At 74.9% G+C, this 230,686-nt stretch carries 197 protein-coding genes, 3 tRNA genes, 2 pseudogenes and 1 riboswitch (2 of these 203 only partly in view); of the genes and pseudogenes, 104 read left to right on the plus strand and 98 right to left on the minus strand.

The features are described 5' to 3' along the window. On the minus strand, positions 1-837 hold the 5' portion of the coding sequence (bla, locus tag KKR89_RS11525; RefSeq protein ID WP_208195463.1) for a class A beta-lactamase. Its footprint begins 126 nt before the window's first position; 837 of the gene's 963 nt are visible here — the first part of the coding sequence; it begins with the start codon at positions 835-837; its stop codon lies off the left edge, out of view. A 108-nt stretch (positions 838-945) separates the two neighbouring features. On the opposite strand from bla, the gene KKR89_RS11530 reads away from it, so the two are divergent. Next, a complete protein-coding gene (locus tag KKR89_RS11530; RefSeq protein WP_251140865.1) occupies positions 946-1,740 on the plus strand; it encodes an alpha/beta fold hydrolase in 795 nt (264 codons plus the stop codon). A 7-nt stretch (positions 1,741-1,747) separates the two neighbouring features. Continuing rightward, the gene (locus tag KKR89_RS11535) at positions 1,748-2,947 is read left to right on the plus strand and encodes a PP2C family protein-serine/threonine phosphatase (protein WP_208195464.1); all 1,200 of its coding nucleotides are present in this window, start codon (positions 1,748-1,750) and stop codon (positions 2,945-2,947) included. A 31-nt stretch (positions 2,948-2,978) separates the two neighbouring features. On the opposite strand, the gene rsmD is transcribed toward KKR89_RS11535, so the two are convergent. The 5 genes from rsmD to KKR89_RS11560 all read right to left on the minus strand — a co-directional run bounded on the left by rsmD (position 2,979) and on the right by KKR89_RS11560 (position 9,710). After that, positions 2,979-3,551, minus strand: a complete 573-nt coding sequence (rsmD, locus tag KKR89_RS11540; RefSeq protein WP_208195465.1) for a 16S rRNA (guanine(966)-N(2))-methyltransferase RsmD — start codon at positions 3,549-3,551, stop codon at positions 2,979-2,981. Continuing rightward, on the minus strand, positions 3,548-5,209 hold the full coding sequence (locus KKR89_RS11545; RefSeq protein ID WP_251140866.1) for a DUF6297 family protein: 1,662 nt from the start codon (positions 5,207-5,209) through the stop codon (positions 3,548-3,550). Before KKR89_RS11545 ends, rsmD begins: the two co-directional genes overlap by 4 nt. Beyond that, the gene (locus tag KKR89_RS11550; protein ID WP_208195466.1) at positions 5,206-5,892 is read right to left on the minus strand and encodes an ABC transporter ATP-binding protein; all 687 of its coding nucleotides are present in this window, start codon (positions 5,890-5,892) and stop codon (positions 5,206-5,208) included. Before KKR89_RS11550 ends, KKR89_RS11545 begins: the two co-directional genes overlap by 4 nt. 64 nt (positions 5,893-5,956) lie before the next feature. Next, positions 5,957-8,200, minus strand: coding sequence for an ATP-dependent DNA helicase RecG (locus KKR89_RS11555; protein WP_208195467.1), 2,244 nt, complete (start codon positions 8,198-8,200; stop codon positions 5,957-5,959). 1 nt (position 8,201) lies between these two features. Continuing rightward, entirely contained in the window at positions 8,202-9,710 is a 1,509-nt protein-coding gene (locus KKR89_RS11560) for a DAK2 domain-containing protein (RefSeq protein ID WP_208195468.1), read from the minus strand. Positions 9,711-10,007: 297 nt separating this feature from the next. Here KKR89_RS11560 and rpmB point away from each other — a divergent pair, with 297 nt between their 5' ends. Next, positions 10,008-10,199 (plus strand): 50S ribosomal protein L28, encoded by a 192-nt coding sequence (gene rpmB / locus KKR89_RS11565; protein ID WP_013117530.1) that lies wholly within the window; start codon positions 10,008-10,010, stop codon positions 10,197-10,199. A 117-nt stretch (positions 10,200-10,316) separates the two neighbouring features. Further along, positions 10,317-10,841 carry a GNAT family N-acetyltransferase gene (locus KKR89_RS11570; RefSeq protein ID WP_208195469.1) on the plus strand — a complete coding sequence of 175 codons (525 nt, stop codon included), beginning with the start codon at positions 10,317-10,319 and terminating at the stop codon, positions 10,839-10,841. Between the two features lie 41 nt (positions 10,842-10,882). Here the strand turns inward: KKR89_RS11570 and KKR89_RS11575 are convergent, their stop codons facing one another. Beyond that, a complete protein-coding gene (locus tag KKR89_RS11575) occupies positions 10,883-11,863 on the minus strand; it encodes a thiamine-phosphate kinase (protein WP_208195470.1) in 981 nt (326 codons plus the stop codon). A gap of 93 nt (positions 11,864-11,956) precedes the next feature. Between KKR89_RS11575 and KKR89_RS11580 the strand changes: the two genes are divergently transcribed. Beyond that, entirely contained in the window at positions 11,957-12,430 is a 474-nt protein-coding gene (locus KKR89_RS11580; RefSeq protein WP_208195471.1) for a DUF3515 family protein, read from the plus strand. A gap of 24 nt (positions 12,431-12,454) precedes the next feature. Here KKR89_RS11580 and KKR89_RS11585 read toward each other — a convergent pair whose 3' ends face one another. Next, on the minus strand, positions 12,455-13,624 hold the full coding sequence (locus KKR89_RS11585) for a D-alanine--D-alanine ligase family protein (protein WP_208195472.1): 1,170 nt from the start codon (positions 13,622-13,624) through the stop codon (positions 12,455-12,457). 75 nt (positions 13,625-13,699) lie between these two features. Between KKR89_RS11585 and KKR89_RS11590 the strand changes: the two genes are divergently transcribed. Beyond that, on the plus strand, positions 13,700-14,935 hold the full coding sequence (locus KKR89_RS11590) for a trans-sulfuration enzyme family protein (protein ID WP_208195473.1): 1,236 nt from the start codon (positions 13,700-13,702) through the stop codon (positions 14,933-14,935). Between the two features lie 39 nt (positions 14,936-14,974). Here KKR89_RS11590 and KKR89_RS11595 read toward each other — a convergent pair whose 3' ends face one another. The 5 genes from KKR89_RS11595 to leuC form a co-directional block, all read right to left on the minus strand. Further along, complete coding sequence (locus KKR89_RS11595) at positions 14,975-15,994, minus strand: NAD(P)H-dependent glycerol-3-phosphate dehydrogenase (protein ID WP_208195474.1); 1,020 nt, start codon at positions 15,992-15,994, stop codon at positions 14,975-14,977. Then, positions 15,991-16,725, minus strand: coding sequence for a lysophospholipid acyltransferase family protein (locus KKR89_RS11600; RefSeq protein WP_208195475.1), 735 nt, complete (start codon positions 16,723-16,725; stop codon positions 15,991-15,993). The genes KKR89_RS11595 and KKR89_RS11600 overlap by 4 nt, the downstream gene beginning before the upstream one ends. A 48-nt stretch (positions 16,726-16,773) precedes the next feature. Further along, positions 16,774-18,105 carry a UDP-N-acetylglucosamine 1-carboxyvinyltransferase gene (gene murA, locus KKR89_RS11605; protein WP_208195476.1) on the minus strand — a complete coding sequence of 444 codons (1,332 nt, stop codon included), beginning with the start codon at positions 18,103-18,105 and terminating at the stop codon, positions 16,774-16,776. A 155-nt stretch (positions 18,106-18,260) separates the two neighbouring features. Beyond that, entirely contained in the window at positions 18,261-18,929 is a 669-nt protein-coding gene (gene leuD / locus KKR89_RS11610; protein WP_208195477.1) for a 3-isopropylmalate dehydratase small subunit, read from the minus strand. 31 nt (positions 18,930-18,960) lie between these two features. Next, entirely contained in the window at positions 18,961-20,424 is a 1,464-nt protein-coding gene (gene leuC / locus KKR89_RS11615) for a 3-isopropylmalate dehydratase large subunit (RefSeq protein ID WP_208195478.1), read from the minus strand. A gap of 118 nt (positions 20,425-20,542) precedes the next feature. Between leuC and KKR89_RS11620 the strand changes: the two genes are divergently transcribed. After that, positions 20,543-21,262, plus strand: coding sequence for an IclR family transcriptional regulator (locus tag KKR89_RS11620; RefSeq protein WP_013117541.1), 720 nt, complete (start codon positions 20,543-20,545; stop codon positions 21,260-21,262). A 149-nt stretch (positions 21,263-21,411) separates the two neighbouring features. Here KKR89_RS11620 and KKR89_RS11625 read toward each other — a convergent pair. The 5 genes from KKR89_RS11625 to KKR89_RS11645 all read right to left on the minus strand — a co-directional run bounded on the left by KKR89_RS11625 (position 21,412) and on the right by KKR89_RS11645 (position 24,244). Next, a tRNA-Glu gene (locus KKR89_RS11625) sits at positions 21,412-21,484 on the minus strand. A 142-nt stretch (positions 21,485-21,626) separates the two neighbouring features. After that, positions 21,627-21,698: transfer RNA gene (locus KKR89_RS11630), tRNA-Gln, on the minus strand. A gap of 146 nt (positions 21,699-21,844) precedes the next feature. Continuing rightward, positions 21,845-22,303: a DUF6912 family protein gene (locus KKR89_RS11635; protein WP_208195479.1), complete on the minus strand. Its 459-nt coding sequence runs from the start codon at positions 22,301-22,303 to the stop codon at positions 21,845-21,847. A 26-nt stretch (positions 22,304-22,329) separates the two neighbouring features. Next, the gene (locus tag KKR89_RS11640) at positions 22,330-23,574 is read right to left on the minus strand and encodes an AAA family ATPase (RefSeq protein ID WP_251140867.1); all 1,245 of its coding nucleotides are present in this window, start codon (positions 23,572-23,574) and stop codon (positions 22,330-22,332) included. A gap of 1 nt (position 23,575) precedes the next feature. Beyond that, positions 23,576-24,244 (minus strand): hypothetical protein, encoded by a 669-nt coding sequence (locus tag KKR89_RS11645; protein WP_208195480.1) that lies wholly within the window; start codon positions 24,242-24,244, stop codon positions 23,576-23,578. Positions 24,245-24,431: 187 nt separating this feature from the next. Here KKR89_RS11645 and KKR89_RS11650 point away from each other — a divergent pair, with 187 nt between their 5' ends. Continuing rightward, positions 24,432-24,656 (plus strand): helix-turn-helix domain-containing protein, encoded by a 225-nt coding sequence (locus KKR89_RS11650; RefSeq protein WP_208195481.1) that lies wholly within the window; start codon positions 24,432-24,434, stop codon positions 24,654-24,656. A 21-nt stretch (positions 24,657-24,677) separates the two neighbouring features. On the opposite strand, the gene KKR89_RS11655 is transcribed toward KKR89_RS11650, so the two are convergent. Then, positions 24,678-25,241, minus strand: coding sequence for a hypothetical protein (locus KKR89_RS11655; protein ID WP_251140868.1), 564 nt, complete (start codon positions 25,239-25,241; stop codon positions 24,678-24,680). 96 nt (positions 25,242-25,337) lie between these two features. Here KKR89_RS11655 and KKR89_RS11660 point away from each other — a divergent pair, with 96 nt between their 5' ends. Together KKR89_RS11660 and KKR89_RS11665 are read left to right on the plus strand one after the other, a co-directional pair. Further along, a complete protein-coding gene (locus tag KKR89_RS11660; RefSeq protein ID WP_251140869.1) occupies positions 25,338-26,234 on the plus strand; it encodes a LysM peptidoglycan-binding domain-containing protein in 897 nt (298 codons plus the stop codon). After that, complete coding sequence (locus KKR89_RS11665) at positions 26,231-26,890, plus strand: Rv3235 family protein (protein WP_208195483.1); 660 nt, start codon at positions 26,231-26,233, stop codon at positions 26,888-26,890. The genes KKR89_RS11660 and KKR89_RS11665 overlap by 4 nt, the downstream gene beginning before the upstream one ends. Before the next feature lie 69 nt (positions 26,891-26,959). Here KKR89_RS11665 and secA read toward each other — a convergent pair whose 3' ends face one another. The 7 genes from secA to mtrA all read right to left on the minus strand — a co-directional run bounded on the left by secA (position 26,960) and on the right by mtrA (position 37,644). Continuing rightward, entirely contained in the window at positions 26,960-29,779 is a 2,820-nt protein-coding gene (secA, locus tag KKR89_RS11670) for a preprotein translocase subunit SecA (RefSeq protein WP_208195484.1), read from the minus strand. A 119-nt stretch (positions 29,780-29,898) separates the two neighbouring features. Continuing rightward, positions 29,899-31,185, minus strand: a complete 1,287-nt coding sequence (locus tag KKR89_RS11675) for a winged helix-turn-helix domain-containing protein (protein ID WP_208195485.1) — start codon at positions 31,183-31,185, stop codon at positions 29,899-29,901. A gap of 534 nt (positions 31,186-31,719) precedes the next feature. Further along, positions 31,720-32,355: a ribosome hibernation-promoting factor, HPF/YfiA family gene (gene hpf / locus KKR89_RS11680; RefSeq protein ID WP_208195486.1), complete on the minus strand. Its 636-nt coding sequence runs from the start codon at positions 32,353-32,355 to the stop codon at positions 31,720-31,722. A gap of 157 nt (positions 32,356-32,512) precedes the next feature. After that, complete coding sequence (locus tag KKR89_RS11685; RefSeq protein ID WP_208195487.1) at positions 32,513-33,349, minus strand: ComF family protein; 837 nt, start codon at positions 33,347-33,349, stop codon at positions 32,513-32,515. Positions 33,350-33,468: 119 nt separating this feature from the next. Next, positions 33,469-35,157 (minus strand): LpqB family beta-propeller domain-containing protein, encoded by a 1,689-nt coding sequence (locus KKR89_RS11690; protein ID WP_208195488.1) that lies wholly within the window; start codon positions 35,155-35,157, stop codon positions 33,469-33,471. Continuing rightward, complete coding sequence (gene mtrB, locus KKR89_RS11695) at positions 35,154-36,920, minus strand: MtrAB system histidine kinase MtrB (protein ID WP_208195489.1); 1,767 nt, start codon at positions 36,918-36,920, stop codon at positions 35,154-35,156. The genes KKR89_RS11690 and mtrB overlap by 4 nt, the downstream gene beginning before the upstream one ends. Positions 36,921-36,960: 40 nt before the next feature. Next, positions 36,961-37,644, minus strand: coding sequence for an MtrAB system response regulator MtrA (gene mtrA, locus KKR89_RS11700; RefSeq protein WP_208195490.1), 684 nt, complete (start codon positions 37,642-37,644; stop codon positions 36,961-36,963). A gap of 502 nt (positions 37,645-38,146) precedes the next feature. Between mtrA and KKR89_RS11705 the strand changes: the two genes are divergently transcribed. From KKR89_RS11705 to KKR89_RS11730, 6 genes are all read left to right on the plus strand, one after another. Beyond that, complete coding sequence (locus KKR89_RS11705) at positions 38,147-39,079, plus strand: glycerophosphoryl diester phosphodiesterase membrane domain-containing protein (RefSeq protein WP_208195491.1); 933 nt, start codon at positions 38,147-38,149, stop codon at positions 39,077-39,079. 21 nt (positions 39,080-39,100) lie between these two features. Continuing rightward, a complete protein-coding gene (locus KKR89_RS11710; protein ID WP_208195492.1) occupies positions 39,101-39,724 on the plus strand; it encodes a DUF4129 domain-containing protein in 624 nt (207 codons plus the stop codon). After that, positions 39,721-40,914 (plus strand): DUF4350 domain-containing protein, encoded by a 1,194-nt coding sequence (locus tag KKR89_RS11715; protein ID WP_208195493.1) that lies wholly within the window; start codon positions 39,721-39,723, stop codon positions 40,912-40,914. Before KKR89_RS11710 ends, KKR89_RS11715 begins: the two co-directional genes overlap by 4 nt. Next, on the plus strand, positions 40,911-41,939 hold the full coding sequence (locus KKR89_RS11720; RefSeq protein ID WP_251140870.1) for an AAA family ATPase: 1,029 nt from the start codon (positions 40,911-40,913) through the stop codon (positions 41,937-41,939). Before KKR89_RS11715 ends, KKR89_RS11720 begins: the two co-directional genes overlap by 4 nt. Positions 41,940-41,943: 4 nt before the next feature. Next, positions 41,944-43,260 (plus strand): DUF58 domain-containing protein, encoded by a 1,317-nt coding sequence (locus KKR89_RS11725; protein WP_208195494.1) that lies wholly within the window; start codon positions 41,944-41,946, stop codon positions 43,258-43,260. A gap of 67 nt (positions 43,261-43,327) precedes the next feature. Then, positions 43,328-44,497, plus strand: a complete 1,170-nt coding sequence (locus tag KKR89_RS11730; protein ID WP_208195495.1) for a winged helix DNA-binding domain-containing protein — start codon at positions 43,328-43,330, stop codon at positions 44,495-44,497. Positions 44,498-44,510: 13 nt separating this feature from the next. Here the strand turns inward: KKR89_RS11730 and KKR89_RS11735 are convergent, their stop codons facing one another. Next, complete coding sequence (locus KKR89_RS11735) at positions 44,511-45,500, minus strand: stage II sporulation protein M (protein WP_208195496.1); 990 nt, start codon at positions 45,498-45,500, stop codon at positions 44,511-44,513. 75 nt (positions 45,501-45,575) lie between these two features. Between KKR89_RS11735 and KKR89_RS11740 the strand changes: the two genes are divergently transcribed. Then, complete coding sequence (locus KKR89_RS11740; protein WP_208195497.1) at positions 45,576-46,424, plus strand: RDD family protein; 849 nt, start codon at positions 45,576-45,578, stop codon at positions 46,422-46,424. A gap of 22 nt (positions 46,425-46,446) precedes the next feature. Here KKR89_RS11740 and KKR89_RS11745 read toward each other — a convergent pair whose 3' ends face one another. From KKR89_RS11745 to KKR89_RS11755, 3 genes are read right to left on the minus strand one after another with little or no spacing between them, the layout of a single operon-like run. After that, a complete protein-coding gene (locus KKR89_RS11745; protein WP_208195498.1) occupies positions 46,447-46,656 on the minus strand; it encodes a Trm112 family protein in 210 nt (69 codons plus the stop codon). Between the two features lie 53 nt (positions 46,657-46,709). Beyond that, entirely contained in the window at positions 46,710-46,964 is a 255-nt protein-coding gene (locus KKR89_RS11750; RefSeq protein WP_208195499.1) for a hypothetical protein, read from the minus strand. Then, complete coding sequence (locus tag KKR89_RS11755) at positions 46,961-47,350, minus strand: DUF3499 domain-containing protein (RefSeq protein ID WP_208195500.1); 390 nt, start codon at positions 47,348-47,350, stop codon at positions 46,961-46,963. Before KKR89_RS11755 ends, KKR89_RS11750 begins: the two co-directional genes overlap by 4 nt. 260 nt (positions 47,351-47,610) lie before the next feature. Between KKR89_RS11755 and KKR89_RS11760 the strand changes: the two genes are divergently transcribed. Both KKR89_RS11760 and KKR89_RS11765 read left to right on the plus strand, forming a co-directional pair. Next, on the plus strand, positions 47,611-47,970 hold the full coding sequence (locus KKR89_RS11760; protein WP_208195501.1) for a metallopeptidase family protein: 360 nt from the start codon (positions 47,611-47,613) through the stop codon (positions 47,968-47,970). Between the two features lie 26 nt (positions 47,971-47,996). Continuing rightward, entirely contained in the window at positions 47,997-48,914 is a 918-nt protein-coding gene (locus tag KKR89_RS11765; protein ID WP_208195502.1) for a glycosyltransferase family 2 protein, read from the plus strand. Between the two features lie 52 nt (positions 48,915-48,966). Here the strand turns inward: KKR89_RS11765 and KKR89_RS11770 are convergent, their stop codons facing one another. The 3 genes from KKR89_RS11770 to KKR89_RS11780 form a co-directional block, all read right to left on the minus strand. Then, positions 48,967-50,535, minus strand: coding sequence for a DUF5719 family protein (locus KKR89_RS11770; RefSeq protein ID WP_208195503.1), 1,569 nt, complete (start codon positions 50,533-50,535; stop codon positions 48,967-48,969). Then, complete coding sequence (locus KKR89_RS11775; RefSeq protein WP_208195504.1) at positions 50,532-54,260, minus strand: glycosyltransferase; 3,729 nt, start codon at positions 54,258-54,260, stop codon at positions 50,532-50,534. The genes KKR89_RS11770 and KKR89_RS11775 overlap by 4 nt, the downstream gene beginning before the upstream one ends. A gap of 90 nt (positions 54,261-54,350) precedes the next feature. Next, positions 54,351-54,680 (minus strand): WhiB family transcriptional regulator, encoded by a 330-nt coding sequence (locus KKR89_RS11780; protein ID WP_307802207.1) that lies wholly within the window; start codon positions 54,678-54,680, stop codon positions 54,351-54,353. Positions 54,681-54,944: 264 nt separating this feature from the next. On the opposite strand from KKR89_RS11780, the gene KKR89_RS11785 reads away from it, so the two are divergent. Together KKR89_RS11785 and rfbA are read left to right on the plus strand one after the other, a co-directional pair. Further along, positions 54,945-55,733, plus strand: a complete 789-nt coding sequence (locus KKR89_RS11785; RefSeq protein ID WP_243882237.1) for a TIGR03089 family protein — start codon at positions 54,945-54,947, stop codon at positions 55,731-55,733. A 58-nt stretch (positions 55,734-55,791) separates the two neighbouring features. Next, the gene (rfbA, locus tag KKR89_RS11790) at positions 55,792-56,664 is read left to right on the plus strand and encodes a glucose-1-phosphate thymidylyltransferase RfbA (protein WP_208195505.1); all 873 of its coding nucleotides are present in this window, start codon (positions 55,792-55,794) and stop codon (positions 56,662-56,664) included. Positions 56,665-56,706: 42 nt separating this feature from the next. Here rfbA and KKR89_RS11795 read toward each other — a convergent pair whose 3' ends face one another. Both KKR89_RS11795 and KKR89_RS11800 read right to left on the minus strand, forming a co-directional pair. Then, positions 56,707-57,606 (minus strand): glycosyltransferase, encoded by a 900-nt coding sequence (locus tag KKR89_RS11795; RefSeq protein ID WP_208195506.1) that lies wholly within the window; start codon positions 57,604-57,606, stop codon positions 56,707-56,709. 48 nt (positions 57,607-57,654) lie between these two features. Beyond that, positions 57,655-59,769 carry a DUF2142 domain-containing protein gene (locus KKR89_RS11800; protein ID WP_208195507.1) on the minus strand — a complete coding sequence of 705 codons (2,115 nt, stop codon included), beginning with the start codon at positions 59,767-59,769 and terminating at the stop codon, positions 57,655-57,657. Between the two features lie 105 nt (positions 59,770-59,874). Between KKR89_RS11800 and KKR89_RS11805 the strand changes: the two genes are divergently transcribed. Together KKR89_RS11805 and KKR89_RS11810 are read left to right on the plus strand one after the other, a co-directional pair. Continuing rightward, positions 59,875-60,609, plus strand: coding sequence for a glycosyltransferase family 2 protein (locus KKR89_RS11805; RefSeq protein WP_208195508.1), 735 nt, complete (start codon positions 59,875-59,877; stop codon positions 60,607-60,609). Continuing rightward, positions 60,606-61,037: a DUF2304 domain-containing protein gene (locus tag KKR89_RS11810; protein WP_208195509.1), complete on the plus strand. Its 432-nt coding sequence runs from the start codon at positions 60,606-60,608 to the stop codon at positions 61,035-61,037. Before KKR89_RS11805 ends, KKR89_RS11810 begins: the two co-directional genes overlap by 4 nt. 54 nt (positions 61,038-61,091) lie before the next feature. Here KKR89_RS11810 and KKR89_RS11815 read toward each other — a convergent pair whose 3' ends face one another. Both KKR89_RS11815 and rfbD read right to left on the minus strand, forming a co-directional pair. Further along, positions 61,092-61,967 carry a glycosyltransferase gene (locus KKR89_RS11815; RefSeq protein WP_208195510.1) on the minus strand — a complete coding sequence of 292 codons (876 nt, stop codon included), beginning with the start codon at positions 61,965-61,967 and terminating at the stop codon, positions 61,092-61,094. Further along, positions 61,960-62,808 carry a dTDP-4-dehydrorhamnose reductase gene (gene rfbD / locus KKR89_RS11820; protein WP_208195511.1) on the minus strand — a complete coding sequence of 283 codons (849 nt, stop codon included), beginning with the start codon at positions 62,806-62,808 and terminating at the stop codon, positions 61,960-61,962. The genes KKR89_RS11815 and rfbD overlap by 8 nt, the downstream gene beginning before the upstream one ends. 190 nt (positions 62,809-62,998) lie before the next feature. Here rfbD and KKR89_RS11825 point away from each other — a divergent pair, with 190 nt between their 5' ends. The 4 genes from KKR89_RS11825 (at position 62,999) to KKR89_RS11840 (ending at position 67,542) form a co-directional block, all read left to right on the plus strand. Beyond that, positions 62,999-63,592 (plus strand): hypothetical protein, encoded by a 594-nt coding sequence (locus KKR89_RS11825; protein ID WP_208195512.1) that lies wholly within the window; start codon positions 62,999-63,001, stop codon positions 63,590-63,592. Further along, positions 63,589-65,940: a hypothetical protein gene (locus KKR89_RS11830; protein ID WP_208195513.1), complete on the plus strand. Its 2,352-nt coding sequence runs from the start codon at positions 63,589-63,591 to the stop codon at positions 65,938-65,940. Before KKR89_RS11825 ends, KKR89_RS11830 begins: the two co-directional genes overlap by 4 nt. Before the next feature lie 68 nt (positions 65,941-66,008). Next, entirely contained in the window at positions 66,009-66,626 is a 618-nt protein-coding gene (locus KKR89_RS11835) for a dTDP-4-dehydrorhamnose 3,5-epimerase family protein (protein WP_208195514.1), read from the plus strand. Further along, entirely contained in the window at positions 66,619-67,542 is a 924-nt protein-coding gene (locus KKR89_RS11840) for a glycosyltransferase family 2 protein (RefSeq protein ID WP_208195515.1), read from the plus strand. Before KKR89_RS11835 ends, KKR89_RS11840 begins: the two co-directional genes overlap by 8 nt. A 32-nt stretch (positions 67,543-67,574) precedes the next feature. On the opposite strand, the gene KKR89_RS11845 is transcribed toward KKR89_RS11840, so the two are convergent. Continuing rightward, on the minus strand, positions 67,575-70,076 hold the full coding sequence (locus KKR89_RS11845) for a glycosyltransferase (protein WP_251140871.1): 2,502 nt from the start codon (positions 70,074-70,076) through the stop codon (positions 67,575-67,577). Positions 70,077-70,154: 78 nt separating this feature from the next. On the opposite strand from KKR89_RS11845, the gene KKR89_RS11850 reads away from it, so the two are divergent. From KKR89_RS11850 to KKR89_RS11860, 3 genes are all read left to right on the plus strand, one after another. Then, positions 70,155-70,535: a hypothetical protein gene (locus tag KKR89_RS11850; protein WP_208195516.1), complete on the plus strand. Its 381-nt coding sequence runs from the start codon at positions 70,155-70,157 to the stop codon at positions 70,533-70,535. Further along, entirely contained in the window at positions 70,532-72,055 is a 1,524-nt protein-coding gene (locus tag KKR89_RS11855; protein WP_208195517.1) for a glycosyltransferase, read from the plus strand. Before KKR89_RS11850 ends, KKR89_RS11855 begins: the two co-directional genes overlap by 4 nt. A gap of 124 nt (positions 72,056-72,179) precedes the next feature. Then, positions 72,180-73,091, plus strand: coding sequence for a class I SAM-dependent methyltransferase (locus tag KKR89_RS11860; RefSeq protein ID WP_208195518.1), 912 nt, complete (start codon positions 72,180-72,182; stop codon positions 73,089-73,091). A 21-nt stretch (positions 73,092-73,112) separates the two neighbouring features. Here the strand turns inward: KKR89_RS11860 and KKR89_RS11865 are convergent, their stop codons facing one another. The 4 genes from KKR89_RS11865 to KKR89_RS11880 form a co-directional block, all read right to left on the minus strand. Then, positions 73,113-74,486: a glycosyltransferase family 4 protein gene (locus tag KKR89_RS11865; RefSeq protein ID WP_251140872.1), complete on the minus strand. Its 1,374-nt coding sequence runs from the start codon at positions 74,484-74,486 to the stop codon at positions 73,113-73,115. Then, the gene (locus tag KKR89_RS11870) at positions 74,483-75,703 is read right to left on the minus strand and encodes an ABC transporter ATP-binding protein (protein WP_208195519.1); all 1,221 of its coding nucleotides are present in this window, start codon (positions 75,701-75,703) and stop codon (positions 74,483-74,485) included. The genes KKR89_RS11865 and KKR89_RS11870 overlap by 4 nt, the downstream gene beginning before the upstream one ends. Beyond that, positions 75,703-76,536 (minus strand): ABC transporter permease, encoded by an 834-nt coding sequence (locus KKR89_RS11875; RefSeq protein ID WP_208195520.1) that lies wholly within the window; start codon positions 76,534-76,536, stop codon positions 75,703-75,705. Before KKR89_RS11875 ends, KKR89_RS11870 begins: the two co-directional genes overlap by 1 nt. A gap of 115 nt (positions 76,537-76,651) precedes the next feature. Continuing rightward, positions 76,652-79,423, minus strand: coding sequence for a peptidoglycan recognition protein family protein (locus tag KKR89_RS11880; protein WP_208195521.1), 2,772 nt, complete (start codon positions 79,421-79,423; stop codon positions 76,652-76,654). Positions 79,424-79,619: 196 nt separating this feature from the next. Between KKR89_RS11880 and gmd the strand changes: the two genes are divergently transcribed. From gmd to KKR89_RS11920, 8 genes are all read left to right on the plus strand, one after another. After that, positions 79,620-80,666, plus strand: a complete 1,047-nt coding sequence (gmd, locus tag KKR89_RS11885; RefSeq protein WP_208195522.1) for a GDP-mannose 4,6-dehydratase — start codon at positions 79,620-79,622, stop codon at positions 80,664-80,666. Beyond that, entirely contained in the window at positions 80,663-81,607 is a 945-nt protein-coding gene (locus tag KKR89_RS11890) for a GDP-L-fucose synthase family protein (RefSeq protein ID WP_208195523.1), read from the plus strand. Before gmd ends, KKR89_RS11890 begins: the two co-directional genes overlap by 4 nt. After that, complete coding sequence (locus KKR89_RS11895) at positions 81,604-82,800, plus strand: DegT/DnrJ/EryC1/StrS family aminotransferase (protein WP_208195524.1); 1,197 nt, start codon at positions 81,604-81,606, stop codon at positions 82,798-82,800. The genes KKR89_RS11890 and KKR89_RS11895 overlap by 4 nt, the downstream gene beginning before the upstream one ends. Continuing rightward, a complete protein-coding gene (locus KKR89_RS11900) occupies positions 82,797-83,921 on the plus strand; it encodes a glycosyltransferase family 4 protein (RefSeq protein WP_208195525.1) in 1,125 nt (374 codons plus the stop codon). Before KKR89_RS11895 ends, KKR89_RS11900 begins: the two co-directional genes overlap by 4 nt. Further along, positions 83,918-85,159, plus strand: a complete 1,242-nt coding sequence (locus KKR89_RS11905; RefSeq protein ID WP_208195526.1) for an MATE family efflux transporter — start codon at positions 83,918-83,920, stop codon at positions 85,157-85,159. The genes KKR89_RS11900 and KKR89_RS11905 overlap by 4 nt, the downstream gene beginning before the upstream one ends. Positions 85,160-85,291: 132 nt before the next feature. After that, the gene (gene rfbB / locus KKR89_RS11910; RefSeq protein WP_208195769.1) at positions 85,292-86,287 is read left to right on the plus strand and encodes a dTDP-glucose 4,6-dehydratase; all 996 of its coding nucleotides are present in this window, start codon (positions 85,292-85,294) and stop codon (positions 86,285-86,287) included. A gap of 151 nt (positions 86,288-86,438) precedes the next feature. Then, positions 86,439-87,617, plus strand: a complete 1,179-nt coding sequence (locus tag KKR89_RS11915) for an LCP family glycopolymer transferase (protein WP_251140873.1) — start codon at positions 86,439-86,441, stop codon at positions 87,615-87,617. Between the two features lie 455 nt (positions 87,618-88,072). Further along, on the plus strand, positions 88,073-89,110 hold the full coding sequence (locus KKR89_RS11920) for an LCP family protein (protein WP_208195527.1): 1,038 nt from the start codon (positions 88,073-88,075) through the stop codon (positions 89,108-89,110). Between the two features lie 29 nt (positions 89,111-89,139). Here KKR89_RS11920 and purE read toward each other — a convergent pair whose 3' ends face one another. The 5 genes from purE to KKR89_RS11945 all read right to left on the minus strand — a co-directional run bounded on the left by purE (position 89,140) and on the right by KKR89_RS11945 (position 94,293). After that, positions 89,140-89,688 (minus strand): 5-(carboxyamino)imidazole ribonucleotide mutase, encoded by a 549-nt coding sequence (gene purE / locus KKR89_RS11925; RefSeq protein ID WP_208195528.1) that lies wholly within the window; start codon positions 89,686-89,688, stop codon positions 89,140-89,142. A gap of 8 nt (positions 89,689-89,696) precedes the next feature. Then, positions 89,697-90,875, minus strand: coding sequence for a 5-(carboxyamino)imidazole ribonucleotide synthase (locus tag KKR89_RS11930; protein ID WP_208195529.1), 1,179 nt, complete (start codon positions 90,873-90,875; stop codon positions 89,697-89,699). A gap of 49 nt (positions 90,876-90,924) precedes the next feature. Then, positions 90,925-92,118, minus strand: coding sequence for a mannose-6-phosphate isomerase, class I (gene manA, locus KKR89_RS11935; RefSeq protein WP_208195530.1), 1,194 nt, complete (start codon positions 92,116-92,118; stop codon positions 90,925-90,927). A gap of 96 nt (positions 92,119-92,214) precedes the next feature. Beyond that, positions 92,215-93,552, minus strand: coding sequence for an ATP-binding protein (locus tag KKR89_RS11940; RefSeq protein ID WP_208195531.1), 1,338 nt, complete (start codon positions 93,550-93,552; stop codon positions 92,215-92,217). Between the two features lie 3 nt (positions 93,553-93,555). Then, positions 93,556-94,293, minus strand: coding sequence for a response regulator transcription factor (locus tag KKR89_RS11945; protein ID WP_208195532.1), 738 nt, complete (start codon positions 94,291-94,293; stop codon positions 93,556-93,558). A gap of 188 nt (positions 94,294-94,481) precedes the next feature. On the opposite strand from KKR89_RS11945, the gene KKR89_RS11950 reads away from it, so the two are divergent. The 5 genes from KKR89_RS11950 (at position 94,482) to KKR89_RS11970 (ending at position 103,980) form a co-directional block, all read left to right on the plus strand. Then, on the plus strand, positions 94,482-95,828 hold the full coding sequence (locus KKR89_RS11950; RefSeq protein ID WP_208195533.1) for a sensor histidine kinase: 1,347 nt from the start codon (positions 94,482-94,484) through the stop codon (positions 95,826-95,828). Further along, positions 95,825-96,556: a response regulator gene (locus tag KKR89_RS11955; protein ID WP_208195534.1), complete on the plus strand. Its 732-nt coding sequence runs from the start codon at positions 95,825-95,827 to the stop codon at positions 96,554-96,556. The genes KKR89_RS11950 and KKR89_RS11955 overlap by 4 nt, the downstream gene beginning before the upstream one ends. Positions 96,557-96,697: 141 nt before the next feature. Then, positions 96,698-97,537, plus strand: coding sequence for an ABC transporter ATP-binding protein (locus KKR89_RS11960; protein WP_208195535.1), 840 nt, complete (start codon positions 96,698-96,700; stop codon positions 97,535-97,537). Next, a complete protein-coding gene (locus KKR89_RS11965) occupies positions 97,537-100,101 on the plus strand; it encodes an ABC transporter permease (protein ID WP_208195536.1) in 2,565 nt (854 codons plus the stop codon). Before KKR89_RS11960 ends, KKR89_RS11965 begins: the two co-directional genes overlap by 1 nt. A 138-nt stretch (positions 100,102-100,239) precedes the next feature. Then, the gene (locus tag KKR89_RS11970) at positions 100,240-103,980 is read left to right on the plus strand and encodes an FtsK/SpoIIIE domain-containing protein (RefSeq protein ID WP_208195537.1); all 3,741 of its coding nucleotides are present in this window, start codon (positions 100,240-100,242) and stop codon (positions 103,978-103,980) included. Positions 103,981-103,998: 18 nt separating this feature from the next. Here the strand turns inward: KKR89_RS11970 and KKR89_RS11975 are convergent, their stop codons facing one another. Then, positions 103,999-104,454 (minus strand): hypothetical protein, encoded by a 456-nt coding sequence (locus KKR89_RS11975; RefSeq protein ID WP_208195538.1) that lies wholly within the window; start codon positions 104,452-104,454, stop codon positions 103,999-104,001. Positions 104,455-104,993: 539 nt separating this feature from the next. Here KKR89_RS11975 and KKR89_RS11980 point away from each other — a divergent pair. Beyond that, entirely contained in the window at positions 104,994-105,242 is a 249-nt protein-coding gene (locus KKR89_RS11980; RefSeq protein ID WP_013117620.1) for a WhiB family transcriptional regulator, read from the plus strand. A 113-nt stretch (positions 105,243-105,355) separates the two neighbouring features. Here the strand turns inward: KKR89_RS11980 and KKR89_RS11985 are convergent, their stop codons facing one another. Then, positions 105,356-106,837, minus strand: coding sequence for a sensor histidine kinase (locus KKR89_RS11985; protein ID WP_208195539.1), 1,482 nt, complete (start codon positions 106,835-106,837; stop codon positions 105,356-105,358). A 117-nt stretch (positions 106,838-106,954) separates the two neighbouring features. On the opposite strand from KKR89_RS11985, the gene KKR89_RS11990 reads away from it, so the two are divergent. From KKR89_RS11990 to KKR89_RS12020, 7 genes are all read left to right on the plus strand, one after another. After that, a complete protein-coding gene (locus KKR89_RS11990; protein ID WP_208195540.1) occupies positions 106,955-107,488 on the plus strand; it encodes a DUF2505 domain-containing protein in 534 nt (177 codons plus the stop codon). A 441-nt stretch (positions 107,489-107,929) separates the two neighbouring features. After that, positions 107,930-109,231: an ABC transporter substrate-binding protein gene (locus KKR89_RS11995; RefSeq protein WP_251140874.1), complete on the plus strand. Its 1,302-nt coding sequence runs from the start codon at positions 107,930-107,932 to the stop codon at positions 109,229-109,231. 94 nt (positions 109,232-109,325) lie between these two features. Then, on the plus strand, positions 109,326-110,336 hold the full coding sequence (locus KKR89_RS12000; protein WP_208195541.1) for a carbohydrate ABC transporter permease: 1,011 nt from the start codon (positions 109,326-109,328) through the stop codon (positions 110,334-110,336). Continuing rightward, complete coding sequence (locus KKR89_RS12005) at positions 110,333-111,241, plus strand: carbohydrate ABC transporter permease (RefSeq protein WP_208195542.1); 909 nt, start codon at positions 110,333-110,335, stop codon at positions 111,239-111,241. The genes KKR89_RS12000 and KKR89_RS12005 overlap by 4 nt, the downstream gene beginning before the upstream one ends. A 154-nt stretch (positions 111,242-111,395) precedes the next feature. Beyond that, on the plus strand, positions 111,396-112,436 hold the full coding sequence (locus tag KKR89_RS12010; RefSeq protein WP_208195543.1) for a LacI family DNA-binding transcriptional regulator: 1,041 nt from the start codon (positions 111,396-111,398) through the stop codon (positions 112,434-112,436). 155 nt (positions 112,437-112,591) lie between these two features. Continuing rightward, positions 112,592-113,068 carry a hypothetical protein gene (locus tag KKR89_RS12015; protein ID WP_208195544.1) on the plus strand — a complete coding sequence of 159 codons (477 nt, stop codon included), beginning with the start codon at positions 112,592-112,594 and terminating at the stop codon, positions 113,066-113,068. Between the two features lie 35 nt (positions 113,069-113,103). Further along, positions 113,104-114,405, plus strand: coding sequence for a Glu/Leu/Phe/Val family dehydrogenase (locus KKR89_RS12020; protein WP_243882239.1), 1,302 nt, complete (start codon positions 113,104-113,106; stop codon positions 114,403-114,405). Positions 114,406-114,413: 8 nt separating this feature from the next. Here KKR89_RS12020 and KKR89_RS12025 read toward each other — a convergent pair whose 3' ends face one another. The 3 genes from KKR89_RS12025 to KKR89_RS12035 are packed head-to-tail and all read right to left on the minus strand — an operon-like array spanning position 114,414 to position 116,782. Continuing rightward, positions 114,414-114,830: an META domain-containing protein gene (locus tag KKR89_RS12025; RefSeq protein ID WP_208195545.1), complete on the minus strand. Its 417-nt coding sequence runs from the start codon at positions 114,828-114,830 to the stop codon at positions 114,414-114,416. Positions 114,831-114,853: 23 nt separating this feature from the next. Then, entirely contained in the window at positions 114,854-115,570 is a 717-nt protein-coding gene (gene hemQ, locus KKR89_RS12030; protein ID WP_319941525.1) for a hydrogen peroxide-dependent heme synthase, read from the minus strand. A 39-nt stretch (positions 115,571-115,609) separates the two neighbouring features. Further along, positions 115,610-116,782: a ferrochelatase gene (locus KKR89_RS12035; RefSeq protein ID WP_372438560.1), complete on the minus strand. Its 1,173-nt coding sequence runs from the start codon at positions 116,780-116,782 to the stop codon at positions 115,610-115,612. Between the two features lie 214 nt (positions 116,783-116,996). On the opposite strand from KKR89_RS12035, the gene KKR89_RS12040 reads away from it, so the two are divergent. Then, positions 116,997-117,878, plus strand: a complete 882-nt coding sequence (locus tag KKR89_RS12040) for a serine/threonine-protein kinase (protein WP_208195547.1) — start codon at positions 116,997-116,999, stop codon at positions 117,876-117,878. A gap of 58 nt (positions 117,879-117,936) precedes the next feature. Here the strand turns inward: KKR89_RS12040 and KKR89_RS12045 are convergent, their stop codons facing one another. After that, a complete protein-coding gene (locus KKR89_RS12045; RefSeq protein WP_208195548.1) occupies positions 117,937-118,461 on the minus strand; it encodes a flavodoxin domain-containing protein in 525 nt (174 codons plus the stop codon). Between the two features lie 99 nt (positions 118,462-118,560). Beyond that, the gene (locus KKR89_RS12050; protein ID WP_208195549.1) at positions 118,561-119,100 is read right to left on the minus strand and encodes a MarR family winged helix-turn-helix transcriptional regulator; all 540 of its coding nucleotides are present in this window, start codon (positions 119,098-119,100) and stop codon (positions 118,561-118,563) included. 131 nt (positions 119,101-119,231) lie between these two features. Between KKR89_RS12050 and KKR89_RS12055 the strand changes: the two genes are divergently transcribed. After that, entirely contained in the window at positions 119,232-119,795 is a 564-nt protein-coding gene (locus KKR89_RS12055; RefSeq protein ID WP_208195550.1) for an NYN domain-containing protein, read from the plus strand. 55 nt (positions 119,796-119,850) lie between these two features. Here the strand turns inward: KKR89_RS12055 and KKR89_RS12060 are convergent, their stop codons facing one another. Then, on the minus strand, positions 119,851-120,600 hold the full coding sequence (locus KKR89_RS12060) for an alpha/beta hydrolase family protein (protein ID WP_208195551.1): 750 nt from the start codon (positions 120,598-120,600) through the stop codon (positions 119,851-119,853). Between the two features lie 162 nt (positions 120,601-120,762). Between KKR89_RS12060 and KKR89_RS12065 the strand changes: the two genes are divergently transcribed. Further along, positions 120,763-121,209: an HIT family protein gene (locus tag KKR89_RS12065; protein WP_208195552.1), complete on the plus strand. Its 447-nt coding sequence runs from the start codon at positions 120,763-120,765 to the stop codon at positions 121,207-121,209. Between the two features lie 4 nt (positions 121,210-121,213). After that, positions 121,214-122,659: a Na+/H+ antiporter NhaA gene (gene nhaA / locus KKR89_RS12070; protein ID WP_251140875.1), complete on the plus strand. Its 1,446-nt coding sequence runs from the start codon at positions 121,214-121,216 to the stop codon at positions 122,657-122,659. Positions 122,660-122,707: 48 nt separating this feature from the next. On the opposite strand, the gene KKR89_RS12075 is transcribed toward nhaA, so the two are convergent. The 4 genes from KKR89_RS12075 to KKR89_RS12090 are packed head-to-tail and all read right to left on the minus strand — an operon-like array spanning position 122,708 to position 126,447. Next, on the minus strand, positions 122,708-123,556 hold the full coding sequence (locus KKR89_RS12075) for an SDR family NAD(P)-dependent oxidoreductase (protein WP_208195553.1): 849 nt from the start codon (positions 123,554-123,556) through the stop codon (positions 122,708-122,710). Between the two features lie 57 nt (positions 123,557-123,613). Then, a complete protein-coding gene (locus KKR89_RS12080) occupies positions 123,614-124,141 on the minus strand; it encodes a DsbA family protein (protein WP_208195554.1) in 528 nt (175 codons plus the stop codon). Positions 124,142-124,187: 46 nt separating this feature from the next. After that, the gene (locus tag KKR89_RS12085) at positions 124,188-125,222 is read right to left on the minus strand and encodes an NAD-dependent epimerase/dehydratase family protein (RefSeq protein WP_208195555.1); all 1,035 of its coding nucleotides are present in this window, start codon (positions 125,220-125,222) and stop codon (positions 124,188-124,190) included. A gap of 28 nt (positions 125,223-125,250) precedes the next feature. Then, positions 125,251-126,447 (minus strand): zinc-dependent alcohol dehydrogenase, encoded by a 1,197-nt coding sequence (locus tag KKR89_RS12090; protein ID WP_208195556.1) that lies wholly within the window; start codon positions 126,445-126,447, stop codon positions 125,251-125,253. 184 nt (positions 126,448-126,631) lie between these two features. Between KKR89_RS12090 and KKR89_RS12095 the strand changes: the two genes are divergently transcribed. The 5 genes from KKR89_RS12095 to KKR89_RS12115 all read left to right on the plus strand — a co-directional run bounded on the left by KKR89_RS12095 (position 126,632) and on the right by KKR89_RS12115 (position 133,704). Then, positions 126,632-127,180, plus strand: coding sequence for a hypothetical protein (locus KKR89_RS12095; RefSeq protein WP_208195557.1), 549 nt, complete (start codon positions 126,632-126,634; stop codon positions 127,178-127,180). 594 nt (positions 127,181-127,774) lie between these two features. Then, positions 127,775-128,671 carry an alpha/beta hydrolase family protein gene (locus KKR89_RS12100; RefSeq protein WP_208195559.1) on the plus strand — a complete coding sequence of 299 codons (897 nt, stop codon included), beginning with the start codon at positions 127,775-127,777 and terminating at the stop codon, positions 128,669-128,671. A 4-nt stretch (positions 128,672-128,675) separates the two neighbouring features. Further along, positions 128,676-129,749, plus strand: coding sequence for an effector-associated domain EAD1-containing protein (locus KKR89_RS12105; protein WP_208195560.1), 1,074 nt, complete (start codon positions 128,676-128,678; stop codon positions 129,747-129,749). Positions 129,750-129,760: 11 nt separating this feature from the next. Next, a complete protein-coding gene (locus tag KKR89_RS12110) occupies positions 129,761-130,861 on the plus strand; it encodes a hypothetical protein (protein ID WP_208195561.1) in 1,101 nt (366 codons plus the stop codon). Next, positions 130,861-133,704, plus strand: a complete 2,844-nt coding sequence (locus tag KKR89_RS12115; protein ID WP_208195562.1) for an ATP-binding protein — start codon at positions 130,861-130,863, stop codon at positions 133,702-133,704. Before KKR89_RS12110 ends, KKR89_RS12115 begins: the two co-directional genes overlap by 1 nt. Before the next feature lie 69 nt (positions 133,705-133,773). Here the strand turns inward: KKR89_RS12115 and KKR89_RS18330 are convergent. Further along, positions 133,774-133,935 (minus strand): annotated as a pseudogene (locus tag KKR89_RS18330) (glutamate-1-semialdehyde 2,1-aminomutase); the annotation flags it as partial. Between the two features lie 127 nt (positions 133,936-134,062). On the opposite strand from KKR89_RS18330, the gene KKR89_RS12120 reads away from it, so the two are divergent. The 3 genes and pseudogenes from KKR89_RS12120 to KKR89_RS18340 all read left to right on the plus strand — a co-directional run bounded on the left by KKR89_RS12120 (position 134,063) and on the right by KKR89_RS18340 (position 136,066). Further along, a complete protein-coding gene (locus KKR89_RS12120; RefSeq protein WP_256443253.1) occupies positions 134,063-135,142 on the plus strand; it encodes an amidoligase family protein in 1,080 nt (359 codons plus the stop codon). Continuing rightward, positions 135,139-135,663, plus strand: a pseudogene (locus tag KKR89_RS18335) (sigma-70 family RNA polymerase sigma factor); the annotation flags it as partial. The gene KKR89_RS12120 and the pseudogene KKR89_RS18335, both read left to right, overlap by 4 nt. 37 nt (positions 135,664-135,700) lie before the next feature. Beyond that, positions 135,701-136,066, plus strand: coding sequence for a hypothetical protein (locus KKR89_RS18340; protein ID WP_243882240.1), 366 nt, complete (start codon positions 135,701-135,703; stop codon positions 136,064-136,066). 6 nt (positions 136,067-136,072) lie between these two features. Here the strand turns inward: KKR89_RS18340 and KKR89_RS18345 are convergent, their stop codons facing one another. The 5 genes from KKR89_RS18345 to KKR89_RS12145 all read right to left on the minus strand — a co-directional run bounded on the left by KKR89_RS18345 (position 136,073) and on the right by KKR89_RS12145 (position 139,774). After that, positions 136,073-136,606, minus strand: coding sequence for a DUF1697 domain-containing protein (locus KKR89_RS18345; protein WP_243882241.1), 534 nt, complete (start codon positions 136,604-136,606; stop codon positions 136,073-136,075). A gap of 20 nt (positions 136,607-136,626) precedes the next feature. Further along, positions 136,627-137,145 (minus strand): methylated-DNA--[protein]-cysteine S-methyltransferase, encoded by a 519-nt coding sequence (locus tag KKR89_RS12130; RefSeq protein ID WP_208195563.1) that lies wholly within the window; start codon positions 137,143-137,145, stop codon positions 136,627-136,629. Between the two features lie 48 nt (positions 137,146-137,193). Further along, on the minus strand, positions 137,194-137,850 hold the full coding sequence (locus KKR89_RS12135) for a DUF6518 family protein (protein ID WP_208195564.1): 657 nt from the start codon (positions 137,848-137,850) through the stop codon (positions 137,194-137,196). Between the two features lie 104 nt (positions 137,851-137,954). Further along, a complete protein-coding gene (locus KKR89_RS12140; RefSeq protein ID WP_208195565.1) occupies positions 137,955-138,773 on the minus strand; it encodes an ABC transporter permease in 819 nt (272 codons plus the stop codon). Next, positions 138,770-139,774 (minus strand): ATP-binding cassette domain-containing protein, encoded by a 1,005-nt coding sequence (locus KKR89_RS12145; protein WP_208195566.1) that lies wholly within the window; start codon positions 139,772-139,774, stop codon positions 138,770-138,772. The genes KKR89_RS12140 and KKR89_RS12145 overlap by 4 nt, the downstream gene beginning before the upstream one ends. 93 nt (positions 139,775-139,867) lie before the next feature. Here KKR89_RS12145 and KKR89_RS12150 point away from each other — a divergent pair, with 93 nt between their 5' ends. The 5 genes from KKR89_RS12150 to KKR89_RS12170 all read left to right on the plus strand — a co-directional run bounded on the left by KKR89_RS12150 (position 139,868) and on the right by KKR89_RS12170 (position 148,052). Next, a complete protein-coding gene (locus KKR89_RS12150) occupies positions 139,868-140,875 on the plus strand; it encodes a helix-turn-helix transcriptional regulator (RefSeq protein ID WP_208195567.1) in 1,008 nt (335 codons plus the stop codon). A gap of 343 nt (positions 140,876-141,218) precedes the next feature. Further along, positions 141,219-142,100 (plus strand): DNA-3-methyladenine glycosylase family protein, encoded by an 882-nt coding sequence (locus KKR89_RS12155; RefSeq protein WP_208195568.1) that lies wholly within the window; start codon positions 141,219-141,221, stop codon positions 142,098-142,100. A 93-nt stretch (positions 142,101-142,193) separates the two neighbouring features. Continuing rightward, positions 142,194-143,114, plus strand: coding sequence for a DUF4349 domain-containing protein (locus KKR89_RS12160; RefSeq protein WP_208195569.1), 921 nt, complete (start codon positions 142,194-142,196; stop codon positions 143,112-143,114). A gap of 160 nt (positions 143,115-143,274) precedes the next feature. Continuing rightward, a complete protein-coding gene (locus KKR89_RS12165; protein WP_208195570.1) occupies positions 143,275-145,185 on the plus strand; it encodes a DUF4914 family protein in 1,911 nt (636 codons plus the stop codon). 125 nt (positions 145,186-145,310) lie between these two features. Then, the gene (locus tag KKR89_RS12170) at positions 145,311-148,052 is read left to right on the plus strand and encodes a cation-translocating P-type ATPase (protein ID WP_208195571.1); all 2,742 of its coding nucleotides are present in this window, start codon (positions 145,311-145,313) and stop codon (positions 148,050-148,052) included. A 10-nt stretch (positions 148,053-148,062) separates the two neighbouring features. On the opposite strand, the gene KKR89_RS12175 is transcribed toward KKR89_RS12170, so the two are convergent. From KKR89_RS12175 to KKR89_RS12185, 3 genes are all read right to left on the minus strand, one after another. After that, on the minus strand, positions 148,063-148,362 hold the full coding sequence (locus KKR89_RS12175) for a hypothetical protein (protein WP_191784309.1): 300 nt from the start codon (positions 148,360-148,362) through the stop codon (positions 148,063-148,065). Positions 148,363-148,448: 86 nt separating this feature from the next. Beyond that, the gene (locus KKR89_RS12180; RefSeq protein ID WP_208195572.1) at positions 148,449-148,856 is read right to left on the minus strand and encodes a VOC family protein; all 408 of its coding nucleotides are present in this window, start codon (positions 148,854-148,856) and stop codon (positions 148,449-148,451) included. A 10-nt stretch (positions 148,857-148,866) separates the two neighbouring features. Continuing rightward, positions 148,867-149,337, minus strand: a complete 471-nt coding sequence (locus tag KKR89_RS12185) for a helix-turn-helix transcriptional regulator (protein ID WP_208195573.1) — start codon at positions 149,335-149,337, stop codon at positions 148,867-148,869. 111 nt (positions 149,338-149,448) lie between these two features. Here KKR89_RS12185 and KKR89_RS12190 point away from each other — a divergent pair, with 111 nt between their 5' ends. The 5 genes from KKR89_RS12190 (at position 149,449) to recD (ending at position 160,979) form a co-directional block, all read left to right on the plus strand. Continuing rightward, on the plus strand, positions 149,449-151,050 hold the full coding sequence (locus KKR89_RS12190) for a bifunctional phosphatase PAP2/diacylglycerol kinase family protein (protein ID WP_208195574.1): 1,602 nt from the start codon (positions 149,449-149,451) through the stop codon (positions 151,048-151,050). Between the two features lie 187 nt (positions 151,051-151,237). After that, entirely contained in the window at positions 151,238-152,059 is an 822-nt protein-coding gene (locus KKR89_RS12195) for a glycerophosphodiester phosphodiesterase family protein (RefSeq protein ID WP_251140876.1), read from the plus strand. An 81-nt stretch (positions 152,060-152,140) separates the two neighbouring features. Continuing rightward, positions 152,141-155,605 carry an exodeoxyribonuclease V subunit gamma gene (recC, locus tag KKR89_RS12200; protein WP_251140877.1) on the plus strand — a complete coding sequence of 1,155 codons (3,465 nt, stop codon included), beginning with the start codon at positions 152,141-152,143 and terminating at the stop codon, positions 155,603-155,605. Then, entirely contained in the window at positions 155,602-159,063 is a 3,462-nt protein-coding gene (locus tag KKR89_RS12205; RefSeq protein WP_208195576.1) for a UvrD-helicase domain-containing protein, read from the plus strand. The genes recC and KKR89_RS12205 overlap by 4 nt, the downstream gene beginning before the upstream one ends. Beyond that, entirely contained in the window at positions 159,060-160,979 is a 1,920-nt protein-coding gene (recD, locus tag KKR89_RS12210; RefSeq protein WP_251140878.1) for an exodeoxyribonuclease V subunit alpha, read from the plus strand. Before KKR89_RS12205 ends, recD begins: the two co-directional genes overlap by 4 nt. A gap of 6 nt (positions 160,980-160,985) precedes the next feature. Here recD and KKR89_RS18485 read toward each other — a convergent pair whose 3' ends face one another. After that, positions 160,986-161,330, minus strand: a complete 345-nt coding sequence (locus tag KKR89_RS18485) for a YbdD/YjiX family protein (RefSeq protein ID WP_307802208.1) — start codon at positions 161,328-161,330, stop codon at positions 160,986-160,988. Continuing rightward, entirely contained in the window at positions 161,254-163,620 is a 2,367-nt protein-coding gene (locus tag KKR89_RS12220; protein WP_208195578.1) for a carbon starvation CstA family protein, read from the minus strand. The genes KKR89_RS18485 and KKR89_RS12220 overlap by 77 nt, the downstream gene beginning before the upstream one ends. A 236-nt stretch (positions 163,621-163,856) precedes the next feature. Here KKR89_RS12220 and KKR89_RS12225 point away from each other — a divergent pair, with 236 nt between their 5' ends. Both KKR89_RS12225 and KKR89_RS12230 read left to right on the plus strand, forming a co-directional pair. Further along, positions 163,857-164,252, plus strand: coding sequence for a Fur family transcriptional regulator (locus KKR89_RS12225; protein ID WP_243882242.1), 396 nt, complete (start codon positions 163,857-163,859; stop codon positions 164,250-164,252). A 9-nt stretch (positions 164,253-164,261) separates the two neighbouring features. Further along, entirely contained in the window at positions 164,262-167,684 is a 3,423-nt protein-coding gene (locus KKR89_RS12230) for a bifunctional proline dehydrogenase/L-glutamate gamma-semialdehyde dehydrogenase (RefSeq protein ID WP_208195580.1), read from the plus strand. 66 nt (positions 167,685-167,750) lie between these two features. On the opposite strand, the gene KKR89_RS12235 is transcribed toward KKR89_RS12230, so the two are convergent. After that, positions 167,751-168,452: an NUDIX hydrolase gene (locus KKR89_RS12235; protein ID WP_251140880.1), complete on the minus strand. Its 702-nt coding sequence runs from the start codon at positions 168,450-168,452 to the stop codon at positions 167,751-167,753. Between the two features lie 103 nt (positions 168,453-168,555). Between KKR89_RS12235 and KKR89_RS12240 the strand changes: the two genes are divergently transcribed. Further along, complete coding sequence (locus tag KKR89_RS12240) at positions 168,556-169,560, plus strand: SPFH domain-containing protein (RefSeq protein WP_208195582.1); 1,005 nt, start codon at positions 168,556-168,558, stop codon at positions 169,558-169,560. Position 169,561: 1 nt separating this feature from the next. Then, positions 169,562-170,455, plus strand: coding sequence for an NAD(+)/NADH kinase (locus KKR89_RS12245; protein ID WP_208195583.1), 894 nt, complete (start codon positions 169,562-169,564; stop codon positions 170,453-170,455). A gap of 7 nt (positions 170,456-170,462) precedes the next feature. Here the strand turns inward: KKR89_RS12245 and KKR89_RS12250 are convergent, their stop codons facing one another. Next, complete coding sequence (locus KKR89_RS12250) at positions 170,463-170,672, minus strand: hypothetical protein (RefSeq protein WP_208195584.1); 210 nt, start codon at positions 170,670-170,672, stop codon at positions 170,463-170,465. Between the two features lie 121 nt (positions 170,673-170,793). On the opposite strand from KKR89_RS12250, the gene KKR89_RS12255 reads away from it, so the two are divergent. Both KKR89_RS12255 and KKR89_RS12260 read left to right on the plus strand, forming a co-directional pair. Next, positions 170,794-171,426: a sulfite oxidase-like oxidoreductase gene (locus tag KKR89_RS12255; protein WP_251140881.1), complete on the plus strand. Its 633-nt coding sequence runs from the start codon at positions 170,794-170,796 to the stop codon at positions 171,424-171,426. Further along, positions 171,423-172,238 (plus strand): FAD-binding oxidoreductase, encoded by an 816-nt coding sequence (locus KKR89_RS12260; RefSeq protein WP_251140882.1) that lies wholly within the window; start codon positions 171,423-171,425, stop codon positions 172,236-172,238. The genes KKR89_RS12255 and KKR89_RS12260 overlap by 4 nt, the downstream gene beginning before the upstream one ends. Positions 172,239-172,259: 21 nt before the next feature. Here the strand turns inward: KKR89_RS12260 and KKR89_RS12265 are convergent, their stop codons facing one another. The 4 genes from KKR89_RS12265 to KKR89_RS12280 form a co-directional block, all read right to left on the minus strand. Continuing rightward, positions 172,260-173,228 (minus strand): DUF808 domain-containing protein, encoded by a 969-nt coding sequence (locus tag KKR89_RS12265; protein ID WP_208195586.1) that lies wholly within the window; start codon positions 173,226-173,228, stop codon positions 172,260-172,262. Between the two features lie 86 nt (positions 173,229-173,314). Next, entirely contained in the window at positions 173,315-174,979 is a 1,665-nt protein-coding gene (locus tag KKR89_RS12270) for an ABC transporter permease (RefSeq protein WP_208195587.1), read from the minus strand. Next, positions 174,976-175,917: an ABC transporter ATP-binding protein gene (locus KKR89_RS12275; RefSeq protein WP_208195588.1), complete on the minus strand. Its 942-nt coding sequence runs from the start codon at positions 175,915-175,917 to the stop codon at positions 174,976-174,978. The genes KKR89_RS12270 and KKR89_RS12275 overlap by 4 nt, the downstream gene beginning before the upstream one ends. Before the next feature lie 42 nt (positions 175,918-175,959). Next, the gene (locus KKR89_RS12280; protein WP_208195589.1) at positions 175,960-176,646 is read right to left on the minus strand and encodes a TetR/AcrR family transcriptional regulator; all 687 of its coding nucleotides are present in this window, start codon (positions 176,644-176,646) and stop codon (positions 175,960-175,962) included. 101 nt (positions 176,647-176,747) lie between these two features. On the opposite strand from KKR89_RS12280, the gene KKR89_RS12285 reads away from it, so the two are divergent. The 5 genes from KKR89_RS12285 to KKR89_RS12305 all read left to right on the plus strand — a co-directional run bounded on the left by KKR89_RS12285 (position 176,748) and on the right by KKR89_RS12305 (position 181,870). Beyond that, positions 176,748-177,164 (plus strand): MerR family transcriptional regulator, encoded by a 417-nt coding sequence (locus KKR89_RS12285; RefSeq protein WP_208195590.1) that lies wholly within the window; start codon positions 176,748-176,750, stop codon positions 177,162-177,164. Further along, positions 177,161-178,738 (plus strand): peptide chain release factor 3, encoded by a 1,578-nt coding sequence (locus KKR89_RS12290; RefSeq protein ID WP_208195591.1) that lies wholly within the window; start codon positions 177,161-177,163, stop codon positions 178,736-178,738. Before KKR89_RS12285 ends, KKR89_RS12290 begins: the two co-directional genes overlap by 4 nt. A gap of 80 nt (positions 178,739-178,818) precedes the next feature. Next, positions 178,819-180,498, plus strand: coding sequence for a ribonuclease J (locus tag KKR89_RS12295; RefSeq protein ID WP_208195592.1), 1,680 nt, complete (start codon positions 178,819-178,821; stop codon positions 180,496-180,498). A 100-nt stretch (positions 180,499-180,598) separates the two neighbouring features. Further along, a complete protein-coding gene (locus tag KKR89_RS12300; RefSeq protein WP_208195593.1) occupies positions 180,599-181,324 on the plus strand; it encodes a spermidine synthase family protein in 726 nt (241 codons plus the stop codon). Positions 181,325-181,525: 201 nt separating this feature from the next. Further along, positions 181,526-181,870, plus strand: a complete 345-nt coding sequence (locus KKR89_RS12305) for a hypothetical protein (protein WP_208195594.1) — start codon at positions 181,526-181,528, stop codon at positions 181,868-181,870. 880 nt (positions 181,871-182,750) lie between these two features. Here the strand turns inward: KKR89_RS12305 and KKR89_RS12310 are convergent. The 5 genes from KKR89_RS12310 to KKR89_RS12335 form a co-directional block, all read right to left on the minus strand. Next, entirely contained in the window at positions 182,751-183,788 is a 1,038-nt protein-coding gene (locus tag KKR89_RS12310; RefSeq protein WP_243882243.1) for a serine hydrolase domain-containing protein, read from the minus strand. Continuing rightward, a complete protein-coding gene (locus KKR89_RS12320; RefSeq protein ID WP_208195597.1) occupies positions 183,785-184,015 on the minus strand; it encodes a helix-turn-helix domain-containing protein in 231 nt (76 codons plus the stop codon). The genes KKR89_RS12310 and KKR89_RS12320 overlap by 4 nt, the downstream gene beginning before the upstream one ends. A 435-nt stretch (positions 184,016-184,450) precedes the next feature. Further along, positions 184,451-184,524: transfer RNA gene (locus KKR89_RS12325), tRNA-Met, on the minus strand. A gap of 19 nt (positions 184,525-184,543) precedes the next feature. Next, positions 184,544-185,527, minus strand: coding sequence for a DMT family transporter (locus tag KKR89_RS12330; protein WP_208195598.1), 984 nt, complete (start codon positions 185,525-185,527; stop codon positions 184,544-184,546). A gap of 197 nt (positions 185,528-185,724) precedes the next feature. Then, positions 185,725-188,739 carry a UPF0182 family membrane protein gene (locus KKR89_RS12335; RefSeq protein WP_208195780.1) on the minus strand — a complete coding sequence of 1,005 codons (3,015 nt, stop codon included), beginning with the start codon at positions 188,737-188,739 and terminating at the stop codon, positions 185,725-185,727. 101 nt (positions 188,740-188,840) lie between these two features. Here KKR89_RS12335 and KKR89_RS12340 point away from each other — a divergent pair, with 101 nt between their 5' ends. Then, positions 188,841-189,431 carry a PPA1309 family protein gene (locus tag KKR89_RS12340; RefSeq protein WP_208195599.1) on the plus strand — a complete coding sequence of 197 codons (591 nt, stop codon included), beginning with the start codon at positions 188,841-188,843 and terminating at the stop codon, positions 189,429-189,431. A gap of 10 nt (positions 189,432-189,441) precedes the next feature. On the opposite strand, the gene KKR89_RS12345 is transcribed toward KKR89_RS12340, so the two are convergent. After that, entirely contained in the window at positions 189,442-190,605 is a 1,164-nt protein-coding gene (locus KKR89_RS12345; RefSeq protein WP_208195600.1) for a YlbL family protein, read from the minus strand. A gap of 126 nt (positions 190,606-190,731) precedes the next feature. On the opposite strand from KKR89_RS12345, the gene KKR89_RS12350 reads away from it, so the two are divergent. Further along, positions 190,732-192,159: a zinc-dependent metalloprotease gene (locus KKR89_RS12350; RefSeq protein ID WP_208195601.1), complete on the plus strand. Its 1,428-nt coding sequence runs from the start codon at positions 190,732-190,734 to the stop codon at positions 192,157-192,159. On the opposite strand, the gene KKR89_RS12355 is transcribed toward KKR89_RS12350, so the two are convergent. Further along, the gene (locus KKR89_RS12355) at positions 192,156-192,782 is read right to left on the minus strand and encodes a M48 metallopeptidase family protein (RefSeq protein WP_208195781.1); all 627 of its coding nucleotides are present in this window, start codon (positions 192,780-192,782) and stop codon (positions 192,156-192,158) included. The two genes, KKR89_RS12350 and KKR89_RS12355, sit on opposite strands and share 4 nt — an antisense overlap. Positions 192,783-193,032: 250 nt before the next feature. On the opposite strand from KKR89_RS12355, the gene KKR89_RS12360 reads away from it, so the two are divergent. After that, positions 193,033-193,191 (plus strand): DUF5679 domain-containing protein, encoded by a 159-nt coding sequence (locus KKR89_RS12360; RefSeq protein ID WP_013117687.1) that lies wholly within the window; start codon positions 193,033-193,035, stop codon positions 193,189-193,191. A 166-nt stretch (positions 193,192-193,357) separates the two neighbouring features. Further along, positions 193,358-194,425, plus strand: a complete 1,068-nt coding sequence (locus KKR89_RS12365) for a TOMM precursor leader peptide-binding protein (RefSeq protein WP_208195602.1) — start codon at positions 193,358-193,360, stop codon at positions 194,423-194,425. 27 nt (positions 194,426-194,452) lie between these two features. On the opposite strand, the gene KKR89_RS12370 is transcribed toward KKR89_RS12365, so the two are convergent. Next, positions 194,453-194,794 (minus strand): WhiB family transcriptional regulator, encoded by a 342-nt coding sequence (locus KKR89_RS12370; protein WP_307802209.1) that lies wholly within the window; start codon positions 194,792-194,794, stop codon positions 194,453-194,455. A 409-nt stretch (positions 194,795-195,203) separates the two neighbouring features. After that, on the minus strand, positions 195,204-197,216 hold the full coding sequence (locus KKR89_RS12375) for an ATP-dependent helicase (RefSeq protein ID WP_208195604.1): 2,013 nt from the start codon (positions 197,214-197,216) through the stop codon (positions 195,204-195,206). 80 nt (positions 197,217-197,296) lie between these two features. Between KKR89_RS12375 and KKR89_RS12380 the strand changes: the two genes are divergently transcribed. Further along, positions 197,297-197,557, plus strand: coding sequence for a mycoredoxin (locus tag KKR89_RS12380; RefSeq protein ID WP_208195605.1), 261 nt, complete (start codon positions 197,297-197,299; stop codon positions 197,555-197,557). A gap of 53 nt (positions 197,558-197,610) precedes the next feature. Here the strand turns inward: KKR89_RS12380 and nudC are convergent, their stop codons facing one another. Beyond that, a complete protein-coding gene (gene nudC / locus KKR89_RS12385; RefSeq protein ID WP_208195606.1) occupies positions 197,611-198,612 on the minus strand; it encodes an NAD(+) diphosphatase in 1,002 nt (333 codons plus the stop codon). A gap of 148 nt (positions 198,613-198,760) precedes the next feature. Here nudC and KKR89_RS12390 point away from each other — a divergent pair, with 148 nt between their 5' ends. Then, positions 198,761-199,699, plus strand: a complete 939-nt coding sequence (locus tag KKR89_RS12390; protein WP_208195607.1) for a phosphotransferase — start codon at positions 198,761-198,763, stop codon at positions 199,697-199,699. 18 nt (positions 199,700-199,717) lie between these two features. Here the strand turns inward: KKR89_RS12390 and KKR89_RS12395 are convergent, their stop codons facing one another. After that, on the minus strand, positions 199,718-203,269 hold the full coding sequence (locus KKR89_RS12395) for an ATP-dependent helicase (protein ID WP_208195608.1): 3,552 nt from the start codon (positions 203,267-203,269) through the stop codon (positions 199,718-199,720). Beyond that, entirely contained in the window at positions 203,266-206,493 is a 3,228-nt protein-coding gene (locus KKR89_RS12400) for an ATP-dependent helicase (protein WP_251140884.1), read from the minus strand. Before KKR89_RS12400 ends, KKR89_RS12395 begins: the two co-directional genes overlap by 4 nt. Positions 206,494-206,612: 119 nt before the next feature. Here KKR89_RS12400 and KKR89_RS12405 point away from each other — a divergent pair, with 119 nt between their 5' ends. Next, complete coding sequence (locus KKR89_RS12405; RefSeq protein ID WP_208195610.1) at positions 206,613-207,281, plus strand: TetR/AcrR family transcriptional regulator; 669 nt, start codon at positions 206,613-206,615, stop codon at positions 207,279-207,281. Between the two features lie 56 nt (positions 207,282-207,337). Then, positions 207,338-207,565 (plus strand): DUF3107 domain-containing protein, encoded by a 228-nt coding sequence (locus KKR89_RS12410; protein WP_208195611.1) that lies wholly within the window; start codon positions 207,338-207,340, stop codon positions 207,563-207,565. Positions 207,566-207,651: 86 nt separating this feature from the next. Here the strand turns inward: KKR89_RS12410 and KKR89_RS12415 are convergent, their stop codons facing one another. After that, entirely contained in the window at positions 207,652-208,434 is a 783-nt protein-coding gene (locus KKR89_RS12415; protein ID WP_208195612.1) for a ferritin-like fold-containing protein, read from the minus strand. A gap of 354 nt (positions 208,435-208,788) precedes the next feature. Here KKR89_RS12415 and KKR89_RS12420 point away from each other — a divergent pair, with 354 nt between their 5' ends. Further along, a complete protein-coding gene (locus tag KKR89_RS12420) occupies positions 208,789-210,663 on the plus strand; it encodes a DEAD/DEAH box helicase (protein ID WP_208195613.1) in 1,875 nt (624 codons plus the stop codon). 120 nt (positions 210,664-210,783) lie between these two features. On the opposite strand, the gene KKR89_RS12425 is transcribed toward KKR89_RS12420, so the two are convergent. After that, positions 210,784-211,404 (minus strand): MarC family protein, encoded by a 621-nt coding sequence (locus KKR89_RS12425; protein WP_208195614.1) that lies wholly within the window; start codon positions 211,402-211,404, stop codon positions 210,784-210,786. Further along, positions 211,401-212,243 (minus strand): PHP domain-containing protein, encoded by an 843-nt coding sequence (locus KKR89_RS12430; RefSeq protein ID WP_208195615.1) that lies wholly within the window; start codon positions 212,241-212,243, stop codon positions 211,401-211,403. Before KKR89_RS12430 ends, KKR89_RS12425 begins: the two co-directional genes overlap by 4 nt. Before the next feature lie 67 nt (positions 212,244-212,310). Between KKR89_RS12430 and KKR89_RS12435 the strand changes: the two genes are divergently transcribed. Then, on the plus strand, positions 212,311-213,873 hold the full coding sequence (locus KKR89_RS12435; RefSeq protein WP_372438562.1) for an aminopeptidase P family protein: 1,563 nt from the start codon (positions 212,311-212,313) through the stop codon (positions 213,871-213,873). Positions 213,874-213,910: 37 nt separating this feature from the next. On the opposite strand, the gene KKR89_RS12440 is transcribed toward KKR89_RS12435, so the two are convergent. Then, entirely contained in the window at positions 213,911-214,549 is a 639-nt protein-coding gene (locus KKR89_RS12440) for a general stress protein (RefSeq protein ID WP_208195617.1), read from the minus strand. A 108-nt stretch (positions 214,550-214,657) separates the two neighbouring features. Here KKR89_RS12440 and KKR89_RS12445 point away from each other — a divergent pair, with 108 nt between their 5' ends. From KKR89_RS12445 to KKR89_RS12480, 8 genes are all read left to right on the plus strand, one after another. Further along, entirely contained in the window at positions 214,658-215,968 is a 1,311-nt protein-coding gene (locus KKR89_RS12445) for a magnesium transporter MgtE N-terminal domain-containing protein (protein ID WP_208195618.1), read from the plus strand. Continuing rightward, positions 215,961-216,509: a DUF1003 domain-containing protein gene (locus KKR89_RS12450; RefSeq protein WP_208195619.1), complete on the plus strand. Its 549-nt coding sequence runs from the start codon at positions 215,961-215,963 to the stop codon at positions 216,507-216,509. The genes KKR89_RS12445 and KKR89_RS12450 overlap by 8 nt, the downstream gene beginning before the upstream one ends. A gap of 66 nt (positions 216,510-216,575) precedes the next feature. Continuing rightward, positions 216,576-217,742: an Mrp/NBP35 family ATP-binding protein gene (locus tag KKR89_RS12455; RefSeq protein ID WP_208195620.1), complete on the plus strand. Its 1,167-nt coding sequence runs from the start codon at positions 216,576-216,578 to the stop codon at positions 217,740-217,742. Positions 217,743-217,995: 253 nt separating this feature from the next. Then, positions 217,996-219,465, plus strand: coding sequence for an endo-1,4-beta-xylanase (locus tag KKR89_RS12460; protein ID WP_208195621.1), 1,470 nt, complete (start codon positions 217,996-217,998; stop codon positions 219,463-219,465). A gap of 183 nt (positions 219,466-219,648) precedes the next feature. Then, positions 219,649-220,887 carry a galactokinase gene (gene galK / locus KKR89_RS12465; protein ID WP_208195622.1) on the plus strand — a complete coding sequence of 413 codons (1,239 nt, stop codon included), beginning with the start codon at positions 219,649-219,651 and terminating at the stop codon, positions 220,885-220,887. 132 nt (positions 220,888-221,019) lie between these two features. Beyond that, positions 221,020-222,036, plus strand: coding sequence for an efflux RND transporter periplasmic adaptor subunit (locus KKR89_RS12470; protein WP_208195623.1), 1,017 nt, complete (start codon positions 221,020-221,022; stop codon positions 222,034-222,036). Continuing rightward, entirely contained in the window at positions 222,033-222,845 is an 813-nt protein-coding gene (locus KKR89_RS12475; protein ID WP_208195624.1) for an ABC transporter ATP-binding protein, read from the plus strand. The genes KKR89_RS12470 and KKR89_RS12475 overlap by 4 nt, the downstream gene beginning before the upstream one ends. Next, positions 222,842-224,050 carry an ABC transporter permease gene (locus KKR89_RS12480; protein WP_208195625.1) on the plus strand — a complete coding sequence of 403 codons (1,209 nt, stop codon included), beginning with the start codon at positions 222,842-222,844 and terminating at the stop codon, positions 224,048-224,050. The genes KKR89_RS12475 and KKR89_RS12480 overlap by 4 nt, the downstream gene beginning before the upstream one ends. A 115-nt stretch (positions 224,051-224,165) precedes the next feature. On the opposite strand, the gene KKR89_RS12485 is transcribed toward KKR89_RS12480, so the two are convergent. The 5 genes from KKR89_RS12485 to KKR89_RS12505 form a co-directional block, all read right to left on the minus strand. After that, positions 224,166-224,978 carry an exodeoxyribonuclease III gene (locus KKR89_RS12485; protein ID WP_208195626.1) on the minus strand — a complete coding sequence of 271 codons (813 nt, stop codon included), beginning with the start codon at positions 224,976-224,978 and terminating at the stop codon, positions 224,166-224,168. 55 nt (positions 224,979-225,033) lie between these two features. Further along, positions 225,034-225,513, minus strand: a complete 480-nt coding sequence (locus KKR89_RS12490) for a VOC family protein (protein WP_208195627.1) — start codon at positions 225,511-225,513, stop codon at positions 225,034-225,036. A 108-nt stretch (positions 225,514-225,621) separates the two neighbouring features. Continuing rightward, positions 225,622-226,503: a bifunctional methylenetetrahydrofolate dehydrogenase/methenyltetrahydrofolate cyclohydrolase gene (locus KKR89_RS12495; protein ID WP_208195628.1), complete on the minus strand. Its 882-nt coding sequence runs from the start codon at positions 226,501-226,503 to the stop codon at positions 225,622-225,624. 14 nt (positions 226,504-226,517) lie between these two features. Beyond that, positions 226,518-227,798 carry a serine hydroxymethyltransferase gene (gene glyA / locus KKR89_RS12500; protein WP_208195629.1) on the minus strand — a complete coding sequence of 427 codons (1,281 nt, stop codon included), beginning with the start codon at positions 227,796-227,798 and terminating at the stop codon, positions 226,518-226,520. A gap of 73 nt (positions 227,799-227,871) precedes the next feature. Next, positions 227,872-227,962, minus strand: a riboswitch (ZMP/ZTP riboswitch). Positions 227,963-228,004: 42 nt separating this feature from the next. After that, positions 228,005-228,538: a MarR family winged helix-turn-helix transcriptional regulator gene (locus tag KKR89_RS12505; protein ID WP_208195630.1), complete on the minus strand. Its 534-nt coding sequence runs from the start codon at positions 228,536-228,538 to the stop codon at positions 228,005-228,007. A 39-nt stretch (positions 228,539-228,577) separates the two neighbouring features. Between KKR89_RS12505 and KKR89_RS12510 the strand changes: the two genes are divergently transcribed. Continuing rightward, positions 228,578-229,510, plus strand: coding sequence for a DMT family transporter (locus tag KKR89_RS12510; protein ID WP_208195631.1), 933 nt, complete (start codon positions 228,578-228,580; stop codon positions 229,508-229,510). Between the two features lie 117 nt (positions 229,511-229,627). Here KKR89_RS12510 and KKR89_RS12515 read toward each other — a convergent pair whose 3' ends face one another. Beyond that, positions 229,628-230,119: a GNAT family N-acetyltransferase gene (locus KKR89_RS12515; RefSeq protein WP_208195632.1), complete on the minus strand. Its 492-nt coding sequence runs from the start codon at positions 230,117-230,119 to the stop codon at positions 229,628-229,630. A gap of 48 nt (positions 230,120-230,167) precedes the next feature. On the opposite strand from KKR89_RS12515, the gene purU reads away from it, so the two are divergent. Next, positions 230,168-230,686 carry the 5' portion of a formyltetrahydrofolate deformylase gene (gene purU / locus KKR89_RS12520; protein WP_208195633.1) on the plus strand. 348 nt of this gene lie beyond the right edge of the window, so the window shows 519 of its 867 coding nt (coding positions 1-519); it begins with the start codon at positions 230,168-230,170; its stop codon lies beyond the right edge, outside the window.

Below are 230,686 nucleotides of genomic sequence, written 5' to 3' on the forward strand. Positions count from 1 at the left end.
CCAGACGACCGCCACGTCGTTGCGGGTGCCGTACCCGGCGGCACCGGACTTGTCGCCGACGACCCAGTCGGCGGGCAGCCGCGCGCGCACGAGCGTGTCCCCCGTCCGCGTGCCGGTCAGCCACGCCGTGAGCACGGCACGTTCCTCGTCGCCGAGCGTGTCCCCGAGGACGTAGGCACGCAGGTCCTCGGCCAGCGTGCGGGGCGTCGTCGTGTCGCGCTCGTCGCCACGTGCGGCCTCGTTGAGGTCGGGCTCCGTGCGCGAGACGACCGTGACGTCGTCGCCCAGGGCCGCGAGCGCGGCGTCGAGGGCGGCCGGGCCCCCGAGGGCCTCCAGGAGCAGGTTCCCGGCCGTGTTGTCGCTGCGCGTGACGGCCGCCTCGGCGACCTCGGCGAGCGTCATCGTCCCGCCCACCCGCGTCTCGGTGACCGGTGAGAACACCACGAGGTCGTCCGCCTCCACCGGCACCTGCCGGCCGAGGCCGTCGACGCCCACGAGGTCCAGCAGCGCGCCCGCCGCGAGCGCCTTGATCGTCGATGCGTACGCGAAGCGCTCGTCGTCGCGCCACACGACCGCGGCTCCGGTGCCGGTGTCGACCGCGTGGACGCCCACGCGGGCGTCGTAGCGCGCCTCGAGCTCGCCGAGCGGCAGCGGGACCGGGGTCGGCGCGGGTGCGGGCGCGGGTGCCGGCGCGGAGGCCGCCGGCGTGCTGCCGGGGCTGCCCGCCGTGGTGGGGGCGACCTCGGGGGTGACGGCGCAGCCGGTGACGAGGAGGGCGAGGAGCGGGCCCACGGCGAGGGCGCGGCTCTGGCTCGGAGTTCGTGGCACGACGACCATCCTGCGACACCCGACGCGCTCCGACCGGGTACGGCGCTCGTTCGGGGCCGGGCGCGCCGACGACCGGCCGGCTCTGCGGCCCCGACCGGGGCCGGTTAGCCTCGTCGGGTGACCGTGCTCGACCGCCACCACGTCCGGGTCTCGGGGTCTCCCGGTGCGCAGCCGATCGTGTTCGTCCACGGGTTCGGGTGCGACCAGAACATGTGGCGTCACGTCGCCCCGACGTTCCAGGACGCGTTCACGGTCGTGACCTTCGACCACGTCGGCGCCGGCGCGTCCGACCTGTCGGCGTACGACCCCGTGCGGCACGGCTCGCTGCAGGGCTACGCCGACGACGTCCTGGAGATCCTGCGCGAGCTCGACCTGCGTGACGTCGTCCTCGTCGGGCACTCGGTGTCGGCCACGATCGGCGTCCTGGCGGCGGTCGCCGAGCCCGAGCGCTTCGACAAGCTCGTGCTCGTGGGCCCCTCCCCCCGGTACACCGACGACGACGGCTACACCGGCGGCTTCACCGAGGCCGACATCACCGAGCTGCTCGACTCCCTCGACAGCAACTACCTCGGCTGGTCCAGTGCGATGGCGCCGGTGATCATGGGCAACCCCGACCGCCCCGAGCTGGGTGCCGAGCTGACCGCGAGCTTCTGCCGCACGGACCCCGACATCGCGCGCCGGTTCGCCCGCGTCACGTTCCTGTCGGACAACCGCGCCGACCTGCCGCGCGTCACCGTCCCGACGCTCGTGCTGCAGTGCACGGACGACGTCATCGCCCCCGTGGCGGTCGGGCAGTACGTGAGCGACGCCATCCCCGGCGCCCGGCTCGCCCTGCTCGACGCGACCGGCCACTGCCCCCAGCTGAGCGCACCCGCGGCGACGACCGCCGCGATCGCCGAGTTCGTGCGCTGACGGCACCGTGACGAGCCCCCCGCGCGACGCCTCCGACGCCGCGTTCCGCGAGGCTCTCCGCCAGGACGACCCGGCCCTCCTGTACGACCGCGCTCCGTGCGGGTACCTGTCGACGACGCCCGACGGCCGCGTCGTGCGCGTGAACGAGACGTTCCTCACGTGGACCGGGTACCGCCACGAGGAGCTCGTGGGGCGCCGCCGGTTCGTCGACCTGCTGCCCGTCGGCGGGCGGATCTACCACGAGACGCACTACGCGCCGACGCTGCGCATGCAGGGCATGGCGCGCGAGATCGCGCTCGAGATCGTCTGCGCCGACGGGCGGCGGCTGCCCGTGCTCGTGAACGCCGTGCTCGACCGCGACGCCGACGGCACGCCCCTCGTCATCCGGACGGCCGTGTTCGACGCCACCGAGCGGCGGCGCTACGAGCAGGAGCTGCTGGCCGCCAAGCGCCGCGCGGAGGAGTCGGAGGTACGGGCGCTGCAGCTCGCGCAGACCCTCCAGCAGACGCTCATCCCGCCGACCCCGCCGCACGTCCCCGGGCTCGACGTCGCGGCCGCGTACCGGCCCGCGGGTGACGGCCGGCACGTCGGCGGCGACTTCTACGACGTCTTCCAGGTGTCGACGGACGACTGGGTCGTGGTGCTCGGCGACGTGCAGGGCAAGGGCGTACAGGCGGCGGCCGTGACCGCGCTCGTCCGGTACACCGTGCGCGCGGCGTCCGTCGGCCACGACGCGCCCAGGGACGTCCTGCGCACCCTCGACGAGGTGCTGCGCGGCGCCGACACCGAGCGGTTCTGCACCGCGGTGGTCGCGCGGCTGCGCCGCGTCGACGGCGCGTGGCACGCGACCGTCGCCTGCGGCGGCCACCCGCTGCCGCTGCTGCGGCGGCGCGGAGCTCGTCCGACGAGCGTCGGCCGGCACGGGCCCCTGCTGGGCGTCTTCCCGCACCCGGCCTTCACCGACACGGACGTCCCGCTGCGCCCGGGCGACGCGCTCGTGCTGTACACCGACGGTGTCACCGAGGCACGGCGACGACGCGGCGAGCTCTACGGAGACGACCGCCTCGCGGCGGTCGTCGACGAGCACCGGGGCCCGGCGGCGGACGTGACCGACGCGATCCTGGCCGATGTCATGGCGTACCAGTCGGGCGACGCGCGCGACGACATCGCGGTCGTGACCGTCGCCGTGGAACCACCCGGCACGTGATCCGGCACGACGGGACCGCGGCGACCTGCCGTCAGGCGGGGTGCTCCGCGAACCACACCTGCGTCTCGCCGTAGCGGCGGTCGGCCAGCGCGACGAGCGGCGCGGGCCACTGCGGAGCCGTCGCACGCGACGAGCGCTCGACCACGACCACCGCACCCGGCGCCGTGCACCGGGCGACGCCCGCGACGGCGGCCGCGAGCGCGTCGTCGGCGAGGTCGTAGGGCGGGTCGAGCAGCACGAGGTCGAACGTCGCGGCGGCGGGACCGTCCGCCGGGGCGACGCGCGCCAGGTACCTGTCGACGCGGTCGGCGACGACGTCGACGCGGTCGGCCAGGCCGAGCGAACGGGCGTTGCGGCGGCACACGTCGACGGCTCCGCGTGCGGCGTCCACGAGGACGACGTGCGCCGCGCCCCGGCTCACGGCCTCCAGACCGAGCGCACCCGACCCGGCGTACAGGTCCAGCACCCGTGCACCGTCGACCGCGTCGAGGTGCTCGAGCCGGGAGAACAGCGCCTCGCGCACCCGCTCGCTCGTGGGCCGCGTACCCGCCGGGGGCACCGCCAGGGTGCGCCCGCCCGCGCTGCCGGCGACGATCCGCGTCACGCGGCGGCCCCCTTGCGCTGCTCCTGGTCGTCGAGCATGCGCTCCATCCACCCCTTCTCGGCGGTGGACGACGCGATCATCACGGCGATCACGGACAGCCAGACCTGCGCCGTCACCATGAGCGTCGTCACCGTGCCGAGCCCGATGGCGATCCACAGGGGCAGCAGGCAGAACGCCACCAGGTCCGGCCCCCGGGCGATCACCGACAGCACACCGGTCGGCAGCGCACCGGCCGGGGTCGCGACGAGCGGCTTGTCCCAGCGCGGGGCCGGCCGGTAGGCGGCGCGCACGGCCGCGGCAGCCCACACCGGCGCCGCGACGACGCCGAGCATGAGCCAGTCCTGCGTCGCCCCCGCCCAGCGGCCGACCACCGCGAACGCCACCAGCGACCAGAGGAGCGCCACGACGCCCGGCACCACCATCCGCAGCCGACGCACCGTGCGGTGCCCCAGGGGCAGCAGGCGGTCGAGAACCGGCGCCATCTCGGCCCAGCGCGCCCCCTCCGCGCTCGCGCTCGCCGCCATCCACCCGCCCGCGAGCACGGCGACCAGGACGCCGACCGTGCTCGCGAGCTGCGGCACGGCCGTGGCGAGCACCGGCAACCCGGCGGCGACGACGATCTGCACGACGTGCCGCAGCGAGCGGCGCAGGACGACCAGGTCCGCCGTCACCAGGGCCGTCGCCGGGCCGCGCGCGGTCCGCAACCGCGAGACGCGGCGCCGCACCGAGGGCGCGACGCCCCCCGTCAGCGCCCGACCGAGCTCGCGCGAGTCCAGCGAGACCACCGCCCCGACGGCCTGGGTGGCGACCGAGCCGCCCTCGCGCAGGGTCCTGCCGGGCAGCACGCCCAACCGGCGGTCGACCGCGGTCGCGAGCAGGGCCGCGGTCGCCGCGGCACCCACGACGACGAGCCACGAGGGGGACGGCAGCGCCGCAGGGGTCCGCCCGGTGAGCACCACGAGGGCGGCCAGGACGGGCGCGGCCACGAGCACGAGGTCGCCCGCGAGCGCGATGCGGCGGCGCGGCACGCCACGGGTCTGCGCGAGCGCCGCGGCGAGCACGACGACGCCCGCGAGGCACGCGCCCAGGAGCCCGGCGCGCAGCAGGTCGCCACCGCCGCGGGCCAGCAGGCCCGCCTCGAGCACCACCACGACGGACGCGCCCGCGAGTGCTGCGACCAGCGGCACCCGTCGGGCCGACGGCCGCAGCAGGCCGCGGCGGTCGACGGGCAGCGGGAGCCACCAGGCGGCCTGGGCGCCCTCGGCCCCCACCGGGCCGAGCCGCCCCGCGGTGGACAGGAGCGCGCCGGCCGCGGCGAGCAGCACCAGCGCGACGAGCGCGGGCAGGCTGAGCCCGCCCGACGCGTGCGCGGGCGGTGCCGGCGGCAGCGCGCTCCCGAGCTGCTGGACCACGCCGAGCACGATCAGCACGGAGATCACGACGCTGGTGACCGCCGTGTAGACGTCGGTCAGCAACGACCCGACGCTCGCACCGGCCTTCGCGCGCGCGGCCTGTGCCGTGAACCGGCGGATCGAGCGGGCCGACGGCACCTCCCCCAGGTCGAAGTCCCCGACGCGCGGGTCGTCCGGCAGCTCGTCACCGGCCGAGTCGCGCTCCGCTCCTGCCGGGCCCGCCGGACTCACGGCGGGGCCCGTCACAGCGCGACCCGCGCGATCCGGTCCGCGGCCTCCGCGGGCGACAGGACGCGCGACCGGTCGTCGGCGACGTGCACCGCGCGCGTGCAGACCGCGGCGACAAGGTCGGGGTCGTGCGTCGCGAGGAGCACCGCGCCGCCGGCCTCGCGCTCGGCGCGCAGACGGTCGGCGAGGCGCGCACGCATCCGCTGGTCGAGCCGTTGCTCGGGCTCGTCCAGGACGAGCAGCGACCGCGGCCGGGCGAACCCGGCGGCCAGCAGCAGCCGGCGCCGCTGACCCGAGGACAGCGACACGGGCGTGGCCCGGGCGTGGTCGGCGAGACCGAACTCCTCGAGCAGCACCTCGACCTCGTCCTGCGCGCCGAGGACACCGTGACCGCGGGCGGTCAGGTACAGGTGCTCGGACACCGTCAGCGCCGGGAAGTAGGCGTCGTCGTCGAGCACGCTGGAGACCTCACGCCGGAACCAGGTCTCGCGCTCGTCGACCGGGCGACCGAGGACCTCGACGCTGCCGACGAGCGGCTCCAGCAGGCCGAGGACCGTCTTGAGCACCGTCGACTTCCCGGACCCGTTCGCGCCGACGAGGGCGATCGCCTGCCCCTCACCGAGGGTGAAGGACACCGGGGCGCACACGGGTGCCGCGCCGTAGCCGACCTGCAGATCTCGAACGCGCACCACCGGAGCCATGCCGTCAGGGTAGTCAGCGCAGCACGGCTCCCCGCGCAGCACGGGTCGGCGCATCGCACCGGGCTCACGCCCGGTCGAGGAACTCCTCGCGCTCGCCCGCGAGCGACGCCTCGATCGCCGCCCGCAGGGCCGGCCACGCCTCGAGGTCGGCATCCTGCTCGACGAGTGCGCGCGCGTCGGTCCGCGCCCGCCCGATGATGTCAGCGTCCCGCGTGACCCGCAGGAGCCGCAGCGAGCTGCCGCGGCCGTGCTGCGCGGCGCCCAGGACGTCGCCCTCGTGCCGCAGCTCGAGGTCGAGGGCGGCCAGCTCGAAGCCGTCGGTCGTGGCCGCGAGCGTCTCGAGGCGCGTGTGCGCGTCCGTGCCCGGGGCCGCGGAGCTGACCAGCAGGCACAGCCCCGCGCGGGTCCCGCGCCCGACACGACCCCGCAGCTGGTGCAGCTGGGAGATGCCGAAGCGGTCGGCGTCGAGGACGACCATGACGGTCGCGTCGGGCACGTCGACACCGACCTCGACCACCGTGGTCGACACGAGCACGGGCGCCTCGCCCGACGCGAAGGCCGCGAAGGCGCGGTCCTTCTCCTCGGGCGACAGCCGGCCGTGCAGGACGCCGACGCCGACGCCCGCGAGGTCGGGCCGGGCGCGCAGCTCGTCGGCGACGTCGAGCACGGCCCGCAGCGGCCGGCGGGCGGCGACGTCCGGGGCGCCGACCGTCGGCTCCGCGGCCGCGACGAGGTCCGTGCCGTCCTCGTCGTCCGCGTCGCCCGCGGTCGCGTCCCCGTCGATGCGCGGGCACACCACGTAGACGCGGCCGCCGCCGTCGACCTCCTCGCGCACGCGCTGCCAGGTGCGGTCGGTCCAGCGCGGGTTGTCCGCCGGGACGACGTGCGTCGTGATGCCCTGGCGACCGGCCGGGACCTCGCTGAGCACCGACGTCTCGAGGTCGCCGAACACGGTCATCGCGACGGTCCGCGGGATGGGCGTCGCCGTCATGACGAGCGTGTGCGGCGTGCGCCCCGCCTTCGCGCGCAGCGCGTCACGCTGCTCGACGCCGAAACGGTGCTGCTCGTCGACGACGACCAGTCCCAGGTCGGCGAACTGCACGTCCTGCGACAGCAGCGCGTGGGTGCCCACGACGATCCCGGCGGCGCCGCTCGCGGCGTCGAGCATCGCGCTGCGACGCGCCGCGGTCGGGAGCGACCCGGTCAGCAGCGCGACGCGGGTCGCGAGGGCCGCCCCGCCGAGGAACCCCCCCTCGGCGAGGTCGCCCAGCAGGCCGCGCAGCGTGCGCGCGTGCTGCGCGGCGAGCACCTCGGTGGGGGCGAGCAGCGCGGCCTGACCGCCCGCGTCGACCACCTGCAGCATGGCCCGCAGCGCGACCACCGTCTTGCCCGAGCCCACCTCGCCCTGCAGCAGCCGCTGCATGGGACGCGGGGCGGCCAGCTCGGCGGCGACCTCGTCCCCGACCGTCCGCTGCCCGGCTGTGAGCGTGAACGGGAGCCGGGCGTCGAACGCGTCGAGCAGGCCACCCTCCCGGGGCGGCCGCGCCACCGCCTCCTCGCGGGCGACGCGCGCCCGGCGTCGGGCCAGCTCGGCCTGCAGGACCAGCGCCTCCTCGTAGCGCAGCCGGGCACGGCCCCGCTGCCACTGCGCCTCGTCCTGCGGCACGTGGACCAGGCGCAGCGCCTCGACGAGGCTCGGCAGCGCGTCGCGCTCACGCAGGTGCGCGGGTACCGGGTCCGGCACGTCCTCCTCGCGCAGGGGGTCGAGCACGGTGCGCACGGCCTGCGCGACCTTCCACGACTCGAAGCCTGCGACCGCCGGGTAGACGGGGATCGGGCGCCCCGCCTCGACCAGTGCCTCGTCCTCCTCGTGGGCGTCGTCGTCGGCGCCGAACAGGCGGCACTCGGGGTGCATGAGCTGCAGCGTGTCCCGGTAGAGCGAGACCTCACCGGTGAACAGCCCGCGCCGGCCCGGCCGCAGCTGGCCCTGCCGCCACTCGAGCTTCTTGACGTGGGACGCGAAGAAGGTCAGCTCGATGCGGCTGTGCCCGTCCGTGATCGTGGACTGCAGGAGACCGCGACCCTGCGCCGTCGGACGCAGGGACGTCCGCACGACCTCGGCCACGACGGTCACGTGCTCACCGACGCGCAGGCTCGCCATGTCGGTGAGCGTGCCCGGCTCGGCGTACCTGCGCGGGTAGTGGCGCAGCAGGTCGCCGGACGTCTCGAGCCCGAGCTTGCCCAGCGCCTTGGCCGTACGGGCGTTCAGGCGCGTGAGCGGGACGGTGAGGGGGTCGGCGGCGAGCACGTCAGTCGACCCCCACCCACCAGTCGGCGCCGGCCGCCGGGCCGGCGACGACGACCTCGAGCTGCGGGTGCGCCGCAGCGAGCGCGTCGGCAGCGGCACGTGCCGCGGCGGGGTCGACGCCGGGCCCGTGCACGAGCGTCACGCCCTGGGCGCCCGGCACCTGCGGGAGCAGGGCCGTCACGGCGGCCGGGACCGTCTCGGGGCCCGTGGGGGTGGCCGCGCGCAGGCGCCGCAGCGCGTCGCGGCCCGCGTCGGGCGTGACGCCCGGGTCCGCGACGAGCGCGAGGCAGGCCACGACCGCGGGACCGTCGCCCGGCGCGGTCAGCAGGTCGAACGGTGCACCGGCGGGTGCACCACCCGTGGGGCCGACACCGGCGGCCACGACGACGGCACGGCCCGCGCAGGTGTCCACCGCGGCGCGCGCGACCTGCTCGGAGCCCGGGTCGTCACCCACGAGCGTCACCGCTCCGCACGTCGCGAACCATGCCGAGAGGCCGGGTGACGCGGTGAGCACGACGAGCCCGCGCGCGGCGGGCGCGGGCTCCTCGACCCGCCGCACGACGACCTGCTCCCGGGCGGTGCGCGGGACGAGCGCGATCGCCGCCGCGGGGTCGTCGCAGTGCACGTGGGCGTGCCGCGACCCGCCCGCGTCGACGACGGCGACCGCGTCGCCGACCTCCTGCAGCGCGCGGGCGAGGTCGTCGGCACCGGGCCACGTGGGACGCACCAGCATCATCACCTCGTACGCGCCGCCCGCGGCCGGCGCGCACCCGGCGACCACGTCCGGCGTGGCCCGGGGCAGCCAGGCGAGGTCGAGGTCGGCCTCCCCCAGGGCACCACCACCGGTCCGCAGCGTGTGCACGAGCGCGTCGAGCACCACGAGCAGCGCGCACGCCCCCGCGTCGACCACGCGGGCGGCACGCAGGACGTCGTGGCCCGCGCTGAGCCGTGCAAGGTCCGCGCGTGCCGCGTCCGTCGCAGCCGCGAGGACGTCGGCCGGTGAGCCGGTCACGCCCGCGACCCCGCGGCGCGCGTGCGCCGCGACCTCGCGGGCGACCGTGAGGATGGTCCCCTCCTGCGGGTCGGGCACCGCGTCGCGCGCTGCACCCGCCGCCCGCTCGAGACCGGTGACCAGGGCCGCCGCGGCGCCTGCGGCGAGCGGCCCCTCCTGCGCCAGGCCCGCGGCCAGCCCCACGAGCCACTGGCTGAGGATGATCCCCGAGTTGCCGCGCGCGGACCTGGCCGCACCGCGCGCGAAGGCCGCCAGGAGCGCCGCGGGGCCGTCGTCGCCGGGGTCGGCGGCGACGGCCTCGGCACCGCCCGCGACCGTCAGCGTGACGTTGGAGCCCGTGTCCGCGTCCGGGACGGGGAACACGTTGACCGCGTCGATGCGCTCGCGGGCCGCGCGGCACGCGGTCAGCGCGCCGAGCGCCCACGCGCGCACGGCGTCACCGTCGAGCACGACCTGCCGCGCCGCGACCTCCACACGCATCTCCTCGTCTCCGCCCACCGCACCGGTCCGGCGCGGACGACCCGGCCACGGCCGACGCACGCCGACCCGGCCGACCGGGAACCGCCCGCTGGTCGCCGCCCACTGTGCCGCACGACGCCGACATTTGGGGGGTACCCCGACGATGGGCTAGTCTTGCCCGGTTGCCCGGACCTCGCCCGGGACCCCCACAGACCTTCCGACGCACCGTCGTGCGGTCCCGGCCCTCGGGCCGGGTCGACGAGCGGGAGCGCGGGACACGTGCACGACCGCAGGGCCGCCCGTCGGCCCGCGACAGGACAGAACCAGGAGAAGACCGTGGCTGCCAACTGCGACGTCTGCGCCAAGCGCCCGAGCTTCGGGCACAGCATCTCGCACTCCCACGTGCGTACGAAGCGGCGCTGGAACCCGAACATCCAGCGCGTGCGGGTGGTCGTCGCCGGCACCCCGAAGCGCCTCAACGTGTGCACGTCGTGCCTCAAGGCCGGCAAGGTGCAGCGCGCGGCCTGACGTCCCGCACGCCCGTCGGGCACGACGCGACGGGACACACGAACGACACGCCGAAGGTCCACGGGCATCCGCTCGTGGACCTTCGTGCTGCCCGGGACCTGTGGCAGGGTGGGCGCCATGGTGGAGCACATCGACGAGGTCACCATCCGCCCCGCGACCACCGAGGACGCGGCGGACATCGCTGCCGTGCACATCAGGTCGTGGCAGGAGGCGTACGCCGGGATCGTCCCCGACGAGCACCTGCGCTCGCTCGACCCCGAGGCGCGCGCCACGAGCTGGGCGGACCACCTCGCCCACGGACCGGCGGACCACGTGCGCACCTACGTCGCCGAGTCCGACGGGCGCGTCCTCGGCTTCGCGTCGTACGGCCCGAGCCGCGACGAGGACGCGCGGCGCGGGGAGCGCGAGATCTACTCGATCTACCTCGACCCCGGGACGTGGGGCCACGGCGTCGCGCGCGACCTGATCCGCACCGTCCTGGGCGAGGCCGGCGAGCAGACACCGATGTCGCTGTGGGTCCTGGCCGACAACACGCGCGCGCGCCACTTCTACCGCCGCCACGGCTTCTCCCCCGACGGCGTCGAGCGGCTCGAGAACGTCGGCGGGGCCGACCTCCTCGAGGTCCGCTACCGCCGCGGCTGACGGCCCGACGAGGGCCCGCGGGCACACGGTCGGGCGCGGCGCTACGCGCCGAAGTGGTCCCAGCCCGTCGCGACGACGCGTGGCGGCGCGCCGGCGACGAGCACGGGATGGTCCGAGCGCCTCGAGACCGACCCGACCCGGCGGAACGGCTCAGGCAGCGGCGCGTCCGGCGGGAAGGTCGCGAGCAGGCCGTGGTCCTCGCCGCCGGTGAGCAGCCAGCGCTCCAGGTCCGCGCCGCCCAGCGCGTCGGCCGCACCGGCCAGCACCGCGGCGTCCTGCGCGAAGGCCTGCAGCGGCGCGTCGAGGTCGAGCGTCACACCGCTCGCGCGCGCGAGCCGGGCGGCGTCGCGCAGCAGGCCGTCGGAGACGTCGAGCATCGCCGTCGCCCCGCCGAGCGCGGCCGCCGGTCCCGCGGCCAGCGGCGCCTCGGGCGCGCGGTAGGCGGCCGTCAGCTCCGGCGCGACGTCGCCCCTGCCTGCCGTCAGCAGGTCGAGACCCGCCGCCGACCAGCCGCGCCGGCCCGCGTGCGCCACCACGTCGCCCACCCGCGCCCCGCTGCGTCGCACGGGCGCGCGGCCCTCCAGGTCGCCGTGCGCGGTGACGGACACCACGACCACGGGACCGGAGGACAGGTCTCCCCCGACGACCCCGACGTCCAGCGGCCGGCAGGCGTCACCGAGCCCACGCGCGAGGCCCTCGACCCACGCCACGGCGGTGGCGCCCGGGACGACGAGCCCGACGACGAGCGCGACCGGGCGGGCGCCCATCGCGGCGACGTCCGCGAGGTTCTGCACCGCGGCCCGGCGACCGACGTCCTCACCGGTGGACCACCGGCGACGGAAGTGCACGTCCTCGACGAGCACGTCGCAGGTCACCACGTAGCGCCCGTCCGGTGCGAGGACGACGGCCGCGTCGTCACCCGGCGGCACGAGCGTGCGGGACCCCACGGGCAGGTGCGGGAAGATGCGGTCGAGCAGGTCCTGCTCGGCGAGGTCGGCGACGACGAGGCTCTCGGCAGGCACGCGTCCACGCTAGACCGTCGCGTGCGCGTCGTGCGCCCGCGCCGGTCGCGGAGGGCGTCCTGCGCAGCGACCGACGACGGGTAGCGTGGCGGCGTGCTCCACCGCCCCACCGTCGCGACGACCGCCGCAACGGGTGCGCTCCTCGTCCTGTCGGGATGCGCACCGACCGTGCCGGTCACCGTCGCACCGTTCGCGACCGACCCCGTGTGCGCCTCGGTCGTCCTCGCCCTGCCCCGCTCGCTCGGCGAGGGTCTGGAACGGGTCGACACCGACGCGCAGGCCACCGCGGCGTGGGGCGACCCGCGCGCCGCCGTCGTGCTGCGGTGCGGCGTCGAGCCCCTGGGACCGACCACCGAACGGTGCCAGTCGGTCACGACGCCCCAGGGCCCGACGATCGACTGGGTGGTCGTCGAGGACGACGGCGACTGGACGTTCACGACCTACGGGCGCGTGCCCGCGGTCGAGCTGGTCATCCCGCGGGAGGTCGCCGAGACGCGCTCCACGTCGTTCGTGGACCTGCTGGGGCCGGCCGTCGCGCTCACGGAGCAGCAGCGCAGCTGCCTGTGAGGCCTCCGCGGGCCCGCGGAGCTCTCAGCGCAGCCCGGTGGGCCGCTCGAGTGCCAGACCGACGAGCTCGTCCACCAGTGCCGCGTAGTCGACCCCCGACACGTCCCACAGCCGGGGGTACATCGAGTACGGCGTGAACCCGGGCATCGTGTTGATCTCGTTGACGACGACCTCGCCGTCGGCGGTCACGAAGACGTCGACACGGGCGAGCCCCTCGCACCCGACGGCCTCGAACGCCCGCACCGCGACGTCCTGCACGCGGGCGACGACGTCCGGGGCGAGATCGGCCGGGCAGGCCAGCGTCACGCCGGCCTCGTCGAGGTACTTCGCCTCGAAGTCGTAGAACGCGTGCCGCGTGTCGGTCACGACGATCTCCCCCGGCAGCGAGGCACGGGCCGGTGCGCCGGCGCGCCCGCCGAGGACGCCGCACTCGATCTCACGGCCGACGAGTGCCGCCTCGACGATCACCTTGGGGTCGTGCTCGCGCGCCGTCGCGATCGCGGCCGGCAGGTCCGCCGCGTCGTCCACGCGCGAGATGCCGAGGCTGGAACCGGCGCGCGCGGGCTTGACGAACAGGGGCAGGCCGAGGTCGGCGACGACGGCGTCCAGCGTGCCCGCGTCGACGGGACGACCCGCGGGCAGCACCCGGAACCGTCCGACCGTGAGCCCCGAGCCGGCGAGGACGAGCTTCATCATGTGCTTGTCCATGCCGACCGCGGACGCCAGCACGCCGGAGCCCACGTACCGCACGTCCGCCAGCTCGAGGAGCCCCTGGACGGTCCCGTCCTCGCCGAACGGCCCGTGCAGCAGCGGGAAGACCACGTCGACCGCGCCCAGCGGGGCGGCCAGCCGGCCGTCGCGCAGCAGCTGCACGTCGCGGTCCGTCGTGCCCTGCGGCAGCAGCACGTGGGTGGACGTGTCCTCGACCTGCGGCAGCACGCCGTCGCGGATGGCCCAGCGGTCCGGGTCGTCGTCGGCGAGCACCCACTGGCCCGCACGCGTGATCCCGACCGCGACGACGTCGTACCGGTCCCGGTCGATCGCCCGCAGGACGCCGCCCGCCGTCGCACAGCTGATCGCGTGCTCGCCCGAGCGCCCTCCGAAGAGCACCATGACCCGGGGGCGGTGAGCTCCGGGTCCGCCGGCACCGTCGGTGCGGTCAGCGTCGGTCAGGGGGATCCTCGTGGCGTCCATCGCGGACCGACCCTACCCTCCCGCGGTGTCCCCGCGGGCCGCGCACGCGGCGGCCCCGGGCGTAACCTGCCACCCGTGACGACGTCGGCGCCCGCCTCCCCGGACCTCCCGCCCACCGACCGGACGACGCTCTCGCCGCGGACGCTCGCCGTCAGCGCGGGGCGTCCGGCCCGGGCTCCCGGCGGATCGCTCAACCCGCCCGTGGTGCTCTCGTCGACGTTCGTGTCCCAGGGCTCCCCGACGCCCGGCGAGCACCTGTACGGCCGGATCGGCACACCGGCCTGGGAGCCGTTCGAGCAGGCCCTGGCGGCGCTCGAGCGCGTCGACCACGCCGCGCTCGGCCTACCGTCGGACGGTCCCCCGGCGACGGTGTTCGCGTCCGGCATGGCGGCGATCGACGCCGCGCTGGCGCTCGTGCCCCTCGGCGGACGCGTGGTCGCGCCCCGGCACGCCTACCAGGTCACGCTGGTGCTGCTGCGCGAGCTGGAGGAGCGTGGGCTGCTGCGTCTCGACGTGGTCGACGTCGCGGACACCGAGGCGGTCGTGACGGCGCTCCGGGGCTCCGACGGGACGCCTGCGGCGATGCTCTGGCTCGAGTCCCCCACCAACCCGATGCTCGAGGTCGCCGACGTCCCCGCCCTGGTGGCGGCGGCGCACGACCTCGACGCCCTCGTCGTGGTCGACAGCACCTTCGCGACGCCCCTCGTCCAGCGGCCGCTCGCGCACGGCGCCGACGTCGTCGTGCACTCGGTCACCAAGTACCTCGCCGGGCACTCCGACGTCGTGCTCGGCGCCACCGTCACCGACGACCCGGCCCTGCACGGGCGGCTCGTCGCGCACCGCACCACCCACGGGGCGATCGCCGGGCCGTTCGAGGTGTGGCTCGCACTGCGGGGGCTGCGCACGCTCGCGCTGCGCGTCGAGCGCGCGCAGGCCAACGCGGCCGAGCTGGCGCGGCGCCTGGCGGACCACCCGCACGTCGTCGAGGTGCGCTACCCGGGTCTGCCCGGCGACCCGGGCCACGCGCGTGCCGCCGCCCAGATGGACGGGTTCGGTGCGATCGTGGGCCTGCGGCCGGTCGGCGGGCCCGCCGGCGCCGACGCGCTCGTCGACGCGGTCGACCTGTGGGTGCCGGCCACGAGCCTCGGTGGGGTCGAGTCGACGCTCGAGCGTCGTCGCCGCTTCGCGACCGAGTCGCCCACGGTGCCGCAGGACCTCGTCCGGCTGTCGGTCGGGATCGAGGACGTCGAGGACCTGTGGTCCGACCTCGACGCCGCGCTGACGGCGGCGAGCCGGGCCGCGCAGGCCTGAGCGGACGCCCGGGCACCCCGACCCCGGACCGCCCCCGGGTCAGACGCCCTCGGCCTTGTGGGGCCGCGCCAGCAGGAGGCCGGCCAGGTGGTCCACCGGCAGGTCCTCGTGCAGCACCTGCACGACGGCCGAGGTGATGGGCATGTCCACGCCCAGCGACGTCGCCAGCGCCAGCACCGACCGGCAGGACTTGACGCCCTCGGCGGTGCCGCCGGTCGCGACGATCGCCTCGTCCAGGCTCATGCCGCGACCGATGTGCACGCCGAGGGTGTGGTTGCGCGAGTCCGGCGACGCGCACGTCGCCATGAGGTCGCCCATGCCGGCGAGCCCCGGGAACGTGTCCGCGTCGGCACCGAGCGCGAGCCCGAGCCGTGTGATCTCCACCAGACCGCGCGTGATGACGGTCGCCATCGTGTTGAACCCCATCCCCCGCCCCTGGGAGATGCCCACGGCGAGCGCGATGACGTTCTTCACGGCGCCGCACAGCTCGACGCCCACGACGTCCGGGTTGGTGTACGGGCGGAAGTAGGACGACGCGCAGGCGCGTGCCACGAGGCGGGCGGTCGCGTCGCTCGTCGACGCGACGACGGTGGCCGTCGGCTGGCGCTGCGCGATCTCCCGCGCGAGGTTGGGGCCCGACAGCACGGCGACGCGGCTCGCGTCGATACGCAGGCTCTGGGCGACCACCTCGCTCATCCGCTGGTCGGTGTCGAGCTCGACGCCCTTCATGAGCGACACGACGACGGTGTGCGCGGGGACGGCGTCCGCCAGCGGGGCCAGCACGTCGCGCGCGCGCTGCGACGGCACCGCCACGGCGAGCACGTCGGCCCCGGCGACGGCCTCGCGCGCGTCGAGGGTCGCCGTCACACCCGCAGGCAGCTCGATGCCCGGCAGGTAGCGCGTGTTGCGCCCCTCGTGGGCGATCTCGTGGACCGTCGCGGCGTCCCGCCCCCACACGGTCACCTCGCAGCCCGCGTCCGCCAGGACGGCCGCGAACGTCGTGCCCCAGCTGCCCGACCCGAGCACCGCCGCCCGCAGCGGGCCGTCCTCGGTCGTCATGCCGCCGTCCCGTCGCCGGTCGCGCGCCTGCGCCGCATGTCGTAGCGCTCGGCGGGCGCCTGCTCGGCGCGGATCTGCTCGAGCAGGACCGTGATCGCCGCCATCACCCGTTCGGTCGCCTCGCGCAGCGTCGCGGTGTCGTGCGGCCGGTCGTAGAGGTCCGACAGGTCGACCGGCGGACCCGCGACGACCGTGACCTTCTTGCGGGGGAACGGCTTGAGGACCTTGCCGTAGCGGGCGAGCAGGTCCTGCATGCCCCACTGCGCCACGGGCACGACGGGGGCGCGGGTCGTCAGCGCCAGGCGGGCCACCCCGGTGCGCCCCGCCATGGGCCACAGGTCGGGGTCACGCGTGAGGGTCCCCTCGGGGAAGACGGCGACGCACTCGCCCTGCTGCACGGCGACGACCGCCGACCGCAGCGAGTCGCCCGCGGCGGCCGTCTCGCGGTGCACGGGGATCTGGCCGGTGGCCCGCAGGACGGGCCCGACGACGGGCACGGTGAACAGCGAGGACTTGGCCAGCACGCGCGGCACGTGCCCGTTGTCCCACAGGTAGTGCGCGAACGTCAGCGGGTCCACCTCCGTCAGGTGGTTCGCGACGGCGATGAACCCGCCCTCGGCGGGCAGGTGCTCGGCACCGTGCCAGTCGGGACGGGTCGTCGCGAACAGGAACGTGCGCACGATGCGTGCGACGTTGCGGTAGACGAGGTTGGAACGCGACGGCGACGGCACGGGAACCGATGGTAGCCGTGGCGACGGGAATCGCTGCCCGCCGTCCCGTCAGCGCCGCCCGTGGTCCTCGCGGCTGAACTGGGCACCGAGCGCCTCGAGCTTGTCGGTGAACCGCTCGTAGCCCCGGTCGATGAGGCTGATGCCGCGCACCGCCGACGTGCCCTTGGCCGCCAGCGCCGCGATGAGGTGGCTGAAGCCGCCCCGCAGGTCCGGGACCTCGATCTCGGCGGCCGACAGGGGCGTCGGGCCGGAGATCACGGCCGAGTGGTAGAAGTTGCGCTGGCCGAAGCGGCACGGCCGCCCGCCCAGGCACTCCTTGTAGACCTGGATGGTGGCACCCATGCCGACGAGCGCGTCGACGAACCCGAACCGGTTCTCGTACACGGTCTCGTGGACGATCGACAGGCCGCGCGCCTGGGTGAGCGCCACGACGAGCGGCTGCTGCCAGTCCGTCATGAACCCGGGGTGCACGTCGGTCTCGAGCTGGATCGAGCGCAGGTCCCCGCCCGGGTGGAAGAACCGGATGCCGCCGTCGTCGATCGTGAACTCGCCGCCGACCTTGCGGAAGGTGTTGAGGAAGGTCGTCATCTCCGGCTGGGTCGCGCCCCGCACGTACACGTCGCCCCCGGTCGCCAGCGCGGCCGACGCCCAGGACGCCGCCTCGATGCGGTCCGACAGCGCGGTGTGCTGGAAGCCCACCAGCCGGTCGACGCCCTCGATGCGGATCACGCGGTCGGTGTCGACCGAGATGATCGCGCCCATCTTCTGCAGGACGTTGATGAGGTCCATGATCTCGGGCTCGATGGCCGCGTTCGCGAGCTCGGTGATGCCCTCGGCCCGCACGGCCGTCAGCAGCAGCTGCTCGGTGGCGCCGACGCTCGGGTAGGGCAGCTGGATCTTGGTGCCCTGGAGACGGTGCGGCGCCCGGATGTGGATGCCGTTGTGGGTCTTGTCCACGACGGCACCGAACTGGCGCAGGATGTCGAGGTGGAAGTTGATCGGCCGGTCGCCGATCCGGCAGCCGCCCAGGTCGGGGATGAACGCCTCCCCCAGACGGTGCAGCAGCGGCCCGCAGAACAGGATCGGGATGCGGCTGGAGCCGGCGTGCGCGTCGATGTCCGCCACGTGCGCGGACTCGACGTCCGTCGGGTCGAGGCTGATCGTGCCGGCGTCCTCGTCGATCTCGACCTTCACGCCGTGCAGGCGCAGCAGGCCGGACACGACGGTCACGTCCCGGATCTGGGGCACGTTGCGCAGCTCGCTCGGCGTCTCGCCGAGGAGTGCGGCGACCATCGCCTTGGAGACGAAGTTCTTGGCCCCTCGGACGGTGATCTCGCCCCGAAGCGGGTTGCCACCGTCGACGTACAGCAGGTCGCTCATGGACACATCGTCCCTCACCGCGCGGTGTGCGCACATCATCTGCGGCCGCGTCGGTGCAGCCCTCGCAGAACCCTCACAACGGCTCCGGGCGGGCGCGCGCCGGGGCTGCGCACCCGCCCGGGACGACCTTGCAGGTCAGAGGCGTGCCCCTCGCATCACGCGCCGCGTGTCGGGCCGAGGCCCAGCGGCACGACGGGACGTGCCGGGCGCACGTCGACGGGCGGCAGGTGCTTCGCCGGCAGCGTGGCGGGGCGCCAGGACTCGCGGCGCTTCTCGAACTCGGTGATCTCGTCGGCGTGCTGAAGGGTGAGTCCGATGTCGTCCAGACCCTCCATGAGGCGCCAGCGCGTGTAGTCGTCCACCTGGAACGGGACGACGACGTCGTCGCACGTCACGGTGCGCGACGCGAGGTCGACCGTCACCTCGGTGCCGGGTCGCGTCTCGAGGATCTTCCACAGCAGCTCGACGTCCTCCTGGCCGACCTGGGCCGCCAGGAGACCCTGCTTGCCGGAGTTGCCGCGGAAGATGTCGGCGAACCGCGGCGAGATCACGACGCGGAAGCCGTAGTCCTTCAGCGCCCACACGGCGTGCTCGCGCGACGAGCCGGTGCCGAAGTCCGGACCGGCCACGAGGACCGAGCCGGAACGGTAGGCGTCCTGGTTGAGCACGAACGCCGGGTCGCCGCGCCACGCGGCGAACAGGGCGTCCTCGAAGCCCGTGCGCGTGACCCGCTTGAGGTACACGGCGGGGATGATCTGGTCGGTGTCGACGTTGCTGCGACGCAGCGGGACGCCGACCCCGGTGTGCTGGCTGAACTTCTCCATGATGGGTTCCTACCTGGGGTGTCGGGGGGCGTCAGGCGGTCTGCAGCGCGTCGTCGGACGTCAGGGGGCTGCCGTCCGGGACGGGGACGTCGGCGCCGAGGTCCGCGACCGACGACAGCGTGCCGCGGATCGCCGTGGCGGCCGCGACGAGCGGCGAGACCAGGTGCGTGCGTCCGCCCTTGCCCTGCCGTCCCTCGAAGTTGCGGTTCGACGTCGACGCCGAGCGCTCCTGCGGCGCGAGCTGGTCGGGGTTCATGCCCAGGCACATCGAGCAGCCGGCGTTGCGCCACTCGGCACCGAAGTCGAGGAAGATCTGGTCGAGCCCCTCGGCCTCGGCCTGCAGCCGGACGCGCGCGGAGGCGGGCACGACCAGGACGCGCACGTCGTCGGCCTTCTTGCGGTCCTTGACGAGCTTGGCGACGGCCCGCAGGTCCTCGATGCGGCCGTTGGTGCAGGAGCCGATGAAGACGGTGTCGACCTTGATGTCGCGCAGCGGCTGGCCCGGGACCAGGCCCATGTACTCGATCGCGCGCTCGGCCGCGACGCGCTCGTTGGCGTCGGCGATCTGCTCCGGCACGGGGACGTTGCCGGACAGCGGCAGACCCTGGCCGGGGTTGGTGCCCCACGTCACGAACGGCTCCAGGTCGGCGGCCTCGAGCACGACCTCGGCGTCGAAGACCGCGTCGTCGTCGGTGCGCAGCGTGCGCCAGTACTCGACGGCCGCGTCCCAGTCAGCGCCCTCGGGGGCGTGCGGGCGCCCCTGGAGGTAGTCGAAGGTGGTCTGGTCGGGCGCGATCATCCCCGCGCGCGCACCGGCCTCGATCGACATGTTGCAGATCGTCATCCGCCCCTCCATCGAGAGGTTGCGGATGGCCTCGCCGCGGTACTCCAGGACGTAGCCCTGGCCGCCGCCGGTGCCGATCTTGGCGATGATCGCCAGGATGATGTCCTTCGCGCTCGCGCCGATCGGCAGCGCGCCGTTGACGGTGATCGCCATCGTCTTGAAGGGCGCGAGCGGGAGGGTCTGCGTCGCCAGGACGTGCTCGACCTCGCTCGTGCCGATGCCGAACGCGAGCGCGCCGAAGGCGCCGTGCGTCGAGGTGTGCGAGTCGCCGCAGACGACGGTCAGCCCGGGCTGCGTCAGGCCGAGCTGGGGACCGACCTGGTGCACGATCCCCTGGTCGGCGTCGCCCAGCGAGTGGATGCGGACGCCGAACTCGGCGACGTTGTTGCGCAGCGTCTGGATCTGCGTCCGGCTCGTCAGGTCGGCGATCGGCCGGTCGATGTCGAGCGTCGGCGTGTTGTGGTCCTCGGTGGCGAGGGTGAGATCGGGGCGACGGACCGGTCGACCGGCCAGGCGCAGGCCCTCGAACGCCTGCGGGCTGGTGACCTCGTGCACCAGGTGCAGGTCGATGTACAGCAGGTCCGGTGCACCGTCCGTGCCACGACGCACGACGTGCGCCTCCCAGACCTTCTCCGCCAGCGTGCCGGCCATGTGCGTCGTTCCTCTCGTCCGGGCGGGGGCCTCCCGGGTCACCGAGTCGATGACTGTCCGCCGGGGCACGTGTGTCCCCCGGCTTGCATCTCAGCCTTCGAGACGCCAATATCGACCTATGGACAACTCTAGCGGAGTCGGCGTCCTGGACAAGGCCGCATCGGTGCTCAGCGCTCTCGAGGCCGGACCCGCGACCCTCGCGCAGCTCGTCGCCGCCACCCATCTTGCACGCCCCACGGCCCATCGCCTCGCCGTCGCGCTCGAGCACCACCGTCTGGTGGCACGTGACCTGCAGGGCAGGTTCGTCCTCGGGCCGCGCCTCTCCGAGCTCGCGACCGCCGCCGGCGAGGACCGCCTGCTGGCCGCCGCCGGGCCCGTGCTCACGCTGCTGCGCGACCACACCGGCGAGAGCGCGCAGCTCTACCGCCGGCAGGGCGACCAGCGGATCTGCGTCGCGGCCGCCGAGCGGCCCATCGGGTTGCGCGACTCCATCCCGGTGGGCGCCACGCTGACGATGCAGGCCGGCTCCGCCGCGCAGGTGCTGCTGGCGTGGGAGGAGCCCGACCGGCTGCACCGCGGGCTGCAGGGCGCCAAGTTCACCGCCACCATCCTGTCCGGCGTCCGCCGCCGCGGCTGGGCGCAGTCCGTGTCCGAGCGCGAGGTCGGTGTCGCCTCGGTGTCCGCGCCCGTGCGCGGCCCGTCCGGACGCGTCGTGGCCGCGGTGTCGGTCTCCGGACCGCTCGAGCGCCTGTCCCGGCAGCCCGGCCGGCTGCACGCCGCGGCCGTCGTGTCCGCCGCGAACCGCCTCACCGAGGTCCTGCGCCGCACCGCGGACTGACCGCCACGTCCGCAGCCCGGGGCCCGGTGCAGCACACCGGCGCCCCGGGCTCTCGCGTGCTGCACCACCGCAGCACGGCACGGCGAGGGAGTCGACTCTCGCCGGACACGACGAAGGCCCGGTCACCTGTGGTGACCGGGCCTTGACCGTACCCCCGACCGGATTCGAACCGGCGCTACCGCCGTGAGAGGGCGGCGTGCTAGGCCGCTACACAACGGGGGCCTTGCGCACGACCCGTAGGTCGCGTGCCGAGTGGATACTGTACCCGACGTCCACCGTGAGTCGAAATCGCTCTCGACGGCCGCGGGCCCGCCACCAGGGCGGGGATCCGTGCTGCCACCGGACTGACGTCCGACGGACAACGCTGGGGTACCAGGACTCGAACCTAGACTAACTGAACCAGAATCAGTCGTGCTGCCAATTACACCATACCCCAAGGGCTGTGACTGACCGGGAAACGGTCGGTACGCAGCACCATCGGCACGCGTCTCGCAGACCCGTACCGGCGGTGAACATTACCTGAGCGGGAGGGCCGGGTCCAACCGGCTCCCGGTGGCGCCGGTCACGCGGCGACGCGGGGCCTCAGCGCGCGGGGATCTGCGCGATCTCCGTCACGTCGTACCAGAGCAGGTCCCGCTCCTCCAGGCGCTCGATCGCCGCCTCGTCCCCCCCGGCCGCCGCAGCGACGTCCGCGGCGGCCGCAGGCTCGTCGACGTGGACGCTGACCATCTGGCTGAGGTCGACGCCGCACACCACCTCCACCGCGGACGGCACCGGCGGGTCGTCCAGGCCGCGCACGCAGGCCTCGGGCACGTCGGCCGCGACCACGACCCGCAGCGACGGCGCGTCAGGGGTGCCTGCCAGCAGCAGCAGGGACCCGTCGGCGGCGGCCGCCTGGGCGGCGTACTCCCAGCCCTCGTCGTCCTCGTCGGGCCACAGCGCGCGCAGCGCCGGGGTCACGCCGTGCGCCACGCGTGGCGCCAGGAGCACCGGGGAGACGTTCTGGAGCTCGGCGAGGGTCACGGGCAGGTAGACGCGCACGTGCCCAGTGTGCCGCTGCCGCGCGCTCAGCCCACCGGTACCCGGCCCACCGGCGCGTCGGCCCGTACCGTGGCCGCGACCTCCGCGGCCAGCGCGGCCAGGCTGCGTCGTGCGGGCGAGCCGGGCGCCACCTCCCGCAGCGCGCGGCCCTCGAGCATCGCGGCGTCCACCGCCGGCCGGTCCTCGGGCACGAGCAGGACCTCCTCGACGCCGGCGTACCGCGCGAGCGCGGCGGCGACGGCCTCGCCCGGGCGCGACCCCGCGACGGTCGGGCGCACGCGGTTGACCACCACGCGCCGGGTCAGGGCGAGGCCGCGGTCCGCCGCGTCGGCCAGCGCACGTACGAGGCGCTGGACGCCCACCGGATCGGCGGTGCCGACGACCACGACGAGGTCCGCCTGCTCGAGGGTGGCCAGGGTCGCGGCGTTGCGCGCCGGGGCACGCGTGTCGTAGCTGAGCATCTCGTCCTGCTCGAGGCAGAAGCCCGTGTCGACCACCGTGACGTCCGCCAGCGCTCGCGCCTGCGAGAGGACCAGCTCGAGCGAGCTCGCGGGCAGCTCGGGCCAGCGGTCGGCGCGCGAGATCCCCGACAGCAGCCGCAGCTCCGGCAGCACCACGGGGGCGAGCCGTGCGAGCGTCGCGAGTTCCAGCGCCCCCTGCCCGGCGGCCCGCGCGGCCGCGGCCACGCCGGGCGCCTCGTCCAGCACGCCCAGGACCTGCGCGACCACACCGCCGTACGTGTCCGCGTCGACGAGGAGCGTCGGCCGGCCGAGCGCCGCCAGCTCGGCCGCGAGGTTGACCGCGACGAAGGTGCGACCCGGCGCACCCGTCGGGCCCCAGACCGCGACGGTCGTCCCGTGCCGCGTGGGCGCCACCGGTTCCGGTGCCGCGACCGGTGCCATCTGCCCCCCGCCGAGCACCGACAGCGCCTCGCGCACGACGTCCGGGACGCCACCGTCGACGTCGACGTCGACGACGAGGTCCGCGCCGTGCGCGGTGAGCCGCTCCGCGAGCCACGGTCGCGACGGGTCGCCCAGCCCGACGACGCGCACGCCGCACCGGTGCAGGACCGCGACCGCCTCACGGTCGAGCCGGTCGAGGTCCCCCGACACCACGGCCAGACCGCCCAGCCCGGCCTCCGCGGCGGCCAGCAGCTCGGTCAGGTCGGCGCAGCGTCGCGTCACGGACAGCCGCCCGCCCGAGCCCTCGACGGCCTGCACGATCGCGGACTCGGCCGCCCCCTGGACCGCGCACAGCACCCCGACGCCCACGTCAGGCCCCCGGCACCGGGACGACGTCGACGGTGCCGCCGCCGGCGAGCGCGCCGAGGACCTCCGGGAGGTCCTCGACCGGGACCAGCACGTGGACCGTGCGGGCGCCGCCGCTCGCGAACGCCCCGTCGGCGCTGCTGAGCTCGGCGACCGTGAGCGCCGTGGCGAGCTCGCGCGGCGTGACGTCGACGCCCGTCGCGTCCGCCGGCGCGGCCGGGCCGCGTTCCGGCGTGAACCACAGGTCGACGCGGGACCCCGCACCCAGACCGCTCGGCGCCGGTCCCGACAGGGTGACCGGGACGGCACGGACGTCGAGGTCCGCGGCGTCCCCCACCGCCGCCGCCGGGACGAGCTCACCGGCGCCGACGGTCCGCAGCAGCACCGCCGCGTCGGCCAGCGGCTCGTCGGCGCGCAGGTAGCCGTCGACGTGGTCGGCGAGCCGGACGTCGGCGACCACCAGGACGGACGACGTCAGGGCGGTGCCCGGCACCAGCACGTCGCGTGCCACGTACACGGGGACGGTGCGCTGGGCGGTCGTGACGGCCCAGCTCCCGAGGGCGACGGACGCCGCGATGAGGGCCAGCCCCACGAGCAGCCGAGGGTCGCGCCAGCCGGGACGGCGCAGGCGTGCGGCCGTCGGGGCGGGCAGGTCGAGCAGGGAGGTGTCCACGAAGGCTCCTGGTCAGGGGGCAGCAGGTGGCGGCGTGCCACCGCCGAGGCGGTCGAGCCGGCGTGCGTGGTCGAGGCCGGCCGGGGCGGCACGACGAGTGTGGCGTGCGCGAGGGGCCCCGCGGGGGGGTTCCTCCGCAGCCTGTGGACAACGGTCCGGGCAGCACCCGCCGTGCGAGACTGCGAGCATGGCACCGAGGTTCCTGACGCTCGCCGACGTGTCCGAGATCCTCAACATCTCGGCGCCCCAGGCGTACGCGCTCGTCCGCTCCGGCGAGCTGCCCGCGATCCAGATCGGGGGGCGCATGCAGTGGCGCGTCGAGACCGACGAGCTGGAGCGGTACATCGAGCGCATGTACGCGGAGACCCGGGCGCGCACGACGCACGGGACGCCCTCCGAGGGCTCCGTCTGAGCGAGCCGGTGGCGGCGCCCCTCACCGCGACACCACCGCGAGCAGGGCACCGAACGGCACGCTGACGCCGCGGCCCGCCGGTGTCACCTGCGTCAGGTCGAGGTGGTCGGCCCCGACCCGGTCGAGCCGTCCGGTGAGCACCCCCGCGTCGGTCCGCACGGTGACGACCACCCGGTCCCGCGCGAGCGCCCGCAGGACGTGACCGAGGCCGAGCGCCGACTCGAGCCGGCCGGCAGGCGGCGCCACGCTCGCGCCCAGGCCCTCGACGGCCCGGACGGCCGCCGTCGGGACGACCGCCCGACGACCGGCCCCCAGATCCAGCAGCACCCACTGCGCCGCAGCGTCGACCACGACCCCGTCGAGCGGTTCCCCGTGGGCCGTCGCGATGCGCAGGCGCCCGCCGGTCGCCGCACGCAGGCGGTCCGCCAGGGCCACCCGGCCGCGCTCGGCACGCGTCAGCTCGGCGACGTCCCACCGCGCCTCCTCGGCGCGGCCGGCAGCCAGCTGGCCCTCGAGGTCCGCGAACAGCTGCTCCCACCGGTGGGAAGGGGCAGGAGGCCGCGCCCCGGTGCTGTCGCCACTCACGGACCGGACCCTACTGGACATATCGCCCGGACTCGACTACACCTGGCACCACCAGACTTTATCAAACGACATCAAACGACATCAACGAGGAGCAACGTGCCTGACCGACCGAGGAACCTCGCCGGGCGCCCGCCCCATCCGGCTGCCACCGCCGTCGGGCTCGTCCTGGCCGGCACCGCGGCGCTCGCCGTCGCGGCCGCCCTCGGCCTGTGGGTCGCCGATCACGTCGCGTCCACGCAGCTGTGGCGTGTCGAGACGGTCGTCGCACCGCTCGTCGTGGCGGTCGGCGCGCTGGCCGCAGCCTGGGTCGGCGTGTCGGCACTGGTCGCCGGCGCCTGCGCCGCGGTCCGGTCCGCAGGCGGTGCGTGGCGCGGCGGCGAGGCGGCCGTGCACCGGTGGGCGCCGGGCCTGGTCCGCCGCGCGCTGGCCGTCGCCCTGGCGGCGGGTGTCGGCCTGACCGGCGTCGTCGGCGCCCACGCGACCGCCGACGCACCGCCTGATGCCGTGGTCGTCACCGTCGACCTCGGCTGGACGCCCACCGCGACGGACCTCGCACCACCGTCAGGAGGGGACGCCGGGGCGGCCCTGACCGGCGCTGGCCCGTCCGAGACCGTCCCGCCCGACGCGGTCCCGGCGGGCGCCGCCACGTCCGATGCTCCACCGGCCGACGAGACGCCACCCCCCGTCACGCCGGACACGCACACCGAGCCCGGCCGCGCGGCGGACGTCGTGCCGGTGGTGGCGCAGGTGCCCGCCGTCACGGAGCCGGCGCCGGCCGCACCGCCCGCCGGCAGGGTCGAGGTCCACCCCGGCGACACGCTGTGGGGACTCGCGGCGCGTGCTCTGGGACCCGGCGCGTCCGACGCCGCGATCGCCGCCGAGTGGCCGCGGTGGTACGCGGCGAACGCGGCGACCATCGGGCCCGACCCCGACGTCCTGCAGCCCGGCCAGGTGCTGGTCGTCCCCTCGCACCCCGACGGAGGTGCCCGGTGACCACCCTCCCCCACGACGACGTCATGCCGACGGCGGTCGAGGACGCCGTCGCGCGGCTGGACGCGGGCGCACCGCCCCCACCGTCACACGCGCCGGAACGGCGCCTCACCTCGGTCGTCGCACCGGACGCCGGTGCGACGGACGGCGTGGGCGCGCCTCGCCCGGACCCGCGTCCGCGGCTGCGGCTGGTCCCGGCTCTGCCGCCCGCCCGCACCACGCCCGCCTCGGGGCCGGTCGTGCCGCCGCTGCTGCGGGAGCGCGGACGCCGGGCCGGGTCGGACCACGACGTGCGGACGTCCGAGCCGGACGACGAGCGCGGTGCCGCACCGGTCACCGACGCCGGCCGGTTCGCCCACGGCGTCGGGCTCGCGTGCGTCGAGGTCGTGCTGGGACGCCGACCGCCGGGCCAGCTCGCGCGGTGGGTCGCCCCGGAGGTGCTCGAGTCCCTGCAGGAGACGGCCGCGCTGATCCGGCGGGCGGGTGTGCTGACCCACGCCAGGCGCCCGGCGGCCCGCCGCGTCCGGGTGTGCCCGGTGGACCGTCACACCGCCGAGGCCTGCCTGGTGGTGGACGACGGGGTCCGGGTGCGCGCGGTCGCCCTGCGGCTCGAGGCGCACCGTGGTGCGTGGCGCGTCACGACGCTGGAGATCGGCTGAACGTCCCTCGGCGCAGGGTCGCGGGCCCGGTCCGCGGGCCGGGAGCCACGGACCGGGACACCGCGCGGGTCAGCGCTTGCGCTGCTTCGCCTGCTTGCGGCGGTCGGCGCGGTTGGCGCTGCCCGACGCGGCCGCGGCGGGCCGTGCCGCGCGGCCGCCGCCCTCGGCCCGCGTGACGACCTCACCGTCGCCGTCGGCGGACGGCGCCGAGTACTGCAGCGGCGTGCGCTCGGCGGGACCGTCGATGCCCTTCGCGACGAGCGCGCCCGCCGCGCCGTCCCCGTCGACCGGCCGCGGCCGCGCGGCCGCCGCCCCGACCGAGCCCGCTGCCTGCGCGGCCGAGTCGGCGCTGATGAGCGGCGCGTCCGAGGGCTGACCGTCCGTCGGCTGGGCGACCTGCACCTCGAGGTTGTAGAGGTACTGGACCGACTCCTCCTTGATGGCGTCGGTCATGGCGGTGAAGAGCTGGAATCCCTCGCGCTGGTACTCGATCAGCGGGTCGCGCTGAGCCATCGCGCGCAGACCGATGCCCTCCTTGAGGTAGTCCATCTCGTAGAGGTGCTCGCGCCACTTGCGGTCGAGGACCGACAGGACCACGCGCCGCTCCAGCTGGCGCATGTTCTCCTCGCCCAGGCTCTCCTCGCGCTCGGCGTAGGCGTGCTCGGCGTCCGACAGCACCTCGCGCGTGAGGAGCTCGGCCGAGAGCCGCGTCGGACCGCCCGCCTCCTCGACGACCTCCTCCGGCGTGATCGAGATGGGGAACACGCCGCGCAGCGCGGTCCACAGGGCCTCGAGGTCCCAGTCCTCGGGGCGGCCCTCGGCCGTGGCGAGCGCGACGTACTCCGAGATCACGTCCGTGCGGAAGTGGGTGACCTGCTCCTGCATGTCCTCACCGTGCAGCACCCGGCGGCGCTGCTCGTAGATGACCTCGCGCTGACGGGACATCACGTCGTCGTACTTCAGGACGTTCTTGCGGATCTCGAAGTTGCGGGCCTCGACCTGCGACTGCGCGGACTGGATGCCCCGCGTCACGATCTTGGACTCGAGCGGCATGTCCTCCGGGAACCCGGCACGCGTCATCATCGACTCGGCGAGGCCGGAGTTGAACAGGCGCATGAGGTCGTCCTGCATCGACAGGTAGAACCGCGACTCGCCCGGGTCGCCCTGACGGCCGGAGCGACCGCGCAGCTGGTTGTCGATGCGGCGCGACTCGTGGCGCTCGGTGCCCAGCACGTACAGGCCGCCGAGCTCGGTGACCTCGTCGTGCTCGGCCGCCACCGCGAGCTTGGCCCGCTCGAGGACCTCGGGCCAGGCGGCCTCGTACTCCTCCGCGTTCTCCGCCGGGTCGAGGCCGCGCTCGTTCATCTCGGCGACGGCCATGAACTCCGCGTTGCCACCGAGCATGATGTCCGTACCACGGCCGGCCATGTTGGTCGCGACCGTCACCGCGCCCTTGCGCCCGGCCTGCGCCACGATCGACGCCTCCCGCGCGTGCTGCTTGGCGTTGAGGACCTCGTGCGGCACGCCCTGCTTCTTGAGCTTGGACGACAGCAGCTCCGACTTCTCCACGCTCGTCGTGCCCACGAGCACGGGCTGGCCCTTGGCGTGGCGCTCGACGATGTCCGCGACGACGGCGTCGAACTTGCCCTCCTCGGCCTTGTAGACGAGGTCCTTGCCGTCGATGCGCTGCATCGGCCGGTTGGTGGGGATCGGGACGACCCCGAGCTTGTAGGTGCCCTGGAACTCCGCGGCCTCGGTCTCGGCCGTACCGGTCATACCGGCGAGCTTGCCGTACAGGCGGAAGTAGTTCTGCAGCGTGATCGTGGCGAGCGTCTGGTTCTCGGCCTTGATCGCCACGCCCTCCTTCGCCTCGATCGCCTGGTGCATGCCCTCGTTGTAGCGGCGACCCGCGAGGATGCGGCCCGTGTGCTCGTCGACGATGAGCACCTCGCCGTTCATCACGACGTAGTCCTTGTCGCGCTTGAAGAGCTCCTTGGCCTTGATCGCGTTGTTGAGGAAGCCGATGAGCGGGGTGTTGAGCGACTCGTAGAGGTTGTCGATGCCCAGGTAGTCCTCGACCCGCGCGATGCCCGGCTCCAGCACGCCCACGGTGCGCTTCTTCTCGTCGACCTCGTAGTCGCGGTCCGGCTGCAGACGCCGCACGACCTTGGCGAACTCGCCGTACCACCGGTTGGCGTCACCCGAGGCAGGGCCCGAGATGATCAGCGGCGTGCGCGCCTCGTCGATGAGGATGGAGTCGACCTCGTCGACGATCGCGAAGTGGTGACCGCGCTGCACGAGGTCGTCCACGCTCCACGCCATGTTGTCGCGCAGGTAGTCGAAGCCGAACTCGTTGTTCGTGCCGTACGTGATGTCGGCGGCGTACTGCACGCGGCGCTCGGCCGGCGTCAGCTGCGAGAGGATCGTTCCCGTGGACATGCCGAGGAACCGGAACACACGACCCATGAGGTCGGCCTGGTAGCCCGCGAGGTAGTCGTTGACCGTGACGATGTGGACGCCCTTGCCGGTCAGCGCGTTGAGGTAGGCGGGGGCCGTCGCGACCAGCGTCTTGCCCTCACCGGTCTTCATCTCGGCGATGTTGCCCAGGTGCAGCGCGGCGCCACCCATGAGCTGGACGTCGAAGTGCCGCTGGCCGAGGGTCCGGCGGGACGCCTCGCGCACCGCGGCGAACGCCTCGGGCAGCAGGTCGTCGAGCTTCTCGCCCTCGGCGAGGCGCGCCTTGAACCTGTCGGTCTCCTCGCGCAGCTCGGCGTCGGACAGCGAGGTGAAGCTGTCCTCCAGCGCGTTGACCTGGGACGCGATACCGGACAGCTTCTTGAGGATCCGCCCCTCGCCCAGCCGGAGGACCTTCTCGAGGATCGCCGTCACGCAACTCTCCCGACGTCGTTGGCGCCCGTCCGCTCACGGCATCGGGGCGTGCGTGTCGCCCGGCCGCTCGACCGGGCCCGACCATCGTAGGCGAGCCACGGGACCAGCGGGGTCGTCGTTCAGCCCGCGGCAGCGGGGAGCTCGCGCACGAGCGCGGCGGCGAGGCTGCCGGACGCGTCCGGCCCGACGCGGACGTCGGTCAGCCCCAGCCACCCGGCCATCGTCCAGAGCTCGGCCGCGAGCTCGTGCGCGACCTCGCCGTCCCCGGGTGCTCCCGAGAGCACGTCGCCCGCGGGAGCCGGCGCCCGGTGCACGGCAGGCACGCGCAGGACACCCGCGCGCCGGTCCGCCTTGAGGTCCACGAGGGCCACCATCCGCTCGCCGAGCAGGAACGGCAGGACGTAGTACCCCCAGACCCGTGCCGCGGCCGGGACGTAGATCTCGATGCGGTAGCGCAGGTCGAACAGCGCCTCGGTCCGCGTGCGCTCCCACACGAGGGGGTCGAAGGGGCTGAGCAGCGCCCGCCCCCGTGCGCGGCGCGGCACGTGCGCGTCCCGGTGCCGGTACAGCGGGCCGCGCCAGCCCTCGACCTCCACCGGCCGGAGCACCCCGTCGGCGACGAGCTCCGCGACGACCGCGCTCGTCGGAGCGACGGCGGTGCGCCAGTGGTCCGCCAGGCACCGCACGCTCGCCACGCCGTGGGCGCGCGCGGCGATCTCGACCAGCCGTCGGCGCGCGGTCGCCTCGTCGGCCTGCGGCGCAGCGAGCACGTCCGGCGGGAGCACCCGGTCGGGACGGTCGAAGCGACGTTCGAACTGGGGGTTGCGACCGGCGGTCGTGAGCTCGCCCACGTAGAAGAGGTGCTCGAGCGCGCGCTTGGCGTCGGTCCCCGACCACCCCCACGCCGCCGAACGCCGACCGTCGCCGCCGAGGATCTCCTGCACCTCCCGCGCGGTGACCGGGCCCCGCTCGTCGACGATGCCGCGGACTGTCGCGACCTCCGGGGAGCGGCCCACGGGGACGCCGTGCAGCGTGTCCCCCCGCCGCTCCACCGCCGCACGATTGCCGGCGTGCTTGAACGCCAGGTCACGGAACGTCGCGGGCGGCACGAGCGACGCCTCGTGCGCCCACGTCTCGACCAGGCGGCGCGGCGGCCGCGACGTCGCGCGGTCCAGCGCTGCGACGTCCCACGCACCGACGCGCGAGTAGACGGGCATGAGGTGGGCCCGCGCCAGCACGTTGACCGAGTCGACCTGCAGCAGCCCGAGCCTGTCGACGACCCGCTGCAGCTCGCGCGCACCGGCCGGGAGCGACCGGGCCGGCCGGGGACGGTCGAGGCCGGAGGCGTGCAGGACGGCGCGGCGTGCCTGTGACCGGGTCAGCCTCTCCGGGCGGGTGTCGACCATGCCCCCGATCCTGCCCGGTTCCCCTGACATCGACGCCGCACGCCCGACGGCCGGCCGGCCGCACCGGGAACTGAATCCTTTCTCACCTCGCGCGTCCACGCGCGTGACGCCGAGCGCACGTCCGGCCGCAAGTTTCGCTCCATCACGGCGCGGCGGACGCCCGCCTCACCCCGCCTGGCGCACCACGACGCGGCACAGGCGCGCTGCTCAGCACGCCACGGCGAGGAGGCATCCGATCGCCCGGGGCGGCCGACGCACCCGAATCGCTTCAGCGAAGGCAGGGTCGCAGTCGAAAGTTTTCCGAAACATTCTCGCAGTACTTGACGGGCACCGTGCCCCGCGACGAACGTCGTTGCCCGGCCGCCGATCTCTCGGCACGCGTGGCGGTCAGGACCGCACTCCCGGTGCCGGGCGGACCGCGCCGTCCGGCACCGGGGCACCACCGGCGGCCGCACCGGGCCGCCGGCAGCACCCTGGACGGCGAGGGGCGGCGGGCCTGACGGCCCACCGCCCCGCGACCTCGTCCCGCCGGCGTCAGCCCGCGATGCGGCGCGATCCGCCGGTCACGACCGGCGCGTCGAGCTTGATGACGCCGTAGCTCCAGCCCCGGCGGCGGTACGCGACCGCCGGCTGGGCCGTCTCCGCGTCCACGAACAGGAAGAAGTCGTGCCCGACGAGCTCCATCTCGTAGAGCGCGTCGTCCACCGTCATCGGCTCCGCCCGGTGCACCTTCTCGCGGATCAGGACCGGGGAGTCACCCAGAACCTTCTCGGTGACCCCGTCCTCGCCCGGCTCGGGCGCCACAGGAGCCGGCGGCTCCGGCGCGGGAGGACGGACGTCCACGGGCGCCAGCGGAGTGTGGTTGCGGTGGTCCTTGCGCCGGTCGCGCGCACGGCGCAGGCGCTCGAGGAGGCGGCCGAGGGCGACGTCCAGGGCGGCGTACGCGTCATCGGCGCACGCCTCCGCCCGGATGACGGGACCCTTGTCGACCACCGTCAGCTCGACCTTCTCGCTGCTGCCGGACTGGCGCGGACTCGGTTCGTGCGACACGAGGACGTCGACGCGCTGTGCGCGCGGGGCCAGCTGCTCGATCTTCGCGAGCTTGCTCTCGAGGTGGGCGCGATACCGCGGGGACACCTCGGTGTGCCGGCCTGCAACCACGATCTCCATGTGGGCCTCCTGGGAGGTCAGGGGCGGGCAGCGCCCGCCCGGACGAAACGTACGTCTACGGCCCCACGGCGGGGGCGGGCGGCATCACCTCCTCGGCCGCGCATCCCCGCCGGACTGCTGCGGGAGTTGCTCACGGCGTCGTATCCAGGATCTCACGCTATCCCTCCTCGGCGTGCCCGGGACGCGGCGCGCTGCTCCGGACGGAGGACCCCGCGGTGCTCCGGCCCGACGGTGCCGGCGTGGCGGCGAGCGCGACGCCGGCCAGGACGGACGCGCCTGCGGCGGCGAGGGCGGCGTGGCACGCGGCGAGCGTCGCACCCGTGGTGAGCACGTCGTCGACGAGCACGACCCACCGGCCGCGGAGACGCGCGGCCCGGTGCGCGCGCACCCGGCCCGCGAGCGCCGCACCCCGTGCGCGCGCGGTGAGGCCTGCGAGGTCGGGGCCCGCGGACCGGCGCAGCACCCGGGCCCGCACCGCCGGCACGCCACCGTCCCGCAGCCCCGCGGTCACGGCTGCCGCCAGCGCGTCCACGGGCGCGCGCCCGCGTCGGCGGCGGGCGGCGGCCGTCGACGGCACGGCGACCACGAGCACGGGGAGATGCCCCGCGCCGGTCGCGTCGGGCAGGTGAGCAGCCACCGCTGCTCCCGTGCGGCGGGTAGCGGCGGCGAACGGCCGGTCGAGGTCGCTGCGTCCGCCGTCCTTCCACGCGGAGACGGCGTGGCGCACGGGCCCGACGAACACCGCGGGCGCCCACACCGGCAGCAGGGTCCGGCCGTCGAGGAGGTCCAGCCGACCCGCGTCGTGGTCGCGGCGGACGGCGGCGCCGCGCAGGGTCGCGGCGCACGGCGGGCACCACGTCACGTCCGGCCGGCCGCACCCCGCGCACGCCACCGGGACGACCAGGCCCACGAGGTCGTGGCACGCCGCGACGAGGAGCGTGCGCAGCGGTGAGCGCGTCTCGGGGGTGGGGGCGGTCGGCGGCTCGCAGGGCATGCCGCCAGCCTGCCGCGCGGACGGCCCACCTGCGGGCGCGGGGGACGCCCCGTGGACGGCGTGGCCACCACGCGTCCCTGGGGTCGGCTCGGTCCGCCGTGGGGACCGGACCCCGGGTCTCAGCCCGGGAACGCCGCCCCGGCGACGTCGAGCACGCCGGTCACCCCGGGCACGGCGACCCACGTGCCACCCTCGTGGCGCAGGAGGTCACCGTCGGCGGTGACGACGTACAGGGAGCGCGAGCCCCGGTCGGCGGCGAGCTCGACCGCGTCGGCCACCGCCGGCAGCGGCGTGCTGCCGCCGGAGACGGGGACGCGGTACGGCGTCACCCCGGCGTCGCCCTCGGCCAGCATGCCCAGCGTGACGTCGTCGACCCACACGATCGACGCGGCCGCCGCTGGGGTCAGGGAGCCACCGGCACGCACGCCCGGTCCGATGGTCAGCGGGACGCCGCCACCGTCGCGCGTCACCCCCGCCACGTTGAGGGTCACGCCGTCCGGCCCGCGGGACACGATCGCCACGCGCGTGCCGTCCCGCGACACCCGGACCGCCTGCACGGTCCGCCCGGCCAGCCAGTCCGCTGTGACCTCGACGGCCGTGCCGTCGAGCCGCACGGCGTCCAGCCGCCCGGCCCCCGAGCCCCGGGCGGTCCACACCCACGCGTAGCGGTCGACCGACGGCGCCGCGAGGGCCGGACCGGTCAGCAGCGTCCGCTGCTCGGCGCTGCCGACGGGGACCGTCACGAGGGTCGAGGGGTCGGCGAGCGCGACACGGACCAGCCCGTCCGCCGACCGCGCCGGGCTCCCGGGCGCGGCGCCCTGGACCACGCCCGCACCGTCGACGGCGGCGGGTGCGTCGGCGACGACGCGCAGCGTCTGCCCGTCGACGAGGATCTCCAGCTCGCCGGCGTCCGGGGCCGGGAGCACGTCGGGCACGCCCTCGATCACGGCACCCCCCGCGCCGGCCCGCACGACCAGGGTCGTCACGCCCAGGGGGCGCAACGACGCGTCGAGCTGCGCGAGCAGCAGCCCGCGGTCCGCCTCCAGGACCGCCCGGGCCGGCTCGAACGTCATCTCCGCCACGCCGCCGCGCTCGAAGGAGACCGCCTCCGGCTTGAGCTCGGTGCCCGGCGGGATCGCGGACGTCACGGCATCCTGCAGCCACGGCGAGGGGCCCGCGAGCAGCGCGCGCACCACGGCCGTCGGGACGTTGCGGTCACGGAAGAACCGCACCTCCGGGACGAGCACCCTGCTGTCCGGGGTCAGGAAGTACAGGGACGTCTCGCGGAACTGCTGCGCGAAGCGCCGCGAGTCGACCACGAGGACGTCCGGTGCGTACGCGATGCGCCAGGCACCCCGCGCGTCCTGCACCAGCTCGTAGCGCAGCGTCTCCAGCGCGTCCGCGGGCACCTCCACGTACCGCCCGTCGACGTCGACCTTCGCCTTGACGGCCAGGGACACCGTCACCTGGGCATCACCCGTCTGCTCGACCATCGTCGTGCTCGCGACGATCGTCTCCGCACCCGGGTCCCACTCGGAGCGCTCGTCGGCGGCGAGGAACTGCCGCGTGATGTCGAAGTCGCCGGTGACCTCGGCGTCCATGGCGAGCAGGAAGCCCTCGACGATGCGCGTCGGCTCGGCGTCGGTCTGCGGGCCCTGCGCGAGGACGACGACGCCGTCCTGCTCGCGCACCTGCCCCCCGCCGCCTGCCGTCACCGGTCCGCCGGTCGGGATCGCGACGCACCCCGTCATCACCGCGACCAGCAGCGCGGCGCACGCGACGGCGCGCGAGCGCGCCGCGCGCGTCACGACCGCCTCCGGGCGGCGCTGCTCGCGGTCGGGGCGTCGTCGAGACGCACGTCGGTGCGCACCGGGTCGGTGGGGTTGCTGACGATCGCGATCTCCCCCGTCATGGGCGGCAGGTCCGGCAGCGCCGCGGGATCGGTGCTCCGCAGCGGCTGGGCGTCCGCGGCCGGCTGGGCGTCCTGGTCCGGCACGAGCGGCAGCGGGGACCCGTCCAGCACGATGCCCGCACGCCGCGGCAGCGTGAGCCGGAAGCACGCACCCCGACCCGGGCGCCCCCACGCCTCGAGCCGACCGCCGTGCAGGTGCGCGTCCTCGAGCGAGATCGCCAGCCCCAGACCCGTCCCGCCCGTGGTGCGCGCCCGCGCCGGGTCGGCCCGCCAGAAGCGGTCGAACACGTGCAGGGCCTCGTCCTGCGTCATGCCGACGCCGTGGTCCCGCACCGTCACCGCGACGGCGGTGGCGTCGACCCCGACCCGCACCTCGACGGCCGAGCCGTCGGCGTGCTCGACGGCGTTGACCAGCAGGTTGCGCAGGACGCGCTCCACGCGTCGGGGGTCCACGTCGGCGGTGGCACGCACGTCGGGCAGGTCGACGTGCAACCACGACCCGCGCCTGACCGCGAGCGGGGTGGCGTTGTCGACGGCCTGCAGCACGATGTCGCGCACGTCGCGGCCCTCCGCGTCCAGCACCGCGGCACCCGCGTCGAAGCGGCTGATCTCGAGGAGGTCCGCCAACAGGTCCTCGAAGCGGTCCAGCTGCGTGGCGAGCAGCTCGGCGGACCTCTTGATGGCGGGGTCGAAGGCCTCCCGTGCCCCGTGGATGACCTCGCCCGCCATCCGGATCGTGGTCAGCGGCGTGCGCAGCTCGTGGGAGACGTCCGACACGAAGCGGCGCTGCAGCCTCGAGAGGTCCTCCATGCGCCGGATCTGGTCCTGCAGGCCCTCCGCCATCTCGTTGAACGTGCGCGCCAGCGTGGCCATCTCGTCCTGCCCGCGCACGGTCATGCGCTCCGATAGGTGGCCGTCCGCCAGCCGGTCGGCGACGTGCGCCGCCCGCCGCACGGGGTGCACGGTGCGGCGCGTCACCATCCACGTCATCCCCGCCAGCAGCGCGACGACCGCGACGGCCGCGAACGTGAGCGTCCGCAGCAGGAAGTCGAGCTGGCTCTGCTCGGCCTTCAGGCTGTACAGGAAGAACATCTGGTACGTGCCCGCCATCGGGACGTCGACCTCCTGCCCGACCACGATGCCGGGCTCGGCGCCGCCGTCGACGGCGGGGATCGCGACCGACTGCCAGTGCTGCCCGCCGTCCGCCACCGCCTGCTTGAGGTCGCGGCTCACGAGCTCGACCAGCGAGGGGTCGGTGGCGGTCGCGCCCACGCCGATCGACCCGGTCTGCCCGGGTGCCCGCAGCATGAAGACGTCACGCTCCCCCGAGCCGCCGTTGCGCTGCGCCGTGGTCACGTCCTGCAGGTCGCGCGCGACGTCCGTGAAGGTGCTGGCCGTCGACGCCGCGAGGACCTCCTGCGTCTGCTCCGTGCCGCGGGCGCTCTCGAAGAGCACCTGCTTCAGGCGCTGGTCGAACAGGCCCGCCCGGGTGACCTCGCCGACGTACCCGCCGATGACCGCGAGCGCGACGAGGCCGATCGTCAGGGTGGAGACCAGGACGCGCAGCTGCAGCGACGAGCGCCACCGCTGTACCAGGCCGCGCACGCGCCGCCGCGCACGCGCGCGGCCCAGCCGCCCCCAGGCGGTCAGCCGCGGCACGTCGTCGCACCCCCGCTCACGGGCACCCGGTGCACCGTGATCACGTCCCTGCGACACCCGCCTTGTAGCCGACGCCGCGCACGGTCACGACGATCTCCGGACGTTCGGGGTCGGTCTCGATCTTGGAGCGCAGGCGCTGGACGTGGACGTTGACGAGCCGCGTGTCAGCCGCGTGCCGGTAGCCCCAGACCTTCTCGAGCAGCACCTCGCGCGTGAAGACCTGCCAGGGCTTGCGCGCCAGGGCGACGAGCAGGTCGAACTCGAGCGGCGTCAGGGAGATCGACCGGCCGGCCCGCTCGACGCGGTGGCCGGGGACGTCGATCGTCAGGTCGCCGATCGCCAGGTGCTCGGGAGCCGGCTCGTCGCTGCGGCGCAGCCGTGCGCGCACCCGCGCCACGAGCTCCTTGGGCTTGAACGGCTTGGAGATGTAGTCGTCGGCGCCGGACTCGAGCCCGAGGACGACGTCGACGGTGTCGCTCTTCGCGGTCAGCATGACGATCGGCACGCCGGACTCGCCGCGGATCTGGCGGCACACCTCGGTGCCGTCCTTGCCGGGCAGCATGAGGTCGAGCAGCACGAGGTCCGGCTGGGTGGCCCGGAAGACCCCCAGCGCCTCGTCACCGTCCTCGCAGAAGACCGGCTCGAAACCCTCGGAGCGCAGCACGATGCCGATCATCTCGGCCAGGGCGGTGTCGTCGTCGACGACCAGGACGCGTCCCTTCATGCGGTGATCCTCTCACCGCAGAGGGTGTGCACCGGGGCGAGCGCGCCGCGCAGAGGGGTGACGTGTGGATCCGCAGCCGCCGCCCACCTGCACCGTGGCACCATGGGACCCGCCGACGCGCCGACGCTGTCGGGCCGCAGCACGCGACACACGAGGAGCCCGACGCATGACCTCCCCGCAGGACGACGGCACCGGCACCGCGCCCTGGGCGCACCCCGCCGGCCCGCCCGCGGACGCCACGCCCTCGCACGCCCCGGTGCCGCCTCCGCCGGCCGCACCCGGCGGCCCGGGCGTCGGCTGGGGCTCTCCGCCGGCCCCTCCCGGATGGGGCACCGGCCCGGCGCAGGCGCCGGGTCAGGTCCCGCCGCCTGGTCAGGTCCCGCCGCCTGGTCAGGTCCCGCCGCCTGGTCAGGTCCCGCCGCCGGCGGCGTGGGGGCAGCCGTCCGTGCCGCCGGGCTGGGGCGCTCCGCCTCCAGGGTCGCCGCCGGCGTGGCAGGTGCCCGTGCTGCAGCCCGGGATCATCCCGCTGCGGCCGCTCGGGCTGGGCGAGATCCTCGACGGCGCGGTCCGCGCCGTGCGCGCGAACCCCGCCGTGATGTTCGGCCTCTCGGCCGTCGTGGTGACCGTCGCCGTCGCGCTGCAGACGCTCGTGCAGCTCTACGTCACGAGCCTCATCGGGGCAGCGCTGAGCGACACGACGCTCGACGGTGCGATGACGGCCGCCGACTCCGCGGTCTTCTCCGAGCTGCTCTCCACGAGCGGTGGGCAGGCGCTGACCGTTCCGCTGCTCATCCCGGTGACGTCGGTGCTCACCGGGCTGCTCATCGTGTCGGTGAGCCGCTCGGTGCTCGGTCAGCGGGTCGCGCTGCGCGAGGTGTGGCGCACGCGCCGGGTGTGGCTGCTCGTGGGGTTCGCCCTGCTGCAGCTGCTCGCGTCCCTGCTGGCGGTCGCGCTGTGGATCGGCGCCCTCGCGGCGCTGGCCGCGGCCGGCGCCGACGGGGCGGCCGTCGCGGTCGGCGTGCTGGGCGGCCTCGCGCTCGTCGCGCTCCTCGTGTGGGTCACCACGCGCACCCTGCTCGTGCCGCCCGCGCTCATGCTCGAGGGCAAGCGGTTCTGGCCGACGGTCGCGCGGGCCTGGCGGCTGACGCGCGGCAGCTTCTGGCGGCTGCTCGGCATCTACGTGCTGTCGAACCTGCTGGTGTCCGTCCTGATGTACCTCTTCCTCGTCCCGGCCGCCGTGGTGGCCGGTCTCGTCACGGCCGCGTCGGGGTCCGACGACCTGACGGTCCTGGTCTCGGCCCTGGGCCAGATCGTCGGCCTGACGCTGTCCACGACGTTCCTCGCCGCCGTCGTCGCACTGCTGTACGTCGACGTGCGGATCCGTCGTGAGGGCCTCGACCTCGACCTCGCCCGGGCGGCGACGGGTGCCGCGTGACGCTCACGGGCCGGTCGTGACGTGCGCGTGCTGAGCGGGGTGCCGGTGGAGCCCGACGCGGCGCAGGCACGCCGGTGGGTCGGTGAGGAGCTGCTCGACCCCGCGTACCACCGCCAGGAGTCACTGCTGCAGCGGGGGCTGACGTGGGTGGCCGAGCAGCTCGACAACCTGCCGTCGATCGGCATGTCGAACCGGACGGCGCTGCTCGTGGTCGTCGGCGTGGCGGTCCTCGTGGTGCTCGTCGCGCTGCGCGTGGCGGGGCCGGTGCGTGCGGGCGCGCGGCGCCGGCGCACCGCGGTCCTGCACGCCGACGACCGCCGCACCGCAGCCCAGCTGCGCGACGCCGCCGACGCCGCGGCACGCGCCGGCACGTGGTCCGTGGCCGTCGCCGACCGGTACCGGGCGGTGGTCCGCGACCTCGAGGAGCGCGGGCTGCTCGACGAACGTCCCGGCCGCACGGCGCACGAGGCCGCGCGGGTCGCCGCCGCGGTGCTGCCCGCGCACGCGGCCGCGCTGCGGCGCGGTGGCGACCTGTTCGACGACGTCGTGTACGGCGAGCGGTCGGCCACGCCCGACGACGACGCGACGATGCGCGACCTCGACGCCGTCGTCCGTGCGGCGCGACCCGCGGCGGTCGGGGCGTGAGCGCGACGACCGCGCCCGTCGTCGAGGTCGTCGGGGACGGGTCGACCGCACGCTCCCGGGCGGCCGGTCGCTGGCGGCGCAGCCGCCCGTGGCTCGTGGTGCTCGGCGTCGTGCTGGTCGGCGGCCTGGTCCTCGCGCTGCCGGCGCCGCCCTCGAGCACCACGCCGGGCGCACCCGACAACGCGGGCGCCACCGGCGCGCGGGCCGTGGCCCAGGTGCTGGAGCAGCAGGGCGTCACGGTCGAGCACGTCACCACGACGGCCGCCGCGCTCGCGGCCGCCACCGGTGACAGCACGGTCCTCGTCGTGGGCGACCAGTGGCTCACGCAGGAGCAGACCGACGCGCTCCTGGACCTGCCCGACGACCTCGTGCTGGTCGACGCCGGGTGGGCGCTGTCGACGATCGCGCCGGACGTCGTCGCCTCGGGGACGGGGAACAGCCGCGTGCGGCGCGAGGCCGCGTGCGACGACCCCGACGCCCTCGCGGCCGGCACCATCATCGCCACGGGCGGGTACGTCGACCTCGGGGGCGAGGCCACGACGTGCTTCCCGACCGGTCCGGGCGTCGACGGTGGCGCGTACCTCACCCTCGAGCAGGGCGGCCGCCGGGTCACCGCGCTGTCCGACCTGCACCCCCTGACGAACGACGCGGTCGACACCGCCGGCAACGCCGCGCTCGCGCTGCGCATGCTGGGACGCCACGACCACCTCGTCTGGTACGTGCCGAGCCTCGACGACCTCGGTCCGGTGCAGACAGGTGACGACACCCCGGCGCTGGCCGACCTCGTGCCGTGGGTGCGGCCCGTCACGGGCTGGCTTGCGCTGGTGCTGGTGGTCACGATCGTCTGGCGGGCACGCCGGCTCGGGCCCGTCGTCGCCGAACCGCTGCCCGTCGTGGTCCGCTCGGCCGAGGCGGCACGCGGCCGCGGCCGCCTGTACCGACGCGCCCGGGCGCACGGCCACGCCGCCGCGGCCCTGCGCGCGGGCACGGCGGCGCGCCTCGCGCACCGGCTCGGGCTGCCGCGGTCGGCCGACGCCCCCGCGCTCGTCGACGCCCTGGCACGCGCCACCGGACGACGCGCCGGTGACGTCGAGGCACTGATCTACGGGCCGCCGCCCACCGACGACACGGGCCTCCTGCGGCTCGCCGACGACCTGCACCACCTGGAGAGCGAGGTACACCGACCGTGACCGACGACACGCTGCGACCCCCGAGCACCTGGGACGCCCCGCAGGGCCCCCTCGCGCCGAGCGCCACGAGCACCGACGCCGACCTGCGCGCGTCGCTCGCCGCCGTCCGGACCGAGGTGGCCAAGGCCGTCGTCGGTCAGGACGCCGCGGTGACCGGCCTGATCATCGCGCTGCTGTGCCGTGGTCACGTGCTGCTGGAGGGCGTCCCGGGGGTCGCGAAGACCCTGCTGGTCCGCTCGCTTTCCGGCGCCCTGTCGCTGGGCACCAAGCGCGTCCAGTTCACCCCGGACCTCATGCCGGGCGACGTCACGGGCTCCCTCGTCTACGACGCCCGCACGGCCCAGTTCTCGTTCCGTGAGGGGCCGGTCTTCACGAACCTGCTGCTGGCCGACGAGATCAACCGCACGCCCCCCAAGACGCAGGCCTCGCTCCTGGAGGCGATGGAGGAGCGGCAGGTCACCGTCGACGGCGAGGCGCGCATGCTGCCCGACCCGTTCGTCGTCGTGGCGACGCAGAACCCGGTCGAGTACGAGGGCACCTACCCGCTGCCCGAGGCCCAGCTCGACCGCTTCCTGCTCAAGCTGCTGCTGCCCCTGCCCGAGCGCACCGACGAGGTCGAGGTGCTGGCTCGGCACGCGGCCGGGTTCGACCCGCGCGACCTCGCCGCGGCCGGTCTGCGTCCCGTCGCCGGGGCCGACGACCTCGCCCGTGCGCGGGCGCAGGTGGCACGCGTGCAGGTCGCGCCGGAGGTCCTCGGCTACGTGGTCGACGTCTGCCGCGCGACCCGGACGTCACCGTCCCTCAGCCTCGGCGTGTCCCCGCGCGGGGCGACCGCGCTCCTGGCGACGTCGCGCGCGTGGGCCTGGCTGTCGGGCCGCGACTACGTGACGCCCGACGACGTGCAGGCGCTCGCGCACCCCACGCTGCGCCACCGCGTCCAGCTGCGGCCCGAGGCCGAGATCGAGGGCGTGTCGGCCGAGTCGGTGCTGGACACGGTGCTCGCGTCCGTCCCGGTCCCCCGCTGATCCCGTGGCCCTGACGTCGCGCGCGGTCCTGGTCGCGCTCGCCGGGCTGGTCCCGGTGGCACTCCTGCCCGCACCCCTGACCGTCCTCGTGTGGGCGCTCGTCGTCGTCGTCGTGTGCGCGGTCGACGTCGCGCTCGCCGCCTCGCCGCGCGAGCTCGCGGTGTCGCGCCGCCTGCCGCCATCCGTGCGGCTGTCGGGCACGGTGGACGCCGTGCTCACGCTGCGGAACGTGGGCCGGCGCACGTCGCGTGCGCTGGTGCGCGACGCCTGGCCGCCCTCGACCCTGCCCGACGGCGACGCCCCCACGGGCGCTCGGACGCCACGGCACCGCGTCGACGTGCCCGCGGGCGAGCAGCGGCGCGTGACCACGACGCTCGTGCCGACGCGGCGCGGTGACGCCGTGGCCGACCGCGTCACGGTCCGCACGCTCGGACCGCTGGGCGTCGCGGGGCGGCAGGCGACGCTCGACGTGCCGGGGCGCCTGCGCGTGCTCCCCGAGTTCGCGTCCCGCCGACACCTGCCCTCGCGCCTGGCGCGGCTCCGTGAGCTCGACGGGCGTGCCGCGGTGCAGGTGCGGGGCGCGGGCACCGAGTTCGACTCGCTGCGCGAGTACGTCGACGGCGACGACGTCCGCTCGATCGACTGGCGGGCGACCGCGCGTCGGCGCGAGGTCGTGGTGCGGACCTGGCGTCCCGAGCGGGACCGGCACGTGCTGCTCGTGGTCGACACCTCCCGCACGAGCGCGGCGCGCGTGCTCGACGGGACCCGGCTCGAGGCGTCGGTCGAGGCGGCCCTGCTGCTGGGCGTCCTGGCGGCGCACGCGGGCGACCGCGTCGAGCTCCTCGCGTACGACCGCCGGGTCCGTGCCCGCGCGGCCGACTCGCACTCGGCACGCGTGCTGCCCGCGCTCGCGGAGGCGCTCGCCGGGGTGCAGCCCGCTCTCGTGGAGACGGACTGGCCGGGACTCGTCGGGCAGGTGCGCTCGCGCCTGAGCCGGCGGGCGCTCGTGGTGCTGCTGACGTCGCTCGACCCCGCGGCGGTCGAGCAGGGCCTCCTCGACGTCGTGGGCGGGCTGACACGTCGTCACCAGGTGGTCCTCGCGTCGGTGGCGGACCCCGAGCTCGAGGAGCTGCGGACGTCGCGGCGCACGGTCGACGAGGTGTTCGACGCGGCCGCAGCGGAGCGCACGTCGCTCGAGCGCGACGCGGTCGCCGTGCGGCTGCGGCAGCGGGGCGTCGAGGTGGTCGAGGCGTCCCCCGACGACCTCGCACCCCGGCTCGCCGACACCTACCTCGCGCTCAAGGCGGCCGGACGGCTCTAGCTGTCGTGCCCCGTGCTGTCGTGCCCCGCGCCGGTCCCGTGTCGGTCGCGCGCGCTAGGTTCGGTGCGTGCTGGACGACCGTGACCTCAACCGCGCCCTGCTGGCGCGTCAGCACCTGCTCGAGCACACGTCGCTCGACGTCCCCGCGGTCGTGGAGCGCCTCGTCGGGCTGCAGGCCCAGAACCCCTGGTCGCCGTTCCTGGGCCTGTGGAGCCGGGTCGCGGGCTTCACGACCGGCGACCTCGACACGGCCCTGACCGACAGGACCGTCCTGCGGACGGCCGTCATGCGCTCGACCGTGCACCTCGTCTCGGCGCGTGACGCCCCGGTCCTGTCGGCTCTGGCACGCCCGGTCATGGCGGGCGAGCTGCGCGCCAACCCGCGACGGCGCGCCGCCCTGGACGTCGTCGACCTCGACCGGCTCGTCGAGGTCGCGGCCGCGTACGTCCGCGAGGAGCCCCGGGTGACGACCGCCCTCGGTGCGCACCTCGCGCGGGAGTGGCCGGCGGCGCACCCGCAGGACCTGTCGGCGTTCGCCCGCGCGCTGCTGCCCATGGTGCAGGTCACGCCGCGCGGGCTGTGGCGGCGCTCGGCGGCCACCACGTGGACGACGCTGGACACGTGGGTCCCCGACGCCGTCGCGGCCGCCGGGGACCTCACGGCCGCCGATGTGCAACGCCGCGCGCTGGAGGACGTCGTGCTGCGCTACCTGGCGGCGTTCGGCCCTGCGAGCGTCGCGGACGTCCAGGCGTGGTCGGGGCGCACCGGCCTGCGCGACGTCGTCGCCGGGCTGCGCGACCGCCTCGTGACGCTCCCGGGGGCACCGACCCGTCCGGGCGGGCGCCCGCGCGAGCTGCTCGACCTGCCGGACGCGCCGCGGCCCGACCCCGACGTGCCGGCACCCGTGCGGCTGCTCGCCGACTACGACAACCTCTGGCTCGCGCACGCGCAGCGCACCCGCGTGATCGACGACGAGCACCGCCGCCGCCTGCAGACCCCCAACGGCCGGCTGCCCGCGGCCGTCCTGGTCGACGGACGGGTGCGGGCGACGTGGGCCCTGGAGCGCGTGCGCACCGGGAGCGGACGCACGGGCCGCGGGGTGGCCGCGACCCTGACGATCACACCGCTCGAGCCCCTGGGCGCGGCGCGGCGCCGCGAGGTGCTGGCTGCGGCGGAGCCCGCCGTGCGGTTCCTCGCCGACGACGCGGACACGCACGCGGTCCGCTACGCGGACTGAGCGCGCCCGGACGTCAGCCGGCGGTCGCGACCGTGTACCCGGCGCGGTCGGCGTCGAGGTCCCCCGTGTGGCCGGCAGCGACGGCACGGCGGCCCAGCACGAGCACGTACGTCCAGAACGCCGCCAGCACGACCGCACCGACGGTCACCTTGACGGGCCACGGCAGCGTCGAGCCGGTCACGAACCCCTCGACGAGCCCCGACACGGCGAGCACGCCCACGAGCCCGATCGCGACCGTGAACAGCGCGCGCCCCTCCTGCGCGAGCGCCCGACCGCGGGTCCGCGGGCCCGGGTCGACCCACGTCCAGAACAGCCGCAGCCCGGCGGCGCCCGCCACGAAGATGGCGGTGAGCTCGAGGAGCCCGTGCGGCGCGATGAGCTGCAGGAACACGTCGAGACGACCGTGCGACGCCATGAGCCCGCCCGCGGACCCCACACCCACCGCGTTGCTGAACAGGACGTAGACGGGCGCGATCCCGGTGATCCCGGTCCCCACGCACAGCGCCGCGATCCAGGCGTTGTTGGTCCACACCATCGTGGCGAAGCCCGCACCGGGCGCGTAGTACTCCTCGAACGCGTGCTCGACGTACTGCCGCTGCTCGGCCGGCGAGCCCATGAGCGCCAGGGCGTCCGGCGACGTCGCCACGAGCACCCCCGTCGCGATGCCGACGACCAGGAACGCCGCGGCGACGCCGACGGTCCACCAGCGGATGCGGTACAGCGCCGAGGGCAGCCGCAGGACGACGAACGACGCCACGTCCGACCAGGACGGCGCGTGCGTGCCCGAGAGGCGGCTGCGCGCGCGCACCAGCACCTGCGACAGGCGCGAGACCGTCTCCGGGTCGGGCGCGGCCGACCGCACCGCTGACAGGTCGGTCGCGGTCGCCTGGTACAGCGCGACGAGCTCGTCGGCCTCGGCACCGTTCAGGCGGCGGCGGCGCGCGAGCACGTCGAGACGCTGCCAGGTGGGCGTGCGCGCGCGGGTGTAGGCATCGAGGTCCACGCCCCCAGCCTGCCATCGACCGGGGCCGGTGCGTGCGGGCCGCGCACCGTGAGCGGTGCCGGATAGTCTGCGCGGGTGACCGCCACGACGCCCCGACCGCCCCAGCTGTACGACGGCGTCGTGATCGGCGAGGGCGTGCTGCTCGACTCGCGGCCCGCGTCGGTCGCCTCGCGCCTCCTCGCGGCCGTCGTCGACCTCCTGGCGCTCGTGGTGCTCCTGGTCGTCGCGGCGATCGTCCTGTCCAACCTCTCGCTGCAGCTGGACCAGTACACCGGCCGGATCCTCATGATCGCCGTGATCGTGCTGGTCACCGTCGTGCTCCCGACGACGGTCGAGACGCTGACCCGTGGCCGCTCGCTCGGCAAGCTCGTCGCCGGCGTGCGGATCGTGCGGGACGACGGCGGCGCCATCGTGCTCCGGCAGGCCTTCGTCCGGGCGCTCACCGGCGTGGCGGAGCTGTGGCTCACGCTGGGGTCCGTCGCGGTCATCTGCTCGATCGCGCACCCCCGCGGCAAGCGGGTCGGTGACATCCTCGCGGGGACCTACGGGTCGCGCGTGCGGGCCGCGGCCCCGGTGCGCTCGTCGGCCGTCATGCCGCCCCAGCTCGCGGGCTGGGCCACGCACGCGGACGTGGCGCGCCTCCCCGACGGTCTCGCGCTCGCCGTCCGGCAGTTCCTCGGACGCGCCGGCCTGCTGCACCCTGGCTCGCGCGCCGAGCTGGGGACGCGTCTCGCCGCCGACCTGCTCCCGTACGTGAGCCCGCCGCCGCCGGCCGGCACGCACCCCGAGGCCTTCCTGTCCGCCGTGCTCGCCGAGCGCGGCCGCCGCGAGACCCTCGTCGAGCTCGAGCGGGTGCGCCGCGAGCAGGCCGAGGCCGTCCTGCTGCGCCGGCTGCCGCACGGCGTCCCGGACCCCGACCTCTGACGCCTCGCGGCGCCCGGGCGGATCAGGACGCCGGGCGCGCCTCGTCCACCAGCAGGACCGGGATGCCGTCGAGCACCGGGTAGCGGAGCGGTCGCTCGGGGTCCGTCGAGATCAGCACCGGGGAGCCGTCGGCGTCCCGGCCGTCGACGAGCTCGGCGCCCGTCACGGGGCACCGCAGCAGCGCACGCGCCCACGGCTCGAGGTCGGTCGCAGGTCGGTCGGTCGCCGTCATGGCATCTCCAGGGTCGTGGGGTCGTCGGCCCGCCGGGGCGGGCCGGGCAGGCGTCAGGCGCGCGTGGTGCCGTCGGGGCCCAGCGCGCGGCCGTCCCCGTCGACGACGAACCAGGCGGTCGCCTCGCAGCCGGGGCACGACGCGAACACGGCCGGTCGACCGTCGGGCAGCGCGACGCGCAACCGGGTCAGATCGTCCTCGCCGCAGGCGTAGCAGGCGGGTGCCGTGGCCGAGTCGTCGACCACGGGCCGGGTGATGGAGCCGAGCGGCTCATCCGCGGGCGGACGCCGGTCCCGGGCGGCGCTCACTGCTGCTCGCCCTGGGGCGACCCCGGGACGACCCGCAGGTGGCCGCGGCGGCGGGACGTGTCGAGCGCCGGTGCCGCCACGGGCGTCAGCGTCGGCGCGGGCTCGGGGGCACGTCGACGCCCGGCCTCACGCACCGCCTCGGCGAGGGCGACCAGGTCGTCGTGGCTGGGTGCCGCTGCCTGCAGGTCGGGGAGCAGCCGCACGACCTCCCAGCCCCGCGGGGCCGTCAGCCGGTCGGCGTGCTCGACGCACAGGTCGTACGAGTGCGGCTCGGCGAGCTGGGCCAGGGGCCCGAGCACGGCCGTCGAGTCGGCGTACACGTAGGTCAGTGTCGCGACCGCGGCGTGCGGGCATGCGGTGCGCGAGCACTGCCGGACGGATCTCACGAGCAGACGGTACCCCCGACGGCCCGCGCCGCGTCAGGCGGACGGGCGGCGTGTCGGGCGCGCACGTGCGCGTGGGGGCGCGTGGCTACAGTGACGGGGTGAGTCCGCTCGGCCCCCGTCGCCCGTCCGCGCCCGGTGAGGGCGCCCGTCCTCCCGCCGTGCGTCGTCGCACGACGGACGCCGCTGTCCCTGCCGCGGCCGCGGGACCGGTGCGCCGTCGGGACCGTCGGGGCCGGGGGCTGCGGGGCACGGTGCTGCCGATGACCACGCCGGGGTACCGCACGCGCGCCGAGCGCTTCGACGACCTCGTCCTGGACGCCGTGGAGGACCTCGAGCGGCGCTGGGCGCGTCAGCTCGACGGCGCGGAGTTCGCCGTCGAGGACGTCCCGCCGTCGAACCCCGCGCCGTGGGAGCACGGCGGCGTGCCGCTGGGGCGGTACTTCCCCGCGGACGCAGGGCTGCCGCACCGGGTCGTCGTGTACCGGCGCCCGGTCGAGGCGCGCGCGGCCGACCCCGCCGACCTCGCGGACCTCGTCCGCGACGTCGTCGTCGAGCAGGTCGCGCACCTCCTCGGGCGCAGCCCGGAGGAGGTCGATCCGGGGTACGACGACGGACGGTGAGCCCGCGCCCACTAAGGTGGCCGACGATGAGCACGTCCCCCGCCCCCGAGCTCCACGCCCCCACCCCCGGCGGTACGCCGCGCGTCCGCGTCGTGTGCGTCGTCTACCACCCCGGTGACGAGCTGGCTCGCTTCGCAGCGACGCTGGCCACCGCCTCCACGCTGCCCGTCGAGCTCGTGGTGGTCGACAACGGCACCGACCACGCGGTCGCCTCAGCCGTGACCAGCGGCGTCGCCGGCGCCCGGCTCGTCGTGCCGGGCGCCAACCTGGGCTACGGCGCCGCCGCGAACCGCGGTGCCGCCGGTGCGACGACGCCGTGGCTCGTGGTCGCGAACCCCGACATCGAGTGGTCCCCCGGCTCGCTCGACCGGCTCGTCGCCGCGGGCGACGAGCAGCCCACCGCCGGTGCGCTCGGCCCGATGCTGCTCAACACCGACGGCACGACCTATCCCTCGGCGCGCGCGCTGCCCTCGCTGCGCCTGGGCGCCGGGCACGCGGTCTTCGCCCGACTGTGGCCGCACAACCCCTGGACGCGCGCCTACCACGCCCGTCAGGAGTCGACCGGCGGCTACCTGCGCGAGGCCGGCTGGCTGTCCGGAGCGTGCCTGCTCCTGCGACGGTCCGCCTTCGAGCAGGTCGGCGGCTTCGACGAGTCGTACTTCATGTTCTTCGAGGACGTCGACCTGGGCGAGCGCCTCACCCGCGCCGGCTGGGAGAACCTCTACGTGCCCGACGTCCGCGTCACGCACGTCGGCGGGACCTCGTGGCGCGAGCGCCCCGCGCCCATGATCCGGGCGCACCACGCGAGCGCGCTCGCGTACCTGGGCCGCCGGTACCCCCACTGGTACCAGGCACCGCTGCGTGCGGCGCTGCGCCTCGGGCTCGGGCTGCGCGAGCAGATGCAGCTGCGCCAGCAGGTGCAGCTGCACGGCGGGTCCGACTAGGTCGTCGGGCGGCACGTCGGCCCCCGGGCACGGCCCACCGCGGGACCGGTGGTCAGCCTCGTGCGGGACGCGCGTCCTCGCGGACGTCGCGCGCGTCGGCGGAGCCCGTGACCGGCACCGGCCCCAGCACGGCCATGAGGGAACCGTCCTCGCGCTCCACCCTCAGGGACACCGCCCACGCGACGGCGACGTCACCCTCGGGTACGAGCTCGACACCCACGGCGCCCTCGGCCAGGTCGGCGACGCGCCAGGCACCCGTCGTGCCCGCGTCCACGCGCACGTCGTGCTCCGAGAGCGCCCGACCGTCACCCCCGAGCACGCGCAGCGTCGCGGTCGCCTCACGGGTGTCGTCCGCGTCACGTCCCACGGCGCCGACGACGACGGCGGCGTCCGTCCCGCGCGGCAGGGCCACCACGCCGTGGGCGTCCAACGCGCTCGAGGCGGACCACGCGCGTTCGACGCGCTGCTCGTCGTCGAGGCCGCCCTGCTGCCCCACGCTCGTGGTGACCGCGCCTGCGACGACCGGGGCCTGTGCGTCCACGACGACCGTGTACACGCCCTCCGGCAGTCCGCCCAGGGGGACGTCCGTCACCTCGCCGGCCGCCAGCGCCACGTCCTGCGCGCCCGGCAGGGCGACCGGTCCGTCACCACCCAGCAGGGCGATGCGCGCGGTCGTCGCGTCGCGGGGGGCCAGGAGGCGCAGGACGGGCGCGTCCGGCGACCCGACCTGCGACTCCGCCACCACCAGCCCGGTGACCACCTGACGCGTCGCCGGGGCGTCACCGGGGACGACCAGGTCCGTGCCGGCGGGTGTGAAGCCGCGCACGGCGGTGTCCTGCACGTGCGCCGCGACCTGACCGCCGGCGGCCGTGAGGTGCACGACGAGAGCCGCCTGGTCCGCCGCGAGCCCCCCGAGGTCGATCTGCTTGGTGCCGCCCGCCGCGACGACGTGCTGCGTCGTGCTGACGTCGACCGGCCCGGTGGGGCCGAAGACCTCGAGCTCCACCTGCGCGACGGTCAGGCCCGGGTTCGTGAGGACGAGCGTGGCCGTCGACCCCACCGCGGTGGCTGCGCCGACGAGCCAGTCGTCGCTGGAGGGCGTGCGGCACGAGGCGGCCGCGAGCCCGCGCGCGTCACCGTCGGTGACGACGGACGCGACGCTCGCGGCGGCGACCGGTGACGTCTCGCGCGGCTGCGCCCGCACGGCGAGCGGCGCGTCCACGTCGCCGAGGTGCAGGCTGCCGCCCCCGCCGGGCGCGTCGGCGGCCGCGCCGGTCGGTCCCGTGGCCACCACGGCCAGCGGGCCCGCACCCGCGCCGGCGGCGGTCACGGCGTCGAGCGCGACCTGCGCGGGGACAGGCGCGGGGTCGAAGGCCGCGTCACCGCGGACCGTGCGCTCCGGCAGCAGGACCGGCCCGGGGCACTGCAGGGTGACGGGGGTCGGCGCGACCTCGACCTGGACGGCCGCGAGCGGGGCCACCGGCGCGTCGCCGACGCGTGCGGCCGCGGCGACCGCGCCGCCGGCGAGCGCCAGCACCAGGACGCCGGAGGCGGCACGTGCCGCACGGCGGAAGCGGTCCTCGCGCGGGGCCGGCGCGCGCTCGGGGTCGGTGGTGGTCACGTGCGCACCCCTCGGCGACGTCGGAACGGCAGGGCCAGCAGGAGCGTGACGAGCGCGGTCGCGCCCAGCGCTGCGAGCCACGGCGTGCGGTACGGCCCCTCGTGGCGGACCTCGAGCCGTCCACCGTCCTCACCGACGGCGAACGCCTGCCGCCAGCCGACGTCCACCGACGCCAGCTCCCGGCCGTCGAGAGTGGCACGCCAGCCGTCGTCGGCCCGCTCGGCCAGCACGAGGGTGCGCGGACCGTCACCGGCGGCCAGCGTCGTGGCGACCGCACGACCCCGGGCGGCGACCGGCACCGCCTCGGCCCGCGGGTCGGCCGGGTCCGCGCCGGACCCGATGATGCGTGCCCAGCTCGTGACGGCCTGCCCCGCGGTGCCGCGCACGCGCCAGAGCGTCCCGGTGCCGTCGTGCGTCACGCGCTCGAGCCCGGCCGTGGCGTCGAGCACCGCGACGAGCCGGCCGCGTGCCGAGCGGGCCGCAGGGTCCTCCCCCAGGACGCCGGGCACGAGCACGTCACCGACACCGAGCGCGCCGACGTCGGCCGCGACGTCCCCCGCGGCGCCCTGCACGAGACGGGCCGCCAGCACGTCCACCTCGGCGTGCGCGGCGTCGGGGTCGGTGGCCGTGGGTGCGTCGAGCGGCCCCGTGAGGCGCCGCAGGTCGACGGCGGCGGCGTGGTCGACGAGCTGGTCGCCGTCGGCCCGCAGGAGCGACCAGTCGACCGACCCGTCCGCCCGCACCCCGAGCGCGAGCACGCGTGACGACGCGTCGGACGACGCGCCCTGCTGCCCCACGACGGGCACGACCGGTGCGGCCGAGGCCCGCAGCGCCACGGCGTCACCGGCGCGCGCGGTCCAGGCCCAGCCGACGACGCCGCACGCCACCGCGACGACGGCGACGACGGTCCCCAGCGCGACGACGGGCTGGCGCCAGCCGAACGAGCGGCGCGCGAGGCGCTCCGTGAGCCGGTCGCTGGCCAGCACGGCGGCACCGAGCAGGCCGAGCGTGGTCAACGACACGGTCGCACCCGTCCAGGCCGGCCCGACCGCGTCCGGCGCCACGGCCGCCGGGAGGGCCGCGACGGCGGCACCCGCGGCGGCACCGACCGCCGCCACGACCCAGCACAGCCGCACGGCGCGCGCGACGGGCCGTCCGCGCAGCAGCCCCAGCACCGCGAGCACGAGGACGACGCCGCCGGCCAGGTACGGCCACGCGGACGCGAGGACGTCGGGCAGGCCCGCGGGCACGAGCGCCGACGCGTCGGCCGGCACACCCAGCAGGCGCGCGGGCGCTGGGGCCGGCGCGACGACGGCCGCGGGTCCCGCGTCGGCGAGCAGCAGCCGCACACCGTCGAGGCCCCGCGTACCGACCTCGAGGAGCAGCGGCGCCAGGAGGACGAGCGAGGGCACGAGGACGCCGAGCACCCGGGCGCGCGACCGTGCGCGGCCGCGCGGCAGCGCCAGGGCGATGACGAGGACCAGCAGGACCGCGGGAACGAGCAGGACGGGAGCGGCGGCGACCGTGACCGCGAGCGCCAGCGCGGCACCGGCCGCTGCTGCGAGCGACCCGGTCGGGTCGGGCGCGCCGACGAGCCGCGGCGGGCCGTCGGGCGTGCCGTCCGTCGTCCCGGCGGTCGCGGCCCCGGTCTGCGCCGTGCTGTCGGACGCGGCCCGCGGCTCGCTGTCATGCGTCACGTCGGTCACCTCGGCCCGCGAACGCGCGAGCGGCAGCGCTCCGGACACCGGGCCGCGCGGCGCCGGCAGCGCGGTGCCGCGCACCGGGGTGGTGACGTCCACCTCGTCGTGCACCTGCCCGGCGTCGCTGCCGACGCCCGGCGCGGCGTGCCGTCCCGCCGGGGCCTCCGGGAGCCCGAACCGACGGACCGCCGCCTCCTCGGCGCGCGCGGCGGCGTGGGCGTCGGCGTCCGCGTCGGCCTCCGAGCGCACGGCCGTCGCGACGCCCGGGAGCACCTGGTCCACACGCTGCACACCCACGGCACGCACGATGCCCAGCGCGACCCACGGGAGGGCCGCGTGGGCCAGGACCGGGCCCAGACGGCCCGAGCCGACCGCGAGCAGGAGCGCGGGCGCGCACGCCCACACGCACGCCGCCCAGGCGCGCACGCCGACCGAGCGCGTCGCGGCGCCGGCCGCCGCCCAGGCGCCCAGGCCGGACAGCACGACGGCCCCCAGCACGACGACGCCCACCGCCGCACCCAGGTCTCCCCCGAGCAGCGCGGCCACGGGCACCAGCACCACGAGCAGAGGGTCGGCGGGGCCCGGCGCGCCCAGCCCGCCGGGGACCCAGCCCGAGGTGGCGGCCGTCCACACGTCACCCAGGTCCGTCGTCGCGCGGGCGAGCGCGTCGCCCACGAGCGAACCACCGGCTGCCACGGCGCCGACGAGCCGGCCGACCGCGACGGCGCTCAGCAGGGCGAGGCCGCCGACCAGCGCGCCCACCGCCAGGCGACGGCGCGTGGCCAGGACCGCGAGCTCGCGCAGCTCGAGCTCGCTCGGCGCCCGCACGACACGGCGCGACTCGCGGCGCGCGAGCCTGCGGTCGCGCGCCTGCTGCCACACGTCGCGCCACGCAGCCTGCAGCGGGCGCAGCGTGCGCCGCGGGACGACGCCCGTCAGGCGCGAACGGCGCCGCGCGCGCACGACCGCACTCGGCTGCAGCAGCACGAGCAGGGCGACGCGCAGCTCGGCGACGGCCAGCTCGGGCCGCTTGGCGGCGAGCTGGCCGAGCCCACGCAGCACGGCCGCCCCCAGCATGACGAGCACGACGAAGGGGACGAGCGGCAGCGGCGCCCACGCGAGCCGCGAGTGCAGCAGCGCGCGGCGGCGGCCCGCGAACGAGCGCGTCGGGTCCGCGGCGTCCGGCTCGCCGTCGCCGTCGAGGTCGACGTCGGCCACGACCCCGTCGGAGCCCGCGGGGCCGCCACGGGCGGGACGCAGCCCGTGGTAGGCGGCCTGCGCGTGCCGGACGACGGCCGTCGGGACGACGACCACGCGGTGCCCGGCCAGCCGCGCGCGGCGTGACAGGTCGAGCCCGTCGCCGAAGGGGCCGAGCGCGGGGTCGGTGCCGCCGAGGACGTCCCAGACGTCCCGCCGCACGAGCGAGCCCGCGAGACCCACGCCCAGCACGTCGGTGCGCCCGTCGTGCTGGCCCTGGTCCAGCTCGCCGGGCTCGACGTCCGTGACCCGGCGTCCCGAGAGGGTCGTGCGCACGCCCACCTCGAGCAGGCGCTCGGGGTCGGTCCAGGTGCGCTGCTTGCATCCCGCCACCGCGACGGAGGGGGCGTTCGACACCGTGCGCACCAGGCGCGCGAGCGCCTCGGGCGCGGGGGCGCTGTCGTCGTGCAGGAGCCACAGCCACGGCGTCGGCCGCTCGTCGAGCGCCTCGGCGAGGGTCGCGAGACCCGTGCGGACCGCGTCGCCGAAGGTCCTGGCCTGCGGGGCGCGCACCGTCGAGAGCCGGGGTGCGGGTGCGGCGGCTCCCGCGAACGCCGCTTCGAGGACGGGTCCGAGCGGCGGACCGGTCTCGGGACCGACGTCGACCAGGAGCACGCGCAGCGGCCGGCGGACCTGCTCCGCGACGGCGCGCAGCGTCGTCGCGAGGTAGGCCGTGCGGCCACGGGTCACGACGACGGCGGTGACCGGTGTGGTCACCGGGACCGCCGCGGTCGTGATGGGGTCCACAGGGGACAGCGTCTCAGTCATGCTCGCGCCATCATGCCGTGGCGGCGGCGCGTGCTCCCGGAGGCGGCCCGGGCGCGTCGCGCCCCGACCCTCCCCCGCACGCGTGCCGGATCAGACCACGCGCCGCTTCAGCTTGCGACGCTCACGCTCGGACAGCCCGCCCCAGATGCCGAAGCGCTCGTCGTTCTCGAGCGCGTACTCCAGGCACTCGGCCCGCACCTCGCACTGCGTGCAGACCTTCTTGGCCTCGCGCGTCGAGCCGCCCTTCTCGGGGAAGAACGCCTCAGGGTCGGTCTGGGCGCACAGCGCCCGCTCCTGCCACCCCATGGGCCCGTCGTCCTCGGGCGTGCCGAAGATCGACAGCACGTTCGAGACCGGCTGAGCGGGCGCGGGTGCGGCGACGTCGTTGGGGAAGCTCTCGTCGTCGAGCAGGTGCCACATACGTGCCTCCGCGGAAGTCGTGCTCGGTGGTGCCCCTGCTGGCCGGGTGCTGCCAGGTGCGCCGTCGTCCTGCTGATCTCGTCCGGCCCGGTCGGTGCGGCGCGGAGGCCGCGACGGTGGAACACGTCGATGAATCAGTTCCTCCTGGAATTACACGCGTGTCGTTCGCGATCGTCAACCGCAGACGTGCTAGTTGCCCGAGTTGTCCGGGTGAAATCTCGGTGGCGTCGGCGTGGCGTCCGCGCGCGTCTAGCCTTGGGGCCCATGCAGACCCACCGAGCCCTGTCGGGGGCGACCGTCGCGGACCTGATGTCCCTCCTCGAGCGGGACCCGGGGCGTCCTCGCATCACCTGGTACGCGCAGGACGGCGAGCGCGTCGAGCTCTCCGGAGCCGTCCTGGCCAACTGGGTGAGCAAGACGACCAACCTCCTGGTCGAGGAGCTCGACGTGGCGCCCGGCACGCGCGTGCGGCTCGACCTGCCGCCCCACTGGCGCACGCTCGTGTGGGCGCTCGCCGTGTGGCGCTGCGGCGCGTGCGTCGTGCTGGGCGCGCACGAGGCGGCCGACGTCGTCGTCACGGACCGCCCGGCAGAGGTCCGCGGACCCGCCGTCGTCGGTGTCGCGCTCGCACCCCTCGCGCGGGCGTTCGGGGCCGACCTGCCTGCCGACGCGGTCGACGGGACCGCGGTCCTGGCCTACGCGGACACCGTCGGCTGGACGCCGGGCACCGAACGCGACGCCCTCGCGCTGGTCGCCGGCGGGACGCGGCTGTCGCACGGGGACCTCCTCGCACCCGGCGCGACGACGGACGCACCCGGGGACCGGGTGGCGCTCGCAGCCGACGACCGGCTCGCGGTCCTCCTGCAGGCCCTCGCCGCGTGGCGCGCCGACGGGTCGGTCGTCCTCGTCGACGCCCCGACCGCCGCGGAGCTGCGACGCGACCCCGGACGCCGGACGGCCGTCCTCGGGCCCGAACGCGTGACCGTCGACCTGCTCGTCGAGGCCCCGACCGGTTCGACCACCGGGGCCGACCCCGCACCGCGCCGCGACTGACGGCCTCGCCGACGATCCGTCAGCGGACGCCCCCGCGAATGCGGCAGACTACGTCGTCATGCGCGGAATCATTCTGGCCGGCGGCTCGGGAACTCGGCTGCACCCGATCACGCTCGGCGTCAGCAAGCAGCTCGTGCCGGTCTACGACAAGCCGATGATCTACTACCCGCTCTCGACGCTCATCCTCGCGGGCATCCGGGACGTGCTGGTCATCACGACGCCGCACGACGCCGAGCAGTTCCAGCGCCTCCTCGGCGACGGGTCGCAGTTCGGCATCTCGATCTCGTACACGGTCCAGGCGGAGCCCAACGGCCTCGCCCAGGCTTTCGTGCTCGGGGCCGACTTCGTCGGCACCGAGCCCGCCGCACTGGTGCTCGGTGACAACATCTTCTACGGTCCCGGCCTCGGCAGCCGTCTGCAGCGGTTCGAGAAGATCGACGGCGGAGCCGTGTTCGCCTACCGCGTGGCGGACCCCACGTCCTACGGCGTCGTCGAGTTCGACCACGCCGGGCGTGCGCTGTCCCTCGAGGAGAAGCCCGCGCAGCCCAAGAGCAGCTACGCCGTCCCCGGCCTGTACTTCTACGACAACGACGTCGTCGCGATCGCGCGCGACCTGAAGCCGTCGGCACGCGGCGAGTACGAGATCACGGACGTCAACCGGGTGTACCTCGAGCAGGGCCGCCTGCAGGTCGAGGTGCTGCCGCGCGGGACGGCGTGGCTCGACACGGGCACGTTCGACTCGTTGCTCGAGGCGTCCGACTACGTGCGCACCATCGAGCACCGCCAGGGCCTGAAGGTCGGCGCGCCCGAGGAGGTCGCGTGGCGCCGTGGGTTCCTCTCCGACGACGACCTGCGCGAGCGTGCCGACAAGCTCGTGAAGTCCGGCTACGGCGGCTACCTACTCGGGCTGCTGGAGAGCGGGCGCGACTGACCGGTTCGGGTGCGTCGGGCGGCTGCGCGCCCTGACGGCCGGTCAGCCGCGGGGGATCCGCGCCGTGGCGTGCTCGGCGAGCGTGCGCAGCACGGCCCGGTCCCGCGCGGCGGCGGCCCGCGGCAGCAGCGTGAGGGCGTGCGCCCGTGACGTCAGGTGCGCCCGGGCCGCGCGTGCCGCGCGCGGCCAGCCGACCCGATCCATCTGCGCGGCCGCCTGCCGGAAGTACTCACGCTCGCCACGGAAGCGCCGGCCGTCGGCGAGCTGCTCCATGGACGCGCTGGCGTCGTGCCGGCGGTACGCGAAGCACACCTCGGGCTCGATGAGCAGCGAGCCGCCGTCGGCGACGACGTCGATGACCAGCGCCAGGTCCTGGATGATCGGCAGGTCGTCACGGAAGTCGTGCGACTGCAGCGCGTCGCGGCGGAACGCCAGCGACGGCCAGTACATCCAGTTCCCCGTGAGGAGGCTCGCGGCCAGCGTCTCGCCCTGCACGAGGCGGCGGCCGCGGCCGCGCGGCATGATGAGGTGCTGCTTGACGTGGTCCACGAGCGTGCGCGCGGGCCGCCCCGCGCTGTCGACGACGAGCACGCCGGGCTGGATGATCGTCGCCCCGGGCACCTCGCGGTGTGCACGGGACACCACCCGCACGTAGTTCGGGAGCAGCAGGTCGTCGCACCCGAGCACGACGACGCGGTCGTGCTGCGCCAGCTGTGCGCACCGGCGGAAGTTGCCCGTGATGCCGAGGTTGACCTCGTTGCGCACGTACGTGACGCGCGCGTCGTCCAGCGTGCTGAACCACTGCGCGACGGCGGGGTCCGGGTACGCGTCGTCGACGACCGTGAGGACCCAGTCGTCGTCGTCCTGCGCGAGCACGCTGCGGACGGTCTGCTGCAGCATGCCGAGCTCGCCCCAGAACGGCACGAGGACCTCGAGCGGCATGATGACCTTCCGACGGCGGGACGGGTGACTGCGGCGCTCGGCCGTGGCTCAGAGGTAGTAGTGCCGGACCACCACGGCGACCGAGAGCGCGTGCAGCACGGCGACCGCAGCGAGCAGGATGCCCGACGCGACCGGCGCTGTCGACGCACGGCGGCGGAACCGCTCGGCGAGCAGCACGGGAAGCGCCAGGAGGGCTGGCGTGATCAGCAGCACGTAGCGGCCCTGCAGCAGGTCGGTGCGCCCGGACGACGCGAAGAACAGGTACTCGACCACGTACATCCCCAGAACGGCGCCCACGGCGGCGCTCAGGCACAGGAGGATCAGCGCGTCCAGGCGCCGCGCCTCCTCGTCGCGACGGTGACGCTCCCGCACGACGAGCACCGTCCAGGCGACGACCGCGAGCGCCACGACCACGTACGTCCCGAAGACGATGTCGTAGACGACGTTCGGCAGGGGCGTGTTCACCCAGCCGAAGTCTCCCCAGAACTGCCGGATCCACAGTCCGCGCGCCTCGCCCAGCTCCGGGTCGTACTGGGTGGCGAGGTAGGTCACGAGGTCGCGCGCCCCGTCGTCCGGGGACTGCGGGAACCCGAGGCTGGAGTTGAGGCCCAGGAGCCGCGACGCCACCAGCCACACGCCGTAGGTCAGCGCCACGCCCGCCGCCGCGAGCAGGGGCTCGACCACGAGGGTGCGGACGTCACGCACCCGGTACCGGACCTTGCCGAGCAGCCAGCCGACGGCCACGGGGACGACGATGATCGCCGCGAACGGCTTGCCCAGGGCGCCCGCGCCGGCGGCCGCGCCCGCCGCGAGCATGAGCCACGGCGCGCGCGCCGAGCGCACCATCCGGGCCGCGAGCCACAGCGCCGCGAAACCGGCCGTGATCACCCAGGCGTCGTTGTTCACGATCGCGAACTGGTGCGCCACCATGGGCTGGAGCGCGACGGCCCCGGTCAGGAACGCCTGCGGCCAGCGCCGACCGCCGAAGACCTCACCCGCGAACGCCCACGCCAGGACCACCGCCAGCGCACCGAGAGCGACGGACCAGAGCCGGACGGCCTGGACCTGGCTCACGGTGTCGTCGGGTGCGAGCGCGTAGAACGCCGCAGCCGGGCCGTAGTAGGCCGGCGGGTAGGACGCCGCGGCGCCCGTGCCGTCGGACCGCACGCCGGCGTCGGTGTCGGTGTCGCGCAGCTCCTCGACGGCGTCGGGCCCGAAGTCAGGACGGTCGGAGGGGCGGTGCGACGACACGTGCATGCCCTCGGAGGCCACCTCCAGCGAGTCCGAGTACGCGCCGTACCGGTGGTCCTCGGTCGCCCAGTCGGGCAGGCGGCCCTCCTCGGCGATGAACTGCGCGTTCGCGAAGTGAGCGCCCTCGTCCATCCCCTGCAAGGGCGGGACGAGCGTCGCCCACAGGAGCCCGCGGACGACGACGAGGGCGACGACGGCCACGAGGCCCCAGCGTGGGCGCAGGACCAGCAACGCGACGGCACCGGCCGCCGCGAGCACGAGCAGCACCAGCCCCACGGGCGTTCCCCACGGCCCGGCGTAGTCGGCCATCCGGTCGACCACGAGCGCGAGACGCGCCGCGCCCGGCTCCGCCTCGCCGTAGCGCGTGACGATCGCGTCGACGCCGGTCTGCGACTCCCACAGCGACGGCCCAACCACGCTGCCGGGAGCGAGGGACAGGTCCAGCCGGTACGTCCGGCCGTCGCTGTCCGCGAGCGGGTCGAGGACCAGGACGGGCACGGCCTCGTTGTCCGGGATGTCGTCGCACGGCGTCTGCGACGACCCGAGCACGTCGTCGCCGTCGCTCAGGGTGGCCACGAGCGTGCAGTCGATGGAACCCATGTACGTCGCGAGCACCAGGTCGATGCGGCTCAGTCCGTCGTCCTGCGCCGTGACCCGGTAGCTCCGCCCCTCGTCCGGCAGGACCGGCTCCTGCGGACGCGCCAGGTCGAAGTGCTCGGTCACGTCGGCACGCACCGGCTCGGTCGGCATCGCCAGGCCGACGGCTCCCAGGACCACGACGGCGAGCGCCACCAGGGCGGCCGGCCACCGGCGGCGACGACCGCTCGCCGTCTCCCCTGTGCCGTGACCGGTCGTCGTCGCGGCCACGGCCACGTCGTCGGTCGTCGCCGGACCGCCTGCGACCTCGTGCACGCCGTGCTCCCTCCCGCGCGGCCCGGCCGGGCCGACACGGAGCAGGATTCTCCCACAGAGCCGGCGTGCGCTCGGCACGGCGCCGTCCGCGGGTAGACTCCCGACGTGCCCACGCCAGAACGCCTCCTCGTCGTGCTGCCCGCGTGGAACGAAGAGATCACGCTCCCGGCCGTGCTCGCCGAGATCCGCGCCGCGGTCCCGGACGCGGGCGTGCTCGTCGTGTCCGACGGCTCTACCGACCGCACGGCGGTGGTGGCACTGGAGGCTGGTGCGGCCGTCCTCGACCTGCCGATCAACCTCGGTGTGGGCGGAGCGATGCGGGCCGGTTTCAGGTACGCGCTCGCCAACGGCTACCCGCGTGTCGTGCAGGTCGACGCGGACGGCCAGCACGACCCGACGGAGATCGTCCGGCTGCTCGACGTCGCGGCGGCGGAGGGGGCCGACGTGGTCATCGGGGCCCGCTTCGCCGGAGCCGGCGCCTACCAGGCCCGCGGGCCCCGGCGGTGGGCGATGCGCGTGCTGTCGACGACGCTGTCCCGGCTCGTCGGGACCCGGCTCACCGACACCACCTCCGGCTTCAAGCTGTCGGGTCCGCGGGCCGTGCGCCTGTTCGCGCAGGAGTACCCGGCCGAGTACCTGGGCGACACCGTGGAGTCGCTCGTCATCGCGCACCGCGCCGGCCTCGTGGTCCGGCAGGCGCCCGTGGCGATGCGGCCGCGGGCGGGCGGCGCGCCGTCGCACGGCCCGTGGCGTGCCGGGGTCTTCCTCGCCCGTGCCGGTCTGGCACTCGCCGTCGCGCTGTCCCGGCCGGCCCCCCGACCGGTGAGGACGAGCGCATGAGCGGCTACCTGTTCGCGGTGGCGCTCTCGGTCGTCGTGCTCCTCTTCATCGTCCAGCTCCTGCGCCGACGCCGTCTGCGTGAAAAGTACGCCGGGATCTGGCTCGTCGTGTCCCTGGCGATCATCGTGCTGGCACTCTTCCCCGGCCTCGCGGTCGCCCTGGCGCGCGTGGTCGGCGTGGAGACACCCTCGAACCTGCTCTTCGCGACGTCCCTCGGCGTGCTCCTCCTCGTCACGGTCCAGCTCAGCACCGAGGTGTCCGGCCTCGAGGAGGAGACCCGCACGCTCGCTGAGGCGTCCGCGCTGCTCGCCGAGCGGCTGACCCACGTGGAGCGATGGGTCGACGGCGACGCCCATCGGCAGGAGTCGTGGGACGCCGCGGCGCCAGACGCCGGTGCGGAGCACCCCGAGCGGAGCCCAGGGGACTGACCGACCCCGTCGGCACCGGCCCCGCCCTCCGGCACCGTAAGACGACCCTGGTCGTCAGATCGAGCGGCCGGGGAACATCTCGGGCGCCGTCCGTCCACCCAGTCCGTGCACCGCCCCGCGCGCCATGGTCCGCAGGCGCTCGAGCCGGGGCGGCTCCACCAGTGCGACAGTCAGGGCCCAGTACGCCAGGATCGCAACGGCGGTCACGGCCCAGCGCGGGTCGCGACGAGCGTGCTCGCGGAGCATCACCACGGTGTTGCGACCCACCCAGTACAGACGCCACGTCGCGTGGTGGGTCGCACGCAGGGTGAACGGTCCCCACCCGTACCAGCGCGTGTCGCCGAGGCTGTGGTTGATGCGGATGCGCTTGTCCTGCACGACCCGCCACCCGGCAGCACGGACCCGCAGGCAGAGCTCCTGGTCGACGCAGTCGACGAAGAAGTCGTCACGGAACCCGCCGACCTCCTCGACGACGGACCGTCGCGCCAGCATGCCTGACGTGATGATGACCGCCATGTCGGCCACGTCGTCGCGCAGCCGCGTGCGGGGGTCCAGGTACCGGCTCTCCGCGACGGACCAGGGCGCGGGCCCCGCCAGACCGACCCGGTCGTCCTGGTGCATCACGGCGACGAGACCCTGGACCACGCCCGGGTCCAGCAGCGAGTCCTGGTCCATGAAGAGGACGAAGTCGCTGTCGGGCGCGGCGGCGACGCCCAGGTTCAGCGCGGCGGCCAGCCCCAGGTTGCGGCCGTTCGCGATGACGGTGAGCCCGTCGCCGGGGGTGAGGTACGCGTCCGCGCCGACCGCACCGGCGGGCGTGTTGTCCACGACCACGACGGCGTCCACCTGCACGCGCAGGCCGGCCACCACGTCTCGGAGGTGGTCGTCCGGGCAGTACGCCGTCATGACGGCGACGACGCGGTCAGCCACCCAGCACCGCCGCCGACGCCAGCGCCCAGCGCCCCTCCCACTCCCCGATCGGCTCCACACCGGCCGCACGGAGCGCGTCGTGACCGAGCACCGAGTACGCGGGGCGCGGCGCAGGACGGACGAACCCCTCGCTCGTCGTCGGACGGACGATCTCGGGGTCCATGCCGGCGGCAGCGACGACGGAGCGCGCGAAACCGAACCACGACGTGCTCCCCGCGGACGTGCCGTGATAGGTCCCGGCCGGCACCTGCGCCTCGACCAGGCGAAGGACCAGGTCGGCGAGGTCGACCGTCCAGGTGGGCTGCCCGACCTGGTCGTCGACCACGTCGAGACCGCCCCGCTCGGCGGCGACGCGGGCGATCGTCCTCGGGAAGCACGGCCCGTGCTCGCCGTAGAGCCACGCCGTCCGGACCACGAGGTGATCGGGCAGCTCGGCGCGCACGGCCCACTCCCCGGCCGCCTTCGTGCGACCGTAGGCGGACACGGGCCGCATCGGGGCGTCCTCGGCGTACGGCTGCTGCGCGTCGCCGGCCAGGACGTAGTCCGTGGAGACCTGGACCATCCGCGCACCTGCCAGCCGGCACTCGCGCGCCAGCAGTCCCGGGCCCGTCGCGTTCACCGCGAACGCCGAGCCCTCCTGCTCCTCGGCGGCGTCCACGGCGGTCCAGGCCGCGCAGTTGACGACGATGTCAACACCTTCGAACAGCGGCCGCGCTTGCTCCGGCGCCGTGATGTCGAGCCGGTCCCGATCCACACCGAGGACGTCGTGCCCCGCCGCCGACACCACGCCCACGAGGTCCGTGCCCAGCATCCCGTTCGCTCCGACGACCAGCCACCTCACGACGCGCAACCCCTTCCACCACCGGCTCGGACACGTCAGCCTAGCCGCCCGGGCCTGCGGACAGGGCGTCCGGCGGGGTGCATAGAGGACGTACCGGGCGATCGCGTGCGACACGCGCGACGACGCCGTCGGCGTCGACGACCCGGCGGTTAGCGTGAGGTGCACCCGTGCCTGATCGGAGACCCGCCGCATGCCCCCCACGCCCCCGTCGCCCCGCCCGCCGCGCGCGCTGATCGTCGGCGCCGTGCTCGCGGCGACGGCCGCCTGCACCACGGGGACGCCCGGAGACGACACCGGCACCCGCACCCCCACGTCGACGGTACAGGCGACCACCGGGCCGACGGCAGCGGACCCGGGGACGACCGGTGACGACGTCACCGACGGCGCGTCGCCCCCGGCCACGGACGGGACGACGGGCGGCGACGGGGCGGACGCCGACGCAGGCGGTGGGCACGGCGGTACCGCCGCCACGGGGGTTGCGACGGCCACGTCGCCTGTCGCGGTCACGCTGACCATCTCGGGTTGGGCCGGCGACCGCGCCGTCGTGTCCGGCTACGCCGAGGTGGTCGAGCGCGGCGGCACGTGCCGCGCCACGCTGACCCGGCCCGGTGCTGCCGACATCGTCGTCGAGTCCCCCGCCGTGACGGACGTCGCCACGACGTCGTGCAGCGTCGAGGTGCCGGGCAGCCGGCTGGCGGCGGGCGCCTGGTCCGTCACGCTGCAGTACGGGTCCGCAGCCCACGAGGGCATCTCCACGGCCGCGACCCTCGAGGTGCCGGCATGACGCGGCACGGCCTGCGGGCCTTCCTGACGATCGGGCTCGCGTTCGTGGCGACCGTCGTGGGCGTCATGACGACCGGCGCCCCGCCGGCCGCAGCCGCCGACCTCACGCGGTTCGACCCCGGGTACATCATCAGCGACCAGGCGTTCTGGGCGAGCGGCACCATGTCGCGGTCGGACGTGCAGCACTTCCTCGACCAGAAGGGTGCCGATTGCGTGCCCGCGACAGGGAGCACGTGCCTGCGCGGCTACACCGAGACGACGACGTCCCGCGCCACGACCGAGCGCTGCGCCGCCTACGCGGGCGCCGCTGGCGAGAGCGCAGCCGCGATCATCGTCAAGGTCGCGAGCGCGTGCGGCATCAACCCGCAGGTGCTGCTCGTGACCCTCCAGAAGGAGCAGGGCCTCGTCACCGCGCGCACCGGCAAGCCCGCCGCGACGTACCAGAAGGCGATGGGCTTCGGCTGCCCGGACACCGCCGCCTGCGACGCGAAGTACTACGGCTTCTTCAACCAGGTCTACTCCGCGGCGTCGCAGTTCAGGAACTACGCCGCGAACCCCACCCGCTACGCGCACCAGGCCGGCCTGGTGAACAACGTGCGCTTCCACCCGGACGCCGGGTGCGGCACCTCACCCGTGCACATCCGCAACCAGGCAACGGCGGGACTGTACAACTACACGCCGTACCAGCCGAACGCGGCGTCGCTGGCAGCCGGCTACGGCACCGGCAACGCCTGCTCGTCGTACGGCAACCGCAACTTCTACGCCTACTTCACCGACTGGTTCGGCTCGCCGGTGGGCAGCCCACCCTTCGGCTTCCTCGACTCCGTCACCGTGTCCGGCCAGACGGTCACCGCGACCGGCTGGGCCATCGACCCCGACACGGACGACCCGATAACCGTGCACCTCTATGTCGGCGCCGACGCCCGTTCCTTCCGGGCCGACGTCTCGCGCCCCGACGTCGACGCGGTCTACCGCCGCGGTGACCGGCACGGGTACGTCGCGGCGATGGACGCGCCCCCGGGACGCCACGAGGCGTGCGCGTGGGCCCTCAACACGGACGCGACGTCGGGCAACACACTCCTCGGGTGCCGGTCCGTCGACGTGCCGAACCCCATGCGCGGCGTCGTCGACACCGTCGCGCCGGAGGCCAGCGGCGTCACCGTGACCGGCTGGGCGTACGACCCCGACTCCCCCGCCATCTCCTCGACGGTCCGGGTGACGGTCGACGGGGTGCCGACGGCCGTGGTGGCCGACGTGCCCCGCGTCGACGTCGACGCGGCGTACGGTGTCGGCGCGTTCCACGGCTTCCATGTGCGCGTGCCTGCCGCGCCGGGCCCGCGCACGGTCTGCGTCGTCGCGCTGAAGGCGGCACCCGGGGTGGACCTCACGCTTGGCTGCCGTCAGGTGACGGTGGTCAACAAGGACCCGCACGGCTGGATCGACTCGGTCACGACGACTGCCACCGGCATCACCGTGACGGGCTGGGCGCTCGACCCCGACACGGACGACCCGATCGCGGTGCACGTCTACGTCGACTCCGCGAGCAGCGCACACCTCGCGAACGGTCACCGTCCCGACCTCAGCGCACGGTTCGGCCGGGGCCCCGCGCACGGCTTCTCGGTCACCGTGCCGGCCACGCCGGGCACCCACCGGCTGTGCGTCTACGCCATCAACGCGACGCCCGGGCACAACCCTCAGCTCGAGTGCCGCACGGTCGAGGTGCGCGACAGCGCGCCGTTCGGCTGGATCGACTCGGTCGAGGTGACTTCAACCGGCGTCACCGTGACGGGCTGGGCGATGGACCCGGACACCGCGGGACCGATCGACGTGCACGTCTACGTCGACTCGGCGGCCCGCGCCGTCCGGGCCGACCGCCCGCGCCCGGACCTCGTCCCGGTCCACGCGAACGGCGCCGACCACGGCTACACGGCCACCGTGCCCACGACACCGGGACAGCGCCGTGTGTGTGTGTACGCCATCAACGCGAACGCGGGCCCCAACACGACCGTCGCGTGCTTCACGGTGACCGTGCCCGACGGCACGCCGTTCGGCTTCATCGACTCGGTCGTTCCCGGCTCGCGCTCGGTGACGGTGACGGGCTGGGCGATCGACCCCGACACCACGGGGCCCATCGCCGTGCACGTCTACGTGGGCGCCGCCGGCACGGCGGTCGTCGCAGGGGGTGACCGGCCCGACCTCGTGCCCGTGTTCGGCCGCGGTCCCGCGCACGGCTTCTCGGCGACCGTCCCGGCCGCGCCCGGGCCGCAGGAGGTGTGCGTGTACGCGATCAACACACCCTCCGAACCGAACCCGCGGCTGTCCTGCCGTACCGTCACCGTGAGCGGCTGAACGACCGAAGGCCGGCGGCCGCGGACCGTCGCGATACCCTGGCGCGGCCGACCCCCAGGAGGAAACTGATGCAGGTGCGTGAGCTCGCCGTCCCCGGTGCGCTGGAACTGACCCCCCGACTGTTCGGTGACGACCGGGGCGTGTTCCTCGAGTGGTTCCGCGGTGCGGACCTCGCCGAGGCGCTCGGCCACCGGTTCGAGCTGGCGCAGGCAAACCTCTCCGTGTCGTCCGCCGGCGTGCTGCGCGGCATCCACTTCGCCGACGTGCCCCCGGGCCAGGCCAAGTACGTGACGTGCCCGAAGGGCGCCGTCCTCGACGTGGTCGTCGACATCCGCGTCGGGTCGCCGACGTTCGGGCAGTGGGACTCGGTCCTCCTCGACGACGTCGACCGCCGCGCGATCTACCTGCCCGAGGGCATGGGTCACGCGTTCCTCTCCCTCGAGGACGGCTCGACCGTCGCCTACCTGTGTTCCGCGCCCTACGCGCCGGGCCGCGAGCACGGCATCCACCCCCTCGACGCCGAGATCGGGATCGCCTGGCCGACCGAGGGCCGCGACGGGCGCCCCCTGACGCACCTGCTGTCCCTCAAGGACGCCGAGGCCCCGACGCTGACCGAGGCGCAGGCCCAGGGCCTGCTCCCCGAGGCGCAGGACGTCGCCGCATTCCTCGCCTCGCTCGATGGCTGACGGCGGCGTCCGCGTCGCCGCGGTCGTCGTCACCTACCAGCCCCGCCAGGACGCCCTCACGGCTCTCCTGACCGCCGTCGCGCCGCAGGTGGCTGCCGTCGTCGTGGTCGACAACGGCAGCTCGGCCCCGTGGCTAGAGGAACGGGTGACGACGCACGGTGGCGCGCTCCTGCGGCTGGGGGCCAACCTCGGCATCGCGGCGGCGCAGAACCGCGGGTGCGACGCGGTGCGCGCCGTGGGTGCCACGCACGTGCTGCTGCTCGACCAGGACTCGGTCCCGGCTCCGGACATGGTGCAGGTGCTCGTGGCGGCCACCGCGGCGGCGCACGCGCGCGGCGACGGCCGCGTGGCGGCCGTCGGGGCCACCGGCCGCGACGACCGGGACGGTGAGCCGCCCTTCGTCTACGCCGCTCGCCGCTGGGGTCCGCGGCGCATCGACCTGCCGGACGTCCCGGGCACGTTGGTCGAGGTCGGCTTCCTCATCGCGTCGGGCACGCTGGTCGATGTGGCGGCGCTCGACGCCGTCGGGCCGATGGACGAGGGCATGTTCATCGACCACGTCGACCTCGAATGGGGCGTGCGCGCGCGCCGCGCCGGCTGGCACCTGTACGCCGTCGTGGGCGCCGAGCTGCGGCACGAGCTCGGGGAGACGCCGCGCGCCGTGCCCGGCCGCAGCCGCACCGTGCACGTGCAGTCGGTGGTGCGCAACTACTACATGACGCGCAACACGATCCGCCTGGTGCGCACGCGGAACCTGATGCCCGCCGCGTGGCGATGGGGCTACCTCTGGTGGATCACGAAGTACGTCGTGTACTACACGCTCGCGGTCGCCCCGCGGCGCGTGCGGGTGCCGCTGATGCTGCGCGGTCTGCGCGACGGTGTGCTCGGGCGCTCAGGTCCGCTGCCGGGGCGCTGAGCGGCGTCGGCTGCGGCGGAGCGCCGCCCGACTCAGTGCGGCGCACGCACCCGCGCGGCGACCTTCGACGCCACGGCCCGCGCCCCTCCCGCCCGGTAGACGCGTCCCGCGGCCGCGAGCCGCAGGCGCCAGGCCGGCAGGTGCACGACGGCGCCCTCGTCCGGCGGGTACTGCTCGATCCACCCGCCGACAGGGCTGGCCGGCTCGTCGTCCGCGACCGGCTCCCAGGTGCTGGTGCGGCGCTCGTGCGTCACGACGTGCAGAGCGGCGTCCTCGAGGAGCTCCCGGTAGCGGTGCCCCTGCCGCTCCGGTGACCAGCGCAGCAGCGCGGACCGACGCGCGCGGCTACCGACCAGCGTGCGGTGGTGCTCGTCGCAGAGCAAGCGCTCGAGCGCTGCGATCCACGCGTCGTGATCAGCCGCGAGGTGCCCCGTCACGCCGTCCTGGATGCTCTCCCGGAAGGGCTCGGTGGGCGAGGCGACGGTCGGCGTCCCGACGAGCGCCGCCTCGAGCCACTTGATGGCGGACTTGGCCTCGTTGAACCGGCTGTCGAGCACCAACGGCGCGAGGTTGACGTCCACGTCGCGCAGCCGCCCGGGCAGCTCGGTCCACGGCAGCATCGGGAGGCGGTGCACCCGCCGCGCGACCGGCTCGAGCGCCGCCCCGGTGCGCAGGTGCCCGCCGAGCCACAGCTCCACGTCGGGGTGCCGACGCAGCACCTCGACGACCGCCCGCTCCACCAGTGCCCAGTCGGCGTCGTGCGTCGTGGTGCCGGAGAAGTAGCCGATGCGCAGCGGGCCCGGGGTGCGCGGCCGGGTCGTCGCGCGCTCGCTGAGGCGGCCGAGCGCCGCGCCGACGCCGTTGGCGAACCGGTGCACGGGCATGCCGGTCAACGCGTGCACGTCAGCACACAGCGCCGCGGTGCTGCCGACGTAGGCGTCCGCGGCCTCGAGCGTCGTGCGGTACCGCGCGACGCCCCGCCACCAGAGGTCGAGGTCGGCCTGCCCCATGCCCTCGAGCCCGTGCACCGAGCCTCGCAGTCCGGGGTCGACGATGAGGTCGTCCACGTCGAACAGGACGGGGACCGCGCGCGGGCGCGCCCGCACCTGCGCCACGAGGTCGAGCACCTGACGTGTGGCCGGCACACGGTAGAGCACGACCGCGTCGGCCCGGTCGGCCAGGGCGGGTACCTCGGGGTCGCGGTAGTGCCGCACGTCGGTGTGCACGCCGAGCGTGCGCAGCCCTTCCGCCGGCAGATGGGCACGGTACCGCAGCGGTGCCCCCTGGATGCCTGCGACGAACAGCACCCGGTTGACCGTGGGCACCGCCCGGAGCGGCCCGGCCGGCAGCGGCGCGAGCATCTCGTCGTACACCCGCTCGAGGCCGGTCACCTGGTCCTCGAGCGTGCGCACGCTCACCTGCGGCGCGACCTCCTGCATGCGCCGCACCGCGGCGGGGTCGTCGACGAGCGCGCGCAGCGCACCGGCCAGCGCCGCGGGGTCCGCCGCCGGGACGACCACGCCGTTGACGCCGTCGACGACCACCTCCTCGGGGCCGAGGGTGTCCGTGCACAGCACCGCCAGACCGGCGCCGAGCGCTTCACGCGTGAGGATCGAGTGGGACTCGCGCATGATCGACGGCAGCACGAGGACGTCGTGCGCGGACAGCACCTCCGCGAGCTCGCCCGGCGCGTACGACGGCCGCGCCTGGACGTGCTCTCCCAGCCCTGCGACGGCGCCCGCGTCGACGCCATGCAGGTCGATGCTCCAGCCACCGGCCGGCACCTGGGCCAGCGCGTCGAGGAGCACCGGCAGCCCCTTCATCGGGTCCGACCCGCCGGCGAACAGGAAGCGCACGCGGTCCGCCGGCGTGCGCACGACCTCGCGCGGGACCGAGTCCGGCGGCAGTCCGTTCTCGTCGACCCGCACCCGGCGCTCGTCGACCCCGTTGGCGATCATGACCGCGGCCGCGGTCCTCGACGGCACGAGCACCAGGTCGGCGCGCGCGAGGTGCCTCCCGAGCTCCGCGTTGCGGCGCTCGAGCCAGGCGTGGTCGACCGCGCACGGGCACGCGCCGCACGAGACGGCGAGCGAGCACGGCGTGAGGTCCGGCGCGACGAGGAACTGGCGTGCGCACGTCCACCAGAAGTCGTGCATCGTCACCACGACCCGCGCACCCGTCGCGGCCGCGACCGTGACGAGCCCGGCGCCCAGCGTCTGCAGCGCGTGCAGGTGGACGACGTCGGCGGGGTGCTCCTTGAGCCAGCGCGCGAAGTCGCCCTCGGCGCCGGGGTTCACGCTGTTGAGCGGGTCGGACCAGGACGTGAAGGGCGTGATGCGGATCCAACGCACCGGCACGCCGGCCCCGTCGACCTCGTTCCACGACTCCAGGGCCTCGCCCTCGGACAGGTGGCCGCCGTAGAGCCGTACGTCGTGCCCCCGCCCGGCGAGCCCGTGGGCGAGGCGCTGCGGCACGAGGGTGCCGCCGCTCGTGAGGTTCGGTGGGAGATGAGCCGACACGACAGCGATGCGCACGCGGCCATTCTACGGCGCCCCATTGACCCCTCAGACGGGCGATCGGAGGAGTCGGACCGATGCCCTAGTGTTTGCTTCATGCCGATCAAGGACGACGCGGCCACGTGGCTGGACACCCTGCGCACGGTCGACCGCGAGGTGCATGCCGCCGTCGCCGCCGACGTCGAGGAACGTGAGATCGGGGCCCTCCTGGCCCGTGTCGCCGACCTCCGCTCGCAGACGGTGGCGCTGCGCGGCGCCATCCGCGTCCGCGACCGTCTCCTGGAGGACCAGCGCATCGCCGTGCTCGAACGTGACCGGCGCGTGGCCGACCTGGAACGCCAGGTTGACGAGCTCGCCGCGCACCCGCTGCGCAGGGTGGCGCGGCAGCTCACCGACCGGGCGCTGGTCCTGCCGCGCCGTGCCGTGGCACTCCCCCGGCGGCTCGGCCGCGCCGCGGTGCGAGCGACCCGCCGATGACACCACACCTGTCGCTCCTGCTCGACGTCGGCGACGACCTCAACGCCGCCCTGGCCGGGATCGAGTCGACCGAGCTCGTGCGGGACGCGCGCGACGGCTCGGAGCTCCTCGTCGCCACGCGTCATCCCACCGGCCGACTCCTGCCGTGGCTGCGCGAGCTGGTGCTCGACGAGGCGGACGCGGCACGCCGCCTCGAGGCGCTTCTCGCGGCCGCGACGGGGACCTGGATCGCCGTCCTGGGCCCGGGCGACCGGCTCGAGCCTGGTGGGCTGGAGGCCGTCGGCGAGCGCCTGCGCGCCACGCCCGACGTCGACGTCCTCTACACCGATGAGCAGTGGCCCGCGCCGGGCGCGGAAGGCATCTTCACCAAGCCACGGTGGTCGCTCGAGTACGAGCGCGGCATCGACTACCTCGGGCGGCTGTGCGCCGTCCGGCGCGACCTGGCCGTCGCAGCTGGCGGGTTCACCGGTGGCACGGACGGGCCGGCCCCCGCGGGGGCGCTGGAGTGGGATCTGCACCTGCGATGCGTCGAGCGGACCGACAGCGTCGCGCACCTGCCCGTCGTCGCGGTGACGCGACCGGCGGCGCCACCGGTCGACGACGCCACCTGGGACGCCGGTCTCGCGGTCGTCGCGCGGCACCTGGCCCGGACGGGCCAGGACGCGACGACGGCGCGTGCCGCGTATCCGGGCGGCGTGGTCGTCGAACGCCTTCTGCCACGACCGCCGCTCGTGTCCGTCGTCGTCCCGACCGGCGGTGGCCGGAGGGTGGTCGGCGGCACGGAGCACCTGCTCGTCGAGCGGTGCGTGCGCGGGCTGGTCGAGCGGACGGATTACCCGGCGTGGGAGCTCGTCCTCGTGACGTCGCACGGCACCGACCCGTCCGTCGCCGCTACCGTGCGCGCCGTCGTGGGCGAGGACCGCCTGGTGGTGGTAGAGGTCCCCGGTCCGTTCAACTTCTCGCGCTCCGTCAACCACGGCGTCGCGGGCGCCCGGGGCGAGCTGGTCCTCCTCCTCAACGACGACGTGGAACCGATCGAGCCGGGCTGGCTGACCCGCATGGTCTCCGTCGCGTCGGACCCGACCATCGGGGCTGTGGGTGCCCGCCTGGTCCTCGAGGACGGCCGCCTGCAGCACGTCGGCATCGTGGCGAACGACGACTGGGTGGCCTCGCACGTCCTGATGTTCGAGCCCGACGGGCGCTCGCACTTCGGCCTGGGCACGCTCGACACCGACTTCGACGCCGCGACCGGTGCTTGCCTGCTGCTGCGCCGCGACCTGTACGCGCAGGTCGGGGGCCTCGACGAGGACCTGCCGCTCAATTTCAACGACGTCGAGCTCTGCTTCAAGGTGCGGCGTACGGGCCTGCGGGTGGTGGTCACGCCGCTGGCGCACCTGCACCACTACGAGTCGTCGACGCGGGAGGCTGCAGTGCGCGACGAGGAGCTGGCGCACATGGAACGGTTCTGGCGCTGGCTCACGTGGTCCGACCCCTGGGTCAACACCCGCTCGACGGCGTAGGCGCGCCCGACCACGGGGGTCGGTGACGCCGATCGGGGCGCGGGGGCCGCGCGGCATGACGGTACGCTGACCGGTCGGCGCACGGCGCCGTGGGACGCACACACGCGCGGGAGGCAGGTCGACAATGACGGACGCTCTAGGCATCGACAACGACGGCGAGCGGATGATCCCCGCGTTCCACCGGCCTTCGCTGCTGTACGCCGAGCATCTGACGCGCTACCTCGCCGCCGCCGAGATCGTCCGCGGCAAGCGCGTCCTCGACATCGCGAGCGGGTCCGGCTACGGCTGCAGCCTGCTCGCGGGCACCGCCGCGTCGGTCGTCGGCGTCGACGTCAGCGAGGTCGCCGTGAGCTACGCCGCGCGCACCTACGGTGCGGGGAATCTCGAGTTCCGGCACGGGGACGCGGAGAAGATCCCGCTCGAGGACGACAGCGTTGACGTCGTCGTGACGTTCGAGACCATCGAGCACGTCGCGGACTACCACCGGTTCGTCGCCGAGATCGACCGCGTCCTCGCCCCCGGTGGCATCGCGCTCGTCTCGACGCCGAACGACCTGGAGTTCGTCGAGGGCAACCACTTCCACCTGCACGAGTTCGTGTACGACGAGCTCCTCGAGCTTCTCGCCCCGCACTTCGGGCACATCAGCCCGTACTTCCAGGCGACGTGGCAGGCCGTGGCCATCGGTACCCTGGAGCAGTTCGCGACCGAGGGCGTCGTCCAGGCCGAGATCCACAACCTCGCACCGCTCGAGCGCGACCAGTACCTGTACTTCTACCTGGTGTGCTCCCGCGAGCCGACGGACGCGACCGTGCCGTCCGTCCTCGCCCTGGGCGGTCACCACTCGGACCGTGCGATTCAGCAGCGCGACCTCGGCACGCAGGGCCGCATCGACGCGCTCCAGACCGCCCTCGCCCAGGCGCACCGCGACCTCGCGCAGGCGTACCACGACCTCGACACGGTGCGCGCGACGCGCAGCCACCGGATCGCGACGGGGCTGTCGTCCGTGGCGGGCCGGCTGCGCCTCGCCCGGCGCTGACCGGCGGGGCCGGTCGGGCGCTCAGCGCGCCCGGGCGGCCCGCCACCGGTCGCGCACCTTGCCGGCCGTGTGTCGCACCCCACGCATGCGCAGGTGGCGCACGGCTGCGGCCGCGTCGTCGCGCAGCCGACGCGCCGGGCGGACAGCGTCCGCGACGGCGGGCGGGAGCCGACCGGCGTCGGCTGAGCGTCGAGGTGAGGCGCAGATCTCGGCGAGCGGCTGGAGGACGTGCGACCACGTCATCCCGCGCGCCACGCGTCGGACGTCGGCCGCCGCCGCGGTGCGTGCCGCGTCGTCGGTGAGCAGCTCCGCGAGCGCGGCGGCGAGCGCGTGCTCGTCCTCCGCCGGGACGACGCGGCCGAGTCCCTCGTGCCGGATCAGCGGCGCGAACGCGTCGCCGTCGGTGCTGACGATCGGCAGGCCGGCCCAGAGGTAGTCGAGGATCCGGGTCCGGAAGGAGAACTCGGTCTCCACGTGCGGGAAGTGGCACGAGACGCCGAGGTCGGCGTCGAGCAAGTAGTCGGCCCGGCGCTCGTACGGCACCCACTCTTCGTTGAAGAACACGTGCGTCCCGACCAGTCCGAGCTCGTGCGCGAGCTCGCGGAGCCAGACGGCCGTCCGCATCTCCGGCACGTCCGGGTTGGGGTGACGCATACCGAGGAAGTACAGGCGCAGGCGCGGCACCCGCTCCTTGAGGAGGTCGACAGCGCGCACCAGCGTCAACGGGTCGAACCAGTTGTAGACGCCGCCGCCCCACAGGATGACGAGATCGTCCTCAGCGATGCCCGGCACCACCCCCTTGATCGCGGGTGCCGTGCGCAGCGGCTCGGCGTCGGCGACGCCGAACGGCACGAGGCGGACGAGGTCCCGCAACGAGGGGTCGGCGTCGTAGACGAGGGGGTTCAGTCGGCCCGCGGCGGCGAGGTGCCCGATCCACAGGTCACGCTGACGCGGGGAGGCGCACAGGAACACGTCACCCCGCCGCACCTGTGCGTCGAGCTCGCGCAGCGCGGACGCGAGGGACGCGTCGCGCTCCGCCAGCGGCCTGTCGCGCAGGACCTCGAGGCTCTCGATATGGAACGGGTCGTACAGGTCGACGACGAGGACCACGTCCGCATGCTGCAGCCACGGGAACGTCGCCGCAACGTACCCCTGCAGGACCACGACGTCGGCTTCCTCGACGGCGGCCCGGAACTCCCCGATCTCGACGTGCCCGATGTCGAACGCGGTCGCGGTACGGCGGCACTCACCGAACGTGAGCAGCCGGACGTCGTGCTCCGCGGACAGGAACGTCGCGATCTCCCAGGCGCGGATCGCAGGCCCGGCCATCTGCTCGGCGATCCGGTCGAGCGTGACGACCAGGACGCGCGTACGCGACGTGCCCGACGCCGTCACCGCTCGCGACCGCTCACGCCGTCGGCCGCCGGGACCGGCTCCTCCCACCGGGCGGGCAGCGCGAGGTAGCCGCCGGACCAGTGCCCCTCACCAGCGTCCACGGAGAACCGCGCGATGTCGCGGACGTGGTCGATGGAGTGGGTGGTGCTCGAGTCGGTGACCGCCGCGGTGACGATGTACTCCCCCGGGTGCAGCAGCACCGTGGGCAGCACGCACTCGATCACGCCGTCGCCGCTCACACGACCGAGCGCCGTACCCGCGTCACGCGTGTTGGTCGCCGCCAGGTAGGTGCCGTCGCGGGCCTCGAGGGCGAAGCCGACGACCGGGTCGTCGACGGGCGTCTGGGCCGTCCAGTGCAGGCGGAAGCGTGCGGGCCCGCCGACGACGAGCCGTTCCTCGCCGGACGGTCGGCTGACCTCGACCCGGTTGATACGCACCTCGCCGCTGCCAGTGTGCTCGCGTCCCCCGACCACCGCGGTGCCGCTCGCCGACCGGGTGGACCGCTCGTACTGCTCGAGCACGTCGCTCGCGGGGCCGGCCTCCCGCAGCCGGCCCTTCTCGAGCCACGCCGCCGTGTCCGACATCGCGCGTACCGACGGGAGCGAGTGGGACACGATGACGACGGTTCGCCCCTCGCGGTTGAGGGTGCCGAACTTCTCCATGCACTTCACCTGGAACGCCGCGTCGCCGACGGCGAGGACCTCGTCTACGAGGAGGATCTCCGGTTCCACGTTGATCGCCACCGAGAAGCCCAGGCGCACGTACATGCCGGACGAGTAGTTCTTCACCGGCTGGTCGATGAACTGCTCGACGCCCGAGAAGTCGACGATCTCGTCGAACTTCCGGTCGATCTCCTGACGGGTCATGCCGAGGATCGAGCCGTTGAGGTAGACGTTGTCGCGGCCGGAGAGCTCGGGGTGGAACCCCGACCCGACCTCGAGCAGCGCAGCCACCCTGCCGTGCATGCTGATCTGCCCGGAGTCCGGCTCGAGGATCCGCGCCATGCATTTGAGCAGGGTCGACTTGCCCGAACCGTTGTCCCCGACCAGGGCGAACGTCGAGGACTCGGGGACCGCCAGGCTCACGTCGTCGAGCGCGAGGAAGTCCTCGTAGCTGCCCCGGGAACGACGCATGACCGCCGACTTCAGGGTCTGGTTGCGCTCGTGGTAGACGCGGAAGCCCTTCGTCACACCCTCGACGACGATCGCGTCGCCCATTAGAGCACCTCCGCCAGGCGTCGCTGGTGTCGCGTGAACACCCACGAGCCGGCGACGAGCGCGGCCACGGCCCACGCGACGCACTCCAGAGCGGTCCCCCACTCGGGCAGCCGGTTGTCGTAGAGCAGGTTGCGGAACACCTCGGAGAATCCCTCCATCGGGTTGAGCTTGTAGAGGTCGAGGATCGTCACGTCACCGACCACGGGACCGGCGGCCTCAGCACGCCGCGCGACCTCGGACAGCGGGTACAGAATGGGCGTCAGGTAGAACCACACCTGGAACAGGATCGTGATGAGGTGCTGCATGTCCCGGAAGTACGCGTTGGCGATCGCCGCCAGCATCGCGACGCCGAGGGCGAACGCGGCGAGCGTGACCATCGCGAGGACGACCAGCGGCAGGTAGACCAGGGGGCTGCCGCCGAACAGCAGGATGGCGATGACCAGCACCACCATCTCGATCGCCCACGTGTAGCTCGTCGCCAGGGCGCTGGAGACGACCAGGGCGGACCGCGGGAAGTACACCTTCTTGATGAGGTTCTCGTTGCCGACGAGCGAGGCCATGCCGCCCGTGACGACGGACGTGAAGAAGGCCCACGGCAGCAGCGCGCACATGAGCCACAGCGCGAACACGTCGAGGCCGCTCGGGTCACCCTTGCCCGGCTCGATCCGGATGATGACCGAGAACACGAGGGTGAAGACCAGCATCTGCGCCAGCGGGTTGGCCAGCGACCAGAGCTGCCCGAGGGCCGTCCGCTTGTACTTGCCTTTCACCTCGCGCCTCGTCAGGTTGACGAGGAGCTCGCGCGACGATCGAACGTCGGCAATCAGGCTCACAAGACCTCCGGGGTTGGCTTTTGCATCCGGCGCGCGACAGTATCCGGTGCTCCGGGCGGCGGCTCACGATACCCCAACGGCATCCTGGGACCGCCGCCCGGCCGGCGCGCTGCCGTCAGCCGAACCAGCCCTGGACGTCGATGACGACGTGGCTGGTCCCGCGGTCGTTGTAGACCCGGACCAGGCGCTCCGGCCCGAGCGGGACGACCGTCATCGCGGCCTGGTCCCGCCCCCGCCCCGTGTTGAGGTCGGACGCCGTGGGCCGCGAGGTCCCCGGCTGCCACGCCGTGAGGAACGTCGTGTCAGTCTGCTGCGTCGCCGCGAGCGACAGCACGGCCGCCTGGGCCTGCTGCGGAAGAGCGACGGCCCCGAGCGGCAGGTCCCGGGACTCGCCCTGACCGAGAGGGCTCGTCGTGCGGGTGTCGGTCGCACGCGCCGGGTCGATGGGCGTGAACCTCATCGGCGCCCCCGCACCGAACCACCCGATCACGTCCACCACCACATGGGCCTGCGCGCCCTGCAGCGTCAGCGCGAGCCTGCCGTCCGCCGAGAGCGGCACGACCGTGCGGTTGCTCACGTTGTCGCCCGGCAGGTGGTTGACGCTCGCGATCGTCGGCACGGCGCCACCGGCCGGGTGAGCGATGATGTTGCCCGGGCCTGCCGGACCCACCGAGCTCACGTTGGCCAGGACTGCGGTCGCGCCGGCCGGCACCTGGGCGCGCCCCGTCACCTGGACCTCCCGGGTCGCACCCGAGGTCAGCGGACCGCCCTCGCTACGAGTGTCGAGCAGCCGCGCCCCCGTGGCCAGCGGCCGGTAGCCGACGCCCGACGAGCCGTCGACGAAGTAGCCGCTCACGTCGACGACGACGTGGACGGACCCGCTGTTGTTGTAGACGCTCACCTTGCCCTCGCCGCCGACGCCGACCATCACGCCGGACGCCGCGGTGATGCGGGGATCCGCGTTGAAGGTGGAGGACGACGGGACCGGTCCACCGGCAGGCCACACCCTCAGGAACGTCGTGGTGGACGGCGCCACCGCGGTGACGTTGAGCGCGACCGCCTTCGCGTCGGCAGGCACGCCCGCGGTGCCGGCGACGGTGACGTCGACCCGTCCACCCGGCCCGAGGGCCGCGCCGCCCGGACGCGTGTCGAGGAGTCGCGCGGGAGCGACCGGGACGAAGCGCAGGTCGCCGACCAGGGGGACGCCGGGGACCGTCGGCGGCACCGACGTGCCGGTCACCTGCACGCGGGCGACGAACCCGACGACGGGGCGGCCGTCACGCGTGTCGACGCCCTCCAGGGAGAGGCGGTACGGACCCGGACCGACGGGCGCGCCGGCCTCGTTGCGCCCGTCCCAGACGATGAGCGCCCCACCACCGGTGGGTGACGTCACGGCGAAGACCGACCGGACCTGCTGGTCCGTGCGTTCGTCGACGACCCGCAGCGTCGAGTGGATGGTGCCGGTCGCACCACCGAGCACGGCGACGGACCCCCCGACCGGCACGCTCGTCGCCGACAGCGACGGGTTGACGTACTGCCCGGCGATGATGTCGCGTGCCCGCTGCTTGATGATCCCGAGCACCGCGTACCCGCGCTCGCCGGGGCACGCGGTGTACGCGACGTCGCGGTGGCCGATCACGACGGGGAGCGAGAGCGTCGTTCCGCCCGCGTACCGCGAGTTTTCGCCGCCGAGCGTCGTGTAGCCGACGGTGCTGCCCGGGTCCCGGTGGTACGACGCCATCCGCCACGCGATGAGCCGGGCGACGCTCTCCTGCACCGCGGCGGACGGCGTGATGCTGCTGTAGTCCCCGAGCATCGAGATGCCGAGGGTCGCGGTGTTGAAGCCCCCGGCGTGTACGCCGATGACCGGCCGCGTGCCGGACTCGTCGCGCCCCTCGTAGATGTTGCCCCACTTGTCGACGAGGAAGTTGTAGCCGATGTCGCACCAGCCGCGGGCGTCCTGGTGGTATCGCTGGTCGCCCCTGATTTGGGCCATCGCCTCGCCGACCGTCGCGTACGTGTTCGGACCTGCGGTGTGGTGCACGACCGTGGCGAGGAGCGTCGAGGCGACGTCCGGCGCGCACCGCTGGGGCGCGGCCCCCCACCCCTCGCGCGTCACGATGGCCGGCGCGGCGGGAGCACTCGCCACTACGCTCCCGCCAGCCGCGGCCAGGTCTGCGGGCGCGGACAGGACGGTCGGCGCGGAGAGGACGGTCGGCGCGGACAGTGCCGCGTCCGCGGACCGGTCGGCGCCGTCCGGGGCGTCATCGGTGGCACCGACGAGCGCGAGCCGGACGTCCTGCACCGAACGCGCGCCCTCTCCGAGCGAGAGCTGCACGTCGTCCGCGTCGCCGATCCACACGGACTCCGTGCCCGCGCGGACCTCGCGGCTCGCTTCGGCGGTGCCGGCGTCGGGCACGGTGCCGTCGCTCTCGAGCGGGATCCACTGGGACCAGGTGTCGTCCGTCCGCGTCCGCACGCGGACGTCGACGTCGGCGGCGGACGGCCCCGTCGACCAGGTGACGCCGAGCGTCTGGTAGCGCGTCACCGGCACCGCGGCGGAGACCGTGCGCGTACCGACCGCGTCGGCGGCCACCACGTCCGGCAGCTCCGCGGACAGTTCGGGCGCCGGCACGGTGTCCGTCCCCGGCCCCGCCGGCGTCTGCCCCTCGACCACGACCGGCACCTCGTCGACAACGAGCGGGTCGAGCGGCTGCTCGGCGACCGGCGGGACCGCCGGCGCCTTCGTCGCGGTCGCGCCCGCGCCGGCGGCCGGTGCCGCGGAGGTGACGGACAGCGCGAGCGCGAGCGCGAGGGCGCGTGCAGCCCAGGGCCACGGGTGCCTGCGAGGGACGGCGAACCCCGGACGGCCGTGGCGTGCGGACAACGGTGCCTCCTTGCGATCCCCCGGTCGCACCGACCCCTCGAACCGGCCGTGCGCTGCGGGACGCAGTGTCAGCCCCCGCTGCGGGGCGGGTCAAGGACCGCGGCGGGCGTGGCGGCGACGGCCCCGGGCGCGCGGACCCGCGCGACCCGTGCCGGGCCGTCCCACCCCTACCCGCCGCGCCGATAGAGTGCAGCCCATGAAAAAGGCACTGGTGACCGGTATCACGGGGCAGGACGGCTCGTACCTGGCGGAGCTCCTGCTCGACAAGGGCTACGAGGTGCACGGGATCGTCCGACGGTCCAGCACCTTCAGCACCGACCGCATCGAGCACCTGTACAAGGACCCCCACGAGTCCGACGCCCGCCTGTTCCTGCACTACGGCGACCTGAGTGACGGCACCGGCCTGCGGCACATCCTCGAGAAGGTGGCGCCCGTCGAGGTCTACAACCTCGCGGCGCAGTCCCACGTCGGCGTGTCGTTCTTCCAGTCCGAGTACACCGCGGACGTGGACGCGCTCGGCACCTTGCGCCTGCTCGAGGCGATCCGCGACTTCTCTCAGCGGACCGGTCAGAACGTCCGGTTCTACCAGGCCGGCACGTCCGAGCAGTTCGGGTCGACGCCGCCCCCGCAGTCGGAGACGTCCGTCATGCACCCGCGCAGCCCGTACGCGGTGGCCAAGCTCTTCTCGTACTGGCAGACGATCAACTACCGCGAGTCGTACGGCATGTTCGCGTCCAACGGCATCCTCTTCAACCACGAGTCCGAGCGTCGCGGCGAGACCTTCGTGACGCGCAAGATCACACGTGCTGCGACGCGGATCTCGCTCGGGCTGCAGGAGAAGCTGTACCTCGGCAACCTCGACGCGAAGCGCGACTGGGGCCACGCGAAGGACTACGTCGAGGCGATGTGGCTGATCCTCCAGCACGATGTCCCCGACGACTTCGTGGTGGCGACCGGCCAGATGTACTCCGTGCGCGAGTTCGTGGAGAAGGTCTTCGGCCGGCTGGACCTCGACTGGGAGAAGCACGTCGAGATCGATCCCCGGTACTTCCGCCCCGCCGAGGTGGAGGCCCTGCAGGGCGACGCGACGAAGGCACGCACGGTGCTCGGGTGGGAGCCCAAGGTCGGCATCGACCACCTCGTGCAGCTGATGATCGACAACGACCTGGAGCTGGCCCGTCAGGAGCGCACGCTGCGCGACGCGGGCCACGCGGTGGCGCCGCGGTCCGGGGCCAACGATTGACACGCCGCATCTATCTCGCCGGTCACCGCGGGCTGGTCGGTTCGGCACTCCGTCGTGCGGTCCTGCGCCACGGGGACGACACGGTCCAAGGCAGCGAGCGTGTCGACTACCGTGACCGAGCACGGACGTTCGCCGCGCTGGCCGCCGCGAAACCCGACGTGGTCGTGCTCGCGGCGGGACGCGTCGGCGGTCTGGGCGCGAACCTCGCTCGCCCGGTCGAGTTCCTCGACGAGAACCTGCTGATCCAGTCGAACGTCCTGGCCGCGAGCCTCGCCGCCGGGGTCCGCCGCCTGCTGTTCATTGGCAGTGCGAACGCGTACCCGGCCGACGCGCCGCAGCCGATCACCGAGGCGTCCCTCGGGACGGCCGCGCTCGACGAGGGGACCCGCTCCTACGGGCTCGCCAAACTGGTGGGCACCACGCTGTGCGACGCGTACCACGCCGAGTACGGCGTCACATACCACTCCGTGATGCCGTGCAACCTCTACGGACCGGGTGATCGCTTCGACCTCGAGACCGCGCACGTCGTCGCTGCGACGCTGCGCCGGTTCGGCGACGCGGTCACGACCGGCGCCGACGAGGTGGTCGTCTGGGGCTCGGGCAACCAGCGCCGCCAGCTGCTGCTCGCCGACGACCTGGCGGAGGCGTGCCTGGTGCTCCTCGGCCTGGAACGGCCACCGTCGGTCGTCAACGTCGGTCCGCGCGGCGACACGTCGATCCGCGAGCTCGCAGAGCTCGCGGCGTCGGTCGTCGGATTCCGCGGTGCGATAGCCTTCGATGCCACAAAGCCCGAGGGTGTCCTGCGCCGCGAGCTCGACACGAGCCGGATGCACGATCTCGGCTGGCAACCTCGGCACTCGCTCGAGGACGGCATGCGCTCGACGTGGCGGTGGTACGTCGAGCAGCAACGACAAGCCCCTGTAACGGAGACCTCTGCATGACGGCGTCGCAGCCAGAAGTTCGCTATTCCCTGTCGCAGTCCACGTGGGACGACGCCGAGCACGCCGCGCTGCAGCGCGTCATCGCGAGCGGTCAGTTCACGATGTCTGCCGAGACCGCCGAGTACGAGCGGGTGTTCGCCGACTTCCTGGGCACCCCGTACTGCGTGGCCGTAAACTCGGGCAGCACCGCCAACCTCCTCATGACGGCCGCCCTGCGCTACCGCAGGTCCGACGCGCTCGCGCCCGGTGACGAGGTCATCGTCCCGGCCGTGTCGTGGCCGACGACGTACTACCCCCTGAGCCAGTACGGCCTGCGGCTGAAGTTCGTCGACATCGACGCCGAGACGCTCAACTACGACCTGGACGCGCTCGAGGCAGCCATCACGGACCGGACCCGGCTCGTGATGGTCGTGAACCTGCTGGGCAACGCGAACGACTTCGACAGGATCCGCGCCCTGTGCGAACCGCGCGGCATCGACATCGTCGAGGACAACTGCGAGTCGCTGGGCGCCACCTTCGGTGACCGGCAGTGCGGGACCCACGGGCTCATGGGCACCTTCAGCAGCTTCTTCTCCCACCACATCTCGACGATGGAGGGGGGCGTCATCTGCACCGCCGACGAGGAGCTGTACCACATCCTTCTCTCGCTGCGGGCGCACGGGTGGACGCGCAACCTCCCTAAGTTCAACCAGGTCACGGGTGAGAAGAGTGACGACCCGTTCGAGGAGTCGTTCAAGTTCGTCCTGCCGGGCTACAGCGTTCGACCGCTGGAGATGAGCGCGGCCGTGGGCATCGAGCAGATCGCGAAGCTCCCCGGTTTCGTCGCGGACCGCCGCCGCAACGCGGCCCGATACCTCGAGATCCTGTCCCGCTACCCTCAGCTGATGACGCAGCGCGAGATCGGCGAGGCGAGCTGGTTCGGGTTCAGCATGGTGGTGCGCCCGGGCGCGTCCTTCGGCCGCTCCGACCTCGTACGGGCGTTCCAGGCTGCCGGCATCGAGTGCCGCCCGATCGTGGCGGGCAACTTCGCCAAGAACCCGGTCATGCGGTGGCTCGACCACGAGGTGCACGGCACCCTGCGCAACGCCGACCTCATCGACACGAACGGGCTGTTCATCGGCAACCGTGAGGGTGACCTCGACGCCGAGCTCGACCTGCTCGCGTCGGTCCTCGACGAGGTCGTCGGCGCATGACGACGTCGAAGCGCCCCCACGTCCTGGTGGACATGCTGTTCTGGACCGGCACCAAGGGCGGGATCGAGACGTACGCCCGCGAGCTGTACTCGGCGCTGCGCGGCACCGACCGCTTCACGTTCACCGCGCTGGCGAGCACCGAGTTCGCAGCCTCGAGCCCGGACTGGTTCCCGGGGCCCGTGGTCGACTCGGGCGTCAGCGGCAACATCGCCGGTCTCAACCGGTTCCGGTGGTCGTGGGCAGAGCTCCAGGGCGTGTCGCGCTGGGCGGACCGCCTCCGCGCGGACCTGATCCATTGCCCGTCGCTCCTCGGACCGCGCAGCTCGAGGGTGCCGACGGTCGTGTCGATGCACGACCTGTTGTACTGGACGAATCCCGAGCACATGCCGTCGCAGCTGTTCGTCAAGCCTGCGCAGTGGATGGAGTCCATGGTCGCGAAGAACGCGACGCGGATGATCACGATCAGCCAGTCATCTGCACGCGACATCGACACCTACCTGCGGTTCCCGCGCGAGCGCCTCGACGTGATCCCGCTCGCTGGTTCCGTGCGCGAGTCGGCAGGTCGCCTCCGTACCGGGACGCCGGAGAACATGATCCTGGCCACCGGCAACCGCCTCGGTCACAAGAACTGGGCCTCCCTCATCCGGGCGCTCCCCCTCGTCCCCGAGGACGTGCGCCCGCGCCTGGTCGTCACGGGCAGCAAGGGCGACGACCCGCTGATCCCGGTCGTCGAGGAGGTCGAGATGCAGGACTGGGTCGACCTGCGCGGGTGGGTCACCACGGAGGAGATGGACCGGCTGCTCGCCAGCGCGGCGGCCCTGGCGATCCCCTCCTTCCACGACGGGTTCTGCCTGCCGGCGCTCGACGCGATGCTCATCGGCCTGCCCGTCCTGCTCAGCGACATCCCCGTCTACCGGGAGGTCGGCGGCGACGCCGCCCTGTACGTCGACCCGCACTCGCTGGAGTCCATCGCCGCGGGCATGACCGTGGTGGCCACCGACCCCGGGCGGATGCGACGGGCCGCGGAGCTCGGGCGGGAGCAGGCGGCCCGGTTCTCCTGGGCCACGACCGCCGACCGCACGCTCGACGTGTTCGACAAGGCGCTGGCCCGAGCCGCATGAGCGAGGTCGCGCAGTCGGCAGCGCTGCGCCGGATGTCGTTGCTGTCGTTGGTCGGCGGCGCGGCCTCCGGCGTCGGCATGTTCGCCCTGAGCGCGGTCGTCGCCCGCTCGGCCTCCACGAGCGACTTCGCCGACTTCGGGTTCGTCCTCGCGCTGTCCCAGGTGTGGTTCATCCTCACGGTGGCGGGGCTCGAGCTCGCCGCGCCGCGGCTTCTCGCGGGGCGGTCCCCGGAGGACCGTGGTGTCATCGTGGGCAGCGTGCTCGCGGTCACCGCCGCACTCGCCGTCGGTGCCGGCGTCGTCGCGCTCCTCGTCGCGGACCCGCTGGCCGGGGCCACGAGGTCGACGCGGGTGCTCGTGCTCATGGCGGCGGCGTTCGGTGTCGCGACAGGTTGGCGGGCCATCGTCGAACGACTGTCGGCCGCGCACGGGCGGATCGGCGCGGTGGCGGCGGTGAAGTTCGCCGAGGCGGCCGTCATCGTCGGTGGCGCGGCCGTCGCTGTCCTGGTCCTCGGGCGGCCGACGTGGAACGTGTTCGCCGGTACGGCCGTGCTCGCGGCACTCGTCGCCGTCGGCGCCTACCTCGCCGTCCTGCACCGAGGCACCGCTCCGTGGCGGGTGAGCGCAGGCACGGGTCGGCAGCTCCTCGCGTTCGCGCGGTACTCGGCGCCGACCACGGTGTTCGCCGTCGCCATGATGTACATCGACAAGTTCGCCCTGCGCATCGGCGGCGACGACGCGCAGTACGCGCAGTACACCGCCTACTTCTCCGGCTCGCTCCTCCTGGCCGTCCAGGCGGTGTTCGTGCTGCAGAGCATCGTGCTGCCGGCCACCGTTCGCGCCGCCTCGGGCGTGGACGTGCGCCGTCACCTGAGGCGTGCCGTACCGGTGCTGCTGCTCGCCCTGCCGCTGTCCTTCGTGTGCTCGGGATGGCTCGTCGTTCAGGTGCTCGGCCCCAAGTACCACTACGTCCTGGGCGAGGGGGCGGTCTTCGCGGTGTGGGCGACGCTCTACACGATCAACATCCTCGGCATGACCGCGTGCGTGGCGCGGTCGTCGCGCGCGATGCGGCAGGAGTCCATCGTCCTGGTCGCTCGCACGGCCGTGGCAGTCCTCGCCCTCGGAGCGCTCGTCGTGACCGGCCGGATCGACATCCCCACAGTCGCACTGGTGATGGTGGCGCTCGAGCTGTGCGAGTCCGTCAACGTCATCGCGATGGCGCGGCGCCACCTGGTGTAATGCCGCTCTCCCTGCTCACGGCGGCCCGGTCCCGTCACCATCCGGCGCGACGGCAGACGGGGGCGCGCCCGTCCGAGGCCGTTGAGCGGCGCTAGGCTGATGCCCTCAACGATCCCCTCGGAGGTTGCACCCGTGCACGTGCTCGTCACCGGCGGCGCCGGTTTCATCGGCTCCAACTTCGTCCACCAGACGGTGCGCGAGCGCTCGGACGTGCAGGTCACCGTGCTCGACGCGCTGACCTATGCCGGCGACGAGCGCAGCCTGGACCCGGTGGACGGCAGGATCGTCTTCGCCAAGGGCGACATCGCGGACCCCGACATCGTCGACGGCCTGGTGAAGGACGTCGACCTCGTCGTCCACTTCGCGGCCGAGTCGCACAACGACAACTCCCTGCACGACCCGTGGCCGTTCCTGCGCACCAACGTGATCGGCACGTACCAGCTGCTCGAGGCCGTGCGCCGCCACGACGTGCGCTACCACCACGTGTCGACGGACGAGGTCTACGGCGACCTCGAGCTCGACGACCCGGCCAAGTTCACGCCGGACACGCCCTACAACCCGTCGAGCCCGTACTCGTCGACCAAGGCGGCGTCCGACATGCTCGTCCGCGCGTGGGCGCGGAGCTTCGGTGTCCGCGCGACGATCTCGAACTGCTCGAACAACTACGGGCCGTACCAGCACGTGGAGAAGTTCATCCCGCGGCAGATCACGAACGTCATCGACGGTGTGCGCCCCAAGCTCTACGGCACCGGCGAGAACGTGCGCGACTGGATCCACGTCGACGACCACAACTCCGCGGTCTGGTCGATCATCGAGAAGGGCCGGCTCGGCGAGACGTACCTCATCGGCGCCGACGGCGAGATGGACAACAAGAGCGTCGTCGAGCTCATCCTCGAGCTCATGGGCCAGCCGGCGGACGCGTACGACCACGTCAACGACCGCCCGGGTCACGACCTGCGGTACGCGATCGACGCGTCGAAGCTGCGCACCGAGCTCGGCTGGGAGCCGCGCTACACGACGTTCCGCGACGGCCTCGCGGCGACGATCGACTGGTACCGGGCGCAGGAGGCGTGGTGGCGGCCGCAGAAGGACGCCACGGAGGCGAAGTACACCGTCCTCGGACGCTGACGCGCCCTTCTCCACGAATCCTCCACGCCGTCACCGGGCGACCCCCCACCTGGGCGCACGCGCGCGACCTACGATCAGGTTCGTGACCTCCCGCCATGCTGCCGTCCGGCGAGCCCGCGCGCCGCGACACGCCAGGTCCCACGCCTCCCACGTGGTCCTGCGCGGGGTCGCGCTCGCCGTCACGACGGTCGTCGTGTTCGGCGCCGCCGGGGCCGCAGCGGTGGCCTCGCGCATGAGCGGGAACGTCGAGCAGCTCGACCTGGGCGGGCTGGTCGAGGCGGGGCCCACCGCCACGCCCGACCCGTCGGACGCGCACGCCGGTCAGCCCGTCAACGTCCTGATCCTCGGGTCCGACCAGCGCGACGGCGTCAACGAGCAGATCGGCGGCGCGGAGGAGGGGATGCGGTCGGACACGACGATCCTCGTGCACGTGTCGGCTGACCGCTCGCGCGTCGAGATGGTCTCGCTCCCGCGCGACTCGCTCGTCGAGATCCCCAGCTGCACGCTCACGAACGGCCAGACGACGCGCGCGCAGAAGAGCGCGATGCTCAACTCCGCCTTCGCCACCGGCTGGGACCAGGGCGGCGACCTCGACTCCGCCGCCGCGTGCACCGTGAGCACCGTGCAGGCGAACACGGGCGTCCCCATCACCAATGTCGTGGTGGTCGACTTCGCCGGGTTCCAGAACATGGTGAACGCGATCGGCGGTGTCCCCATGTGCATCGCGGAGGACCACTACGACACGTACACGGGGCTCAACATCACCGCCGGTCAGCACGTGCTCGACGGGGTGACGGCGCTGCAGTACGCGCGCGCCCGGCACGGGACGGGCTTCGACGGCTCGGACACCATGCGTGCGGGCCGCCAGCAGACGCTCGTCGCCAACGTCGCGAACGAGGTGCTCTCGAAGAACCTGCTCACCGACGCCGGGCAGCTGCTGCAGTTCCTCAGTGCCGCGACGCAGTCGGTGACGACGAACCTGTCGGTCGTCGACCTCACCGGCCTCGCCTTCAGCCTGCGGGGCATCGACCGTGAGAACATCACGTTCATGACCGTGCCGTGGGCGCCCGCCCGCAGCGACAAGAACCGGATCGAGTGGACGTCCGCCGCCGACGAGCTGTGGGCGAACATCGCCGCCGACGTCCCGATGCTCGGCGTGCCGGACGTCCCGCAGGTGCCGGAGGCCCCCGAGGTGACGGACGTCCCCGCTGCGACCGAGCCCGGGAACGCGACCCCGACCGCGCCGCCCGTGACCGAGCCGACCCCGACCGAGAGCAAGACGCCCGGCGTCGACGCGTTCACGGCCGCGGACGCGTCCACGAGCTGCTGAGCGGGCGCATGCCTGGCCGCCGCGACGAGGACGCGACTCCTCCCCCCAGCTTCGCACCCGAGCCCGGACGCCCCCGCCCCGGAGCCGACGACGCCCGCGTGGTCGGCCGGTCGACGGCTCGTCCCGCCGCACCTGCACGGGTCGCCCGGCCGGCGACCCCCTCGGGTGGCGGCGGGCGCGGCACGCCACCGCCCCCGTCCGTCACGCGCAGCAGCATGCCGCCGCCCGGGGCTCGCAGTCCCCGCGGCACGCCACCACCCGCACCGCGCAGCGCCACGACGGCGCGCACGGGCACAGCCCGTCGGGGCGCCGCGCCCGAGGGCACCCCCGTCGGCCGGACCGCGACGCCCACGGGCGGCCCCCCGGCCTCGTTCGCTCCCGCAGCCGGGGACCGCCGGCCTGGGCGCGCGGCCGGCGCGTCGACCGCACCGGGCCGGGCGGCACCGCGCTCGACCATGCCGCGTCCGGGGTTCCGGTCCTCCGCACCGGCGCCCACCCTGCCGGATGCGGACGCCCCGGGCGTGGTGTCCGCGTCGCGCCGCCGGCTGCGCCGCGGCCGCACCGTGGCGATCATCGCGCTCGTGGCGCTCGTGGCGCTCGTGGCGTGGCCCGTCGGTCTGCTGGTCTGGGCGAGCGGCCTTCTTCAGCACACGCCCGCTCTCTCCGGAGCGACGGACACGCCCGGCACCACGTACCTGCTCGCGGGCACGGATGCCCGAGGCGGCGAGGGCGGCATCGCCGAGGACGGCACCGAGGGGCAGCGGACCGACACGATCCTGCTGCTGCACGTCCCGACGAGCGGCCCGACGGCGATGATCTCGCTGCCTCGCGACTCCTACGTCGAGGTGCCGGGACGCGGCGGCTCGAAGCTCAACTCCGCGTTCGCGTGGGGCGGGGCGCCGTTGCTGGTGCAGACCGTCGAGGGCCTCACCGGGCTCACGGTCGACCACTACGCCGAGATCGGCATGGGGGGCGTCTCGCACCTCGTGGACGCCGTCGGCGGCGTGAACCTCTGCTACGACGGCGACGTCGACGACCCGGACTCCGGCATGGTGTGGACCGCCGGCTGCCACGACGTCGACGGGCCTGCTGCCCTGTCGTTCGCCCGCATGCGCAAGGCGGACCCGCAGGGTGACGTCGGTCGTGCCTTGCGGCAGCGTCAGCTGATCGGTGCGGTCATGGGCAAGGTCAGCCCGAGCTCGCTCGTGCTCGACCCCCGCGGGCAGGTCGCCCTCGTCGACGCGGGGACGGGGGCCCTGACGTTCGACGAGGACGCCGGCGTGCTGGACGTCGCCCGACTGGCATTGGCGTTCCGGGCTGCGAACGCGGAGGGCGGCATCACGGGCACGCCGCCGATCGCGAGCATGGACCACCGCCCCGGGGGCATCGGGTCGACCGTGCTGCTCGACCCCGAGGCGACCCCCGAGTTCTTCGCCGCCATCCGCGACGGCTCGCTCCCGCCGGGGCAGGTGGGCGGGGTCCCCGGCGCCTAGCCGGGCCGCGCGCACCGCGGTCGCGGAGATCAGGCGGAGAAGCCCACCGCAGGTCGGGTGGTCCGGGCGCGCAGGCGCTCGCCCTTGGCGTCGGCCTGCTCGCGCAGGCCTTCCTGGAAGCCCAGCATCGCGGTCCGCAGCCGGTCGGCCTCGGGCCCCGAGCCGGACGCCAGGATGCGCACGGCCAGCAGTCCCGCGTTGCGTGCGCCGCCCACCGACACCGTGGCGACGGGCACGCCCGCGGGCATCTGGACGATGGACAGCAGGGAGTCCATGCCGTCGAGGTGGGCGAGCGGCACCGGCACGCCGATGACCGGCAGCGGCGTCACCGCCGCGAGCATGCCCGGCAGGTGCGCCGCTCCCCCGGCGCCGGCGACGACCACGCGCAGCCCGCGGCCGGCTGCCTCACGGCCGTAGGCGACCATCTTGTCGGGCTGGCGGTGCGCCGACACGACGTCGACCTCGACGGCCACGCCGAACTCGGCGAGCGCGTCCGCTGCGGCCTGCATCACGGGCCAGTCGGAGTCAGACCCCATGACGATGCCGACCTGGGTGCCACCGGACGTGTCGTCGCTCATCTCGTCCCTCAGCTCTCGGTGCTCTCGCCGCGCAGTCGCGCGACCGCCGCGCGCGCCCGCGCACGGACGTCGTCCAGGTCGTCGCCGGACACGTTGACGTGCCCCAGCTTGCGTCCTGGACGCACTGCCTTGCCGTAGAGGTGCACCTTGGCGCCGGGGTCGGCGCCGAGGACGTCCCGCAGCGCGTCGGTGGGGTCCTCGAGCGCGCTGCCGAGGAGGTTGACCATGACGGTCCATCGCGCGACAGGTGCCACGTCACCCAGGGGCAGATCGAGCACCGCGCGCAGGTGCTGCTCGAACTGGCTGGTCACGGCGCCGTCGATCGTCCAGTGCCCCGAGTTGTGAGGGCGCATGGCGAGCTCGTTGACGAGCACCCGCGGCGCACCGCCCTCGGGATCCGGCACCTCGAACAGCTCGACCGCCAGCACGCCGGTCACGTCGAGACCGTCCGCCACGGTCCGGGCGATCCGCTCGGCCTGCGCAGCGGTCCCGGGGTGCAGCGCCGGTGCGGGCGCGACCACCTCGGCACACACGCCGTCGCGCTGCACCGACTCGACCACGGGCCACACGGTGCTGCGTCCCGACGGCGTGCGGGCGACCAGCACGGCCAGCTCACGGCTGAAGGGCACGAGCTCCTCGACCAGCAGCGCGGGTCCGGTCCCGTCGGCCGCGGCGGCGCACCAGCCGCGCACGTCGTCGGGCAGCGGTCCGTCGACGACGACACGGACGCCCTTGCCGTCGTAGCCGCCACGGGTCGTCTTGACGACGGCCCGGCCGCCGTCGACGGCCCGGAAGCGCTCGAGGTCGGCGATGTCACCGACGGCCGACCACCGCGGACACGGCACACCGAGCTCGGTGAGCCGCCGCCGCATCACCGACTTGTCCTGGGCGTGCAGCAGCGCGCCAGGGCCCGGGTGCACCGGGACGCCGCGGGCCGCGACCGCCTCCAGGACCGGTGAGGGGACGTGCTCGTGCTCGAACGTCAGCACGTCGGCGCCGTCGACGAGCGCGAGCACCGCGGCGACGTCCGACGCAGCGCCCACGGGGGCGTCGGCGACGGCCTGGGCCGCGGAGGCGTCGGCGGCCTCGGCCAGGACCCGCAGGTGCAGTCCCAGGGCGGTCGCGGGGCCCGCCATCATGCGGGCGAGCTGCCCGCCGCCGACGACGGCCACAGTCGGAGGTGTCACGGGCGTCGAGGGTAGCCGCTGCCAGGCAGGTGTCCGCGCCCGTCCCGCGTCACGGGACGGAGGCCTGGATCAGCCGTCCCTCGCCCGTGACCGTCAGCGCGCCGTCGGCGGCGGGCACGAACGCCGCGCCGCCCGTGCTCAGGTCGAGCTCGTCGCCCGTCGCAGCCCGCAGCCGCACCGGGCCCTCGATGCACAGCACCACCCGGGGACCGCTGCTCGGCAGCCGGCAGGCGCCGGACGAGGTCACGCTCGTGACGGAGAGCTCGAAGTCGTCGACCGGGACGTAGTACACGTCCGTCGCGTCGTACACGTGCTCGGGCGCGATGCGGATGGGCGGCGCGGCGACGCAGTCCACTGCCCGCAGCAGCTCGGGGATGTCGACGTGCTTCGCCGTGAGCCCCGCACGCAGCACGTTGTCCGAGTTGGCCATGACCTCGACGGCGACCCCGTCGAGGTACGCGTGCACCGCGCCGGCGGGCACGAAGAGCGCCTCCCCGGGACGCAGCGTCACGGGGTTGAGCAGGACCGCGGTCACGGCGCCGGGGTCGCCCGGGTACGCATGCTCGAGGAGGTCGACGGCGTGGTCGGTGCGCGGCGAGGGCGAACCGGAGCGCAGTCGCGCCCGGAACTCCTCGGCGAGCTCCCTGACCTCCCGCGGCGTCGGCCGGGTCCCCACGCTGACCAGGCGCGTGAAGGCCTCCTGGACCCCGGTCGGGCTGGGGTCCGCGGTCACCGTCTTGTGCAGCTGGCGCGCGACGGGGTGCTCGAGGCCGCGCAGGATCTCCGCGGTGCGCCGCGGGGCGCGGAAACCCACCAGCGCCTCGAACGCGGTGAGCGCGTAGACCAGCTCCGGCTTGTGGTTGCGGTCGCGGTACGACCGCCGCGGGTCATCCAGCGGGACGCCGCGGGCGTCCTCCCGCGCGTACCCTTCCTGCGCGAGCTCGACGCTCGGGTGCACCTGCAGCGACAGCGGCCGGACGGCGGCGATGACCTTGAGCAGGAACGGCAGCTGCTCGCCGAAGCGCGACGCCACGTCCGCGCCGAGGAGCGCACCGGGCCGGCGCGCGATGGCCGTGTGCAGCGACTCGCCCCCGTGGCCGGTCAACCGCGACGAGGAGGACGGGTGCCCACCGAACCACGCCTCGGCGACCGGCTCCGTGCCGGGCGCGAAGCCCAGCAGCTCCGGGATCGCGGTCGTCGACCCCCAGGCGTACGCCTGGAACGTCGGCTCGAGACCCTGCACGCTGGCTCCCCACCTCTCCTGGTCCTGACGACCTGGTCGGTAGCCTAGCGGGCGAGGGGCGCCGGAAGGGTGTGACTTGCGCCTTTCAATCGCATGTCACCACCGCCGGTCCCGGCGGACGGAGACGACGGCACCGCGCGGCAGGACCACGTCGGGCCGCAGCGACGCGGGCACCCCCGAGAGGAAGAGCGCGAACACCGCAGGCCGACGCTGCGCGAGCTCGAGCCGACCCCCGTCCGCGCTCGCGAGGTCGCGCGCGAGCGCCAGGCCCAGGCCCGTGCCGGCGCCCGACGTGACGTCGCGCTCGAAGATGCGCGGTGCGAGGTCGTCCGGCACGCCCTCGCCCTCGTCCCCCACCTCGACGACGACGGCGCGCGACGACCCGCCGGCGCGTGACCGCACGGTCGTGGTACCCGCACCGTGCTTCAGGGAGTTCTCGATGAGGGTCGCCAGCACCTGGGCGAGGGCACCGGGCGTCGCGAGCACCTGCGTGGCGGGGTCGACGTCGACGACGAGGCGACGACCGGCCGCCGCGAACGTCGGCGCCCACTCCTCCTCCTGCTGGTGCGCGACCTCACGCAGGGAGATCGCCTCGGTGGTACCGCCCTGGGCGCGACGCGACCCGGCGAGCAGGTCGTCGACGACGCGCACGAGGCGCTCGACCTGCTCGAGCGCGATGCGGGCCTCCTCGCGCACCTCGTCCTCGCCCGCGGTGAGCATGATCTCCTCGAGCCGCATCGACAGCGCCGTCAGGGGCGTGCGCAGCTGGTGCGACGCGTCGGAGGCGAACTGCCGTTCCGCCGCAAGGCGGCCCGCCATCCGGTCGGCGCTGCGGGCGAGCTCGGCGGCGACCAGGTCGATCTCCTCGACACCGGACGGCTCGAGCTGGGGCCGGACCTGCCCGGACCCGAGCTGCTCGGCGGAGGCGGCGAGGTACACCAGCGGTGCCGCGAGGCGGTTGGCCTGCCAGATCGCCATGGCGATCCCGGCCGCGAACGCCACGACCGCGGCGACCACGACGAGCGCGATGACCTGGGTCGACATCCAGAAGACGTCCCACCACGAGACGTAGAGCAGCACGGTCGCCCCGGTGTCGGAGGTGCTCTGGACCGTGAGCCGGCGCTGGTCGAGGTTCGGGCCGGCCCGGTAGGTCTCGCCGTCGGGCGTCCGCACCACGACGGTCGAGCGGAGCCCGCCACCCGGACCGCTGGCGTCGTCGCCGCCGGTGTAGGGCTCGAGCATGCGGTCGGAGAGCGCGATCTGCTGCTCGACCCGGAAGTCGACCGTGCGGGCGACCGACTCGGCACGGACCTCGAGCCCGTACAGCGCGTTCTCCCGCACGAGCTGCGCGCCGAGGAAGGCGAGCGGGAACCCGAGCAGGACCACGGCGACCGTGACGGCGGCGATCGTCGCCTGCAGGACGCGACGGCGCACGCGTCAGGCCTTGTCGAGCGGCCCCGCGGCCGCACCGGGCATCGCCGCGGCGGCGTCGGCGGCGCTGCCGGTCTCGAACCGGAAGCCCATGCCACGGACGGTCGAGATGTACCGGGGTGCGTTCGCGTCGTCGCCGAGCTTGCGGCGCAGCCACGACACGTGCATGTCGAGCGTCTTCGTCGAGCCCGTCGGGTCGGACCCCCAGACCTCGCGCATGAGCGTCTCACGCGACACGACGGTGCCCGCCGCCGCGACGAGGACCCGGAGCAGGTCGAACTCCTTGGCCGTCAGGTGCAGCTCGCGCTCGCCCTGGAAGGCGCGGTGCGCGGCGACGTCGACGCGCACGTTCTGCGCGTGCAGCTCGTCCTCGTCGGCCGGGTCCCCGACCGTGCGGCGCAGCAGCGCGCGGACCCGTGCCAGCAGCTCGGCGAGACGGAAGGGCTTGGTGACGTAGTCGTCGGCGCCGGCGTCGAGCCCGACGACCAGGTCGACCTCGTCGGCGCGCGCGGTCAGCACCAGCACGGGCGTCGTGAGGCCCTGGCTGCGGATCGCCCGGGCGACGTCGAGCCCGTCCATGTCCGGCAGGCCGAGGTCGAGCACCACCAGGTCGGCGCTCGCCGCACCGTCGATCGCGCCTTGACCCGTGCCTTGCACGCGCACGTCGTAACCTTCACGCCCCAGTGCCCGTGCCAAAGGCTCGGCAATCGCGGGGTCGTCCTCCGCCAGCAGCACCTGCGTCATTCGGCCATGCTAGGTCACGAACTCCCCCTGGCGGCCAGCCCTCGGTCCCGGACGCGCCGCGAGCTTCTCGTTCGTCGCGCACGGCGCGGCGGCATGCGCCCGCCCCTGCTCCCCCGGGTGGACCGGCCCCCCGCCAGGTCCACCCGCGGGTGCACGCCGACGCCCCGCACCGCACCTACGCTCAGGGGATGTCGTGGTGGGACCGGTTGTGGCAGTGGGAGGACACCCATCGCCACGGAGTCGACGTCACGCTCGCCGTGCTCCTCACGCTCGCGCTGGTCCCCGTGTCCATCGCCGCTGTGGGCACTCGGGCGTCCGGCGCCGGCGCGGTGCTCGTGTCGTTGTGCGTCCTCGGCGTCGTCGCACCGGTGGCCTGGCGCCGCACGCGCCCGGCGGCGGCGGTCACGGTCGTGTACACGTGCGCGCTGCTGCACGTCGTCGCCGGCTTCCCGGTGCTCCCCGTCGACGTCGTCGTGCCGTTCGCCCTGTACTCGGTCGCGCTGCACGGTCCGCGCTGGGCCCACCGCACCGGCATCGTCGCCGCGATGGTCGGCTCGTTCGTCGTCGCCGCCGCCCTCGTCATGCCGTACGGCCGGGCCGTGGCGGTGATGGTCGTGGTGCTCATCGCCAGCATCTTCCTCGTCGCCTGGGCGTTCGGCCTCGTGCGCCGCAGCCGGCGCGAGCACCTCGAGGCCCTGGTGGACCGCGCCCAGCGGCTCGAGGTCGAGCGTGACCAGCAGGCGATCATCGCGACGGCGGCGGAGCGCTCGCGCATCGCGCGGGAGATGCACGACATCGTGGCGCACAGCCTCTCCGTGATCATCGCGCAGGCCGACGGCGGCCGGTACGCCGCCGCGCAGGACCCGCAGGCCGCGACCCGCTCGCTGGGCACGATCGCCGAGACGGGACGTGCCGCGCTGACGGACATGCGCCGTCTGCTGGGGGTGCTGCGCGAGGCACCGACGCCCGGCGGACCGGGGCGCGCCGGAGCCGACGGGGCGGGGGCCCCCGGGCGTGCGGGGAACGCCGGTACGGCACCCGGCGTGGCCACGACGACGCCGCAGCCGGCCGTCGAGGACATCGAGCAGCTCGTCGCGCAGGTGCGCGCGAGCGGGATGCGGGTGTCCTTCGTCCGCCTGGGCACGCCCCGTCACCTGCCGCCCGGCGCCGGCCTGACCGTCTACCGCATCGCGCAGGAGTCCCTGACCAACGTCCTCAAGCACGCGGGGCCCGACCCGGGCGTCACCCTCATGCTGCAGTGGCAGCCCACGTCGGTGACGCTCGAGGTCAGCGACGACGGGCGCGGCGCCGCTGCCGACACCGACGGCCTCGGGCAGGGACTGGTGGGGATGCACGAGCGCGCCACCATGTTCGGGGGCACGGTGACCGCCGGTCCGCGCCCCGGCGGCGGCTTCCGCGTGCGTGCGACGCTGCCCACCCCGGGCTCGTCGACGGCACCGGCACCCGGCGCCGTCGAGACCGCCACGCCCACACCCGCACCGACCCACGACCCAGCCGGAGGACGTCTCCCGTGACCACCCCGCTCCCCGACGCGGCGACCGTCCGCGTCGCCCTCGTCGACGACCAGCAGCTCGTCCGTGCCGGGTTCCGCATGGTCATCGACTCCCAGCCCGACCTCGAGGTCGTCCTGGAGGCCGGTGACGGCGCGCAGGCCGTGCGCGCCCTGGACCCGGCGGCGCGGACCGCGACCGCCCCGGTCGACGTCGTCCTCATGGACGTGCGCATGCCGACGATGGACGGGCTCGAGGCGACCGAGCGCATCGTGTCGCGCGCCACACCGGACGCTCCGGCGCCCAAGGTCATCGTCCTGACGACCTTCGACCTCGACGAGTACGTCCTGGCAGCGATCCGCGCCGGTGCGAGCGGCTTCCTGCTCAAGGACGCCCCGCCGGAGGAGATGCTCGCGGCGATCCGCACCGTGCACCGTGGCGACGCGGTGATCGCACCGTCCAGCACGCGTCGCCTGCTCGAGCACCTGGTCACGGCCCTCCCCGACGACGCGCCGGCGGTCAGCGACCACCCGGCGCACCAGGCTGTGGCCCAGCTCACGGAGCGTGAGCGCGAGGTGCTGGTGCTCATGGCGCGCGGTCGGTCCAACACCGAGATCGGGCAGGACCTGTACGTCGCCGAGGCGACCGTCAAGACGCACGTCGGGCGCATCCTGGCGAAGCTCGGGGCGCGCGACCGCGTCCAGGCCGTCGTCGTCGCCTACGAGGCGGGGCTGGTGCGCGCCGGGTCCTGACGCGACCTGCGGGGGACGCGCCGGACGACGGGCCTGCGGCCTGGGGATGACGCCGCGGCCGCGACGACCCACCCACGGCCGGACGCCGGCGGGGGTGCGGCGCGCGAGGCTGGGGGCACCCCTTCGAGACAGGAGCACCCGTTGCACACCACCCCCCGTCCTGCCGACCCGGCCGCGGTCGACCCGTCCGCACCGGCGTCCCGCGCCCGCGCGCTGACCAAGGTCTACGGCACCGGAGCCGCTGCGGTCCGTGCGCTCGACGCCGTCGACGTGGACTTCGCCACGGGGGCGTTCACCGCGATCATGGGCCCCTCGGGCTCGGGCAAGTCCACGCTGATGCACCTGCTCGCCGGCCTCGACGACGCCACGTCGGGCACCGTGCACCTGGGCGCCACCGAGATCACGGCGCTCGGCGACGACGCGCTGACGCGGCTGCGGCGCGACCGCATCGGCTTCGTCTTCCAGTCGTTCAACCTGCTGCCGATGCTCACCGCCGAGCAGAACGTGCTGCTGCCGCTCGACCTCGCGGGACGCGCACCGGACCGCGCCTGGCTCGACACGCTCGTGGGGACGCTGGGCCTGCAGTCACGCCTGACGCACCGGCCGAGCGAGCTGTCCGGCGGGCAGCAGCAGCGGGTCGCCATCGCGCGCGCGCTCATCGCCGAGCCCGAGGTGGTCTTCGCCGACGAGCCCACGGGCAACCTCGACTCCCGCTCGGGCGCGGAGGTCCTGAGCTTCCTGCGGCGCTCGGTCCGCGAGCTGGGGCGCACGGTCATCATGGTGACGCACGACCCGACCGCCGCCGCCTACGCCGACCGTGTGCTGCTGCTCGCCGACGGTCGGATCGCCGGCGACATCGCGGACCCCAGCCCCGAGTCCGTCCTGGCGGGCCTCGAGGGCCTGCGGGTGCTCGAGGCGCCGGCCGGCGCCCCGACGGGTGCGACGCCGGTCGTCGACGTCGCCGCGGGGGGTCGTCGCTGATGCTGCGGCTCACCCTCGCCCAGATGCGCCGCAGCCTGGGCCGCCTCGTCGCGGCCGGTGTCGCGATCCTGCTCGGGTCGGCGTTCGTCACCGCGACCCTGACCGCGGGCGACGTGATCACGCGCGGCGGCTACGACGCCATGACCGCCGCCTACGGCACCGCCGACCTCGTCGTCCCGCCCGTCGACACCCCGATCTCACGGGTCCTCGCCACCGCGCGGGCCGTGCCCGGGGTCACCGCCGCCGACCCGCTGCTGATGGGCTGGGGAACCTTCGAGAGCGGACGGCGCACGGTCAACGAGACCCTGGTCTCGGCCCCGTCCACGCCGTCGCTGGGCTCGCTCGAGGTCGTCGAGGGCCGCGTGCCCACGTCCGCGACGGAGGTGGCCCTGCCCGCCGCGTCCGCCGAGCGCCTGGGCGTCGGCGTCGGTGACACCCTCCAGGCCCGGTGGTACGTGTGGCCCGAGGAGCCGACCGGGGACGTCACGGCGGAGCCGGCCGGCGAGGACGCGGAGGCCGGCGACGCGGTCGCGGCCCCGGCGGACGACGATGTCGAGGAGCTGACGGGCGACGTCGTGCTCGTCGGGCTCGTCGAGGACCCGAACAACGCGTGGTCCCGTTACGGCGGGGCCGGCCTGGCGACCGTCGAGGCGATCACGCGGTGGGGCGGTGCGACGGACCCCGACGCGTTCGGGCCGACGAACGTGCTCGTCGACGTCGACGGCGACGTCGAGACGGTGCGCGCGGCGCTGACGCAGGAGCTCGCCGGGGCGGACGTCCTGACGCGCGACGAGGCCGCCGCCCGCGCGGTCGAGCAGTGGGGCGGCGGCAACGTCATCGTCATGGTCGTGCTCGGCTTCGCTGCCGTGGCGATGCTGGTCGCCGCGCTGGTGATCGCGAACACCTTCCAGGTCATCGTCGCGCAGCGCACCCGCATGCTCGCGCTGCTGCGCTGCGTCGGCGCGCGCCGCGGTCAGCTGCGCACCGCGGTCCTGCTCGAGGCCGGCATCCTGGGTGTCGTCTCCGGCGTCGCGGGCGTCGTGACGGGGCTCGCCCTGGCACAGGGTGCGCTCAGCGTGCTGTCGCGGACCCAGGACGGCGTACCGCTGCCCACGACCGTCACCCCGACGTTGGGCAACGTGCTGGTGCCCGTGCTGGTGGCGGTGCTGGTGACGGTCGGCGCCGCACTGGTCCCGGCTCGGGCCGCGACGCGCGTCTCCCCCGTGGCGGCGCTGCGCCCCGCCGACGCACCGTCGGTCCGGGCACGGCCCGGGCGGGTCCGCCTGGTGCTCTCGCTGCTGCTCACCGTGGGCGGTTTCGTCGCCCTGGCAGGCGGCGTCGCGCTCGCCCGCGCCGGCATCGCGGTGGACGCGATGCTGCCCCTCGCGATCGGGGTGCTCGGCGGTGGGGCGTCCTTCGTCGGCCTGCTCGTCGGCTCGCCGCTGTGGGTCCCGAAGGTCGTCTCGGCCCTCGGCCGGCCGGTGGGGGCCATCAGCACGAGCGCACGCCTGGCGGCGGCGAACACGCTGCGCAACCCCCGGCGCACGTCGGCGACCAGCACCGCGCTGGTCATCGGCGTCACGCTGGTCGTGATGATGAGCACGGGGGCCGTGTCCGCGCAGCAGTCGCTCGCCCGCGGGTTCGACGAGAGGGGACCGGTCGACCTCCTGGTGCTCGGGACGCCGGGCGAGGCGCTCGACGCGGCCGGCCGGGACGACGTCGCCGCCCTCGACGGCGTCGAGACCGTGGCCGTCTCGAGCGTCGCGGACGTCGAGACGCCCGACGGCCGCGCGACCGAGGTCCTCGTCCTCGACGTCACCGACGCCGGTGTGCTGCGTGACGACGCCGCAGCCGCGGCGCTCACCGACGGCCGCAGCGTCGTCCCGCGCTGGTGGTCGGGCGACGTGGTGCGCATGGAGCTGCACGCGGGGGACAGCGCGGTGCTCGACGTGGTGGCGCGTGGCGGCGACCGGGCACTGCTGACGCCGCAGGCGGCGCAGGCGCTGGGGATCGACGAGGCGCCGTCCGCGCTGCTGGTCCGGCTGACCCCGGGCGCCGACGCCAAGACCGTGCTGGGCGACGTGCGGGACGTCGTCGGAGACGACTCGGTGCGTGTCGAGAGCGCGGCGGCCGAGCGGCAGAGCGACGAGCAGATCGTCGACGTGGTGCTGGCCATCGTCATCGGCCTGCGGGGCGTGGCCGTCATGATCGCGCTCATCGGGGTCGCGAACACGCTGTCGCTGTCGGTCATCGAGCGGCGCCGGGAGTCGGCGACGCTGCGTGCCGTCGGCCTGTCGCGACGCGGGCTGCGGTGGATGCTCGCGACCGAGGGGATGCTCATCTCGGGCGTGGGTGCGCTGATCGGCGTGGCGCTCGGGCTGGTGTACGGGTGGGCGGGCGCCGCCACCGTCTTCGGCCCGATGAGCGAGGTGCGCCTGTCCGTGCCGTGGGCGCAGCTGGGTGGGGTGCTGCTGGTCGCGCTGGTCGCAGGCTTCGTGGCCTCGGTCCTGCCGGCCCGCGCCGCTGCCCGCACACCTCCCGTCGCCGCCCTCGGCGTCGACTGAGAGCCACGGCCGCGGAGCGGTGCGGAGGAGGGCCCGCCGCTCGGTCGAGCCGACCACAGACCCGGGGCCGGGAGGTGTCACCCACACCTCCCGGCCCCGGGACGTCCCGGCGCACCCCGTGGGGCGGATGCTCCCGGGGTGCGCCTCACCCTCCCCTCCCCCGTCCTGCCCGGTCGGCACCTCGACGTCGAGGTCGAGGCCGGGCTGCCCGCGGGTGACCTGCGGCGCCGGCTCGCGGTGCTCACCGGGGACACCCGCTGGGCGGCACCGCGAGCGCGTCTCGAGGTCGCGGGCCACGTCCTCGACGACGACCACCCCGCGGGCGCTCCACCGCTGCTGCCGGGTGCCCACCTGGCGCCCGGGCCCGCGCCGCACCACGACGTCGATGCGGCCGTGCGGGCCGGGAGCCACCTGGCCGTGCTCACCGGCCCGGGCGCCGGACGCCTGCTGCCGCTGCCCGACGGCGGACGTCTGACCCTGCGGCCCTACGGACCCGTGCGCGTCCAGGTGCGTCGCCGCGGCGCCCGCACCACGGTCCGGACGATCGGCGCGCGCGGGTCGATGACGGTCGAACCGCGGCCCCGGCTCGCGCGCGCCCGCACGCGGTCGCGCCGGCCGACGGTCGGGCGCCTCCCCCGCCGCTGGCCCACCCACGCCGACGTCCGGGTCGGCCGGACGCACCTGCGGCTGCGCGTGCCGGCCGAGGACGAGCCCGCCCCCCGTGGCCGGGGGCCACGCGTTCCGCCGTGGGCCTGGACCGCCCTCGCGTCGTCGGCCGCCGCGCTCGCCCTGGCAGCCGCGCTGCGGCAGCCGCTGCTCCTGCTCACGGCGGTCACGGGCCTCGTCGGGCTCCTCGGAGCGCGGGGGGCGCGCGCACCGCAGCGGCGCACGGTGCCGCAGGACGCGACCGTCGCGGCGTCCTCGGACGTCCCGCTGCTGCGCCTGACCACGGGCCTGCGCCTGCGCGACCTCGCCGGACCCGTCCCCGGCGACGACGCGCTGTGGCCGCCCGACGCCACGTTGGCGCTGGTCGGCTCGCGGGGCTCGGCGCTCGGGGCCGCTCGCGCCGTCGTCCTGCGCACGCTCGGTGCGGGCGCACCGGTCCGGCTCGTGCTGCGGACCGGTGCCGCGGCGGACTGGGAGTGGACACGCTGGTGGGAGCCCGACGCCCACCTGCCGGCGGCCGGCGACGACCACGACGACATCCTGGTGGTCGCCGACGGCAGCGACACCGCACTGGCGTCGTGGCGCCTGGCTGCGCCGCACGCCCGGCTCCTGCTGGTGGTGCCACCGGGCTCGTCCGCACCGGCCTGGGCGTCCACGGTCCTGCGCACCGACGACGGCACGTCGCCGGGCCCGGCCCCCGAGCGGGTGGACGCGGACGTGGCGGACGCCCAGGCGCGCTCGGCGGCCGCGCTCAGGTGGCTGCTGTCCACGCACGGCACCTCGGGCGCGCGCGCCCCGGCGCTCGCCCCGGCGCTCGGGGACCTGCCCCGGGTCCCGGCTCCCGACGCGGCCGCCGTCGCGTCGTCCTGGCGCCGTCCCGGCGCTCCCCGCGTGCTGGCCACGGCCGTCGGCACCGGGGTGGCGGGCCGGCCCGTGGTCCTCGACCTCGTGCGGGACGGGCCGCACGCCCTGGTCGCGGGCACGACGGGCGCGGGCAAGTCGGAGCTGCTCACGACGGTGGTCCTCGGGCTCGCGCTGACCCACCCCCCGTCCCGCCTGGCCGTCCTGCTGGTGGACTTCAAGGGCGGCACGGGCCTCGGACCGCTCGCCCGGCTGCCGCACGTCGTCGACCACGTCCACGACCTCGACGTCGCCGCCGCGCGGCGCACGCTCGTGGGGCTCCGGGCGGAGCTGCGCCGCCGCGAGCGCCTGCTTGCGGCCGCGGGCTGTGCCGACGTCGCCGACCTCGACCGCGCGGGCACCGCGTCGCCCGCCCGCCTGCTCGTGGTCGTCGACGAGCTGCGCGCCCTGGTCGACGACGTGCCCGAGGCCGCCGCCGCGCTCGCCCGCCTCGCCGCGCAGGGCCGTGCGCTGGGCATGCACCTGCTGCTCGCCACGCAGCGTCCCGCCGGTGCGGTGCCCGCGGACCTGCGCGCCAACGTCGGGCTGCGCATCGCGCTGCGTGTCGCCGACGAGGACGACTCGCGCGACGTCATCGGCTGCGCGGACGCCGCGCACCTCGACGTCGCCCACCCCGGCAGCGCACTCGTGCGGACCGGGGCCCGGCCGGTGGCGCCGCTGCAGGTGGCGCGCGCCCGCCACCGGCGTGCGGCACCACCGGTCCGCGTCGTGCCCTCCGTCCCGGCGCGGCAGGCGCCCGCCTGGCGCATCGCCCGCCGGCCGGACGACGACGTCTCCGCCTGGGTGGCCGCGTGCCGTCAGGCGGCGCGGGACCTGCCCGGCACGGGTGTGCCCTGGTCACGCGCCCTGCCGGACCGCGTCACCGCCGACGAGGTGGGCGCCGGGGCGGACGCCGACGGCCTCCTCGTCGCGGTGGCCGACGTCCCCGACGAGCAGCGCTGGGCCCCCGTGCGGTGGGGCCCGGGGCACGGCCACCTCCTCGTGCTCGGCGGACCACGCTCGGGACGGTCCACGTCGTTGGTCACCGTCGGTCACCACGCGCTGCTCGACGGCGCCCACGTGCACACCGTCGGCCTGCCGGACGGTCCGGTCCGCCGCCTGCGCGAGGCCGCGGGACCCCTCCTGGGCACGACGCTGCCGCTCGACGACGTGCATCGCGCGCTCCTCCTGCTCGACCGCCTCGCGACGCGTCGCGACGGGGCCGGGGCCGTGGTGGTCCTGGTCGACGGGCTCGATGCCCTCCTGGACACGCTCGCGACGCACGCGCGGGGCCTGGGCGTCGACCTGCTCACGACGCTCCTGCGCCATCCGCCCACCGGCGTGCGCGTGGCGGCCGCGGGACCGGTCGTGCCTGCGCTGTCGCGGCTGGCGGGCACCTTCGGGCTGCGACTGGTGCTGCCGGTGCCCGACGCCTCGCTCGATGCGCAGGCCGGGGTCCCGCACGGTCTGGTCGGCGCCCGGTCCACCCCGGGCCGCGCGGTGGCGTCCAGCACGCAGGGCGCGCTCGTGTGCCAGGTGGTCCTGCCGGGGCCCTCGGCGGCCGGCGCACCGGCGGCCGCCGCGGGCCACCGCGCCGGGGCGGCGCTGCGGCTCGGCGTCCTCCCCGAGATGGCGGCACCGCCGCCCGCGTCAGCTCCCCCGGGCGGCGGGATCCCCCTCGGCATCGGCGGCGACGGTCCGGCGCCGGTCGTGGTCGACCCGGACCGGCCGCTCGTCGTCACGGGTGCGCCCGGCACCGGGCGCACGACGGTGCTGCGCACGCTCGCCCACGGCTGGGCAGCGAGCGGCCACGACGTGCTCGTCGTGACGGCGGACGCGCGCCCGGGACGGGTGCGCGGCCGATGGCCCGGTGCACTCGCCGTGCCGCCGTCGGACGCGCTCGCCCACCTGGACCGGGCCGTCGGGCGAGCACCCGGACCGGCCCGCCGCACCGTCGTGCTGCTGGACGACGTCGACGTCCTCGAGCGCGACGCCCCGGAGGTGGCGGAGCGTGTCGGACGGCTGCTCGACCCCGGCTCGCCGGACGTCCGGGTCGTCGCGCTGTGCACCACGAGCGAGCACGCCGCCGCCGGCTGGCGCGGCCCCGTCGCCACGGCGCTGCGCGCCCGTCAGCTGCTGGTGCTCGACCCCCACGGCCCGGCGGCAGCCGACCTGCTGGGGGCGGGGTCCGCTCTCCACACGGACCCGCGGGTGCGGCCTGCGGGCCGCGGCGTCCTGCGCCGGGACCGCGGGCTCGTCCGCGTCCAGGTGCACCGTCCCCCCGCGCCGCACCCGGCGCAGGGTGCCGCGTGACGGGGCGCGCGCCGGGACTCAGGCGCCCGGTTCACGCCCCCCGGAGGTGACGGCCACGACACGAGGGCTCAGCACGGCGACCACGACGACCAGCGCGACGACGCCCGGCAGGGCGGCCCAGGCACCGCCCCCGGAGGCCCACCACGTCGCCGCCGTCACCAGCAGGAACACCTGCGCGGTCACCACCGGGGCGCGGCCCCAGCGGCGCCCGGACCACAGGGCGCGCGCCGCGTGCACGAGGAGCACCGCGGTCCCGAGAGCGAGCGTGCAGAGGAACAGCACCGGGGCGACGTCGCCGCCCTGCACGAGGGCCACCACGCCGGCGACCACGGCGACCGCGAGCGCCGTCGCCTCCACGAGGACCAGCGCGCACGCCACGGTGAGCATCGTCGGGCGCCCGGCGACACCGGGACGCGGCGGGCGCGGGGCGCCGGGGCCGGTGACCGGCTCACGGCCGGGAGGCGTGCTGCGCATGGCACGACCCTAGGCGGCGTCACGCCCACGGTCCCGTGCCGCGCGCCGCGGCGTGCGCAGGATGCGGCACCACCCCGGCCCGCGACACCTCATACCAGAGACCGGACGCGCCTTCGACCACACGACGTCACCGCGGCACCCTGCACGACCCCACGGGCGCGGCGACGGCCGCAGGTGAACCTCGTCACTCCGGCGCTGCCGGCGCCCGTGCGTGACCGACGACACCCCGGGCCCCGTCCTTCACTACCCAGTGATCTCCCAGGTCAGCGGCACGCTGTGTCGCTCAGGGCCCTGACCTGGACGTTCGACCGACACGCGCCGCCCGGATCCTGCGGGGCGCGTGGGACGAGTCGGACGAGGCAGCCGCCCGTGTGATGAACGCCTCAGTCGTTATGGACATGAAACGTTGCCGTAACCCTTGTGCCCCGACGCCCCGGGTGTGACCCTTGGTGCAGCACGTTTCCCCCACCATTGATCCCATGCATTGTCGCGCGCGCTCCTCCGGGCGTGCAGACATGCGTGTGCCAAGGAGATTCCCCATGGATTGGCGTCACCGCGCAGCCTGCCTCGACGAGGACCCCGAGCTGTTCTTCCCCATCGGGAACACGGGTCCTGCGCTGCAGCAGATCGAGGAGGCGAAGGCCGTCTGCCGTCGCTGCGACGTCGTCGACACGTGTCTCAAGTGGGCCATCGAGACGGGCCAGGACGCCGGCGTCTGGGGCGGGCTGTCCGAGGACGAGCGCCGCGCGCTCAAGCGCCGCACCGCGCGCCAGCGCCGCGCCGGCTGACACCGGGCACCCACCGGCGACGACCGCCGACCCACCCGACGGGGCCGCCGACCACGGCGGCCCCGTCGTCGTCTCGACGGGACCGTGCCCGCACCGGCCGGCCTCACGCGACGTCACGCGACGGTCGCGGCGTCCCTCCCCTGGCGCAGCTGCGCCTCGATGACGACGGACGTGCCCCCGCCGTCGCGCGCGAGCCACGCGATCGACCCGCCGAGCTCGTTGCGGACGAGCGTCGAGACGATCTGGGTGCCCAGCCCGGTGCCCTCGCCCTTGCCCTCCGGCACGCCGCCGCCGTCGTCGGCGACCTCGACGCGCAGCCGGTTGCCCTCGCGCTCCACGACGATCTCGACCGTGCCCTGGTCGCGGCCGGCCAGACCGTGCTCGACCGCGTTCGTCACGAGCTCGGTGAGGATGAGCGCGAGCGCCGTGGCGTCCTCCGCCGGCACCGCGCCGAACGAGCCGCGGACCGTGGTGCGCACGTGCGCGCCCGCGGTCGCGACGTCCGCCGCCAGGCGCAGGCTCCGGCCGACGAGGTCGTCGAAGGGCACGCTCTCGTCGAGGGTCTGCGAGAGGGTCTCGTGGACGAGCGCGATCGTCGCGACACGACGCATGGCCTCGGCGAGCGCGTCGCGCGCCTCCGGCGAGCTCATGCGACGCGACTGGAGCCGCAGGAGCGCGGCGACCGTCTGCAGGTTGTTCTTCACCCGGTGGTGGATCTCCCGGATCGTCGCGTCCTTGGTGATGAGCTCGCGCTCGCGGCGCCGCAGCTCCGAGACGTCGCGGCACAGCAGGACGGCACCCGTGCGCTGGCCCCGCTCGGTCAGCGGGACCGCGCGCAGCGAGAGCGCCACGCCGCGCGCCTCGACGTCCACGCGCCAGGGCGCGCGGCCCATGAGCACCAGCGGCATCGACTCGTCGACGGTCGCGTTCTGCTCGATGAGGTCCGACGTCACCTCGATCAGCGACCTGCCGACGAGGTCGCCCAGCACACCGAGGCGGTGGAAGCAGGACAGCGCGTTCGGGCTCGCGTACAGCACCTCGCCCTCGCCGTTGAGCCGCACGAGTCCGTCGCCGACGCGTGGTGCCCCGCGGCGCGGACCCGTCGGCGCGTCGGGTGCGGGGAACTCGCCGCGCGCGACCATGCCCACCAGGTCGTCGGCCGCCTCGACGTAGTTGAGCTCGAGCCGCGACGGCGTGCGCGCGCCCCCGAGGTTGGTCTGGCGCGCGAGCACAGCGATGGACCTGCCGCCGCGCACGACCGGGACGGCCTCCTCGCGCACCGCGTACGAGCCGAACCAGCGCGGCTCGCGCGAACGCTGGGGCGCCTGCTCCTCGAGCGCCCGGCGCAGCTGGGAGACCTGCCCCTCGGGCGGGCGGGAGCCCACGACGTCGTCGTAGTGCACGGTGGCCCCGGTCGACGGCCGGCACTGCGCGACCGCCACGAAGTCGCCGTCCGACATGGGCAGCCAGAGGACCAGGTCGGCGAACGCGAGGTCCGACACGACCTGCCAGTCGCCGACCAGGAGGTGCAACCACTCCACGTCGGCGGGGTCGAGCGCACCATGACGCGTGACGAGGTCGCTCAGCGTGGACACCCGCCCAGGGTACGCAGCGGCGGCTACGCTCGGGGACGACGGGCGCCTCGCGGGCGGACGCCCGTCGACGGTCCGCGCGGCCGCTCGGACCGGAGCCCACCACCCCGGGGGTCAGCGGTGCAGCTGCACGTGACGATCGACCTGCCCACCGACGTGCGCGGTGCGGCCCATCTGCTGGCCGACCCGGCGTACGTCCACGCGAAGGTGCGGGCCTCGGGCGCCGTCGAGGAGCAGGTGGACGTGTCCGGCACCGCCGCGGGCGCCTTCACCGTGACGACCCGGCGCGCCGTCCCCACCTCGCAGATCCCCGCCCACCTGCACCCGTTGGTCGGGGCGCGGATCGACGTGCGCCAGGTCGAGGCCTGGGGGGCACCGGCCGCGGACGGCTCACGCACGGGGACCGTCGTCGTCGAGATCGCGGGCGCACCGGTGCGCGTGACGGGCCGGACGTCGCTGGTGGCCACGGGGCCCGGCGCGTCGCGCGTGACGTACGAGGGGGAGGTCCGCGCCGCCGTCCCGCTGTTCGCGAGCGCCGTGGAGGAGGCCGCAGGTGCGGCCGTGCGGGCGGCGCTGCGCGAGGAGCAGTCCGTGGCCGCACGGTGGCTCGCGAGCGCCGACGGGACACCGGCGGTCGGGCCGGCAGCGCCCTGACACCTGCGGGGAGGCGCGCCGGCCGACGGCGCACCTCCCCCGCACGGCCGGTGCCCCATTCGTCGCGATATGGCCCCGGGCCTGTCGGGGGCGGGGCACGGCCGCGCCCGGGTCGCCCGAACGGGCCACGGCGAGGGTCTCGGAGCCGTAACGATTGGATAACGTGGGAGCCGTGGGAAGGGGCCCTGACCTGCGCTGACGCCCGCGTGGGACCGCTACCACCGCACCGTTGCGCCGCACCGTCCTTGACACCCGACCATCTCCGGGACAAAGGTGTCCCGCAGTGCGTGGGAACGCTCCCGCGAGACTCATGCGGGAGCGCACCCACGCCGGGGCCCGACAGCCCCAACGCGCGAGGTCCGCCCAGCCGCAAGGGACGGGCGGGCGGCACGCGGACAAGGTGTACGGCGACGCAGCCGTCCGACTGACAAGGGAGTCATTGTGCGCAAGACCACACGCAAGGCGTGGGCGCTCGCAGCTGGTGTGACGAGCATGGCGCTCGTCGCCACCGCCTGCTCCTCGAGCAACGACGCGGGCGAGGGTGACGAGACCGCGGACGGCGGCAACGTCACCCTCACGGTCGCCACCTTCAACAAGTTCGGCTACACGGACGAGATGTTCGACCGCTACGAGGCCGAGCACCCGGGCGTCACGATCGAGCAGAAGGTCGCCGCGACGTCGAACGAGGCGCGCGAGAACCTCAACACGCGGCTCGCGGCCGGATCCGGCACCGCCGACATCGAGGCCATCGAGGTCGACTGGCTGCCCGAGCTCATGCAGTTCCCCGACTACTTCGAGGACCTCGCGTCGCCCGAGGTCGAGGGTCGCTGGCTCGACTGGAAGGTCGCCCAGGCCACCACGCCGGACGGCAAGCTCATCGGCTACGGCACCGACGTCGGCCCCGAGGGCATCGCCTACCGCGCCGACCTCTTCGAGGCTGCCGGCCTGCCGAGCGACCGCGAGTCCGTCGCCGAGCTCTTCGGTGGCGACGCCGCCACGTGGGACACGTTCTTCCAGGTCGGCAAGGACTACACGGCCAAGACGGGCAAGCCCTTCTTCGACTCGGCCAGCGCCGTCTACCAGGGCATGGTCAACCAGGAGGAGGCGGCCTACGAGGACCCCGACTCCGGTGACGTGATCGCGCTCGAGAACCCGCGCATCAAGGAGATGTACGACCAGGTCACGGCCGCTGCCACGACGGACAACATGTCCGCCCACTTCAGCCAGTGGAGCGACGACTGGACGAACTCGTTCCAGACGGACGGCTTCGCCGTCATGCTGGCACCGGGCTGGATGCTCGGCGTCATCGCGGGCAACGCGGCCGGCGTCACCGGCTGGGACCTGGCCGACGTCTTCCCCGGCGGCTCGGGCAACTGGGGCGGCTCGTTCCTGACCGTCCCGTCGCAGGGCGAGAACGTCGAGGCCGCCAAGGAGCTGGCCGCGTGGCTGACCGCTCCCGACCAGCAGATCGAGGCCTTCAACAACGAGGGCACGTTCCCGAGCCAGATCGAGGCGCTCGAGTCCGACGAGATCAAGTCGGCGACCAACGAGTTCTTCAACAACGCGCCCGTCGGTGAGATCCTCGCCAACCGTGCCGAGGGTGTCGTCGTGCCCTTCAAGGGCCCGCAGTACTTCACGATCCAGGACGCGCTCTCCAACGCGATCGTCGAGGTCGACGTCAACGGCGCCGACCCCGCCGCCCAGTGGGAGACCTTCGTCGGGGTGGTCGAGGGTCTCGGCTGACCTGACCTGACCTCAACGCTCCGGGGCCGGGTCGGTGGTGACCGCCACCGACCCGGCCCCGTCCGCGTCGCCCCTGAGTCTCCGGAGGACCCCCATGGCCACCTCGACCACGCAGCCGCGCGCCGGGCGCCGGCTGCCTGACTCCCCGCGCGAGCCACGCCGCGTCGGCTTCAGCCAGAAGCTGGGCCGCTGGGACGTCAAGGTCTCGCCCTATCTGTACATCTCGCCGTTCTTCATCCTGTTCGGCCTCACCGGCCTGTTCCCGCTGGCCTACACCGCCTACGTCTCGGTGTACGACTGGCACCTGCTCGGTGGCCAGGGTGAGTTCGTCGGCCTCGACAACTTCGCCTTCCTCTTCCAGGAGCCCAACTTCTGGAAGGGCCTGCGCAACACCTTCAGCATCTTCCTGCTGTCGACGATCCCGCAGCTCATGGTCGCGATCGTGCTCGCGGCGATCCTCGACGCCAACCTGCGCGCCAGGACGTTCTGGCGCATGGGCGTGCTGGTGCCCTACGTCATCGCCCCCGTGGCCGTCTCCCTGATCTTCGGCAAGGTCTTCGCGGACCAGTCCGGTCTGGCGAACTCCGTGCTCGGGCTCGTGGGCATCGACCCCATCAAGTGGCACGGCGCCGTGCTGCCGTCGCACTTCGCGGTGGCCACCATGGTGAACTTCCGCTGGACCGGCTACAACACGCTCATCCTGCTGGCGGCGATGCAAGCCGTGCCGCGGGACCTCTACGAGGCGGCCGTCATCGACGGCGCCGCCCGCGTCCGGCAGTTCTTCTCGATCACGATCCCCCAGATCCGGCCGACCCTGATCTTCGTCGTCATCACGTCGACCATCGGTGGCCTGCAGATCTTCGACGAGCCCCGCATGTTCGACCAGCTCGGGCAGGGCGGTCCCGGTCGGCAGTGGATGACCGTGACGATGTACATCTACGAGCTCGGCTTCGGCAACCAGAAGAGCTTCGGACGAGCGGCTGCCGTCGCGTGGGTGCTGTTCCTCATCATCCTCGCCGTGGGCATGCTCAACTTCTGGCTCACCCGCCGCATCGCGTCCGACGCGACGCCGAAGGAACCACGACGGAAGAAGGTCAAGCGATGAGCGCGCCCTCGGTCCCCTACATCCGGCAGACCGCCGGCGCCGGCGCGGCGCGCGCGGCGAACCGTTCGCGGGGGCACGGCTCGGAGCGCCGGCCGGGCTGGGTCACCTACGCGCTGCTGGTGCTCGCGGTCCTCGTGTTCGCGTCACCGATCTACTACGCGTTCCTGCTGGCGAGCTCGGACTCCGCGACCATCGCCCAGAACCCGATCCCGTCGCTCGTCCCGGGCAGCAACTTCCTCCACAACGCCTCCGAGGTGCTGAACGCGGACATCAACTTCTGGAAGGCGCTGACGAACTCGATCATCGTGGCCGTCATCACCTCGGTGTCGGTCGTGCTGTTCTCGACGCTCGCCGGGTTCTCCTTCGCGAAGCTGCGGTTCCGCGGGCGGTCCGGGCTCCTCCTGTTCGTCATCGCCACGACGGCCGTGCCGACGCAGCTGGGCATCGTCCCGCTGTTCATCGTCATGGCGGAGCTGCACTGGCTCGGCAAGCTGGTCGCCGTCATCGTGCCCGGCCTGGTCACGGCGTTCGGCGTCTTCTGGATGACGCAGTACCTCGAGTCCGCACTCCCCTACGAGCTGATCGAGGCGGCGCGGGTCGACGGCGCCTCCATGATCCGCACGTTCTGGAGCATCGCGCTGCCGGCCGCCCGGCCTGCCGCGATCATGCTCGGTCTGTTCGCGTTCGTCGGTTCGTGGACGAACTTCTTCTGGCCGTTCATCGTCCTCGGCTCGACGAACCCGACGCTGCCAGTGGCTCTCCAGCTGCTGCAGGCCACGTACTTCGTCGACATGTCCCTGATCATGGCGGGCGTCGTGCTCTCGGCGATCCCGCTGCTGCTGCTGTTCGTGTTCGCCGGGCGCCAGCTCGTCGCGGGCATCATGGCGGGGGCGGTCAAGGGCTGACGCGGCACGATGTGCCTGGTCGGGCGCCCGCCACGCGGGCGCCCGACCGCCGGACCGGACGGTCCGCAGGTACCCTCACGTCGTGCGGCGCGCGGGTCATGGCCAGATGAACGTTCACGCTGCCTCAGCGCAGCCACAGAGGGGATGACCAACGGTGGTCGACAACTTCGCGATCCGCACCGACCCGTCGCGGCCGGCCGCGCCCACCCTCGAGCAGGTCGCCGAGCGTGCCGGCGTCTCGCGGTCGACGGCGTCCCGCGCGATCAACGGCGGGCTGCGGGTCTCCCCCGAGGCGCTCTCGGCGGTCGAGGCCGCCGTCGCCGACCTGGGCTACACGCCGAACCGTGCCGCGCGCTCCCTCGTGACGCGTCGCACGGACTCGATCGCTCTGGTCGTGCCCGAGCCGGACGAGCGCGTGCTGTCGGACCCCTTCTTCGCGGGCACGCTCAACGGGTTGAGCACGTCGCTCGCCGACTCCGACATCCAGGTCGTCCTCGTCATCGCCCGCCCGGGCGAGAGCGAGCGGACCATCCGCTACCTGCGCAACGGGCACGTCGACGGGGCGATCGTGGTGTCGCACCACCGGGACGACGAGCTCGACCGTGCGCTGCTCGCCTCGCGCGTCCCCAACGTCTTCGTCGGTCGCCCGCTCTCCGCCTCGGACGAGGACGTCCAGTACGTCGACACCGACAACACCGAGGGCGGGCGGCTCGCGACGCAGCACCTCATCGACCGTGGCTGCCGACGCGTGGCCACGATCGCGGGGCCGCAGGACATGTCCGCCGGCATCGACCGGCTCGCCGGGTGGCGCCTGGCGATGGCGGCCTCGGACCTCGACCAGTCGGCGGTCGTCCACGGGGACTTCACCATCACGTCGGGCGCGCACGCCGCACGCGACCTGCTCACCCGCTTCCCCGACGTCGACGGGATCTTCATCGCCTCGGACCTCATGGCGACCGGAGCCCTCGGCGTGCTCGCCGAGCTCGGGCGCGAGGTGCCCGGTGACGTGGCGATCGTCGGCTACGACAACCTCGGCGTGGCCGCGACGACCACCCCGCCCCTGACGAGCGTCATCCAGCCCGTCGTCGCCATGGCGCGTGCCGCCGGCGCCCGGTTGCTCGACCAGCTGCACGGGGCCCCCGCCGCGGAGCCGCTCATCTTCGCCCCCGAGCTCGTGGTGCGCGCGTCCGCCTGACCCGTCGCGGGCGACTCCCAGCAATGGCCCGCCCTGACCCAGTGCTGTCGCGCCTTGACAGCACAGGTGGCGTCGCGTCAGGGTGGGGCCGGCGCCGCACGACGGGGTGCGGCGCCGCCCCGTCAGCGCCTCGGCGGGAGCCGAGAGGAGACGCGATGCTCCGCAGCACGCACCACGCGCGCCACGCCGCAGTCCCGGCCACCCGGCACGAGCGGCTGCACGCGGCGCGCGGCAGGCGTGCCCGTCGCCGCGTCACGACCGCGCTGGCGGTCGCGGCGGTCGTGGCGACCACGCTGCCGAGCGCGGCCACCGCGCGCGACGCCGGGGCGGCCCGGTCGGCCGCCACGAGCACGGACCGGAGCGTCGCGGCCCCGCCGGCCGCAGACCTCGACGCCGTCACCACGCCGGGCACCGAGGACGCCGAGATCTGGTGCGACTACCTCTCCTCGTACTACCTGGCGTTCCCGTCGCCGTGGACCGCCCGCGTGATCAACTGCCGCTCCACCAGCCTGCTCGTCGCGCCCGTCCGCTCCGACGGGTCGCTCGGGACGTGCGTCCTGGTGCCCGCGCGTCACAGCCGTCACCTCGGGGGGAACGTCGTCAGGTGGGTGACGGACACCCGGCTCTGCTGACGGGTGGCGGGCTGGTCGACGTGCCAGGGTGAGGCATGGGCCACCCCTCGACCACGACCACGGACGGCGCGACCGTCCACCCGCACCCCGACCCGGACACCGCCCCCCTGGCGACCGCGCAGGCGCAGCTGAGGCGCGCGGTCGAGATCCTGGGGTACGGCGAGGACCTGCACGAGGTGCTCGCGACCCCGCGCCGCGAGCTGCGCGTCGCCGTGCCGCTGCGGCGCGACGACGGTCGGGTCCAGGTCTTCACCGGCTACCGCGTGCAGCACAACATCTCGCGCGGACCCGGCAAGGGCGGTCTGCGCTACGCGCTCGGCGTCGACATCGACGAGGTCCGTGCGCTCGCGATGTGGATGACGTGGAAGTGCGCCGTCGTCGACGTCCCCTACGGCGGTGCCAAGGGCGGCGTGACGGTCGACCCGCACGCCCACTCGACCGGCGAGCTCGAGCGCATCACCCGCCGCTACACCAGCGAGATCATGCCCATGATCGGCCCCGAGCGGGACATCATGGCGCCCGACATCGGGACGAACGAGCAGACCATGGCCTGGGTCATGGACACGTACTCGGTCAACCGGGGGTACACGATCCCGGCGGTGACCACGGGCAAGCCGCTCGCGGTCGGCGGGTCGCTCGGACGCCCGACGGCCACGTCGCAGGGCGTGGTCCACACCGCGCGCGCGGCCCTGCGGGCCGACGGTGTCGAGCTGTCCGAGGTCCGTGCGGCCGTGCAGGGGTTCGGCAAGGTCGGGTCCCACACCGCCAGGCTGCTGCACGAGGCCGGCAGCCGCGTCGTCGCGGTCAGCGACGAGCACGGGGGCGTGCGGCGGGACGACGGGCTCGACCTGCCGGCGCTGCTCGAGCACGTCGCGAGCACGGGCTCCGTGACCGGGTTCGCGGACGCCGACCCGCTGAGCAACCAGGAGCTCCTGGCACTGGACGTCGATCTGCTGGTGCCGGCCGCCGTCGAGGGGGTCCTGGACGGCGAGACGGCCCGGCAGGTCAAGGCGCGATGGGTGGTGGAGGGCGCCAACGGACCCACCACGAGCGAGGGCGACCGGGTGCTCGCGGAACGGGGCGTCGTGGTGGTGCCCGACGTCCTGGCGAACGCCGGCGGGGTCGTGGTCAGCTACTTCGAGTGGGTGCAGGCCAACCAGGCCTACTGGTGGACCGAGGGCGAGATCGCCGAGCGGCTCGAGCAGCGCATGCTCGCGAGCCACGCGGCGGTCGCCGCGCTCGCGCGCGCCGAGTCGGTCACGCTGCGGGAGGCCGCGATGACGATCGGCGTCCGCCGGGTGGCGGAGGCGCACCTGATCCGCGGTCTGTACCCCTGAGCAGGTCGCTACTCCTGAGCAGGGACGTCAGGCGCGCGCACGAGCTCGAGGACCCGTCCACCGGGCGTCCGCAGCGTGAAGGTGTCGGGCTCGGACGTCACCTGCCCACCGTCCTGCAGCACACCGAGGACCGTCCGCTCGGTGGCCGTCGCCCCCGGCGGACCCGCCATGAGGGTCGCGACGACCGGCCCGAACGTCAGCGCCGTGCCATCGAGCCGCCACGTCCCGCGCACGCGGTTCACGCCCGCGTGGCCGAACACCATGCCGTCACCGTCGAAGGTGAGCCACGGCGGTCCCTGCATGCCGTCGGCGAGCGGCGCCCCGTCGCAGCGCACGACCCGCCACGTGCCGTGCAGCCACGGAGCGTCCTGGCCGGCCCCCGGGGGGTCGACGGAGGTCGGTCGGTCGTGCCCGTCGTCGCGCATGGTCGATCATGGCACCTGCGGTCTCAGGCGCGCGGCAGGAGCTGCGCCCACTCCTCGAGCTCGACGCGCGGTCCCGTGTAGAAGGGGACCTCCTCGCGCACGTGCCGACGCGCCTGCGTCGCACGCAGGTCGCGCATGAGGTCGACGATGCGGTGCAGCTCGGGGGCCTCGAAGGCGAGCACCCACTCGTAGTCGCCCAGCGCGAAGGACGACACCGTGTTGGCGCGCACGTCGGCGTAGTCACGCGCGGCGGCGCCGTGCTCGTGGAGCATCTGCCGGCGCTCGTCGTCGGGCAGGACGTACCACTCGTACGACCGCACGAACGGGTAGACGCACACGTAGTCGCCGGCGGGCTCCCCGGCGAGGAAGGCCGGGACGTGGGCCCGGTTGAACTCCGCGGGACGGTGCAGGCCGACGACCGACCAGACGGGCGTCAGCACCTCGCCGAGCGCGCTGGCGCGCAGCCGGTGGTAGGCGCCCTGGACCTGCTCGACGGTCTCGGCGTGCCACCAGACCATGAGGTCGGCGTCCGCGCGCAGCCCCGCGACGTCGTACCAGCCGCGCACGACGAGCCCCGGGTCGGACGCGACGGCACGCAGCGCGTCGGCGACGACGTCCGCACGCTCCGCCGCGTCGGCGGGCAGCGGGCCGTCGACGGCGAACACCGACCACATCGTGTAGCGGATGGTCGTGTTGAGCGCGTCGGGGTCGGTCGGGTGGGCGGTCACGTGCGTGGTCACAGGGGCTCCGTCATCGGGTGGGCAGCAGGTCGGGTGGGGTCAGGACCAGGGGTCGACCGAGCACGCGGCCGGGCGGCCCGAGTCGACGCCCTCGCGCATCCGGCAGCACCCCGGGACGCAGACCGAGCGGAACGCGGGCAGGTCGCCCGTCGTCGCCTCGGCGGGCCGCGGCGCACCGGCGTCGTCGGCCCGGGCGATCGCGGCGCGCTCGAGCAGCAGGTCGACCAGGCCGCGCACGAAGGGCTCGCGCACGCCCACGGAGTCGGCCCGTACGGCGGTCATGCCCAGCTCGTGCGCCGTGGCCAGCGCCTCCGTGTCGAGGTCGAACGCGACCTCCATGTGGTCGGACACGAAACCGATCGGCGACAGCACGACCGACGTCGTGCCCGCCGCCGCGAGGGCGCCGAGGTGGTCGTTGACGTCGGGCTCGAGCCACGGCTGGCTGGGCGGGCCAGAGCGCGAGCAGAAGGCCAGGTCCCACTCGACGGGGCGACCGAGGCGCTGCCCGGCCGCTGCGGCGACGGAGCGGGCGACGTCGAGGTGCTGCTCGCGGTACGACGCGCCGGCGACGGTCGACGCGGCCTCCATCGTGTCCGGGATCGAGTGCGTCACGAAGACCAGGCGGGGCCACGCGGCGTCGGCGGCCGTCGCCTCGTACGCCTCGACGACGGCGTCCACGTTGGCCTGCACGAAGCCCGGGTGGTTGAAGTACGACCGTGCCTTGTCGACGACGAGCGGCTCCCTGTCCGGGGCGGCCACCGCGTCCAGCGCCGTCCAGAGGTCCTCGCGGTACTGCCGGCAGCCGGAGTACGACGAGTACGCCGACGTCACGAGCGCGACGATGCGGCGCGCACCGGCGGCGCGGGCCTCGGCCAGCGCGTCGCGCGTGTAGGGCTCCCAGTTGCGGTTGCCCCACACGACGGGGACGTCGAGACCACGCCGCGCCAGCTCGTCCTGCAGCGCGGCCCGCAGCGCGAGGTTCTGCTCGTTGATCGGGCTGCGCCCGCCGAAGTGGTGGTAGTGCTCCGCGACCTCGGCCAGACGCTCGTCGGGGATGTTCTTGCCCGCGGTCACGTTGCGCAGGAACGGCAGGACGTCGTCCGGGCCGTTCGGGCCGCCGAAGGAGAACAGCAGGACGGCGTCGTACGGCGCCAGGCCCGCCGTGCCGGCGTCCGGCGTCGGGTCGGTCGAGGGGGGCGTCACGAGAGGCACCCTCCGATCATCCCACCGTGCCCGCGGGACGCCCTGCGGGTTCGGCCGCCCGGCACGTGACGTTGTCGGGACGGTTTGTCACCTCCTGCACGTCGACGCATCACCCGTTCGGTGGGCTCCGCGTGCGCCCTCCCGGGGACGGCTCTACCGTCGTCGTGGCGCGCGGTCCGCGTGCCGAGCCGTGAGGAATCGGAGCCCCACCGATGAGCAAGCCGTGACGCGCGCCGGGCGGCACGCCGCGCCCGAGCTGGCGCACCGCTACGTCCTGGGCGAACGGCTCGGCGAGGGCGGATCGGCACAGGTGTACCGGGCGGTCGACACACGTCTGGACCGTCCCGTCGCGATCAAGCTGTTCCGCCTCGCAGGGGCCGACCCCGCGCAGGTGCGCCGGTACGCGCAGGAGGCGCGGGTGCTCGCCGAGCTGTCGCACCCGTCGCTGGTGGCGCTGCTGGACGTCGGCGCGGACGTCACGCCGGGGACCGGCCCCGTCGCGTTCCTGGTCATGGAGCTCGTCGAGGGTCGCACGCTGCGCGAGCTCGTCGCGGACGGTCCGCTCGACGCGGCCACGACCGCGGACATCGGGCACCAGCTCGCGCAGGGCCTGGCCCACGCGCACCGTGCCGGCGTCGTCCACCGCGACGTCAAGCCGTCGAACGTCCTGGTGGCGGACACGACCCCGGCCTCCGGCCGGCGCGACGCCCCGACCCTGCCCGTCGTGCTCGCGGACTTCGGCATCGCCGCGTCCGACGCGGCACCCCGCACAAGCCGCACGGACGACCGCGCGACGGCCAGCTACCAGAGCCCCGAGCAGGCGCTCGGAGAGCAGGCCGGACCCGCGAGCGACATGTACTCCCTCGGTCTCGTCCTGCTCGAGTGCCTCACGGGCCGCCGGGCGTACCCGGGCGACCCGCTCACGGCGTCACTGGCCCGCCTGCTGCACGGTCCGCAGATCGCCGACGACCTCGACCGCGACTTCGCCGCGCTGCTGCGCGCCATGACCCGCACCGACCCGACGCAGCGCCCGACCATGGTCGCCGCCGCCGCCGAGCTGCGCGGGCTGCGCCGCCAGCGGGAGCGGGCGCTGCGGGTCTCCTGACCCGCTGCCCCCGCCGCGCGGCCCGAGACCCTTCCCCGGCCCGCTCGGGCCGGCACGCTCACCCGCGACGCGACGCCACGGGAGGGTGCACGGGTGCGGTGCCGAGCGCGTCGGCGATCTCGTCGGCCCAGGCGGCGACGGCCGCCATGTCCCGGTGGTCGCCCTCGCGAGCACGGCCGCCGGCGATGATCGCGCGCTCGGTGAAGGACAGCAGCGAGCGGTCGAGACGCCCGCGGAAGCTGCGGTGGGCGCGGGCCCCGATCCGCTCGCGCAGCGCCGCCACCTCGAGCGGCGAGTTCGCGGAGTTGGCCGGCTGCGTGGCGAGCCCGGACGAGAACATCCACACCGGCCGGGCGCGCAGCCCGTCGACGCAGCGCTCCGCCACGTCGCGCGCGGCGGGCAGCCAGTGCGCGGTGTAGACCGCCGACCCGAGCACGACCGCGTCGTAGTCCGCGACGCTCGTGACGTCCTCGGGGGCGCGCAGGTCGACCTCGTGACCCCGGTCGCGCAGGCGACGCGCGATCACCTCGCCGATCTCCCACGTGCCCTGGTGGCGCGACGCCACCGTCAGCAGGATGCGCATCGTTCCTCCTCGCCGTCGTCGTCGGGCGCCGTGCCCTCCGGGTCTTATCGTCACCGGGGTGGAGCCGCACGGCGTGGGCCGGAGGTCCCCGTGGCGGCCTCAGACCTCGGGCGGGTCGTCGCCCGTGAGCCCGACGGGGTCGGGCAGGTCGGCCTGCGCGAGGCGCAGCCGGTCGCACAGCCGCTCGAGCGTCGCGAGCTCGTCGGCGTCGAGCGCCCCACCGACCAGGGCGGCGATGGAGCGGGCGTGGCGCCGGCCGATCTCGCGCTGCCGTCGCCGCCCGGCGTCCGTCAGCTGCACCGCCTTGCCCCGCCGGTCACCCGCGACGGGTCCGCGCCGGACCAGGCCCTCGGCCTCCAGCCGGTCGACGAGCCTCGACAGGCTGGGCTGCGTCAGCAGGCTCGACCCGGCGAGCTCGCGCAGCCGCATCGCCCCGCCCTCGGCGAGCGACAGGGTGTAGAGCACGTCGTACTCGCGCATGCTCGTCCCGCCCCACACGTCGTGGCGCGCGAACCGTCGCACGAGCGTGACCTGGGCGCGGAACAGCGCCTCCCACGCGGCCACCGACGCGCGGACGTCGACGTCGCCGCGCGGCGGACGGTCGGCGCGCGCCGCCGGTCCCAGGTCGTCGTCGGACATCACCCGGTCCCTCCTCGCGCCACGGCGACGTGGTGCCCGTCACCGGTCCTCGCCCGGACGAGGACAGATCATGTCACCACACCGCGTCGCCCGCTGCCGTCGCGCGGCCCGTGCGCGTCTAGGCTGGGACGATGAGCGAGACGGGCACCACGTACCTGCTGGTCGACGGCGAGAACATCGACGCCACGCTCGGCTCCTCGATCCTCGGCGGACGGCCGACGCCCGAGCAGCGACCCCGCTGGGAACGGGTGCTGAGCTTCGCGCAGCAGACGTGGGACCAGCCGGTCAAGGCGCTGTTCTTCCTCAACGCGTCGAACGGCTCGCTGCCGATGTCCTTCGTGCAGGCGCTGACCGCGATCGGGTTCGTGCCGATCCCGCTGTCGGGCGAGTCGTACGAGAAGGTCGTCGACATCGGCATCAAGCGCACGCTCGACGCGATCGCGGACCGCGAGGGCGACGTCCTGCTCGCGAGCCACGACGGCGACTTCGCCCCCGAGGTCGCCGATCTGGTGGACGCGGGGCGCCGCGTGGGGCTGCTCGCGTTCCGCGAGTTCACGAGCCAGTCGCTCGCGGGCCTGACGGCTCGTGGGCTGCAGACGTTCGACCTCGAGAGCGACGTCGCCGCCTTCAACGTGCAGCTGCCCCGCCTGCGGATCATCCCCCTCGAGGAGTTCGACCCGCTGCGCTACCTGTGAGCCCACGGCGGCCGCCCCGGGGACCCGGGTGCGGCCGTCGTCGGACGCGGGTGGCTCAGCCCTCGCCGAAGCCCTGGCTGAGCGCTGTGTCGATCGTGCCGCGCACGTGCTCGGCGTGGTAGCCGTCGGGCGCCATGAACTCGATGCCGTGGGCGGTGCCGGACACCTCGGTGACGATGGAGGTCTTGTCGTTGCGCACGACGAGCGCGCTGTCGGCCGCCGGCACCTGGGGGTCGTCGGTCGAGGAGAAGACCTGCAGCGGGCCGGTGAACTGGTTGGCCTCGACGCGCGCGTCGACGTCGCCGTACTGGGCGGGCGGGCTCAGCGCGACGACGGCGACGGCGGCGAGGTCGTCGGCCAGCCCGGCGGCCAGGGTGCCGCCGGCGGACGCGCCGACGAACGCCACGCGGTCGGCCCCGGTGGCCTTCAGCACGTCCAGCGCCGCCTGGAAGCCCGCCTGGCCCGACGCGCCCCAGTCGTAGGTCGCGACGAGGTACCCGGCGCCGGCGAGCCGCGCGACCTCGGCGGACCACTGGCAGACGTCGCCGTTCTCCTGCGGGGCGAACAGGACGCCGCGGTCGCCCGCGCCGGCCCAGGCGACCGTGGTGGCGCCCCCGTCCTGCCCGACGGTCGCGTAGGCGATGCCCTCGGAGAGGCACTCGGGAGGCTCGGCGGCCGCCAGGTCGACGGGGGCGCTGGCGAGCATCGTGGGGGTCTCGGCCGCGGTGGCCTGCGCGGGGTCGCCGGTCTGCGGCTCGGTGCCGGCGGAGCACGCGCCGAGCAGGCCGATCGCGAGAGCGGCCACGACGGCCGACCTCACGTGCGCGCTCGTGGGACGGGGGGACACGGTGACGGGTTGCAGACGCACATGCGATTCCTAGGCGGTCGTCGGCGCGGGGACAAGACGCACGGCGGGCCCTAAACGTTTCACAGACCCTGTGCGTGACGACGCGCTACCGTGTGGGCCATGCCGACGCTGTTCACGCGCATCATCGACGGCCAGATCCCCGGGCGCTTCGTCTGGGCGGACGACCGCGCGGTCGTCCTCCTCACGATCGCCCCCATCACCGACGGGCACGCCCTCGTCGTGCCCCGCGACGAGGTCGAGCAGCTGACCGACGCGCCCGACGACCTGCTGGCCCACCTCGTGCAGGTCGCCAAGGCCGTCGGCCGCGCGCAGCGCGCCGCGTGGGACGCACCGCGCGCCGCGCTCCTCGTGGCCGGCTTCGAGGTGCCGCACCTGCACCTGCACGTGCTGCCCGCGTGGGACGAGTCGAGCCTCTCGTTCGACCAGGCGCGCCACGACGTGCCCGCGGCCGAGCTCGACGCCGCCGCCGAGCGCCTGCGCGACGCGCTGCGCGCCGCCGGGCACGGCGACCACGTCCCCACCGACGTCACCTCCCCCGCCCTCTGACCGCGTGACCGGCCCGGGGAGCACGCCGCCCACCGTCGAGACGGCGCCGAGCGCCCGTCCCCCGCTGCGCACCCGGGTGCTCGGTGGGCACGGTGAGGGTCGCAGCGTCGCACCCGCGCTGCGCAGGTTCCTCGCCACCGAGGCCGGCAGCGCGGCCGTGCTCCTCGTCGCCACGGTCGCGGCGCTCGTGTGGGCCAACTCCCCGTGGCGCGACACCTACACCGCCCTGTGGCACGCACCCGCGGGCGTCTTCGTCGGCGGCGCCGGCATCGAGATGGACCTGCAGCACTGGGTCAACGACCTCGCGATGGCCGTGTTCTTCGCCGTCGTGGGTCTCGAGATCAACCGGGAGCTCACGCGCGGCGAGCTGCGCGACCCTCGCGCGGTCGCCGTGCCCGCGTTCGGCGCGATCGGTGGGCTGCTCGTGCCTGTCGTCGTCTACCTCGCGTTCAACGCGGGCACCGACGCCGCGCACGGGTGGGGCGTCGTCATGTCGACGGACACCGCGTTCCTCGTGGGCGTGCTGGCGCTGTTCGGTCCCCGCTGCCCCGACCGGCTGCGGCTGTTCCTCCTGACCCTCGCGATCGTCGACGACATCGGCGCGATCACGGCGATGGCCGTGTTCTACACCGACGACGTCGACCTGCGGGCGCTCGCGGCGGCGGCCGTCCTGGTCGTCGCCCTGGTCGTGCTGCGACGCCGCGGCGTGTGGCGCCTGGCACCGTACGTCGCCGTCGGGCTCGCCCTGTGGGTCGCGGTGCTCGCGTCGGGCGTGCACCCGACGATCGCCGGCGTCCTCGTCGGCCTCCTCGTGCCGACGTCGCTCCCCCATGAGCGACGACGTCAGGCGGTCGCGGTGCACGCGCGCCGGTTCCTGTCGGAAGGGGGCGCCGACCGCGAGCACGCCGCCGAGGTCGCGGGCCGCGCGGCCGTGCCGACCGGTGACCGGCTGCAGCGCGCGCTGCACCCGTGGAGCGCGTTCGTGGTGGTCCCGCTCTTCGGTCTCGCCAACGCGGGCGTACGCCTCGACCCCGCCACGCTCGCGGACGCCTTCTCGTCGCGCCTGACGGTCGGCGTGGCGGTCGCGCTGGTGCTCGGCAACGCCGTGGGTGTCGCGGGTGCCGCGACACTCGCGCTGCGCCTGGGGCTGGGCGACCTGCCCGGCCGGGTGCGCTGGGGTCACCTCATGGGGGGAGCCGTCCTGGCGGGCATCGGGTTCACGATCTCGCTGTTCATCGCGCAGCTCGCGTTCGACGACCCCGTGCTCCTGGAGCGCGCGAAGATCGGTGTGCTCGCGGGCTCGCTCGTCGCGGCCGTCGCGGGCTCGCTGCTGCTGCGCTGGCTCGGCGAGCGGCTGCCGCTGTGCACGCCGCCGGACCTGCCGCCGACGCTGCCGCCGCTGCCGTGGCGCGCGGACGCCACGCGCGCGGACGCCGCCGCGACCGACTGACGCCCGGCCCGCCGCCGGGCACCCGCGCTGCCGCCGCGGTCCGCGACGTCACACCGCCGGGTCGTCCGGACCCCAGGTCGACAGCCGCAGCGTGCGGGCGTCCGTCGCCACGATCACGTCGGCGTGCTCCCGCAACGAGGCGACCGTGTCGACGCCCGCCCGCACGAACCGACCCGACAGCGCGTCGAGATCCCCCGCCGCGAACCCCACGGCGAGGGCCGCCACCTGCTCGGGCGACGTCCACTCGGTGCGCTGCGCGTGCACCGGCATGGCGGCCGTCATGTCGGTCGCCACGACGCCGGGTGCGAGGTCCAGCACCCGGATGCCCGCCCCGACGTACTGGCGGTGCAGCTGGGTCGTCAGACGCGCGAGCGCACCCTTGCTGATCGCGTAGCCCGTGTAGGAGGTCATGGCGCGGTGCCCGGCGCCCGAGTTCATGTTGAGCACCCGCCCGCCGCCGCGCGCCAGCATGCCCGGCAGGACCGCGTGGGTCGCGAGCAGCGGGCCGCGCACGTTGGTCTCGACCACGCGCCAGACGTCCTCGACGTCGTCGGCCGCGAACGGGAGCTCGGCGTGCTCGATGACGCCGGCGTTGTTGACGAGCAGCCCGATCCCGCCCTGCGACGCCAGGCCCGCCTCGACGCGCCCGACCGCGTCCGCGACCGCGGTCGCGTCGACCAGGTCGGCCGCCGCCACGGTCACCGGCGCGCCGAGCGCGCGGGCCTCGTCGGCGACCTCCTCGAGGCGTTCCCGCGTGCGGGCCACGAGCCCGAGCGCGTACCCCTCGCGCGCCAGCGCCAGGGCCAGCTCACGGCCGATCCCCCGGCCGGCACCGGTGACCAGTGCCGTGCGCGGGACGGGGGGACGCGTGGGCAGGTCGGGCGTCGTCGCGGTCACGAGCCCATCGTGGCGCAGCGCCCGGCCCGGCGCGCGCCGCGGCTCCTGCGGCGCCGGTCACACGGCGTCGACGACGCTGCGCAGCTCCTCGAGCGCGATGCGACCGCGGTACGGCACGCGGTCCACGAGCAGCGTCGGCGTGCCCGGGACGTCGAGCTCGATACCGCCCTCGTAGTCCGCCTGCACCGCGCGGGCGTACCGGTCCGCCGGCGCGCCGACGATCTGCTCCGGGTCGAGCCCCAGGTCGTGGGCGTACCTCGCGAGGTCGTCGTCCGTCAGGGCGTCCTGGTGCTCGAACAGCAGCCGCTGCATCTGCCAGAACTGCCCGTGCGCACCGGCAGCCTCGGCCGCGAGCGCCGCCGCGAGCGCGTGCGGGTGTACCTGGAACAGCGGGAAGTGCCGCCAGACCAGGCGCACGCGCCCGTCGGACTCCTCGACGAGCTGCCGCAGCACCGGCTCGGCGTCGCGGCAGTACGGGCACTCGAGGTCGCCGTACTCGACGATCGTGACGGGCGCGTCGGGATCGCCCAGGACGTGGCGGTCCGGGTCGGTGATCACCGCGGCGGTGCTGTCGGGCGACGTCATGCGCCCAGCGTGCCGCGCGACGCGCGCACCCGCACGCGGGGGCCGGTCACCGCCCGCGCGGGCGCAGGGGCGGGCTCACCGTGCCCGCGCCTGCGGCGATGCCCGTGAGGACCTCGTGCAGTGCCTGGACGCCCGAGCGGCGGGGACGCCAGTCGAGCTCGCGTTCGGCGCGCGCCGTGTCGAGCACGGGTGCCGACATCGCCATGTCGAGCCAGCCCGGCCCCACGGGCACCGCGCGCGCACGCCACCCGACGGACACGGCGGCGCGCGCGAGGCCGACCGGCACGTCGCGCAGGCGCGCGCCGGACACCAGCGCCGCGACGTCCGGCCCCCGCACGATCCCGGGGCCCGCGAGGTTGAACGCACCGCGCACCTGGCGGACGACGGCCTCGCGGTACGCGTCGGCGAGGTCGTCGGCATCGACGGCCTGCAGCCGCAGCCCGTGGGGCCAGGGCAGCACGGGGACGCGGCCGTCCAGGACGCGCTGCGGCACGAGCGGCCCGAGGAAGTACCGGGCGATCTCCTGGCCCGCGTCGTGCTGGAACACCAGCGCGGGGCGCAGCCGTGCGATGACGAGGTCGCCGCGCGCCTCCGCCCGGTCGAGGAGCGCCTCGACGGCGGCCTTGTCGACGCTGTACGACGAGGACGGGACGCCGTCCGTGGGCCACGTCTCGTCGCGCGGGACGTCACCGGGCGACGGCGAGTACGCGCCCACGGACGACGCGACGACCAGGTGCGGCACGCGGGCACGCTCGGCGCCCTCCACCACGCGCTGCGTGCCCACGACGTTGGTCGCGCGCAGCCGCGCCCGGTCGTGACTGGGCTGGATCGCCCAGGCGAGGTGCACGACGGCGTCGGCGCCGGCGAACACGCCCGCGAGCGCGGCCGTGACCTGCTCGTCGGGGGCGTCGGCGCCGATGTCGCAGGCCACCCACGTCGCGACGTCGTAAGGGGCCGGCGGGCGCACGCGCGGCGCACGGCGCGCCACGCCGACCACCGACGTCACCGTGCTGTCCTGCGCGAACCGGCGCAGCAGCGCGGTGCCCACGTTGCCGCTGGCGCCGACCACGACGACCCTCATGCGCACCTCCTCGGACGGGACACGCCCGTCACGACGTCGGGTCCAGGACGACCTTGATGCAGCCGTCCGCCTTGCGCTGGAACACGTCGTACGCGTGCGGCGCCTGCTCGAGGGACACGCGGTGCGTGCGCAGGTCGGCGACGGCCAGCGGGTCGGACGGGTCGGTGACCAGGGGCAGCAGGTCGTCGTACCAGCGCCGCACGTTGGCCTGACCGAACCGCAGGGTGAGCTGACGGTCGAACACGTCCATCATCGGGATCGGGTCCAGCGCGCCGCCGTACACCCCGACGACCGACACGGTCGCCCCGCGACGCGCCACGGCGATGGCCGTGTGCAGCGCCGCCATGCGGTCCACCGCGGCCCGTTCGATGAGGGGCCGCGCGAGCGTGTCGGGCAGGAACGCCGCGGCCCGCTGCCCGGCGGCCGCGAGCGGCGAGCCGTGCGCCTCCATGCCGACGGCCTCGACGACCGCGTCCGCGCCGCGACCGTGCGTGCGGTCGCGCACCGCGGCGACGACGTCGTCGGTCCGGGCGGCGTCGATGACGTCGACGCCGTGCCGCGACGCCATGAGCAGCCGCTCCGCGACGAGGTCGATGCCGATGACGCGCTCGGCGCCGCGGTGCAGCGCGATGCGCGCGGCCATCTGGCCGATCGGGCCCAGGCCCACCACGGCGACCGTGCCGCCGGGCGGCACGTCGGCGTACGCGACCGCCTGCCATGCGGTGGGGAGCACGTCCGACAGGTAGAGGTACGTCTCGTCCGGCCGGCCGTCGTCCGGCACCACGACCGGCCCGTACTGGGCCTGCGGCACCCGCAGGTACTGCGCCTGCCCGCCCGGCACGCTGCCGTAGAGCGAGGTGTAGCCGAACAGGGCGGCGCCCTTGCCCGCGCCGCGGACCTGCGTCGTCTCGCACTGGCTCTGCAGACCCAGCGCGCACATGTGGCAGGTGCCGCAGGCGATGCCGAAGGGGACGACGACCCGGTCCCCCACGCGCAGGCGCGTGCCCGCCTCCGCCCCGACCTCCTCGACCACGCCCATCGCCTCGTGACCGAGCACGTCACCGGGCTTGAGGTACGCACCGAGCACCGAGTACAGGTGCAGGTCGGACCCGCAGACGGCCGTGGACGTCACGCGGATGACCGCGTCCGTCGGTTCCTCGACGCGCGGGTCCGCCACGTCCTCGACCCGCACCTGCTCGCGTCCCTGCCACGTCAGCGCCCGCACCTGTCCACCGTCCTGTCGCTCGTTGCTCGTTCGTCGCCACCGTGGCACCCGTCCGCCCGGCGCGCATCCGCAGACGGCCGACCCGCGCGCCCCCGGGCGGGACGGGTTCGCGCGACGGCTCCACATCCGCGCCGCGAGCCGCGTTTCCACGGTGCACGCGGTCACCCGAACCAGGAGGAACACCATGAACGCGACTCCCGCCCGCACCCCCGCCCGGCACCGACGGGTCATCGCCGTCGGCGCCGTCGCCGCCGGTCTCTCCGTGGCCTGCGCGGGAGGAGCGATGGCCGTCGCACCCGGGTCCGCCGTGTCCCGCACCCTGTCGGGTGCCCTGCAGAGCGTCGGCATCGAGTGGCAGGGCATGCCCGAGGGCTACACGCCCGAGCAGTACACGGCGTTCTGGGACGCCGGCTACACGTGGGGCGACGCGCAGCACCTCTCGGAGCTGTGGCAGCTCGACATCATCGAGACCAAGTCCCAGGCGGGCCGGCTGCTCGCCGACGGGCAGACCCTGCCGATCACGCCCGGCACCTACCCCGAGGCGGGCGCCGACCCGCAGTCCGTCGCCCTCGACGCCTTCTGGTCCGTCGGGTACACCTACGAGGACGCCGAGCAGCTCGCCGCCCTGTGGGGCGTCGACGTCTCCGAGACCAAGGCGCGGGCCGGGCAGGCGCTCGTCGACGGGCAGACGCTGCCCGTCGAGCCGAGCGGCACCGCCACCACGGGGTCCTGACCCGATGACGTCCGGCATGCTGGGGCACCGCCACCGCGAGGAGACGACCATCGACACGTGTCGAGATGCACGACAGATTGATCGAAGCCGAGCGTCGTACTCTGACCACGAGCGCGCCGACGGGGCCGGTCGGTCAAAGTAGGCATTGGCAGTGCCGACCTTCAGGCTGAAGGTGCGAATGGCCGCAACCGTAAGGACGCTGCTCGCCATCGACTACGCGTCGTCAGGCGCCGGGGCTCCTGCCGACCAGCTAGGTCGCGACGCTCGAGCGGGGACTCACGCGCATTCCGGCGCTCTAGCTGGGACTCACTGCGTTACACCGACACCAGTGATTCTGCGGTTGTCGGCGGGCTAGCTGAGGATCCGGCTCGTGGTGGCGTCGAGGCCGGTCGTGCGGGCCAGGAGCCAGAACGTCAGCACGGCCAGCGCCGGCGCGACCACCCAGCGCTCGAGGGCGTGGTCGGGTATTCCCGCCGTCGTGCGAGCCGCCGCCGCGAGGACCGCCTGGCCCGGCACGTATCACCGGCGCCGACCGCGTGCCCCTTCCCGAGAGTGTGAATGAGCACACTCAGCGGCCCGGCCCGAGGAGTCAGCGTGGAACCGACGGTGGTGTACGTGCACGGCATCGGCAACAAGCCGAGGCGTGAGGCGCTGGTGGCGACGTGGAACACCGCGCTCGCGCTGCGACCCGCGGTCGGCGCACAGATGGCGTACTGGGCGGACCTCCGGTATGCGAGCCCGCTGCCCGGCGGTGGGCTCGAGGGCTTCACGGACGGCGGTCTCGCGGCGGGCGGCGGCGCCCTGGAGGCCGGTGGGGTCGAGCCCACGGAGGCGTTCGTCGAGAAGACCGCCGTCGAGCTCGGCGGCCTCGACGCCTCGGCCGCCCCGCTCAAGGGCGTGCTCGAGCGGATGGCCTATGCCGCCGACGCCGCCGCGTCCGGCTCCGACTCGCTGCCCGACGACTTCGAGGTCATCCCAGGGCCGAAGTTCCTGCGGGTGGCCGCCTTCCGCGCGCTCGTGAAGGCCACGCTGCACGACGTGCACGCCTACTTCTTCGACCAGGCCCAGGCCGAGGCGATCCGCGACCGCGTGCGCGCGGTGCTCGACGACGCCCACGGGCCCGTCGTCGTCGTCGCGCACAGCCTCGGCACGGTCGTCGCGTACGACGTCCTCAGCGAGCCGCGGTTCGCCGGGCTCGACGTGCCGCTGCTCGTGACGCTCGGCAGCCCGCTCGGCATCCAGGAGATCCAGGACCAGGTCAAGGGCCGTCCGCTCGCGGTGCCCCCGTCGGTCGGCGCGTGGCTCAACGCGGCCGACGCGGCCGACGTCGTGGCGCTCGACCCGACGATCCGCCCCGAGTACCGCCCGGCGGACAAGTGCTCCGACGCGCTGGTGGTGAACCGCAGCGCCAACCGTCACGGCATCGCGGAGTACCTGGCGGCCGACATCGTGCGGCGCACGATCGCGAAGCACGTCGGGCGACCGGTCTGAGTCGATGGCGCTCACCGGACGGCAGTGGAAGCAGTTGAGCGACGCGCTGCGGCAGGCGTTCACTCTCGCGCGCTTCGACGAGCTGCTGCGCTACTCGCAGAACCGCAACCGCGAGGACATCGCGCTCGGCGGCGACTACCAGGAGATCGTCTTCCGGGTCATCCAGACGGCGGAGGCCGAGGGCTGGACCATGAGGCTGCTCGCCGCGGCGCGCGAGGCCCGGCCGGGCAACGCGGAGTTTCTCGCCGCCGCGATGGACCTCGGGCTGGCGTCCGCCACCCCGGACCTCGAGACGCGGGTGCGCCAGGACGCCCCGTTCGTCGATGTCACCGCGTGGCGCGAGACGCTCGGCCGGCGTGAGGCGCAGGTGTGCCGCGTCGAGGTCGACGCCGGCGTGCACTCGGGCGTCGGCACCGGCTTCCTAGTCGGGCCCAATCTCTGCCTCACCAACCACCACGTCGTCGCGGCGCTGCTCGACGGCCACGCGACGCCCGCCGACGTCATCCTGCGGTTCGACTACAAGCGTGCGCAGGGGGTCATCGTCAGCGCGGGGACGGAGCTGCGGCTCGCGCCGGCCGACTGGCTCGTCTCCTCGGCGCCGCCCGGCGCGGCCGACTCCGCGGCGGACGGCTCCCTGCCGTCACCGGACGAGCTCGACTACGCCTTGCTACGCCTCGCCGGGCGCCCCGGGGAGGAGGCCACCGGTCGCGCCGTCGCCGATCCGCAGGCGACGCCGCGCGGCTGGTTCGGCGGGCTCGGCCAGGGACCGGCCGACGGGTCGCCGATGCTCGTGCTGCAGCACCCCGAGGGCGCGCCCCTCAAGCTATCGCTCGGCTCGAGCGGCTCCGTCAACGCCAACGGCACCCGCGTGCGCCACCTCGTCAACACCGAGCCCGGCTCGTCGGGATCGCCGTGCATGGACGCGCGGCTCGACGTCGTCGCGCTGCACCACGCGGGCGACGGCACCCGCCCCCCGGGTCCCGGCCCGGCCTCGAACGGCGCCGTGCCTCTCAGCGCGGTCGTCGACCACCTGCAGCGCACCGGCTGCACCGAGAAGATCCTCACCCCCAGCGTCTAGGTGGCCCGTCGATGCCCGCCCTTATCCTCACCGGAATCGTCATGCAGCACCTCGCGTACGCCCTGGCCGTGGCGTATCCCGAGCGCAGCGCCCTGCAACGTGTGCTCTTCGAGCGGACCGGCCGACGCCTCGACGACATCGTCAGCGTGAACGTCGGCAACACGGACATGCGGCAGCAGCTGCTCATCGCCGCGAGCGACGGCGGCTGGGCGACGGAGGTCTTCCAGCTCCTCCAGGACAGCGAGAACCTCAGCGTGCGGCAGTACGTGCGCCTCGCGCGGGACGCGTTGGACGTGGTGTCGAACGCCGTGGTCGACCGCGAGGATCCGTTCCTCGTCCACCGCGTCGCCGGCCGGCCGTTCCTCGACCGCACCGAGCTGCGCAAACAGCTCACCGAGCTCCTGGCGCGCGACGAGAAGCGGGTGCTCGTCGTCACCGGCGAGCGGCCGTGCGGCAAGACGTACGCGTGGCCGTTCCTGGACACCCTCGGTCGGACGCACGGATTCGACCCGGTACTGATCGACGTCGCGAGCCTGCCCGCCACCGAGCGCATGCCGGTCGACGTCGTGAGCAACGTCGCGCGGCAGCTCGGGCTGCCGAGGCTACCCGAGGTCGACCCGCTCGCCCAGGGCGCCAGCCAGGCGCAGCGGCTGTTCACGTGGCTCATCGGTGAGGCACGCCTCGCGCGGCAGTCCGGCGCGGCGTCGCGCTGGCTCCTCGTCATCGACAGCCTCGACAAGTTCCCGCTGCCGGCCGAGACGGAGGAGCTCTTCGTGCTCATGGGCAAGGGCGCCGCCGAGAACCGGATCGCCGACCTGCGGGTGGTGCTGCTGGGCTACGAGCACCAGCTCCCGGTCGACCTGTCGAGCTGGGTGCTCACGGACACGTTCAGCGACATCGACGAGCGCGCGCTGCGCGACTACTTCGACTTCCTCCTGAGGACCGCGCGCGGCGGCGGCATCGGCCCAATGAGCGCCGACACCGCGATCGAGGACGCGGTGCGGCAGGTCGAGGAGGCGCTCGCCGGAGCCGACCGGGTCGACCGGTTCAGCCGCCTCGCGGCCGAGGTGGACCGGGTGGGACGCGCGCTCCAGGACGCGAGGACCCGGTGATGAACGCGACCGGCTGGATGCGGCCCGCCGGGGTGGGGCGCGGGTTCGCCGACGCGCCCGAGGCGCTGCACGCTTATCTGCGCGCCGCGGCGATGCTCTCGAACTTCGACCCCATGGAGTTGCGGCCCCTCGACGGCGCCGACGACCCGAAGGCGCTCGAGCAGCTCCTCGAGCTCAGCGAGCCCGTGTTCTCCCGGCGGATCCCGCCCGGACGCTGGCAGCTGCCCGACTCGCTGCGCCGGTCGGTGCTGCGCTCGATGCGCGGCACGCCGGACCTGCACCGCGCCGTCGCCGCGACCACGGCGACCGACACCCCGGAGCAGGGGGCGCTGCGCCGCTACGTCGAGGGCGCCGCCGCGCCGATCGAGGGCCAGTCGGTCGAAGAGCTGCGCGCCAGCGCCCAGGCCGTCGCCTGGCTCGACGGGGTCGTCGACGGGCTGCCGTCGCTCGAGGACATCGGGGCGCGCCTCGCCCTGCTGGAGCTGCTGGCGCCGCTGCGCCGGCTCGTGGGCGACCACTTCGCGGGGCGCGAGGAGGTGCTCGACCGGCTCGCTGACCACGTCGCCGTCCTGCCCCCCGGCAGCCGGCTGCACTCGGTGCGGCGGCGCGTGCGTGAGGTGCTGTCGCTGCGCGACCACCCGCCGCTGTGCCTGTGGGGGCCGGGCGGCGTCGGCAAGTCGACCGTCCTCGCGAAGTTCGTGCTCGACCACGTGGACCTCGCCGACGACCAGGTGGCGTTCGTCTACGTCGACCTCGACCGCGCCGGGCTCACGGTGTACGAGCCGCTCACGTTGCTGCACGACGGCCTGCGCCAGCTCGCGTTGCAGTTCCCGTCGATCCGCGACGAGGCGGAGGAGCTCCGGCAGGAGTGGGCAGAGGAGATGGAGGCGCCCGACGTCAGCACCTACAGCACCGCGGTGCTCGGCGCGCACCACCCGCAGGGGCCGCGCGCCACGGGCGTCGACCGCGGCCGGTTCTACGCCCAGTTCGCCCGGCTGGTCGCGGCGGCGGCGCCCGACCGCCCGCTGCTGTTCGTCGTCGACACCTTCGAGATGGCGCAGCGCCGCGGCGCGGACGTCGTGGCCGACGTGTGGGCGTTCCTCGACGGCCTGCAGGCGCACGTCCCGACGCTTCGGGTGGTCGTCGCGGGGCGCAAGGGCCTGCGCGAGGACGGGCTGCGCAGCAGCGATCTCGCGCTCACCGAGTTCGACCCCGCGTCGGCGCGCGCCTACCTCAGCCGAGCCCTCGGCGGCGCGCTCGCGCCGGATGACCCGGTGCTGCGCCGCGTCGTGACGATCGTGGGCCGCAACCCGCTGAGCCTCGGCCTCGCCGCGCAGCTGCTCCAGCTCGAGGGGGTCGACGCGCTGCGGGCCGGCGAGCCGCACCTTGTGTTCCTCCGGCTGCACGAGGGCCAACTCCAGGGCGTCCTCTACCGCCGCATCCTCGACCACATCGAGGACCCGGTCGTGAAGAAGCTGGCCTACCCGGGGCTCGAGGTCCGCAGGATCACGCCCGGGATCGTGCGGCACGTGCTCGCCGGCCCGTGCGGGCTCGACGTGCCCGACGACGACGCCGCGCGCGAGCTCGTCGCGGCGGCCGCGCGCGAGGTCACACTGCTCGACCGCGCCGACGACGGCTCGCTGGTCCACCGCCCCGACGTGCGCCGACAGATGCTCGCGACGCTGCGCCAGGGTGACCCGGCGCGGGTGCGCGCGATCGACGAGGCCGCCGTCGCCTACTACGCGCAGGCCGACGACCTCACCTCGCGCGCCGAGGAGATCTACCACCGGCTCGTCCTCGACCAGCCTCGCGAGGTGCTCGACGCCCGGTGGCTCGGCGGCATCGAGCACCACCTGTGGGGCGCGCTCGAGGAGCTGTCGCCGAACGGCGCCGTCTACCTCGCGTCGCGGCTCGGCACCGCGCTGTCCCCAGAGCTCACGAGCCAGGCGGAGCAGAGCGTCTGGGAGCGGCACGCGCAGGCCCACGCCGCCCGGCTGCTCGAGCGGGAGGATCCGGCCGGGGCGCTCGCGGTGCTCCGCGAGCGCACGAAGCGACTGCACGGCAGCCCGCTGCTCGCGCTCGAGGCGCGAGCGCTCGAGGACCTCGGCCGGTTCGGGGAGGCCAGCCACACGCTGCGGCGCGCGGGCGCCGAGGCCAGCGACCTCGGGCACACGCGTGACGTCTTCCGCGCCCTCTACGGTCAGGCGCTGCTCGCGCACCGGCTCGGTGACCGAGCCGGGGCGCTCGCGCGGCTCGAGGAGTGCCGCGTCGTGGCCGCGCGCGTGGACGAGCCCATCGACAACCTCCGCCTCGCCACGCTCGACCTGCTCGTGCACGAGGCGGCCGGTGACGTCCGGGAGATGGACCGGGTGCACCTCGCCGCGGTCCTGGCCGACACTCCCCGCGCCGAGCTGCGCCGCGACCGCAGCCTGCTCGCGGAGGTCGCGGCCGCGGTCGGCGGCATGGACTCGCAGATCATCGGCGAGGCGCTGCGGGCCGTCGGGCTCCAGTCGCTGCTCGCGGTGGAGCGGCGACGGCTGGCGCAGGTGCTCGCGCGGTGGGACGCGCGGCTCGACGGCCGGCTGGCCGACGCCGCACACCTGCCGCCGCCCGAGTCGCCGTCGGAGCCGGCCGAGGACCCGGGAGCCTGGGAGCTGTGGCTCGAGGCGTCGACGCTGCCCACGGTCGCCGGCTGGATCGCGTCCGCGCTGTCGTCCTACCCGGGCGGGGAGGCCGTCAGCGCGGAGGTCTCGAGGCTCTACCGCGCCTGGCTCGACGAGGGGGCGCAGCCGTCGGCGCCGCCCCCGCAGGACAAGGCGTCCAAGTGGCGCGCGAAGCGGTGAGCCGCGGCGCCGCGACAGGCCCGGACGGTCCGCGCCGCACGGCCGGCCGGCGGGTGCCGGGTGTCGGGCTCAGGCGTCTGGCGCCGAGGCGGCCGCGGCGGCACGGGCGGCCGCCGGCAGCGCGTCGAGCACGCGGTTCACCGCGTCGTCGTCGTGCGCGGCGGAGACGAACCAGGCCTCGAACGCCGACGGCGGCGCCGAGACCCCGGCGTCGAGCAGCGCGTGGAAGAACGCACTGCTCGGGCGACGGGGTCCACGCTCTGGCCTGCCGCCCGGTGCGCACGGGTCGCGAGGTCGGCAAGCTCTTAAGCTGCGGCGTTCTCGCCGCGCTCGGCCACAACACACGGACGGCCTGACGCTGCGCACCGGCGTCGAGATCGAGCTGCGCGCACCTGCGGGCTCCGACCGGCAGGCGCTGGCCGACGTCCTCGCCGCCCGGAGCGGCGGCGCCGTGCGGCGGTCCTTCCACACCGACAGCGAGCCGTCGGCCGTGCCGGGCGTCGGTGTCTTCCGGCACCTGTCCCCCGCCTTCGACGTCGTCGACGGGCGCGGGCGGCCGCTCGCCCGCCTCGTCGACGACGTCACCATCGAGGCGGACCTCGTCCCGGTGCCCGGCAGGCGCGACCTGCCCGGGCACCGGGGCTGGTACCGGGTGCTGTGCGACGACCCGCGTCTCCTGCGTCTCGTCGAGCGGCACGTGGACCCGCAGGCGTCGCTCGCCGACGTGCTGCGGCCCGTGGCCGACCTGTTCGGTACCACGCTCGACGTGTTCCCCGGCGCCGCGCGCGTCAACGACGCGACCGGCGCGAGCATCGCGGTGGCGATGGCCCTGCCACCGGGCCGCGAGCGCCCCTGCGAGATCGTGACGCCCCCGCTCGAGCGGGCGCACGCCCGCACGCTGGAGAACCTGCTGGCACCGGCGCGCGACCTCGGGTTCACGGTGCCCCACGAGGCGGCGGTGCACGTGCACGTCGACGGGGTGCCGTTCCGCCGGCCGGAGTCGTTCGCCAACCTCGTGCGCCTCTTCGCGCACTGGCGCGAGCCCCTGTGGGAGGCCCTGGGCACCAACCCCGCCTGCCGCCGGCTCGCGCCCCTCCCGGACGCGCTCGTCGACCTCGTCGAGCAGGACCGTCCGGCGACGCCCGACGCCTGGGCGCAGCTGCAGCGCGACGCGCGCGCCGTCGGCCTGACCAAGTACGCCGACGTGAACCTCACGCAGCTGGTGGCCGCACGGCCCGTGCGCGACACCGTGGAGGTGCGCGTCCTGCCCTGTTCGATCGACGGGCACGACGTGGTCCGCCGTGCCCGGCTCGTCGAGCGTCTGCTGCTGTGCTGCCTCGACGCGCGTCCCGTCCCACGGCCGGACGCGGACGCCGCGCACGACGCCGCCGGGGCGCTCGACGCCCTCGCGGGCGGGCACCCGGCGGTGGCGCGATGAGCGTGTGGACCACCACGTCCCCCGACAGCGCCGCGATCCCGGCGGTCCGGCCGCTGCGCGCGCCGACGGGCGCGACGTCCGCCGGCACCAGCTCGCCCGGGCACCACCTCGACGAGGTCGTGCGCGCCCACCTGCCCGGGCTGCTGCGGTACGCCACCGTGCTGACGGGTGACGGGCACACGGCCGCGGACCTCGTGCAGGAGGTCCTGCTGCGCGCCCACGTGCGCTGGACGCGCATCGGCCTCCTGGAGCGCCCCGACCTGTACCTGCGTCGCATGGTCACCAACGAGCACCTGTCGTGGCGGCGACGGTGGCACGTGCGCACGGTGCACCCGTCGAGCGACGACGTGCTGGCCGCACACGCCGACCCGGCACGCGACCACGCCCACCGCGTGGTCGAGGACGACGCGATGTGGCGTCGCCTGTCCGAGCTGCCCCCGCGGCAGCGCACCGTCCTCGTCCTGCGGTACTACGGGGGCCTCGCCGACCCGGAGATCGCCCAGGTCCTCGGGACGTCCGCCGCGACCGTACGAGGCGTTGTGGGGTGCGGGCTACGAGATGGAGGACGTCACGGCGCTCGAGGAGCTGTGGGGCACGGACACGACGGAGACGAAGGCGCGGGCCGGGCAGCTGCTGCTCGACGGGCGCAAGCCGCCCGTCGCGCCCGGCACCGTCGCGCCGGGCACCGTCGCGCGCAGCACCGGCGCACCCGGCACCGAGGCTCCCGGCGCCGGGGCGACGGCCGTCACCGGCGCCCGGCTGGAGGCGCTGTGGGCGGCGGGCTACGTGTGGGAGGACGCGCTCGCACTGGCCGACCTGTGGGACGTCGACGTGAGCGAGGCGAAGGCGCGCGCGGCGGTCGCGGTCGCCCAGGGCCAGGCGCTGCCCCTGCCGCCGTCCGGTCCGCCCGGGGGCGACGGCTGAGCAGGGTCAGGCCGGTTCGTCGGCCATCCGCGCGAGCGTCGTCACGGTGCGCCAGTTGCGTGACGTGCCGGCGGGACCGGGGCGACGCGCGAGGCGTGCCGCCAGCGGGCTGCGCCCGATGCCGTGCGGCAGGTACAGGTACACCTCACGCCCGGCGACGGCGAGGTCCTCGGGCGGGGTGACCTCGACGTCGGGGTCCCGGGCGGGTGCCGTGCCGGGCAGGAAGACGACGTGGTGGTGCGTCGGGTCGTCGTCGCGGTCGAGGAACGGGTTCGCGGCGAGGACGGCGTGCAGCTCGTCCCGGGTGCGGACCACGACGTCGGGGGCCACCGGGAACGCGGCCGCGCACGCCGCGCGCAGCGTCGCGGCGACGGCCTCCGTGTCCGTGCCGTCCGCCGTCAGCACGACGTTGCCGCTGTTGACGTACGTGCGGACCGCGCCGTAGCCGGCGTCGACGACGACGCGCCGCAGGTCGGCCATCGGCACCCGCGTGGTGCCCCCGACGTTCACGCCGCGCAGCAGCGCCACCATCACGGTCATCGTGGTCCTCCCCTCGACGCTCAGAACAGCGTGCCCGCGCCCGACGCGACGCGTGCCTCCAGCGCCAGGAGCTCGCGCTTGCGCTCGACGCCTCCCGAGAAGCCGGTGAGGGTGCCGTCCGCGCCGATCACGCGGTGGCACGGCACGACGATCGGCAGGCGGTTGGCGCCGTTCGCGGCGCCGACGGCACGGGCCGACGTCCGCGGGTCCAGCCCGAGCGCGGTCGCGAGCGCACCGTACGTCGTCGTGGTGCCGTAGGGGACGGCACGCAGGCCCTCCCACACGCGCTGCTGGAACGGGCTGCCGCGGTAGCGCAGCGGCAGGTCGAAGCCGCGCAGCTCGCCGGCCAGGTACGCCGTGAGCTGCTGCACCGCGGCCGCCAGCACCGGGTCGTCCGCCGGCGCGGCGGGCTCGCCGAGACCGTCGGTCGCCGCGGAGCCGTCGAGGTGCGGGAACCGGACGTCCGTCACGGCGCCGTCGGCCACGGCGACGGTCACGGGCCCGAACGGGGCGCGCACCACCGCGTACGTCGTCGTCACGCGGCCATCCTGCACCGGACCACCGACACGCGACAGGGGCTGGCGGCGCTACAGCGAGTGGAGCGCCGCGAAGCCGGTGCACGCGAGCGCGGTGGTGGGCACCAGCCACCGGGCGATCGCGCCGTGCTGCCGCCCGTGCCGCCCCAGCAGGACGAACGTGACGGCACCCGCCCCGACGAACGCGACCGCGTGCCCGGTGTACCGCAGCACGACCGCGTACGTCACGACCGCCTCGGCGAGCCACGCGGCCACGAGGACCGCCCCGCCGAGCCCGCGCTCGCGCGCCGCCCACCGCGACGGTGCCGGCGCGTCGCCCGACCGCCACCACGACCAGCCCGCCGCCCCGGCCGCCAGACCACCGGGGAGTGCGCACGCGAGCCACATCAGCACCCACCCGGTGCCGACCGGGAACCCGCGCAGGTGCGCCGTCGCGTAGTAGCCCATCACCTGCGCCGCGCACGCCACGACCCCCACCACGAGTGCCCACCGACGCCGCCGTGGGGTCGCGCCGACCACGAACGGCACCACGAGCCACGGCGCCACCGCGTTCGCGAAGCCCGCGAACGGGAACGGGAGGAGCCCTTGCGCGAACGACGTGATCACGCCGGACACCGTGCCGCCCGCGACCGCGAGCGCCAGGGCGCCGGCCGGACCGTACCCGCGCAGCGCGGTGGACCGCAGGGGCAGGGTGCCGGTGCTCGCCATGCCCGCAGTCTCGCGACCGGACGCGCACGTAGGCATCGGCCTGCGGTCGCGCGCGTGCGCGTGCCCGTCCACCCGCGGGTGGACGGGCACGCGCAGGGATGCCGTCAGTCCGTCGACGCGAGGATCGCGCGCACCCCCACCACGAGCCCGGCGACGGCCGTCAGGCCCGCGGCGAGGAAGCCCCACGCCACGGCCGACGCCGCCAGGTCCCCCGCGAAGAGCGCACGCTCGGCGTCGACGACCCACCGCAGCGGGTTCACGTTCGACGCGACCTGCATCCACCGCGGGCCGGTCTCGAGGGGCAGCAGCAGGCCCGAGAGGATCATGAGCGGGAACAGGAACGTCTGCTGGACGGCCCAGAACACCCACTGCTGCGAGCGGACCGCGAGCGCGAGCGCGTAGCTGAACGCCCCGAGGCCGACGCCGAGCACCGCGAGCAGCACGAGGCCCAGCACGACGCCGACCGGGTCGGGCCGCAGCCCGAACGGCAGCATGACGAGCACGACCAGGAGCGCCTGGGCCACGAGGGGCACGACCTCCTTGAGCGCCCGCCCGACGATCTGGGACGAGCGCGACAGCGGCGTGACGAGCATGCGCTCGTGGGATCCCGCGATCATCTCGTCCTGCAGGTTGGAGCCGGTGGTGGACGTGCCGAACAGGGTCGTCATCACCAGGACCGAGGGCACGAACCACAGCCACACGTCGGGCGCCGGCAGCCCGGCGCCCACGCTGCCGACGAGCAGCGGCCCGAACAGGGCCAGGAACACCAGGGGCTGCACCAGCCCGAAGACGAGGGAGAACGGCTCGCGGACGACCGGGCGCAGCTCGCGCGCGAGCACGAGCCACACGTCGGACCACCAGGAGCGGCGCCTCTCGCGCGTCAGCGGTGCGGCCGTGCCGGTGTCGAGCGTGGTGGTGGTCATGCTGCGTCCTTCCCGGCGGAGTCGTCCGCCCGGTCCTCGGTGGTGGTGGCGGTCTCCCGCAGGCTGCGGCCCGTCAGGGCCAGGAAGACGTCGTCGAGCGTCGGCCGCTGCGTCCGGACCTCGGTGACGTCGACACCGGCGGCGACCGCGGCGCGCACGACCTGCGCCGCGGCGCTCGCGGCGTCGGCGACGCGCGCGGTGACGCGCGGGCCCTCGACCTCGACCTCGCGCGCGCCCGCCGCCCGGCCGACGACCTGCGCGAGCGCCGCGGCGTCCGCCGTCCTCGCGACGGCCAGCGCGAGCCGGTCGCCGGCGAGGTCGCGCTTGAGCGCGTCCGCCGTGTCGTCGGCGATGACGCGGCCGTGGTCGACGACCACGACGCGCTCGGCGAAGGAGTCGGCCTCGTCGAGGTAGTGGGTCGTCAGCACGATCGTCACGTCCTGCTCGGCACGCAGCCGTCCCACGTGCTCCCACAGGTGGGCACGGGTCTGCGGGTCCAGGCCCGTCGACGGCTCGTCGAGGAACAGCAGCCGGGGGCCGTGGACGAGCCCCAGCGCGACGTCGGCACGCCGCCGCTGGCCGCCGGACAGGCTCTGCACCTTGCGGTGCGCGAGGTCGGTCAGGTCGAGCGCGTCGAGCAGCTCGTCGGCGCGGCGCCGTGCGGTGCGGGCGCTCAGACCGTGGACCCGGCCGTGGAGGACGAGCTCGTCGACGACGTGCTGCGAGCGCCCGGCACCGTTGCCCTGGCCGACGTAGCCGATGCGGCGGCGGACCGCGGCGGGGTCGGCCAGCACGTCGGCGCCCGCGACGGTCGCGGTGCCCGCGGTGGGTCGCACGAGTGTCGTGAGCATGCGCATCGTGGTGGTCTTGCCGGCCCCGTTGGGACCGAGGACCGCGACGAGCTCGCCGGCGCCGACGTCGAGGTCGATGCCGCGCACGGCGTGCACGGTCCGGGTGCGGCCGACGACGAAGTCCTTCGTCAGCCCTCGGGTGCGGATCATGGCGGTCTCCAGGTCTCGTGCCGATCGGGACGACGTCGATGCTGCTCCGGTTAGCGGTCAGCTCCTGTCCGCCACCGGTGGCACTGTGGAGGCATGTCGTCGCCGTCCTCGCGTCTCCTCGCGCTGCTGTCGCTGCTGCAGTCCCGCCGCGACTGGCCGGGTGACGTCCTGGCCGACCGGCTCGGCGTGAGCGCCCGCACCGTGCGCCGCGACGTCGACCGGCTGCGAGCGCTCGGGTACCCGGTGCACGCCACCAAGGGACCGGACGGTGGCTACCGGCTGACGTCCGGCGACCGCATGCCGCCGCTGCTGCTGGACGACGAGCAGGTCGTGGCGCTCTCGCTCGCGCTGCAGACGGCCGGCACGGGCGTCGACGGCGTCGACGAGGCCGCGCTGCGTGCGCTGACGACCCTGCGCCAGGTCATGCCGACGCACCTGCGTGCCGCGTCGGACGCCCTGGCGGTCACGGTGGTGCGGCGCCGCGAGCACGACGTCACCGTCGGCGCGGACGTGCTGCTCGCGGTCGGGACCGCCGTACGCGCGCGGGAGGTGCTGCGCTTCGACTACGAGGGCGGCAGCGCCCCGCTGATCGGCGCGGGCGACGCCGCGTTCCGACCGCCGCGGCGCGCGGAGCCGCACCACCTCGTGACGTGGGGCGGCCGCTGGTACCTGGTGGGCTACGACCTGGACCGTCAGGACTGGCGCACGTTCCGGGTGGACCGCATGACACCCCGCACGCCGACCGGACCCCGCGTGCCGCCGCGCGGGGTTCCCGGGGGCGACGTGGCGACGTTCGTCGCCGCCCGCCTCGGCGCGCGGCCCGCGAGCCCCTGCCGGGGCGAGGCCGTGCTGCGCATGCCCGCGGCCGAGGTGGCGCGGTGGGCGGGCCGCGACGCCGTGGTGGAGGCGGTCGACGCCGCGCACGCCCGCCTGGTCACCTCGGCGTGGTCCTGGGACGCGCTGGCGGCGGTGCTGGGGATGTTCGGCGTGCCGTTCGACGTCGTCGCGCCGCCCGAGCTCGCCGACGCGTGCCGTCGCCTCGCCGCCCGCTACGGGGCGGCCGTCGCGTCGCCGGGCAGGGCGCCCGTGCCGTCGCGGTGACGTGCCCGGTGCGGACATGACCGGTCCCGCCCCCGACGCTGGGAGCGGGACCTGGCGGGAGAGCCGTCTCGCCGGCACGAGGCGTGGCGGACTCTCTGGCCCCGAGGGGCCGGCCCGGCTCTCGCCGGACCCTGTACGACGTGCGGAGTGACGTGGACGTCGGAACCGCGGGTGGCCGGTCGCGGTGGTGCCGCGATCGGCTGATGACCCGAGCATGGCACTGCTGCGTGACCTCCGCATCTCGAACGTGCGACCAGTTCGCGACCGGGTCTTTGCCGTCATGCGCCCTCCGTCACGCCATCCCCAGCCGGGGTCCGTCCGTCGACCGCACTAGCGTGATCCGGTGCGCGCACCCCTCGAGCCCGGCCCCGCCCTCGCCTCGCTGGCGGCCCGGGCCGTACCCGGCGTCGAGGAGGTCGACGTGGCCGCGGGCACGGTGCGCCGCCTCGTCGACCTCGGTGCGGGGCCGGTGCCCGTCACGGCCCGCGTCACGGCGGCGGGGGTCCACGTCCGCACCGACGGGCCGGACGCCACCGGTGCGGGCGACCGGCTCGCCGCGCGGTGGTTCGGGCTGGACGACGACCTCGCACCCGTGCACGACGCGCTGGCCCACGACCCGACGCTCGGCCCGCTCCTGGCCGCCCGTCCGCACCTGCGCGTGCCGGGGCACCCCGACGGCTTCGAGGCCGCGGTGCAGGCCGTCCTGACCCAGCAGGTCTCGCTGCGCGCGGGGCGCACCACCGGGGGCCGGCTCGCGGCCGCGTACGGCCGGTCCCACGCGTCCGGTCTGACGGCGTTCCCGCTCCCCGGCGACGTCGCCGCCGCCGACCCCGTGGCGCTGCAGGCGGTGCTGCGCGTGCCGCACGTGCGGGCGCGGGCCGTGCACGCGCTGGCGGTCGCGTGCGCGAACGGTCTGGTGCTCGCACCGGGGGCGCCCGTCGGCGAGGTCCGCACCGCGCTCCTGGCGATCCCGGGCATCGGGCCGTGGACCGCCGACGTCGTCGAGCTGCGGGCGCTCGGCCACCGCGACGCCTACCCGTGGGGCGACCTCGTGCTGCGCCGGGCGCTGGGCGTGCCGGACGCGCGGGACGTCGCCGCCGCGGGTCGGGCGTGGTCGCCGTGGCGCGCGTTCGCGGCGACGCACCTGTGGTCGTCGGTCGGCTACGCCGAGGAGCGGCCGGGCGGGTCCGCCCCGGTCGCGCACGCGGTGCGGCCGGACGGGTGAGCCCGGCATCGGTGCGGGCGCGATCCGGTGTCGAGGGGGTCACGATCCCGGTGTTCGGGCCCGGGCGGGACGCGCCGCACCTAGCGTGCGGCCATGACGACCCGCACCCGCACCCTCGTGGCCACCCTCGCCGTGCTCGCCGCCCTCACCGGGTGCAGCGCCGACCGCTCGTCCGACTCCGGCATGACCGCGGCGGAGGCCGCGGCCGACGACGCCGCAGCGCTGAGCGCCGCCGGCGACGGTGGCGGGCGCGGGCAGGACACGGCCGCCGACACCGGCGAGGACCAGCAGGTCGTCCAGACGGCCCGCGCCACCATGACCGCCCCGGATCCCGTCGCCGCGGCGCGCGAGGTGGTGACGCTGGTCGCCCGGCTCGACGGTCGCGTGGACGCCCGCTACGAGCGCTCGGGCAGGGGCGAGCACGACACGGGCAGCGCCACGCTGACGGTGCGGGTGCCGTCGTCGGCGATGGCGTCCCTCCCGGAGGACCTGGGTGAGATCGGCGAGGTCGAGGAGTACCTCGTCGAGACCGAGAACGTCACGAACGCCGCCCAGGACCTCGACGCGCGCATCACGGCGACCGAGCTCTCGGTCGAGCGCATGTCCGCGCTGCTGGCGAGCGCGTCGACCAACCGCGACATCATCGAGGCCGAGGGTGCGTTGACCGAGCGGCAGGCCGAGCTCGAGCGGCTGCGGTCGGAGCGCGCACGCCTCGCGGACCGCGTCGCGCTGTCCACGGTCGACGTCGAGATCTACACGCCCGAGCAGGCGCCCGAGGCGCTCGTCGAGGAGCCCGCCACGTTCCTCGACGGGCTCGAGACGGGGTGGGGTGCCTTCGTCGCGACGGTGCGCGGCGTCCTCGTCGTCATCGGCGTGCTGCTGCCGTGGCTGGTGCTGGGCGCCCTGGTCGGGGCCGGCGTCCTGGTGTGGCGCCGCCGCCGGCCCGCGGCCCCCGCGGCGGCCCCCACGGCGCCGACCACGCCCCCGACGCCCGGCCCCGCAGCCGGAGCCTGACGGCGTCGCTCGCTCCTCGACGGCCCGAAGGTCCCGCCGACGGCGCGCCTTCCCGTCCTAATCTCTTGGCAAAGAGCAGACCGCGACCGCGAGGTCGCCGGACTGCCTGCCGGGTGGCGTCGCCACGACCGTTCCCGGCTCCCGAGGCGAAGGAGCTGCCATGAGCGTCACCGTGACCGGTCCCCTGGCGGACGTGTCTCTCGCACCCGAGGTGCGTGCGGCCCTGGAGGCAAGTCCGCGTCTGGTCGTCCCCGCGACGCGCGAGGAGCTCTACCGGCTCGCGCTGGGGCCCGAGGGCGGACCCACGTTCACCGTGGAGTACGACGTCGACGGCACCATGGTGCCGGAGGCCACGATCACCCGCTGCCGCAACGGCGTCGCGGTGAACTACCCCGAGGACTACATGCGCCGGCGCGACCCGGACTGCATGCGCATCGCCGACGACCTGCCGACCGACAAGCCGCGCTACCGCGACGTCTTCGGCGCGGAGTTCGACCCCACGCGCACCGAGACGCTCGAGTGGCTCGCGACCCAGGAGCTCGTCGTGGTGCCGTTCAAGGCCGGCGGTCCGCGGTTCGGCTACCCGTCGCTGGCGATCGTCCCGCTCAACAGCGCCTTCTTCGCGCTCACGCTGGTCGACCTGCAGGGCTGGGTGACGTTCGACGAGATCGGGCCGTTCACGCCCCGCTCGATCCTGTACGTCGCTCCCCCGTTCCGGCACACGCACTTCGGCGGCCGCCAGGTCGTCGTCCACAACCGCTCGCGCGATCTGCACGAGGTGTGGGCGTACAACCTGTACCCGGGGCCGAGCGCCAAGAAGGGCGTGTTCTCGGTCCTGCTCGACATCGGCGAGCAGGAGGGCTGGCTCACGGCCCACGCGTCGAGCGTGCGCGTCACGACGCCGTACGAGAACGAGACCGTGATCATGCACGAGGGCGCCTCGGGCGGCGGCAAGTCCGAGATGTGCCAGGAGATCCGGCGCGAGGACGACGGCCGCATCCTCGTGGGGACCAACGTCGTGCGCAACGAGCCGTACCACATCACCCTCGGCGAGACCTCGGCGCTGGCGCCGGTGACCGACGACATGACGCTGTGCCACCCGTCGGTGCAGAAGGGCAACGGCCGGCTCGTCGTCGCCGACGCCGAGGCCGGCTGGTTCGTGCGCGTCGACGGCATGACGAGCTACGGCGAGGACCCGGCGTTCGAGCGTGCCGTGATCCACCCGCAGGAGCCCGTGCTGTTCCTGTCGATCGACGGCGTCCCCGACGCCACCGCGCTGCCGTGGGAGCACACGCTCGACTCCAACGGCAAGCGGTGCCCCAACCCGCGCGTCGTCATCCCGCGCTCGTTCATCAAGAACGTCATCTCCGAGCCGCAGGAGGTCGACGTCCGCACGTTCGGCGTCCGGATGCCCCTGTGCACGCGCGACAAGCCCAGCTACGGGATCATGGGGATGATGCACATCATCCCGCCGTCGCTGGCGTGGGTGTGGCGCCTCATCGCCCCGCGCGGGGACAAGAACCCGTCGATCGGCGAGAGCAAGGACGTCAAGAAGACGCTCAAGCACGGCGGCATGGTCGCCGAGGGCGTCGGGTCGTACTGGCCGTTCTCGACGGGCACCAAGGTGGCCGCCGCGAACCTGCTGCTGCGCCAGATCGTCGAGAACGACCGCACGCGGTACGTCCTGGTGCCCAATCAGCACATCGGTGCGTACAAGGTCGGGTTCTCCGCCGAGTGGCTGACCCGCGAGTACATGGCCCGCCGCGGCGGCGGACGCATCCATCCCGAGCACCTGACCCCCGCGCGCTGCGCGCTGTTCGGCTACCGGCCCAAGGACGTCAAGCTCGACGGGCAGCAGATCCGCCCGACGCTGCTGCAGCCCGAGTACCAGTCGCAGGTGGGCCTCGAGGCCTACGACGCCGGCGCGCAGATCCTCACGGACTTCTTCCGTTCGGAGCTCGAGCAGTTCCTCACCGACGAGCTGGACCCGCTGGGTCGCCAGATCATCGAGGTCGTCCTGCGGGGCGGCACCGTCGAGGACTACGAGGCGCTCACACCGCTGTACGTCTGAGACGTCGCGCGGCACCGGGGCCGCACCCTGCACGTGGGGTGCGGCCCCGGCCTGTGTCGCCCCGACGCCGGGCGTGCCACGATGCGAGAGGACGTCCGGTCCTGCCACACCGACCGAGGTGACGCATGACGAGCACGGCCCACGACCACGACCGACGCGGCACGGACCCCGCCGCCCCGGACGGCGTCGACGACCTGCCCTACGCCCAGGAGCCGGACGCGGTGCTCGAGCGGCTCGGCACGACGACGTCGGGACTGAGCGCCGACGAGGCGGCCGCCCGCCTGCGGACGGTCGGCCCCAACCGGCTCCCCACGGCGCCGCGCCCCTCGGCGCTGCGCCGGTTCCTGTCGCACTTCGACGACGTGCTGATCTACATCCTGCTGGCCGCCGCCGTGCTCAAGGCGTTCCTGGGCGACTGGGTCGACTTCGGCGTCATCCTGGTGGTCGCGCTGGTCAACGCGCTCGTGGGCTTCCTGCAGGAGGGGCAGGCCGAGCGTGCGCTCGACGGCATCCGCACGATGCTCTCGCTCACCGCGACCGTGCGGCGCGACGGCCGGTGGACCGAGGTCGGCGCGGAGACGCTCGTGCCGGGCGACATGGTCCGCGTGCGCTCGGGCGACAAGGTGCCCGCGGACGTGCGGCTCGTGCGCGCGACGAACCTGCAGGTCGACGAGTCGGCGCTGACCGGCGAGTCGGTGCCGGCCGTCAAGGACGTGGCCCCCGTGGGCGCCGACGCGGGCGTCGGGGACCGCGCGAGCATGCTGTTCTCGGGCACCATCGTCGCGGCCGGCACCGGCAGCGGCGTCGTGACGGCCACGGGTGCCCGCACCGAGATCGGACGCATCCAGGCGCTCATCGCGGCCGTCGACCACCTCGACACGCCGCTGACGCAGCAGCTCGGGCGGCTCGGCATGCTGCTGTCGCGCGGGATCCTCGCCATGGCGTTCGTCATGCTCGTCGTCGGTCGGGTCGTCCACGACTTCGCGCTCCCGGACCTCGTGTCCGCCGCGATCGGGTTCGCCGTCGCGGCCGTCCCCGAGGGCCTGCCGGCGCTCGTGACCATCACCCTGGCCCTCGGCGTCCAGCAGATGGCGCGGCAGCACGCGATCACGCGCAAGCTGCCCGCGGTCGAGGCGCTCGGCTCCGTCACGACGATCTGCTCGGACAAGACCGGCACGCTGACGCGGAACGAGATGACGGCCCGCACGGTCGTCACGGCGGAGCGGACGTACGCCGTCGAGGGCCTGGGCTACGAGCCGACCGGGAGCGTGACCCTCGACGGGTCCCCCGCGCCGCTCGCCGAGCACGCGGACCTCGCCGCGCTGGTCCGTGCCGGTGCGCTGTGCAACGACGCCCGCGTGACGGCCGGCGACGACGGCCGGTGGACCATCGTCGGCCAGCCGACCGAGGCCGCGCTGCGCACGCTCGCCCTCAAGACGGGCGCCGACACGGCGGGCACGCAGCGGCTCGCCGCCGTGCCGTTCGAGTCGGCCCACAAGCTCTCCGCGACGCTCGACCGCCTCGCGGACGGCACGCTGCGCATCCACGTCCTCGGGGCCCCGGACCGGCTGCTGGACCGCTCGACCACGCAGCGCGGCCCGGACGGCGCACCGGTGCCGCTGGACCGCGCGCACTGGGAGCGCACGATCGACGCGCTCGGCGCGCAGGGCCTGCGTGTGCTCGCCGCCGCGCAGCGTGCCGCGGCGCCCGACACGTCCGGTCTCGCGCTCGAGGACGTCGCGACGGGGCTCACGTTCCTGGGCGTCGTCGGCATCGTCGACCCGCCCCGCCCCGAGGCCGTCGCCGCCATCGCCGACTGCCACCGCGCGGGGATCGCGGTCAAGATGATCACCGGCGACCACGCGGGCACCGCGGTGGCCGTCGCGCGCGAGCTCGGCATCGTCCCGCCGGGCGAGGACGTGCAGTCGCTCACGGGCGCCGAGCTCGAGGCCATGAGCGCCGAGGACCTGCGCCGCCGCGTGCGAGACGTCGACGTGTACGCGCGCACGAGCCCGGAGCACAAGATCCGCATCGTGCGGGCCTTGCAGTCGCACGGCGAGGTCGTCGCCATGACGGGCGACGGCGTCAACGACGCGCCCGCCCTGACGCGCGCCGACATCGGCATCGCGATGGGCATCAAGGGGACGGAGGCCACCAAGGAGGCGGCCGAGATCGTCCTGGCGGACGACAACTTCGCGACGATCGAGCGAGCCGTCAAGGAGGGGCGGCGGATCTACGACAACATCCGCAAGTCCGTGGTGTTCCTGCTCCCGACGAACGGCGCGCAGTCCCTCGTCATCCTCGTGGCCGTGCTGCTCGGTCTCGCGCTGCCGCTGAGCCCGGTCCAGATCCTGTGGGTCAACCTCGTCACCGCGGTGACCCTGTCGCTGGCGCTCGCGTACGAGCCTGCGGAGGCGGGGATCATGGACCGACCGCCCCGCTCGAGGAAGGAGGCGGTGCTGTCCCGGCCCTCGCTGGCCGTCGTCGTGTGGGCCTCGCTGCTCATCGGCGGCGCCACCCTGCTGCTCTACCTGGTGGAGCAGCAGCTCGGTGCGGACGACGCGGTGGCCCGGACCGCCGCCGTCACGATGCTCGTGCTCGGCCAGATGGCCTTCCTGTTCTCCTGCCGGTTCCTCAACGGCTCGAGCCTCACCTGGCGCGTCCTGACCGGGAACCGCGTCGTGTGGGTCGCCGTGGGGTCGCTGCTCGCGCTGCAGCTGGTCTTCACCTACGCGCCGTTCATGCAGTCGTGGTTCGGCTCCGCCGCCATCGCACCGCGCGACTGGGGCCTGGCACTGCTGATCGCCGTGGGTGTGTTCCTGCTGTGCGAGGTGGGCAAGGTCCTCGCCCGCCGCATGCGGGCCTGAGGCGCGCGCCTCACGCCGGCGTGCGCTCCGGCGGCACGAACCAGCTGATCGAACGCGCGACGTCGCCGGCGCGCAGCCACGTGTGCCGTTCCGAGCGCGGGTCCGTGTCGTGCTCGCGCCACGCGACCATGACGTGCGTGCGCGTCCACCGGATCGCCCGGGCCGCGCGCCACTCCTCGCCCCCGTCGGACCAGACCAGCCGCACGACGACCGCGACGTCCCCCTGCGGACGGGTCGGGATGCCGTCGGGGACCTCGCTGTTGGCGACGTCGCGGGCCGGCGGTCGGGGTGGGAGCGGGCGGTCGGACATGACGTCAGGATAGTCGAACACCTGTTCGATCGATCCGCCGCCCCGGCAGAATCACCCGCCGGTGGCGCGCTGCACGCCGAGGGCCGTCAGACCTGGTTGATGCGGACCATGTTGCCCGCGGGGTCGCGGAACGCGCAGTCCCGCGTGCCGTACGGCTGGTCCATCGGCTCCTGCACCACCTCGGCGCCCCCGGCCTGCACCTTCTCGAAGGCGGCGTCGACGTCGGACGTCGCCAGCACGACCGACGCGTAGGAGCCCTTCGCCATGAGCGCCGCGATGGCGCGCCGCTCGTCGTCGGTGATCCCGGGGTCCGCCGCGGGCGGGTGCAGGACGATCGACGTCTGCGGCTGCGCGGGCGGGCCGACGGTGATCCAGCGCATGTCGCCGTACCCGACGTCGTTGCGGACGTCGAAGCCGAGCACGTCGCGGTAGAACGCGAGCGACGCCTCGGGGTCGTCGGCGGGGAGGAACGTGTAGTGGATGAGGAGGTCCATGGCCACCACGCTAGGAGGACGCGTGCGGCTGCCGCTTCTCGGATCCTGACCGATCCCGCTGCGGACGCATCACCTGCTTGGCGACGCAGCTCGGGATGCCGGCACCGTCCGCGGCCGCGGTGCGGCGGTACTCCGACGGCGGGACGCCGACCAGCTCGGAGAAGCGCGTGCTGAACGTCCCCAGCGACGAGCAGCCGACCGCGAAGCAGACCTCCGTGACGGACAGGTCGCCGCGCCGCAGCAGCGTCATCGCCCGCTCGACGCGCCGCGTCATGAGGTAGGAGTAGGGCGACTCGCCGAACGCGGCCCGGAACCGGCGGCTCAGGTGCCCGGCGGACATGTGCACGCCGCGGGCCAGCGCCTCGACGTCGAGCGGCTGCGCGTAGTCGCGGTCCATGCGGTCACGCACGGTGCGCAGCAGGCGCAGCTCCTGGAGGCGCGCGTCGCCACGGGTCGTCCCGCTGGTCGTGCCGGTCGCCATCCCCCCAGCCTGCCGTGCGGGACGCCGGATGCCCAGCACCCCGGGGAGTGCTCGCCACGGACGCGTGCGAAGGTGGCAGCGGCGAGCACGACGGACAGCGGACGGGGTGCCATGGCGACGCGGCGCGACGAGGGACGCGGGCCGGGGCTGCTACGCCCGCACGACGTGCTGACGCTGCTCGCGCGCCTCGACCGCGCGGCGCACGCACGGACGTCGGCCTACCGCCTGGGCGCGCGCGTCGACGCCGCGCTGGTCCGGCTGTCCACCGCCGCCGACCGCTCGCGCCTGTGGTGCGCCGTCGCCGCCGGCCTGGCGCTGACGGGGTGGCGGGGGCAGCGGGCCGCGCTGCGCGGCCTGGGTTCGGTCGTGGCCGCGAGCGCGCTGGCGAACCTGCTGGGCAAGCTCGTCTTCGGCGGCCGACGTCCGGACGCGTCCCACCTGCCGTGGGTGCGGCGGCTCGCGCGGCAGCCGACGTCCGGGTCGTTCCCGTCGGGTCACAGCGCCTCGGCCGCGGCGTTCGCCACCGGTGTCGCGCTGGAGTGGCCGGCGGCGGGGGCGGCCGTGGCGCCCGTGGCCGCCGCCGTCGCGTACTCGCGGCTGCACGTCGGTGCGCACTGGGTGTCGGACGTGGCCGGCGGCGTCGCGCTGGGTGCGGGGGTCGCGCTCGCGGGGCGCCGGCTCGTCCCCAGCCGCCGGCTGCCGGGACCGGACGCGCCCGCGGGTCCGCCCGTGCGGCTCCCGGCCCTGCCCGACGGGGAGGGCCTGACGGTCGTGGTGAACCCCCGCTCGGGTGCGGCGCGCGTGCGCGTGCACCCCGTGGCGGACCTCGTGCGCCGCGCGCTCCCCCGCGCGCACGTCGTCGTCCTGGACGAGGGCACGTCGGTCGCGCAGGTGGTGCGGGAGGCCGCGGCGCGCGGCGCGCGGGCGGTCGGGGCGGCCGGCGGCGACGGCACCGCGGCCGTCGTCGCGGACGCCGCGCGCCGGCAGGGGCTGCCGCTGCTGGTGCTGCCCACCGGGACGCTCAACCACTTCGCGCTGACGCTGGGCCTGTCGTCCGTCGGTGCCGCCGCCCGCACCGCCGCGGCGGGCACCGGGACGGTCGTGGACGTCGGTGAGCTGACCGTCGGCGACGGTGGCCCCGTGACGGTGCTCAACACGTTCTCCGTCGGGGTGTACCCGCAGCTCGTGACGGTGCGCGACCGTCTGACGCCACGCATCGGCAAGCCCTCGGCGACGCTCGTCGCAGCGGCCCGGGCCCTGCGCGCGGCCTCACCGGTGCCGCTGGTCGTCGACGACGAGGACGGCACCCGGTGGTCGCTCTTCGCCGGTGTCGGCCGCTACCACCCGCGGACCCTGGCACCGGTCGCCCGGCGACGCCTCGACGACGGCGTGCTGGACGTGCGCGACGCCGGGGCCGCGGCCGTGTACAGCCGCCTGCGTGCGTTCCTCGAGCTCGTGGCCGGGGACCTCGGGGCCCGCGTCCTGGCGGCCGTGCCGCCGGTGCGCCGGCGGCTGGTCGTGCGGCAGCGCACGGCTGCGAGCCTGACGGTGGGCACGGGCGTACCCGCCGTCCTGGCCCACGACGGCGAGACCACACCGCTGCCCCCGGCGTCCGTCGCGCGGCTGCGCATCGTGCCCGGTGCGCTGCGGGTCTACGCGGCGCACCACCCGCACGACGACCGGCACGACCGCCCGCCCGCTGAGCGCCCGTGACGGACGCCATCACCTCGCCGTCGTCACGGGGGGGCGAGCGCACGCTCGTCGTGACGCCGGCGGACGTCGTCGAGCGCCTGCTTCCGCAGGCCACGCGGACGGCGCAGGCATGACGGGACGGCGACGGCTGGGTGAAAACCCGGCCGTCGCCGTCGTACCTGCGGCCCGAGCGGGTCAGAGTGGTGACGTGCACACGGATGACGACGTCGACGACAGCCGTGGGCACGCGCCGTCGCGCGCGTCGCACCCCTACTTCGACGACCCGAGCGGGGTCGTCGCGCTCGCGCACCGCGGGTTCGCGCTCGACGGGCGGGAGAACTCGCTGACGGCGTTCGGGGCCGCCGTCGACCTCGGCTTCCGGTACGTCGAGACGGACGCCCACGCGACGTCCGACGACGTCGCCGTCGCACTGCACGACGAGACCCTGGACCGCACGACCGACGCGGAGGGGCTGGTCTCCGAGCTGCCGTGGTCGGTCGTCGGACGCGCGCTCATCGGCGGCGTCGACCCCGTGCCGCGGCTCGAGGACGTGCTGGGCACGTGGTCGGGGCTGCGCGTCAACATCGACGTCAAGAGCGAGCACGCGATCGTGCCCGTGGCGCACGCCATCGAGCGCACCGCGTCGCACGACCGCGTGTGCGTGACGTCGTTCTCCGTGTCCCGCCGCCGCGCGACGCTCGCCCACCTCAGCCGGCCGGTCGCCACGTCGGCGGCGTCGGGCGAGGTCGCGCGGTTCCTCGCGTCGCACCGCGCGCGCGCCGGGCGCCTGGCGGCCCGCGCGCTGCGGGACGTGGACGCGCTGCAGGTCCCGGTCGCGCAGGGGCGCCTGCGCGTCGTCGACGCGGGCACCCTGGCCGCGGCGCACGTGGCCGGCCGGCACGTGCACGTGTGGACGGTGAACGACCCGGTCGAGATGCACCGCCTGCTCGACCTGGGGGTCGACGGTCTGGTCACCGACCGCGCGGACCTCCTGCGGGACGTCCTGCGCTCACGCGGCCTCTGGACCTGACCCCGGACGAGCGGGGCGCCGTGCAGACCGGGGCTGTGGACGGCGCCCGCGGTGTCGGCACGGTTCGCTAGCGTGCGACGCGTGACGACGACGGGGCACGCACGGGCGCAGGGATCCCCCGGCCTGCTGCGCGTGCACACGTCCGAGCGCGCGGACGTCCTGGTGGACGCGCTGGCCGACGTGCTCGCGGACGTCCCGCCGGGCGTCGACCCGTTCGCGCGCGAGGTCGTCGCCGTGCCGACGCGCGGCGTCGAGCGCTGGGTGGCGCAGCGGCTGTCCCACCGGCTCGGTGCCGGGCCGGACGGCGAGGCCGGCGTGTGCGCACGCATCGACTTCGACCCGCCGACGCGGCTCGTGCGCGACGCGGTCGCCGCCGCCACGGGCACGGAACGCGACGACGACCCGTGGGAGCCGGAGCGGCTCGTGTGGCACGTGCTGCGGGCGGTCGACGACGCGGTCGCGGCCGGGACGCCGTGGGGTGCGCCCCTCGCCCGGCACCTGCAGGACGACCCCGGGGCGCGCGACGCCGTGCGGGCCGGGCGGCGCCTGCGCCTCGCGCAGCGGATCGCGGGCGCCTTCGCGGCGTACGCGGCGCAGCGTCCGTCGCTGGTCGTCGCCTGGGCCGCCGGGCAGGACGAGGACGGCGCGGGCGCACCCCTGCCGGCGGACGTCGCGTGGCAGGCGCCGCTGTGGCGCGCGGTGCGGGCAGCGGTCGGCGCGGCGAGCCCGGCCGAGCTGCTCGCCGACGCGTGCCGGGTGCTGCGCGCCGAGCCCGACCGGTCGGACCTGCCGCCGCGGCTCTCGGTGCTCGGCCCGACGCGGCTGCCGCAGGCGCACGTCGACGTGCTGACCGCGCTCGCGCTGCACCGCGACGTGCACCTGTGGCTGCCGCACCCGTCGCCGGTCCTGTGGGGGCGCGCGGCGGCGGCCGGTCCGCGGCCCGGGGCGTCGTCGCCGACGGCGCCCCGCCGCGCCGACGTGCCGACCGTGGCCGTCCACCCGCTGCTCGCGTCGGCCGCGCGCGACGCGACCGAGCTCGGCGTGCGGCTGACCGCGTCCGGCGCGCGGGTCACGCACCACCCGGCGCCGCCCCCGCCGCCGACGGTGCTGGGGGCGCTGCAGGCGGCGCTGCGCGCGGACGAGCGGCCCGCGACCCGCGCGGCGGCGGCCGAGGACGACCGCACGGTCCAGGTCCACGCGTGCCACGGCCGCGGCCGGCAGGTCGAGGTGCTGCGGGAGGCCCTGCTGGGGCTGCTCGCCGACGACCCCACGCTCCAGCCGCGCGACGTCGTCGTGCTGTGCCCGGACGTCGAGGCGTTCGCACCGCTCGTCGTCGCCGCGTTCGGCGCCGCCGCGACGCCGGGCGAGCCGGACGACGCGGGCGGGCCGCGGGGTACCGCACGCCCGGCCGTGCACCCCGGTCGCACGCTGCGCGTCCGCGTGGCCGACCGCGCGCCCGCACGGACCAACCCGTTGCTCCGGGTGCTGTCCGCGCTGCTGGCGCTCGCAGGCTCGCGCGTCACGGCGTCGGGCGTCGTCGACCTCGCCGGGCTGCCCGCGGTGCGTCGGCGCTTCGGGTTCGACGACGCGGACACCGAGCGGCTGCGCGCGTGGGCGCTGGAGTCGGGCGTGCGGTGGGGCGAGGACCAGGACCGCCGCGCACGGTACGGCCTGGGCGCGGTCGCGCAGGGGACGTGGCGCACGGCGACCGACCGCCTGCTGCTGGGTGTCGCGATGGCCGAGGAGGACCACCGGTTCATCGGGTCGGCGCTGCCGCTGGACGACGTGGACAGCACGGACGTGGACCTCGCGGGCCGGTTCGCCGAGCTGGTGGACCGTTCGACCGCGCTGCTCGACGAGCTCGAGGGCGTGCGCCCGGCCGGCGCCTGGTTCGACACGCTGGAGCGCGCGCTCGTCCTGCTCACGGCCGCCGACCCGACGGACGCGTGGCAGGAGGTCGAGGCGCGCCGGGTCCTCGGCGACGCACGCTCGTCGGCCGCGGACGTCGACGTGCCGCTGCGCCTGCCGGACGTCGTCGCGCTGCTCGACCCGCGCCTGGCGGGCCGCCCGACGCGCGCCGGCTTCCGGACGGGCGCCCTGACGGTCTGCTCGATGGAACCCATGCGCGCCGTGCCGCACCGCGTCGTGTGCCTGCTCGGCATGGACGACGGCGCGTTCCCCCGCTCGGGTGCGCCCGACGGTGACGACGTGCTCGCCCGCGACCCCCTCGTCGGCGAGCGCGACCGCCGCGCGGAGGACCGCCAGCTGTTCCTCGACGCCGTCATGGCCGCGGGCGACCACCTCGTGGTCGTGCACAGCGGCGCCGACGAGCGCACCGGCGCACCCCGTCCGCCGGCCGTACCCGTGGGTGAGCTGCTCGACGCGGTCGACGAGGCGGTCGAGCTGCCCCGTGGCCGCACGGCGCGCGAGGCTCTCGTGGTGCACCACCCGCTGCAGACGGTCGACGAGCGCAACTTCGCACCCGGCGCCCTGGGGCGGCCCGGCCCGTTCAGCTTCGACGACGTGGACCGCCGTGCCGCGGCCGTCGCGCGCGAGCCCCGCCACCCGCGACCGCCGCTGCTCACGGCACCGCTGCCCCCGCTCGACGAGCCTGTGGTGGACCTCGACGACCTCGTGTCCGCGCTCGAGCACCCGGTCCGGGCGTTCGTCCGACGCCGGCTGGGCGTGCTGGTGCCGGGCGAGACGCAGGACCTCGACGACCGGCTGCCGTTGACGCTCGCCCCGCTCGACGGGTGGGCCACGGGCGACCGGCTGCTCGCGGCGGTGCTCGACGGCGTCGACCTGACCCGGGCGGCGGCGGCCGAGCGCCGCCGCGGCAAGGTGCCGCCCGGCAACCTCGGGGGCGCGGCGCTCGCTGACGTCGCGACGCGCGTCGCGGCCGTCGCGGACGCCGCCGTCCCGGTGCTCGCGGTCCCGGCCACGACCGTCGACGTCACGGTCGCGCTGCCGGGCGGACGCACCCTGACCGGCACGGTCCCCGGCGTGCACGGGGACGTGCTGGTCCGCGCGGTGTACGCGCGGCTCGGCGCCAAGCACCGGTTGCGCGCGTGGGTCCGGCTGCTGGCGCTGGCCGCGAGCCCGGGGGCGCCCGCGGTTCGCGGGGCGGCGACCGTGGGGCGGGGCCCGGGGTCACGCGCCACGGCGGCGACCTCGTGGCTGTCGCCGCCGTCCGCCGAGGACGCGCGGCGCCTGCTCGCGGACCTCCTCGCCGTGCGCGACCGCGCGATGTGCGCACCGCTCCCGCTGCCCGTGGCGGCCGCGGGCACCTACGCGCAACGGCGGCACGGGCACGACGACCCGGCGGGTGCGCTGGCCGATGCGGAGCACACGCTGCGGGACCGGTTCGAGCACATCGACGAGCACCACGTGCTCGCGTGGGGCGACGGGTTCACGCTCACGGCCGTGGCGGGTGACCCGGGGCCGGCGGACCGCGCCGCGTGGCCCGACGAGCCGACGCTGCTCGGTGCGCTCGCGCGCACGGTGTGGGACACCCTCCTGACGCACGAGGGACGGGGGCCCGCGTGAGCGCGACGACCGGCCCCGACGTGTTCGACGTCCGCGGCCCCCTGCCCACGGGGACCACGGTCCTCGAGGCGAGCGCGGGCACCGGCAAGACGTTCACGATCGCGGCCCTCGCCGCCCGGTACGTCGCCGAGGGCCACGCGCGGCTGCCCGAGCTGCTGCTGGTGACGTTCGGCCGCGCGGCGACGAGCGAGCTGCGCGACCGCGTGCGCGCGCGGCTCGTGGACACCGAGCGCGCGTTGCGCGACCCCGCGGCGCGGACCAGCGACGACGTGCTCGTGCGGCACCTCGCGGACGTCGACGACGCCGAGCTGGTCCGCCGGCGCGACCGCCTCACGGTCGCGCTGTCCGAGGTGGACGCCGCGACCATCACGACGACGCACGGCTTCTGCCAGCAGATGCTGCGCGCGCTCGGCACGACGACCGGCGGGGGCGTCGTCGAGCCCGGCGCGGCGCTCCTGCCCGACGTCGCGGACCTCGAGGCGGAGGTCGTCGACGACCTCTACCTGGCCGCGTACGCGGGGGCCGAGCGGCCCGTCCTGACGGTGGCCGACGCACGTGAGGTGGCACGCGCCGCCGTGAGCGACCACGCGGCGCTGCTCGCCCCCGACGACGCACCCGCGGGCACACCCCCCGACCACCGGTTCCGCCTCGCACGCGCCGTGCGACGCGAGATCGTCCGGCGGCGCCGCGCCGCGCACGTCGTCGACTACGACGACCTGCTCACGCTGCTGCACGCCGCGCTCACGGACCCGACGACCGGTGCGGCGGCGGCGGAGCGCGTGCGCGCGCCGTACCGGGTCGTCATGGTCGACGAGTTCCAGGACACCGACCAGGTGCAGTGGCAGATCCTGCGCACCGCCTTCCACGGGCACCGCACGCTGGTGCTCATCGGTGACCCCAAGCAGGCGATCTACGCGTTCCGCGGGGCGGACGTCCACACGTACCTCGAGGCCCGCGACGTCGCGACGACCTCGACGCTCGCGCGGAGCTGGCGCGCCGACCCGCCCGTGCTCGACGGCCTGTCGCACCTGCTGGGCGGCGCGGCGCTCGGGGACCCGCGGATCGTCGTGCACCCGGTCGAGGCCGCGCGCACCGGTCGCCGCCTCGAGGGCGGCCCGCCCGTCGTCGTGCGCCGGGTGACGCGGCGAGCGGTGAACGCGGGCAGCGCGGCGCCGCGGGTGGACGTGGTGCGTGCGCTCGTGCACCGGGACGTGGCCGCGCAGGTGGTGCGCACGCTGCGTGACCACCGGCTGCGCGAGGGCGGCGGGTGGCGTCCCGTGCAGCCCGGCGACATCGCGGTGCTCACGCGCCGCAACGCCGACGCCCTGGCCGTGCGGCAGGCGCTGGCCGCGGCGGGCGTGCCGGCGGTCGTCTCCGGGCTGTCGAGCGTGTTCACGACGTCGGCGGCGCGCGACTGGCTCGTGCTGCTCAGCGCGCTCGCGTCGACGGGCGACTCCGCGCGCGTCGCTGGGGCGGCGCTCACGCCGTTCGTCGGCTGGGACGCCGCCCGGCTGGCCGGCGCCCACGACGTCGAGCGCGAGGACCTCGCGGACCTGCTGCGCGGCTGGTCGCACGTCCTGGCCGGTCAGGGTGTCGCCGCCCTGCTGCAGGCGACCGCGGCGGCGGGGCTGCACGAGCGCCTCGCGGCACGCGTCGACGGCGAGCGCACGCTGACGGACGTGCGTCACGTGGGTGAGGTGCTGCACGCCGCCGCGCGGGACGGGGGCCTGGGCGCGGCGGCGCTGACGGAGTGGCTGCGCGCGCGCATCGACCAGGCCGCGGGCGACTACGCCGAGGAGCGCAGCCGGCGGCTGGAGACGGACGCGGCGGCCGTGCAGGTGGTGACCGTGCACGCCGCCAAGGGCCTGGAGTTCCCGGTCGTCATGGTCCCGTTCGCGTGGGACCGGTTCGTGCCCCGCCTGCCGAACGTGCTGCGCTACCACGACGCGGACGGCAGGCGCCGCCTGCACGTCGGCGGGCCGGCCAGCCCCGGGTACGACGACGCGCGGACGCGCCACCAGGCGGAGGAGGCGGGTGAGGACCTGCGGCTCGCGTACGTCGCACTGACCCGCGCGAGCAGCCAGGTGGTCGTGTGGTGGGCGCCCAGCACGGTGTCGGCGTCGGGTGCGGTGGGCCGGCTCGCGCTCGGCGCGCGCGACCCGCAGGGGCTGCCGCCGGCCACGGTGCCCGTGCCACGGGACGACCAGGCGGCGGCGGGCTTCGACGCCCTCGCGGCACGCTCCGGCGGGACGGTCGTGCACGAGACGGTCGACGCGCCGCCGCCGGTCGTGCGGTGGGAGCGGGGACGCGGTGCCGAGGTCCCGCTCGAGGTCGCGCACCTGCGGCGGGGCGTCGACACGACGTGGCGGCGCACGTCGTACTCGGGGATCACGGCCGCCGCGCACGACGCCGGCCCGGCCGGGCCCGCGGCACCCGACCGCGTCGGTGTCGCGGACGAGCCGGAGGAGCCGGGGATCCAGGACGAGGCCGACGGGCCCGTCCCCGTGCGCCTGCCGCACGCGGGGTACGGCGACGAGCCCGACCCGGAGGTCCTCGCGCGCACCACGCCGGACCCGGTCCTCGTGGCGGCGCTGCGCGCCGTGCGGTCCCCGCTCACCGACCTGCCGGGCGGCACGGCGTTCGGCACGCTCGTGCACCACGTGCTCGAGCGTGTGGACACGTCCGCCGACGACCTCGTGGGCGAGCTGCGCGCACGCTGCGCCGAGGCGGCCGGGCACGGCGGCGGGCTCGGCCTCGACCCCGACGCCCTGGCCGACGCCCTGCTGCCCTCGCTGCACACACCGGGCGGCCCGCTGCTGGGCGGGCGCACGCTCGCGCAGGTCCCCCCGCACGACCGGCTGGCGGAGCTCGACCTCGAGCTGCCGCTCGCGGGGGGCGACCTGGACGCGGACGGCCGGCGTCCGGCGACGCTGCGCGACGTCGCGGACCTGCTGCGTGCGCACCTGCCGCCCGGCGACCCGTTCGCGGCGTACGCCGGCCGGCTCGACACGCTGCACGCCGACCCGGCGACGCGGCCCGGTGCCCTGCGCGGCTACCTCACGGGCAGCATCGACGCGGTCCTGCGCGTCGACGTCGACGGGGACCCCCGGTACGTCGTCGTGGACTACAAGACCAACCGCCTGGGCCCGCCGGACGAGCCGCTGACCGCGTGGCACTACCGTCCCGAGGCGATGCGCGTCGCGATGCTCGACGCGCACTACCCGCTGCAGCTGCTGCTGTACACGGTGGCGCTGCACCGGTTCCTGCGGTGGCGGCTGCCCGGGTACGACCCGCGGCGGCACCTGGGCGGCGGCGCGTACCTGTTCGTGCGCGGCATGTGCGGTCCGGCGACGCCCGTGGTCGACGGGTCGCCCTGCGGGGTCGTGTCGTGGCGTCCGCCCGCGGAGCTCGTGGTGGCGCTGTCCGCGCTGCTGGACGGCAGGGGGACGGGGCTGTGAGGGCCGACCGGGCGGGCGCCGGTGACCGTGCGGGCAGCGTGTCGGACGTCGACCTCGGCGACCCGCGCCGACCGTGGCGTGCGGAGCCGCTGCTGGCGACGTTCGCGGCCGCGGGCGTCCTGACGTCGGCCGACGTGCGCGTCGCGGAGCGCCTGGGCGAGCTCACGGGCGAGGACGACGCGACCGTGCACCTGGCCGCCGCGCTGGCGGTGCGGGCCGTGCGGTCCGGATCGGTGTGCGTCGACCTGGCCGACGCCCCGACGCTCGCGGCCGAGGGCTCCCCCGACGACCCCGACGCGCCCCTGCCGGACGTGCCGCTGCCCTGGCCCGACCTCGACGCGTGGACCGCCGCGGTCCGGCGCAGCGCCCTGGTCGCGGACGGCGTCGACGGGCCGGCGGACCGGCCGGTGCGGTGGGTCGACGGGCGCGTGTACCTCGACCGCTACTGGCGCGACGAGCAGGTGGTCCGCCGGGACGTCGACGCCCGGCTCGCCTCGCTGCTCGACGTCGACGACGACGCGCTGCGCACCGCCGTGCACGCCCGGTTCGACCGGGCGCAGGACGCGCGGCAGCGGCTCGCCGCGGCGACCGCCGCGCTGTCACGGCTGACCGTGCTCACCGGTGGCCCGGGCACCGGCAAGACGACGACCGTCGCGCGTCTCGTGGCGGTGCTGCGGGACGTCGCCGGGCCGGACCTGCGGGTGGCGCTCGCCGCGCCGACGGGCAAGGCCGCCGCGCGGCTGCAGGAGGCGGTCAACGCCGAGCTCGAGCGGATGGTCGAGCGCTCGGGGGCCGCCGCCGCGCCGCTCACGGCCTCGACGATCCACCGCCTCCTCGGGTGGCGCCCCTCGAGCACGCGGTTCGCGCACGACCGCACGCACCGCCTCCCCCACGACGTGGTCGTCCTCGACGAGGCGTCGATGGTGTCCCTCCCGCTGCTCGCGCGCGTCCTCGACGCCCTGCGCCCGGACGCGCGGCTCGTGCTGGTGGGCGACCCGGACCAGCTCGCGTCGGTCGAGGTCGGCGCGGTGCTGGGCGACCTCGTGGCGCGTCCCGTGCGACCGGGCCCGCTGCCCGGCCGGCTCGCGACGGTGCTGCCCGCCGACGTCCCCGACGCCGCGGCGGACACCCGCGACGCGGCGGCGCTGCACGGTGGCGTGGTGCGCCTGGTGGTGGCGCACCGCTTCGGCCACGAGCTCGGTGCCCTCGCGGACGCGGTCCGACGCGGTGACGCCGACGCGGCGCTGGACCTGCTGCGCGCGGGCGGGGCGCACGCGTCACTGGTCGAGCCGGCAGGCGACGTACCGCAGGACGACGAGGTCCCGGGGCTGCGGCTCGACGTCGGGGCGACGGGCGCCCGCATCGCCGCGTCGGCGCGCGCAGGTGACGCCGCCGGGGCGCTCGAGGCGCTCGGGACGCACCGGCTGCTGCTGGCGCACCGGCGCGGACCGGCGGGCGTGGCGCGGTGGGCGTCGCTCGCGCAACGCTGGGTCGAGCAGGCCTCCGGCGAGCTGCACCCGGGACCCTGGCCGGTCGGCCGCCCGCTGCTCGTCACGACGAACGACCGGACGACGGGCCTGTCCAACGGCGACACCGGCGTGGTCGTCGCCGACGGCGAGGGCGGGGTGGTCGCGGCGTTCGGTGAGCCGCGCGCGCCGCGGCTCGTGCGCCCGCACCGGCTGCCGGCGGTCGAGACGGTGCACGCGATGACCGTGCACCGCGCCCAGGGCAGCCAGTTCGCGCTCGTCACCGTGGTCCTGCCGCCCGCGTCGTCCCCGCTGCTGACGCGCGAGCTGCTGTACACGGCGATCACGCGGGCACGCGAGCACGTGCGCGTCGTCGGCTCGGCCGATGCCGTGCGGGCGGCCGTCGAGCGCCCGGTCCGCCGCGCGAGCGGCCTGCGCTTCGCCCGCTGAGCGGCCTCAGCAGCAGCGTTCGTGGGCCATCGACTCGCGGGCGTCGTCGCGGGCGCGCCACCACTGCGCCCGGGTGAGGGGTGCGTGGTCCGGGTGGGTGCGGGCGTGCGCGGCGACGTACCGGTCGTACGCCGCCTCCCCCGTCAGCTCCCGCACGTACCACCGCACCCCCCGCCCCACCCTCCCGACCCGCGAGAGAGCAATCCGGCACACCCCCGATGCGCGTGAGAGAGCGATCCGCTCGCGTCCCGCCGTCGCCACCTGACCGCTCATGTCAGTGCCTCCCGCCCGCCAGCAGGCGCGGGTCGCCCACCACCGCGTACTCCGCCTGTACCTTGCGCTCCAGGGCATCGGCCCCCAGCCCCGACGGTGCGTAGAAGTGGGACGGCGCGAGCGGGTCCTCGCTCGTCCCGACGTCCTCGCCCCGAGCGGCCCCGGCCCGCAGCGCCGTCACGACCGCCATCAGCGCGGTGACCATGAGCAGCGCGACCAGGACGACGAACGCGATGGACAGCGTCCCCTGGATCGCGGTGTTGCGGACGGTGGCCTTCGCGTCGGCGAGCGCCTTCGCGTCGAGCCCCCCGGCGGCGACCTTGTCCTTCGTGGCCTGGTGCAGCGCCCAGTACCCGACGGCCAGGTCGCTGGAGAAGATCTTCTGGTACGAGGCGGCGAAGGTGGTCGCGGTGTCGAACGCGAGGGGCAGCAGCGGGATCCACGCCCACCTCACGTAGCCCTTCTTGACGACCATCACGGTGACGACGGTCAGGGCGCACGCGGCGATGAGCTGGTTCGCGATGCCGAACAGCGGGAACAGCGTGCGGATGCCGCCGTTGGGGTCGGTCACGCCCATGAGCAGCAGCGAGCCCCAGGCGGCGACGACGACGCCCGTCGTGAGCCACGACCCGAGCCGCCAGCTCGGGTCCCGGAACCGCGGCACCGCGTTGCCGATGGCGTCACCGAGCTGGAAGCGGGCCACGCGCGTCACGGCGTCGACGGCGGACAGGATGAACAGCGCCTCGAACATGATCGCGAAGTGGTACCAGAACGACATCATCCCCTTGCCACCCACGACGTCGTGCATGACGTTGGCGATGCCGACGGCGAGCGTCGGCGCACCGCCCGTGCGGGAGACGACCGACGGCTCGCCGACGTCGCTCGCGACGGCCTCGAGCGCGGCGGCGCCGGTGAGCGTGACGTCCTCGCCGTCGACGACGGTGTCCCACGCGATCTCCGGCTGGTTGCCGGCGGGGTCCGAGACGCGCAGGTTCGCGATGGCCGCGGCCGCGTTCTCCTCGGGTGTCGCCTCGGGTGAGAACTGCTCCCCGGCGGTCGCCTCGATCGCTGCGGGCGACATGTTCATCGAGAAGTACACGCCCTGGTTGAGCGACACCGCCGCGGCCAGCGCCATGATCGCGACGAACGACTCCATGAGCATGCCGCCGTACCCGATCATCCGGACCTGCGACTCCTTCTGGATCATCTTGGGAGTCGTGCCCGACGCCACCATGGCGTGCATGCCGGACAGGGCGCCGCACGCGATGGTGATGAACAGGAACGGGAACAGCGCACCGGCGAACACCGGACCCTCGGTGTTGAAGGCGAACTCGGTGAAGTCCGGCATCTGCGCGATCGGCCGCACGACGACGATGCCGACGGCGAGCACGACGATCGTGCCGACCTTCATGAACGTCGACAGGTAGTCCCGGGGCGTCAGCAGCAGCCAGACGGGCAGCACGGCGGCCAGGAACCCGTAGACGACCATGCACACGACGAGCGTCGTCGGCGAGAGCAGGAAGAACTCCCCCCAGGACGACTCGGCGACCCACCGCCCGCCGACGATGGCCGCGATCAGCGCGAGGAACCCGATGACCGACACCTCGGTGACCCGCCCGGGCCGCACGAATCGCAGGTACAGGCCCATGAGCAGGGCGATGGGGATGGTGCAGCCGACGGAGAAGACGCCCCACGGGGACTCGGCGAGCGCGTTGACGCAGACCAGCGCGAGCACGGCCAGCACGATCATCAGCATGACGAACACCACGACGATGGCGACGGTGCCCCCGAACCGCCCGATCTCGTCGCGGGCCATCTGCCCCAGGGACCGCCCACCGCGGCGCATCGAGTAGAACAGCACGAGCATGTCCTGCACGCCGCCCGCGACGACCACGCCGAGGATGATCCACAGCGTCCCGGGCAGGTACCCCATCTGCGCGGCGAGGACCGGCCCGACGAGCGGACCGGCGCCGGCGATCGCCGCGAAGTGGTGCCCGTAGAGCACCCGCCGGTCGGTCGGGTCGAAGTCGCGGCCGTTGTTCACGCGCTCGGCCGGGGTCGCACGGGTGTCGTCGGGACGCATGATGCGCCGCTGGATGTACAGCGCGTAGAAGCGGTACGCGATCGCGTACGTCGCCACCGCGGTGACGACGAACCAGATGGTGTTGACCCGCTCCCCGCGGACGATCGCCAGCATCGTCCAGCCCAGTGCGCCGACCAGCGAGATCGCGACCCACAGCGCGACCTTGGCCGGCGTCCACCGCGGCTTCTCGACGACGCCCACGGGGACCCCGCGGTCGTCGCGCAGGATCTCGGCCTGCTCCTCGGGCGTGTACTCGGGCAGCTGCGCGTCACGCGTCGTCGTCATGTCAGCTCCGTCGATGCCGCGGGGCAACCCGCGTCGGTCCCCCCGACGGCCCCGTCCCCCGATCATGGCCCGTTCGCGGTCACTCCGGCGGGTGACCGGGTCCCGGCGTGTCGTGACAGTGCGCTGCCGGACGCGCTCCGCCCGGGCGGGACGCACGCCGCCGACCCGTGGACAGGAATTCTCATCTACGGTGTCCCATTGAGAACGACATCGGGTCGGACGTTCGGGAGGTGCGCATGATCGGCCAGCGGGTGACGCGCCAGCGCGTCGCGATCGCGGAGCTGCTCGAGGACGTGGACGAGTTCCGCAGCGCGCAGCAGATCCACCAGATGCTGCAGCAGCGCGGTCAGGAGATTGGGCTCGCCACGGTCTACCGGACGCTCAACGCGATGGCCGAGCAGGGGCACCTCGAGGTCTTCCTGCAGCCCACGGGCGAGCACACGTACCTGCGCTGCGAGCCGCGGGCCGAGCACCACCACCACCTCGTGTGCCGCACGTGCGGTCGTACGGTGGACGTCGCGGCACCGGAGCTCGAGCAGCTCGTCGAGTCGCTCGCCTCGAGCCACGACTTCACGGATGTCGAGCACTCGATCGACTTCCTCGGCACCTGCCGGGACTGCGCCCGCGCCTGAGGAGGAGCCATGACCGACACCGCGACGCACGCGGACGCGGTCGTGGCGCTCGTCCGCCGGTGGCTCACGCAGGCCGCCGACGCACCCGTGGACCCGGCCGCCCGGCAGCTCGCCGCGCTGCTGCGCGAGCCGGACGGCCTGGCGTTCGCCGTCGGGTTCGTCGACGGCGTCGTGCGGCCCGAGGACCACGCGGTCGCCGCGCGGCGCCTGCGCGAGCTCGCCTCACGTCCGCCCGCGTTCCTGCCCCCACCGCTGCGGGTCGCCCTGCGCGTCGGCGGCGTGCTCGCGCCGACGCTCCCCGGCGTCGTCGTGCCCGTCGCGCGCCGCGTCCTGCGGCACCTGGTCGGGCACCTCGTGGTCGACGCGACCGACCGGCGGCTCGGCGCCACGATCGCCCGCCTGCGCCGCGACGGCACGCGCCTGAACGTCAACCTGCTCGGCGAGGCCGTCCTGGGTGGTCGCGAGGCCGCGCGGCGGCTCGCCGGCACGCGGCGCCTCCTCGCGCGCGACGACGTCGACTACGTGTCGGTCAAGGTGTCGTCCGTCGTCGCACCGCACGCGCCGTGGGCGTTCGAGGAGGCCGTCACCGACGTCGTCGAGCGTCTGGCCCCGTTGTTCGAGCAGGCGGCCGCGGCCACGACACCGAAGTTCGTCAACCTCGACATGGAGGAGTACAGGGACCTCGACCTCACGGTGGAGGTCTTCACGCGGCTGCTGGACCGCCCCTCGCTCGTCGGGCTCGAGGCGGGGATCGTGCTGCAGGCCTACCTGCCCGACGCGCTGCCCGCGATGCAGCGGCTCCAGACGTGGGCGGCACAACGACGCGCGGCAGGCGGCGCGCGCATCAAGGTGCGGCTCGTCAAGGGCGCCAACCTGCCGATGGAGCGCGTCGAGGCCGAGCTGCACGGCCGGCCCCTGGCGACGTGGGGCACCAAGCGCGAGACGGACGCGCACTACAAGCGCGTCCTCGACTGGGCGCTGCACCCCGACCGCATCGCGAACGTCCGCCTCGGCGTGGCGGGTCACAACCTGTTCGACGTCGCGCACGCCTGGCTGCTGGCCGGCGAGCGCGGCGTCCGCGACGGGGTCGAGCTCGAGATGCTGCTCGGCATGGCGCCCGGCCAGGCCGACGCGGTGCGCCGCGACGTCGGCAGCCTGCTGCTGTACACGCCGGTGGTCGCGCCGCAGGAGTTCGACGTCGCGATCGCCTACCTGGTGCGCCGGCTGGAGGAGGGCGCGTCGGACGACAACTTCATGTCCGCGGTGTTCGACCTCGCCGACGACGACGCCCTGTTCGCGCGCGAGCGCGACCGGTTCCTCGCGTCCCTCGCGGACGTCGACCGGCCCGTCCCGGACCGGCACCGCGTCCCCGACCGGCACGCGGCCGTGCCCCCGTCGGCGCCCGGTGCGTTCACGAACACCCCCGACACCGACCCGGCGGTGCCCGAGCACCGCGCGTGGGTGCGCGACGTGCTGGCGCGGGTGCCCGCGTCACGCCTCGGCTCCCCCGCGATCGAGGCCGCGCGCGTGCACGACGCGGGCGACCTGGACGCGCTCGTCCGCGACGCGCGCCGCGCCGGCCGGGAGTGGGGCCGGCGCCCGGCGTCCGAGCGTGCTGCGGTCCTCGACCGTGCCGCCGACGCCCTCGAGGCGCACCGCGGCGACCTGCTGGAGGTCATGGCGTCCGAGGCGGGCAAGACCGTCGACCAGGGCGATCCGGAGGTCTCCGAGGCCGTCGACTTCGCGCACTGGTACGCCGAGCTCGCACGCGGGCTCGAGCACGTCGACGGTGCACGGTTCGTGCCCGCCGCGCTCACGCTCGTCACGCCGCCGTGGAACTTCCCGGTCGCGATCCCCGCGGGCTCGACGCTCGCGGCGCTGGCCGCGGGGTCGGCGGTCGTCCTCAAGCCGGCCGGGCCCGCCGAGCGGTGCGGTGCGGTGCTGGCCGAGGCGCTGTGGGAGGCGGGTGTGCCGCGCGACGTCCTGCGCCTGGTGCAGGTCGAGGAGGCGACGCTCGGCCGCGCGCTGGTCGCCCACCCCGCCGTGGACCGGGTCATCCTCACCGGTGCGTACGAGACGGCCGAGCTGTTCCGCTCGTTCCGCCCGGACCTGCCGCTGCTGGCGGAGACGAGCGGCAAGAACGCGATCGTCGTGACGCCGAGCGCGGACCTCGACCTGGCCGTGCGTGACGTCGTCGCGTCCGCGTTCGGGCACGCGGGGCAGAAGTGCTCGGCCGCGTCCCTGGTGGTGCTCGTCGGGTCGGTGGCGACGTCGCGCCGGTTCCGGTCGCAGCTGCTCGACGCGGTGTCGTCGCTGACCGTCGGGCTGCCGCAGGACGCCCGCACGCAGGTGGGGCCGCTCATCGAGCCCGCGACGGGCAAGCTGCTGACGGGCCTGACCGAGCTCGAGCCGGGCCAGGTGTGGGCGCTGGCGCCCCGCCGGCTCGACGACGCGGGCCGGCTGTGGACGCCGGGGGTCGTGACGGGGGTGCGCCGCGGGTCGCGTACGCACCGGACCGAGTACTTCGGGCCCGTGCTGGGCGTCATGACCGCCGCGACGCTCGACGACGCGATCGACCTCGTGAACGACGTGGACTACGGCCTGACCTCCGGCCTGCACAGCCTCGACGCCGACGAGGTGGCGCTGTGGCTCGACCGCGTCGAGGCGGGCAACCTCTACGTCAACCGCGGCACGACCGGCGCGATCGTGCGCCGCCAGCCGTTCGGCGGGTGGAAGCGGTCGGCTGTCGGACCGGGCACCAAGGCGGGCGGGCCCAGCTACCTGGCGGGGCTCGGCTCGTGGACGTCCGAACGCGCCACCACCGGCACGGCCGTGACGCACCCGCGCGTGCTCGCGCTGGTCGAGGCCGCGCGCACCGAGCTGCCCACCGCCGACGCCGAGCGCGTCGAGCGCGGCGCCCGCAGCGACGCCGCCGCCTGGCGCGACCTGTTCGCGGCGCGCGACGTCAGTGCGCTGGCCTGCGAGCGCAACGTGCTGCGCCACGTGCCGGTGAGCGAGCCGGTGCTGGTGCGACAGGCCGTCGGCGCCCCGCTGGCCGACCTGGTCCGCGTCGTCGCCGGTGCGGCGCTCGCCGGGTCGCGCGTCGTCGTGTCGGTGCCCGCAGCGCTGCCGCCGCGGCTGACGGCGGCGGTCTCGGCCGTCGGGCCGCTGCAGGTCGAGGACGACGCGGTCTGGGCGGCTCGCGTCGGCGGGCGACCCGGTGGCCGCGTGCGCCTCGTCGGGGGGACGGCCGCCGACCTCGCGGCAGCGACGGAGGGCCGCCCCGACGTCGTGATCTGGGACCACCCCGTGACCGAGGCGGGCCGCGTCGAGCTGCTGCCGTTCGTGCGAGAGCAGGCGGTGAGCGTCACGGCCCACCGGTTCGGCACGCCGCACCACCTCACGGACGATGCGCTGCCGCTGGGTGGCTGAGGTGCAGGGTGGCTGAGGTGCAGGGCGGCTGAAGGGCAAGGCGGCTGAGCGCCGGCGCGGCGCCGTTCAGTCCCGCGTGAGGGGCGGGTGCAGCGTCGTGACGTCGCCCCGCCGGTAGACGGTCGCGGGGCGGCCCCGGCCCTCGGTGCGCGTGCGGCCCGTGTCGACCAGCAGACCGGGCACGCCGGTGAGCTTGCGGTGGAAGTTGCGGGGGTCGAGGGTCGCACCCCACACCGCCTCGTAGACGCGCCGCAGGTCGCCGATCGTGAACTCCGGCCCGCAGAACGCGGTGGCCAGCGAGCTGTACTCGAGCTTGGCGCGGGCGCGCTCGAGCCCGTCGGCCAGGATGCGCGCGTGGTCGAACGCGAGGGCCTCGCGCTGCGCCCGCACCACGGGGACCCAGGCGGCCTGCGCGGCGTCCGTCCCGGCCCGCGGTTCGGGCAGGTCGGGGGCGAGCGCGAGGTACGCGACGGAGACGACGCGCATGCGCGGGTCGCGCCCGGGGTCGCCGTACGACGCGAGCTGCTCGAGGTGCCCGGGGACGTCGTGCACGCCGGTCTCCTCGGCGAGCTCGCGCTCGGCCGCGGCGTCGAGGCCCTCGTCGGGCCGCACGAACCCGCCGGGCAGCGCCCAGTGCCCGCGCCACGGCTCGGCGCCGCGCTCGACGAGCAGCACGTGCAGCTCTCCGCCGCGCAGCGTGAGGACGACGAGGTCCACGGTCACCGCGAACGGCGGGAAGTCGGCGGGGTCGTACCCGGGGAGCGTCACACGACCACCATATCTCGTCAGGTTGACATCAAACCAGCAGCCATTTATCGTCGCCATGACATCAAATCACTCAGGGCTCCGAGCCCACCACGGAGGCACCGACATGGCCACCATCACCCGCTACCCCCTCGTCCGGCACCTGCGCTCGACCCCCACGGCCCACGTCATGCAGATGACGGACGGGCAGCTGCGCCGCTCGGGCATCGGCCTCGCCTTCTGGTTCCGCCCGCTGACGGCCGTGCTCTCGGAGGTGCCCGTCGACGACCGCGAGCTGCCGCTCGTCGCCCACGCCCGCACCGCCGACCTGCAGGACGTCACCGCGCAGGTGACGGTCAGCTACCGCTTCGAGAACCCCGAGGTCGTCGCGCAGCGCCTCGACTTCAGCATCGACGCCGGCACCGGGCGCTGGACCGCCGACCCGTTGCAGCAGGTGGGGCAGCTGCTCGGCGAGCTCGCCGCCGGGCACGTCATGGACGCGCTCGCGGGCAGCACGCTGCGCGAGGCCGTGTCGTCGGGCACCGGCCCGCTGCGCCACCAGGTCACCGCCGCGCTGCTCGCCGACGAGCGCGTCGCCGCCACCGGGCTGCGGGTCCTCGGGGCGCGCGTCGGGTCGGTCCGCGCCGACGCCGACCTCGAGCGGGCGCTGCAGACCCCGGCGCGCGAGGGCGCCCAGGCCGAGGCCGACCGGTCGACGTTCGAGCGGCGCGCCCTGGCCGTCGAGCGCGAGCGGGCGATCGCCGAGAACGAGCTGAACAACCGCATCGAGCTCGCGGGACGCGAGCAGCAGCTCGTCGCGCAGGAGGGCACCAACGCCCGTGTCCGGGCCGACGAGGCCGCAGCCGCGGCCCTCATCGCGGCCCGCGCCACGGCCGAGCGCCGCCACCTGCAGGCCACGGCGGACGCCGAGGCCACCCGGTTGCAGGGCGAGGCGGACGGCGCCGCCGAGCGCGCCCGCATGGCCGCGCTGGCCGATGTCGACCAGGGCGTGCTGCTCGCGGTCGCGCTGCGCGAGCTCGCGTCGCACCTGCCGGCGATCGGCCAGGTCACGGTCACGCCCGACCTGCTGACCGGTGCGCTCGCCGCGCTCACCGCGGGCCGGGGCGAGTGACGTGGCACTGGCACCCCGCGCGGTCGTCGTGCACCGGCGCTCGGAGCTCGAGGAGCTCGTCGACCGGCACGGCACCCGCGGTCAGGTCGAGTTCTTCCTGCGCACCCGGGGCCGGGACCTCGCCGACGTGCAGGCGCGCCACGACGCCCTCGACGACGCGCTGCGCGAGGTCCGTGCCGCCGTGCCGACGGACTGGCGGCGCGGCGACGTCGAGCGTGGCGACCTGCACCGCTTCGCGTTCGACCCCGGTGACGTGTGCCTCGTCGTCGGCCCCGACGGGCTGGTCGCGAACACCGCCAAGTACCTGCGCGACCAGCTCGTCGTCGGGGTCGACCCCGAGCCCGGGCGCAACGCCGGCGTGCTCGTGCGGCACCGGTCCGCCCAGGTGGCCGGCGCCCTGGCGGACGTCGTGCGCGGCGCGGCGGTCGTCGAGGGGCGCGCCCTGGTGCGGGCGGTCCTCGACGACGGCACGTCGCTCGACGCGCTCAACGACGTGTACGTCGGGCACGTGGGGCACCAGTCGGCCCGGTACGTGCTGACGTCGCCCGACGGCAGCGAACGGCAGTCGTCGTCGGGCGTCGTCGTGACGACGGGGACGGGGTCGACCGGCTGGGCGACGTCGCTCGCACGTGGTCGCGCGGGCGCACCGCCGCTGCCCGGACCGGCCGACGACGCGCTGGCCTGGTTCGTCCGCGAGGCGTGGCCGTCCCCGACCACCGGCGCCTCCCGGACCGCGGGGCTGCTGACGCACGACCAGCGGCTCACGCTCGTCGTCGAGTCCGACGCGCTCGTGCTGTTCGGCGACGGGCTCGAGGCCGACCGGCTCACCGCGACGTGGGGGCAGACCGTCACGCTGGACGTCGCCGAGCGGCGGCTGCGCCTGGTCGCGCCGTGAGGACGCGTCAGGCGTCGTCGCCCTTGGCGACGAGGTACACGCGGCCGGAGGCGTCGCGCACGCGCTCGAAGCCGTCGTGCAGCGCTCCCTCGCGCTCCTGCTCGGCCTCGGTGGTGTCACGTCCGGTGCGGCGCGGGTCGCTGACCTGCGCCGGGCCCAGCAGGTGGCGCGCGAGCCAGGCGGTCGCGTCCAGCCGTTCGCGGGGCTGCTTCGTCACGTCCGCTCCTCCGATGCTCCGACCGCTGCCACGCTACCTCGCCCTCCTGGTCCTGTGGCGGCCCGCCCGCCGACCGGTCAGGGGCTGTCCCCGCGAGGCGCCGCGGGTGTTTCATGGGCGCGTGACGCCGAGCGACGCACCGAGCGCCGACCCGCCGGCCCTGACCCCGGGCTTCCGCGGCCGGCCCCGCACGTCGGGCGTCGCGCTGCCGCCCGGGCAGTACGAGGTCCACGACTTCCCCGTCCTGTCCGCCGGCCCGACCCCGAACGTCGACAGCGCGACCTGGCAGCTGGAGGTCAGCACCGAGGACCGCACGACCTTCCGGTGGACGTGGGCCGACCTCATGGCCCTGCCCCAGGAGGACGCGGTCGTCGACCTGCACTGCGTGACCCGCTGGTCGAAGTTCGGGACCCGGTGGCGCGGCGTCAGCCTCGACGTGCTGCTGGCCGACGTCCCGTCCGCCGCGCAGTACGCGCTCGTCGGGTGCTACGGCGGGTACACCACCAACCTGCCCGTCGCGGACCTGCTGGGCGGCAAGGCGTGGGTCGCCCACACCTACGACGGCCGCCCGCTCGACCCGCTGCACGGCGGCCCCGCACGGCTCCTCGTGCCGCACCTGTACCTGTGGAAGTCCGCCAAGTGGGTCCGGTCGATCACGCTGCTCGACGCCGAGCAGCAGGGGTTCTGGGAGCGCAACGGCTACCACGACTACGGCGACCCGTGGCGCGAGCAGCGCTACCAGGGCGACCCGTGACGGCTGCCGCGACCGCCGACGAGGCGCCCGACGTCGCGCCGCGCGCCGCCCGCCTGGGCGAGCGCTTCGCCACCACCGCGGGGTGGCGCGTGGCGCGCGTCGTCGACGCGTGGCACGAGACCCCGAGCGCCCGCACGCTCGTCCTCGACGTCCCCGGCTGGCCCGGCCACCGCGCCGGGCAGCACGTCGACCTGCGGCTGACCGCGGAGGACGGCTACACCGCGTCGCGCGCCTACTCGGTCAGCGCCCCCACCGACCCCGCGCACCCGGGCCACGTGCACGTGACCGTCCAGCGCGTCGTGGGCGGCGAGGTGTCGACGTACCTCGTCGACGACCTGCCGGTGGGCGCCGGGATCGAGGTGCGTGGACCCGTGGGCGGCTGGTTCGTCTGGGAGCCCGGCACCGCGCACGGCGCGCCGGTCCTGCTGCTCGCCGGCGGGTCGGGGGTCACGCCGCTGGTCGCCATGGTGCGCGCGCGTCGTGCCGCGGGCGACCGCACCCCGTTCCGCGTCCTGTACTCGGTGCGCATGCCGACCGACGCGCTGTTCCTCGACGAGCTCACGCGCGGGCGTCTCGACGGCGTCGACGCCGACGTGTGGTTCACGCGCGCGGCTCCCCCGGACGCCCCCCGCCCGCCCGCCCGCATCGGGCTGCGGGACCTCGCGCACCACGGCTGGCCGGCCGCGCTCGAGCCGGTCTGCTACGTGTGCGGACCGACCGGGTTCGTCGAGGCGATGACGCGGATGCTGCTCGTGCTCGGGCACGACGCACGCGCGATCCGCGCCGAGAGGTTCGGGCCCTCGACGGACTGAGCGCCCGGACGACCCGCGTCGTCAGTGGGCCGCGGGTGCCGCGTCGCCCTCGGTGTGCGGGTGCCGGCGCTTGTGCACCTGGTGCACGACCAGCACGACCACCGCGCCGACGACCACGCCGATGAGCGCCGAGGCCAGCGTGTTGACGAACCAGGCGAGGAACCCGCCGACCCCGGCGACCCCGTGCACGGCCTCCTCGAGGTGGTGCACGACGTCGTACAGGCCGTGCCACCCGAGCTCGTCGACGCCGACGAGCAGGATGTGCCCGCCGACCCACAGCATCGCCGCGATGCCCACGGTCGACAGGACCGCCAGCACCTTCGGCATGGCGTTCACCAGACCACGCCCGAAGCCGGCGACGAACCCGTGGCGGGTCGCGGCGAGCCGCACGCCGACGTCGTCCATCTTCACGATGAGCGCGACGATCCCGTACACGACGGCCGTGATCGCCAGCGCGACGACCACGAGGATGATCGCGCGCGACAGCAGCTCCTCGTCGGCGACCTCGTTGAGCGCGATCACCATGATCTCGGCCGACAGGATGAAGTCGGTGCGGATCGCGCTGGACACCATGCGCGTCTCGGCCTCGGGGCCCTGCTCGGGCGCGGGGAGCGCGGGCTTGTCGTGGTGCTTGCCGCTGACGGCCTCCCACAGCTTCTCGGCACCTTCGAACGCGAGGTACGTGCCGCCGACCATGAGGATCGGCGTGAGCAGCCACGGCAGGAACTGGCTGAGCAGGAGGATCGCCGGGAGGATGAACAGCAGCTTGTTGCGCAGCGAGCCGCGTGCGATCTTCCAGATCATCGGCAGCTCGCGGTTCGCCGCTGCGCCAGCCACGTAGCGCGGCGTCACCGCGGTGTCGTCGATGACGACGCCCGCGGCCTTCGCGCTCGCGCGTCCCGCCGCCGCGCCGACGTCGTCGATCGACGCCGCAGCGAGCTTCGCGAGCGTCGCGATGTCGTCCAGGAGCGCAGCGAGACCGCCTGCCATGAGCCACCTTCGTCCGTGCTGAGCGCGGGCCGGGCCGGACCGCGCAGGGACAGGGTAGGGCCATGCGCCCGGCCCGCGCCCGACGGTCAGGCCGTCAGGTCCCGCCGCCGCAACGCCGCCGTCGCCACGGCGGCGAGTGCCCCGGCCACCGCGGTCGTCGCGACGAGCGGCAGCGCCGTGACCGCCTCGTGCGGTGCCTGCGGCGCCAGCGCGAAGGGCGCGGCGTCGACGACCGCGTCGGGCAGACCGAACAGCGGTCCGTACAGGCCGACGAGGATCGAGGCCACGAGCAGCAGCCAGACCCACCACGCTCCCGTCCGCAGGCCGTGCGCGACGGCCGCGAGGCCGACGAAGCACAGGACGACCGGCAGGTGGACGAGGCTCGCGACCGTCAGCTCGGCGACCAGACCGGCGTCCCCCGTCGCGCTCGCCGCCCCCAGTCCCAGACCGAGCCCCGAGGCGAGCAGCAGCGCGGTGGCGCCGGCGACCGTCACCAGGAGCCGCCCCCACAGCCAGGCGGGGCGACTCACGGCTCCCGACAGGACGACGCCCGTCCGCCCCTCGGTCTCCTCCCGGGTGAGGCGGTTGACGCAGACGACGCCCTCGACCGCGACCGCCATCGCGAAGAACCCGAGGAACGCCGACAGCGTCGACCCCAGGACGTCGCCGCTGCTCGCCCCGCCGATGATGGCGGCGAGCTCGGGCTGCGACTCGAAGGCGTCGACGATGCCCTGTCCCATCGACCCGGTCAGGACGGCGAAGACCAGCAGCCCGACGGCCCACCCGGCGATCGAGGCCCGCTCGAGGCGCAGCGTCAGCCCGGCCGGGCTCAGCAGCCCGCGCCGCGCGTCCGGGCGGCCCCGCCGCGCCGGCAGGAGCCCGGCGCCGACGTCGCGCCGCGCCGCGAGCGTGAACCCCACGAGGACCAGGACCACCGCCAGCGCGACCCCGGGCAGCAGCGGCCACCACCGCAGGTCGACGAACGCCCGGGTCTGCTGCGCCCACCCGACGGGTGACACCCACGACAGCGCGCTGCCGCCGCGTTCGGTCGCGTCACCCACGCCGCGCAGCACGTAGGCGAGCCCGAGCAGGCCACCGGCGGCCCCCGACGCGGTCCGTGCGTGCTCGCTCAGCTGCGCGGCCACCCCGGCCGCGGCCCCGAACACGAGGCCCACCACGGCGCAGCCGACCGCGACGGCCAGGGAGTCGGGCAGTGCGAGACCGGCCGCGAGCTGTGCGCCGAGCAGCACGAGCGCGACGACCGCGTTCGCGACGACGAGGACCACGAGGGCCGCCGCCAGCGGGGCGTCGCGTCCCACGGCACCGGCGCGCAGGAGCTCCGCACGCCCGGCCTCCTCGTCGGCGCGGGTGTGACGGACCACCGTGAGGATCGACATCACGGCCACCGCGACCGCGATCATCCCGAGGAGCTCGTTGGCGAGCATGGCCCCGAACGTGTAGTCGTCCAGGCCGTACCCCGGCCCGGACAGGAACGCGCCCGACGGCTGCTTCATGATCTCGGCCTGCGCCTGCAGCGCAGCGGCGTCCGGGTACGCCACCGGCATGGCGGCCGCGAGGTACCCGACGAGCCCACCGACGGCGAGCGCCCACACCACGATCCGCAGGCGGTCGCGCCGCAGCGCGAGACGCACGAGCCGCGCGGTCCCCGCCCACGCAGGGCTCGACCCGGTGGCGCCCGTCGCCCGCTCCCCGGGCACGCGGTCCGCGCGCGCCGGGGTGGCCGTCGTCATCGCGCACCGCCCGCGGCGCTCGTCGCGGCGAGGGCCGCCGGTGTCCCGTAGTGGTGGACGAACAGCTCCTCGAGCGTGGGAGGGCTGACCACGAGGTCGCTGATCCCGGCCGCGGCGAGCACCGCCATGACCCGCGACAGCGCCGCGTCGTCGACCGTGAACGTCACCCGCCCGCCGTCCGACGCGACGTCGTGGACGCCGTCGAGCCCGGCGAGCACCGCCGGGCTCGAGGGTGTCGTGACCCGCACCGTGCTGCGCGTGAGGTGGCGCAGGTCGTGCAGGGTGCCGCTCTGCACGGTCCGACCGGCGCGGACGATCGTGACGCGGTCGCAGAGCTTCTCGACCTCGGCGAGGACGTGGCTCGACAGCAGCACGGTCGTGCCGCGGGCGACGGCCTCGCGGACGCACTGCTGGAACACGAGCTCCATGAGCGGGTCCAGGCCCGACGTCGGCTCGTCGAGGACCAGCAGCTCGACGTCGCACGCCAGCGCCGCGACCAGCGCGACCTTCTGCCGGTTGCCCTTCGAGTACGTCCGCGCCCGCCTGCCGGGGTCCAGGTCGAAGCGCTCGAGCAGCTCGGCCCTGCGGGCGCGGTCGACCGGGCCGCGCAGGCTCGCGAGGAGGTCGATGACCTCGCCACCCGTGAGCCTGGGCCACAGGTTGACGTCGCCCGGGACGTACGCGAGACGCCGGTGCAGCGCCACCGCGTCGGACCAGGGGTCGCCGCCCAGCAGCCGGACCGTCCCGGCGTCGGCGCGCAGCAGGCCGAGCAGGACGCGGATCGTCGTGGACTTCCCGGCGCCGTTGGGCCCGAGGAACCCGTGGACCTCACCGGGTGCGACCTCCAGGTCGAGCTCGTCCAGCGCCCGCACGGCGCCGAACGACTTGGTGAGTCCCCGCACCTCGATGACGGGGGACGTGGTGCGGTCGGTTGCCATGGCTCCACCCTCTCGGGAGTGATCGGCGGGGGTCTGTGACGGTCAGGCGAGGTCGGCGGGCCCCTGTCCTTCGGGGGCGTCGTCGACGTAGCGCAGGTACGCGTCGAGGACGCGGTCGTCGGTCATGAGGCCGTGGGTGAACAGCTCCATCGCGGGCAGCATCATCCGGTCGCGGTACCGGTGGAGGACCCCCAGGACGTCGGTGGGGTCGTCCGGCGGGTGCAGCGTCATGTCCAGGAGCAGCGCTCCGAGGCCCTGCACGGTGAGGTAGCGGGCGCGTGCCTTCTCGTCGCGGCTGGGGCGCATGGAGCCGGCGGCGACCGCCTCGGCGATGTAGACCTCGGCGTCGGCCACGAAGTGCTCGACGAACTCCCGCGCGGGCGCTCCCCCGGCCTGCATGGTGCGCAGCGCGTACCCGACCAGCGGTGCGTACTCGTCCATCGACGCCAGCTGCAGGAGCAGGTCCTGCGCCCCGCCGGTCACGAGTGCCCGCTCCTTGCCCTCCCGGACGAGACGCAGCACGTGCGCATCGCACGCGGCGCGCAGCCCGTCCTTGGAGCCGAAGTGGTGGAGGATCAGCGCCGCACTCACGCCGGCGTCCTCGGCGACCGCCCGCAGCCCCACACCGAAGCCCTCCCGCGCGTACCGGGCGACCGCGGCGTCCCGGATGCGCGCGCGCGTCGTGAGGTCGGGGTTCGGCGCGAGGTCGTCCCGAGGCGTTGAACTCATGTTCAGTAGATTAAACGGTCGTTCACCGTGCCGCAAGGGGTGCGTCGACCACTCTTCCGTTGCGGTAGATTTGGCCTCATGAGGTCGACCGAGGGCACTGCGTGAGCGCCGCCCACAAGCAGATCGGCGAGGTGGCCGAACGCACGCGGTTGTCGCTGCGCACCATCCGCTACTACGAGGAGGTCGGGCTGGTCGTCCCGTCGGCACGCTCCCAGGGTGGCTTCCGGCTGTACTCCGAGGCCGACATCACCCGCCTGCAGCTCGTCCGCCGGATGAAGCCGCTGGACTTCTCCCTCGACGAGATGCGCGAGCTGCTCGAGACGATCGACGCGCTCGCCGACACCGCGACGCCCGCCCCGGAGCGCAGCACGCTGGTCGACCGGTTGGACACGTTCCGCATCGCCGTCGACGAGCGCTGCGCGAGCCTGCGGCAGCAGCTCGAGAACGCCCAGGCGTTCGCGGACGAGCTGCGCACCGAGCACGCACGCCACGAGGTCGGGACGGAACCGAAGCAGTGACCACCGATCCTCAGGACGTCGGACCTGCGCCTCGTCGCAGCATCGCCGTCATCTCCCACCCCGACGCGGGCAAGTCCACCCTCACCGAGGCGCTCGCGCTGCACTCGCGCGCCATCACGCGCGCAGGTGCGGTGCACGGCAAGGCCGGCCGCGGCGGGGTCGTGTCCGACTGGCAGGAGATCGAGCAGAAGCGCGGGATCTCGATCTCGTCGGCTGCCCTGCAGCTGCGCTACGGCGACACGGTGATCAACCTGCTCGACACGCCCGGGCACGCCGACTTCTCCGAGGACACGTACCGGGTCCTCACCGCGGTCGACTGCGCCGTCATGCTGCTGGACGCGGCGAAGGGCCTGGAGCCCCAGACCCTCAAGCTGTTCGAGGTCTGCCGCACGCGCGGCGTCCCGGTGCTGACCTTCGTCAACAAGTGGGACCGGCCCGGCAAGGACGCCCTGGAGCTCTGCGACGAGCTCGAGCAGCGGATCGGCCTGGTCGCGGCGCCCGTCACCTGGCCCGTCGGGGAGTCGGGCGACCTCCGCGGGCTGCTCGACCCCCGCACGGGGTCCGTGACGACGTACCACCGTGCCCCCGGTGGTGCCACCCTCGCGCAGGAGCAGCACCTCGCGCCCGACGAGGCGGTCGACGCCCTCGGTGACGACGTGACCGACGCGATCGACCAGGTGGGCCTGCTGCCCGCCCCCGACGTCGCGTCCTTCCTCGCCGGACGGACGACGCCCCTGCTGTTCGGCGTGGCGCTGACGAACATCGGCGTGCGCGAGCTCCTCGACGCCGTCCTGCGGTTCGCACCCGCGCCCGGCCCCCGCGCGACCGCCGACGGCGGCGAGCGCGCCGTCGACGAGCCGTTCAGCGCGGTGGTGTTCAAGGTGCAGGCCGGCATGGACCGCCAGCACCGCGACCAGGTCGCGTTCGTCCGCGTCGTGTCCGGGGTCTTCGAGCGCGGCATGCCGGTCGTGCACGCGCAGACCGGACGCTCCTTCGCCACCAAGCACGCGGCCACCGTCTTCGGACGCGACCGCGAGATCGTCGAGACGGCGTACCCCGGCGACGTCGTGGGACTCGTCAACGCCACCGCGCTGGCGGTCGGCGACACCCTGTACGACCCGGAGGGACCGCCGACGAGGTACCCGGCGATGCCCGCGTTCCCCCCTGAGCACTTCGTCACCGCGCGCGCTGCCGACCCCGGGCGCTCCAAGCAGTTCCGCAAGGGGATCGCCCAGCTCGCCCACGAGGGCGTCGTCCAGCTGCTGATCTCGCCCGACCGGGGCGACGGCGAGCCGATCCTCGGCGCCGTCGGACCCCTGCAGTTCGAGGTCGTCACGTTCCGCATGGAGCACGAGTTCGGTGCACCCGTCCGTACCCAGCCCTTGTCGTACGGCCTCGCCCGCCTCGCCACCGACGAGGACGTCACCGCCCTCGCCGGCGCCCGGGGCGTCGAGGTCGTCACCCGCACCGACGGCACCCGGCTCGCGCTCATGCGCGACCGCTGGGTGCTGCAGGCACTGCGGCGTGACCGCCCGACGCTCACCCTGCCCGAGCTGCTCGTGGGCGCCGCCTGACCGTCAGGACCCGTTCCGCGCACCGCTGCGCACCCGACCTTCCCGTGGCCGTGTCGGCCACCGCTGTGTAGAGGAGAAACATGAACCGAACACCTCAGAACCGGCTGCCCGCCCTGCCGCCGCGCGGCCTGCGCGTCACGCCGCTGGGCGGCCTGGGCGAGATCGGACGGAACATGACCGTCCTGGAGCACGCCGGACGCCTGCTCGTCATCGACTGCGGCGTGCTGTTCCCGGAGGAGGACCACCCCGGGGTCGACGTGATCCTCCCCGACTTCGCCTCCCTCGCCGACCGGTGGCAGGACATCGACGCCGTCGTGCTCACGCACGGGCACGAGGACCACATCGGCGGCGTGCCGTACCTGCTGCGCGAGCGCCGGGACATCCCCGTCATCGGGTCGCGGCTCACGCTCGCGTTCCTCACCGCCAAGCTCACCGAGCACCGGATCACCCCGGCGACCGTCGAGGTCGCCGCCGGCGACCGCCTCACGATCGGTGCCTTCGACCTCGAGTTCGTGGCGGTCAACCACTCGATCCCCGACGGCCTGGCCGTCGCGGTGCGCACGCAGGCCGGCATGCTCGTGAACACGGGCGACTTCAAGATGGACCAGTTCCCCCTCGACGGGCGCCTGACCGACGTCCGCCACCTGGCCCGGCTGTCCGACGAGGGCATCGACATGTTCCTCGTCGACTCCACCAACGCCGAGGTCCCCGGGTTCACGATCTCCGAGCGTGACCTGACGCCCGCGATCGGCGAGGTGTTCGCCTCGACGAAGCGCCGCGTGGTCGTCTCCAGCTTCGCCAGCCACGTGCACCGCATCCAGCAGGTCGTGGACGCCGCCGTCGCGCACGGCCGCAAGGTCGGGTTCGTCGGACGCTCGATGGTGCGCAACATGAAGATCGCGCAGGACCTGGGCTACCTGACGATCCCCGACGGCGTCGTCGTGGACCCCAAGGAGCTCGAGCGCATGCCCGACCACAAGGTCGCCTACGTGTGCACGGGCTCCCAGGGCGAGCCGCTCGCGGCGCTGTCCCGCATGGCGCGCGGTGAGCACCAGATCGAGGTGGGCGAGGGCGACACGGTGCTGCTCGCGTCGTCGCTGATCCCGGGCAACGAGACCGCGATCTACCACGTGATCAACCGGCTGACGGACCGCGGCGCGCGCGTCGTGCACAAGGGCAACGCCCGGGTGCACGTCTCCGGGCACGCCAGCGCCGGCGAGCTGGTCTACCTGTACAACGTGCTGCGCCCGCGCATCGTCATGCCGATCCACGGCGAGTCCAAGCACCTGCGCGCGAACGCGGACCTCGCGCTGCGCACCGGCATGGCACCCGAGAACGTCCTGGTGGTGCGCGACGGCGACGTCATCGACCTCGTCGACGGGCGCGCGAAGGTCGTCGGCCGGGTCCCCGCGGCCGAGGTCTTCGTCGAGGACGGCGTGGTCGGGCGCACCGACGAGAAGCTGCTCGCGCAGCGCCGCGAGCTGCGCGACGGCGGCGTCGTGACGGTCGTGGCGGTCGTCGACTCCGACGCCGCCACCCTGGCCGAGCCGGTCGAGCTGCTCTCGACCGGTGTCGCGCACGCCGCGGACGCGCAGGCGTCCGTGGACAAGGCGATCCGCACGGCGCTCGCCCAGGCACCCGCGAGCACCTACGCCGACGCCGACGCCCTCGACGCCCTGGTGCGCCGTGCGGCGGAGCGCGTCCTGCGGCGGCGCGGTGGCCCGCAGCCCGTGGTCGTCGCGGTGACCGTCGAGTCCTGACGCGTGCGCGGACGGGCTCCCCGACCTCGTCGGGGAGCCCGTCCGCGTGCCTGGGCTGTGCGGGTCCGGCGGCGGCCCGGCATGGGGCAGAGTGGGCACCATGCGACGCCGCCGGTTCGAGGAGCTCGACCACCAGGAGACACCGATCGGCGCGGTCAGCCTGCGGCGCCGTATCGACCCGCGGACCGACGAGGACGTCTTCGAGGTCAAGCTCGACGACGACTTCCTGATGTCCAGCATGTTCACGACGTCGGAGACCGAGCTCGCCCACGCCGCGCTCGCCCACGCCCCCGACCGCCCGCTCGACGTCGTCGTCGGGGGTCTCGGCCTGGGCTACACCGCGGCTGCCGTCCTCGACGACGAGCGGGTGCGCGAGCTCGTGGTGGTCGACGCGCTCGCCCCCGTGATCGGGTGGCACCGTGACGGGCTCGTCCCGCTCGGGCCGCGCCTCACCGGCGACCCGCGCTGCCGGCTCGTGCACCGCGACTTCTTCGGTCTCGTGCTCGGCACGGACGACGCCGACGACCCCGACGCCGCAGCGCTCTTCGACGTCGTCGCCGTCGACATCGACCACTCGCCGCGGCACCTCCTCCACGAGCGGCACGCGCCGTTCTACACCGACGAGGGCATCGGGCGCGTCGTCGCGCGGCTGCGCCCGGGCGGCGTCTTCGCGCTCTGGTCCGACGACGCGCCCGACGACGAGTACCTCGCACGGCTCCGGCGCGCCATGCCCGACGCCCGTGCCCAGGTCGTCACGTTCCCCGACGCCACCCGGACCGGGGAGGCCACCAGCACCGTGTACGTCGCGTCGGTGCCGCAGCCCTAGCCCTCGCCTCCGCACCCGGCGTCGGTCACGACTCAGCCCACCACGACTCAGCCGACCGGGGCGACGTCGTGGTGGGCGCCCGCCGTGAACCCCGGACCCTCTCACGTCACGTCCTCGCGACAGCAGCTGCCGCTCCCCTGGCGCGGCAGCGCCGGTTGCGGCACCGTGGCCGCGCACCCCGTCGACCCACCGGAGGCCCCCATGACGAGCACCGTGACCGACCCGACCGTCGCCGCCTTCCTGGCGGCGACCAACGGCTCCGACGCCCGCGGACTCGAGGCGCTCTTCGCACCGGGCGCCGTCGTGACCGACAACGGCATCGAGTTCACCGACGCGGGCGCGATCGCGACGTGGATCGCGGACGACGTCGTGGGCTCGCACATCACCTTCGAGCCGGTCGAGTACACGGGCGGCGCCGTCCCGGTCCTGGTGGCCGACGGGGACGGGACCTTCCACGGCGGCGTGCGCGGGCCGTTCCGCTTCGAGCTGCGGTTCGTGCCGCAGGAGGGGCGGATCGCACGCCTCGACATCCGACCCCTGCACTGAGCAACGGCGCCGGGCAGCCGCGGCGCTCGGATCACACCCACAGGGGGCTCGGGACCCGTGGTCCTACGACCGACATCCTGGGTGGTGCGCGTCCGCCCCGTCACCGCCCACAGTCAGGACCGACGTTGAGCGAACCGGCCATCCCGGCACCGTCGACCGATCGCTCCTCGGGCCTCGTCGACGCGATCGACCAGATCGAGCGCCTCCGCTCGCGCGTAGAGGCGGCCGTCGCACGCCTCGGTGGCACCGTTACCCCCGCCGTGGGTCCGGGCTGACGACGCGGCTCGGCATCGCGCCACCGACGTGGGGCACCGAGGCGCTCGACTGCCGCCATGGATTCAAGGACCTCTGGCAGCACCGCTCCGGATTTGTGGCCTACACCCGCGGGTGGCCACCCTTCTGTGTCACCGTCGACTGGGTGGCGGCAGCGCTGCTTGTCGTCGCCCTCGCCGCAGGGACTCCCCTGCGCTGACCCTGCACGGTCGTAGCCCGTCATGACCACCGACAAGCTCGCTACGAGCACAGCTGGGTGACGAGGCCGCGGCGACGATCGGGAAGTCGCCGACCGAAAGTGACCAGGGTCGGTGCCGACCCTTCGAAGGCCGACGCCGACGCCGGCGAGAGACACCCGAGGTCCTGGTCCGAGAGTCAGGCAGCCGCGTCGCGTCGGCAAGCGAAGGCGCCGCCGACAACCGGGGGAAACGTCCGACTTTCGGCACGGCCGGATCGGTGAGGCACCGACCGTCCCAGGTCCCGTGCGTGCTTGCGTGCGTGCATGTAATAGCCCTCCGGGAATGCCACTCAGGGCGGTGGATCGCTTCGGACCAAACATCTCCGCTGTGCAGGAGGTCGAATTCGCCCGCTTCAGGCTCCCGGTTGTTCAAGCGACGTTGGTGGCCGGGACGAGGGTGGGATCGGGTCCTGCGTCGATGATCTGCTTGAGCAGATCGAGGCCGGGACGGTCTACAGATCGGTTGTTGGCGTTGAGGATGACGATTGCGGCGTCGTGTTCAGGCGCTATTGCCAGCAGACTGCGATAGCCGCCGGTGCCACCGTTGTGGAACATGACCGGATACTGGCTGCGGGGCAGGTTGGTTCCGATCCACCCGGGATGGATTGCGGCTCTCGCGTTGACGCGGTGCGCGGTGGCGCGATTTAGAGCGATGGCTTCGGCGAGTGCCTCCGGTGCGGGGCCGAGGTGGGCCTGCGCGAACTTGAGCAGATCGGGAACCGTGGAGTGCAGGCCGCCGGCACCCGCAAGGGCGGCCAGGTGCCAGGGTGGGCGTGGTCGTCCCGTGCGGGAATGGCCCGGGGCCAGCTGGGCTAAGCCTTCGGGGTCCAGACCCACGCGGGTGTCGCTCATGCCCAAGGGCCGGCAGATCTCGTCCTGAACCAACGTGTCGTAGTCATTGCCGGTCCGGCGTGCAAGGACGAGTCCCAGCAAGCCGGCACCGAGGTTGGAGTAGTGAAAGCGAGCGCCCGGCACCGATCGCAGACGGGTGCGCCGCAATCCGTCCATCAGGAGTTCCCCTGTACAGCCGGCGTACGGGTCGGATCGAAACAGGCCCCGGGCCAGGAGTCCCTTCGGCAGGCTTGGAAGACCAGAAGTGTGGCAGGCCAAGTGCCTCAGCCTGATGACTTCACCGCCGCGGTCCGGAGCCTTGATGTCGCGAGGTAGGAGGTCGTTCAGCGGTTGGTCCAGCTCGACGACACCGCGCACGACGAGTTGGGCCAAGGCAAGCGCGGTGAACGTCTTGGTAACGGAACCGATCTCAAACGACGTGCCGGGATCTGCGCCGTGCACTGCGGAGTGCCCGCGGTGCAGGGCGCCCACCATGACGACACCACGCTGCTTGGCGCCGAGTCGATCCGCTGTTCGTCCTGCCAGATCGTCGAGGAGCGAGTTCGTCATCGTCATGCCTCCGACCGGCCGAACAGGCGCCGGCCGCCGTACTTCTTGTGAACGGCCTGCTTCGACACGCCCAGCGCCTCGGCAATCTGCGTCCACGTGGTCCCTGACACGCGGGCGCGGTGCACCAGGACCTCTTCGTGTCCTTCCAGTCGGCGGCGCAGCGCGGTGGTCTCGCGCAGTGCTTGGAGCGGATCGCTGTTCCCGGTGATACGGGCAAGGTCAACATCGGTCATGAAGTCAACCGTAGTTGACTTTCGGGAAGACGGTCAACTCATGTTGACGCCCACCCGACGATCCGGGCGGGTTGGCGCAGCGCGCGCGGATCGTGCTGCTCGCCGCGGACGGGCGTCAAACCGCGCGGTCGGGCGGATTGACCGCCGTGGCGAGCGCGTCGCCGGAGGTTGGGCAGCGGATCGCGGCGGAGCGGGCGACCGGCTAGACGTGCCCCGTTCCATCCGCGCGCGGCACCGCTGTCCGCCGTCCGCCAATCGGATGCCACGGAGGAGGCGCTCGAGCCGCCAAGCGCCGCTGGAGACCCCAGTCCTGGCGGTCTGGATCGGTCTGGCGCGGTCCCACAATGGGCTGAGAGCCCGCCGTTTGCCCACACCAACGCCAGAGGCCCTCCCGATCCGAAGATCGAAAGGGCCTCTGAACTGCTACTTCACAAGTAGCGGGGGCAGGATTTGAACCTGCGACCTCTGGGTTATGAGCCCAGCGAGCTACCGAGCTGCTCCACCCCGCGTCGGTGTCTTAACCATACGTCAGGTGTGCCGGGCGTCCAAATCGGTTCCCTGGTCAGGGGCCGTGACGGCCGTCACGGCGTCGGCGGGCGCGCCCGGACGGACCACCTCCGGACGCGGGCGCGCACGCTGCGCGATCACCACCCCGAGCACGACCACGAGCCCACCGACGGGCTCGTACCAGTGCAGCTGCTCGCCCAGCAGGACGATCCCGAGCAGGACACCGACCAGCGGCGTCAGGTACGTGACGGTGGACGCCCGCTGCGGGCCCCAGGCGTCGATGATGCGCGCCATCCACACGTACGCCAGACCGGTCCCGAGCGCCCCGAGCGCGACCATGGACAGGACCACAGGCCAGGTCAGGTGCACCGGTCCGGTCGCGACCAGGGGCGATGCGAGGGTCAGGAGCAGCGCACCTGCGCTCACCTGCCCGGCGGCCACGGTCTCCGGAGGCAGCCGCAGCGGCACGACGAACCGGCGCTGGTACGTCGTGCCCAGGCCGTAGCAGGCGGTCGCACCCAGGCACGCGAGCACGGCGGGCAGCGGCGCGGCCGTGGCCACGTCCGCGAGGTACGCCCACGGTCCCACCACGACGACGACGCCCATGCCACCCACGGCGAGCCCCACGCGCTGCACGGCCGTGAGCCGCTCGACGGGCAGCAGCACCGCGACGGCCGCCGCGGTCATGAGCGGCGTCGTCGCGTTGAAGATGCTCGACAGGCCGGACGCGAGGTGCTGGCCCGCCCACGCGAACAGCAGGTACGGGACGAGGCACAGCAGCACGCCCAGCACGGTCAGGTGCCCCCACGTGCGCCGGTCGCGCGGCCACGGCCGACGCGCCACGGCCATGACGACGACGAGCGTGAGCGCACCCAGCAGCAGTCGCGAGAGGGCGACCTGCGCAGGCGAGAGCCCGTCCAGCCCCACCTTCATGAACAGGAAGCTCGAGCCCCACACGAGCGCCCCGCCGAGGTACTGGGCGAGGACGCGGTTGTCAGCGGTCACGCCCCGAGGGTCCCTCACGGCACCGACATCGCGACAGCCGCAACACCGCCATCGACCGCCGGATCTGCGTCACACCGGGTCGGGCGGCCGTCGGCGCCGTCACACCGGCCCCGCCGCGCGCCGCGCCGACCGCACCCGGGCACGACGACACCCGCCGCACCGCGCCTCGAGGGCGGGTGGGCGGGCGTCGGGGGCGGTCAGCCCGCCAGTCGCTCCTCCGCGGCGATCGCGTCGGCGATCGCCTGGTCGAGGCGGTCCTGCGCCTCGCCGTACGCGGCGAAGTCCTGCTCCGCGAGCGCCTCCTGGCCGTCGGCGATCGCCTGGCGTGCGCGCTGCAGCGCCTCGTCCAGCGCCGTGCGGGCGTCCGGGTCGGCCGTCGCGCCGGCGTCGGGCGTGGCCGCGTCGGTCGGCGCCGGCGTGGCCGCGTCCGTCGGTTCGTCACCGGTGTCCTCCCCGCCGGTGTCCTCCCCACCCGGGGCGGGCACCGGTTCGGCCCCGGCGTCCCCGGCGTCCGCACCGGAGTCACCGCCGAACACCTGGTCGAGCGCACCGTCGAGCGTCTCGGCGAACCCGATCTCGTCACCGAACGAGACCAGCACGCGCTGCAGCAGGGGGAACGTCGTCCCGCTGGCCGCCTGCACGTACACGGGCTGCACGTACAGCAGACCGCCGCCCACCGGCAGCGTCAGCAGGTTGCCGCGCCGCACCGTGGAGTCACCGCGCTGCAGGATGTTCAGCTCGTTGGACACCCGCGGGTCGGCCGTGAAGTTGGCGCTGGCCTGGCCGGGCCCGGGCACGGTGGAGTCGCGTGGCAGCTCGAGCAGGCGCATCTTGCCGTACGTCTCGGAGACCTCGCCCGGCGTGTTGCCGGCCTCGGCGTCCACCGCGAGGTACCCGGTGAGGACGTTGCGGGCGTTGCCGCCCCCCGGGATGAACGTCGACATCAGCGAGAACGTCGCCTCGTCCTCCCCCGGCATCTGCAACGTCAGGTAGTACGGCGGCTGCGGCACGTCGGAGTTGGTCGCCGTCGGGTCGCCCGGGTTCTGCCAGAAGTCGTTCCCGGAGAAGAAGCCCGCCGCGTTGGTGACGTGGTACTGCCCCAGCAGCGCCCGCTGGACCTTGAACAGGTCCTCCGGGTACCGGATGTGGCTCATGAGGTCGCCCGAGATCTCGGACATCGGCTGCAGCGACGTCGGGAAGACCTTCGTCCACGCCTGCAGGATCGGGTCCTCGGTGTCCCACGCGTACAGGTCGACCGAGCCGTCGTAGGCGTCCACCGTGGCCTTCACCGAGTTGCGGATGTAGTTGACCTGCTTGGGCAGCAGCGCCTGCACGGTGCTGCTGCGCTCGGTGAGCGAGTCCGTCGTCGCGTCCTCGAGCGAGCGGACGGCGGCGTACGGGTACTGGTCCGACGTCGTGTAGCCGTCGATGATCCACTTGACGCGACCGTCCACGACGGCCGGGTACACGCGACCGTCGAGGTCGAGGTACGGCGCGATCTTCGCGACACGGTCCCGCGGGTCCCGGTCGTAGAGGATCTGCGAGCTCTCGTTCACGCGCTCGGAGAACAGGATCTGCTCGTCGCCGAACTTCAGCGCGTACAGGGCCTTGTTCCACAGCCCGCCGACCGACGGGCCGGCGGAGTCCTCCTCCGTCGGGAAGCGGTACGGCACCGACCCGGTGCCCGTGTCGTCGTCCGGGTAGTCGAACTCCCAGCCGTCCGTGCCCTCGGGCCCGCCGACGATCGAGTACTCGGGCGACGACTGACCGAAGTAGATGCGCGGCTCGTACTCGCCCAGCGCGCCCTGCGAGGGGATGCCGCCCTCCCAGAAGGCGGGCGCGCCACGCGCGCCGCGCGTGTTGCCGTACGCGGCCACGACACCGAACCCGTGGGTGTACACCGTGGTGTCGTTGGTCCAGTTGCGCTGCCCCGCGTTGAGGCCGTCGAGGTCGAGCTCGCGGACCGCGATGACCGTGTCACGGCTCTCGCCGTCGATCATGTAGCGGTCGACCGACAGCGAGTCGGGGAAGTCGTAGAACCCGCGGATCTGCTGCAGCTGCTTGAACGACGGCGAGACGATGTTGGGGTCGAGCAGCCGGATGGACGCGGTGGTCTCGGCGTTCTCGCGCAGCGCACCGGGCTCGGCCGTGACGTTCGCGTCGTACTCGCTGATCTCGACGTCGTCGAGGTCGTAGGCCGCCAGCGTGGCGTCGATGTTGCGCTGGATGTACTCCGACTCCGCGTCCTGCTGGTTCGGCTGCACCTGGAACCGCTGCACGATCGCGGGGTACACGCCACCGACGACGATCGCCGCGACGACCATGAGGCCGACGCCGATCGCCGGCAGGCGCCAGTTGCCGCTGAACGCGGTCGCGACGAACGCGGCTGCGACGACCACGGCCGCGACGGCCAGGATCGCCTTCGACGGGATCACCGCGTGCACGTCGGTGAAGCCGGCGCCCTGCCAGCGCTGCTCACCGGTCTGCTGCTTCGTGAGGATCGAGTACCGGTCGAGCCAGTAGCTGGCGGCGACGAGCAGCAGCACGAGCGCGCCCAGCACCGACAGGTGCACGCGCGCGGCGCGCGTCGTCCGCGGACCGCCCGCACCGCCACCGATCCGCAGGCCGCCGTACAGGTAGTGCGTGGCGACGGCCGCCACCGTCGAGAGCACCAGGACCGCCATGAGGAACGACACGACGAACCGCAGACCCGGCAGCGTGAACAGGTAGAAGCCCAGGTCGACACCCCACTGCGGGTCCTTCACGCCGACCGGCTCGCCCTTGAGCCAGAGCTGGACGGTGCTCCACTGCTGGGATGCCGCACCGCCCGCGAACAGGCCGAGGACGACCGGGCCGACCACGAGGACGAGCCGGCGCAACGGCTCGATGGCCTCGCGGTACTGGTCCAGGTTGGCCTGCTCCTGCGTCGACGGCGCGTAGACCGGACGGGCGCGGTAGCCGTAGTTGAGCGAGAAGCCGACGCCCGCGGCCATGACCGCGAAGCCGGCCACGAACAGCAGGCCGCGCGTCACCCACTCGGTGCGCAGGACCTCGGTGAACCCGAGCTGCGAGTACCAGAGCACCTCGGTCCAGACCTGCGCGAGGACCAGGAGCAGCACGACGAGCACGGCGAGCGTGATCAGTGTCGGGACCAGGGGGCCGCGGCGGCGAGGCGCGACAGGTCGAGGGCGGGGCGGGGAGGCGAAGGTCACAGCGTTGCGGTCCTCGATGTTGGGCGGGCGGCTGGGGCGCGACACGCGCCTGACCAGACGAACGGGCGTGACGGCCCCCAGGTTCCCACACGGGTGGGACGATGGGGCGCGTGAGCACGAGCCCCACCCCGCCCCCGTCCCTCGACGCCGCACCCGAGGCACGCGCCCGCCGCGCCCTGGCCGACGCGGTCCGCGAGGTCGAGCACCACGTCGCCGCCGCCGGCTGGGACGCACCCGTGCGGGTGTTCGCCCTCGTGCGCACGCAGGAGGCGCTCGCGGCCGAGCCCGGCCTCGCCGACCAGCTCGCCCCCGAGGTCCTCGCGGCCGCGCTCGCCGACGACCAGCACCTGACCTCGGTCGAGCAGGAGGGGCTGCCCGCCGCCGACGACCTCGAGGCGCTGCTGGGCGGCCTGACGTGGCCGCCGACCGTCCACGGCGCCGCCGTGACCGTCGAGCGCGTCGTCCTGCCCCCGGGCGCCGAGGACGACCTGCCGAGCGACCCCGACGCGGCGGTCGCGGCGCTGCTGGCACACCCGCAACGTCAGGACGTGCGGCTCGCGGTGGCGGTGCTGCGCGGCGGCCCGTCGTGGTGCGCCGTCCGCACGCGCGCGCACGACAGCGACGACGCCGTCGGCGACGGGCCCGACCTGGTGCCCGGTCTGGTCGCGGCGGTGCGCGCCACGCTCGAGTGAGCGCAGCGGGTCAGCCGGCCGTGCAGGTCGGCAGGTCCTCGCCCTCGCCCGCACCGATCGCGACCATCGCCTCGCGGGCCTCGTGCAGCGTCGAGACCTCGACGACCCGCAGTCCGTCGGGCACGTGGCCGACGACCTCGTCGCAGTTGTCCGACGGCGCCAGGAACCACTCCGCCCCGTCGCGCACCGCGCCCGCCAGCTTCTGGCGGATCCCGCCGATCGGGCCGACCGCGCCGGTCACGTCGATCGTGCCCGTCCCGGCGATCACCTGACCGTTCGCCTCGTCCTCCGGCGTCAGCAGGTCGACCAGCCCGAGCGCGAACATCGTCCCGGCACTGGGCCCGCCGATGCCCTCGATGTTGATGCTCACGTCGACCGGCATGTCGAACGACGGGTCGATGAACACCCCGATCTGGGCGCCGCCGCCCTCGCGCTCGCCAGTCACCACGGGCACGTCCACGGTGCGCGAGTGGCGCGTGACCGTCAACGTCACCGTGTCGCCGGGCTCGACCTCCGCGAGGCGGGCCACCAGCGACTGGTAGTCCGGCAGCGCCTCGCCGTCCATCGCGGTCAGGACGTCGCCCTCCTCGAGCTTGCCCTCGGCGTCCGTCCCCTCGACCGTCCCGGCGACCACGAGCGTGGCCGGGACCTCGAGGCCGAGCTCCGTCAGCGCCGCCACGGCCGCGTTCTCCTGCGAGGAGACCATGAGCCCGGCGTTGGACTCCTCGATCTCCTCGCGCGAGGCGTCCTGCGGGTAGACGTCCTCCACGGGCCGCACCACGGACGCCGGCGAGAGCCAGCCGCGCAGCACGTTGAGCAGGTACGCGGGGTACCCCGGGCCGCCGACGCCGGAGATGGTCGTCAGCCGCAGCTCGCCCGTCGAGGGGTACGTCGACGCTCCCTCGACCTCGATGAGGGGCTCGCCGTCGACCTCGCCCAGCACGTCCGTCGTGGGACCGGGACCGTTGACCGCGTAGGGCGCGGGCATCACCGCGAGCACGCCCACGAGGACGGCCGCGGCGAGCATGCCGAACGACTGGACCACGGCACGCGGCGTGGGGCGGGGCTGCGGGGACCCGTGGTCGGGTTCGACCGCGTCCTGCGCGGCGTCGCGCGGGCGCAGGTCGTCGGCGGGGTCGTCCGTCGGCAGGTCGTCGAGCACGGGAACGATCATCCCCCACCGGCACGGACCGACGACGCACGACGCGTGTGCGCCCAGAGCGAACCGTGGCCCCGTGCAGGTTCGGCCGCGTCGGGACGTGGTTACCGTGGTGCTCCCCCGGCCACCCAGGAGGCCCGCATGACCCCCGACGTCCCTGCCGCCGCCGACGGCCCCGGCGGAGCACCGCAGTGGGAGCAGATGCTCCGTGCGATGCTCGGCCCCGCGGCCGACGACGCGATCCGCGAGATGCGCGAGATGGGCGTGGACCCGGCCGCCATGGCTGCCGCGTCGGGCCTGCCCACGGACCCGGTCGCGCTGCAGCAGGCGCTCGCTCAGATGCAGCAGCTGCTCGCCAGCTCCGGCGACGAGAGCGTGAACTGGCAGATGGCCCACGACCTCGCGCGCCAGCAGGCAGCGGTGGGCGGTGACCCCGCGCTCTCGCCGGGCCGCGTCAAGGACGTGCGCGACGCGCTGTCGGTCGCGGAGCTGTGGCTCGACGCCGCGACGGACCTCCCGCCGGCTGTCGGAACGTCGCACGCCTGGAGCCGCGCCGAGTGGGTGGAGGCGACCCTGCCGACGTGGCGGACGCTGACCGAGCCGGTCGCGTCGTCCCTGTCGGCGGCGCTGGCCGACGCGCTCGGCCCGGCGATCGGCGAGATGGGCGAGCGGTTCCCCGACGGGCCGCCCGCGGGTGGCCTCGGGGGCGACCCCACGCAGATGCTGCGCGGCCTGGGCTCCGCGGTCTTCGGGCTGCAGGTCGGGCAGGCTGCCGGCACGCTCGCGCGCGAGGTGTTCGGCACCACCGACATCGGTCTGCCGCTGCTCGAGCGTCCGGTGCCCGCGCTCGTGGCTGCCAACGTCGACGCGTTCGCCGAGGGCCTCGACGCGCCCGTCGAGGAGGTCCGGCTGTACCTCGCGCTGCGCGAGGCGGCCGCGAGCCGGTTGTTCGCCCACGTGCCGTGGCTGCGCGCGCACCTGCTCGACGCGGTCGCGGAGTACGCCCGCGGCATCGCGATCGACGTGGACCACCTCGAGGAGGCCGTGTCGGCGATCGACCCCACGGACCCTGCGGCGCTGCAGGAGGCGCTGTCCGGCGGCGTGTTCGCCCCTCAGACGACGCCCGCGCAGCAGGCGGCGCTCGCGCGGCTCGAGCACGCGCTCGCGCTGGTCGAGGGCTGGGTCGACGAGGTCGCCACGACCGCCGCGGCGCCGCACCTGCCGCACGCGCCGGCGCTGCGCGAGATGGTGCGTCGCCGGCGTGCCGCGGGCGGTCCCGCCGAGCAGACGTTCGCGAGCCTCGTCGGGCTCGAGCTGCGCCCCCGGCGGCTGCGCGACGCGGCGACCGTCTGGGCGCACCTGACCAGCACGCGCGACGTCTCCGGGCGTGACGCCGTGTGGGCGCACCCCGACCTGGTCCCCACCTCCGAGGACCTCGACGACCCCAGCGGCTACGACGCGCGTCGCCGGGCCGAGGTGGACGAGTCCGCCGACCTGGACCGTGCGCTCGCGCAGATCCTCGACGCCGCGGAGACCCCCGGCGAGGACGACGGCACGAGCCCCGCCTAGAGCCCGTCGACCTGGAGCCCGTCGACCCGGAGCCCGTCGACGGGCGTGTCAGTGTCGTCGTCGACGGGCTCGTCGGGCACGTCGCCGTCCTCGGCACCGTCCCGCGCGAACGCGTACCCCTCGAGGAAGCCCCGGGCGCGCTGCGTGTGGGGATAGCTCGCGATCTCGGCCCAGAACGCCTCGCCGTGCCCGGGCTGGAGCAGGTGCGCGAGCTCGTGCAGGAGCACGTAGTCGAGGACCCACCGCGGCATGCCCTGCACCCTGTCGGAGATCCGGATGGTGCCCTCGGCCGGGGTGCAGGAGCCCCAGCGCCTGCCCTGGTTGGAGGACCACCGCACGCTCGTGGGCACCGCGCGCCCGGCCAGGTACCGCCGGGAGAGCTCGGTCGCGCGCGCCACGAGCTGCGCGTCCGACGGTCGGCGGCGGCGCTCCTGCGCAGCCAGCCGCTCGACCATGCGGCCCACCCACTCGCGCTCCTGCGCCCGCGTGAACCGGGCCGGGATCGCCACGATCGTGCGGCCGCCCTCGCGCCACGCGCTGACGGTACGGGCGCGGCGCCGGGAGCGCCGCACCTCCACGACGGGCGGCTCAGCGGTGTCGTCGTGCGTCCCCGCCGCCGGCAGCGCCGAGCGCTCAGGACGTGCAGGGTCGCGCGGCGTCGCCTCGCGCGAAGTCGGCACTCTGGCACGCTAGCGCGCCCGCAGGGCCGGCGCTGCGGCGACACCCCGCTTCACCCGCCTGCGCCGCACGACGCGGCGCGGACGGCCGGTGGGCACGCGAGGCGCGCACTACTGTGTGACCGCACGGAGGCCGTCATGGTCCCTGCCCCGGGCGCGATGCCACCGCTCGGTGAGGAGCACGAGGAGGGACCACATGGCCGACACCTGGGCGGGCGAGTTCTACTGCGTGAAGTGCAAGGAGAAGCGGGAGACCGAGGGCGAGGTCGTCGTCTCGGAGTCCGGTCGACGGATGGCCAAGGCCGTGTGCCCGGTCTGCGGCACCAAGCTCAACCGGATCCTCGGCAAGGCCTGACACCTCGGGCCAGGGCGGGCCACGCGCCCGACCACGACCGACCACGAGGGCACCGTCGCGCGCGACGGTGCCCTCGTCGCGTCCGGGGCGCCCGCCGTGCGTCGCCCGGGATACGGCCTGTGGACGACGGCCGACGCGTCGCACCGCACGGTGCCATCGTGTCGCGATGAGCCGGCCGACCCGCGACGACGTGCTGCTGCGACCCGGGCTGCGTGTCCTGCCACGCGCGGACGACGAGGTGCAGGTGGGCACCGACCCGCGCTGGGCCGTGCGCCTCACGGGGCTCGCCCCGGCCGAGGCCGTGCTGTGGTCGCAGGTCGACGACACGACGGACCTCACGCGCCTGGCGGACAAGGCCCGTGCCGCGGGCCTCGACGCCGAGTTGGTCGCGGCGACCGTCGCCGAGCTGCGTCGGGCGGGGCTCACCCGTGCGCGGCCCGACGCGACCACGGCCGTCCACGGTCCGGCCGCTGCCGACGCCACCGCGTGGTCGCTCCTGCTGCCCGACGCCACGGGTGATGCCGTCGTCGCAGCGCGCGCCCGCGCCGTCGTCGGCGTCGTCGGCCTCGGCCCCACCGGGCTGGGGGTGGCCCGGCAGCTGGCCGTCGCCGGCGTCGGCGGCCTGCTGCTCGACGACGACGCCCCCGTGCGCTCGCCCGACGTCGCCGCCGGGACGCACCGGTGGGCGGACGTGGGGACGCCGCGCGTGGTGGCCGCACGCCGCCTGCTGCGCGAGGCGTCGCCCGGCGTGCGCACGGACGGCGACGGCGTCCCGGGGGTCGTCGTCGTCGTGGAGCACGAGGCCGCCGACCCCGTGCGCGCGGTGCGGCTCATGGGCGAGGACCTGCCGCACCTGTCGGTCGTCGTGCGCACGGCCGACGCGCTGGTCGGTCCGTTCGTGCGCCCCGGGACCGACCCGTGCCTGCGGTGCCTCGACCTGCACCGCACCGACGTCGACCGCGGCTGGCCCGCGGTACTGGGCGCGCTGACACGCGGCAGCCGTCCGGGGGCGACACCGCCCGGCGAGGTGGGGGTCCTCGCGGGGGCGTGCGCGGCCCTGGCCGCGGCGCAGGTGCTGGCCCTGCTCGCCGGGACGACGCCGTCGCTGTGCGGCGCGACCGTCGAGCTGGCCCTGCCGGACCTCGTCGCCCGCGAGCGACGCTGGGCGGTGCACCCCGCGTGCGGCTGCCGTCGGCTCCCGCGGTCCGCCGAGGCCGGGCCGCACGAGGGGTGACCTCGCGCGGCCCGGCGTCGGGGCCGGTCAGGCGGCGCTCGCGTCCTTCCGCGGCCGGCCACGGCCGCGCTTGGTGGCCACGATCACGCCACCGACGAAGACCTGCCCGCCCCACACGCCCCACGGCTCGGCGCGCTCGACGGCACCCGCGAGGCAGCCCTCGATGAGCGGGCACTCGCGGCACAGGGCCTTCGCCTGCTCCACATCGGCCTGGCGCTCCGCGAACCACAGCTCGGCGTCGTAGGACCGGCACGGGATGAGGTCCGCGACCATCCGGTCGAACTGGTCGTTCGTCGTGGCGGTGCTGCTGGTGGGCCAGGGGCCGGATCCGCCCTGGTTCACGTTGTCGAGCAGCGTCGTGAGCCGCACGATGTCCTCCTGGTGTCCTTGCGAGGGTGAGCTGTGGGTGCCGGATCGGGCCCGCTCTGCCCCCGGTGGAGACCGGAGATACGAGAGAGGCCGCGGATCCGAGTTCGGACTCCGCGGCCTGCCTGCGTGCTGAGGCTGGTGCTACGGAGTCCTGTGACCGAGATCGGTGCCGAACGTCACGGGGCGAGGACGGCGCGTGCGCCCGGACATGGGCACAGCGATCCCCTGGAAGGTGCCGCCGGTGGGTGCGAGGACGCGCGTGTACTCATGACGCCACGACGGCTTGACGATCGTGTTGATCTCCACGGTGCAGCACCTCCTCTCCAGGGTCGGGTCCCGCCTCTTCGGCAGCACCCCGCGAACAAGGACGTGACCACCCTAGGGCGGCCCGTCACGGCGTCACAAGCAATTAACGGAACTTCGTCCCGACGCCGCCGTCGGGTCGCCCGACGGGCTCGTCGGCGACCACCCGCAGCAGGTCGTCGCCGTACTCGCGCAGGCGCGTCTGGCCCAGGCCCTGCACGTACCGCAGGTCGGCCGGCTGCGTCGGCATCGCCGCCGCGACCGCCTCGAGCGCCACGTCCGGCAGCACGCGGAACGCGGGGACTCCGCGCTCGTCGGCCACCTGCGCGCGCCACTGCCGCAACCGGTCGAGCACCACCGGGTCGGCGGCCGCCGAGGCGCGGCCCCCCGCACCGCGGCGCGGTTCCTCGCCGGGCCACAGCCCGGCGAGGAACCGCGAGCGCGAGCGCGAGGCGCGCGACCCGGGGGTGCGCGCCGCGGCGTACGACATCTCCAGGTGGCGACGCGCACGCGTCACGCCGACGTACAGCAGGCGCCGCTCCTCGGACACGGCGGCCTCGGTCTGCGCGAGCGAGATCGGGAGGAGCCCGTCGGACAGGCCCGCGAGGAAGACCGCGTCCCACTCCAGACCCTTCGCGGCGTGCAGGGACGCGAGCGTCACGCCGTCGACCGTCGGGGCGTGCTGGGCCGACGCGCGGTCGTCGAGCTCCGCCACGAGGTCCGGGAGCGTCGCCTCGGCGCGCAGCGCGACCATGTCGTCGGCGAGGCCGACGAGCGCCTGCATCGCGTCCCACCGCTCGCGCGCCGCACCGCGTGCGGACGGGGGCTGCGGCGACCAGCCGACGGAGGTGAGGATGTCGCGCACGGTCTGCCCGAGGGGGACGTCCCGGTCGGCGGACCGCGCGCCGCCGCGGAGCAGGACGAGCGCGTCACGCACGTCGCGGCGGGCGAAGAAGCGTGTGCCGCCGCGCACCTGGTACCCGACACCGGCGGCTGCCAGCGCCTGCTCGAAGGCCTCCGACTGCACGTTGGTGCGGTACAGGACCGCGATCTCGCTCGCCGGGACGCCGGCCGCGACGAGCCGCGCGGCGCGCGCAGCGATGCCGGCCGCCTCCGCGTCGTCGTCGTCGTACGCGGTGAACCGCACCTGGGGGCCGTCGGGCTGCTGCGCGACCAGGTGCAGCGGCACGGGGTCACCCGGCCGGCGCGTGGCCGTCAGCACGCGGTTCGCCAGCGAGACGACCTGAGGGGTCGAGCGGTAGTCCCGCACCAGGCGCACGACCTGGGCGCCCGGGTGCTTCGAGGCGAAAGTCAGCAGGTGGTGGGGCGACGCGCCGGCGAACGAGTAGATCGTCTGGCTGGGGTCCCCCACGACGCACACGTCGTGCCGTCCCCCGAGCCACTGGTCCAGCAGGTACTGCTGCAGCGGGCTGACGTCCTGGTACTCGTCGACCACGAAGTGCCGGTACTGCGCCCGCACCTCGTCCGCGACCTCGCCACGCTGCGCGAGCATCGCGGCGAGCAGCAGGAGCACGTCCTCGAAGTCGATGACGCCCCGCTCGGTCTTGACGTCCTCGTACGCCGTCATGAGCCGGGCCACCGCCTGCGCGTCCTGGCCCGCCGGGGCCGGGCGTCGCACCGCCGCGGCCGCGCGCTCGTAGTCCTCCGCCGTGACGAGCGACACCTTGGACCACTCGATCTCGGCCGCGAGGTCGCGCACCGTGACGCGGTCGACCGCGACGCCCACCCGACGCCCGGCCTCCGCGACGAGCGTCGCCTTCTGTTCGGCGAGGCGCGGCGGCGCGCCGCCCACGACGCGGGGCCAGAAGTGGCCGAGCTGGCGCAGCGCGGCGGCGTGGAACGTGCGCGCCTGGACGCCGGAGGCACCGAGGTCCCGCAGCCGGACCCGCATCTCACCCGCCGCGCGGGCGGTGAACGTCACGGCCAGGACCGACGCCGGGCGGTAGACGCCGGTGCGCACGCCGTAGGCGATGCGGTGGGTGATCGCGCGGGTCTTGCCGGTGCCCGCACCTGCGAGCACGCAGACGGGACCCGTCAGGGCGGTCGCGACGGCGCGCTGCTCGGGGTCGAGCGCGTCGAGGAGGGAGTCGGCAGACATCGGGGACAGTCTCCCAGCCCCCACCGACAGCGCGTGCGAGGATCTGTGGAAGGCACGACAGCGAGCACCTGCGAGGAACCATGACGCCCCCCACCCCCGCCCCCGGCAGCGTGACGATGTACTCCACGACCTGGTGCGGGTACTGCCACCGGCTGCGCAAGCAGCTCGACTCGGTCGGCATCCCCTACGACGTGATCGACATCGAGCAGCAGCCCGACGCCGCGCAGTTCGTCGAGACCGTCAACGGCGGCAACCAGACCGTGCCGACCATCGTCTTCCCCGACGGGTCCGCCGCCACCAACCCGTCGCTCGCGCAGGTGCGCGAGCGCCTCGGGGTCTGACGGGCGGCACGGGTCGGACGGGCGGCACGGGTCGGACGGGCGGCGTGCCCGCGTCACGCTCCCGGGCGTGACCACCACTGCTCGACGAGCGCGCGTGCGATCGACGCGCCGCCCGGCAGCAGCACCTCGCCGGAGTCGACCGCGGCGGTCAGCTCGTCGCGCGTGAACCACCGGGCGTCGGCCATCTCGACGCCGTCGACCTCGACGTGCGTGCTCGTCGCGCGCGCCCGGAAGCCGAGCATGAGCGACGCGGGGAACGGCCACGGCTGGCTGCCCACGTACGCGACGTCGCCGACCAGGACGCCCGTCTCCTCGAGGACCTCACGCCGCACGGCCTGCTCTGCGGACTCGCCCGCCTCCACGAAGCCGGCGAGGGTCGACCAGCGTCCGGCGGGCCACGCGGCCGCGTGGCCGAGCAGGAGCCGGTCCGCGTCGTCGACGACGGCCATGATGACCGCCGGGTCGGTGCGCGGGTAGTGCTCGGACCCGTCGACGTCGCAGACCCGGGACCAGCCGGCTTGGGCGACGCGGGTCGGCGCGCCGCACCGGGGGCAGCGGGGGTGGCGGTCGTGCCACGCGTCCAGGGCGACCGCCGCCGTGGCCAGCCCCGCGTCGTGCGCGTCGAGCGACGCCCCCACGGCGCGCAGCGACGCCCAGCCCCCGGGCCCCGCCGGTCCGTCGGACAGGTGGACCAGGACGTCCGCCGGCTCGCCGCCCGCCGTCAGCGGGTGCTGGTCCGGCAGGCGCAGGGCCAGGACCCGCGTGCCGTCGTCCTGCTCGCCCAGCAGCAGCCAGGCGTCCGACGTGGGACCCGGCATCCCGGCGTCGGGGTCGCCCGCGGCGATCAGCGCACCGGCCGACGCGGGGTCGAGCCAGCGGACGCGCCCGTCGTCGGTGAGCAGCAGGCCCCCGTCGCGGACCGCCAGGACGCGTGTGCGCGGGTCGGCGAGCGCGTCGGCGACGACGTGCGGGACCTCGCGCAGGTGCGCCGCACGAGGCACCGTCGAACGCGCGAGCGGGAGGCCGGACAGGACGTGGTGGGTCACGCCCGCCACGCTACGCGGCCCGCCTCGGGCCCCGGCCGCGCCGTCGCGCGCCCGGCCGCCCCCCCCGGTCACCACCCGGCCACCGCAGGACGAACCGGACGCCGACACACCGCGCGTCGTGGCCGTGCGGCGAGCACTGGGACCTACGCTTGCGGTCGTGAACCGTTCGCCGCTCGCACTCGCCGCTCTCGCGACCGTCGCCGTCCCGGGTCTCGACGCGTACGACGTGCGGCGCCCCGTGCACCCGGGGGCGGACTTCGACGTGGCCGTGGTGGTCGACTCCGTGCGCCAGCGCTGGGTCGTGCGGGCACCGCAGCACCCGGCCGCCGGGGCCGCGCTCGAGGCCGAGGTCGCCCTGCTCGACGCGCTGGGCACGCTGGTCGACGACGGCCGGCTGCCGTTCGCGGTCCCGCGTCCCGTCGGCTTCGCGCACCTGCCGGAGGGTGGGCGCGCGAGCGTGCACCGCGAGCTTCCCGGCCGCGCCCTGCAGCTCGAGACGCTGCGTCCTGGACCGGGCCTCGCTGCGGCCGTGGGACGCGCCGTCGCCGCCATCCACGAGCTGCCGACCTCCGTCGTCGAGAACGTCGGGCTGCCCGTCTACGACGCCGCCGGGTACCGGGAGCGCCGGCAGGCGGAGGTCGACGAGGCCGCCCGGACCGGTCTGGTCCCGCCGTCGCTGCTGCGCCGCTGGGAGGAGCTGCTCGAGGACGTCGCGATGTGGCGCTTCCGCCCGACCGTCGTGCACGGCGACCTGTCGAGCAACCACCTGCTCGTGGCCGACGGCGCCGTGGCCGGCGTGCTCGGCTGGGGCTCGACGATGGTCGCCGATCCCGCCGACGACCTGTCGTGGTTGCTGGTCGCCGCACCGCACGACGCGGTCGACGCCATCCTCGAGGCCTACCTGCTGCGCCGCACCGAGCTGACGGACCCGCACCTCGCCGACCGCGCCCTGCTCGCGGGCGAGCTGGCGCTCGCGCGGTGGCTGCTGCACGGGGTCCGCGCGCACCGCCAGGACGTCGTCGACGACGCGGTGCAGATGCTCCGCGACCTCGAGGAGCACACCCTGGTCGACGAGGCCGCGGGCCAGTACACCTAGCGCACGGGTCGCCCCCGCTCAGCCGCTCCTGCGGCGCCGGGAGGCCGTCGCGCCCGGCGTGGGACCACGCCGCGCACCGCGCTGCCCCGGCGGGCGGCCGTCGGGGCCGGGACCGGCGGCCGGGCGCACGCTCGCCGCCCCGGGCGCGGCGTCGGCGAGCAGGCGCGCCACCTCCGCCTCCCCCGGCAGCTCCTCCGGGACCACGGTGAGACCGGCCCCCACGTAGCAGAACGCCGCCCGCACCAGGTCCGGGTCGGTGCCCGTCAGGCGCGCCCAGGCGATGCGGTACACCGCCAGCTGAAGGTCGCGCGACGCGCGGTCCGCGGTGCTCCGGGGCGGCGAACCCGTCTTCCAGTCGACCACCACGACGGCTCCCGGCACGTCCGGCCGGTCGGGGTCGGCGAAGACGGCGTCGATGCGGGAGCGCAGGACGTACCCGCCGATCGTGGTCTCGACGTCGACCTCCACCGCCACCGGCGACCGGTGCGCCCACGGGGTCCGCAGGAAGGCGGCGCGCAGCTCCGCCTGGCCCGGGTCGCCCGGCAGGACGTCGTCGTCGGCGCCGGGCAGGTCGTCGACGTCGACCAGGGTCGCCTGCCCGTACCAGGCCTCCACCCAGGCGTGGAACGCGGTGCCGCGACGCGCCTGAGGAGACGGCTCGCGCGGGACGGGACGGCGCAGGCCGAGTGCGAACTGCTCGGGATGGGCGTCGAGGCGCACGAGCGACGACGCCGACAGGTGGGCCGGCAGCGCGACGCGTGCGTCACCACGGCGCCGCGCGGCCTGCTCGGCAAGGAGCCGGTCCGCGAGCACGTCCCAGTCCTCGCCCTGACGTGACGCGGTCGCGACGTCCGAGGCGCCGGCTGTGCCCGGGCCGAGGCTCGGGTCCGCACCGAGCGTCGCCCCGGCGTCGAAGGTCGGCCGGGCGTCCGCGTCCGTGGCCGTCGGCGATCCGCCACCCTGGGGCAGGTCGGCCAGCGCGGCACGCACGGCCTCGGCAGCGGCCGTGACCGCGGCGCGGCGCGGTGCGGCACCGTCGCGCGCGAACGGGTCCGCGGGCCACACCGCGGTCGGCGTCGACGCGCCGCGCGGGTTGGGGGTGCCCGCGTCGGGCGCCTCGGCGTGCGCCACCACGTCGACGAGACCCGCGTCGACGAGCTCGGTGAGGAACGGCGACAGCCGGCGCGGCGTCTTGGGCTCGCCCCAGTACGCGGCCGAGAGCAGCAGCGCCTCGCGCGCCCGCGTCAGCGCGACGTACGCGAGCCGGCGCTCCTCGGCGACCTCGTGGTCACCGGCGTCCAGCCGGAACCTGTCGAGGCGCTCCGCGAGCTCCTTGGGCGACTCGGCGCCCGCGCACTCGAGCCGGGGCAGGTCGTCGGCGTCGCCGCGCAACGGGTACGGCAGCACACCGAGGCCCGTGAGCCACGCGGAGTCCTTGGGCCCGTCCTTGCCGAGCATCGCCGTCGCCGGCAGGCCGCCGTCGACCATGCCCGCGACCGCGACGGCGTCCCACTCCAGCCCCTTCGCCGCGTGCACGGTCGTGACCTGGACGGCGTCGGGGTCCGGCTCGGTCACCGGCAGCTCCAGCCCGTCCTCGCGCGCGTCGGCGGCCTCGAGCCAGGCGAGGAACGCACCCAGCGTGGGACGGTCCGCGCCGCGCGCGAACTCGGCGGCGACGTCCGCGAACGCGTCGAGGTGGGCGCGCGCACGGCCCGGTGGGACGTCGGCGCGCGCCTGCACCTCGATGTCGAGACCGAACAGCCGCTCGGCCTCCCCGACGAGCTCGGGCAGCGACAGGCCCTGCTGCGCGCGGACGGCGCGCAGGACCATGGCCAGGTCGGTGAGCCTGCGTCGACCCTCCGCGCTCACCACGCGTCCGGCGGGGCTGCGCCACCCGGGCGGCGGCGGGTCGTCCAGCGCGTCGACGAGGCTGCGCTCGTCGACGACGTCGGCCTCGACACCGGCACCTCCCGGGGGACGCGCGCCCGCCGGCCGCGCCCCGAGGCGCGCCCACTCCCCCAGCGCGTGCAGGTCCGCCGCGCCGAGCCGCGTCCGCGCGCCCGTCAGCAGCCGGACCACGGCGTCGCCCCGCGTCGGGTCGTACGCCGCCTGCAGCACCGCGACCAGGTCCACGACCTCGGGGGTCGCCAGCAGACCGCCCAGCCCGACGACCTCGACGGGCAGGCCGGCGGCCCGCAGGGCGCGGCGCAGCGGCTCGAACTGCGAGCGCTTGCGGCACAGCACCGCCGCCGTGCGCCGTCCCGCCGGGTGCAGCGCGGGGCGCCACCGCCGCGCGACCCACGCCGCGACGGCGTCAGCCTCGTCCTCGACCGTCGTCGCCACGAGCGCCTGGACGGTGCCGTCCCCCGCTCCCGGGCGCGGGGCCAGGCGCGGGACGTCGACGCGTGCCCCGCCCGTGCGCAGCGGTGCGGCCACCGCGTTGGCGGCGTCCAGGATCGCGACGTCGTTGCGCCACGAGGTCGACAGCGGGACGACGTCGGCGGGACGGCGCCGCTCGCGGCCGTCAGGTGCGGTCTCCACGACGGGGAACGCCGCAGGGAAGCGTGCGAGCCCGCCCGGGCTGGCGCCGCGCCAGCCGTAGATCGACTGGTGCGGGTCGCCGACCGCGGTCACGGGATGACCCGCCGTGAAGAGCGCCTGGAGCAGGACGAGCTGCGCGTAGGACGTGTCCTGGTACTCGTCGAGCAGCACGACGCGGAACCGGTCCCGCTCGCCGGCACCCACCTCGGAGACGTCGCGTGCGATGCGTGCCGCGAGCGCCACCTGGTCCCCGAAGTCGAGACTGTCGGCGGCGCGCTTGCGAGCACGGTAGTCGGCGACGAGGTCCAGCACGCGCGAGCGCTCCCCGAGGGAGGCCACGAGCTCGCGCACCTTGGCGTAGGGCGCACGCGGCGGCGTGCCGGCGGGCGTCGCCTCGAGGCTCGCGACGAGCGACTCGATGCCGTCGCGGGCGCTCGCGGGGTCCAGCAGGTGCTCGTCGAGGGCACCCGACAGCGCGAGCACGGCGTCGACGACGGTCGACGTCGCGGCCGACGTGTCGAGGTCGCCGGACCACGACTCGACGACCTGCGACGCGAGCTGCCACTGCGCGGCCTCGCCCAGCAGCCGGGCACCGGGCTCCACGCCGAGGCGCAGCGCGTGGTCGGTCACGAGGGACGCCGCGTACGCGTGGTAGGTCGACACGTGCGGCCGTGCCAGCTCGTCGACGACGTCCGCACCCGTCGGCAGCGCGACGCCCTCCGCCGCCGCCGCGCGCACCAGCCCGCGCAGCCGGCGACGCACCCGCTCCGACAGCTCGCCGGCCGCCTTGCGCGTGAACGTCAGGCCGAGCACCTGGTCCGGGGCGACCAGCCCGTTGGCGACGAGCCACACGACCCGTGCCGCCATCGTCTCGGTCTTGCCCGACCCGGCACCCGCGACGACGAGCGACGGGCGCAGGGGTGCCTCGATGACGGCCCGCTGCTCCTCGGTCGGCGGGTGCTGGCCGACCAGCTGCGCGATCCGCAGGGCCGACAGGCCCGCGACGGCCGGCACGACGTCGGTGCTCACGCGACCACCTGTCCGCCCTCGCCGCGCAGCGGGCACGCGCGGCGCACGGAGCAGCGGTCGCACAGGTCGTTCGCGCGCGCCTCGAAGCTCGAGGCCGCCATGCGGTCGGCGACGTCGTCGACGAGCGCGCGCGCCCAGCTCGGACCCCCGTCCTGCGGACCCAGCGCGTCCTGCCGGCGCTGCGTGGGCCCGCCGGAGCCCTGCGCGAGGTGGACGAGCCGCGCGGCGACGCTGTGCGTCCCCGGCTCGAGCCCCGGGACGGCGCCCGCGTCGACCGCCAGCTGGTAGGCGCCGAGCTGGGCGTGCTCCGCGGCCTGCGCCAGGGTGGGCACGCGGGTGCCGGTCTTGAGGTCGACGACCTCCACGGCGCCGGGTGCGCCGTCGCCCTCGGCGACCGCGCGCTCGATGCGGTCGACCGACCCCCGCACGACGGCACGGTCCGTCTCGAGCGTGAAGGGCGCCTCCACGAGCACCGGCTCGCCGGCGTCGCGCAGGTAGGCGGCCAGCCGCGCGACCATGGCGTCGGCCTTGCGCCGTGCCGAGACCGCGGGCCAGCCCTCCCCCAGCCCGAGCTCGTGCCAGCGACGGTCGAGCTCGGCGCGCAGTGCCGGCAGGTCCGCCGTCGGGTGCTCCTGCGCGATGGCGTGCACGAGCGTCCCGAGGGACTGCTGGGCGGAGGACGCGGGAGTGCCCCCCGCCGCCTCGAGCGCCCACCGCAGCGTGCAGCGCTGCGCCGTCTCCAGACGCGAGGGCGACACCGGCACCTTCGCGTCCGCCGGCCACAGCGGCTCGTCGCTCGACGACTCGGGGAGGCCGAACCAGGACGCGGGGTCCGCGCCGGGGACGCCGTGGGCGGCGAGACGCGCGAGCGTCCGCGCCGCGGCCGTGTCGGTCCCGCCCTGCGCCGCCGCGCGCTCGAGCGCCGCCCGCAGCCGGGCGACGAGCCCACGCAGGTCGAGCGGTGCGGGCGCGCTGGTCCGCCGGGGGTCCGGCCCGTCGTCGTCGGAGCCGGGCTGCACGAGGTCGAGGAACGGCGACGGCGTCGCGTCCTGGTCGTCGACCGCCGTCACCATCAGGTGCGTGCGCGCACGCGAGCACGCCAGCGCGAAGGTGCGCAGCTCGTCGGCCAGCACCGCACCGCGCGCGGCCCGCGCGTGCTCCTCGCCCGGGCCGCCGGCCGTCGCGCGACCGGCCAGGACGTCGACCAGCGTCTGCGCACCGAGCAGCGAGTCGCGCAGCCGCAGGTCGGGCCACACGCCCTCCTGGACGCCGACCACCGCGACGACCTCCCACGACCCGCCGGCGGCACCGGCCGGGGTGAGCACGCTGACGCCCGCCGCGCGCGACGCCGCTGCCAGCGAGTCCGCGGGCAGGTCCTGCGCCATCACCCAGTCGACGAACGCGCGCGGCGTCGCCTGCGGCATGCGCTCGACGAAGGTCTCCGCTGCACGGAACAGCGCGAGGACCGCGTCGAGGTCACGGTCGGCACGCTCGCCGCCGGAGCCGCCGGCGAGGGCCGCACGCCGCCACGGCTCGGCGAGTCCCGCGCGGTCCCACACCGCCCACAGGACCGCCTGCACGTCCGCGCCGGGCAGCGCGGCCGCGTCGCGCCCCGCCTGCAGCAGCTGCGCCAGACGCTGCACCGGCCGCCCCACGTGCGGCTCGAGCGTCGCGGCACGGTCGGGCGCCGCGAGCGCCTCGACGAGGAGCACGTCGCTCGACCGGCCCCCGCCGCCCGCGAGCTCCTCGGCCCGGAGCGCGCGGCGCACGCGGCGCAGGCCCACGGCGTCCAGGCCCCCCAGGGGCGAGCACGCGAGCCGGGCCGCGACCTCGGCGTCCAGGGCATCGGGCTGCAGCGCGACGCGCACCGCGTCGAGCAGCGGCCGCACGGCCGGCTCGTCGCGCAGCGGCACGTCGCTCCCGACGACGCGGACGGGGACACCGGCCTGCGCGAGGGCGCGCCGGACCGCCGTCACGCGGCCCCCCGAGCGCGCGAGCACGGCCATCTCGTCCCACGGGACACCGCCCTGCAGGTGCGCGCGGCGCAGGCGGTGCGCGACCCAGGCGGCCTCCTGCGCCGCGCTGGGCAGCACTGCGACGCGGGGCGCGGGGCCCTGCGCGCGGTCCTGCGGGACGACCGCCCGGCGGTGCGCGACCGTGCCCGACGCGGCGACGCGCTCGGTGATGCGCGCGGTGACGTCGCGCAGCGGAGCGCTCTGCCGCCACACCGTCCGCAGGACCACGTGCTCGGCCGCGTGCTCGCCCGGGCCCGCCGCGGTCGCCCGCGCGACGAGCGACGGCTGCGCGCCGCGGAACGTCTGCACCGCCACGTCGGGGTCCCCGAGCAGCAGGAGCCGCGCGCCGCCGTCGGCGAAGGCCCGCAGCAGCCGCGCGGTGGCCGCGGTGCTCTCCTGGTGGTCGTCGACGACGACGAGCCGCCGCCGCGGGCACGGCACGCCCGGCACCTCGTCGTCCCAGCCGCGCAGCGCGGCGACGGCCGCGTCCACCACGACCGCGGGGTCGAGGCGCTCGCCCGCGTCGGGCGTGGCCGTCGCGAGCGCCATCACGTCCAGGTACTCCTCGTACACGCGGGCCGCCGCGGTCCACGCGGGACGCTGCTCGCGCCGCCCGAGCGCCGCCAGGTCCGTCGGCGCCAGACCGCGCTCGGCCGCCCGCATCAGCAGGTCGCGCAGCTCGTCCCGGAACGCGCGGGTCCCCAGCGCCGCCTCCGGGACGCCGGGCGGCCACGCGGGCCCGGGGACCTCCCCCGACGCGTGCCCGGCCAGCAGCTCGGCCAGCGCCAGGTCCTGCTCGGGCCCCGACACCAGCACCGGCGTCGGCTCGCCGAGCGCGCCCGCACGCGCGCGGAGCACCGCGAACGCGACGGCAGCCGCCGTCTGCACGAGCGGCCGGCCCGCCGTGCGCCCCAGACGCACCGCGAGGCGGTCGCGCAGGTCGGCCGCCGCACGGCGGCTCGCCGCCAGCACCAGCACGTCGTCGGGCGCGAGCCCCGCTGCCACGGCCGCGGCCGCGGCCTCGAGGGCGACGGTCGTGCGGCCCGTGCCGGGTGCCCCGGTGACGAGCAGCGCGTGGTCGGTACCGGCGGCGACGCGCTCGACGACCTCGCGCTGCCGATCGTCCAGCCGGGGCCGGGCCGCCGCGCCGAGCGCCGCGCGCTCGACGAGGGGCGCCGCCACGAGCCTGGTCGTCGGTGCCGTCGTCACGGGCCCGATCACATCACGCCCCACCGACATCCCCGGCAGGCACGCGCCGCGAGGGCACGCACCCCGAAAGGCCACGGACGGGACGCCTGCCCGCAACACACCGTCGCTACGATCGGCGGATGACCGACCCCCAGGACGCCTCCGGCAGCCGTGCCCGCGGGCGGCGGATGGCGCGGGCCGAGCGCAGGTCGCAGCTCCTGACGATCGCGCTCGACCTGTTCGCCACCGAGGGGTTCCACCACGTCTCGATGGACGACATCGCCGAACGGGCCCAGGTCAGCAAGCCCGTGCTGTACCGGCACTTCCCGTCGAAGCTCGACCTCTACCTCGCCGTCGTCGACCAGCAGGGCGCGGACCTCCTCGCGGCCGTCGAGCGTGCTGTCGCCCCGCTCGAGGCCGGGCCGGTCGCGCGGGGCGAGGGCCGCACGGTCGTGGCCGCCGTGGTCGAGGCGTACCTCGCGTTCGTGCAGGTGGCGGGCGAGTCCTCGACGCTCCTGTTCGAGTCCGACGTCACCCGAGACACGCAGGTCCGTGGCCGCGTCGAGCACGCGGCGGCCGAGGTGACCCGGCGCATCGCCGAGGTGCTCAGCGGTGTCACCGGACGGGGTCGCGCCGACGCCGACGTCCTGGCCGCGGCGCTGGTCGCCACCGCGCAGGGTGCCGCGACGTACTGGCTGCGGCACGGCGGCGGCCAGGGCATCGAGCGCGTGGTCGAGCTGGTGACCGACCTGCAGTGGCGGGGCCTCGCCGGCCTGGTGCGACCCGACTACCCGTACGGGGACGCCTAGGATCGGGGACACCAGCCCGGCGCCGTGCGTCGGGTCCCGTCCGATGAGGAGTGCCCGTGGAGATCACGATCGGCGTGCAGCACCACTCGCGCGAGCTGACGCTCGAGTCCGACCAGTCGGCGGACGAGATCGTCGCCGCCGTGCAGGCGACGCTCGACGGCAAGGCGGCGACGCTCGACCTGACCGACGTCCGCGGACGTCGCGTCATCGTGCCCGCCGCCGTCCTCGGCTTCGTCGAGATCGGCGCCGAGATCAAGGGGCGCGTGGGCTTCGGCCAGGTGTGACCTCGTCCCGACGCCCGGCTCGCGCCGGGCGTCGGGCGCGTCCGGCCCTCGACCCCGGCATCAGGACCGTGAGACGGTCAGACCTGTCAGGCCGTCAGGCGCAGCCGTGACATGCGGCGCGTGTGCTCGGCGGTCAGCTCGTTGAAGACCGTGGCGGGCGTCTGCGCCGCACGGGCACCCGTCGCCGGTGCGCCGGACGTCGCCTCCGCGGCACCGGCACGGTCGAGCACGCGTGCGACCTCGGGACGCTGCGCGACGCGCTGCACGACCCCCAGCGCCTCGCCGACCAGGCGCCGGCCCCACAGCGCGAGCCGCGACGACAGGACGGCGTCGCCCGCGCACGCCTGGTCGAGCTCGCGCACGGCGAGCTCGCTGCGCGACACGTCGTCGAGGACGTCCGCCACCAGCCGCGCCGACTCGTCGTCGAGGCCCCGGGCCACGAGCCGGCAGAAGTCGTCCGCCACGCCGTAGCCCACGTAGGCCTTGAGCAGCCGCTCCGCCCACGTGCTGGAGGGCGTGCGCGTGTCGAAGTCCGTGAGCACCCCGTCGAACCTGCCCAACGCCGCCGCGGCGTCCCCACCCAGCTCCTCGATGCGCGCGAGGACCCGGTCGCGCCGCTCGGTGCAGCGCGCGGCCAGGCGGCTGAGCGCCAGCGACTGCTCGAGCCGCGGCGCCTGGCGGCTGTCGTCGGCGAGGCGTGCGAAGGCCTGGTGCTCGAGGCTGGCGACGAGGCCGAGGACCTCGACGGCGTCGGCGACCTCGAGCGCACGCACGGCCTCGACGTCCTTGCCGGCACGGTTCGCGGACCGGCCGTCGGCGCCCTCCTGCTCGGGACGCAGGGGTCGGGCGTTGCCTGCGCTGGTCGTCATCGGGCGATCGTAGCGCCGGGGGGCGCGCCGACCACCGCCTCGACCGGGGGTGCGGCACCCGCGTCGGATAGACTGGCGTGGTACATCCCGTACATCGGTTGCCCGTTCGTCTCGGTTTCCCGGTCCGGCCCCGTGCCGCGACCCTCCCCGCACGATGCGCACCGGCCTGACGCCCGCAGGGCTTGACGCCCGCGGACGCGCCGGCAGGGTGCGCCGCGCGGGGCGACTTCTACGATCGGCTGCCGGCCAACCCGCGTGGCGCAGCCCGCTGTCGCCCGGGGCGGACGAGCGCATGCCGCGCCGCCGGCCCCCGGCCGCACCGTGAGCCGCCACCCTGGCAGTGAAGAGCCGCACGTGACCACCGACCAGACAGTCGACCAGCAGCCGCGCACCGACGCTGCCGTCGACCCCGCCGTCCCCGAGTTCCGCACCGCGGCCGACGCGGTCCCGACCGAGTCGCCGACCGGGTCGCGCCGCGCCACGTCCGTGCAGGCCGTCGACGCCTCGTTCGCGGACTTCGACGTCCGGCCCGAGATCGTGGCGGCGCTCGCCGCCGCCGGGATCACGCAGCCGTTCCCGATCCAGGCCATGACCCTGCCGGTCGCGCTGGCTGGCCACGACATCATCGGCCAGGCCAAGACGGGCACCGGCAAGACGCTCGGCTTCGGCGTCCCGCTGCTGCACCGCGTCATCGCGCCGGGCGAGCCGGGCTACGAGCAGCTCGCGGCGCCCGGTGAGCCGCAGGCGCTCGTGGTCGTGCCGACGCGTGAGCTCGCCGTGCAGGTCGCTGGCGACCTCGCCATGGCGTCGACCGGCCGCAAGGTCCGCATCGTCCAGGTCTACGGCGGACGCGCGTACGAGCCTCAGGTCGAGGCGCTCAAGCGGGGCGCCGACGTCGTCGTGGGCACCCCGGGCCGCATGATCGACCTGCTCAACCAGCGTCACCTGCGCCTCAACCACGCGACCGAGGTCGTGCTCGACGAGGCCGACGAGATGCTCGACCTCGGGTTCCTCCCCGACGTCGAGAAGCTGCTCGCGGCGACCCCGGCCAACCGCCACACGATGCTCTTCTCGGCGACCATGCCGGGCGCCGTCGTCGCGATGGCGCGCCGGTACATGTCGCAGCCCACGCACATCCGCGCGTCGGCGCCGGACGACGAGGGCCAGACGGTCAAGAACATCAAGCAGGTCGCGTACCGCGCGCACGCGCTGGACAAGGTCGAGCTGCTCGCGCGCATCCTGCAGGCGCGGGGTCGCGGGCTGACCATCGTCTTCGCGCGCACCAAGCGCACGGCCGCCAAGGTCGCGGACGACCTGGTCGACCGCGGCTTCGCCGCCGGGGCCATCCACGGCGACCTCGGCCAGGGCGCGCGGGAGCAGGCGCTGCGCGCCTTCCGGCACGGCAAGGTCGACGTGCTCGTGGCCACCGACGTCGCCGCGCGCGGCATCGACGTCGAGGACGTCACGCACGTCATCAACTACCAGTGCCCCGAGGACGAGAAGACCTACCTGCACCGCACGGGCCGCACCGGGCGGGCCGGCAACAAGGGCACCGCGGTGACGTTCGTCGACTGGGACGACCTGCCGCGCTGGGGCCTGATCGACAAGGCGCTCGGCCTGGGCATCCCGGCCCCCGTCGAGACCTACTCGTCGTCGCCGCACGTCTACACGGACCTCGACGTCCCCGAGGGCACCACGGGCCGGCTGCCGAAGTCGCAGCAGACCCGCGCGGGCCTGGGTGCCGAGGTCCTCGAGGATCTCGGCGAGACCGGCAAGCGCGGCGGCGGCACGCGTCCCGCGCGCGCCGACGAGCGCCCCGCGGGACGTCGGGACGGCGCCCGCGACGGTGCGCGCGACGGCTCCCGCACGGCCGCCCGGACCGCGGGTGCCACCGACGGAGCGCCGCGGGCCGCGAGCGTCGTCGACGCCGGCCCGCGCGAGGGCGACGCCGGCGAGGGCACGGGCGAGGGCCGCCGTCGCCGTCGTGGCGGCCGCGGCCGCACGGGTGGTGACGGTGCGCCGCGCACCGAGCAGGCTCCCGCGCAGGCGGTCGGACAGGGCAGCGAGCCCCGCACCGAGCGACCCACGCATGACGCAGCACCGGCCGGAGCTGCCGCCGCACCCGCCGACGGCGAGTCCGCGGGCGCACCCCGCCGCCGTCGTCGTCGTCGCTCGCGCGACGGTGCTGCCGGCGCACCGGCGGACGCCGGCATCGCGTCGGACGCCTGACAGCCGCGTCCTGCAGCACCACACCGCCCCCGTGCCCCCGGCACGGGGGCGGTCGTGCACCCGGGTGCCTCGTGCTCTCACGGGGACGACCCGGCCGCAGGAGCGGGCAGCGCGCGACCGTCAGATCTGGCGCGCGAACGCGAGCACGGCGTCGGCGAGCAGCTGGACCGCGATCGCGGCGAGCAGGAGACCGGCGATGCGGCTGACGAGCATCGTCCCGGAGTCCTTGAGCACGCGGTGGATCGCCCCGGCGAACCTCATGGACAGCCACAGGCACAGGTGCACCAGCAGGATGCCGAGCGCGAGGGCCACCCAGTCGGACGACTCGGTGGACTGCTGGACGTAGACCATGGTCGCGACGATCGCTCCGGGCCCCGCGAGCAGCGGCGTGCCGAGCGGCACGAGTGCGACGTTGCCCTGCGTGCCCTCATAGCCCTCGTTGCTGTCCATCTTGCCGGTGAGGAGCTCCATCGCGACGAGCAGGAGCAGCAGCCCGCCCGCGCCCTGCAGGGCCTGGACCGACACGTGCAGGTAGTTGAGCAGCGACTGGCCGAACAGCGCGAAGCCGACGATCACGCCGAACGCGACGAGGATCGCCTGCCGGGCCGCGCGCGCCCGCTGCTGGCGGGTCATCGACCCGGTGAGCGCGAGGAACAGCGGCACCGTCCCCGGCGGGTCCATGATCACGAACAGCGTCACGAACACCGAGAGGAACAGCTGCACGTCCAGGACGCCGTTCACGGCCCCACCACCTCCGTCGTCCCCTGCCGGACGATCTCGTCGAGCACGTGCGGGGCGGTCAGGTTCTCCCCCAGGACGTTGACCTTGCCGGTGCCGTGGTAGTCGCTCGAGCCCGTGACCAGCAGGTCGAGGCGGTCCGCTATGGCCAGCAGACGCTCGCGCTGCGCCGGCGAGTGGTCCCGGTGGAACACCTCCAGGCCGGCCAGGCCGGCCTCCGCGAGCTCGTCGAAGACGCGGTCCGGGACGGTCCTGCCGCGGGCGTCGGCCGCCGGGTGCGCGAACACGGGCACGCCTCCGGACGCACGGATCGCCGCCACCGCGAGAGGCGCCTCGGGCGCGTAGTGGTCGACGTGGTACGGGCCGTCGGAGGCGAGCAGGTGGGCGAAGGCCGCGTCCCGGTCCGGGACCACGCCCCGCGCCACGAGTGCGTCGGCGATGTGCGGGCGTCCGACGACCACGGCGTCGCGCGCCTGCTCGAGCACGTCCTGCCACGTGATCGGCACATCGCGCGCGAGCCGCTCGACGATGTGCCGCGCACGGTGCACCCGGGACTCGCGCGCGCGCTCGAGCTCGTCCGCGAGCTCGGGCCGTGCGGGGTCCTGGAGGTAACTCAGCAGGTGGACGCTGACGCCGCGGGCACGGGCGGAGACCTCGGTGCCGCGCACGAGCGCGATGCCGACCTCGCGCGCGGTCGCCGCCGCCTCGTCCCACCCGGCCGTGGTGTCGTGGTCGGTCAGCGCGACGACGTCGAGGCCGGCGTCGCGCGCGGCCGTGACGAGCTCGGCCGGGGTCTGCGTGCCGTCCGACGCGCGCGAGTGCGTGTGGAGGTCGATGCGCACCCACCCACGCTATCCGCTCGCGAGCAGGGCCCCGCACGCGGTGCACGGGCGGCGCCATACTGGACCGGTGAGCACCGACGAGCGACCCGAGAATCTCACCCCCGAGACCGTCACCCCGGCCGTGGCCGAGGCTGACGAGCAGCCGCTGGACGAGCGTGGCGCGAACCGGTCGCGACGTCCGCAGTCGCGCCGGTTCGTGGAGTTCGTGACCTCCGGCTGGGCCGAGCGCCCGGCGTCGACGGCCGTGCGGGCGCCCGCGGCGGACCGCGCCGCCGAGCGGCGCAGCGCCCTGTCCGCCCAGTTCCCCGGCACGCGCCTCGTCGTGCCCGCCGGTTCCTTCAAGGTCCGCTCCAACGACACGGACTTCCGGTTCCGGCCCCACGCCGCGTTCGCGCATCTCACGGGTCTCGGCACGGAGCAGGAGCCCGACGCGGTCCTCGTGCTGCACCCCGTCGCGGACGGCACGGGCGACGACGGCAGCGCGCACCACGCCGTGCTGTACATGAACCCGCTCGCGGGCCGCGACACCCCGGAGTTCTTCTCCGACGCGCGGTACGGCGAGTTCTGGGTCGGCGCCCGGCCCACGCTCGACGAGATCGCCACGACGACGGGCATCGAGACCGCGCACGTCGAGGGCCTGCGGGACGCGCTGGCCAAGGACGTCGGCCAGGACGGCGTGCAGGTGCTGGTGGTGCCCGGCGCCGACGAGGCGGTCGAGGAGGTCGTGGCCCAGATCCGCCGGCAGGAGGAGTCGGGCGAGGCGGACGCGCACCTCGCAGAGGCGCTGTCGGAGCTGCGCCTGCTGAAGGACGCCTACGAGGTCGAGCAGATGCGCCTGGCCGTGGACGCGACGATCGACGGGTTCGAGAAGGTCGTGCGCGCCCTGCCCCGCGCGGTCGCGCACCGCCGGGGCGAGCGCGTCCTCGAGGGCACGTTCCTGGGTCACGCGCGCGAGGAGGGCAACGACGTCGGTTACACGACCATCGCGGCCGCGGGCGACCACGCGACGACGCTGCACTGGACGGACAACGACGGGCAGGTGCGGGCGGGCGAGCTCGTGCTCCTCGACGCGGGCGTCGAGGTCGACTCGCTGTACACGGCCGACGTGACGCGGACGCTGCCCGTGGACGGCGTGTTCAGCGACGTCCAGCGCCGCGTCTACCAGGCCGTCCTCGACGCCGCCGACGCGGGCTTCGCCGCGGCGGTCCCCGGCGCGCGGTTCCGCGACGTCCACGACGCCGCCATGCGCGTCCTCGCCGCCCGGCTCGAGGCGTGGGGTCTGCTGCCCGTCACGGCCGAGGAGTCGCTCGAGCCCGACAACCAGCACCACCGCCGCTGGATGGTGCACGGCACGTCGCACCACCTGGGCCTGGACGTCCACGACTGCGCGGAGGCCCGCGCCGAGCTCTACCTCGACGGGGTGCTGCAGCCCGGCATGGTGTTCACGATCGAGCCGGGCCTCTACTTCAAGTCGGACGACCTCCTGGTGCCGGCCGAGTACCGGGGCATCGGCGTCCGCATCGAGGACGACGTGCTGATCACCGCCGACGGCAACGAGAACCTCTCGGCGGCACTGCCGCGCGAGCCCGACGCGGTCGAGGCGTGGATGGCCGCGCTGCGCGATGGCTGACCCCGCGCGGCCCGGTCCCCCGGCGGGTGCGTGCTGCTCAGGTCGTCGGGGGCGCCGGCGGCTGCGTCGGGGGTGCGGGCGGGGGCACCGTCGGCGGTGCGGTCGGTGCGGCCGCCGGGGGCACCGTCGGCGACTCCGGCGTCGAGACCGGTCCCGGCACCGGGGGCCGCGGGGGCTCCGGCCAGCCGGACACGACGCCGCCGGTCTCCGCGAGGAGGTGCCGGGCCTTGTTGGCGTGCTCGGCCGGGCACAGCACCGAGTAGGACGTGGCGACGATCTGGCTCGACGACGCGAAGTCGCGCCGACCGCGCGTCAGCGAGTACCCGATCACGGAGAACAGCAGGCCGAAGGCACCGCCGAACAGCACGGCGGGCAGCATGACGCCGCCACCGCCGCCCGAGGAGAACAGGGTGAGGATCAGGCCCACGAAGAGGCCGAACCACGCACCGGAAAGGAACCCGCCGAGAGCGGCGCTCGGGTACGACAACCGGCGCAGCACGCGCTCGACCATCCGCAGGTCCGTCCCCACGATCGTCACGGCCCGCACGGGGAACTCCTTGGCGGCGAGCAGCTCCACGGCCTTCTGCGCCTGGAGATAGGTCCCGTAGGTCGCCACCGTCTCCCCCGTCGGCAGCGTCGGGGTCGTCGGGATCCGCTCGGACTGCGTGAACGACATGACCCGATCCTCTCGCACCGGCCCGGGAGCCGCCAGGTTGCGCGCCGGGCGCGCCGCCCCGCGATTCGCACCGGGCCGTGCGGGAGCCCGCCGTCTAGGCTGACCGGCGTGAGCAGCGTCGGGGCACGGGTGTTCGTCGCGCGCCTCGCCGGCACCGCCGTCTTCGACCCCATCGGCGACGAGGTCGGCAAGGTGCGCGACGTCGTCGTGCTCGTCCGCCTCAAGGGCGCGCCGCGTGCGGTGGGTCTCGTGGTCGAGGTCCCGGGCCGGCGACGGGTGTTCCTGCCGCTGACGCGGGTGACGGCGGTCGACGCCGGACAGGTCATCTCGACCGGGCTGGTCAACATGCGCCGCTTCGAGCAGCGCGTGTCGGAGACGCTCGTCATGGGCGAGCTGCTGGACCGGACGGTCGAGCTGGCGGACGGGTCCGGCAGCGCACGCGTCGAGGACGTCGCGATCGAGCTCCAGCGCAACGGCGACTGGCTCGTGACCAAGGTGTTCGTCCGGCGCACGGACCAGCGCGGCGGCCTGCTGCGACGCCGGGGCGAGACGCTGCTGATGGCCGTCGAGGACGTCGTCGGCCTCGGTCGCCCGACGGCCGCCCAGGGGGCGCAGCTCCTGCTCGCCCAGTACGAGGACCTCAAGCCCGCCGACCTCGCCGACGTCCTGCACGACATGGGGGTCACGCGCCGCCTCGAGGTCGCCTCCGCGCTCGACGACGAGCGCCTCGCGGACGTGCTCGAGGAGCTGCCGGAGGACGACCAGGTCGAGATCCTCGGCGGTCTGGAGCGCGGCCGGGCGGCGGACGTCCTGGAGGCCATGCAGCCGGACGACGCGGCCGACCTCCTCGGTGAGCTGTCCGCCGAGCAGGCGGCGGAGCTCCTCTCGCTCATGGAGCCCGAGGAGGCCAAGGACGTGCGTCGTCTCCTGGCGTACGCGGACAACACCGCCGGCGGCCTGATGACCACGGAGCCCGTGATCCTCGGCCCCGAGACGTCGATCGCCGCCGCGCTGGCGCACGTCCGGCGCCAGGACCTCAACCCCGCGCTCGCGTCGGTCGTGTTCGTCGCGCGACCGCCGCTGGAGACCCCGACCGGCCGGTACATCGGCATCGTGCACCTGCAGCGGATGCTGCGGGAGCCGCCGCACGAGTCGATCGGGCAGATCGTCGACACCGACCTCGAGCCCGTCGCGGTCGACGCCCCCCTGCTGACCGTCACCCGCCAGCTCGCGACGTACAACCTGCTGGCACTGCCGGTGGTCGACGAGCAGCGCCGCCTCCTCGGAGCGGTCTCGGTCGACGACGTGCTGGACCACCTGCTGCCCGACGACTGGCGCGAGACGGACGACGTGCACGCCGGCCCGCCCACGCGCCCCACCCCTGTCGTCCCCGGCCGGGACGAGGTGGACCGTGGCTGAGCGCCTCGACCAGCCGCGGGTCCGCAACCGCTCGCTGCTGCCGCGCATGCAGGTGGAGGCGGACGCGTCGGGGCGCGTGTCCGAGTCGATCGCCCGTTTCCTCGGTACGCCGCGGTTCATCGTGTGGCTCACGATCTTCTGCGTCGTGTGGCTCGGGTGGAACGCCTGGGGGCCGGTCGAGATGCGGTTCGACAAGTCGGCGAACGGCTTCACGGCGCTCACCCTCATGCTCTCGCTGCAGGCGTCGTACGCAGCCCCGCTGATCCTGCTCGCGCAGAGCCGCCAGGCGGACCGCGACCGGGTCGCCGCCGAGCAGGACCGTCAGCGCGCCGAGCGGAACCTGGCCGACACCGAGTTCCTGGCCCGCGAGATGGCGTCGCTGCGGATCGCCCTGTCGGAGGTGGCGACCCGCGACTTCGTCCGCTCGGAGCTGCGCAACCTGCTCGAGGACCTGCAGGCCGAGCAGGCGGACGACGAGGACGGCGGGTCCGGCGCCCGGCCGGCACCCGACGGGGCGCGACGAGGGACGGTCGAGCGCTGACGCCGTCAGCGGCGGGCGGGGCGGGACGGCCACGGGGTCGCCGCCGCGGCGACCTACGATGGTCGCGTGCCACCCGTCGAGACCCCCGCCCCCGTCGATCCGCTGCGCGAGGCCGTCCGCACGGCGCTGGCCACCGTGCAGGACCCCGAGATCCGCCGCCCGATCACGGACCTCGGCATGGTGCGATCGGTGGCCGTCGAGCCGCGTGACGCCGGGTCCTTCGTGGTCGTCGGGCTCGACCTGACGACGCCGGGCTGCCCGATGAAGGAGACGCTGACCCGGGACATCACCGCGGCGGTCGCACCGCTGGACGGGGTGGTGGGCGTCCGCGTGGACCTCGGCGTGATGTCCGCGGAACAGCGCGCGGGCCTGCGCACGCTGCTGCGGGGCACGGCCGCCGAGCCGCAGATCCCCTTCGCCCTGCCGGGGTCGTTGACGAAGGTGATCGCGGTCGCCTCCGGCAAGGGCGGGGTGGGGAAGTCGACCGTGACGGCGAACCTCGCGGTCGCGATGGCCGCCGACGGGCTGCGCGTGGGTGTCGTGGACGCGGACATCTACGGGTTCTCGATCCCTCGCATGCTCGGGGTGGACCGTCCGCCGACCAGGGTGGACGACATGCTGCTGCCGCCGGTGGCGCACGACGTCAAGGTCGTGTCGATCGGCATGTTCGTGCCCGCCGGCCAGCCGGTGGTCTGGCGCGGCCCGATGCTGCACCGGGCGCTGCAGCAGTTCCTCGCCGACGTGTTCTGGGGCGACCTCGACGTGCTCCTGCTGGACCTGCCGCCGGGGACCGGGGACATCGCCATCTCGGTCGCCCAGCTGCTGCCCGGCTCCGAGATCGTCGTCGTCACGACGCCGCAGCTCGCGGCCGCGGAGGTCGCGGAGCGGGCGGGCGCGGTCGCGGTGCAGACCCGCCAGCGCGTCGTGGGCGTCGTCGAGAACATGGCGTGGCTCGAGCAGCCGGACGGCTCGCGCCTCGAGCTGTTCGGGTCGGGGGGCGGGCAGCGCGTGGCCGAGAACCTGACGCGCCTGACGGGTGCGGACGTCCCGCTGCTGGGTCAGGTCCCGCTCGACGTCCAGCTGCGCGAGGCGGGCGACGGGGGCACACCGGTGATCCTGACCGCGCCGACGTCGCCGGCCGCCGTCGCGCTGCGTGCCGTGGCGAGCACGTTGGCGGCGCGTCCGCGCAACCTGGCGGGCCGGTCGCTGGACCTCTCCCCCGTCACCCGCTGACCCGACGCCCGAAATTATCGGGGGCGTGCGGTCGCGCTCCCACGCCCCTCGGGCACTGGTATGTGACCCAGGTCACACGCAAACCCCCATGTATCGATACACCAACCCTCATCGACACCACCCAGGGGCTCCTAAACGATTACGAGACCCTCGAAACCTCCCGAAACCGGCCCTGCCGCATTGACGTTAAACCAGGCGGGAAGGGACGGTGTGCTGCCGGCTTTCTCCCGGCGAACACCCTGAGGAGGGATCGATGACGATCACACGTCACCGCCGCCGACGCGCGCGCGCTGTCAGCGCTGTCGCCGTGGCAGCCATGGCCGTGGGTATGGCCGTGCCGCTGGCCCTGCCGGCCGCGGCCGCAGGCAGCACGCTCGAGTCGGCTGCCGCCGAGACCAACCGCTACTACGGTGCCGCGATGGCCGGGAGCTACCTGAACAACTCGCAGGTCACCGGCATCCTGCAGCGTGAGTTCGACATGATCACGGCTGAGAACGAGATGAAGATGGACGCGACGGAGCCGTCGCAGAACCAGTTCAGCTACACCAACGGCGACCGGATCGTGAACTGGGCGCTGCAGAACGGCAAGCAGGTCCGCGGGCACGCGCTGGCGTGGCACTCCCAGCAGCCGGGCTGGATGCAGAACATGTCCGGCACCAACCTGCGCAACGCGATGCTCAACCACGTGACCAAGGTGGCCACGTACTACAAGGGCAAGATCTACGCCTGGGACGTGGTCAACGAGGCCTACGCCGACGGGAACTCCGGCGGCCGCCGCGACTCCAACCTGCAGCGCACGGGCAACGACTGGATCGAGGCCGCGTTCCGCGCCGCCCGCGCCGCCGACCCGGGCGCCAAGCTCTGCTACAACGACTACAACACCGACAACTGGTCCCACGCCAAGACGCAGGGCGTCTACAACATGGTCAAGGACTTCAAGGCCCGCGGCGTCCCGATCGACTGCGTCGGCTTCCAGGCCCACTTCAACTCCGGCAACCCGGTCCCGTCGAACTACGACGTGACCCTGCGCAACTTCGCCGACCTGGGCGTCGACGTGCAGATCACCGAGCTCGACATCGAGGGCTCCGGCTCCTCGCAGTCCCAGCAGTTCGCCGGCGTCACGCAGGCGTGCCTCTCGGTCGCCCGCTGCACCGGCATCACGGTGTGGGGCGTGCGTGACAGCGAGTCGTGGCGTGCCTCGGGCACCCCGCTGCTGTTCGACGGCTCGGGCAACAAGAAGGCCGCCTACACCGGCACGCTCAACGCGCTGAACGCGGGCGGCGTCCGCGCCACCCCGGGCGGCACCACGACGCAGCCGACGCAGCAGCCGACCACGCAGCCCACGTCGCAGCCGACCACCCAGCCGACGTCGCAGCCGACCACGCAGCCGACGGCCAACCCGACGACGCCCCCGCCCACCGGCAGCGGCACCTGCACGGCGACGTACTCCGAGGGCGAGAAGTGGAACGACCGCTTCAACGGGGTCGTGACGATCCGCGCCAACGGCAACATCAGCAGCTGGACCTCGACGGTCACGGTCCGCAGCCCGCAGCGCATCATCGCGACCTGGAGCGGGTCGCCGACGTGGCCCTCGGCCAACGTCATGACGATGCGCCCGAACGGCAGCGGTGCGCTGGCCAACGGGCAGACCGCCTCGTTCGGGTTCACCGTCCAGCACGGTGGCAACTGGACGTGGCCGACCGTCACCTGCTCGGCCTCGTGACGACCTGATCGACACGGCTGATCGACCCTCCGGGGTCGACAGCAGCTCGCCGCAGCGGGCGTGGCGCCTCGGCACCACGCCCGCTGCGGCGTTCACGCTGCTCACGGCCGTGGGTTGGTCCGTGCCGGGGCATGGTGGACACTGTCGCGTCGCCCCGTCCCCCAGGCCCAGGCAGGAGCCCGCATGAGCATCGTCCCGACCCCGGCGTGGCACCGCGACGAGGGTGAGCGCCGCGCCCGGGCCCTGTTCACGTCGACCTACCGGACGGCCCCCGGCGGTGTCTGGTCGGCCCCCGGGCGGGTCAACCTCATCGGCGAGCACACCGACTACAACGGCGGGCTCGCGCTGCCGATCGCACTGCCGCACCGCACCTACGCGGCCGTGGCACGCCGGGACGACGACGTCGTGCGGCTCGTGTCGGCGCAGGAGCCGTCGGGCGTGCGCGAGGTCCGGCTGGCCGACGTCGCGCCCGGGACGGTGCCGGGCTGGGCGGCGTACGTCGTGGGTGTCGCGTGGGCGCTGCGCGAGGCAGGGCACGACGTCGGCGGGTTCGACGTCGCGATCGACTCGTGCGTGCCGTCGGGTGCGGGACTGTCGTCGTCCGCGGCGCTCGAGGCCTCCGTCGCGGTCGCGCTCGACGCGTTGCACGGGCTGGACCTGGCGGGCGGGGTGGACGCCACCGGCGCGCCGACCGACGACGCGGGACGCGCTCTGCTCGCCGAGCTGTGCGTGCGCGCCGAGAACGAGATGGCGGGCGCGCCGACGGGCGGCATGGACCAGGCCGCGTCGCTGCGGGCCAGGGAGGGGCACGCGCTGCTGCTCGACTGCCGCGACGGCGCCGTGCGGCACGTGCCGTTCGACCTCGCCGCGCACGACCTGGCCCTGCTCGTCGTCGACACGCGCGCGCCGCACTCCCACGTCGACGGCGAGTACGCGCAGCGCCGCGCGGCGTGCGAGGACGCGGCACGGCGCCTGGGTGTCGCGACGCTGCGCGACGTCGCCGACGACGCCCGCGGTGACGCCCGGGCGCTCGAGGCGCTCGCCGACGGGCCCGGCGGCGCGGTCCTCGTGCGCCGCGTGCGGCACGTGACCTCGGAGATCGCGCGCGTGACGGCGTTCGTCGACGCGCTCGGCGCCGGTGACGTGGCAGGCGTCGGGCCGCTCATGGACGCGTCCCACGCGTCGCTCCGCGACGACTACGAGGTCTCGTGCCGCGAGCTCGACCTGGCGGTCGACGCCGCCCGTGCCGCGGGTGCGCTCGGCGCGCGCATGACCGGCGGCGGGTTCGGCGGCTCCGCGATCGCGCTGGTGCGGGCCGGAGACGTGGCCCACGTCGCCGACGCGGTCGCCGCGGCGAGCGCCGCCGCAGGCCTCACGGCACCCGCGTTCGCGGTCGCCGCGGCGGGACCGCCCGCGGCCTGACCTGTGACCGTCCACCCGGGGTACGACCGGGGACGGACGCGGCCCGCCCGCGCGCGCCGCTAGCCTCCCCACGTCGGGGCGGGCGTCATCGGCGACCGCGCTCGGCCTCATCGACCCGAGGAGCACACCGCAGTGGTTCGCCGTTACGTCTTCCCCGCCCTGCGGATCCTCGTCTGGGCCGTCATCGCGGTCGCGCTCGTGCGCATCGCCTTCGCCGGCGCCGACGTGACGACCGAGGCCTCCGGCGCCGAGCCGACCGGTCAGGTCGTCGAGCCGACCGTCGAGGCGACGACCGCGACGATCACGAACGCCGTGACCGTCCGGGGCTCGGTCGTCGCGGACCCGGCCGTCCCGGTGCGGGCGACGCTCGCGGGCACGGTCTCGAAGGTGCTCGTCGCGGACGGGCAGCACGTCGACGCCGGCACCCCGGTCCTCGAGGTGCGCCAGGAGACCCCGCAGGACCCGATCACCCGGACCGACCCCGCGACGGGCGAGACCACCGTCACCGAGCGCAAGCCCAAGGTCGCGGTCGAGCAGGTGACCGCCGCCGTCGGCGGGACCCTCAGCCTCCCGACCCTCAAGGACCAGGTCGTCGCGGTGGGAGACACGGTCGGGCAGATCTCGCCGGGGACCCTGTCGGTGTCCGGGACCCTCACGCCCGAGCAGCAGTACCGGCTGGTCGGGGCACCGGGCGAGGCGCAGGTGACCCTCAAGGGCGGACCGGCGCCGTTCACCTGCACGGGCCTGAAGATCGGCGCCGCGGCCCAGCCCGCGACCGCGCCCGACCCGCAGGAGGCGACCACCACGGTGCCGTCCGGCACGGTCTCGTGCGCCCTGCCGGGCGACGTCACCGCGTTCCCCGGGCTCGGCGCGGACCTCGAGATCGTCAACGGCACGGCGGCCGACGCGGTCGTCGTCCCGGTCACCGCCGTGCAGGGCACCGTGCAGCGCGGCAACGTGTGGGTCGTCGCGGCCGAGGGCGCGGAGCCCGAGGAGCGGTCGGTCGGCCTCGGCCTGACCGACGGCGAGGTCGTCCAGATCACCGAAGGTCTGGCGCTCGGCGACGTGGTGATGCAGTTCGTGCCCGTGCCCGGCGAGGAGCCGGAGTGCGACGACCCGAACCTCGACCCGGCGGCGTGCGAGGAATGAGCCTGCTCGAGCTCACGGGGGTGACGCGGTCGGTGCGGCTGCCCGACGACCGGTTGCTGGAGATCCTGCGCGGCGTGACGCTGAGCGTCGACACCGGCGAGCACGTGGCCGTCGTCGGACGCTCCGGCACCGGCAAGTCGACGCTGCTCAACATCCTGGGGCTGCTCGACGCCCCGACGGACGGCGAGTACCTGCTCGAGGGCATCCCGATCGGGCGGCTGTCGGCACGCGAGCGCACGCGGCGCCGCGGGCGCGACTTCGGCTTCGTGTTCCAGCAGTTCAACCTGCTGCCCGGGCGCACCGCGCTGGAGAACGTCGCCGCGCCCCTCATGTACGCCCAGGGCCGGCAGTTCTGGCGCCGCACGGCGCTCGCGGCACAGATGCTCGAGCGCGTCGGGCTGGGCGACCGGCTCGACACCATGCCGGAGAAGCTCTCGGGCGGGGAGCAGCAGCGCGTCGCGATCGCCCGGGCGCTCGTGCGCGGGCCGCGCGTGATCCTGGCGGACGAGCCGACGGGTGCGCTCGACGTCGAGACGGGCCAGGAGGTCATGGGGCTGCTCGACGAGATCGCGTCGATGACGGGCGCGGCGCTCGTGACCATCACGCACGACCTCGCCGTCGCGGCCCGCGCGCAGCGGCACTACCGGCTCACCGAGGGCGTGCTCGTGCCCGTCGACCTCGGCGGCGCCGGGCACGAGTGGGTCGGCGACGTCCCGACGCTCCCCGGCACCCGGCTCCCGGTGAACCCGGGCGCGGTGGCCGGGGTTCCGGAGCTCGCCCGCCCCGTCCCTGCGCAGGCCGAGCCGTGACCGGCCTGGTCGGCGCACTCGTCGAGGCCTGGGACGAGCTGCGCCTGCACAAGCTCCGCGTGCTGCTCGCACTCATCGGCGTCGCGGCCGCCGTCATGGCGATCACGGCCGTCACGGCCGTCGTGCAGATGCTCACCCAGGCCTACACCGAGGCCGGCGAGCGCAGCATGGGCCGGCAGGTCACGATCACCATCGACGCGTACCCCCGGAGCGAGCAGGCGGCACCGGCGTCCGAGCTCGACGCGACGTACGCGGTGGCGCTCGAGCGCTACGGGATCACCTGGGCCACGCGCGACTGGTACACCTCCGCGCCCTTCCGCTTCCCCGACGGCACGCGGCAGGTCGAGGTCCGCGCCGTCGACCCCGACCTGGGCACCATGCAGCGCGTCGGCGTCGACCAGGGCCGGTGGTTCACCGACGCGGACATCGACTCCTACGCCCCGCGGCTCGTCGTCAACGAGGTGTTCCTCGAGTCGCTGGGGGCCGGCGGGCTCGAGTCCCACCCGACCGTGCTGCTGGGCGACGAGACCCCGGTGCGCGCCGTGATCGTCGGCGTGACCGCGCGGCAGTGGCCGGGTGAGATGGCCTCGGCGATCGTCCTGTACGACCAGCTCACCCGCTGGTACACCCCGGACAGCAGCAGCGGCTGGGGCCAGCCGGCGCCGTCCCTCAAGGTCTGGGTGCCGCCCGAGGCCGCTGACGACCTGGCGCCCCTGCTGCGGCGGGACGTCGCCGCGGTGCTGCCGGGCTGGGACGTCCAGGCCTACGACAACCGGGACACCGGCACCAGCACCCTGGACGGCGCCGCGCGCTGGGTGGCGTTCGGCGTCGGCGCGTTCGCCCTGCTGCTCGGCGGCCTGGGTCTGGTGAACATCGCGCTGGTCACGGTGCGCCACCGCATCCGGGAGATCGGGATCCGCAGGTCGTTCGGCGCCACGTCGGGCCGCATCTTCTTCGGCGTGCTCATGGAGTCGGTGGTCGCCACGGTCGTCGCCGGGCTCGTCGGCGTGGTGCTCGCGGTGGCGGTCATCAAGAACGTCCCCGTCGACACGCTGTTCGGCGGCGGGATCCAGGACAGGCCGCCGTTCCCGGTGTCCGCGGCCCTCGTCGGCATGGCCTGCGCGACGGGTGTCGGCGCCCTCGCGGGCCTCATCCCCGCCACCGTCGCCGTGCGCGTCAAGGTGATCGACGCCATCCGCTACTGAGCCGGACGACGCAGGGCACTCGACCCCGGCGGGTCGTACGAGGACGAGGACGTCGAGAAGCAGCAGCGGGAGGTCGAGGAGCTCGTCGCCACCTGCATGGCCACCGCGCTGACCGTCAGAGGTCGTACTCGACGACCAGCGGCGCGTGGTCGCTGAACCTGGCCTCGTAGTCGGCGGCACGGTCGACCGTGGCCGCGCGCGCCAGCGCCGCCAGCGGCGGGGTGGCCAGCTGGTAGTCGATGCGCCAGCCGGCGTCGTTGTCGAACGCCTTGCCGCGCCACGACCACCACGTGAACGGCCCCGGGCCCGGACCGCCCAGGTCCCGCCCGAGGTCGCGCCAGCCGAGCTCGTCGAACCACCGGTCGAGGTGGGCGCGCTCCTCGGGGAGGAAGCCGGCCTTCCCGCGGTTGCCCTTCCAGTTCTTGATGTCCACCTCGCGGTGGGCGATGTTGAGGTCCCCCGCGACGACGACGTGGCCACCGGACTCGACGAGCTCGGCGAGCCGCGTGGTGACGTGCGCGAGGAACGCGTACTTCTCGTCCATCGAGGGCGTCCCCACGGTGCCGGAGTGCAGGTAGGCGGACACGACCGTCAGCGTCCCCGCGGCGCGCTCGCCCTCCGCCGGGATCTCGAGGTCGGCCTCCACCCAGCGCCCGGCGTCACCCGTCACGTCGGTGCCGAGCCCGATGCGCACCGCGCTCATCGGCAGCCGCGAGGCGATGGCCACCCCCGCGCGTCCCTTGGCGTGCCCCGCCTCGTGCGCCAGGTGCCACCCGTCGGGCGACAGGTGGTCGGCGAGGATCTCGTCCGACCCCCGCACCTCCTGCAGCAGCAGGACGTCCGGCTTGCGGACGTCCAGCCACTCCCCCATGCCGCGGCGGAAGGCGGCGCGGATCCCGTTGACGTTGACGGTGGCGACTCGAAGCACCGGGCCATCCTGCCGCACGCCACCGACACCTCGGCGCCACCTCCCGGCGCCGGGATCACTCCCCCGCGTAGGCCGCCTCGAGCGGTGCGATCTCCAGCTTGCGCATCTGCAGCATCGCCTGCGTCGCGCGCGCGACGCCCGCGGCGTCGGGGCGCGACATGATGTCGTCGAGCGCCTTCGGCACGACCTGCCACGACACGCCGTACCGGTCCTTGAGCCAGCCGCACTGGCTCGGCTCCCCGCCGTCCGCGATCAGCGTGTCCCAGTAGTGGTCGACCTCGTCCTGGGTCTCGGCGCTCAGGTAGAAGGAGAACGCCTCGTCGAGGGTGAACGCGGGGCCCGCCGTGAGGATCGTCACGGCGTGCCCGTCGAGCTCGAGCTCGATGACGAAGGGCGTGCCCTCGGGGACGTCGGGGATGCCGGCGGTCGCGTTCACCACGTTCGTGATGCGGGAGTTCGGGATGACGGACACGTAGAACTGCGCGGCCTCGTGACCGTCCTTCGCGAACCACAGGTGCGTGCGGACCCGGCCCATGGTGGGCTCCTCTCGTCGGTGTGCACCCGTACCGACCGGCGCCGTCCCCGGAACTCATCGCACGAGGGCCCCGGGTCGTGCGACCCGGGGCCCTCGTGGTGGTGCGCGTCAGCCGGCGAGTCGCTCCGCCGTGCCGACGACGTTGGCCAGGAGCATCGCGCGCGTCATCGGACCCACACCGCCCGGGTTGGGCGACACCCACGACGCGACGTCCCAGACGTTCGGGTGGACGTCGCCGACGATCCGGCTCTTGCCGGTCACCGCGTCGAGCTCCCGCGAGACGCCGACGTCGACGACCACTGCGCCCGGCTTGACGATGTCGGCCGTGACGACGCCGGGCACACCGGCCGCCGCGATGATCACGTCGGCGTTGCGCGTGTGCTCGGCCAGGTCGACCGTGCCGGTGTGGGTGAGCGTGACCGTGGCGTTGACCTCGCGCCGCGTGAGCAGCAGGCCGATCGACCGGCCCACGGTGACGCCGCGCCCGACGACGACCACGTCGGCGCCGCGCAGCGGGACGTCGTACCGCTCGAGCAGCTCGATGATCCCGGCCGGGGTGCACGGCAGCGGCGACGTGACGGGGTCGTTGACCCGCAGCACGAGACGCCCGAGGTTGGTTGGGTGCAGGCCGTCGGCGTCCTTCTCGGGGTCGATCAGCTCGAGGATCCGGTGCGTGTCGATGCCCCGGGGCAGCGGCAGCTGGACGATGTACCCGGTGCACGCCGGGTCGTCGTTCAGCCGCTGCACGGCGGCCTCGATGTCGGCCTGCGTCGCGTCGGCCGGCAGCTCCTCACGGATCGAGGCGATGCCGATCTGGGCGCAGTCCCGGTGCTTGCCGGCGACGTACGACCGCGAGGCGGGGTCGTCGCCGACGAGCAGGGTCCCGAGGCCGGGCACGACGCCACGTGCGGCGAGCGCCGCGACACGGGTGCCGAGCTCGGCCTTGATCTCGGCCGCGACGGCGGCGCCGTCGAGCTTCTGGGCGGTCATCGGTACGCCTCCGCTCAGTACTGCTGCAGGCCGGGGTACAGCGGGAACGCCTCGGTGAGCTTGCGCACCCGGGCGGCCAGCGCGTCGACGTCCGCCGCTGCGCCCTCGACGAGCGCCGTGGCGATGATGTCGGCGACCTCGGTGAACTCCGCGTCGCCGAAGCCGCGCGTGGCCAGGGCGGGCGTGCCGATGCGCAGGCCGGACGTGACGCGCGGCGGGCGCGGGTCGAACGGGACGGCGTTGCGGTTGACCGTGACACCCGCGGAGTGCAGGAGGTCCTCCGCCTGCTGGCCGTCGAGCGTCGAGTGGCGCAGGTCGACGAGCACGAGGTGCACGTCGGTGCCGCCGGTGAGCACCGAGACGCCCGCCGCGGCCACGTCGGGTGCGGTGAGGCGGTCGGCGATGATGCGGGCGCCGTCGATGGTGCGCTGCTGGCGGGCCTTGAACCCCTCGGTCGAGGCGACCTTGAACGCGACCGCCTTGGCGGCGATGACGTGCATGAGCGGGCCGCCCTGCTGGCCCGGGAACACGGCGGAGTCGATCTTCTTGGCGTACTCGCCCTTGCTCAGGATGAAGCCCGAGCGGGGGCCGCCGATGGTCTTGTGCACCGTGGACGACACGACGTCGGAGTGCTCCACCGGGTTGGGGTGCAGGCCCGCGGCGACGAGGCCCGCGAAGTGCGCCATGTCGACCCACAGCTTCGCACCGACCTCGTCGGCGATCTCGCGGAACGCCGCGAAGTCGAGCTGGCGCGGGTAGGCGGACCAGCCGCCGATGAGGACGTCGGGACGGTGCTCGAGCGCTGCCTTGCGGACGGCGTCGTAGTCGACGCGGAACGTCTGCGGGTCCACGCCGTAGGCGGCGACATCGTAGAGCTTGCCCGAGAAGTTGATCCGCATGCCGTGCGTGAGGTGGCCGCCGTGCGCGAGGTCGAGGCCGAGGATCTTGTCGCCCGCGTTGATGAGCGCGTGCAGCACCGCGGCGTTGGCCGTGGCACCCGAGTGCGGCTGGACGTTGGCGTGCTCGGCGCCGAACAGGGCCTTGGCGCGGTCGATCGCGATGGTCTCCGCGATGTCGACCTGCTCGCAGCCGCCGTAGTAGCGGCGGCCCGGGTAGCCCTCGGCGTACTTGTTGGTGAGCACGGAGCCCTGCGCCTGCAGGACCGCGCGCGGCACGAAGTTCTCGGAGGCGATCATCTCGAGGGTGTTCTGCTGGCGTGCCAGCTCACCGTCGAGGACGGCCGCGATCTCCGGGTCGAGCTCGGAGATGTTCTGGTCGAGCACGTTCTCGCTCATGCAGGGCTCCTGTCGCAGTCAACTGTGCGGGCGGCGTCCGGCGCACCGCACACGCACGTCGGGTGTGGGGTGACCGAGGGGCCCAGGCGTCCGACCCGTTGGTCCAGCTGCTGCGTCGCTCCCCGGTGGTGACCCACCCTGCTGCGCCAGTCGCGACACGCACACCTTACCAACCGCGCCCGCCTGCCCCGGCCCGTGTCCACGGCTCAGGCGGTCGCCGGCGGCGTCTCGAGGGCGGCCAGCCAGATCCGCAGCACACGCTCGAGGGCGTCGGCGTCGGCGGGCTCGAGCGCGTCCAGCAGGCGGCGCTCGTTGGCCATGTGGTCGGTGAACGCGGCGTCGATGACCTCGCGTCCGCGTGGGGTCAGCGCGACGACGCGCGCGCGGGCGTCGGTGTCGCCGACGCGGCGCGTCACGAGGCCTGCGCGCTCGAGCCGGTCGATCCGCTTGCTCATGCCGCCGCTGGTGACCAGCGTGTGCTCCGCGAGGTCGCCCGGCGAGCGCTCGTACGGTGGGCCGCCGCGACGCAGCGTCGCGAGCACGTCGAACTCCCCCTCGGTCAGGCCATGCCGGGCGTACACCGCGACGAGCTCGTCGGTGAGGTGGTTGGCGACGCGGTGCAGACGCCCGATGACCTGCTGCGGGCGGACGTCGAGGTCGGGACGCTCCCGCCGCCAGGCGTCGCCGACGAGGTCCAGCCGGTCAGGGGTCGGTGCGCGGCGCGGGTCCGGGGTGGGCACCCGGGGAATATATCTTCCACGTCAGGTATTTTGTCTTCCGTGGAAACTACCTGGCGCTGGTCGCTGCTCGCCGCCGTCGCGCCCGTCACCTGGGGCGCGGCCTACTTCGTCACGGCACAGACGCTCCCCGCCACGCACCCGCTCTGGGGCTCCGTGCTGCGCGCGCTGCCCGCCGGCGTCGTGCTGCTGGCGATCGCGCGACGGGCCCCCCGGGGCGCCTGGTGGTGGCGGTCGCTCGTGCTGGGCGCTCTGAACATGAGCGCGTTCTTCGTGCTCGTGTACGTCGCCGCGCAGCGCCTGCCCACATCGGTGGCGTCGACGGTGATGGCGGTCTCGCCGTTCGCGCTCGCCCTGGTCGCCTGGCCGCTGCTGGGCCAGCGCCCGCGCGCCGCGTCGCTCGCCGGCGCGGGGCTCGGGCTCGCGGGCGTCGTCGCGATGCTGCTGACGGGCAGCGTGGCCGTCGACCCGCTCGGGGTGCTCGCCGGCGCGGCCGCCATGCTCATGTCGTCGGTCGGGTTCGTCCTGGCGACGCGGTGGAAGGACGACGTCGACGTGCTGACGACGACGTCGTGGCAGCTGGTGGCCGGAGGGCTGCTGCTCGTCCCCGTGGCAGCCCTCGTGGAGGGTGGTCCGCCGACCCTGGACGCACGCGGCTGGCTCGGCATGGCGTTCCTGTCGCTCGTCGCCACGGCGCTCGCGTACGTCGCCTGGTTCACCGCGCTGCACCACCTGCCCGCGAGCGCGGTCGGACTCGTCGGACTCCTCAACCCCGTCACCGGCGTCGTCGTCGGGCTCGCGCTCGGCGGCGAGCACCTGACCGGGCGGCAGACGCTCGGCGTGGCCGCGGTCCTCGCCGCCGTGCTCCTGGGCCAGCCCGCTCTGCAGGCGCGGCTGCGCCGTCGGCGCCCGGTGGTACCGGCCGACCCCGACGTGGTGCGCACTCCCGCACCCGTGCCGGCCGGGCGTCGGTAGCGCGGGCCGGCCGGGACCACCGGACGGTGCCCGAGGCGACGTCGTCGTCCTTGACGGCGTCCGCGCGCGTGACGCCCGCGAAGGCGGGTCGCAGGGCGTCCGGGTCGTCCCGCTGCGTCAGGCCTGGACGACCTCACCCTCGCCGAGGAGCTTGCGCAGGTACGCGTAGGTGAGGTCGCCGGCGGTCTGGTCGTGCTGGTGCTCGTAGCCCGCCTTGTTGTACAGGGCGATGTTCTGCAGCGAGTCGCGACCCGTGAAGACCCAGACCTCCTCGATGCCCTCGGGCAGCGTCGGCAGGATCGCCGAGAGCAGCTCGGTGCCGATGCCCTTGCCCTGCAGGTCGGGGGCGACGGCGAAGCGTCCGAGGGTGGCCTTGCCGCCGTCGACGAGCACGCGGATCGAGCCGACGAGGCGGTGGCCCCACCACGCACCGAGCGTGATGACGCCGTCCGCGACGAGGTCGGCCTTCAGCTCCTTGAGCGTCTGCGTCAGGGGCGGGATGTTCGGGTCGCCGTACTGCTGCGCCTCCGTGACGAAGGCGGCACGGCGCAGGGTGAGCAGCTCGCCCGCGTCGTCCACGGTGACAGGGCGGATGTCGAGGGCGGTCATGGCGCCATGGTGTCAGCCCGCGGCACCCGCGCACTACTCTCGGACCTCGTGTCCTCCACTTCGCCCGTCGACCCGACGCACCTCGTCCTGACCCTGTCCTGCCCCGACCAGCCGGGCATCGTCGCGGCCGTCGCCGGCCTGCTGGCCGAGCACGGCGGCAACATCACGGAGTCGCAGCAGTTCGGCGACCCGCTGTCGGGACTCTTCTTCATGCGGGTGCAGGTCACGACGGACGTGCCCGTCGCGCGGCTGCGGACGGACCTGACCCGGCTGGCCGACCGGTTCGAGATGGCGTGGCAGCTCGACGTGGCGGGACGTCCGGTGCGGACGCTCGTCATGGTGTCGACGACCGCGCACTGCCTGAACGACCTGGCCTTCCGGCAGCGCTCGGAGAACCTGCCCGTCGACCTGGTCGCCGTCGTGTCGAACCACGAGGTGCTGCGGCCCATGGCCGACTTCTACGACATCCCCTTCCACCACGTCCCGGTGACGGCGGCCACCAAGGCCGCGGCCGAGGAGCGCCTGCTCGCGCTGGTCGAGGAGCTCGACGTCGAGCTCGTCGTGCTC

This window comes from Cellulomonas dongxiuzhuiae (assembly GCF_018623035.1).
GTDB classification, from domain to species: Bacteria; Actinomycetota; Actinomycetes; order Actinomycetales; family Cellulomonadaceae; genus Cellulomonas; species Cellulomonas dongxiuzhuiae.

Bases quoted from the DNA above. Each gene is read 5' to 3' on its own strand.
- KKR89_RS11550 (WP_208195466.1), bottom strand. From the start codon at position 5,892: ATGGCTCCGGTGGTGCGCGTTCGAGATCTGCAGGTCGGCTACGGCGCG.
- KKR89_RS11570 (WP_208195469.1), top strand. From the start codon at position 10,317: ATGGTGGAGCACATCGACGAGGTCACCATCCGCCCCGCGACCACCGAG.
- KKR89_RS11585 (WP_208195472.1), bottom strand. From the start codon at position 13,624: ATGGACGCCACGAGGATCCCCCTGACCGACGCTGACCGCACCGACGGT.
- KKR89_RS11595 (WP_208195474.1), bottom strand. From the start codon at position 15,994: ATGACGACCGAGGACGGCCCGCTGCGGGCGGCGGTGCTCGGGTCGGGC.
- murA (WP_208195476.1), bottom strand. From the start codon at position 18,105: ATGAGCGACCTGCTGTACGTCGACGGTGGCAACCCGCTTCGGGGCGAG.
- leuD (WP_208195477.1), bottom strand. From the start codon at position 18,929: ATGGAGAAGTTCAGCCAGCACACCGGGGTCGGCGTCCCGCTGCGTCGC.
- leuC (WP_208195478.1), bottom strand. From the start codon at position 20,424: ATGGCCGGCACGCTGGCGGAGAAGGTCTGGGAGGCGCACGTCGTGCGT.
- KKR89_RS11620 (WP_013117541.1), top strand. From the start codon at position 20,543: ATGGACAACTCTAGCGGAGTCGGCGTCCTGGACAAGGCCGCATCGGTG.
- KKR89_RS11650 (WP_208195481.1), top strand. From the start codon at position 24,432: ATGGCACCGAGGTTCCTGACGCTCGCCGACGTGTCCGAGATCCTCAAC.
- KKR89_RS11675 (WP_208195485.1), bottom strand. From the start codon at position 31,185: ATGGTCGACACCCGCCCGGAGAGGCTGACCCGGTCACAGGCACGCCGC.
- hpf (WP_208195486.1), bottom strand. From the start codon at position 32,355: ATGGAGATCGTGGTTGCAGGCCGGCACACCGAGGTGTCCCCGCGGTAT.
- KKR89_RS11685 (WP_208195487.1), bottom strand. From the start codon at position 33,349: ATGCCCTGCGAGCCGCCGACCGCCCCCACCCCCGAGACGCGCTCACCG.
- mtrA (WP_208195490.1), bottom strand. From the start codon at position 37,644: ATGAAGGGACGCGTCCTGGTCGTCGACGACGACACCGCCCTGGCCGAG.
- KKR89_RS11745 (WP_208195498.1), bottom strand. From the start codon at position 46,656: ATGACGGCGACCGACCGACCTGCGACCGACCTCGAGCCGTGGGCGCGT.
- KKR89_RS11760 (WP_208195501.1), top strand. From the start codon at position 47,611: ATGACCACGCCGGGGTACCGCACGCGCGCCGAGCGCTTCGACGACCTC.
- KKR89_RS11765 (WP_208195502.1), top strand. From the start codon at position 47,997: ATGAGCACGTCCCCCGCCCCCGAGCTCCACGCCCCCACCCCCGGCGGT.
- KKR89_RS11775 (WP_208195504.1), bottom strand. From the start codon at position 54,260: ATGACTGAGACGCTGTCCCCTGTGGACCCCATCACGACCGCGGCGGTC.
- KKR89_RS11780 (WP_307802207.1), bottom strand. From the start codon at position 54,680: ATGTGGCACCTGCTCGACGACGAGAGCTTCCCCAACGACGTCGCCGCA.
- KKR89_RS11785 (WP_243882237.1), top strand. From the start codon at position 54,945: ATGCAGACCCACCGAGCCCTGTCGGGGGCGACCGTCGCGGACCTGATG.
- rfbA (WP_208195505.1), top strand. From the start codon at position 55,792: ATGCGCGGAATCATTCTGGCCGGCGGCTCGGGAACTCGGCTGCACCCG.
- KKR89_RS11795 (WP_208195506.1), bottom strand. From the start codon at position 57,606: ATGCCGCTCGAGGTCCTCGTGCCGTTCTGGGGCGAGCTCGGCATGCTG.
- KKR89_RS11810 (WP_208195509.1), top strand. From the start codon at position 60,606: ATGAGCGGCTACCTGTTCGCGGTGGCGCTCTCGGTCGTCGTGCTCCTC.
- KKR89_RS11825 (WP_208195512.1), top strand. From the start codon at position 62,999: ATGCCCCCCACGCCCCCGTCGCCCCGCCCGCCGCGCGCGCTGATCGTC.
- KKR89_RS11830 (WP_208195513.1), top strand. From the start codon at position 63,589: ATGACGCGGCACGGCCTGCGGGCCTTCCTGACGATCGGGCTCGCGTTC.
- KKR89_RS11835 (WP_208195514.1), top strand. From the start codon at position 66,009: ATGCAGGTGCGTGAGCTCGCCGTCCCCGGTGCGCTGGAACTGACCCCC.
- KKR89_RS11840 (WP_208195515.1), top strand. From the start codon at position 66,619: ATGGCTGACGGCGGCGTCCGCGTCGCCGCGGTCGTCGTCACCTACCAG.
- KKR89_RS11850 (WP_208195516.1), top strand. From the start codon at position 70,155: ATGCCGATCAAGGACGACGCGGCCACGTGGCTGGACACCCTGCGCACG.
- KKR89_RS11855 (WP_208195517.1), top strand. From the start codon at position 70,532: ATGACACCACACCTGTCGCTCCTGCTCGACGTCGGCGACGACCTCAAC.
- KKR89_RS11860 (WP_208195518.1), top strand. From the start codon at position 72,180: ATGACGGACGCTCTAGGCATCGACAACGACGGCGAGCGGATGATCCCC.
- KKR89_RS11870 (WP_208195519.1), bottom strand. From the start codon at position 75,703: ATGGGCGACGCGATCGTCGTCGAGGGTGTGACGAAGGGCTTCCGCGTC.
- gmd (WP_208195522.1), top strand. From the start codon at position 79,620: ATGAAAAAGGCACTGGTGACCGGTATCACGGGGCAGGACGGCTCGTAC.
- KKR89_RS11895 (WP_208195524.1), top strand. From the start codon at position 81,604: ATGACGGCGTCGCAGCCAGAAGTTCGCTATTCCCTGTCGCAGTCCACG.
- KKR89_RS11900 (WP_208195525.1), top strand. From the start codon at position 82,797: ATGACGACGTCGAAGCGCCCCCACGTCCTGGTGGACATGCTGTTCTGG.
- KKR89_RS11905 (WP_208195526.1), top strand. From the start codon at position 83,918: ATGAGCGAGGTCGCGCAGTCGGCAGCGCTGCGCCGGATGTCGTTGCTG.
- KKR89_RS11920 (WP_208195527.1), top strand. From the start codon at position 88,073: ATGCCGCGTCCGGGGTTCCGGTCCTCCGCACCGGCGCCCACCCTGCCG.
- purE (WP_208195528.1), bottom strand. From the start codon at position 89,688: ATGAGCGACGACACGTCCGGTGGCACCCAGGTCGGCATCGTCATGGGG.
- KKR89_RS11945 (WP_208195532.1), bottom strand. From the start codon at position 94,293: ATGACGCAGGTGCTGCTGGCGGAGGACGACCCCGCGATTGCCGAGCCT.
- KKR89_RS11950 (WP_208195533.1), top strand. From the start codon at position 94,482: ATGTCGTGGTGGGACCGGTTGTGGCAGTGGGAGGACACCCATCGCCAC.
- KKR89_RS11965 (WP_208195536.1), top strand. From the start codon at position 97,537: ATGCTGCGGCTCACCCTCGCCCAGATGCGCCGCAGCCTGGGCCGCCTC.
- KKR89_RS11975 (WP_208195538.1), bottom strand. From the start codon at position 104,454: ATGCGCAGCACGCCTCCCGGCCGTGAGCCGGTCACCGGCCCCGGCGCC.
- KKR89_RS11980 (WP_013117620.1), top strand. From the start codon at position 104,994: ATGGATTGGCGTCACCGCGCAGCCTGCCTCGACGAGGACCCCGAGCTG.
- KKR89_RS12000 (WP_208195541.1), top strand. From the start codon at position 109,326: ATGGCCACCTCGACCACGCAGCCGCGCGCCGGGCGCCGGCTGCCTGAC.
- KKR89_RS12005 (WP_208195542.1), top strand. From the start codon at position 110,333: ATGAGCGCGCCCTCGGTCCCCTACATCCGGCAGACCGCCGGCGCCGGC.
- KKR89_RS12015 (WP_208195544.1), top strand. From the start codon at position 112,592: ATGCTCCGCAGCACGCACCACGCGCGCCACGCCGCAGTCCCGGCCACC.
- KKR89_RS12020 (WP_243882239.1), top strand. From the start codon at position 113,104: ATGGGCCACCCCTCGACCACGACCACGGACGGCGCGACCGTCCACCCG.
- KKR89_RS12025 (WP_208195545.1), bottom strand. From the start codon at position 114,830: ATGCGCGACGACGGGCACGACCGACCGACCTCCGTCGACCCCCCGGGG.
- KKR89_RS12045 (WP_208195548.1), bottom strand. From the start codon at position 118,461: ATGCGCATCCTGCTGACGGTGGCGTCGCGCCACCAGGGCACGTGGGAG.
- KKR89_RS12050 (WP_208195549.1), bottom strand. From the start codon at position 119,100: ATGTCCGACGACGACCTGGGACCGGCGGCGCGCGCCGACCGTCCGCCG.
- KKR89_RS12055 (WP_208195550.1), top strand. From the start codon at position 119,232: ATGAGCGAGACGGGCACCACGTACCTGCTGGTCGACGGCGAGAACATC.
- KKR89_RS12065 (WP_208195552.1), top strand. From the start codon at position 120,763: ATGCCGACGCTGTTCACGCGCATCATCGACGGCCAGATCCCCGGGCGC.
- KKR89_RS12080 (WP_208195554.1), bottom strand. From the start codon at position 124,141: ATGACGTCGCCCGACAGCACCGCCGCGGTGATCACCGACCCGGACCGC.
- KKR89_RS12085 (WP_208195555.1), bottom strand. From the start codon at position 125,222: ATGAGGGTCGTCGTGGTCGGCGCCAGCGGCAACGTGGGCACCGCGCTG.
- KKR89_RS12095 (WP_208195557.1), top strand. From the start codon at position 126,632: ATGAACGCGACTCCCGCCCGCACCCCCGCCCGGCACCGACGGGTCATC.
- KKR89_RS12105 (WP_208195560.1), top strand. From the start codon at position 128,676: ATGGCGCTCACCGGACGGCAGTGGAAGCAGTTGAGCGACGCGCTGCGG.
- KKR89_RS12110 (WP_208195561.1), top strand. From the start codon at position 129,761: ATGCCCGCCCTTATCCTCACCGGAATCGTCATGCAGCACCTCGCGTAC.
- KKR89_RS12115 (WP_208195562.1), top strand. From the start codon at position 130,861: ATGAACGCGACCGGCTGGATGCGGCCCGCCGGGGTGGGGCGCGGGTTC.
- KKR89_RS18340 (WP_243882240.1), top strand. From the start codon at position 135,701: ATGGAGGACGTCACGGCGCTCGAGGAGCTGTGGGGCACGGACACGACG.
- KKR89_RS18345 (WP_243882241.1), bottom strand. From the start codon at position 136,606: ATGACCGTGATGGTGGCGCTGCTGCGCGGCGTGAACGTCGGGGGCACC.
- KKR89_RS12135 (WP_208195564.1), bottom strand. From the start codon at position 137,850: ATGGCGAGCACCGGCACCCTGCCCCTGCGGTCCACCGCGCTGCGCGGG.
- KKR89_RS12140 (WP_208195565.1), bottom strand. From the start codon at position 138,773: ATGACCACCACCACGCTCGACACCGGCACGGCCGCACCGCTGACGCGC.
- KKR89_RS12145 (WP_208195566.1), bottom strand. From the start codon at position 139,774: ATGATCCGCACCCGAGGGCTGACGAAGGACTTCGTCGTCGGCCGCACC.
- KKR89_RS12150 (WP_208195567.1), top strand. From the start codon at position 139,868: ATGTCGTCGCCGTCCTCGCGTCTCCTCGCGCTGCTGTCGCTGCTGCAG.
- KKR89_RS12160 (WP_208195569.1), top strand. From the start codon at position 142,194: ATGACGACCCGCACCCGCACCCTCGTGGCCACCCTCGCCGTGCTCGCC.
- KKR89_RS12165 (WP_208195570.1), top strand. From the start codon at position 143,275: ATGAGCGTCACCGTGACCGGTCCCCTGGCGGACGTGTCTCTCGCACCC.
- KKR89_RS12170 (WP_208195571.1), top strand. From the start codon at position 145,311: ATGACGAGCACGGCCCACGACCACGACCGACGCGGCACGGACCCCGCC.
- KKR89_RS12175 (WP_191784309.1), bottom strand. From the start codon at position 148,362: ATGTCCGACCGCCCGCTCCCACCCCGACCGCCGGCCCGCGACGTCGCC.
- KKR89_RS12180 (WP_208195572.1), bottom strand. From the start codon at position 148,856: ATGGACCTCCTCATCCACTACACGTTCCTCCCCGCCGACGACCCCGAG.
- KKR89_RS12185 (WP_208195573.1), bottom strand. From the start codon at position 149,337: ATGGCGACCGGCACGACCAGCGGGACGACCCGTGGCGACGCGCGCCTC.
- KKR89_RS12190 (WP_208195574.1), top strand. From the start codon at position 149,449: ATGGCGACGCGGCGCGACGAGGGACGCGGGCCGGGGCTGCTACGCCCG.
- KKR89_RS18485 (WP_307802208.1), bottom strand. From the start codon at position 161,330: ATGCCCTGGAGCGCAAGGTACAGGCGGAGTACGCGGTGGTGGGCGACC.
- KKR89_RS12220 (WP_208195578.1), bottom strand. From the start codon at position 163,620: ATGACGACGACGCGTGACGCGCAGCTGCCCGAGTACACGCCCGAGGAG.
- KKR89_RS12225 (WP_243882242.1), top strand. From the start codon at position 163,857: ATGATCGGCCAGCGGGTGACGCGCCAGCGCGTCGCGATCGCGGAGCTG.
- KKR89_RS12230 (WP_208195580.1), top strand. From the start codon at position 164,262: ATGACCGACACCGCGACGCACGCGGACGCGGTCGTGGCGCTCGTCCGC.
- KKR89_RS12240 (WP_208195582.1), top strand. From the start codon at position 168,556: ATGGCCACCATCACCCGCTACCCCCTCGTCCGGCACCTGCGCTCGACC.
- KKR89_RS12265 (WP_208195586.1), bottom strand. From the start codon at position 173,228: ATGGCAGGCGGTCTCGCTGCGCTCCTGGACGACATCGCGACGCTCGCG.
- KKR89_RS12270 (WP_208195587.1), bottom strand. From the start codon at position 174,979: ATGACGACGGCCACCCCGGCGCGCGCGGACCGCGTGCCCGGGGAGCGG.
- KKR89_RS12275 (WP_208195588.1), bottom strand. From the start codon at position 175,917: ATGGCAACCGACCGCACCACGTCCCCCGTCATCGAGGTGCGGGGACTC.
- KKR89_RS12280 (WP_208195589.1), bottom strand. From the start codon at position 176,646: ATGAGTTCAACGCCTCGGGACGACCTCGCGCCGAACCCCGACCTCACG.
- KKR89_RS12295 (WP_208195592.1), top strand. From the start codon at position 178,819: ATGAACCGAACACCTCAGAACCGGCTGCCCGCCCTGCCGCCGCGCGGC.
- KKR89_RS12300 (WP_208195593.1), top strand. From the start codon at position 180,599: ATGCGACGCCGCCGGTTCGAGGAGCTCGACCACCAGGAGACACCGATC.
- KKR89_RS12305 (WP_208195594.1), top strand. From the start codon at position 181,526: ATGACGAGCACCGTGACCGACCCGACCGTCGCCGCCTTCCTGGCGGCG.
- KKR89_RS12310 (WP_243882243.1), bottom strand. From the start codon at position 183,788: ATGACGATGACGAACTCGCTCCTCGACGATCTGGCAGGACGAACAGCG.
- KKR89_RS12320 (WP_208195597.1), bottom strand. From the start codon at position 184,015: ATGACCGATGTTGACCTTGCCCGTATCACCGGGAACAGCGATCCGCTC.
- KKR89_RS12340 (WP_208195599.1), top strand. From the start codon at position 188,841: ATGGGGCGCGTGAGCACGAGCCCCACCCCGCCCCCGTCCCTCGACGCC.
- KKR89_RS12345 (WP_208195600.1), bottom strand. From the start codon at position 190,605: ATGATCGTTCCCGTGCTCGACGACCTGCCGACGGACGACCCCGCCGAC.
- KKR89_RS12350 (WP_208195601.1), top strand. From the start codon at position 190,732: ATGACCCCCGACGTCCCTGCCGCCGCCGACGGCCCCGGCGGAGCACCG.
- KKR89_RS12360 (WP_013117687.1), top strand. From the start codon at position 193,033: ATGGCCGACACCTGGGCGGGCGAGTTCTACTGCGTGAAGTGCAAGGAG.
- KKR89_RS12365 (WP_208195602.1), top strand. From the start codon at position 193,358: ATGAGCCGGCCGACCCGCGACGACGTGCTGCTGCGACCCGGGCTGCGT.
- KKR89_RS12375 (WP_208195604.1), bottom strand. From the start codon at position 197,216: ATGTCTGCCGACTCCCTCCTCGACGCGCTCGACCCCGAGCAGCGCGCC.
- KKR89_RS12380 (WP_208195605.1), top strand. From the start codon at position 197,297: ATGACGCCCCCCACCCCCGCCCCCGGCAGCGTGACGATGTACTCCACG.
- KKR89_RS12405 (WP_208195610.1), top strand. From the start codon at position 206,613: ATGACCGACCCCCAGGACGCCTCCGGCAGCCGTGCCCGCGGGCGGCGG.
- KKR89_RS12415 (WP_208195612.1), bottom strand. From the start codon at position 208,434: ATGACGACCAGCGCAGGCAACGCCCGACCCCTGCGTCCCGAGCAGGAG.
- KKR89_RS12440 (WP_208195617.1), bottom strand. From the start codon at position 214,549: ATGTCGTTCACGCAGTCCGAGCGGATCCCGACGACCCCGACGCTGCCG.
- KKR89_RS12460 (WP_208195621.1), top strand. From the start codon at position 217,996: ATGACGATCACACGTCACCGCCGCCGACGCGCGCGCGCTGTCAGCGCT.
- galK (WP_208195622.1), top strand. From the start codon at position 219,649: ATGAGCATCGTCCCGACCCCGGCGTGGCACCGCGACGAGGGTGAGCGC.
- KKR89_RS12475 (WP_208195624.1), top strand. From the start codon at position 222,033: ATGAGCCTGCTCGAGCTCACGGGGGTGACGCGGTCGGTGCGGCTGCCC.
- KKR89_RS12490 (WP_208195627.1), bottom strand. From the start codon at position 225,513: ATGGGCCGGGTCCGCACGCACCTGTGGTTCGCGAAGGACGGTCACGAG.
- KKR89_RS12495 (WP_208195628.1), bottom strand. From the start codon at position 226,503: ATGACCGCCCAGAAGCTCGACGGCGCCGCCGTCGCGGCCGAGATCAAG.
- glyA (WP_208195629.1), bottom strand. From the start codon at position 227,798: ATGAGCGAGAACGTGCTCGACCAGAACATCTCCGAGCTCGACCCGGAG.
- KKR89_RS12515 (WP_208195632.1), bottom strand. From the start codon at position 230,119: ATGACCGCCCTCGACATCCGCCCTGTCACCGTGGACGACGCGGGCGAG.